The organism is Massilia sp. BGA-UO-ETr-WB1 (assembly GCF_059567845.1).
The window spans coordinates 686,956-914,489 of record NZ_JCAQOT010000023.1 but is presented as its reverse complement, the minus strand read 5'-3'; the positions used below and the strand labels follow the sequence as shown (position 1 = coordinate 914,489).

The window sequence follows — 227,534 nt, the reverse complement described above, 5'->3', positions numbered from 1 at the left end:
CGCCGCAGCGCTTCAGGAACTGGTGAACAAGGAAACGCAATGGAAACGCTAACGTACCGCTTCGAAAACGGCAGCCGCGCGCTGCCGCCCGCGCCGCAGGTGGTGGGCGTGGTCGCCTCGGGCAACCTGGAAGTGCTGATCGAATCGGCTGCGCTGAACGGCGCCTGCACCATCGAAGTCAAGACCGCCGCCGTCGGCTTCGGCCAGATCTGGGAAGCCGTGATGCGCGACTTCCACCAGCGCTGGCCGCTGGCCGATGCGCGCATCGCCATCAACGACGTGGGCGCCACGCCCGCCGTGGTGAGCCTGCGGCTGGACCAGGCGGTGGAAACCATGCTGGGAGGCGCACCATGACACAACACCACAGCTTCCAGGAAGCCAACGCGCGCGAACGCCTGCGCCAGCTGCTGGACGAAGCCAGCTTCGAAGAATTCATCGGCCCCGCCGAGCGCGTGGTGAGCCCGCACCTGGGCCAGCTCAACGCCCCGGTGGCGTTCGACGACGGCGTGGCCGTGGGCCGCGCGCGGCTGGGCGGCATGCCGGTGTTCGTGGCGGCGCAGGAAGGCGGCTTCATGGGCGGCGCGGTCGGCGAGGTGCATGGCGCCAAGCTCACCGGCCTGCTGCGCCGCGCGCTTGAAGAACGGCCGCGCGCCGTGGTGCTGCTGATCGAATCGGGCGGCGTGCGGCTGCATGAAGCCAACGCCGGGCTGATCGCCGTGGCCGAAGTGATGCGCGCCGTGCTGGACGCGCGCGCCGCCGGCATCCCGGTGATCGCGCTGGTGGGCGGCGCCAACGGCGCCTTCGGCGGCATGGGCATCGTGGCACGCTGCACCAACGCGGTTGTGATGTCCGAAGAGGCGCGGCTATCCATGTCCGGCCCGGAAGTGATCGAAACCGCCAACGGCGTGGAAGAATTCGACTCGCGCGACCGCGCCCTGGTGTGGCGCACCACCGGCGGCAAGCACCGCTACCTGACCGGCGACTGCCAGGCCATCGTGCCCGATTCCATGGACGCCTTCCGGCAAGCGGCCATCGCGGCCATCGAAAGCATCGATGCCGCCGGTGGCGCCACGCTAACGCTGGAAGCGCTGGAACAGGAGCAAGCCATGCTCACCGACCGCATGGACCGCTTCGGCGCCCTGGCCGACCCGGCCGACATCTGGCGCGAACTGGGCATGCCCGACCCGGCCGGCATCGCCATGCTGGAGATCGCCCCATTCATCGAAGCGGCGGCGGGCCGCCGCGCAGGAGTCCGATAATGCACTGGCAAACACTGGCGAGCGCCCTGTTCCCGCAAGGGCACGACATCGCAGAACGGGACCAGTTCCTGTCCGGCACAGCACAGGTGGACGGCGAAACGGTGGCCGTCATCGGCACCACCGAGCACGCCCCCATCGGCATCGAGATCGCGCTGGCGCAGGCCAGGTCCGTGCTGGCGACGGTGCGCGAGCATCCGGGCCGCGCCATCGTCATGCTGGTGGACACGCAAGGCCAGCGCCTGCGCCACCGCGACGAGATGTTGGGCATCAACAGCTACATGGCGCACCTTGGCAAATGCGTGGACCTGGCGCGGAGGCGCGGCCACAAGATCGTGGCGCTGGTGTACGACCAGGCGCTGTCGGGCGGCTTCATCACCAGCGGCCTGATGGCAGACAGCTGCCATGCCCTGCCCGCCGCCACCATCCGCGTGATGGGACTGCCCGCGATGGCGCGCATCACCAAGGTGCCGGAGGAACTGCTGACCGAACTGGCGCGCAGCAATCCCGTGTTCGCGCCCGGCCCGGAGAACTACCTGCGCATGGGCGGCCTGCAATCGATCTGGGACGGCGATGCAGCTGCCCTCGCCGCCCATCTGGTGCAGGCGCTACGCAATCTGGACGGCGAGCGCGCCGCGCCCGACGCGCGCGCGGCAGTGGGATTCGAGCGTGGCGGACGCAAGCTGGCGCACCCGGTCATCCAAGCCATCCTCGGCGGTCACCATGTTGAAGCGGCATGACCTGGTCTGGCTGACCCGCGCCGGCTGGCAAGCCGCACTGGCCGCCGATCCCGCGCGGGAAGCGGTGTTCAGCGACTGGCAGCGCGGGGAATGGCCGGTAGTGGTGCGGCGGCACGAGCCGCGCATCGGAGCCGATAACGATACAGGCGGAGATCCCGCGCAGGAAGTCTGCCTTGGCATCGCATTGCCGCCGGACGCGGATGGCGTCAAACAGCGCATCGGCCTGCGCGCCGCGCTGGAGCATATTGAACGCAGCAGCTCCCCGCTGACGCTGAAGGCTGCGCGCCCCGCGCTGCCTGCCCAATGGCGGCCCGGCTACACCGAGCTGCAGCGCCTGGCCGCCGGACTCGATCTGCGCGTATTCGGCTCGCTGGCGTGGCAGGCGCTGACGGGCTTGCGCTGCCTGGGCGAGAGCTCCGACATCGACATCCTGTTCCGTCCCGTGAGCGAGCAACAACTGCACGCCGGCCTGGCGCTGCTGGCCGGTCCCGGCCACGGGCTGCCGCTGGACGGCGAAATCATGTTCCCGTCCGGGCAGGCCGTCTCGTGGAAAGAATGGAACGCCGCAGGCGCCGCCAAGGCACGCGTGCTGGTCAAGGAAATCGGCGGTGTCCACCTCGCCGACCCGGAAGCGCTGCTCGCCACGTTGAGGCCTGCATGACCCCGACAGCGGCCAAAGCCGCAGCATCAGCAACGGGTCTCGCTCCGCGGCCAGGGCCAGGTCCAGCGCCGGGGGCAGGTCCGGCATTAGCGCCGGGGTCAGGTCCGGCATCGCGACACGGCCTCGGCAGCGCCCGCGCGCGCTCAGTCAGCCAGCAGGCCGCGCGGCTGGCGTTGCGCGCGCTGTACGCCGAGCTGGCACTGTACCCCAAGCCCGGCCTGGTCTCCCTGGTCGACAACGGCAGTCACGATGACATGACCGCGCTGACCTTCATGCGCAGCCTGTTCTCGCTGCGGCACTATTTCGCGGCCATCTGCCTGGCCGGCATGGAGGACGCGCCGTTCGCGCGCCTGAAGCAGCTGGGCATGGCGGCCGAGCGGCGCATGATGGCGGCGACCGGCGGCGTCAATACGCATCGCGGCGCCATATTCGGCCTGGGCATGCTGTGCGCCGCGCTGGGCCGGGTGGTGGCTGGCAACGATGCCGCGTCCATGCTGCTGGCAGATCCCGCATCGCTGCGCGCCGCCTTGCTGGATGGCTGGGGCGAGGCGCTGGCAGCGCATACCCTGGCTGCGCCCGACGGCTCGCATGGCCAGCGCGCGGCGCAGCTCCATGCAGCCAGTGGCGCGCGCGAGGAGGCGGCGCTGGGACTGCCGTCGGTGTTCCTGGTTGGCTTGCCTGCGCTGCGGACCACGCTGGCGCGCGGCGGCAACATGCATCACGCGCGCATCGATGCGCTGTTCGCGCTGATGGCGCATGTCAGCGATACGAATGTGCTGCATCGCGGCGGCAAGGCCGGCGCGCAGTTGGTACGCGATCAGGCGCGGCGCTTTCTGGAGATGGGCGGCACGGGGCATCCGGACTGGCATCCGTACGCGCTGGATACGCACGGGCTTTTCGTGCGCCACAAGCTCTCGCCGGGCGGCGCGGCGGATCTGCTGGCGGCGTGCTGCCTGGTGCAGGCGTTTTCTTCACATCCCTGGCCATGAGCGCGAGGCTGCTGATTTTGTGCCCGGGCCAGGGGGGGCAGCATGCGGGCATGTTTGATCTGGCAGGCACGGACCCGGCGGGGGCGGCGCTGCTTGGCGGGTTACGCGCGCGCGGAGCGCCCGCCAACCCGAGCGACTGGATTGCAGGCGCCGGCGAGGTCGACACGCTGTTTGCCAACCGCATGGCGCAGCCGCTGATCGTGGCGGCCACGCTGGCCATGTGGGAGGCGCTGCGCGCGCACGTGCCGCAGCCTGCGCTGGTGGCCGGATATAGCGTCGGCGAGCTGGCGGCGTGGAGCGTGGCGGGTGCGGTGTCGCCGCAGGACGCGGTCGACCTGGCGCAAACACGCGCGGAATTGATGGACCGCTGCCTGGCGGACAGTCCCGGTCAAGCCCTGCTGGCGGTGACAGGCTTGCCGCCGCCGCGCACCGGCACGCTGGCGGCGCCGTGCGGATTCCACGTGGCCATCGTCACCGGCGGGGACAGCTGCATTATCGGCGGGCCGGCCGGCGGCGCGGCGCAGGCGGAATCGCTGCTGGCCGCAGCCGGTGCGCGCGTGACGCAGCTGCCAGTCGAAATAGCCTCGCACACGCCCTTCATGGCCAACGCGGTGGCGCCGTTCGCTGCTGCGCTGCGCGCATCGCGCCTGCATGCAGCGGACACGCCGGTGCTGGCCGGCATCAGCGCGGCGCGGCTGCAGAGCCGCGAGCAAGCCGTCGAACACTTGTCGCGCCAGCTGGACGAACCTGTGGTCTGGGATGAATGCATGGACGCCTGCGCGGAAGCCGGCATCACGGTGGCGCTGGAACTGGGCCCCGGCGCGGCGCTGACCCGCATGATGCAGGCGCGCCATCCCGGCATCGCTTGCCGCTCGGTGGCGGACTTCCGCAGCCTGGACGGCATTCGCGCCTGGCTGCGGCGATACTGTGGATAAACCTCAGCGCCGGTTATTCTGCTGCGCCCACGCCACGATGCCGTTGGCGTCCATGGCGCCCGGCTGGCGCGCCACTTCGCGGCCGCCCTTGAACAGCGCCAGCGTGGGAATGCTGCGGATCGCGTAGCGCGCCGCCAGGTCCTGCGCTTCTTCGGTGTTGACCTTGACCACGCGGAAATCCGGCTCCAGCCGCTGCGCGGCCTGCTCGTAGAACGGCGCCATGGAACGGCACGGGCCGCACCAGGGCGCCCAGAAATCCACCAGCACCGGCAGTTCGCTGCGCTCGATTTGCTTGAGGAAACGGGCGCTCGCCAAATCCACCGGCTTGCCGGTAAACAGGTCTTTCTGGCATTTGCCGCAGGTAGGTTCCTGGCCCAGCCGCGTGGCGGGCACGCGGTTGACTGCGTCGCAGTGCGGGCAGACGATGTGAAGGGAATCGGTGCGTGTTGCTGTGTTGTCGGTTGTGGTATCCATGGCTGGCCATTGTCAATGCGTATGGCGCCAATGTAGCAGAAATGACGAAACCGTGAGCGCGGCTCAGCCCGTATCGGCCCCGCCTTCGTTCTTGACGATGCCGCGTACATTCATCGCCGCCAGGCAAGCATTCAGCACGATCAGCGCCCAAGCCTGGTCCTGCCAGCCCCACGCTATCCAGAGCGCGTTGCTGAGCAGGAAAACCCAAAAGCCCGCCATCCGCCGCCGCGCCACCTTCGACGCGACCAGCCACGCCGCCAGCAGCGACGCGGCCATTGCAGGCCACTCCAACCATTCCAGCCATTCCGCCATGACGTTCGCCTCCCTGCTCAGTCCATGGCACAGTCTAGCCGGGTGCGGCGTCCTGCGGAGCGCGGCTGGCGGTCAGCCGCGCCTGCGGCGTCAGCCCTCCTTGCGGCCGGGCTGCGGCTTGCCGGCGGCCTGCTGCTGGCTGGTCTGGTGCACGGGTGCGCCTGCCACGCGCGCTTCGCCGCTCTGACCTTCGGCCTGCTGACGCTCGTGGCCGTTGCCCTGCGGGCGGTCTTCCCGATGGCCGTTCATGTCCATGCGCTGGCCGTCGGCGAACTGGTCGAAGGTGGCGGCCATGCGGCGCATGGCATCCTGCTGGTTGCGCACGGTTTTTTCCGTTTCCTCCGTGGCCATGCGCGTCACTTCCTCGGCCAGCTCCTTGGCGGTACGGCTGGTTTCACTGACGTGTTCCTCGGCCACTTTGGCCAGGTCCACGTGCGTGTTGGCGGCAATGCGCGACAGGTGCTGCTGGTAGGCGCGCAGCTTGTCGGCGGTGGGCTGGGCATGCGACAGCGTCACGTTGACCGCGTCCACCGGGCGGTTGGTGGTGAGCAGGTCCTGTCCCGTCAGCGACACTTCCTCGATAATGGTTTGCGCCAGCTGGATGTTCAGGTCGCTGTACTGCTGCACGGTGCGGAACAGCGATTTGGACATGTCGTTCAGCAGCGACATCTGCGCTTCCATGTGGTGTTTGGCGGCTGGCGTAACGGACTGATTGAATGAAAACATGGGTTACCTCTGCAAAATGTATGGTTATGGGAAAGGGACGCGACGCCGGCAAAGCGCGGCAAAGCGGCTCCGCGAATCCACTAGGCTACGTGAGCGCGCGACGGACCCCATGATCTGGATCAAACGTGCGCGCTTGACCGCACATGTAGCGAGTTTGTAAATACGCCCCCCAAGGCGTTTCTGATGTGAAATACTTACCGGCTATCTCAACCTTGATAGCTTGCCGATGAAACACTTGACCCGCAGTCTGCCCCGCCTCGCTCCCGCCCTGCTGCTGACTCTCGGCGCCGCCCACGCCCAGCAGCAGCCCGACGCCAAAGCCCCGCCCGCCGCAGCCGTGGCAACCGCAGCCGCGCCGGCCCCGCAGCCCTTCGAGCGCGCCCTCAAAGCCGAGTCCTCCGTGAGCAAGAACGCCATGGTCATGATCAATGGCAAAGCCGTGCCCTACAAAGTCACCGCCGGCACCCAGCCGGTGTGGGACAAGGACGGCAAGGTGATCGCCTCGCTGTTCTACACCTACTACCAGCGCAGCGACGCGGCCGACAAGGCCAAGCGCCCGCTGGTGCTGTCCTTCAACGGCGGCCCCGGCTCGGCCTCGGTGTGGATGCACGTGGCCTATACCGGCCCCAAGATGCTCAACATCGACGACGAAGGCTATCCGCTGCAGCCGTACGGCGTGCGCGACAATCCGCACTCCATCCTGGACGTGGCCGACATCCTGTATGTGGACCCGGTCAACACCGGCTTCTCGCGCATTCTCGACAGCAAGACCGACCGCGCCGCCTTCTTCGGCGTGAACGCGGACATCGCCTACCTGGCCGAATGGCTGAACACCTTCGTCTCGCGCGAGGGCCGCTGGACCTCGCCCAAGTACCTGATCGGCGAGAGCTACGGCACGGCGCGCGTGGCCGGCCTGGCGCTGGAGCTGCAGAACGCGCACTGGATGTATCTGAACGGCGTGACCTGGTCTCGCCCACCAAGCTGGGCCTGAAGCGCGACGGCATCGTCGGCGACGCGCTCAACCTGCCCTACTACGCAGCCACCGCCTGGTACCAGCAAGTGCTGCCGGCCGACCTGCAACGCCGCGACCTGAAGGACGTGCTGCCCGAAGTGGAAGCCTTCACGGTGGACGAGCTGATCCCCGCGCTGGCCAAGGGCGGTTTCCTGGACGAGGCCAAAAAGGCGCACATCGCGGCCAGGGTGGCGCGCTACTCCGGTGTCGCCGAGAAGGCCGTGCTGCAGCACAACCTGGTGATACCGACCAACTTCTTCTGGAAGGAGCTGCTGCGCGACAAGGGCTACACCGTGGGCCGGCTGGACTCGCGCTACAAGGGCATCGACAAGGCCGACGCCGGCGACAACCCGGACTACAACGCCGAACTGACCTCGTGGCTGCACTCGTTCACGCCGGCCATCAACCACTACCTGCGCGACGTGCTGCAGTACAAGACCGACATCAAGTACAACATGTTCGGCCCGGTGAATCCGTGGGACAACAGGAACGACGCCACCGGCGAGAACCTGCGCAAGGCGATGGCGATGAACCCCTACATGAAGGTGCTGGTGCAGTCCGGCTACTACGACGGCGCCACCACCTACTTCGACGCCAAGTACACCATGTGGCAGCTGGACCCCAGCGGCAAGATGAAGGACCGGCTGCGTTTCGAGGGCTACCGCAGCGGGCACATGATGTATCTGCGCTCGGAAGACCTGGTGCGCTCGACCGACGACATCCGCGATTTCATCAAACAAACCACACCTGCCGCGAATCAGCCCGCCAAGTATTAAGACGATAGCAAATACGCATGCCTTTCTGGTAAGATTGCCCAGTTGAATTACTTTCACTGGGCGATCTTATGCATTTCGAAGTACCAAAGGCTGGACTCAAAAACGCCAAGGAATTCCTGGGCGAATACGCGATGATCGTAGTCAGCATCCTGACCGCGCTGGCGCTGGAACATGCGGCGCAAAGCTGGCACCACAGCCACCGCGCGCACGAAGCGGAGCAGAAGATCGAAGCCGAACTCCGCTTCAATCTGAAAGAATTGCAGCTAGCCACCGAGGCCAACAAAAAGCAGCTGGCACATCTCTCGCTGATGCGTAAGACATTGCGCGACGACATACAGGGCAAGACCGCGGAGAAAGAGCTGGTGGAGCACCTGATGAAGGCGTCCAACAACCGCTTCGGTCTGAATCTAAGAACGCCCACGCTGCGCCGCGAAGCCTGGGACGTGGCCGTGGCCAGCCAGGCGGCCAGCTGGATGTCGAGCGAGCTGTTGCAGCGCTACTCGGCGTTGTACGCACAGCAGCGGGACACCACCCAGGCTGCCAGCACCAACACCCAGCTGACCATCAACGGTCCGCACATGCTGAACACGCTCGCGGACATGGAACTGGGCAATGTCGATCCAGCCGCGCTGTATCACACCCTGCGGCAGATGGAGAGCACGATCGACGGCGTTCAGGACAACTTGCTGCAGCTGGAAGAACAGATGCGCGCAGCGCTGGCCAAGGCCTGACCGGGCAACCTGAGCAGGCCGCCTGCACAAGCCGGTTGCGGAGGCCGCCTGTTATACTGCTGCCCTTCCCAGGCTTGGCCTGCATCACAAGGATAATCATGAGCGCACTTCCACCCTGCCCGCAATGCGGCTCCGAACTGACCTACAACGACGGCACGCAATGCGTGTGCCCGGAATGCGCCCATGAGTGGCAGCCGGGTGCGGCGGCCGACGCAGAAGACGGCCCGCGCGTCTACAAGGACGCGGCCGGCAACATCCTGCAGGACGGCGACACCGTCACCGTCATCAAGGACCTGAAGCTGAAGGGCGGCGGCGGCACCGTCAAGATGGGCACCAAGGTCAAGAACATCCGCCTGGTGGACAGCGACCACGACATCGACTGCAAGATCGAAGGCTTTGGCAACATGAGCCTCAAGACCGAGTTCGTCAAGAAAGTCTAAGTAAAAAGACCCCATATGAATGCACGCCTGCTGACCGCCATCGCAACCCTCTGCTGCGCCTTGCCGGGGTTGGCGGGGGCTTCATGTTCCCGCGCCATCAACGTTCCCGTCGCACCGCATGGCGTGGCGGTGGTCGTCAAGCACGGCAAGGCGGCGGGCGTGGTCCCGGACCTGCTGGATGAACTGAGCGACAAGTACGGCTGCAAGTTCGTGTTTCCCGTGGTGCCGCGCGCCCGGCTCGAGATGCTGTTCCGCGCGGGCGATGCGGACGTTATTGTGCTGTCAACCCGCTCGCCCGAGCGCGACCTTTCCGGGACCTTCGTGCCGGTCTTCAAATACCGCGCCGTCCTGGTCGGCATCAAGCCGATGGACACCGCCGTGCAGTCGGTCGACGCGCTGCTCAAGCAGACGGACTTGCGCATCGCCGTGGTGCGCGGCTTCGACTACGGCCCCGCCTACCGCAAACTGCTCGATCCCAGCATGGCGGCACGGGTGCAATACGCCAACGACCTCAGTGACTTGATGCGGCGGATACAGGCCAGGATCGCCGATGTGACCATCCTCCCGTACAGCAGCGCCTACAACACGATTATTGAAGACCCCCGCTTGAGCGGGCTCGATGGCCAGCTGTCGATCAGCGCCCTCGACGACATTCCCTGGCAGGATGCGGGGTTCTACGTTTCCAAACGCACCTTGTCCTCTGCCGACCAGTCCGTGCTCATCGACATGCTGGGCAGCGAGGAAGTCGGCAAACACATCCTGAAGTCGCTGTCGAAGGCGATTCCGCCCGCCGTGTTCGGGCTGACGGCGAAAAGGCACTAGCCCACTCCGCCTCGAACTCCTCGAAGCGGGGGCGCGGTGAAGCTGCAGATCGATGGTTCTTCGTGTATGGATTCGAAAAGAGCGCGCAGGAAAACATCTCGTCAAGCGAACTCGCAGCGCTAAGGGAATCGGCTCATTTATTGTTGCGGAGCTCGGCAAACGAAGTAGAGCGGGCACTAAGAACAGGGCAAGTATAAAAGCAGGATATTCGAGGCAGCACATGAGACCGCTCACGACTTCTACAAATTGGGTGCGGTCAGCGAACAGGAAATGCGGGAGATGGACGAACTGTGCCTGGCGCCCGCTTTAACATTTGACAGCAGCAGAATCCGCGCGCTACAGGAACGGCTGCAACTCAGCCGCGCGCGGTTGGCGTCTCAGCTCAACATCAGTATCTCGACAGTCCGCCGCTGGGAACAGGGCCAGCGCGTGCCAAGCGGTTCGCCCCTGAATCTTCTCGAACAGCTTGAACAAGTGGGTATCAAGGTCATCTCCTAACGCAGTCGATCAAGGCTCCTCTCTGCAGCCGGCATGCTGCATCGCTGCAAGTTTTGAAGCGGGGGCGGCAGTACGCTGCTCATATTTCTCCAGGTTGGAGTATTTGCAGCTAGGGCACCACCGACAAGTGGGGCCAGCGCTCGGTAAAACGTTTGGCGGCTAGGCGCTGGCGGTAGGTGGCGGCGTCCGCCCGCGCGGGGTTGTGGCGCAGGCGCAGGGCAAACAGGTCGTCCAGGCCGTGCGGGGCGATCACGCCGAGGCTGTCGTCGGCGTTCAAGGTGACGCCCACGCAGGTGGCGTATTCGGGCCAGGTGGCCACGCCCGCTTCCAGTGAAAGGAGCTGCTCGACTTGCAGCTGCAAGGCGTCGCGAAACCATTCGTGCACCGTGGCCTGGTTGGTGACTTCCCACGACACGGCGGGCATCGCCAACCGCAGGGCGCGCTCCAGGTCCGCGTCACGGCCCGGCTGCCCGGGATGCTCGAAATAGACGACGTCCACATCGTCCAGGCGGGTCGGCCCGGCGTAGCCATGCAGCGCGTCCCACACCACCGAACGCACCGCGCCCGCACCGATGCACCAGGATGCCAGCCCCAACTCCCGCGCCGCACGCAGCGCCGCCATCAAGCCGGCGCTTGAACGGACCAGCTCCACCAGCCGCGCCTGCAGCTCCGGCGAAGGTAGCGCGTCGTCAAGCGGCATCGCCCGCCCGGTAGCGCCCCAGCACGGCGGGAACGATGCGCTTGTGCACCGGCGCCACAAACAGCATATACACGCGGCCCAGCAGGTTATGGATGTGCACCACCGTCGATACCGCAATCGCGCTGCGCGGCGCGCCCAGCTTGCGCACAGAAACGCGCACCTTCAGGTGCTTGTCCGCGTCGCCGAGGATCACCTCATCGTCGCTCAGGTAAAGGATGGAAAAGATGCCAACCCGGTCGCCCAGTTGGTACTCGCTGGCCGGGCGCTGCGCGGTGGCGCCGTTCAGGTGGCCGAGGTTCTTCAGCCCGAACAGCCCGACCACGCGGTTGCGCAGCGCCATCAGCCGGTTCACCCAGCCCGGCGTGCGCGCCACCACTTCCAGATACAGCTCGAGCGCGGTGCGGCCGCTCGGCGCTATCGGCATCTCGTAGCAGTCGTGGAAATCCGAGCCGGCAAGGTGCGCCGCGATTTCGCTGTCGCGCGGCACCGGCACAGCGAGAATCGGCCGGCGGGCAGCTGGTGCGCCGCTCATGCGCCGGCCCGCTTGGGCTGGTGGCCCAGCTTGGTGAGCGCAGCCATCACCACGTCGCAATGGTCGCCCTGCACTTCGATCACGCCGTCCTTGACGGTGCCGCCGCTGCCGCAGGCGGTGCGCAGCTGCTTGCCCAGCGCGGCCAGCGCGTCGCCGTCCAGCGCCAGCCCTTTGACGACGGTGACGCACTTGCCGCCCCGCCCCTTGGTCTGGCGCGACACGCGCACCACGCCATCGCCCAGCGGCGCGGCTTTGGCACTGGCTTTGCAGGTGCAGGCTGCCACAGGCTGGCCGCAATCGGGGCACATGCGGCCGCTTTCGGTGGAGTAGACCAGGCCCCCCCTGGAACTGTTTTTCATCATATCGTCATCAATCGGCCAGCGGCACGATCAGGTAATCGCCGTCGTTGCCGGCGCGGTTCAGGTCGGGGCTGACGCGGTACCATTCGAATTCCTCCGGCCCCAGCGCCATCGAGCGCGCCAGCATTTCGGCCTGCTCCATGGTCAGGTCCGGGTCCAGCCAGGTGGCGGCGTCGGCCGCGTTCAGGCATACCGGCCGGCGGTCGTGGATGTCCACCATGCCGCCCGAGGAGTCGGCCGTGATCAGCACGAAGCCGGATTCGGCCTTATGCTCCTTGAACGGCCCGAAGTTTGCCAGCGCCAGCATGAAGATGGGTTCGCGGTCCTTGCGGTGGATGTGCCAGGGCTGGCGCTGGCCTTTGGGGCCGGTCCACTCGTACCAGCCGCTGGCGGGCACCAGCGCGCGGCCCGTTTTGAGCAGGCGGCCCCAGTAATTGTTCGTCACTTTCTCCAGCCGCGCGTTGTAGCACACCGGCAGCTTCTGCGCGGCCCAGGCGGCACGGTAGCCCCAATACAGGTCGTCTATCTGCGGCACGCCGTCCTGCATGTGCAGGATGGGCCGGTAGGTGCCCGGCGCCGCGTTGGGCGTGGCGCCCGCCTCGCCGCGATAGACGGCGTCGGCCCAGCCGAAAGCGCTGAGGTAGCGCTGCATGGTGTCGTTTTGATCGAATCGTCCGCACATGCGGGCATGATACCAGCAGCTTGGGCGAAACCCAGCATCATGAATCAGCTTCGCCCTCTGGCCAGGGTTGGCAGGTCAGGTGCATTCCCAGCAAAGCCAGTTGCTCATTCAGTTGCAATGGAAACAGACCGGATTCTGGACAACCGGCATTCGCTCCTTCGACAAAGGGCGGAGCCAAAATCAGCCTGGTCCGGCTTCCCGCGCACTGCGGGGCGGCATTGGCACGGAGAGAACACAGATGCTCGGCAGTTTTCTCAATCTGCCGCTGATCAACAGGCAAGCCTCGTCCCAGCGCAACCTGGCGCAGCACAATGCTCACGTCTGTAGCGCTTCCGTCCAACAGCAAGTCATTTAGCAGGTCAAGTGCAAACTCGGGATCACCCCGATAGAGCCCGCCCATCACCACATCGTTATCGCAATCCTTCATGGCATCCTCCGCGCTTGCCATTCCTTCCAGTAGTGTACCGCCAGATCGATATCGTCATCCTGTCGTCGCTTGTCCCCACCAACCAGCAACAGAATCACATCCAGCCCGTACACTCCATAGTAAACCCGGTAGCCCGGTCCCCAATCTATTCGCAATTCCCAAACGCCTTCACGACAATACTTGTGATCGCCAAGGTTCCCCTGCTCCACGCGCAGAATCCTCGTGGCCACTTTACGTTTAGCAGCTCTGTCACGAAGCGAGCTCAACCAGTCACGGAACGGAATACGCTGATCCGGCGTGACGTACTGCCGTATTCTGTACATGACGGCCATCTGCCCGAATCGGATCGAGCCTCCAGTTAGAGAATGGAAAGCGTAACGTTCATCAAGGCGGGCCTGATTGATTAATCGCAATAAATGACCATACGATTGAACTGGTGACAATGCGTGTATTTTTCCTGGGTCCTCCATCCCGCTGCCGGGCGGATTGCTGTCCATGATCAGCGGTATCGGCGTGCTCTACCCGGACAAGCGCCCTACCCAGCGCGTAGGCATCGTGCCGGACATCGAAGTGCTGCCGACGGCGCAAGGCATACAGGCCGGCTGCGACGAGGTGCTGGAAGCGGCCATCGCGAAAATCCGGCGCAACTGAATCAAAGCGCGGCCACGTCCAGCACCGCCTGGACGAATGCTTGCGGCGCCTCCTGCGGCAGGTTGTGGCCGACGCCGTTGCCCAGGTCGCGGTGTTCGTACTTGCCGGTGAACTTGCTGCGGTAGCCGGCCGGCGGCGGGAACGGCGCGCCGTTCGCCTCGCCTTCCATGGTGATGGCCGGCATGGTGATCACCGGACCTGCCGCCAGGCGCCTTTCCAGCTCGTCGTACTGCGCCTCGCCCGGCGCCGCCGCCTGCCGCCAGCGGTAGTTGTGCACCACGATGGCCACGTGGTCCGGGTTGGCGAAGGCGGCCGCGCTGCGGTCCAGCGTGGCGTCGTCGAACTTCCACTTGGGCGACGCGGTCTGCCAGATGAACTTGGCGAAGTCGCGCGTGTACCTGGTGTAGCCCGCCACGCCGCGTTCGGTGGCCAGGTAGTACTGGTACCACCACTGGTTTTCCGCGCTCGGCACCAGCGGCGTGGCGCGGTTGTTGATATTGATGACCAGGTAGCCGCTGACCGACACCAGCGCCTTCACGCGTTCCGGCCACAGCGCGGCCACCACGCAGACCGCCCGCGCGCCCCAGTCGAAGCCGCCGAAGATGGCTTGGGGTATCTTGAGCGCGTCCATCAGCGCGATGATGTCGACCGATATCGCCGCTTGCTGGCCGTTGCGGAAGGTGGCGTCGGACAGGAAGCGCGTAGTGCCGTGCCCGCGCAGGTAGGGAACGATCACGCGGTACCCTTTCGCCGCCAGCACGGGCGCCACTTCGGCGAAGGCGTGGATGTCGTAAGGCCAGCCGTGCACCAGGATCACCGGCTCGCCATTGGCCGGCCCCACTTCCACATAGCCGACGTTGAGCAGGCCGGCGTCGATCTGCTTGAGCGTGCCGAACGAAGGCTCGGCGGCCGAAAACGCGCCTGCGGCGCCTGCCGGGGATGCCGGCCCGAGCTTCGGCTGCGGCTGCGCTGCTGCGCTGCCGGCCAGGCCGAATTGCGTGGCCACGGCTGCCGCGGCGGCGGCGGCGACAAAGTGGCGGCGCTGTTGATTGATCTCGTTACCCATGCTGTGCTTTCTCCTTATTTGAATGCAGCCACATCCAGAATGGCTTGCGCGAAGGCTTGCGGCGCTTCCTGCGGCAGGTTGTGGCCAATGCCGCCGCCCAGGTTGCGGTGCTCGTATTTGCCGGTGAACTTGCTGCGGTAGGCGGCAGGCTGCGGGAACGGCGCGCCGTTTGCATCGCCTTCCATGGTGATGGTCGGCACCGTGATGGCCGGCGCGGCGGCCAGACGTCTTTCCAGCGCGTCGTACTTCGCCTCGCCCGGCGCAGCACCCTGGCGCCAGCGGTAGTTGTGCAGCACGATGGCCACGTGGTCGGGGTTGACCAGCGAAGCGGCGCTGCGGTCGAACGTGGCCGCGTCGAACTTCCACTTGGGCGAAGCGGTCTCCCAGATGTACTTGGCGAACGCGCTCGTGTTTTTGGCGTAGCCTGCCGCGCCGCGGTCGGTGGCCAGGTAGTACTGGTACCACCAGTCATGCTCGGCTTTCGGCGGCAGCGGCAGCGCGCGGGTGTCGATATTGGTCACCAGATAGCCGCTCACCGACACCAGCGCCTTGACGCGCTCCGGCCACAGCGCGGCCATGATGCAGGCCGTGCGCGCGCCCCAGTCGAAGCCGCCGATGACGGCCTTGGGTATCTTCAGCGCGTCCATCAGCGCGATGATGTCGAGCGCCACCGCCGACTGCTGCGCGTTGCGGAAGGTGGCGGCGGACAGGAAGCGCGTGGTGCCGTGCCCGCGCAGATGGGGAACGATGACGCGGTAGCCGGCCGCAGCCAGGATGGGCGTCACTTCAGCGAAGGCGTGGATGTCGTACGGCCAGCCGTGCAGCAGCACCACCGGCGCGCCGTTGGCAGGGCCGGCTTCCACGTAGCCGATGTTCAGCAGGCCGGCGTCGATCTGCTTGAGCTGGCCGAAGGACGGCGCCACGCCGGACTGCGGACTGGCCGCCTGCGCGGCGGCGGCGCCGGCCAGCCCGAATTGCGCGATCGCCAGTGCGGCGGCGGCGGTACCAAAGAAACGGCGGCGTTGCTGGTTGGTTTCGTTGACCATCTTTTTTCTCCCCTGTTCGTTGTAAAGAACCGATGGAAGAAATGATAGTGCGGCTATGTATCAGCCATGTGTGGGAATCTGGACGATTGTGTAATGCCGTGTATTGGTGTACACGCCGGATACATTGAAATACAAACCCGCTATTCGGTGCGCCCGGTGCTGGCCACGGCGCGCCAGACCACGTAATCGTCCACCGAATAGAGCTGGCAGGGCTGCCGGCTCTTGGTCTGGCAGGCGGCCAGCGCGCTGCCGCGCGGGTCTTCACCCTCCTCGGCCCAGCCCCACGCGCCGGTGGGCGACACGGCGAAGGCGCGCGGCATCTGCCGCTGCAGGAAGGCCTTGTACTCGGCGCGGCCCTTGCCCGCCAGGTAGGGAATGGCGTCCACGTCGTCCAGCGCGGCGTACTCCGTGGGCGCCTGCACCGGCGCCTCGGCAGCGACGGTGAACTTCTCCCGTACCGGCATGCCGATGCGCGCCAGGAAGCGCTCGGCCTCGGGCAGCCACACTTTCTCGCCTTCGCGGCTGGCCAGCATGGTGTGCGCGTCGCGCTTGAAGTCGCCGTAGGCCACTAGCCGCGCCTTGCCGCCCGCCCGGGTGTAAGCCTGGTGCATGCGGTCCACCAGTTCCGGGCCGAAGTAGGAATCGTTGGCGCCGTACATCCACAGGCTGGCCACCTTGCTGCGCCGGCCGTAGTCGCCGAAAGCGCGCACCAGCGCGCCCTGCCAGTCGCACGGGCCGCCGTGCACGCGCAGGCCGCCGGCGAAATTCATCACGCCGCGCACGCCGGGAATCTCCTGGGTGGCCAGCGCCATGGTCGCCAGCCCGCCGTAGGACTGGCCCGCCACCACGATGCGCTGCGGATCCACCCAGTGCAGGCTGCGCGCGTAGCGGATGGCGTCGCGCACGTCGTTGGCCTGGGTGTAGCCGTTGGCCGTCATGTCGCAGCCGTGGTCGATATAGCGCCCGGTGGAATGGGCGAAGCCGGTGCGCATCGGCACCATCACCGCGTAGCCGCGCCGCACGAAGGCGCTGGCCATGTGCACGAAGCGGTCGCGCTGCTGCAGTTTGGGGTCGCCCGGCGCCTTGCCGTGGTTGATCACCAACAGCGGGAACGGGCCGTCGCCGTCCGGCTTGAACACCGTGGTTTCCAGCGCCACGCCCTGCCCCGGCCCGGCCGGAATCATCACGACCTGCTCGTTCAGTTGTGACGGCGGCAAGGAGCGCGGCGCGGCGGCATGGGAAGGCTGGGAGGCACAGCAGAGAGCCAGGGCAAGGGCGGCAAGGCTGCGGGGCAAACTGAACGCGGCGGTGTCGATGATGCGGCTCCAGGAATCGAACGGGACAATAACCCAATTCTGCGGGCCAAGTTTTCCAAAGGCAATACCAGAACGCTAAAACTGCTGCCTTTTTTTGTGGCAACAGTTGCCGTCTGGCGATTGCGCCACGCAATCGAACGGGGTACACTGGCAGCCATTGCCCAAGGGAAAGACCATGAGTGTATCCGCCCTCAGCGCCGGGGCTTCCGGCCTCAACGCGAACCAGCAGGCGCTTGGTGTCGCGGCGCACAACGTTGCCAATGCCAGCACGCAAGGCTACCAGCCCCAGCAGGCCCAGTTCCACGAAGCCAGCCCGGGCGGCACCGGCGTCACGCTGTCCGCGCAGGGGCGCGGCCTGGCCGCGTCCGAAGGGGCCTCTGCCGGCAGCGGCGCCGACCTGGCCACAGAAATCACCAATTCCCTGGTCTACAAGGCCGGTTTCCAGCTGAACGCCAAAGTCATCCAGGCGGCCGACGAACGCATCGGCACGCTGATCGACATCAAAGCCTGACGCCGCCCCGTCGCCGCGCTATGCTGTCTGAAAGGACTACCCGCATAGCGAGGCCGCATGCCCTCCTCCTACCTGTTCAAGGACCGCAAGGATGCCGCGCGCCAACTGGCGCAGCGCTTGCAACTGCTGCGCCTGCACCATCCGCTGATCCTGGCGATACCGCGCGGCGCCATCCCCATCGGCGCCATCCTGGCCCGCAAGCTGGAGGGCGAGCTGGACGTGGTGCTGGTGCGCAAGCTGCCCTCGCCGATCGACCCCGAATACGCCATCGGCGCCATCGACGAGCGCGGCAACCGCGTGATCGGCGCGGACTATCCCATGACGGACGCCAGCCGCGCCTGGCTCGAGCTGGTTGCCGCCGAGCAGCTGGCCGTGCTGCGCCAGCGCCGCGCCGACTATAGCGGCAGCCGGCCGCCCGCTGATCCCTGCGGCCGCCACGTGGTCATCGTCGACGACGGCCTGGCCACCGGCGCCACCATGGCCGCCGCCCTGCGCGCGGTGCGCAGCGAGTTGCCGCTGGAGCTGATTGCCGCCGTGCCGGTGGCCGCGCCGCAGTCGCTGCAGCGCGTCGCCGAGCTGGCCGACCGCGTGGTCTGCCTGCACGCGCCCATGCGCTTTGCCGCAGTGAGCCAGTACTACAAGCGCTTCCCGCAGGTGGAGCAGGAGGAAGCCGTGAAACTGCTGCGGCAGTGTTTCGCTGTGCAAACCGCCGTTTCACAAAACGATTGACAGGTCCGTTGCAGCTTGTCAAACTTGGCGCCTGGATCACACCGGGGCCCTGCATGCACGACGAGATCGAAGTATTCAGCGACGACGACGCCAAGGACCGGCAGTTCGTCAACGCGCTGGCGCGCGGGCTGGAACTGCTGCGCTGCTTCGGACCGGGCGACGTCTACCTGACCAACGCCGAGCTGGCCAAGCGCAGCTCGCTGCCCAAGCCCACCGTGTCGCGCCTGACGCACACGCTCACCACGCTGGGCTATCTGAACTATTCCGAATCGCTGGGCAAATACCAGCTGGGCGCCGGCGTGCTGGCGCTCGGCTACCGCATGCTGTCCACCATGGATCTGCGCAAGCTGGCGCGCCCGCTGATGGAGGAGCTGGCCGAGCATGCGCAGGCGTCCGTGTCGCTGGGCGCGCGCGACCGGCTCAGCATGGTCTACGTGGAAAGCTGCCGCAGCAGCGCCAACGTCACCTTGCGGCTGGACGTGGGCGCGCGCATACCGATGGCCACCACCGCCATGGGCAAGGCCCTGCTGTGCGTGCTGCCGGAGGCGGAGCGCAACTACCTGCTGGACCGCGTGCGCCAGCGCGACGAGGCCAGCTGGCCGCAGGTCAAGGCGGGCGTGGAGCAAGGCTTCAAGGATTACCAGGACCGGGGCTTTTGCATGTCCGCCGGCGAATGGCAGGGCGACGTGCACGCGGTGGGCGTGCCGGTGCGGGGGCTGGACGGCGAACAGGTGATGGCGTTTAACTGCGGCGGGCCGGCCTTCCTGCTGTCGCACGCGCGGCTGGAAGAGGACCTGGGGCCGAAGCTGGTGCAGCTGGTGCGCCGGATCGACACGATACTCGGCCGGGGCTGAGCCCACGCCGGGAACACTATGGGAACAAGATGATACGCGACGAAGAAACCCTGAACCTGCTGCTCGACAGCGTACGCCGCTTCGTGCGCGAGGTGCTGCTGCCGCACGAGCAGGAAGTGGCGGAGACGGACCAGATTCCGCCGGCGGTGGTGGCGCAGATGCGCGAGCTGGGCTTGTTCGGGCTGTCCATCCCGGAGGCCTACGGCGGCCTGCAGCTGACCATGGAGGAGGAAGTGCGGGTGGCGTTCGAGATCGCCTACACCTCGCCGGCCTTCCGCTCGCTGATCGGCACCAACAACGGCATCGGTTCCCAGGGCATCGTCATCGACGGCACCGAGGAGCAGAAGCGGCACTACCTGCCCAAACTGGCGGCGGGCGAAATCATCGGCTCCTTCGCGCTGACCGAACCCGGCTCCGGGTCGGACGCGGCCTCGCTGCGCACATCGGCCGTGCGGGACGGCGACCATTACATCCTGAACGGCACCAAGCGCTATATCACCAACGCGCCGGAGGCCAGCATCTACACGGTAATGGCGCGCACCGACGCCGCGCGCAAGGGCGCCGGCGCCATCTCGGCCTTCATCGTGGAGCGCGGCACACCCGGCCTCACGCTGGGCAAGATCGACAAGAAGATGGGCCAGCGCGGCGCGCACACCTGCGACGTGATCTTCGAGAACTGCCGCGTGCCGGCGGCGAACCTCATCGGCGGCAAGGAGGGCGTGGGCTTCAAGACGGCCATGAAGGTGCTGGACAAGGGCCGGCTGCATATCGCGGCGGTGTGCGTCGGCGCGGCCGAACGCATGCTGGAGGACGCGCTGCGCTATGCCATGGAGCGCGAGCAGTTCGGCCACGCCATCGCGGACTTCCAGCTGATCCAGGCCATGCTGGCCGACAGCAAGGCGGAGATCTACGCGGCCAAGTGCATGGTGCTGGACGCGGCGCGCAAGCGCGACAACAAGCAGGACATCTCCACCGAGGCGTCGTGCTGCAAGCTGTTCGCGTCGGAGATGTGCGGCCGCGTGGCGGACCGTTCGGTGCAGATTCACGGCGGGGCCGGCTACATTTCCGAATATGCGGCGGAGCGGTTCTACCGCGATGTGCGGCTGTTCCGGATTTACGAAGGTACCTCGCAGATCCAGCAGATCGTCATTGCACGCAATATGATCAAGGCGGCGCAGGGCTGATGGATATCGCCGCCCTCCTCGCCGGCCTGCCAGCGCGCATCAGCGACATCCCGCGCCGCTGGGCAGCGCTCGCGCCCGATGCGCCGGCGTTGAGCGAAGCCGTGCCTGCGGGCGATTCCGGGATTGCGGCGCAGCGCCGCGTATGGACTTACGGCGAGCTGGTGGCGGCGGTGGATGCGACGGCGGAGCGCTTGCGCGCGCTGGGCGTGCGGCCCGGGGACCGGCTGATGGTGGTGGGCGAGAATTCGGTGGCGCAGGTGGCGCTGATCTTCGCGGCGGCCAGCATGGATGCGTGGGTGGTAAACGCCAACAGCCGCTTGTCGGCGCGCGAGATCGACCAGTTCCGCGAGCATTCGGGCGCCCGGCGGGTTATCTACTGCAGCGGCGTGTCGCAGGAAGCGGCGGCGCACGGCGAGCGGCATGGCGCGCAGCGCGAATCGTGCCTGTTCGGGGAGTGGATGATAGGGCCGCTGAACGACGCGCCGGGCTCCGCGCCCGAGCCGGTGGCGGGTGGCGCTTGCTTCAGCGCGCAGCAGCCGGCGGCGCTGATCTACACCACCGGCACCACCGGCCAGTCCAAGGGGGTGATGCTGTCGCACAGGAACCTGCTGTTCATCGCCGCCGTGTCCAGCACCCTGCGCGGCCTCACGCCCGCCGACCGCGCTTACGGCGTGCTGCCGATCTCGCACGTCTACGGCCTGGCGTCCGTCATGCTCGGCACGCTGTACGCGGGCGCCTGCCTGCACCTGCAGCCGCGCTTTGAAGTGGACGCCCTGCTCCATGCCCTGCGCGAGGACGGGCTGACCATATTGCAAGGCGTGCCGGCAATGTATGCACGGCTGCTCGAAGCGGCCAGCCGGCACGGGACTGTCAGCGCCGGCGCGCTGGGCACCAGCCTGCGCTTCGCCTACGCTGGCGGCTCGCCGCTCGATCCGGTGCTCAAGCGCCAGGTGGAAGCGCTGCTCGGCCAGCCGCTGCACAACGGCTACGGCATGACCGAAAGCTCGCCCACCATCAGCCAGACCCGCCTCGACGCCCCGCGCACCGACACCTCGGTCGGCTACGCCATCCCCGGCGTGGAAACCCGCATCGTCCCGGCAGACAGCGGCAAGGCCGGCGCCTCGCCGGCGGCAACCGGCGAACTGTGGGTGCGCGGGCCCAACGTCATGCTCGGCTATTACAAGGAACCCGCGCTGACCGCCGCCGCCATCGACGCCGACGGCTGGCTGAACACCGGCGACGTGGCCCGCCAGGACCCGGACGGCGCGCTGTTCATCGTCGGCCGCACCAAGGAACTGATCATTCGTTCCGGCTTCAACGTCTACCCGCTCGAAGTGGAAACCGTGCTGAACGCGCACCCCGCCGTCACCCAGTCCGCCGTGGTCGGGCGCGCCGCAGCGGACGGCAACGAGGAAGTCATCGCCTACGTCGAACTGGACCCGCGCCACCTGGCCGCCGAGCCGATCGCCGAACTGCACGCCCACCTGGCGGCAGCGCTCTCGCCTTACAAGCGCCCCAGCGAGATCATCCCCATGCAAGCCTTGCCAGCCGCCGCCACCGGCAAGATACTGAAAAGCCAGCTACGCCAACTGGCGCAATCTATGGCCCAACCTATGGCCCAACCCTTGGCGCAAACCCCGGAGACCAAAAAATGAACAGCCTGTACAAGAAGATCGCCCTGGCGTCCCTGATGTCGGCAGCACTCGCGGGCGCAGCGCGCGCCGAGGAATTCCTGGTTGGCGCCGAACTGCCCCTCACCGGCTCCCTCGCCCGCGTCGGCGCCGGCATGCAGGAAGGCGTGATGGTGGCGGCCGAAGTGTTCAACAAGACCAACGGCAAACACAAAATCAAGATCATCACCGTGGACGACGAATCCGCCCCGGCAAAAGCCATCGCCGCAGTGGAAAAGCTGCACAGCCAGGGCGTGGTCGCCATCACCGGCGGCTACGGCTCCAACAACATCGCCCCCGCCTCGGACGCGGCCAATAAACTGAACCTGGTCTACATCACCTCCGGCGGCGTGGACGACAGCCTGGTCTCCAGCGGCCGCAAGAATTTTTTCCGCATCAATAACACCGCCGGCTACGAAAAGGCCGTGCTCGGGCTGATAGACGACGTCGGCGCCAAATCCGTCTCCATCATCTACTCCACCAAGGAAGCCACCTCCGACCTGGCCAAATCCATCCAGAAGGTACTCGAATCGAAAGGCATCAAGGCGGCCTCGCACTCCTTCGACCCGGCCATCACCGACTTCAAGCCCATCATCAACAAGGTCAAGCTGCAGGACAAGTCCGAGCTGGTGCTGATGTCCGGCTACGAGAACGACTACGTCGGCATCCTGCGCGCCGCGCGCGTGCTCAAGCCCAACCTGAAAGCCATGGTCGGCGTGTGGTCGCTGGCCACGCCCAAGATGGCCGCCGAATTCCCCGACCTGATGCCGAACGTGTTCGGCACCGCGCTGCTGCCCTTCCCCGCCACCTTTGAAACCGCCGACGGCAAAGCCTTCTCGGAGACCTACAAGCAGCTCTACAAGAAGGAGCCGGACTACCTGGGCCAGTTCGGCTACGTGCAGTCGATGCTGCTGTTCGAAGCCATCGCGCGCGCGGCCGACAAGGGCAGCGTGAAAAGCGGCGGCATCGCCGAGGAAATGCGCAAGACCAACCGCGAAACGCTGATCGGCCGCGTACAGTTCTCCGCCAACGGCGACAACCCCAACTTCGTGCACCGCATGGGCCAGCACCAGGACAAGAAGATCGTCATCGTCTGGCCGAAAGCCAACGCCACCGGCAAGATCGCCTACCCGGCCGTGCCCTGGTAATGACAGAGCTGATCCTCCAGGCGCTGTATTCCGGCCTGCTGCAAGGCGGCTCGTACGCGCTGATCGCGCTCGGCCTGGCGCTGGTGTTCGGCACCATGAAGATCATCAACCTCGCGCACGGCGAGCTGGTGCTGCTGGCCGCCTACCTGGCCTACACGGTGGAATCCAAAGCCGGCCTGGGGCCGGTGTTCGCCATTCCGCTGGCGCTGGTGCTGGTCGGCTTCGCGTCGGTGTGCGTGTACTGGATCGTCAACCGCATCAGGAAGGACCGCGAAATCAACTCGCTGATCCTCACCTACGGCATCGGCGTCATCCTCACCAACGCCATCCTGCTGATCTGGAAAGCCGACATCCGCACCACCAACTCCAGCTGGCTGCAGGAAGCCTTCGTGGTCGGCCCGCTGTACAGCATGCGCAGCGAATTGATTTTCTTCGGCGTCAGCCTGGCGCTGATGGCCGGCCTGTGGTGGTGGCTCTCGCGCAGCTGGTACGGCCGCGCGCTGCGCGCCGTCTCCAGCAACCGCGACGCCGCCAAACTGATGGGCATCAACCCCGGAAAGGTGGAGCTGGTGTCCTTCATCGTGGCCGGCATCCTGGCCGCATTCGCCGGCGTGGCGCTGTTCAGCTACGGCGTCATCCAGCCATCGTACGGCAGCGCGCTCACCGTCAAGGCCTTCATCATCACCGTGCTGGCCGGCATAGGCTCGATCCCCGGAGTGCTGCTGGGAGCCGTGCTGCTGGGCGTGTGCGAAGCGCTCACCGTCACGCTGGCCAGCTCCGCGCTACAGGAACTGGCCGGCATGTCGCTGTTCCTGCTGGTGCTGTTCGTCATGCCCAACGGCCTGTTCGGCGCGGCAAGGAGGCGCGGATGAAGATCAACAACGGCGTGCTGTCCGCGCTGATCCTGGCCTACCTGGTGGTGCCGCTCACCTTGTCCGGCAACCACTACGTGATGAGCACCATCGTGGCCGCGCTGGTGATCGGCGGCGTGGCGCTGTCCTGGGCGCTGCTGGGCAACCTGGGCGGCATGATCAGTTTCGGCCACTCGGCCTTCTTCGGCGTGGGCGCCTACGTGTCCGCGCTGTGCAGCATGCGCCTGGGCGTGCCGGTGCTGCCGTCCATGCTGCTGGGCGGCCTGGGCGCGGCGGCGGCCTCCATCGCCATGCTGCCGGTGCTGCGGCTGCGAGGGCCCTACTTCGCGCTCGCCATCCTGGCCTACGCCCACATCTTCCGCATTATCGCCACCGAATGGACCTCGGTCACGCGCGGCGCGGGCGGGCTGGCCAACATTCCTGCGCTGCCCACGCTGGCCGGCTACGACTTTAGCGGCAAGGCAGGCGCCTACCTCATTATCCTCACCATCGTGGTGGTGTTCGCCTTCATCTACGCCGCCATCCGCGCCAGCCACTACGGCCTGGCCCTGCGCGCCATGCACGACAGCGAGGACGCCACGCGTGTGGTGGGCGTCAACAGCACCTTGCTGAAAGCGGCCATGCTGACGGTGTCGGCCTTCATGGCGGGCGTGGTGGGTGCCTTCAACGCGCACACCATCAACTTCCTGGAACCGGACTACGCCTTCCACGGCCTGTGGGTCACGCTGCCCATCGTGGCCGCCATCTTCGGCGGCTACCGCACCATCGTCGGGCCGATCGCCGGCGCGGTGTTCGTGTCGCTGGCGGACCAGCTGCTGTTCAAGGAACTGCTGCCCACCGGCCACCAGCTGGTGCTGGGCGTGCTGCTGGTGCTGATGATCGTCCTCAGCCCCAACGGCCTGATGCCGCTGCTGCGCGGTTTTGGAAGGAAAAGGAAAAATGCCTGATTCCGAGCTTGAACTGGACCGGCTCTCGGTGCGCTTCGGCGGCCTCACCGCCGTCAACGCCGTCTCGCTGAAGATCGGCAGCAGCGACGTGATCGGCCTGGTGGGGCCGAACGGCGCCGGCAAGACCACGCTGTTCAACGCCATCTCCGGGCTGGTGAAGCCAACCGCCGGGGAGATCCGTTTCGAAGGCCGCGACGTGATGCGCGCCCCCATGTACCGGCGCGCCCGCCTCGGCATCGGCCGCACTTTCCAGATTCCGCAGCCCATGCACGAGCTGACGGTGCGCGAAAACCTGGTGGTGGCGCAGCGCTTCGGCACCGGCAAGGTGGACCCGGAGCGCATCGACGAGATCCTGGACTTCACCAGCCTGGCTGGCAAGGCCCGGCGCGACGCTGCCACCTGCCTGTCGCTGACCGAGCTGAAAGCGCTGGAAGTGGCCAAGGCGCTGGCCACCAATCCCAAGCTGCTGCTGCTGGACGAGGTGCTGGCCGGGCTGGAAACCAGCGGCAAGCGGCGCTTCATGGGCATGCTCAAGGAGATGCACCAGCGCTTCGGCGTGGGCATCGTCATCATCGAGCACGATATCGAAACCATTAGCAGCCTGTGCCCGCGCGTGGCGGTGCTCAATTTCGGGGAACTGATCGCGGACGGCACGCCGGACGAAGTGTTCCGCGATCCGGCCGTCATCAAGAGCTATACGGGTGCCGGGCCGGCAGCATCGGGAGCGAACCATGCTTGAACTGAACAATGTGCGTGCCGGCTACGGCGCCATCAACGTGCTGTGGGATGTGTCGCTGGCGATGCAGCCGGGGCGCGTCACCACCATCATCGGCCCCAATGGCGCGGGCAAGACCACGCTGCTGCGCACCATCATGGGCCTGGTGCCGCTGAAGCAGGGGCAGATCACCCTGCACGGCAAGCGCCTGGACGGCACGCCCACCTGGGACATGGCGGACCGGGGCCTGGCCATGGTGCCAGAGGGCCGCATGGTGTTCCGCGACATGAACGTGGAGGAAAACCTGATCATGGGCGCCTTCAACAAGGCGCACCGCGCGCACGCTGCCAACCGGCTGGAAGCGGCCTACGACATGTTCCCGCGCCTGCGCGAACGGCGCGGACAGCTGGCCGGCTCGCTGTCCGGCGGCGAAGCGCAGATGCTGGCGATGGCGCGCGGCCTGATGTCCGACCCCACGCTGCTCATCGTCGACGAGCCCTCGCTCGGCCTGGCGCCGCTGGTGGTGAACGAACTGTTCGAGATCCTGGCGCGGCTCAAGGCCGAGGGCCGCACCATCGTCCTGGTGGAGCAGAACACCGAGCGCGCGCTGGCCATCGCCGATCACGTCTACCTGCTGCAAGGCGGGAAAGTAGCGCTGTCCCAGCCTGCCGGCGAAGTCAGTTTGACCCAACTGCACGACCTGTATTTCAATCACTGAGCAATCACCAAGGCTCAAACCGGGCGACCCGGAATTGCTGCGTATGGTAAAAACACCTATGCGATAAACAGGAGTCTGCATGAGTACGGGAGATCACGATCAGCGGCGCCACGACCGCCGCCACGGGGACAGGGTTGGAACGCCGCGCTACCTGGACCCGGGCGACACAGTCTTCAGCCTGTGGGGCCGCATCATCATGGCGCGCTACCGGCGCATCGCGGCGGCGGCCACCCGCCACATCATCCAGCGCCCGCTGCACATCGGCATATCGGCGCGCATCTTCCACCCCGAGGAAGGCGCCAAGGGCCTGCGCAGCAAGAACCTGCAATACCTCGAGGAGTCCATCGCGCAGTGGGTGATGTCGCGCGACGTGCTGGTGTTCATGATCCCCACAGTGAACACGGACGGCCTGCTGCACCCCTCCAACATCCGCCTGCGCGACTATGCGCGCCACCTGGACGGCCTGGTGCTGCAGGGCGGCGCCGACGTGTCGCCACAAAGCTATGCCGAAACGCCGACCCGCCCGGAATGGAGCGGCGACCGCGCGCGCGACATGTACGAGCTCGAGCTGCTGCATGAATTCGTGGAGGCGGGCAAGCCGGTCATGGGCATTTGCCGTGGCTGCCAGCTGATCAACGTGGCCTTCGGCGGCTCGCTGTACCAGGACATCGCCTCCGACGTGCCGGACGCGATGGCCCACGTGCATGACGACTACGACCGCCATCGCCACGAAATCGTGTTCCCGGAGGGCTCCTCGCTGGGCCGCATGCTGAAGATGCACAGCGGCCAAGCGCTGGTGAACTCCATCCACCACCAGGCGGTGAAAAACCTGGGCCGCGACATGACGGTGGAAGCCCGCTCCGCGCCGGACGGCGTGGTGGAAGCCATCCGCTACACCAAGGCGCCCTTCGTCATGGGCTTGCAGTGGCACCCGGAGTTCCACCGCGCCGGCGGCGTGGAACTGCTGGACTGCACCCCCATCCTCGACAACTTCCTGCGCGTGGCGCGCGAGACGCGCTTCTAGCCCCGGAAGCGGTTCACCGCCGCGTCCACCACGCCCTCCACGCTGCCGCTTTCGCGGAACTGGTCGCGCAGGTACTGGGCATCGCTGCCGGTATGGGTCACCTGCGTCAGGTGCGCCAGGCCGGCGCTGCCGCCCAGCGCTTCCGCGTGCGGCTCCATCTTGCGCAGCGTGGTCAGGATGTCCTCGCGCAGCGACAGGCTTTCATACGTCTTCGGATGCACGATGGTGCCGTCCATGCCGAAGCGGCAGGCCTGGAAGCGGTTATAGTTGTAGACCAGGTAGTCGTCCTCCTCCGGCGCGGCCTCGTGCCGCTCCAGCAGGTAGCGGCACAGCGCCTGCAGGTACACCGCCAGCGCCGCCGCGCGCTCCACCGTCAGCGGCGTGTCGCACACGCGCAGCTCGATGGTGCCGAACTCCGGCTTGGGCCGGATGTCCCAGTAAAAGTCCTTCATGCTCTTGATGACGCCAGTGTGCTCCATCTTGGCGAAATAGCCGTGCTCGAAGTCGTGCCAGCTCAGCGTGAACGGCGCCCGGCCGCTCATCGGGAAGGCGAACACGGAGTTCAGGCGCGCGGAATTGAACAGCGTGTCGCCGCCCTGCACGAACGGAGAAGAGGCGGACAGCGCGATAAAGTGCGGCACGTAGCGGCTCAGCGAATGCAGCAGGAACAGCGCGTCGTCGCCGTTGGCGCAGCCGATGTGCACGTGCTGGCCGAAAATGGTGAACTGCTTGGCCAGGTAGCCGTACAGCGCCGACACTTCCTTGAAGCGCGGCTTGGAGAAGATGCGCCGCTCCGACCATTTCTGGAACGGGTGCGTGCCGCCGCCGCAGATGCCGATGTTGAGCTTCTCGCAGGCTTGCACCAGCGTGTCGCGGATCAGCTGCAGCTGCGCCACCATCTCGGTGTGGTTGGTGTGCACGTCGGTGTTAATCTCGATCATGCTCTCGGTGATCTCGGGCGTCACATTGCCCGGGAAAGGCTTGCGGTTCAGCAGGTGCAGCAGGTCGGGACTGGACGCGGTCAGGTCGTAGTCCGCATGGCTGATCAGCTGCAGCTCCAGCTCCACGCCCATGGTGAGCGGCTGGGAATTATTGAACGGTTCAAGCGCCATTTATGCCTCCTCTTCTTGCGGCGTTTCTTTGGCCCACACCAGCGCGTACTGCGTGAAGATGGGGCCGAGCACTTCCATTAACAGCGTCATGGCGGCCAGCGCGGCCAGCTCGTCCACCAGCACGATGCCCATGCTCTTGGTCTGCTCCAGCAGCAGGATGACGAACACCGACATCGGTGCCAGCGCCACGCCGGTGAGCGCGCCCTTGCGCCAGGTGACGCCGGCGGCGTGCGCGAACACCGCCACCGCCGCCGTCTTGACGACAAAGCGCGCCAGCAGCAGCACGATGGCCAGGCCGGCGCCGGTGACCACGCGCTCCCAGTCCAGCGTGGTCACGGCGAACACGAACAGCAGCACCGTCAGCAGCTCGCCGATGGCGCCGAAATTGCGCTCGGTGCGGCTGAAGGTGATGCGGCGGTGGCGCGCCATCAGGCCGAAGGTCAGCGTGGCCAGCACCGGCGACAGGTTGGCCGCGTGGGTGATCGCCACCAGCAGCACCACGGCCAGCGCGAAGGCCACCGTGCCGTCGCGCTGCACATGGCCAAGCTGGCGCAGCAGCGCCGGCACCACCACGCCGAACACGGCGCCCAGCACGGCCGAGGCCAGCAGCTCGATGGCGCTGTGCGAAATGGCCTGGCCCAGGCTGCCGGAGGTCTGGAACACCCACACGCCGACAATCACTTTATAGACGAACACCGCCAGCACGCAGTTGATGGCCACCAGGTGCAGCACCCGCTCCGTGACCTGCCCCGCGCTGTTCTGCTCGTTAATCACGCGCAGCACGCCGGCGGGCGAGCTGGACATGGCCAGCGAGGCCAGCAGCAGCGAGGTCAGCGGCGGCATGCCGGACAGGTGGCCGATCACATACACCACGACGAAGGTGGCGGCCGATTCGACCAGGCCGGTCACCGCGATCCACGGATTCAGGCGCAGCCATTTGAGGTTGATGCGATAGCCGAATTCAAACAGGATGAGGCCGAAGGCGACGTTGGCGAGGATGGTGACGGGGCTGGAGCTGTCGCTGGTGTACAGCTCGGGGAACGCCTGCGCCACCGCGAAGCCCACCAGGCCGTACACGCTGATGCGCGGCACGCCTGACCAGCGGTGCATGATCTCGCCTGCCAGCCAGGCCAGGGCAATTGCAAAAGGCCAGGCCAGTTCGGCCGTGATGACTACCAAATCCGGCATAAATGTTTCCTCCGATGCAAAATTAGTTGTTAGTTTATTGCATTAAGCCAAATTACGTCACACCCAAGGCCGGAGTAGAATCCTGCTTGACGCTCACATCCACTCACGCAGGAGAAGGAATCCCATGCTGGAACTCATCAGCGAGCACGCTTGCTTCGGCGGCGTGCAGCGCTTCTACAAGCACGACAGCGCAGCGATCGGCCTGCCGATGCGCTTCTCGGCCTTTATCCCGGCGCACGCGGACGGTGCCGCCCTGCCCGCGCTGTTCTACCTGGCGGGCCTGACCTGCACCGAGGAGACCTTTCCCATCAAGGCCGGCGCGCAGCGGGTGGCCGCCGAACTGGGCCTGGTCCTGATCGCGCCGGATACCAGCCCGCGCGGCGCCGGCGTGGCGGGGGAAACGGATGCGTGGGACTTCGGCGTGGGCGCCGGTTTCTATATCGACGCCACCGAGGCGCCGTGGAGCCGGCACTACCGCATGGAAAGCTATATCCATGAACTGCGCGAACTGGTGGCGCGGGAACTGCCGCTGGATGCCGCCCGCCTGGGCGTATTCGGCCATTCCATGGGCGGCCACGGCGCGCTCACGCTGGCGCTGAAGCGGCCGGACGTGTTCCGTTCCGTGTCCGCCTTCGCGCCGATTGCCGCCCCCACGCGCTGCCCGTGGGGCAAGAAAGCCTTCAGCGGCTACCTCGGCAAGGACGAAAGCGCATGGCGCGCGCACGACGCCAGCGAGCTGATGGCCGCCGCCCGCACGCCCTTCCCGCAGGGCATACTGATAGACCAGGGCCTGGGCGACAAGTTCCTGGCCGAGCAGCTGTATCCGGAAGCGTTCGAGGAAGCCTGCCGCCAGGCCGCGCAGCCGCTGCAGCTGCGGCGGCACGCGGGCTACGACCACGGCTACTACTTCATCTCAAGCTTCATCGAAGACCATCTGCGCTTCCACGCACGCAATCTTACAGTTTGATTTCCGTGCCCAGCCGCGCCAGGAACTGGCCCAGCCATTGCGGATGGGCCGGCCATGCGGGCGCGGTGACGAAGATGCCGTCGGTCACGGCGCTATCGACCGCGATGTCGGCGTACTCGGCGCCCGCCAGCTTCACCTCCGGCGCGCAGGCAGGGTAGGCGGAAATCTTCTTGCCCTGGATAACGCCGGCCGCCGCCAGCAGCTGCGCGCCGTGGCACACGGCGGCTATCGGCTTGGAAGCCTGCGCGAACTGCTGGATGATTTCCAGCACGCGCGGATTCAGGCGCAGGTATTCCGGCGCGCGGCCGCCCGCGATCACGAGCGCGTCGTAAGCGGTGACTTGCACATCGTCGAAATTGGCGTTCAGGGCGAACTGGTGGCCGGGCTTTTCGGTATAAGTCTGGTCGCCCTCGAAGTCGTGGATAGCGGTCTTGACCTTCTCGCCGCTCTTCTTGCCGGGACACACGGCGTGCACCGTGTGGCCGACCATCTGCAGTGCCTGGAACGGCACCATGGTTTCGTAATCCTCAGCGAAATCGCCCGTCAATAACAGTATCTGCTTGGCTGCCACGGTCATCTCCCGTTTGGTTGGAAAAGTACGACCTGGCCATGATAGCGTTAATTGACGGGCAATGTGATTACTTGTGCAGCACCTTGCGGATGGTTTCCGCCAAATCTTCCGCCACGAACTTGGCCACGTAGGCGTCGGCACCGACACCCTTCACATGGTCCTCGTTGGTCTTGCCCGACAGCGAAGAGTGGATCACCACCGGGATCTTGCTGAAGCGCGCGTCCTGCTTGATCAGCCGGGTCAGCGTGAAGCCGTCCATTTCCGGCATTTCCAGGTCGGTCAGCACCAGCGACACGCGGTCTTCCACCGGGATGCCCTCGGCCTTGGCGCCGTCGGCGATATGCTGCAGGCGCTCCCAGGCTTCCTTGCCGGACTTGGTCATCACGAACGGCGCGCCCATCGCGGTCAGGCCCTGCTCGATCAGGCTGCGCGCCACCACCGAGTCGTCCGCCGCCAGGATGATGGTGCCCGGCTTGAGCAGCAGCTTGGGACCGATGGTTTCCGGATCGACGTCCTTGCCGTCGGTCGGCACCATCTTGCGCAAGATGGTTTCCACGTCCAGCACCTGCGCCAGGCGGGTGTTGTTCACGTCGCCGTCCAGGCGGGCGATGCTGGTCACCATGCCGCCGGCCGTGCTGCCTTCGGCCGACAGCACCTGGCCCCAGTCCAGGCGCACGATCTCGTCCACCGACTCCACGGCGAAGGCCTGGGTGGTGCGGGCGAATTCGGTCACCAGCATGATGTTCAGGCCGGTCTTCGGCGTCACGCCGACGATGCCGGGCAAGTCCATCACGGAAATGATCTGGCCGCGCAGGTTGACCACGCCCAGCATGTGGGGCGAGGAACCGGCCACCGCCGTCACTTCCGGCATGGCCACGATTTCGCGGATCTTGAAGACGTTGATGCCGTACAGCTCCGAGTGCTCGCCATTGGCGTCGGCGCCGAGACGGAACAGCAGCAGTTCAAATTTATTGGAATTGGTTAAGTTGCTACGTTCGTCAATTTCTTGTTGAACTGAATTCATAGGGATTCGTCTCCATCGCAAGGGCTGCGACCAGTATAACGATATTGCCCTTCGTAACGAAACATTTTGCCTGCCGATGTTGCAATGCGGTTGCATAGCGTTGCAAACCGCGCGGGCATAAAAAAAAGGAAACCGGTGGTTTCCTTTTTTTTGAATCCTGGAGCGGGAGAAGAGTCTCGAACTCTCGACCTCAACCTTGGCAAGGTTGCGCTCTACCAACTGAGCTACTCCCGCAGAAGGCAAGATTATGACAGAAAGGTTTCCTGTTGACCAGAGTAGCGGCCTATATAATTGCTCCACGTTGAAAAAAGGAACTGCATGGATGCAATAGAAACAGTCCTGGCCATGCTGCTGGCCGTGGTCGGCAGCGCCTACCTGGTGCGCCTGCTGCCGGTGGCCGTGCCGCTGCCGCTGATGCAGATCGCACTCGGCTTTATCGTCGCCGCCTTCTCCCGCCACGGCATCGTCCTCGATCCCGAATTCTTCTTCCTGCTGTTCCTGCCGCCGCTGCTGTTCCTGGACGGCTGGCGCATTCCCAAGAGCGGCCTGCTGCGCGACCGCGGCGTGATCCTGCAGCTGGCGCTGGGCCTGGTGGTGTTCACCGTGCTGGGCATGGGCCTGCTGATCCACTGGATGATACCGGCCATGCCGCTGCCGGTGGCGTTCGTGCTGGCGGCCATCGTCTCGCCCACCGATCCGATCGCCGTCTCCGCCATCGCCTCGCGCACGCCCATCCCCAAGCGCCTGATGCACATCCTGGAAGGCGAGTCGCTGCTGAACGACGCCAGCGGGCTGGTCTGCTTCCGCTTCGCCGTGGCTGCCGCGCTGACCGGCACCTTCTCGCTCACCAGCGCCACCCTCACCTTCCTGTGGCTGGTGGCCGGCGGCGTCGCCATGGGCGTGGGCGTGACCCTGCTGATCGCGCTGCTGCAGCGCTGGCTCACGCGCCACTTCGGCGAACCGGCCGGCTCGCCCATCCTGGTCAACCTGCTGATGCCGTTCGGCGCCTACCTGCTGGCCGAGCACCTGCACGCTTCCGGCATCCTGGCGGCGGTGGCGGCCGGCGTCACCATGAGCTACGTGGAGCTGGGCGGCCACGCGCTGGCGGCCACCCGCATCCAGCGCTCGGCGGTGTGGGACACGGTGCAGTTCTCGCTGAACGGCGTGATGTTCGTACTGCTGGGCGAGCAGCTGCCCAGCATACTGAAAGGCGCGCGCGCCTCGCTGGAGGACGTGGGCCACGCCAACCCGTGGTGGCTGGTGCTGTACGCGTTCGCCATCACCACCGGCCTGATGGCGCTGCGCTTCGCATGGGTGTGGGCCGCGCTCAAGCTCACGCTGTTCAGGAAAAGCCGCATGGGCCGGGACGCCGCGCCGCCGCACTGGCGCCTGCTGCTGGCCACCTCGCTGGCCGGCGCGCGCGGCGCCATCACGCTGGCCGGCGTGATGACGCTGCCGCTGGCGATGCCCGACGGCTCACCGTTCCCGGCGCGCGACCTCACCATTTTCCTGGCCAGCGCGGTGATCCTGCTGTCGCTGCTGGCGGCCAGCATCGGCCTGCCGCGCATCCTGAGCGGGGTGGACTTCCCGGAAGAGCCGGAGGAAAGCCGGGAGGAGGACCGCGCGCGCGAGGTGGCGGCCAACGCGGCCATCGCCGCCATCGAGAAGGCGCAGATCGAGCTGATGTCCACCAGCATGGACGCCGACCTGTATCCGCAGGCGGCCAGCCGCGTCATCGCGCTGTACAAGCACCGGCTGATGGAACACAAGGAACAGGACGAGGCGCGCCAGTTCCGCAAGCTGGACGCGGCCGAGAAGGCATTGCGCATGTCGGCCCTGCAAGCCGAGCGCAAGGCCATCTTCAACCTGGCGCGGCACGGCCACATCTCGGACGCGATTTCGCGCAAGCTGGTGCGCGAGATCGACCTGAGCGAAACCCGCTTCCGCTAGCCTATCCAGCCACCTATGCAAACCCGCCGCGCCGCCTATGCCCTGTGCGCCGCCTGGCTGCTGTTCTGGAGCCTGATGGTGCTGACCGCCGTGCAGGACGCGCTGCGCGACGGCGAGCGCGCGCTCTGGAAGCCGATGCTGTGGGAACTGTCGTCGGCGCTGGTGGCCACCTTGCTGATGCTGGCGCAGCGCCTGCACACGCGGCGCTACGACCATTTGCTGCCTGCGCCGCTGCGCTGGTTCGGCATACAGCTGCTGTGGGCGCCGGTGTACTGGCTGTGCTTCGTGCCGCTGACCTTCGGCATCCGCCACGGGGTGTACGCGCTGGCCGGCGACACTTATCGGCACGAGGCGTGGCCGCAGGTGTTCGTGTACGAGGACGTGAAGATCACCGTGTTCTTCGGGCTGTTCGTGCTGATCCAGTTGGGGCTGCTGTCCTACCGCGCGCTGCTGGAGGAGCGCGTGCGGGCCGCGCAAGCCAACACGCTGCTGCGGCAGGCGCAGTTGCAGCAGCTCACGCAGCAGATGCAGCCGCACTTCCTGTTCAACGCGCTCAATACCATTTCGTCGCTGATGCATACGGACGTGGAGCGCGCCGACGCCACCTTGATGCAGCTGGCCGACGTGCTGCGCGCCACGCTGGACCACTCGGGCCAGCAGCAGGCGCCGCTGGCCACCGAGCTGCGGCTGCTGCGCGGCTACGCGCACCTGATGTGCGAGCGCTTTGAAGACCGGGTGCGCATCGGCTGGGATATCGACGAAGCGCTGCTGGGCTGCCAGGTGCCGCTGATGAGCATGCAGCCGCTGCTGGAGAACGTGTTCAAGCACACCGTCGAACAGCGCCGCCAGCCCACCGCCATCGCCATCAGCGCCCGGCGCGCCGGCGCCGAACTGGTGCTGCGCATCGACGACGACAGCGGCACCCTGCGCCAGGCGGCCGGCGGCGCCGCGGGCGGCGGGATCGGGCTGCGCAATCTGCGCGAGCGGCTGGCGGTGCTGCATGGCGGCGCCGGTTCGCTGCGGCTGGTGCAGCTGCAACCTGCGGGCGTGCGCGCCGAAGTGAGGCTGCCGTGCGCGTGCTGATCGTCGACGACGAGCGCCCGGCGCGCGACAAGCTGCGCCGCCTGCTGTCGCTGGAAGCGGACATCGCCGCCATCGAGGAAGCGCGCGACGGCGTGGAAGCCCTTGAACGCGCCGCCGCCTTCGCGCCCGACGCCATCTTCCTCGACATCCAGATGCCCGAAGTGGGCGGCTTCGACGTGGCCGCCTCGCTGCCCGCGCCCGCCCCGCTGATCGTCTTCGTCACCGCCTACGAGGAATACGCCATCCGCGCCTTCGACGCCAACGCCATCGACTACCTGCTCAAGCCGTACGACCGGCCCCGCCTGCAGCGCGCCCTGCAGCGCCTGCGCGGCCGCCTCGCCGGCCAGCGCGCCGCGCCGCCCGCCGCTCCGGCGCCGCTGCCGCGGGTGCGCCAGCTCCTGGTCCCGGAGCGCGGCGCCACGCGCATCGTCAGGGTGGACGACATCGACTGGATCGAAACGGCGGACAACTACGTCGTCCTGCACACCGCCGGCGGCCAGCCGCTGCTGCGCCAGACGCTGGCCGGCCTGCTCGACAAACTCGGCCCCGCCTTCCAGCGCTGCCACCGCCGCGCCGCCGTGCGCCTGGCCGCCGTCGCCGCCATCGAAGTGGACGACAAGGGCGACGGCGCACTGCTGCTGCACGGCGGCGCCCGCGCGCCGCTCAGCCGCCATTACCGCCCCGCCCTGCTGGCCCAACTGCACCGGAACGCGTGGCTTGGCCGAATCGGTATATGATCGCGCAAGTCGGCACTGAAATCAGGGCCGCTTGCCGCAGCGCCCTGATTATAAAGAGAAATTGATGGCCACTACTTTGCAAACGCCGGCTCAGCCGCCCCCCTTCGAAGACCAGCATTTTGTGCGCTTTTACGAGCACGATGTGGCGCTAGTGACTGAGGCGGCCGATTTCCTGGACCGGGGCTTGCGTGGAGGCGGCACCGCAATCGTCATCGCAACAGCGGACCATCTGGCCGCGCTGCGGCAACAGTTGGCCGGCCTGGGGACATTGAAAGGCGAGCGCGGATGGTTCCCTGGGGAATTGATCACCATGGATGCCGAGAGTGCGCTGGCGCAGTTCATGGTCGATGGCTATCCTGATGAGCGGCGGTTTGATGCCGTGATCGGCGAGGCTGTGCGCAATGCCTGCAGTTCCGGAAGGCAAGTCCACGCTTTCGGCGAAATGGTGGCGCTGCTGTGCGCGCGGGGCCAGTATGACGCCGCGATACGCCTCGAACAGCTATGGAACGCGCTGCGCCGGAATTGCCGTTTCGCGCTGTTTTGCGCCTATCCGTGGCAGCTGTTCCCGACGCAGGAACATGCCAGCGCCTTCCAGAGCATTTGCCATGAGCATGACCATGTTTGCCCGAGCGTTCCCGACGGCCCCAGGGCCGCCTCGGATGCCAATAAACATGCGGCCATGCTGGAACAGAAAATCCTCTCGTTGCAAAGCGAACTGGCCCACACCAGAAGGTCTGAACAGACCCTCAAACATCGGGAGCGTGAATTCACCGATTTTGTCGAAAATGCGGCGGAGGGCTTGCATAGGGTTGGGCCGGACGGCATCATTCTTTGGGCGAACAAGGCCGAACTGACCATGCTGGGCTACTGCTGGGGGGACTACGTCGGCCACCACATTGCTGAGTTTCATGTTGATGGTGACCTGATCGACCATATTCTCGGGCAGCTGCAAACCGGCGAGACGCTCTACGATCAGCCCGCCCGGCTGCGCTGCGGCAATGGCGCGGTCAAGCACGTCGTCATCAATTCCAATGGATGCTTCGAAAACGGCCAGCTCCGCTACACGCGATGTTTTACCCGCGATGCGACGGAGCGGCATTTGCTGGATCAGGCGCACAACGAGCGCAAGGTGCTGATCGCAGAGCTCGCCCACGCCAATCAATCCAAGGATGAGTTCCTTGCCATGCTCGCGCATGAGCTGCGCAATCCGCTGGCGCCTATTAGTGCCGCCGCCCAGTTACTGGGCGTCGCGGCGCACGACACCGCCGGTGTGAAGCATGCCGCGGCCGTCATCACGCGGCACGTCAACCACATGAGTGCCTTGATTGACGATCTGATGGATGTCGCAAGGGTGACGCGCGGACTCGTTGGATTGACGAAAAACCCGTTGGACCTCTGGGACGCGGTCTCCGAAGCATCTGAGCAGGTCCTCCCGAGAATCCAGGCGAAACGCCACCATTTTTCCTTCGACGCGCCTGCAGAGCCGGTCATGGTAAGCGGCGATCGCAAGCGCATCGTTCAAATCGCCGCAAATCTCATTACCAACGCCAGCAAGTTCACTCCTGACGGGGGCGTCATACACGTCCAGCTACGCGTGGCCGCGGACGACGCTGAATTGCTTGTCACTGACAACGGCGTGGGAATGGACGAGGAGCTGGCCGCGCGCGCCTTCGAGCTTTTCGTCCAGGGGCGGCGTACTCCAGACCGCGCGCAAGGGGGATTGGGCATCGGCCTGGCGCTGGCCAAAAGCTTGGTGGAATCCCATGGCGGCACCATCTCGGTGCTGAGCGGCGGCCCCGGGAAGGGCTGCGTCTTCACAGTCCGCCTGCCGCTGCTGAAGACCGGCCGGATCGCCGGCACCGAATCGGCGCTGCCGTTAGTGCCGGAGCGGATCCAGCAAGCATTGCGTATCGTCGTAGTGGATGACAACCGCGACGCGGCGGATTTCCTCAGCACGCTGCTGTCGGCTATGGGACATAGTGCGCGCGCGGTGTACTCCAGCCACGCGGCGCTCGAGGTCGCGAAAGCGAGCTGTCCCCAGGTATTTTTCCTCGACATTGGCTTGCCCGAAATTGATGGGATCACCCTCGCGGGGCACTTGCGGGCCACGCCCGGGGCGGCCGGGGTGGTCCTGGTTGCGGTTACGGGCTACGGTCAGCCGCAGGACAGGGAGTTGACCAGTGCGGCCGGTTTTTACCACCACCTTGTCAAACCAGTGGACGCGCTCGAACTCTCCGAACTATTGGGGGAGATCGCTGCGCGGTAGCAAGCGGCCGGCCGCGCCCAGCGCTTACCGCGTCGCAACCGTGTCGGCTTCCGGAGGCTGCCAGCCGCCGCCCAGCGCCCTGAAGGCCGCGACCGCCGCGCGTGCCGACTCGGTTTGCGCCTGCGCCCGCATGTCGGCGGCGCGCAGCAGGTTCTCGTCGGCCTGCAGCACTTCTATCAGGCTGACCACGCCGTTCCGGTAAGCGGCAAACGATGCCTTTCTCGCCAGGCTCAGCGAATCCTCTCCCTGCCCCAGCAGGCCGGCCTGGCCCTCGCGCTTCACCAGGTTGGACAACGCGTTTTCCACATCTTCGGCCGCACGCAGCGCGGCCAGCCGGTAGGCTGCCAGCGCCTCGGCCTCCTGCCCCTTGGCCAGACTGATCTGCGCATTGATGCGGCCGAAATCGAACAGCCGCCAGCGCAGGCCCAGCACGCCGGCGCCCTGGCTGGCGCCGCTGCTGAACAGGTTGCCGCCTGACAGCGACGTCGCACTGCCGATCAAGCCGCTAAAGGACAGCTTCGGGTAGTACTCGGCGAGCGCCATGCCGATCCGCGCGTTCGAGGCCGCCAGGCGGCGTTCCGCCATGATCAGATCGGGCCGGCGGCGCAGCAGATCGCCGGGCGACCCGGTGGCTGCGATCCGCGGGGCGGCCGGTATCGCGCGCGCCGCCGCCAGCTCTTCCCGGTGCGTGCCCGGCGCCGTCCCCAGCATCACGTCCAGCGCATTCATGGCCGTCTCCAGCCCCGCTTCGAGCACCGGCACTGTTGCCTTCACCTGCGCCAGCGCGCCTTCGGCCTGCCGCACCTGGAGTTCTGCGGCCAGCCCTTTGCCATGCAGCAGATTGACCGTCGCCAGCAGCTCCTGTTGCGTCCTGACCTGGCTGTGCGCCACGCCGAGCCGTGTTTGCAGCCCACGGATGTTGATGTAGATGTCAGCGGTTTGCGCCGCCACCGCCAGCCGGCTTGCCACCGCCCCGGCGGCCGAAGCTTGATACTCGGCAAGCGCCGCTTCCCGCCCTCGGCGCAAGCCACCGAATATGTCCAGCTCCCAGCCGATGCCGAGGTTGGCCTCATAAGCGCTGCCGTAACGCTCAAAATCCGGCTGCGCATTGAGCACTTGCCCGAGCGGGGTTTCCACCGATTGGTAGGCCCTGGCCGCCTGCGCATTGATGGCGCCCGCCGGCAGCAGCGCGGCGGCCGCCGCCCCGAGTCCGGCACGCGCCTGGGCCACGCGGGCGGACGCCTGGGCGAGGTCCAGGTTCTGCTCCAGCGCCAGCATCACGAAGCGGGTCAGCTGCGGATCGCCAAAGCCCGCCCACCACGCGCTGAAGTCGGCACTGCCATCGGCCTGCCTGGACTCGGCAGCAGCCTGGCCCAGGTAGCGATCCGGCAGCGGCGCGCCGGGCCGCTGATAATCCGGCCCGACAGCGCAGCCGGCGGACATGCCGGCGGCGGCGAGCATTAAAAGTGTGCGTTTTAATAACATGGGTTTTTCGCGAAGTAAAAGAGGAAGACGCGAGTGACTATATCATGTTTTGGTCACTCGTTGAACGAAACCGCGACAAGAGGTAAGCTGTCGGGCATGAACAAAGCACCCCACCATTCCGGTCCCGCCCGCGGACCTGCCGATCACGACGTGCGTGATCAAATCGTCTCCGCCGCTACCGCGCATTTCCGCCAGTACGGCTACGAGAAGACCACCGTCTCCGACCTTGCCAAGGCGATCGGCTTCTCCAAGGCGTATATCTACAAGTTCTTCGAATCCAAACAGGCCATCGGAGAACTCATCTGCGCCAACTGCCTGCGCGAAATCGAAGCCGATATCCGGACCGCGGTCGACAGCGTTGACCGTCCGCCGGAGAAACTGCGGCGCATGTTCAAGGCCATCGTCGAGTCCAGCATGCGGCTGTTCTCGGAAGACCGCAAACTGTACGACATTGCCGCCTCTGCCACTACCGGTCATTGGGAAGCGGTGCGGGACTACGAGGCGCGCATCCGGCAACTGCTGCAGGATGTGCTGCGCCAGGGGCGCGAGAGCGAGGACTTTGAACGCAAGACCCCGCTCGACGAAGCGGCGAACGCGATCTACCTGGTTATGCGGCCGTACCTCAATCCGCTGCTGCTGCAATACAGCTTCGACCCGACCGGCGACGCGCCGGCCCAACTGTCGAGCCTGGTGCTGCGCAGCCTGTCCAGATGAGCACCGGCGCGCATAGTGACTATTGACACAATTAGTCACTAGTCCCACAATGGAATCCTGTTTAGTTTTTTACGGGATTCCTATGCCTCGCCGTCGCCTCGTTTTCTCAGCTGTCATATCCGTCTTGCCGCTGGTTTTGTCCGCCTGCGGCGAGAAGACGCCGCCAGACCCGCGCACCGGCGCCCGCCTGGTGCGCGCTGCCACCGTCCAGCAGGCGGCAACGCCGGCACGGACGTTCACGGGAACCGTCGCGGCCAGGGTGCAAAGCGACCTCGGCTTTCGGGTCGCCGGCAAGGTGCTGGCGCGCCTGGTGGATACCGGACAAACCGTCAAGCGCGGCCAGGCGCTGATGCGCATTGATCCCGCCGACCTGAAGCTCGCCGCACATGCCCAGCAGGAAGCGGTTGCCGCCGCCCGCGCCCGGGCGCAGCAAACGGCACAGGACGAAGCGCGCTACCGCGACCTGCGCGGCACCGGCGCGGTATCGGCTTCCGCCTACGACCAAAGCAAGGCGGCAGCCGATGCCGCCCAGGCCCAGCTCAATGCGGCCGAAGCCCAGGCCGAAGTGGCGCGCAACGCCAGCCGTTATGCCGAACTGGTGGCCGATGCCGACGGCGTGGTGATGGAAACGCTGGCCGAACCCGGCCAGGTCGTCAGCGCAGGACAGGCGGTGGTCCGTCTGGCGCATGCGGGCCGCCGCGAGGCCGTCATCCAGCTCCCCGAAACCTTGCGCCCCGCGGTCGGGTCCGCCGGCCTTGCCACGCTGTTTGGCAGCGGCGGACCCGCCGTTGCGGCAAGGCTCAGGCAGCTCTCGGATACGGCAGACCGGCTGACGCGCACGTTCGAGGCGCGCTACGTGCTGGAGGACGGGCTGGCCAACGCGCCGCTGGGCGCCACCGTCACCATACAGATCCCCGAGACGCAATCCGCCGCGCACAGCGGCTGGTCGGTGCCGATCGGCGCCCTGTTTGACGCAGGCAAAGGGCCCGGCGTCTGGTTGATACAGGGGCAGCCGGCAAAGGTGAGCTGGCGGCCGGTGACGGTGCAGCGCCTGGGCGACGACGGCGCGCGCATTGCAGCGCAACTCAAGCAAGGCGACCGGATCGTCGCGCTGGGGGCCCACCTGCTGCGCGAAGGCGAAGCGGTGCGCACGGCGGACGAGGCGCTCGCGAACGCAGGAGCGCGTCCATGAGCGCAGGCCGCTTCAACCTGTCGGCGCTCGCCGTGCGCGAGCGCTCCGTCACCTTATTCCTGATCTGCCTGATTTCCCTGGCCGGGATTGTGTCCTTCTTCAAGCTGGGGCGGGCGGAGGATCCCGCTTTCACGGTCAAGGTGATGACCATCGTGACGGCCTGGCCGGGGGCGACGGCGCAGGAAATGCAGGATCAGGTCGCCGAGAAGATCGAAAAGCGGCTGCAGGAACTGCGCTGGTACGACCGCAGCGAGACCTACACCAGGCCGGGCCTGGCGTTCACGACATTGACGCTGCTGGACAGCACGCCGCCGGCCGAGGTGCAGGAGCAGTTCTACCAGGCGCGCAAGAAAGTCGGCGATGAAGCCGGCAACCTGCCGCCCGGGGTGATCGGGCCGATGGTCAACGACGAATATGCGGACGTCACCTTCGCCTTGTTTGCGCTGAAGGCAAAGGGGGAGCCGCAGCGCCTGCTGGTGCGCGACGCCGAGACGCTGCGCCAGCGCCTGCTGCGCGTGCCGGGCGTCAAAAAGGTCAACATCGTCGGCGAACAGTCCGAACGGATTTACGTCGAGTTCTCGCATGAGCGCCTGGCCACGCTGGGCGTCAGCCCGCAGGACGTGTTCGCCGCGCTGAACAATCAGAACGTGCTCACGCCGGCCGGCTCGGTGGAAACGAAGGGCCCGCAGGTGTTCATACGCCTTGACGGCGCATTCGACGAACTGCAGAAAATCCGCGATACGCCGGTCGTCGCGCAGGGCCGCACCTTGAAACTGTCGGACATCGCCACGATTCAGCGCGGCTATGAGGATCCGGCGACTTTTATGATACGCAACAGCGGCGAACCAGCCCTGCTGCTTGGCATCGTCATGCGCGACGGCTGGAACGGGCTCGACCTGGGCAAGGCTCTCGACCAGGAAGTGGGCGAGATCAACGCCGCGCTACCGCTGGGCATGGGCTTGAGCAAGGTCACCGACCAGGCCGTCAACATCAGTGCGTCGGTCGACGAATTCATGCTCAAGTTCTTTGCCGCGCTGCTGGTGGTCATGGCGGTGTGTTTCGTCAGCATGGGCTGGCGCGTCGGCATCGTGGTTGCCGCAGCCGTGCCGCTGACGCTGGCGGCGGTGTTCATCGTGATGGCCGCCACCGGCAAGAACTTCGACCGCATCACGCTCGGCTCCCTGATCCTCGGGCTGGGCCTGCTGGTCGACGACGCCATCATCGCCATCGAAATGATGGTGGTGAAGATGGAAGAAGGCTACAGCCGCGTTGCCGCATCGGCCTATGCATGGAGCCACACTGCGGCGCCCATGCTCTCGGGCACGCTGGTCACGGCGGTGGGTTTCATGCCGAATGGCTTCGCGCGTTCCACTGCGGGCGAGTACACCAGCAATATGTTCTGGATCGTCGGCGTCGCCCTGATCGCCTCGTGGGTAGTCGCGGTGGTCTTCACGCCTTACCTCGGCGTCAAGCTGCTGCCCGAGCTGAAACAGGTCGAGGGCGGCCACGACGCGCTCTACGACACCCCGCGCTACAACCGCTTCCGCCGGGTACTGCAGCGCCTCATCGCGCGCAAATGGTGGGTGGCCGGCGCCGTGGTGGGCCTGTTCGCCATGGCGGTGCTGGGCATGGCTGTCGTCAAGAAGCAGTTCTTCCCCATCTCGGACCGTCCCGAAGTCCTGGTCGAAGTGCAGCTGCCCTATGGCACCTCGATCGTGCAGACCAGCGCCGCTGCGGCAAAGGTGGAAACGTGGCTGGCCAAGCAGGCGGAGGCGAAGATCGTCACCGCCTACATCGGCCAGGGCGCGCCGCGCTTCTATCTGGCCATGGGACCGGAACTGCCCGACCCCTCGTTCGCCAAGATCGTGATCCGCACCGACAGCCAGGATGAGCGCGACGCGCTGAAGCGCCGGCTGCGCATGGCCATTGCCGAAGGCCTCGCGCCGGAAGCACGGGTGCGTGTCACCCAGCTCGTGTTCGGTCCCTATTCGCCGTTCCCGGTGGCCTACCGGGTGACGGGGCCCAACCCGGATAAGCTGCGCAGTATTGCCGCGCAGGTGCAGCAGGTGATGGAAGCGAGTCCCATGATGCGCACCGTCAACAACGACTGGGGCACGCGTACCCCAACGCTGCACTTCCCCCTGCAGCAAGACCGGCTGCAGAGCGTGGGGCTGACTTCGAGCGCCGTCGCGCAGCAACTGCAATTCCTGCTGAGCGGCGTTCCGCTGACTGCCGTCCGCGAGGATATCCGCACCGTGCAGGTCGTGGCCCGCTCCGCCGGCGACAACCGCCTTGATCCGGCCAAGCTCGCGGACTTCACGCTGTCCACCGCCGGCGGACAACGCATCCCGCTGTCGCAGGTGGGCAAGGTGGACGTGGGCGCGGAGGAGCCGCTCATCCGCCGGCGCGACCGGATGCCGACAATCACCGTGCGGGGCGACATCGCCGATGGCCTGCAGCCGCCGGACGTGTCCAGCGCCATCACCAGGCAGCTCCAGCCCATCATGGACAAGCTGCCGGCCGGCTACCGCATCGAACAGGCCGGTTCGATCGAGGAATCCGGCAAGGCGACGGCGGCCATGCTGCCCCTGTTCCCTATCATGCTGGCGATCACCCTGCTGATCATCATCTTCCAGGTGCGGTCGATCTCCGCGATGGTGATGGTGTTGCTGACCAGCCCGCTGGGCCTGATCGGCGTGGTGCCGACCCTGATCTTGTTCCAGCAGCCGTTCGGCATCAATGCGCTGGTCGGCCTGATTGCCCTGTCGGGCATCCTGATGCGCAACACGCTCATCCTGATCGGCCAGATCCACCATAACGAGCAGGCTGGACTGGCGCCCTTCCGCGCGGTGGTCGAGGCGACGGTGCAGCGCTCGCGTCCGGTGATCCTGACCGCGCTGGCGGCCATTCTGGCCTTTATCCCGCTGACCCATTCCGTGTTCTGGGGGACGCTCGCCTATACGCTCATCGGCGGCACCTTCGCGGGGACCGTGCTCACGCTGGTTTTCCTGCCAGCCATGTATGCCATCTGGTTCAAGATCAGCCCGCCCGCCAAAGCCGAAACCAGCTGATCTGCCGTTATCCATCGTTCATATCAAAGGATTTGTCATGTCGAAATCTATTGTTGTCGTTGTGACCGGCGTATCGTCGGGGATCGGGCGCGCCGCCGCCGAACAGTTCGCCAAGCGCGGATGCAGGGTGTTTGGCACCGTGCGCAGCATCGCCGGCGCCCAGCCCCTGTCCGGCGTCGAGTTCATCGAGATGGACGTGCGCGACGACGCGTCGGTCCAGCGCGGAATTCAGCTTGTCGCCGGCCAGGCCGGCCGCATCGACGTCCTGGTCAACAATGCGGGGGTGAACCTGATCGGCGCGGTGGAGGAAACCGCGCCCAGCGAGGCCGCATCGCTGTTCGACACCAACGTGTTCAGCATCCTGCGCACGACCCAGGCCGTGCTCCCGCACATGCGCGCGCACGGCCAGGGAAGGATCGTCAATGTCAGCTCCGTGCTCGGCTTTCTGCCCGCGCCGTACATGGGGCTGTATTCCGCCTCCAAGCATGCCGTGGAAGGACTGTCCGAGACGCTGGACCACGAGGTCCGCCAGTTCGGCATCCGCGTCACGCTGGTCGCCCCCTCCTATACCAGGACCAGGCTGGAGGCCAACTCGCCGCAGGTCAAGTCAAGCATCGCGGCCTATGGCCATGAACGCGAGCTGGTCACGCGCGCCGTGGCCGGCAGTGTCAATGGCGCACCCGAACCGTCCGCAGTGGCCGCCACCATCGTCGAAGCGGCACTGGGCGCATGGCGCATGCGCCGCACGCCGCCGGGACAGGCATCGCTGTTGCGCAAATTGCGCCGCTTCATGCCTGCCGGCCCGGTCGACGCCAGCCTGAGGAAAGCATGCGGGCTGAGCGGCTGAATCCATCTCGGGAACGGGAAATCGCTTTGCGGCAGGCGCCTATATCTTGAAGTCGTCAAAGGCGACCTTCCTGGCGCCGAGCGCGCTCAGCATTTGCCGCGTTGCAGCCAGCATCTGTGGCGGGCCGCACACGTAAAATTCGCAGTCACGCACCTGGGGATGGCTGCGCAACAGCTCATGATGGACGCTCTCGTGCACCATTCCATGCCCTGCAATGCCGGGATCGGACAACACGGGATGCCAGCTAAAGTTGGGGTGACGCAGCGCCAACGCCTCCATCTCCGCCTGGTACGGCACCTCGCGGCCATTGCGGGCGCCATACCAGAAGTGGATCGGCTCTGTCGCGCCGCCGTCCAGGAGCGAGTGAATCATGGCGCGCAGCGGAGCCATGCCGGCGCCGCCGCCAATGAATACTTTCTCGGCCCTGCCATGCCTCAAGGCGAAGTCGCCGAATGGACCGTTGAACATGACCTGGTCGCCGGTCATCAGGCTGTACACGTACGAGGAGCCTTTGCCGGGGGCCTGCCCGCCATCTGCGCGGCCCGGCGAAAATCGCACCAGCAGGTGCAGCCGGCCATCGGCCTTCGTCACCGGCAGCGCCAGTGAGTAGGAGCGCCGCACCGCCTCCTTCGAACGAAGCACGGATGGCAGCGATAGCTTGGCCCAGTCCATCCGGTGATGCTCCGGCAGGTTCAGGCGGTCCCGGTGGAACGAGTAGCGTGGGATATGCAGCTGCACATAGGAGCCGGGGCGGAATTCGGCCCCCGGCCGGGATTCGGGCACGAGGACGATCTCGCGCAGGTACGGCGTTACCGCAGTTACGCTCTCGACCGTTGCCCGGCACTTCGCCATGATGGCCTTGCCGTTCGCAACGGCGATGCGGCTGTCGGATTGGACCATGAGGCCGCAGGCCAGGCGATGCCCCTGCCTTAGCCGCGCCGGCGCGATGTGCTCGCGGTCAGCGCTGCTTGGCGGGGGCGGATTATGGGATGCCTTCACCTCGCACAGACCGCAGCTCTGGCCGCCACCGCAATTGGACGGCAATTGCATGCCGGCCCGGTTCAGCGCCGAGTACACCGTGTCGCCTTCGAAGGAGCGCACGGCCGCGAGCTGCTTGCCGGTCTCGTCCAGTACGGTCACCGTGCGCACCGGCAGCCAGCGCCGCGGAATAAATTCCCGCAGGCGCACTGTGACGCACAGCAGCCAGATGCCGGATATCGCCATCCACAAACCGGCGCTCGCGGCGATCACGACCAGCGTGTTGTTGAAATCCTGGCGGCCGCTGTAGTCCATGATGTGCAGCATCCATGCGATGTCGAACAGGCGCCAGGTGTCGTTCCTGCGCTCGAGCACTTTGGCATCCGCACCCGACAGGTAGAGCGAGGTGCCGTCCGCATCCTGGAAGTCCACGCGCCAGACCGGCCCGCTATGGCGCCGCGCTTCCAGGCCTGGTTCGGGCAGCAGCACCGGCTGTCGAGCTGCGCCCACCCCGGCGTAGTCCGCGCGCGCAGCGGCCAGAATATCCGCGCTGGTTACGTGCACAGGCTGTCCGGTCCGCGCATCGACCAGCCAGGCCGTGCCTTCGGAACTGAGCTTGTAGACCGGTTTCGCGCCCAGCCAGGCTGTTTCAAGCAGGTCGGCCGGCCGCTGAGCGTTCGCCAGCACGGCGGACGGTGCCAGCACGCCTGCCAGGGGCCAGGTCTGCGCCGGCGGCGCCGGCGCACGGTGCGCTTGCCCCGTCACCGCATGATGGTCGAACAGGCTCATGATCAGCCCGCTGCCGAGCCACAGTACAAACTGGAGGCCGACAATCAAGCCTATCCATTTGTGCAACTTGCGCAAGAAGGGGATCATGCGGCAGCCCTCCTGCGGAAGCTGTACCACAACAGCCAGATCCCACTCAGCGCGAACAGCGTGCCGACGGCCGCCGCTATCCGCAGCAGCAGATTGTTGATGTCATCCCTTGTGTCGTAATCCATGATATGCAGCATCCAAAGAAAGTCATACACGCGCCAGAGGTCGTGCCGCTTGGCCACTACTTCGCCGCTCTGGGGACTGAGGTACAACGTTGTGCCGGACGCGTCGTCAAAATCGGCCCGCCACAGCGGTGCTTTGCGCTTGGCCACCTCTCCGGGCAACGTGGTCAACAGCTCGATCCTGGCCAGTTCGCCCTCGCCCTGGTATTGGTCGAGCGCGAGAGCGCGCGCGGTTGCCTGGTCTACCGGATCGCGCCGCTGCAAGGTGCCGGCGTCCAACAAGCCGATGCCGCCGGCGTGCTTGACTTCATACACTTCGCGTCCCAGCATGCGCTTGAGCTTGAAGCCGGTGACCCCGCTGAAATGGCCGCCCAACTGTGCCGGCAGCGCCACGATGGCGGCTGGCGACATGGGCGTCTCGTCCCGGTGCGCCAAATGGTCCCCGTGTATCAGGTCAATCGATATCGCCGTCATGTACAAGCCGCTCAGCATCCACAACAGGGCTTGCAATCCGATCAGAAGGCCTAGCCATTTGTGCAACCGGCGCGACCAAAAAGCAGATTTCATATGTATTTCCTCATTACGTGAGAAAGGCGGACCGCGCCACTCGGGTGCCGCAGTCCTCCCAGTCTGTTACAGGCGGTAGATCAGCTTCGCGTGCCAGCGCCGGCCCAGCAAATCGTACGTCATGGTGTCGGTGTTGGCGTCGGTCCAGCTCTGGATGAACGGCGCCTTCTTGTTCCACAGGTTGTCGATGCCAAAGGCCAGGCTAAGGTTCCTGGAGAAGGCAAACCTGGCCTGGGCATTGTGGTAGCTCAGCGCCGGCGCATGATCGCCGATGTCCCCGGCGGAAGCGTTGATGTCCCGCGCCTTGCCGATGAACTGCACGCTGTAGGAGCCCGACCATGCGCCATCCTGCAGCGTCAGGGTATCGAAGGAACGCCATTTCGTGTAGCTGCCGCGGCCTCCCGTGATCTTCCCGGCGTAGGAAATCGCCTCGCCGCCCTGGAACGGCGTGACCTGGTAGTCTTTCAGATAGGCGACTTCACCGTTGAACGACGCACGCAGCCCTCCCACCCGGAAGGTGTAAAGCACGCCCGCATCCAGGCCGGACAGGTTTTCGCTGGCGGCATTGGACGGCTGCGCCGACAGGAAGTCCACCTCGCCGGTCAGGCGGTTGCGCGTGAAGTTGGCAGGTCCGCAGAAGGGATGGCTCAGGCCGGCGGATTCATAGCAGGCCCGCAGTTTGGTCGAGCCGTCCACCCGGGCGATCGCGTTCGTGATCCGATAGCGGTAGTAATCCAGCGTCAACACCAGGTCGCGCGCAAATGCCGGCGTCCAGACGATGCCGGCCGTGAGCGTGCGGGCTTTCTCCGGCTGCAATCGCGTGTTGCCGCCGGTGGTAGTGAGCACGGTGTTGCCCAGCTGCCGGTAGCCGGCGGGAACGCCGGAGGCACGGCAGTTCTGCGCAATGACCGACGACGCCGGCAAGGCGCTCCAGCCGCTGCATGGGTCCGTTGTGGTCAGGTTGCCCTCGGCGGTGCCGCCGTACAGTTCCGGAATATTCGGAATCCGGAAGGCGGTTGAATAGTTGCTGCGCAGTTTGAACGAGGGCATGACCTGCCAGTCGGCGCCCACCTTGTAGCTGGTGTTGGAGCCGAACATCTCGTATTTCGAATACCGCAGCGCCGTATTGAGCGACAGCGACTTGGCCAGCCAATGATCGGCAAGCAGGGGCAGGTCCGCTTCCGCGAATACTTCCCTGGCGTCGTATTGTCCGGCGATCGGGCTTTGCTGGTTGGTGTTGCTGATGCCCAGCACGGTCAACTGGTCCGGATCGAGCCAGCCCCGGTCCTTGCGCACTTCGACACCGGCGGCGAATCCCAGCGCCCCGGCCGGGAGCTTCATCAGTTCGCCGCGCAGATTTGCCGTCACGCTCTTCTGCTCGTTGCCGCCATGGTCGCGGTTGGTGGACATGATGTAAGAAAGCACTTGCGGCGTGACATCGCCATAGCCGAGATAATCCGCGCACGGGACCGCCGCGTCCGGCGCCGTACCGCACCGGCTCCGGTCCAGCGTCTGCGCCACCCGGTCCAGGTTGGCGACATTGCTGGTGCTGCTGACACCCGTGTTGCGCCCGTAGTTGGCGGCAATGCTCCAGTCCCATGCCTGGCCGATGCGCCCGTCGATCCCCAAGACGATGCGTGCCGTGTTGACCTCCTGTTCGAACATCCTGACACCGCCTTCCTGCAGGCGGCGGCGCTGCAGTTGCAGGTCCTGGCCGGTCGGGTTGGTCGGATGACCGGCAGCGATGTTGACGGGACGGTACACGCCCAGCGTGCCTGGGGTCGCGATCTGTTCAGACTGGCGGTTGGTGTACATCACCTCGGCAAACAGGCGTTCGTCCCCGGAAATGGCCAGGTTGCCGAACGTGCTGAAACTCAAGCGCTTGTTCGGATTTACCGCATTCAGGTACGGGTTGCTATTGTAGTTGTGCTTATCGGCGGAATAGCGCTCATAAGCATTGCCGTTGCCGCCGGGTGTCTGATTGAAGTTGACGCGCGTGCCGTCGGCCAGCACTGCGCGTCCTCCTATGGTGGAAGAACTGCCCACGCACACCAGCTTGCCGTCCGCTTCGCCCAGGCCGCACGGCGCACGGCTGGCCATGTTGACGGTTCCCGTTTCGGAGTAGTCCAGCGCAGTCATCAGGTTGCCGCGCTCGCTGCCCACACCCCATGCGATGCTGGCGGCCTTCTCCTTGTCATCGCTGCGGGTGGTCTTGCCGTAGCGGCCCTGCAGTTCCAGTCCGGTGAAATCCTTCCTGGTGATCAGGTTCACCACGCCAGCCACGGCATCCGCGCCATAGATGGCGGAGGCGCCGTCTTTTAGCACTTCCATGCGCTGTATCATCGCCACCGGGATCATATTCAGGTCGACCGAACTGTTCGCTCCAGTGCCGCCGCTCACGACGCGCCGTCCGTTAATCAGCACCAGGGTGCGGTTCGCGCCCAGGCCGCGCAGGTTGACCTGCGTCGTGCCGTACCCGTTTTCACCCCAGTACGCGTTAGTCTGATTGCCGGCGAAGCCCGCCGAGGAAGGCATGCGCTGCAGCAGCGTGTCGACGGACGTGGCGCCCGATCGCTCTATGGCGTCCTTGTCGATCACGGTCACGGCGCCGATCCCGGTGATCATGGAGCGATTGGAACTGATGTGGCTACCCGTCACGACAACAGTGGTCGTCTCCTTGCCCTTCTCCAGCGCTTGTGCGGCGCCGGCTTGCTGGGCTGTGGCATGAACGGAGAATCCGGAAGACAGCAGAGTACTGATTGCCAATACCATTGGCTTACGTTTCAAAAACATCGGGACATCCTTTGGTCTACGGGACCGGAGCATGACGCGCTCCGATCAATTGATCGAGTCAACATGTAAGTAGCGCATGCGCAAGTTTCCGCACGCAGCAACGCGAGCTGTGCCACGCAAACAGCCGAGGCAAGGCGCGCTATCGATCAGCCGATGAAAGGACGAGGGGGGCGTTCCGGCCCGTCAGGTATGAAACCGGTGACAGCCGAGATACTGGAAGGAAGATGCAGCGTTGCAGGCTTATGCGGCACGCGCGCGAGCGCAGCCAATGGCGGAGCCGAACCGCCGACACAACAGTCGAAGCAGGCGCTGCAAGTGGAATTTTCATGCTGTCCGGTGTGTTTGGCGCTCTGCTTCAGCTTGGCCAGCTCGCCGCGCTTGTGCGTCAAACGCACCTTGTGGGCCGACGGTCCCTTCACGATCCGTTTAACCACGGGGCGCTGCTCCTGCCCTATTCCGCATGTCTGCTGCAAGGCCGACGCCAACCCTTGCACGGGGACGGCAATCATGACCAACCACAGCAAACATGCATGAAATATTCGGATCATCAAATTAGTCTAGCATGGTTATTTTGGTTATCGCCAATACTTTTCATGATGATCAAGCCGCCGTTGGCGGTTGCTGCGACGTCAGCAGTGCTGCCGCCAGCAAAACACCAAGCAACACCAGCGATTCAAGCTGCAGCACGCGCCGAACCAGGCCGACGCCGCGCGCCGAACGCGCCGCAGCCGGCAGCCCGACCAGCTTGTTGTAACCGCCCAGGCCGACGGCCAGCAGCACCAGCAGCACTTTTATTTGCAGGGTCCATCCGTAGGCGGTATGCAGCAGATGGCCGGCGTTGCCGACGCGGTGCCACGCGCTGAATATGCCGGTGGCGAAAATCGCCACCACCGCGCATAGCGCCGCTTGCGACATGCGCTCCAAATACATGTCGGTGCGCGATCCTGGTCCGCCACTGCGGGTTCCTGTCAGAACAAGCCAGCCGGAAACGAATACTGCGCCGCTCCACACGCCGACTGCAAACAGGTGGACCGCCTCCGCCAGCAGGGTCGCGGTCCACAGGCCGTTCTCGCCAGCGTGCCCCATCGACGCGCGGGCCACGGTAAAAGCCAGCAGTGCCGCCAGCGCAGCCGGTTCGCTTATGCGTCCCGGTCCGCCGGCCACGCGGATGGCGCACAAACCCAGCATGGCGACGATGGCGATGCTGCCCGCGCGGCCATAGCCTGTCGTCGAGAGCATCATCCAGAACATGGAGCCCGCCTCGCCCAAGGAGACGCCGGCCATGACCGCCGTGGCGGCCCACAGGGCAGCCGCGCAGCCGCCGGCGCCGAGGCCTGCCGCGGCTACATCGGCACGCCGTATTGCCCCGCCGTAGCCGTCGGGCGTGAGCGCGGACGAACGCAGCCAGCGCCGCGCGAACCACGAGCCGAGCAGCCAGGCGAAGGCGGAATTAAGCAGCAGGGCCGACCCAAGCTGCAGCAGCGCGACGCTATCCATCTATTTCACCGAGAACTTGAAGCTGCCATTGCGGCGATGGCCGTCGTGTCCGGCAACAGCCCAGGCCACGGTATATTCGCCGCTTGCCAGCGCCGGGACGGCAAGATGCAAGATCGCGGGATTGACCTCATCGACCCTGGCCTTGCCGGCGGCGATAGCTTTGCCCGCGCCATCGGACAGCGTGATCGTACTGAAGGCCGGTTCGATCTTCTCGTTAAAGGTCAGTGCGATGTCCTTCGGTGCAGCCGCCAGTACCGCTCCGGCCTGCGGGTCCGAACTCTTCAGGCTCGCGTGGGCCGCGGCCCAGGGCGCGGCCAGGCTGGCGGCCACGAACGCTGCCGCCGCTATCAGTGCTTGAAATGGTTTCATGTCGATTCTCCCTGGCTGATTACTTCGCCACTTCGATGGCCGTTACCGTCAACGCGCCGCCGGTCTTCTCAACCACGAAACGCACTTTGTCACCGGGCTTGACCTTGTCCAGCATCGCCGGCTCTTGCACTTTGAATGCCATGGTCATCGCGCCCATGCCGATATTTTTCAGCTCGCCGTGCTTGATAGTGAGCTTGCCGGTTTCCTTGTCGACCTTCTTGATTTCGCCTTCGCTCAGCGCGTTCTGCGCGGCGCTTGCCGCTGGTGCTGGTGCCGCATGATGGGAATGATCGACTTGCGCGCTTGCGATGCCGGACGCGCCGACGGTTGCCGCCAGGATGATTTTGTACAGGTGTTTCATGATGATTCCTTCCAGGTTAAAAAGAAAATGAATGGCCGCTATGGCTGCTATGGACGGATAGCTTGCGCACCTGCGCATTGCGCAGGAAGGCGCAGCCGCGCGCGGCGCGCGGCATCATACGGGCCTTAGCCCGCAGCTTGGACAAGCTTCAGGAGTGTTGGCGTGGAGGCCGTTCCAGCGTGGCCGGAACAAAGGCGATGATCGCCGGCTCGGGAGAGACGTGCGAGAAATTCACCAGGGGACGGGGAATCGGATGGATGGATACGGAAGGAGGAGCGGCAGCGCCGACGCAGCAGCTTGCGCACGCGCTGCACTTGGAATGGGACTTCTTGTCCTTGTGGTCCGGCGCTTTCTCGCAATGTTCATCCGGCGCGCTTGCCGTCCCGGCAGCATCGGCTGGCGTTGCGGGCGCAGTCGCGGCAGGAGTTTGGCCAAGCACATTGCCGCTGCAGGACATGAAGGCGGCAGCTCCCCCTTGCAACGGGATGGCCGCAATCAAAATCCACAGCAAGTAACGAACAAGGAGTCGCATAGAAGCTAATAATACCGCAGTCCAAAAGAGAACAGCAAGGAAGCCACTGTAAACCTTCCCATAGGAGGAAGGTCAAGTTATTTTTGCACCCGCCCCCCCGCTGCCCTGTTCAGAGCCTCACAAACGTCAGCGTGTGCTGCGCGGGGCCGGGCAGGAAGGGCGTGGCCTTGCCGTTCACCCAGTCCGCATGGCCGGCCAGGAAGAACGGCGACAGCGGATGGCCGCTTTGCCCGCCCGGCATGTTGAAGATGCCATGCTCCTCCTTGCCCGGCGAGACCACCATGCGCTCGGACTGGCCGAACTTGCGGCCCGCCACGCGCGGCATATGGCTGTCGCCCGGCAGCTGGTCGGCCGGCGCGGTCAGCCAGCGCCGCAGCGCCGGCGCGGCCGAGGCGATCGGATGCGCGATCTCCTGCGTGTTGCGTTCGCCCCAGGTGGCCGAGGCCAGCGGCTTGCCGTCCCTGGTCAGCGCGGCCACGGCGCGGTCGATGGCGGCCAGCTGCAAGTCCTTCCAGCTGGCGTACTGCGGCGGCAGCCAGCCTGCCGGCTGCTCGTCCAGCAGGCGCGCCACCACCACCGGCCAGCGCGACGTGGCCGTGGCCATGTCGGTCTTGACGCCCAGTTTGCCCATTTCCTCACCGGCGCCGCCGTACAGCAGTTCGTACAGGGCCCACATGTACGAACGCGCAATGCGGTAGCCCACCGACTCCACGCTGGCGCGCCCGCTCCAGCTGTTGCGCAGCAGCTCGCGCGCCGCCGCGCGCTGCGCACCCTTGCTCCCCCCTGCGCCCACCGCCGCATCGTCCAGCGCGGCCAGCGCGCGCTCGCGCCAGCCCGCCATGAACAGCGCGCGGTCGTCCAGCGCCACGCTGTAGACGCCCTGCTCGCTGGTCTTGGCGCCCAGCGCCGCCACGGCGCCGCGCACCTGGTGCGCGCGCGCGCCGAGGTCGAAGCCGCCGTCGCCCAGCTTGCCGTAGTCGGCGCCCATCAGCTGCCGGCTGTTGGCGGTGGAAAGCTGGCCGTCGGCCGGGTTGCGCACGGCCGGATAGGCGTCCGGCGCCAGCAGGCCGTTCCAGCCGGCCGCCTGCGTCTCCCCCGCCAGCGGGAAGGTGGACGCCAGGCCGGGCTGCGCGCGGCGCGGCAGCGGGCCGGCGATGGTCCAGCCGATATTGCCCTTGCTGTCGCCGGCCAGGAAATTCTGCGCCGGCAGGCCGGAGCGGTTGGCCACGGCCAGCGCGTCGTCCAGCGTGGTGGCCATCTCCAGCCCGGCGGCGGCGAAGTTGACCGCGCCCTTGGCGTGCGCCACCCAGTGCACGGCGTAGCTGCGGCCGGCCACCTCGCGCACCGGTCCCAGCGAGGTTTCGCGCACGGTGAATTGTTCGGCGGCGGCGTCCTTGACGAGGATGGTTTCCCGGTGCGAGGCCGGGGTTTCCCAGCCGGCCGGCGTGCGCAGCTTGCCCGGCTGCGCGGGGTCGCTGTCCAGCGTCACCAGGTCGGCATAGTCGCCGTAGCTGTTGGTGAAGCCCCAGGCCACGTGGCCGTTGCTGCCGGCCACCACCAGCGGCACGCCGGGCAGGGTCACGCCGGCCACGCGGCGCGTGGCGCCGTGGCCGTCCGGCACCATCAGCACGGCGCGGTACCAGATGTGCGGCAGCTGGATGCCGAGGTGCATATCGTCCGCCACGATGGCGCCGCCGCCCTGGCTGCGGCTGCCCGCCACGGCCCAGTTGTTGCTGCCCACCATGCCCTGCAGTTGTGCGCCGTCGTGGCCGTCCAGCACCGCGATGCGGCTGGCGGAGGCAGCGTTGGGGGCGGCTTCCCTGCCCCACCAGCCGGGCGCCTTGTCGGGGAACGGCGCGGCCGGCGCCGGCACGGCGGCCGTGTCCAGCGGCACATCCAGCGGCACGTCCCACTGCGTGGCTTCGGGCAGCAGCACCGCCAGCTGCTCCGGCGTGGCGTGCTCCTTGAGCCAGCCGCGCGCCAGCTCGCGCGCTTCCAGGTTGCCTTGCAAATCGAAATACATGGCCCAGAACACCAGCAGCGAATCGGCCGTGCTCCAGGCGCGCGGGCCGACGCGTATCAGCGCGTACTCGAACGGCCGCGTGCCGAGGTTGTTCAAGCCGTCGTTCACGCCGGCCACGTAGCGCTCCAGCAGCTCGCGGTCGGCGGCCGGCATGGCTAGCAGCGCGGCTTCGGCGCGCGCGCGGAAACGGTGCAGGCGGTGTTCCTTGTCCAGTGGCAGCGCGCGCGCGCCGAACAGTTCGGCCAGCTCGCCGGCCGCCACGCGGCGCAGCAGGTCCATCTGGAAGTAGCGGTCCTGGGCGTGGGCGAAGCCGGTGGCGTAGGCCACGTCCTTGCGGTCGGTGCCGCTGATGGTGGGCACGCCTTGGCCGTCGCGCACCACGCTGGCGGTGCCGGACAGGCCGGCCACGCTGCGGCGGCCGTCAAGCTGCGCCAGGCTGCCGCGCAGGAAGAACCACAGCGCCAATCCCGCCGCCGCCAGCAGCAACAGCAGAGTCAGCACGATACGCTTGGCCCACTGCCCCAGTCCCGCTTTTCGCATACCTTCCCCCGTCATTAATCTCACAGGAATATTGCCAGAAGTCCAACGGGAATGGGGTGACTAATTTGTAACGCCCGGGGCACGGGCTGCGCGCGAGCTGCCGCGCATCAGCGCCTGGTAGTGGAACGCCTCGCGCAGGCTGGCGCGCAGCCCGGCCTCGTCCCACGGCTTGGTGAAGAAGCGGTAGATCTCGCCGGTGTTGATGGCGGCGATCAGCGTATCCAGTTCGGCGTAACCGGACAGGATGATGCGCACCGTGTCCGGATACAGCTGCTTCACGCGCCGCAGGAATTCGGTGCCGTTCATTTCCGGCATGCGCTGGTCGCTGATGATGACCTGCACCGGGTGCAGCGCCAGCAGGTCGAAGGCCTCGCGCGCGGTCTGCGCGGTGAGGATGGTGTAGCCGTCCACCCGCAGCATGCGCTTGAGCGCGGTCAGTACATGGGGCTCGTCGTCCAGCAGCAGCAAGGTGCGCTGCGCCGGATCGGGCGCGCCGGCCAGCGCCAGCCGGCGCCCGCTTTGCAGCAGCGTGGTGAAGGCGTCGGTGTCGAGCGGACGGCTGAAATGGTAGCCCTGGATCTCGTCGCAGCCGCAGCCGCGCAGGTAGGCCAGCTGCGCTTCGGTTTCCACGCCCTCGGCAACGATGCTGAAGCCCAGGCTGTGGCCCAGCGCGATCACCGAGCGCACGATGGCCGACACATTGGGCTGGTCCAGCATGTCGCGCACGAAGGACTGGTCTATCTTCAGGTGGCTCAGCGGCAGCAGCTTGAGCGAGGACAGGTTGGAATAGCCGGTGCCGAAATCGTCGATCGACAGCGCAATGCCCAGGCCCTTCAGGCGCGTGACCGTGGCCAGCACCTCGCCTATGCTGTGCATCATCATGCTCTCGGTCAGCTCCAGTTCCAGGAATTGCGGCGCCAGGCCGGTGTCGTGCAGCGCGGACACGATGTCGTCGGCCAGGCCGGGGTCGCGGAACTGGCGCGCCGACACGTTGACCGCCACCCGCAGCGGCGCCAGCCCGTCCCGCTGCCAGGCGCGCGCCTGCGCGCAAGCGGTGCGGATCACCCAGCGGCCGATTTCGACGATCTGCCCGGTGTCCTCGGCCACGCCGATGAAGCGGTCCGGCGACACCATGCCCAGCTTGGGATGCGGCCAGCGCAGCAGCGCCTCCATGCCGCTCAGCTCTCCCGTTTCCAGGCTCACCTTGGGCTGGTAGTGCAGCCGCAGTTCCTGGCGCGGCAGCGCGTAGCGCAGCTCCATTTCGATGGCGGCGCGCTCGGCCACCCGCGCCTGCATGGCCGGCTCGTAGAACTGGGCCTGGTTGCGCCCGGTTTCCTTGGCGCGGTACATGGCGATGTCGGCGTGCTTGAGCAGCACCTGGCCGTCGGTGCCGTCGGCCGGGAAGGCACTCACGCCGACGCTGCAGGTGATGGCCACCTCGGTATCGCCCAGCGGCACCGGCGCGGCCACGCTTTCCAGCACGTTCTGCAGCAGGCCTTGCGGCAGCGCCACCTCGCTGCCGCCCAGCAGCAGCAGCATGAACTCGTCGCCGCCCAGCCGCGCCACGGTGTCGCTGCCGCGCACGCAGGCGCGCAGCCGCCCGGCCACGGTGCGCAGCAGCTCGTCGCCGGCCTGGTGGCCCAGGCTGTCGTTGACCAGCTTGAAGTTGTCCAGGTCGATGAACACCACCCACACCGCGTGGTTGTAGCGGCGCGCGTAGCTGAGCGCCTGCTCCAGGCGGTCGCTGAACAGGTGGCGGTTGGGCAGCTGGGTCAGCGCGTCGTGGTTGGCCTGGTGCTCGAGCTGGGCCTGGTAATTCATCACCGCCGTCATGTCGCTCAGCACGCACACATGGTGGCTGACGCCGCCGCCGTCGCTGCCGCCCGGCCTTCGTTCGCCGTCGCCGTGCACCGGCGCCACGTGCAGCTGGCACCAGTACAGCGTGCCGTCGCGGTGGCGGCATTGCAGCAGCCGGGTGACGTCGGTGCGCGCGTTGAGCGCCGCGCGCAGCACCTCGCGCCCGTTCGCGTCGCCGCTGTCCAGCAGCGGTTCCAGCGTCCGGCCCGCCACTGCGGCCGGCGCATGGCCGGTCAGCTGGCCGAACGCCTGGTTGGCGTATTCGATGACGCTGCCCTCCGGCCCCTCCCCCGTGATGACGATGGCGCTCACGCTGGCCTCCAGCGCGCGGCCGCGCAGCGCCAGCGTCTGCTCCACCTGCTTGCGCTCGCTGATGTCCTCGATGGTGCCCAGCACGCCGATGATGTGGCCCTGCGCGTCGTGCAGCGGCAGCTTGTTGATCAGGAACCAGTGCATGCTGCCGTCGGCGAACAGCATGTGGTCTTCCTGGTTCAGGTTGGGCTGGCCGGTGTCGATGATGGTGCGGTCGTCCGCCACGATGCGCGCGGCGTTCACCGCCCACGGGAAGTCCGCGTCGCGCTTGCCGGCGATGAAAACCGGCCCGCCCACCCCGGCCGCGCGCGCGAAGGTCTCGTTGCAGCCGCGGTACACCGAGTCCAGGTCCTTCCAGAAGATCTGGTGCGGAATGTGGTTGATCACCAGCTGCTGCATTTCCCGGGACGCGTGCAGCGCCTCTTCCATGCGCAGCTTCTCGGTCACGTCGTGCGCGAACACCAGCCGCGCGGCGCGGCCGGCCAGCGTGATCGAGTGCGAGGAAATGTCCACCGTGATCAGCGTGCCGTCCTTTTTGCGGTGCTGCCAGTAGCCGGCGCGCTGCGCGCCCCGCGCGGGCGTGGCGGCCAGGTCGGCCTCCAGCCGCGCCAGCTCATGCTCGGGGCGGATGTCCTTGATGGTCATGTCGAGGAATTCCGACTCGGTGTAGCCGTAACTGTTGACGGCCGCCGCGTTCACCACCAGGAAGCGCAGCGTCACCAGGTCGTAGGCCCACATGGGGTGTGGATGGGCTTCGAACAAACGCTTGAACAGCAGCCGCGAATCGTAGGAGTCGAAGTCGCCCAGCTCGAAGTGCAGCAGCAGGTAGGTTTCCGGGCAGTTCCCGGCGGCGGGCTGGTGTTCGATCAGCAGCGACACCGGCGTAGCCTCGTCGTCCTCGCCGGCCAGTTCCATCTCGGCGCGCCAATAGCCGCAGGTGCGCGCCTCCGGCAGGCCTTCCTTGCGCACGATGCTGCCGGCCCACGGCGCATACAGCGCCGTCACCGGCATGCCCGGCCGTATCTGCTCCGAATATGCAGCGGCAAAACGGTTCACTGCCAGCACACGGCCTTGCGCGTCGGTCAGCACCGCCATGTGCGGGCGAGCACCGAACAGGCGGTTGAAGCCTGTCAGCCGCTCGTCTCCATTCTGCGGCACTTGTTCAGTGAGGACTCGGTCTGTGTGCATCTGGGCATCTGTTATTCCGGAAGTCAGCCCTATTCTAGACGAAGCCACGCCCGCGTGGCACACATACCGCACAGCGCGCCGCAGAGCGCGCCGGCTACGGCCAGGCGCCGGTGCGCAGCGAGGCCGGCGATGCGCCGTTGTCCTGCGCAAGCCAGCGCAGCGGCAAGGCCGCGCCGCGCCGGATGATGCGCTGCGGCGTAAACCGCCACAGGCGCTGGGCGCCCTCGAACGCGGCCAGGCTGGCCGCTGCCGCCGGGCCCGCCAGCAGCCCGGCCGTACCGCTCATCTGCAGCAGGCTGCCGCTGGCGAAGTCCACGAACACCAGCCCGGCGCGCGGGTTGAGCGCGATATTGCCCAGCGTGTTGAAGAACATATTGCCTTGAAAGTCGGGGACGGTCAGCCCGCCGTCCGGGTCCAGCCGCACGAAGCCGGGCTTGCCGCCGCGGTGCGACACATCCACCTGGCGCTGGCCGTCCGCCAGGTCCACGTACGTGGCCACGTAGAAGGAATCGGCGCCGCCGATCAGCGCGCGCGCCGCGTCGTCCAGCGCCGCCAGCTCTTCCGGCGCGTCCGGCGCCTGCTCGACGAAGGCGTAGTCGCGCAGCTGTATATATTGGGGGCAGTTGCCGAACGACTGCTGCACGCCGATCTCGAAGCCGGCATCGCTGCTGCGCCGCAGCACGCCGTTCATGCGGTTGCGGCGGCGCGTGTGCAGCTCGATGCCCAGCAGTCCGACCGCGTGGCCCTGTTGCATGCCTGCGTCAGCCGGGTCCAGCGGCTCGCGCGGCAGCGCCGCCTGCAAGCGCTGCGGGTCCGGCGAGTGGAGAAAACCTGGACGGCCGGCGCGCAGCGTGGCCCACGCATCGCCCGCCGCGTCCACCGCGCCGAGCACCACGAAAGGCAGCTGCGCGAAGAACTCGCGGTGCTGCTCCGGCATGAAGCCGCGCACCACCTTGCGGCCCAGCGCGTCCATGCGCTCCGCCATGCCCACCGTGCGCTGCAGGGCCACTTCGCCCGCATGCCAGGGCGATGGCGCCGTGTCTGTCAAGCCGTCCATGGCAGCCTCCTTACGCGGCCAGGCCGGCCGGCGTGGACACCATGGGTACGAAGCCCGGCAGCGCTTCGACGCGGCGCAGCCACGCGTTCACGTTCGGATAGCCCGACAGGTCCACGCTGCCTTCCGGCGCGCGCGCGATGTAGGCGTACAGCGAAACGTCGGCAATGGTGGGCGCGGCGGCGGTGGCAATCCAGCTGCGCTCCGCCAGCTGCGCGTCGATCAGGCCAAGGATGCGGTGCGCGCGCGCCACCACCTCGACCGGGTCGGCGGCGCGGCCGAACAGCGCCACCGCGCGCGCCGCAGCCGGGCCGTAGGCGATTTCACCGGCCGCCACCGACAGCCAGCGCTGCACCGCCGCCGCGCCAGCCGCATCCTCCGGCAGCCAGTCCGTGCGGCCTTCGCGCTTGGCCAGGTAGACCAGGATAGCGTTCGAATCGCTGACCACCACGCCGCCGTCCTCCAGCACCGGCAGCTGGCCGAAGCTGTTCAGTGCCAGGAAGGCCGGCGTTTTGTTCTCGCCCTTGGCGAGGTCGATATGCACCGCTTCGTGCTCCAGCCCCAGCAGGGACAGGAACAGGCGGACGCGGTGCACGTGGCCGGAGATCGGATGGGAATACAGTTTCATGATGGCTTCCTCGCAGTCGGTTTATATTGATGCAACGCCGACAGTGTGGATTATTTCACCCGCAAAGAGAACAGCCGCCAGATCTAATTCACCATTCCATTTTATGGAATAGTTGGCAGAACTTCGAACAGCAGGAACAGCGTGGACTGGGTTTTATCGAAGTTGTCGTCGGAGACGATCAGCAGGGTGTCGTGGCCGTTGGGCAGCTTGGGGCCGAAGCTCATGGCCTCGAAATTGTCCAGCCCGATGCCGAGCGTGTTCAGGTCCAGCACCAGGCGCTTGGCGGCGGGACGGTAGGCGGCGCCGGCCAGGGCGGCCACGCCGCGCACGTCGCTGGCGCCGGCGGTGTCCATCTGATACAGGCGGATGTAGCTCTTGTAGGCGCCGGCCGCGTCCTGCACGGCGGCGCGCTCCAGCACCAGCAGCCCGTGCTGGTTCACGGCCAGGATTTCGGAGATGCCGTTGTCGGCATTCCGGCCCGGTCCCGGCGCGGCGGGAATGGGGTCCATCTCGTAGGCGTACTGCGCCAGCATGCGGCCGTCGCGGTCCATGCGGGTGATGCGGGACACGCCGCCGGCGGCGGGCGTGGGCACCGGGCCGTCCTGGTACAGCGGCGCCTCCATCGACACCCACAGCGACTGGCCGTCCGGCGCGAAGCTCAGGCCTTCGAAGACCTGGTTGTCGCGCGGGCCCTTCGCTTCTTTCGAAGTGTGGAACATTTCGGGCAGCTGCGCTTCGCCCAGGTAGCCGCCGTCGCGCCGCGCGTGGCGCACGAAGGGGTCGAAGCCGCGCTTGCGGTCCCCTTCGCTGCTGTACCAGATGCTGCCGTCCAGCGGGTCGATGCGCAGGCTCTCGATGTCCGGCACGTCCCCGCTCTTGCGGGCGTCGAACTCTTTCACGCTGGGGTAGTTGCTGCCGTCGGCCTGCTTGAAATTGTCCACGGCGGTGATGTTCACGCTGCGGAATGCGCCGCCGTCGTAGTCCAGGCGCGCGGTGTAGAAGCGGGCCGGGTTGATGGCGCTGCGGTCGTCGCTGGCCAGCAGCCAGTTGCCGCTGGCAGGGTCGTAGTCGGCGCCGGACAGGCCGCCGATGGCGGTGCCCTGGAAGTCCTGCCTGAGCGGAATGCGCTGCTGGCCGATGTAGCGCAGGCTTGCGACGGTACGTTCGGCGGCGGCTGTGGTGGCGGCAGCGGCGACTGCGGGCAAGGTGCACAGCAGGCTTGCCGCGCACAGTGCGGCGGCCAGGGGACGGATCATATAACTAGCGTGGCAAAAGTGGCAAGGCCGCCATTATGCCGTATGCAACCTCTTATGCATACTGCGCAGCGCCAGCCACACGCCCGCCACCACCACCGGCACCATCACGCCGATCACCACTTCCGGGTTGCCGACCAGGCCGAGCACCTTGGCCGCCTTGGTGGAATAGCCCACCAGGCCGACCACGTAGTACGAGATGGCGGCAACGGACAGGCCTTCCACCGCCTGCTGCAGGCGCAGCTGCTGGGCCGCGCGCGCGTTCATCGACTGCAGGATCTTGCGGTTCTGCTGTTCCTGGATGATGCCCACCCGCGTGCGCAGCAGGTCATTGGTGTTGGCCACGCGCCGCGCCAGCGCTTCCTGGCGCGCCGCCAGCGCTTCGCAGGTGTTCATGGCCGGCGCCAGGCGGCGGTCCATGAATTCGCCCACGTTGGGTATGCCTTCGATGCGCACCTCGCGCAGTTCCTCGATGCGCGCGTTGACCAACCTGAAATAGGCTTTCGAGGCCGAGAAGCGGTAGCTGGTTTCCAGCGACAGCTTTTCGATGCGCGCCGCCAGGCGCGTGATCTCGCCCAGCAGCGCCTGTTCGGTGGCGCCGTCCACGCTGCCGCCGTCGGCCTGCGCGGCGTCGGTCTGCACCATGGCGCCTGCCAGTTTCACCAGCTCCGCTTCGATCGCGTTCAGCGCCGGAGCGGCCTGCTGCGCCTGCGGCAAGCCAAGCAGCGCCATCATGCGGTAGGTCTCGATCTCCAGCACCCGCTGCACCAGGCGGCCGGCCTGCTGCGCGCGCATGCCCACGTCGCGGATGATGAAACGGCTGAAGCCGTCGGACTGGATGGCGAAGTCGGTAAACAGTTCGCCGCCCTGCATCACCTGGCTGCCCGCCAGCGTGGTGCCCTCGAACACGCGCTGCAGGGTTTCCGCCGGCGCCGGGCCGCGCTCCAGCACCACGTGCGCGGCCACCATCAGGCGGCCCTGCAAGGTGAGCAGCCATTCCTGCGGCAGGTGCGTCACCGGCATCTGCTCGAAGGCCTGCTCGGTGGCCACCTCGCCGGCGGGACGGCCGGCGAAGGTGTAGGTGGAGAACTCAGTGTGGCATTCCCACTTCAGGCGGAAGCGGCCGAAGTCGTGGTAGAAGTATTTGGCGTCGCTGGCCGGGGCGGACACGCCGAAGTGCTTGCACAGCGCGCCCAGCGTGGCGTGGTGGCTGTGGCCGACCGGCGCGCCGGCGCCGTTGTCCGCGTTGCGGTAGACGGCGAAATGGGAAATCAGTTCCGGCGCTTCCAGCTTGAGGAAGGGACGCGAGTGGATCTCGGCCGCGAGCGGCACGCGCAGCGAGTGGTTCAGGCTTGAATACACGATACTCATGCAGGGACTTCCTTGGCAGCGGTACGGACGGCGCGCAGCAGCAGGTCGGCGCCGGGCGATAACAAGTGGTCTTGCTGGCGGATGATGCCGAATGCGTCCATTTTACATGGCAAGTCGATCGGCAGGATGCTGAGGATCTTCAGGTCCGCGTAGTAGCGCGCCACTTCCAGCGGCATCACGTGCAGGAAATCGGTCTGCTGCAGCAGCGGCGCCACCAGCAACATGGCGGTGGTGTCCACCACGTTGGAGGGCGGTTCCAGGCCGGCGCGGCGGAACATCATGTCGCAGCGGTGGCGCAGGATGCTGCCCGGCGGCGGCAGTATCCACGGCTGGCCGGCGATGTCGGACAGCTGCAGGTTATTCACCCCCATCAGCGGGTGGCCGGGGCGGCCCACCGCGCATGCCGGTTCCTCGGTCAGCTCCTCGTAGATCAGGCCCGAGGTGCCGTCCCGTTCCAGGATGCGGCCTATCATGAAGTCCAGGTTGCCGCGCTGGAGCATGTCGAGGAGCACGTTGCTCGGTTCGAGCTTGACGCCGATGCGCAGCAGCGGCGCCTGCTCCTTGACGCGCGCGATGGCCTTCGGCAGCAGCGACATGGCCGGCGTCATGATGACGCCCACCTCCACCTGCCCCACCAGGCCGGCCTTCAGCGCCACCACGTCGTCATGCGCCAGCGACAGGCTGGTGAGCGCCATGCGCGCGTGGCGTATCATGGTTTCGCCGTAGATGGTGGGCTCCATGCCGCGCGGCAGGCGCTCGAACAGGCGCACGTCCAGCATCTCCTCCAGGTCCTTGATCTGCTTGGACGCGGCGGGCTGTGTCATGTGCAGCGCTTCGGCTGCGCGGTGGATGTTGCGGTGCTCGTCCAGAGCGATCAGCAGCAACAGCTGGCGGGTCTTCAGACGGGCACGTAAAAACCAGTTCGGGTTGAGGGTATCCATCTATAAATCATATCATTGCCGATATCGCTACGGCGCAATATCGGCAATATGGATATCAGCCTTGACAGCCGGGGCTGGGATTCGCGGCCGGACCGGCCTCGGTCTGCGGGATAAAGCGGATGGTGCCGTCCGGGTTGTAGTGCAGCTCCTCCACCGCCGCCGAGCGGCGGAACTCGCCGCCGGTGGGCAGCTTGTCGTTGTGGTAGAAGATGTAGGACTTGCCGTTGTGCTCAATGATGGCGTGGTGGATGGTCTTCACCACCGCGTTCTTCTTCATGATCACGCCGTGGTAGGTCCACGGGCCGGTGGCGCTCGGGCCGGTGGAGTACGCGGTCTCCTCCGGGAACTCGCGCGACCAGGAGAGGTAGTAAGTGCCCTTGTGCTTGTGCAGGTAGGCCGCCTCCGTGAAGTGCGGCACCGCCACGGTCTGGATCGGGCCGTCGGCCTCGATCATGTTCTTCTTCAGCTTCACGTACTTCAGCACCTGGTTGCCCCAGTACAGATAGGCCTGGCCGTCGTCGTCGATGAAGACGGCGGGGTCGATGTCGTCCCAGGCGATATCGGTTTCCTTGGTCATGTCGTTGGTGATGATGGCGCTGCCGCGCGCATCCTTGAACGGGCCGGTCGGGCTGTCCGACACCGCCACGCCGATGGCCTTGCCCGGGATGGTCTTGTGCTCCACCGTGGAATAGAAGTAGTACTTGCCGTCGCGCTTGGTGATGTCGGCGGCCCAGGCGTCCTTCTTGGCCCAGCCGAAGGTCTGCACGTTCAGCGGCGAGCCGTGCGACTTCCAGTTCTTCATGTCGCAGCTGGAGTACACCAGCCATTCCTTCATCAGGTAGTCCTTGCCCGCTTCCTCGGCTTCGTCGCGGCCGACGTACAGGTAGACGCGGCCTTTGTCGCTCAGCGCGGCCGGGTCGGCGGTGAATTTATCCTTGAACAGCGGATTGCCCGCGTGTGCGGAGGCAGCTGCCGCCATGGAAATGGCGCAGGCCAGCAGGGACTTCTTGAACATGACTTCTCCAGTTATCAGTTATTAGTTGTTTTGCTTGGCGCCGATGGACATCAGGCGCTGTACCACGCAGAACACGAACAGCAAGGCGCCGATGACGATCTTGGTCCACCACGAGCTGAGGGTGCCGTCGAAGGCGATCAGGGTCTGGATGGCGCCCAGTATCAGCACGCCGGACAGCGCGCCGGCGATATAGCCGTAGCCGCCGCTCAGCAGCGTGCCGCCGATGACCACCGCCGCGATGGCGTCCAGCTCCGTGCCCTGCGCATGCAGGCCGTAGCCCGACAGCATGTAGAACGAGAACAGCACGCCGGCCAGCGCGGCGCAGAAGCCGCTCAGCGCGTAGATCAGCACCTTGGTGCGCCCCACGGCCAGGCCCATCATGTGCGCCGACTGCTCGTTGCCGCCGATGGCGTACACGGCGCGGCCGAAGGACGTGAAGTGCGCGGCATAGATGGCCAGGCCGAGCAGCACCAGCGCGATGACGGCGCCCGGCGACAGGAAACCGCCCAGCAGTTCGATCTGCGACTGCGACATGGCGACGAAGAACGGGTCTTCAATGGTGATGGAGTTAATGCTGATCAGGTAGCACAGGCCGCGCGCCAGGAACATGCCGGCCAGGGTGACGATGAAGGCCTGCAGCTTGAAGTAGTGGATCAGCGCGCCCTGCGCGGCGCCGAACAGCGCGCCCAGCACCAGCACCAGCGCGATCACCGCCGCCGGCGGCCAGTGGGCGCTGTTGAGCAGCCAGGCCGAGATCATGGTGGCCAGCGCCAGCACCGAGCCGACCGACAGGTCGATGCCGCCGGACAGGATGACGAAGCTCATGCCGATGGCGATCACCAGCAAGAAGGCGTTGTCGATCAGCAGGTTGAGCACCACCTGCAGCGACAGGAAACCCGGGTAGGCGGCGCCGCCGGCGGCGAACATCACCACCAGCAGGACCACCGTCACCAGGGACGTAAAGTATGGGGCGGACGTCAAGCCGCGCACTTGGGCCATCATGCTGCTTTCCTTTTCCAGATCTGCTTGAATTCCGGCGACTGCGACAGGCAGACCAGGAACACCACTACCGATTTCACCACCATGTTCACTTCCGGCGGCACGCCGAGCGAGTAGATGGTGTAGGTCAGCGTCTGGATGATGAGGGCGCCGATCATGCTGCCCGCCAGGCTGAATTTGCCGCCGGCCAGCGAGGTGCCGCCCAGCGTGACGGCGAGGATGGCGTCCAGTTCCAGCAGCAGGCCGGCGTTATTGGCGTCGGCCGATTTGATGTTGGAACTGATCATCAGCCCGGCCATGCCGGCGCAGGCCGAGCAGAACACGTAGACGAAGAAGATCAGCGCGGCGGTCTTCAAGCCGGCCAGGCGCGCGGCCACCGGGTTGATGCCGACCGCCTGGATGAACAGGCCGAGCGCCGTTTTGCGCATCAGCAGGGACACGGCCAGCACCACGGCCGCCACCACGTACAGCGAGAACGGCAGGCCGAACAGGTAGCCGCTGCCGAGGAAGAAGAACGGCTGGTAGTACACGGTGACGATCTGGCCGTCCGTCAGCAGCTGCGCCAGGCCGCGCCCGGCCACCATCAGGATCAGCGTGGCGACGATGGGCTGCAGGCCGAGCGTGGAAACCAGCAGGCCGTTCCAGGCGCCGCACAGGATGGCCGCGCCCATGGCGGCGCACAGCGCCCACAGCATCGGGGTGTTGGCTTCGTACACGGGCACGCCGTTGTGCATCACCATGGTGCCGCCGATCAGCATCGAGGCCACGGTGCCGGACAGCGCCACCACGGCGCCCACCGAAATGTCGATGCCGCGCGTGGCGATCACCAGGGTCATGCCGAGCGCCGCCAGCATCAGCGGGGCGGCGCGGTTGACGATGTCGACCAGGCTGCCGTACAGGTGGCCGTCCTTCCATTCGAGGTGGAAGAAGCCGGGGATGAAGATCAGGTCCACCAGCAGCAGCGCGAACAGCGCGGCCAGCGGCTTCATGAGTGGGTGCTGCAACAGCATGGCAAAGCTTTCAGAATTGTTGCGGGGCGCTGCGGTGGCCGCAGCCGATGCGTTCGGCGTGCTCATGCGGCCTCCCCGGCGATGGCGTGCAGCACCGTGGTGTCATCCAGCTCGCCGCGCTGGTACTCGCCGCAGGCTTTGCGGTCGCGCATGATGATCATGCGGTCGCTCACGCGCAGCACTTCCGGCAGCTCGGACGAAATGAACAGGATGGACATGCCCTTGCGGCACAGGGCGGACACGTAGTCCATGATCTCTTCCTTGGCGCGCACGTCGATGCCGCGCGTCGGCTCGTCCAGGATCATCAGCTTCGGCTCGGTGGCCAGCCAGCGCGCCAGCAGCACTTTCTGCTGGTTGCCGCCGGAAAGCGAACCGATCGGCGTTTCGATGCTGGCGGTCTTGATGCCCAGCCAATTCACGTAGTTGTTGGCCAGCTCCTGCTGGCGTTTCAGCGGAATCGCGCGCAGCATGCCCGCCTGCGCCTGCATGGCCAGGATCAGGTTCTCGCGCACCGACAGCGTCAGGATCGCGCCTTCGTGCTTGCGGTCCTCCGAGCAGAAGCCGATGCCGGCGCCGATGGCGTCGCGCGGATTGGCGAACGGCGCCGCGTTCGGGCGGCCGTCGACCATGATGCCGCCGCTGTCGGCCTTATCCGCGCCGAACAGCAGGCGCGCCAGCTCGGTGCGGCCGGAGCCCAGCAGGCCGCACAGGCCGAGCAGCTCGCCCTTGTGGATCGAGACATCGGTCGGCAGCAGCGCGCCGCGCCGGCCCAGGCCGCGCGCATCCAGCAGCACTTCCGCCGCCTGCGCTGCGTGCTGCGCAGCTCCAGCAGCGGCGGCCTGCTCCACCTCGGCAACGCGCGCGCCCTCATCGGCCGGCGCGCCTATCATCTTGTTAACCAGCGCAATGCGGGACAGCTCGCTGCAGGCGTACTCGCCTTCCAGCTGGCCGTTGCGCATCACCGTGATGCGGTCGGAGATCGCATAGGTCTGGTCCATGAAGTGCGTCACGAACAGGATCGCGATGCCCTGCCCGCGCAGGCGGCGCAGCACCGCGAACAGCAGCTGCACTTCGGCTTCGTCCAGGCTGGAGGTCGGCTCGTCGAGGATCAGCACCTTGGCGTTCACGTTCAGCGCGCGCGAAATCGCCACCATCTGCTGCACCGCCAGCGAATAGTTCGACAGCGGCTTGGCCACGTCGATATCGATCTCCATCAGCTTCAGCATGCGCGCAGCCTCGCTCTGCATGCGCTTCCAGTCGATCCGCCCCCACTTGCGCGGATAGCGGCCGATGAAGATATTCTCCGCCACCGACAGGTTCGGGCACAGGTTCACTTCCTGGTACACCGTGCTGATGCCCAGCTCCTGCGCCTCCAGCGTGGAAGACGGCCGGATCGGTTTCCCGTTCAGCAGCATGGTGCCGCGCTCAGGCGTGTACACGCCGGTCAGCACCTTGATCAGCGTGGACTTGCCCGCGCCGTTCTGCCCCATCAGCGTATGCACTTCGCCCGGATACAGGCGCAGGCCCGCATCGCTGAGCGCCTTCACGCCCGGGAACTCCTTGTGTATGCCGGTCAGTTCCAGGACCGGCGCAACGTCCGCAACAGTCATTTAGTACTTCCGGTTCGGGAATTCCTTGGCCGCCACTTCAGCCGGGAACACGCCCTCGTTCACCACGATGCGCTTCTGCACCGGCTTGCCGGCCTTGACGGCGGCCGCCGCTTCCATCAGCTGTGGACCCAGCAGCGGGCTGCATTCCACGGTCACGTTCAGCTTCCCGGCGATCATCGCCTCGAACGCGCCCTTCACGCCGTCGATGGAAATGATGATGATGTCCTTGCCCGGTTTCAGGCCCGCTTCCTCGATCGCCTGGATGGCGCCGATGGCCATGTCATCGTTGTGCGCGTACAGCACGTTGATGTTCTTGCCCTGCGCCTTCAGGAAGGCTTCCATCACTTCCTTGCCCTTGGCGCGGGTGAAGTCGCCGGTCTGGGTGCGGATCACTTTCAGCTTCGGATTGCCCTTGATGATTTCCTCGAAGCCGGCCTTGCGGTCGATGGCCGGGGCCGAGCCCACGGTGCCTTGCAGCTCCACGATGTTGAGCGTGGCGGCAGGCGACTTCTTGGCGTAGTCCACCAGCCAGCGGCCGGCCTTGCGGCCCTCTTCCACGAAATCGGAACCGATCAGCGTGACGTACAGGGAAGGATCGCTGACATTGACCGAGCGGTCGGTCAGGATCACCGGAATCTTGGCCGCTTTCGCTTCACGCAGCACCGTGTCCCAGCCCGACTCCACCACCGGCGAGAACGCGATGATGTCCACGCGCTGGGCGATGAAGGAGCGGATTGCCTTGACCTGGTTCTCCTGGCGCTGCTGCGCATCGGCGAACTTCAGCGTCACGCCGGCCTTCTTGGCGGCGTCCTTGATCGAAGCGGTGTTCGCGGTGCGCCATTCGCTTTCGGCGCCAACCTGGGAAAAACCGATCACCAGCGGCTTTTGCGCAAAGGCCGGGGTGGCCACGGTGGCGACGGAAGTAACGCAAGCGGCTACCGCCGCACCCAGGATCGTCCTGCGAGTGAAATTCATGCTGGTCTCCAATATTAGTTATGCGCTCATAGTATGAGAAAGCGCTATAGCCATCCAATTCATTTTTTAGTCGAAGCGATATCCTTTTTGATATCAATAGACCCAACCCGGTATCGATAACAAAGGTGGTCAGGCCGCCTTATGTTAGCGCAGCAGGCGCAGACCGTACAGGCCGCCCGCCATTGAGCCGGGATGGGCCACGAATTTCACGGTCAGCTTGCGGCCCTGGCCGGGCTGGCCGGCGGGAATGGCGAAGTCGCGCGTGTAGATCTCGTCGGCCGCGTCGGCCGCCAGCGTAACTGTGTGCAGCACTTCGCCGTTGACCACGATATCGAACTTGCGGCCGGCGTCGGCCTTGGCGAAGGTCAGGCGCAGTGTCCTGGCCTGGCCTTCCTTGTCGCTCAGGTCGTAGCTGAACCAGCCCTTCGCACGGCGCCAGTGGCGGCCCTTGTTGATGCCGGCGTCCGCGCCCTCGCCCTTGAAGAAGTGGTCGGACTCGGGCTGCTGCTCGCCGGGCGCCACCTGGTCCACGGTGATGGCGTCCAGCGCCAGGCGCTCGGACTCGGCGCGCGCGTTCGCGGCACGCATCACGGCCAGGTTGGCGGGCGTGGTCTGCTGCCAGTACATCATGTAGCGCGAGTCGTGCAGGCGGAAGAACGGGATGAAGCGGATGTTCTCGGCGCCCTGCCCTTGCACCAGCCCCGGTGCGCGGAAGGTGAGCGGCTGGCCCGGCACGGGCTTGAACTTGTCCAGGAAGGCCTTGCTGTCGCTGACGAACAGCGGCGCGGCCTCCAGCGGGCATACCGGCCCCTGGGCGATGTGGCCCATGCGCGAGTCGTCCGCGAAGTAGTTCAGCTTTTCGTTGGCGAAAGGCTGGGTCTTGGCGGCCAGCACGATGGGGCCGTGCAGCACCGCGTAGTAGTTGGACTTGTCCGGCATCTGTTCCAGGCGGGTCTTCATCGGCAGCTGGATCTCGACCTTGTCGCCCTTCTTCCAAGTGCGCGCGATGGAAGCGTAGTCGCCCGGCCTGGCGTCCACCTTGACGGCCTTGCCGTTGACGCGGATCTTCAGCGCGCCGGGGGCCACCCAGCCGGGATAGCGCACTTTCATCGTGAACCGGCCGTCCGACTCCAGCGTGATGCTGGTGCGGTCCTGGTCCGGGAAGCGGGTTTCCTGGCGCAGCTGGATGCCCTTGGCCTTCCAGTTCAGCGTGGACGGGATGAACAGGTTGACGAACAGCGCGTCGCCCTCGTGCGCGTAAATGAATTCGCCGTACTTGGCGTGGCTCTCGATGCCGGAACCCACGCAGCACCACATACCCTTGTCCACCTGCGAGTACACGCGGTAGTGGTTGGGACGCATCGGCGTGAAGTAGACGAAGCCGCCGGTGTCCGGCCGCTGCGAGGACAGGATGTGGTTGTACAGCGCGCGCTCGTAGTAGTCGCCGTAGCTGCCCTTCTGGTCGCCCTGGAACAGCAGCTCGGTGAGCTTGAGCATATTGTAGGTGTTGCAGGTCTCCGGGCCTTCGGTCTCGTGGACCATGGAGCTGTAGTCCTTGTCGTCGTGGAAGTGCTCCTTGACGCTGTTGCCGCCGATGGCCACGGTGCGGTGGTCATGCACGGTCTGCCAGAAGAACTGCGCGGCCTGCTGCCATTTCGGGTCGCCGGTCATGTCGCCGATGCGCTTGAAGCCGATTACTTTCGGGATCTGCGTGTTGGCGTGCAGGCCGGTGAGCTGGTCGCGGCCCTCTTCCAGCGGTTTGAGGATGGCCTGGTGCGAGAACTTGATGGCCAGGTCCAGGTATTTTTTATCGCCCGTCATCTCCGCCACCTGGGCGAAGACTTCGTTCATGCCGCCATGCTCGCTGCGCAGCATCAGCTGCATCTGCTCGGGCGTGAGGTGGGTGCTCAGCTCCAGCGCCCAGTCGGACAGGGACACCAGCATGGCCTTCGCTTCGGCATTGCCGGCCAGGCGCCAGGCGTCGTACAGGCCGGCGTACACCTTGTGCAGGTTGTACCATGGGACCCATTTGCCGTTGACGGAGAAGTTATCGGCCTGCAGCTTGCCCTGCGCGATGGCGTTCCACACGTCCTTGCCGCCCGGGATGCCGCCGATGTAGCCGTTGGCGTTGCTCTCCTGGCAGCGCTTCAGCTCCGCCACGAAGTAGTTCAGGCGCTTCAGCACTTCGGCGTCGCCGGTGGAGGCGTACATCAGGGCCAGCGCGGACAGGTAGTGCCCGCCCAGGTGGCCGTCAAGGCCGGTGGATTCCCAGTTGCCGTAGCTGGCGTTCTTCTGCGGCAGGCCCGCCTCGCGCAGGAAGGGAGCGAGCAGCTTGTCCGGCTCCAGTTCGAGGATGTATTTCAGGTCGGTGTTCTGGGCGTCCAGGAAGGGGCTGGGCGACAGGCGCACGTCGGACAGGGGGAACAGGTCGGCGGCGAAGGCGGTGGGGGCCGCAGTGGCCCCAATGGCTGCAGCGGCCGCGAAGGCCAGTTGCAGCGAGAGTGCGAGGCGGGACGGGCGCATGGTCACAGCTGCTTGCTTTGGTAGCGGTTGAGGTCTTGCTGATCTAGCACCGGCCAGCCGTCCTTGTCCCACTTCATTTCGAGGATCTTCAGCTTTTGCTGGTACTTGTCGGCGGTTTCGTAGGCGTGCGCGACGAAGTAGTCCTTGCCGTCGAAGTTGTAGGCGCTGTTGTGGCCGACGCCCTTCCAGTCCTTGTCGCCGGCGATGAGCAGCGAGCCGCCGCCGGCCGCCATGTCCTTGCCGGCCTTGTCCAGGTACGGCCCGGTCACTTCGCGCGCGCGGCCCACCACCACGTGGTAAGTGCTCTTCTCCTTCTGGCAGCACAGGCCCCACGAGGCAAACAGGTAGTAGTAGCCGTTCTTCTTGTAGATGTAGGGCGCTTCGATCTCCGCCGGACCGCCGCTGTCGTCGGCCGTGAAGGCGGGACGGTCGCGGCGCGCGATGGTGCGCCATTCCTGCGGTTCGGCGAGCCTGGTGCGGTCGTCGTTCAGCTTCACCAGCTTCAGTCCGCCCCAGAACGAGCCGAAGGACATCCAGCCGGCGCCCTTGGCGTCTTCGATCACGTTCGGGTCGATGGCGTTCCAGTTGTCGCGGCCGGGAACCGACTGCAGCACCATGCCCTGGTCTTCCCACTTGTAGTCGGGCGAGCGCGGGTTCAGCGTCTTGTTGACGGTGACGCCGATGCCGGACGCGATCTTGCCGAAGCCGGACACCGAGTAGTACAGGTAGTACTTGCCCTTGTAGTGCTGCACGTCCGGCGCCCAGATATGGCCGTCGAAGCTGGGCGCGGCCTGCTTCGCCCAGGTGGGCTGGCCGGCGAACACACGGCCTTCCGGCTTCCAGTCCTTCATGTTGGTGGAACTGTAGAAGGTGATGCCCGGGCCGGTGCTGAAGACGTAGTAGGTGTTACCCTCCTTCGCCATCACCGGGTCGTGCACGCCCACCTGCGCAGCGTGAGCCGACGGGCTCGAACTCAGCGCAAACGCCGCCAGGGCGGCTGATATTGCAAATTTCATCGTCATTCCCATCAATTTCCAGTCCTCGCGCCCCACAGCGATACGCCATCGGCCGATTGTGCCGTGAACGTCACCACGTAGGCGCCCGCGTTGGTATTCCATTGGCGCGACAGCACGCCGCTGTATGCGCCGCCGGCTGCTCCAGCCGCGTCCAGCGTGATCGACATAGTATTCGATCCCTTGTGCGCCCACTTGCCGGTAACGGCGCCGCTCAGCGTGCCGTCCGCATTCAGCTTGATATTCTGCGACAGTTTCAGCGTCGAGGAAATATCCTTGCCGTGGTTGATCATCTTGTAGCTGCCCGCCGCCTCGGCCGCGCTGACGGAGGCCGCCTGCGCAGGCGTGGCCTTGCTCAGCGGCGCGTAGCGGAACGGCGCCACCACCGGCCAGCCGTCCTCGTTGACGAACATCTCGTGCACGCGCAGCTCGTGCTGCTCGCCCAGCCCCGGGAAGCGGGTATGGAAGACAATGAAGCTCTGCTTGGTGGCCGCGTCGTAATAGACCGAGTTGTGGCCCGCCGATATGTAGCCCAGCGGCGTGCCGGTTTCGCCCGCCGCCAGCTCGAAGCGGTGGTTGCCCATCAGCTTCTGGCCGTGCGGCGCAATGCTGGCGTCGTCGAACAGCGGCAGCGCGGGGTTGGACTTGACGGTGGCCATGTCCGTACCCTTGGCGTCCACATACGGGCCGTCGGGGTTGCGCGAGCGCGCCACGCGCATGTTGTAGGCGCCGTTCGCATCCAGTCCGCCGAAGGACGTGAACATGTAGTAGTAGCCCGTCTGCGGGTGGTACAGCACGTTGGCGCCTTCGATGCGCGCGTGGTTCCCGCCCAGCAGGTGCTTGCCGTAGCCCTGCCCCGGCTTGGGCATGCCGGTGGCGCCGTCCAGCGCCAGGATGAAGATGCCGCCCGAGTAGGAGCCGTAGATCATCCACAGGCCGCCGTCCTTGTCGCGGAATACGTTCGGGTCCACCGTGTTCGGGTGCCTGGTGGCATCGTAGACGTTCTTGCCGTCTTCGCTGATCTCGCCCCACATGCCGGACTTCAGGATGATGCCCTTGTCCACGTACGGGCCTTCGATCCTGTCGGCCACCGCCACGCCCAGCGCGGAACGCGGCGAGTCGCCCTTGCAGGCGTTGTAGTACATATAGAACTTGCCGTCGGCAAGCTGCACCACGTCCGGCGCCCACAGCGTCGTGGTCTGCGCCCAGGCGAAGGTGGCGGCCAGCACCCTGGTCACGTCCGCGAACAGCGGATTGGCCGCGTTGGCGCCGTCGGCCACCTTGGTCCAGTTCATCAGGTCCGTGGACTTGGCGGCGGCCAGGTGCGAGCCGAACACGTAGAACGTGCCGCCCGCGTTGATCACCGCAGGGTCATGCACCGACGCGTTGGCGAAGGTGACGGGAGCCTGCGACACCGGCGGCGTCACGGGTGGAGTAACGACAGGCGGCGTCACCACCGGCGGCGTCACCGGCGCGGTGACGGACGGCGCGGTGACCGCGCTGCCGCCACCGCCGCCGCCGCACGCCGCGAGCGTAACCAGCCCTGCCAGCGCCATGGCCTGGCTTACAGTCGTGGCGCGCACTGCTTACTCTACTGCGACGACGACAACCGCCTTGGCCGGCAGCTTGACCTGCAGCTTGCCGCCGGCAGCCTTCGCTTCGAACGGCACCGGCTTCACCGCTTGCGGCTTGGCGAAGGTATTGTGCGCATCCATCGCGTCTGCGGTCAGCAGCTGGCCGCGCGCCACGCCTGCGTTCGAACCCGCCACGTTCACCGACACTTCCGCGGCCTCCTTAGGATTGGTGTTCACCAGCGCCAGGTAGACCTTGCCGTCCTTGCCGCGCGCGGCGGACGCGCTCACCTGCGGCACGCTGACGTCGCCAACGCTGTACTGGCCGTTGCCGGACATGGACAGCGGCAGCGAGGTCGCATCCTGGAACGGCACGTACATGCGGTAAGCGTGATAGGTCGGCGTCAGCAGCATCTTGTCCTTGTCGGTCAGGATCATGGCCTGCAGCACGTTGACCATCTGCGCGATGTTGGTCATCTTCACGCGTTCCGCGTAGTTGTGGAAGATGTTGAAGTTCAGCGCCGCCACCACCGCGTCGCGCAGGGAGTTCTGCTGGTACAGGAAGCCGGTGTTGGTGCCCTTCTCCACGTCGTACCAGGTGCCCCATTCGTCGACATAGAAGCCAACCTTCTTGGACGGATCGTTCTTGTCCAGGACCTTGACGTTGTTCTTGATCAGCTCATCCATGCGCAGTGTGTTCTTCATGGTCGAGATCCACTGGTCTTCGCCGAAGCCGGTGGCCGCGCCCTTCACTTCCCACTTCCCGGTCGGGATGGTGTAGTAGTGGAAGCTGATCGCATCCATCTTGTGCTTCACGTTGGCCGACAGCACCTCGGTCCACTTGGTGTCGTTGTCGTTGCCGCCGCTGGCGATGAACTTCGGCATATGGCCGTGCGGCGCCTTCAGGAATTCCGCGGCGGTCTTGTACAGATTGGTGTAGTGCTCGGGCGTCATCTGGCCGCCGCAGCCCCAGGCTTCGTTACCGACCGCGAAATAGTCCACCTTGAACGGCTTGTCGCGGCCGTTCTTGCGGCGCAGCTCCGCCAGCGTGGACTTGGACGGCGACGTCATGTACTCCAGCCATTCCGCCATCTCCTGGTTGCTGCCGGTGCCCAGGTTGCCGTTCACATAGGTCTCCGCGCCCAGCAGTTCGGCCAGGTCGAAGAACTCGTGCGTGCCGACCGCGTTGTTTTCCTCGACGCCGCCCCACATGGTGTTGACCTTGACCGGACGCTTGCTGCGCGGGCCGATGCCCTCGCGCCAGTGGTATTCATCGGCAAAACAGCCGCCCGGCCAGCGCACCAGCGGCACTTTCAGTTCCTTCAGCGCGCCCAGCACGTCGTTGCGCCAGCCCTTGGTGTTCGGCTGCTTGGAATTCGGGCCGACCCACATGCCTTCGTAGATGCCGGTGCCCAGGTGTTCGGCGAACTGGCCATACACGTTCTTGTTGATGACCGGGCCGGGCTTGGCCGCGTCGATGGTGATGCTCACTTCGCCGGCGGCGAAGGCAGCGCCGCTCGCCAGGCTCATGGCGAGGATGGTTTTTTTGATGATGTTCATTCCGTCTCCTAGGTTTTGATTTTATTTAAACACTGCGACGAAGCCGCCACGCGGCTTGATCGTAACTTTGCTGCCCTTGCCCGCCGTGATGGCGGACTGGGTAAATTCGCGCTCTCCCGCGCCGTCCGTCATCAGCGTGCCATTGCGCTTGCCGATGAAGGACAGGTCCAGTTCCAGCGTCTTGTCGTTCGCCTCCGAATTGATGCCCGCCACATACCATGCGTTGCCCGCTCTGCGCGCGATGACGACGAACTTGCCCGGAAAACCGGCCACGAACTTCGAATCGTCCCAGCTGCGCGGCAGATCCTGCAGGAAGGCCTTCACGTAAGACGGCACGGTGGCCATGCCTTCCGGGACTTCCGCAAAGTGCTGGATGCCCGACAGCAGCAGCACCGATTCGGCCAGCTCGAAGCCGTTGCGGGTGGCGCGCTTGATGTTGGGGATATCGGCGAACACCATGGGCGTGAAGTCCATCGGGTCGAACAGGTTGCGCGTGAACGGCAGCATGGACATGTGCGGCGCCACCGCGTCCTGGTCGCGCTGCTCGAAGGTGGTGAACTCCAGGCCCTTGATGGCTTCGGCCGTCATCAGGTTGGGATAGGTGCGCGACCAGCCGCGCGGCAAGGTCGAACCGTGGAAGTTCACCAGCAGGCCGTAGTCCGCCGCGTCCTTCAGGATATCGATGTAATAAGCGATCATGGACTTGCCGTCGCCGGCGAAGAAGTCCACCTTCACGCCTTTCACGCCCATGGCTTGCAGGCGCGCGAATTCGGCGCGGCGCGCCTCGCGCGTGAGCAGCTTGCTCTTGGGCGAATACTCGGTCTCGTTCCAGGCGCCGGACGAGTTGTACCACACCAGCACGCCCACGTTTTTGCTGGCGGCATAGGCGGCCAGCTCCTGCACCTTCTCGTAGCCGATCTTGCGGTCCCAGTCGGCGTCAATCAGCGTGTAGTCCCAGCGCATGTCGGCCGCGTAGTCGATGAACTTCTTCTGCACGTCGTAGACAGTGTGGTCGTCCTTCAGCAGCGCCCAGCTCCACGAAGCATGGCCGGGCTGCGGCAGCGCCGGCGCGGTCGAAGCGCGCGGCGCGGCGGGCGCGGCCAGGTCGGTGCCCAGCGTGGAGTTGACCAGCGTGGGCAGCGTGCCCACCGCCAGCACGCGCCACGGCGTGGCCAGCGTGCCGTTGGCTTCGGCCAGCAGCGCGCCGCCGGTGAACACTTCCGGCTCGGCCGGGCCGCCGATGCGGTACACGCCGTTCGGCGATTCCGCCTGCAGGCGCGAAGCGTGGAAGCTGCCGTCCATGTTGGCTTCGGTCAGCGCCACCCAGGTATCGCCTGCCTTGCCGTCGCCGGTCCTGAACAGCGCCGGGAACACCCAGCCCGCCTTGGACGGCGACGGCGTGCCGACGGCGATGCCCATCTGGTAATGCTCTTCGTACGAAGGATTGGTGTTCTTCCAGCCCGTCTGCGCCAGGGACATGGGCTGCAGCCAGCCCTGCGCAGACTTGGCAAACGCGAAACTGGTGCTCTCGCTGATGAACTTCTTCACCGCCAGCGACGGGTCGGAAACCACGTAGCGGAAGGCGACGCCGTCGTTGGACACGCGGAAGGCCACTTCCATGGTCTGCTTCTGCGCGTTGCGCAGCGTGTAGACCTGCTCATTGGCGGTGTAAGAGATGCTGCGGCGCTTGCCGACCGCCATCTGGTACTTGTCCGAGACCGGCTTGGCGGCGGTCAGGCCGGCCAGTACCAGGTCCTGCGTAAAGTCCGCGCCCTCCAGCTTCAGGCCCAGCGCGGACGGCAGCAGCACCGGCTTGCCGTCGCGCGAAATGGCGTACGTTACGCCGCTTTGCTGCACGCGCACGCTGACGGCCAGGTGGCCGTCGGGGCTTTTCAGGGCGGCGTTGGCTGCCGGAGCGGCAGCGGCAGCAACAACTGCGGCGCTGAATAGCGCCGCGCCATAACTCAATTGCGAATTCTTCATGTTTAGCTGCGCCCGTCGCCAGACGGGCGCCCTCAATGTGAACTGCACAAACTGCGCGGGCTGCTTAGACCCAGCCGGCGTCGACGATGAATTCCTGCGAGGTGCACATGGCGCTGTCGTCCGCAGCCAGGAACAGGATCATGGAGGCGATATGGCCGGGCATGAGCTTGGCGGGCAGGCATTGCATGCGCTGGATTTCGGCTTCGGCTGCGTCGTCCACCCACAGGTCGATCTGGCGCTGGGTCATGACCCAGCCGGGAGTGACGGTGTTGACTCGGATGCCGTGCGGGCCGAGGTCGCGCGCCAGGCTGCGGGTCAGGCCGATGACGGCCGCCTTGGTGGTGGCGTAGACCGGATAGCCGGCGCCCTTGGCATGCCACGAGATGGAGCTGACGTTGATGATGGAGCCGCCGCCCTTGCGCTTCATGCCGGCCAGTACCGACTGGGCGGTGAAGAACATGGGGCGCTGGTTGATGGCGATGCGCTCGTTCCAGTAGTCCAGCGTGACGTTTTCGGCGTCGTGGCGCTGGTCGTTGGCGGCGTTGTTGACCAGCACGTCGAAGTCGCCCAGCTTGTCGGCCAGGGCGGCGATGGTCGCCTGCAGCGCGGGGATGTCGGTGATGTCGCAGTGGCGGAATTCGGGCGCCGGGTGGCCCGAGGCGGCGATGCGTTCGACCAGCGCTTCGCTGGCGTCCCTGGCGATGTCGACGAAGCCGACCAGTGCGCCCTGCTCGGCGAAGGCCGTCACCAGCGCTTCGCCGATGCCCGTGCCGCCGCCGGTAATGAATACGCGCTTGCCGCGCAGGCTGCCGAATTTGGCAAGTTCTGTCATGTTGTCTCCAGCTTATTATGTTGTTCGTGCCGCCGGCGGGTTAGCGCATTGCGCGTAACCCGCCATGTTCCGCCTACGCCTTGCCCAGCGCGCCGTCGCGGCGGCGCCAGATGGCCAGCGGGTTTTCTTCGCGCAGTTCCACCGGCAGCAGGGCCTGCGCCAGGTTCTGGTAGCACACCGGACGCAGGAAGCGGTTGATCGCGCCGGTGCCTACCGAGGTGCTGCGGCCGTCGGCCGTGGCCGGGAACGGGCCGCCGTGCACCATGGCGGTGGACACTTCCACGCCGGTCGGGAAGCCGTTGGCCAGGATGCGGCCCACTTTGCGCTCCAGTACCGGCAGCAGCGCTTGCGCGTCGGCGTAGTCGCCTTCGTCCAGCTGCAGCGTGGCGGTCAGCTGGCCTTCCAGCTTCTCGGTGATGGCGCGCATCTCGGCCACGTCCTTACAGGCCACCAGCAGCGAGGCCGGGCCGAATACTTCTTCGTGCAGCGCGTGCTCGCCGAGGAAGGATGCGGCGCTGGTCTTGAAGAACGCCGGAGCGCCCTTGCCTTCCAGCTGCTCGCCCTTGGCCAGCGTGGTGACGCAGCCCTGGCTGGCAAGGTTCGCCACGCCGCGCTGGTAGCTGCCGGCGATGCCGGCGGTGAGCATGGTGGCCGGCGCGGTAGGCTGCAGCGCCAAGGTGGCGGCTTGCGCAAAGCGGTCCAGGTCCGGGCCGTCGATGCCCAGCACCAGGCCGGGATTGGTGCAGAACTGGCCCACGCCCATCACCAGCGAGGCGGCGAAGCCCTGGGCAATGCTGTCGCCGCGCGTGGCCAGCGCCTGCGGCAGCAGGTAGACCGGATTGATGCTGCTCATTTCCGCATACACCGGAATCGGCTGCGGACGCGCGGCTGCAACCGCCATCAGCGCGGTGCCGCCCGAACGCGAGCCGGTGAAGCCGACCGCCTGGATGGCGGGGTGCGCCACCAGCGTCTGGCCGATGCCGTTGCCGGTGCCGGTCAGCAGCGCGAACACGCCGGCCGGCAGGCCGCACTGTTCAACCGCCTTGACCACGGCGCGCGCCACCAGTTCGGAGGTGCCGGGGTGCGCCGAGTGGGCTTTCAGCACCACCGGGCAGCCTGCGGCCAGCGCGGAGGCGGTGTCGCCGCCGGCCACGGAAAACGCGAGCGGGAAATTGCTGGCGGCGAAAACGGCCACCGGGCCGACCGGGATCAAACGCATGCGCAGGTCCGGGCGCGGCGGGGTGCGTTCCGGCAGCGCGGTGTCGATGCGGGCGTCGCGCCACGAGCCTTCGCGCAGCAGGTCGGCGAACAGCTTGAGCTGGTTGACGGTGCGGCCACGCTCGCCTTCCAGGCGGGCGCGCGGCAGGCCGCTTTCGGCCATGGCGCGTTCAATCAGCGTGTCGCCCAGCGCCATGATCTGCGCGCCGATGGCTTCGAGGAAGCTGGCGCGGTCCGCGTCGCTGGTGGCGCGGAAGGTGTCGAAGGCGGCGCCGGCAAGGCTGCAGGCCTGGTCGATCTGGGCCGCGTCCACCATGTGGAAGTCCGGTTCCATGGCGGCGGCGTCGGCCGGGTTCATGGCTTTGAAGGAGCCGCCGTTGCCTTTGACGGCTACGCCGCCGATGAGTGCTTCACCAGTAATGATCATAAGGCGTTGACTTTCGTGTAGCTGGTTTCGGCAACTTCCAGGCGGTTGCGCAGCGCTGGGCCGAAGGCAGGCGCTTCGATCTCGAAGGTTTCGCCCGGCTGCACGCTGATGTTGTCCGCAACGCTCAGGGTGGCGGTGCCGAAGAAGTGGATGTGGACATCGCCGGCGCGCTTGAACAGGCCGTATTTGAAGTGGTGGTACTCCAGGTTGGCGATGGTGTGGGACATGTTCTCTTCGCCGCTGAAGAAGGCTTTCTCCCAGCGGACCTTGCCTTCCTTGTCCAGGATGCGCGAGGTGCCGGTGACGCTTGGCGGCAATTCGCCCACCAGCAGCGCCGGACCCAGGCCGCAGGCGCGCAGCTTGGAGTGGGCCAGGTAGAGGTAGTTCTGGCGCTCGGTCACATGGTCCGAGAATTCGTTGCCGATGGCGTAGCCCAGGCGGTATGGCTGGCCGTCGTCGCCGATGATGTACAGGCCGGCGATTTCGGGCTCTTCTCCGCCGTCCAGCGCGAAGTCGGGCATGACCAGGGACTGGCCGGTGGCGGCCACGATGGAGCCGTCGCCCTTGTAGAACCACTCGGGCTGCACGCCGGCGGTGCCGGCGGCGGGCTTGCCGCCTTCCACGCCCATGCGGAACATCTTCATGGAGTCGCTCAGGGCTTCGACGTCGCCGCCGATTTTCTTGTGCATGGAGTCGCGGGTGTCGGCGCTGCCCAGGTGGGTCAGGCCGGTGCCGGTGACGTAGGCGTGGGCTGCGTCCTCATGGTCCAGTGGCGTCAGCAGGCGGCCGGCTGCGGCCACGTCGGCGTAGTTGTGGGTTTGCGGGCCGGCGTCGGCTTGTGCCAGCGCGGCCAGGCTTTTCTTCTGGGCGATGGCGGCTTGCGCCAGGGCGTAAGTGGTGGTGAAGCTTTCCAGTTCGCGGATGGTGGACTGCTCCAGCAGGCCAACGCGGCGTTCACCGTTTTCTTTTTTAAATTGTACGAGCAGCATGAGTATCTCCGGATTATTTAGTGCGAATGCTTGGGCACGGCCGAACCGCGGCTGCCGACCAGGAAATCGAAGTCGCAGCCTTCATCGGCCTGCAGCACGTGGTCGATGTACAGCTGCTGGTAGCCGGACTTGGCGCCCTCCACCTTCTGCTCGGCGCGCGCGGCCTGGCGCTGGGCCATCTCCTCGTCCGAAATCTCCAGGTTCAGCAGGCCGCCTGCGCAGTCCAGCGTAATATAGTCGCCGTCGCGCACGATGCCCAGCGGACCGCCTGCCATCGCTTCCGGCGCCACGTGCAGCACCACGGTGCCGTAGGCGGTGCCGCTCATGCGGGCGTCCGAGATGCGCACCATGTCCTTCACGCCGGCCGCCAGCAGTTTCGGCGGCAGGCCCATATTGCCCACTTCCGCCATGCCGGGGTAGCCTTTCGGGCCGCAGTTCTTCATCACCAGCACCGAGTTCGCGTCGCATTCGAGATCCGGGTCCATGATGCGCTCCTTATAGTGCTCGAAGTTCTCGAACACCACCGCCTTGCCGCGATGCTGCATCAGTGCAGGCGTGGCGGCGGACGGCTTGAGCACCGCGCCGCGCGGCGCCAGGTTGCCGCGCAGGATGCAGATGCCGCCATCCTTCAGCAGCGGCTTGTCCAGCGGACGGATCACTTCGTCGTCGTAGATCGGCGCGTCGTTATTGTTTTCCCACAGTGTCTTGCCGTTGGCGGTCAGCGCGTCCTTGTGCGGCAGCATGCCGCCCTCGCCCATGCGGCGGATCACGCCCGGCAGGCCGCCGGCGTAGTAGAACTCTTCCATCAGGAAGCGGCCGGACGGCAGCAGGTCCACCACGGTAGGCTGGCCACGGCCGATGCGGGTCCAGTCTTCCAGTTCCAGGTCCACGCCGATGCGGCCGGCGATGGCTTTCAGGTGGATCACGGCGTTGGTGGAACCGCCGATGGCGGCATTGACGCGGATGGCGTTCTCGAACGCTTCCTTGGTCAGGATCTTGGACAGGCGCAGGTCTTCCCACACCATGTCGACGATGCGCATGCCGGACATATGGGCCAGCACGTAGCGGCGCGCGTCCACCGCGGGGATGGCTGCATTGTGCGGCAAGGTGGTGCCCAGCGCTTCGGCCATGCAGGCCATGGTCGACGCGGTGCCCATGGTGTTGCAGGTGCCGGCCGAACGCGAGTGGCCCGCTTCGGCGGCCAGGAATTTGTGCATCGAGATTTCGCCGGCTTTCACCTGCTCGTGCAGCTGCCATACGGCGGTGCCGGAACCGATGCTCTTGCCGTCCAGCTTACCGTTCAGCATGGGACCGCCGGATACCACGATGGTCGGCACGTCCACCGACGCGGCGCCCATCAGCAGGGCCGGGGTGGTCTTGTCGCAGCCCACCAGCAGCACCACGGCGTCCATCGGATTGCCGCGGATGGATTCTTCCACGTCCATCGACGCCAGGTTACGGGTCAGCATGGCGGTTGGGCGCAGGTTCGATTCGCCGTTCGAGAACACCGGAAATTCAACCGGGAAGCCGCCCGCCTCGAGGATGCCACGCTTGACGTGTTCGGCCAGCTTGCGGAAATGGGCGTTGCAAGGGGTGAGTTCGGACCAGGTGTTGCAAATGCCGATGATCGGTTTGCCCTGGAATTCGTGGTCTGGGATGCCCTGGTTCTTCATCCAGCTGCGGTACATGAAACCGTTCTTGTCCTGCGTACCGAACCACTGCGCCGAGCGCAGTTCCACTTTTTTCTTCGTCTCCGACATGCAAAATCTCCTGTAATTTTTCGCACTGCAATGGTGGAATATTAAAGAAGGTATCGATGCCCATCCAATGAATTAAAAATCGATATCGATACTAAAATTGATATCGATTCAAAAAGTTGCCTTCCGCTTATAATCTATATAACTCTTACACCACTTTCAGCCGCCCTCCCCACTCTATGAGCCTGCAATCCGTCCGCGCCTTCTTCGCCGCCAAACAGCTGGATCTTCCCATCATCGAGCTGGAGGTGAGCACCGCCACGGTGGCGCTGGCGGCCGAAGCGCACGGGGTGGAGCCGGGGCGCATCGCCAAGACCCTGTCGTTCCGCCTGGGCGACGGCCGCGCCATCCTGCTGGTGGCCAGCGGCGACGCCCGCATCGACAACCGCAAGTTCAAGGACGCCTTCGGCAAGGGCCGCATGATGGACGCCGACGACGTGGTGCGCATGACCGGCCACCCGGTGGGCGGCGTGTGCCCCTTCGGCCTCGCCGAGCCGCTGCCGGTCTACCTCGATTCCTCGCTGCGCAAGTACGACGAGGTGCTGCCGGCCGCCGGCGCCGTGCACAGCGCGGTGCGCATCAGCCCCGAGCAGATCGCCGCCGTGACGGACGGCCAATGGGTGGATGTGTGTCAACAGGCGTGAACGGCGCCGTGTCCAAACCGCCGACCGAGTCGCAGCGGAACTGGAACGAGATCAAGCACGAGATCGGGATGTTCGCCGATTTCGTGCGCCGGCCGCGCCGCACGCTGCCCGGCGAGAGGAAGTGGCTGAGCCGCTTTCTGCTGCTGTGGGGCCTGTGCCTGGCCGTGGCGATGCTGCAGATTCCGCTGGAACTCGGCTTCGAGCAGTTTGCCCCCTCCATCAAGTACACGCTCAACACGGACACCAAGTTCATGCTGATGGCGGTGTTCATCGCCCCGGTGGTGGAGGAACTGGCGTTCCGGGCCGGGCTGCGCAGCGCCCGCTACACCCTGTTCATCGGCCCGGCGCTGTTCGTTATCGCGCGCGCCGGCACCGTCACGCTCGCGCTGGCGGTGACGGCGGCCTTCGTGCTGATCGCGCTGCTGGACTGGCTGTACCGGCGCCGCCTGGCACGCCCCGGCCTGGTCATGCGGCGCGGGCGCGCCTTTCTGCGGCGCTACCCGCTGGTGGTGTGGACCTATGCCGCCGCTTTCGCCATCATCCACGTCGGCAATTTCGATTACTCGCCCCAGGCCGCCTTCCTGATGCCGCTGATGCTGCTGCCGCAGCTGTTCTGCGGGCTGGTGTTCAGTTACCTGCGCATACGCCACGGCCTGCTGCACAGCATGCTGCTGCACGCGGCTTATAATGCCAGCCTGTGCTCCGTTCTGCTGCTAGGATAGCGGCCATGAAATACGAAACCATCGGCTAAAGGAACCGGATGCTGATATTGAAAGTCATCTTCGTGATCTTCGTCGTCGCGGTCGGCATCCCCTGCCAGATCATCGACTACCGGCACCGCAGGAAGAACAACTACGAACCCGGCAGCGGCTGGTCCTACTATTCCCGCCTGAAGCGCGAAGGCAGCTGGGAGGGCAGGTTCATGATGAACAGCGCCTACATGGCCATCGCGCTGGTGCTGTCCATGGCCGGCTTGCTGGCCGCCCACTTGTACCACGCCTGATTCAGGGAACAAGCCCCATGTCCTATCCCTACCTGAGCGACGTGGTCCACGCGCTGACCGGCCTCGCCCTGCCCTTGCCGCTGCCGATGTTCGGCCTGTTCGTCGCCACCGCCATGCTGGCCGGCTCCCATGCGCTGACGCTGGAGCTCAAGCGGCTGCACGCGGCGGGCCGGCTGTCCACCGCATCCGGCCTGGCGCCGCACGAGATCGTGCCCAACCTCACGCTGGTCGTCATGGCGGCCGGCATTGCCGGCGCCCGCCTGTTCCACATCCTCGAGAACCTGGACGAATTCCGCGCCGCGCCGCAGGCGATGATCTTCTCCACTTCCGGCCTGAGCATCTTCGGCGGCCTGATACTGGGCACCCTGGCCGGCGTGCTGTTCGTGCGGCGCCACCGGCTGCCGCTGCTGCCCACGCTGGACGCGGCCGCGCCGGCCATGATGCTGGGCTACGCCATCGGCCGCATCGGCTGCCAGGTGTCCGGCGACGGCGACTGGGGCAGCGCCGCAAACCTGGCGCTGAAGCCGGACTGGCTCCCGCTGTGGACCTGGGCGCAAACCTACGACAACAACGTGGTCGGCGCCGTGATCGCCGCGCCGGGCGTCTACCCCACGCCGATGTATGAAGCGCTGATGGCCTTCGCCTGCTTCGCGGTGCTGTGGGCGCTGCGCAAGCGAGCACGCGCCCCGGGCTGGCTGTTCTCCATGTATATGCTGCTGGCGGGCGCCGAGCGCCTGCTGATCGAACAAATCCGCATCAACCCCGTGCTCGACTTCGGCGGTATCCATGCCACCCAGGCCGAGATGATCGCCGCCCTGCTGATTCTTGCCGGCCTGGCTGGCATGGCGCGCACCGCAGTTCACCACGCAAAGGATCGATATGAAGTATCTTCCAGCTGAATGGCCAGACGACGTGGACGGCGACGTGTTCCGCCGCATGCAGGAAAGCGGATTCGACTTCAGCAAGGAAGTGGATGTCGAGTTCATCGTGGATTTCGAGAGCTGGCCGCCGCCGGAAGCCTTCCTGAGCGCTCTGCATGCGCGCCACCCGCGCATCCAGCTTCACGAGCCGGATGAAGATGGCAACGGCTACGTGATTTTCCTGGTGCATGGCTTGCTCACATACGAACTAGTGATGTCCGTGCAAAGCTCCGTCTCGCAGTTGGCGGCGCCGTATGGCGGCGCTTGCGATTCATGGGGCGCGATGCAGCCGCCGCCCTCGCAGACCGGCGCATGGACTCCCTCCGCAAGCGGCAACTGGCTGGGCGCCAGATTTACCTATGAAGGCTTCCCGCTGGCCCTGCGCGTGCGGCCCGCTGCGGATTCCGACAAGAACCGCGCCCGCTTCCCGCAACTTGTCCGCCTCACACACAAGCTGGCCAAGGTGCGCGAGGACGGCCTGCCCGAGGCCAGCTACAACCAGTCCCTGGCCAGCTTCGACCAGGACGCCATCGACCTGTTCGAGCAGCGCGACGAAGGCATCGCGGTGCTGATCGAGACCTTTGCCGGGAAGCGGACTTACTACGGATTTGCGATTTCCTCCGCGCCGGCCGAAAACCGGCTGCTTGAACTGAAGCAGCGCTACCCCGAGCATGACATCTCGATCGAAGCGTCTCCGGACCCGGAATGGAAATTCCTCTCGCGGTATCGGGAAGATTTTCCCTGGTAGGCAGGCGAACAGGCCTGGCAGGCCGCTGCGCAACGAAATCGATGAGGGTTACGGGGCGCGCTAACGTCCCGCCGTTGCTTGTCAGAAGCGCGGCTGATCAAGCATTACGCGCCCGTCAGCATGCGCAGCAGCTGGCCGGCGATCCAGCCGCCGTAGGTGCCCAGCGCGTAGCCGAGCACCGCCAGCAGCACGCCCACCGGCGCCAGCGCCGGGTGGAAGGCGCTGGCGACCACCGGTGCGCTGGCGGCGCCGCCGATATTGGCCTGGCTGCCCACCGCCATGTAAAACACCGGCGCCTTGATCAGCCACGCCATGCCCAGCATCAGCGCGCCGTGGAAACTGATCCAGATCAGGCCCAGCGCGAACAGCTCCGGATCCGAGAATATCGCGCCCAGGTTCATCTGCATGCCGATGGTGGCCACCAGGATGTAGATCGCCACCGAGCCGATCTTGGAAGCGCCCGCCCCCTCCAGCTTCTTGGCGCGCGTGAACGACAGGATCAGGCCGAACGTCGTGGCCAGCACCGTCACCCAGAAGAAGTTCGCCGTCAGGCTGTAACGCTCAAGGTACGGTGCGTTCTCCTTGATGAACGGCACGATGTAGCCGGTCATCCAGTGCGCCAGTCCGGTGGCGCCGAGGCCGTACGCCAGGATCAGCTGCAAGTCGTAGGAACCGGCGATGCGGGCGCTGTCGAGCTGCACCTGCTCCACCCGCACGCGCAAGTCGTCCAGCGCGCGCGTGTCGGCGCCGCGCCAGGCGTCCAGGCGCGCGCTGCGGCCGGCCAGGAACAGCAGGAAGGCCATCCAGATATTGGCGCAGATGACGTCCACCGCCACGAATTTGCCGAACACGTCGGCGCCGACGGCATAGACTTCCTTCATGGCCGCCTGGTTGGCGCCGCCGCCGATCCAGGAGCCGGCGGTGGTCGTCATGCCGCGCCAGATGGCGTTCGGGCCCTCTGGATTGAGCAGCGACGGGTCGAAAAAGCCCATGATGGCCAGCGCGAACGGCGCGCCCAGTATCACGCCGGTGGTGCCGGTGAGGAACAGGATGATGGCCTTGGGGCCGAGCCGGATAATGGCGCCCAAGTCGCACGCCAGCGTCAGCAGCACCAGCGCCATCGGCAGCAGGTAGTCGCGGGCCATCGGGTACAGGCGCGACGATTCGCCGTTAATGATCCCGAAGGTATTCAGCAGGCCGGGGATGAAATAGCACAGCAGCAGCGCCGGCACCACCGAGTAAAAGCGGCGCCAGAAAGGATGGGGCGACCGCTCGCTGGCCAGGACCAGCCCCAGAATGACGACCAGGATGCCCAGGACGACCGGGTCCGACGTGATCAATGCGGTGGTGACGGGTTCGGGTGTGCTGGAAACTGCCATGGGGTTCCTGAGAAATGTTGTCGAATAGGTTGTGGATACTAACCTATGTCGCCACGTTGCGGGGCCTCTGCCGGACCGGCGCTGCGCAGCTTCCTGCGCGCCGCCTTGGCCGCATACATGGCCTCGTCCGCCACCGCCAGCAGGCTCTCCACCGTCGCGCCGGACTGGGGGAACACGGCAACGCCGATGCTGGCCGCGGCCTGCAGTTCCAGGCCATTCAGCCGGTAGGGGTCGGCCATCAGCCTGACCAGCTTATCGGCCACGTTGGCCGTCTCCGCCGCGCCCGCGTCGCACAGCACGACGGCGAACTCGTCGCCGCCCAGGCGCGCGGCCATGTCGGCCTTTCTCAGCTGCGAGGTCAGGCGCGCCGTCGCGCTGATCAGCAGCTCGTCGCCGACCGCGTGGCCGTAGGTGTCGTTGATGGTCTTGAAGTTGTCCAGATCCAGGTAGAGCACCGATAACTGCGCCTGGCTGCGGGTGGCGATGGCAAGCTGCCGCTCGAGGAAATCGGTGAACATGGCGCGGTTGGCGATGCCGGTCAGGACGTCGTGCGTGGCCTGGTGCTTGGCCTCGCGCAGCATGGTGGACGCTTTCACCATCGCGGCCGCCACCTCGTCCGCTTCGCGCAGGCCATAGCTGGCCGGCTCCACGCGCTCGCCGGCGCCCAGCGCCAGCGCGGGCGAAATCAGCTGGCGCAGCGAACGGCGGATGCTGCTGCCGATCCGCCAGGCGAACAGCAAGCTGCTGCCCAGCAGGACCACCGTGGCCAGCACCAGCGACCACAGCTTGCGGTTCATCTCGGCACTGAGCTTGTCGAGCGGAATGCCTATCGCCACCGTCCATTCCGATTTGCTCGCTTGCGACATCACGGCAAGGATCGGCACGCCATCCAGCGACTCGGTTTCGAAAGCCCCTTCGGCCTGCTTGTGCAGGCGCTGCGAAACCTCGGGAACCGCCTTGGCGCCCATGAAACGCTTCATGTCCCGCGAGCGCGCGACGATCAGTCCCTTCCTGTCGAGCACGCTGCTAATCCAGTGCGCCGGGTAGCTTTGCTGGTGCAGCACTGCGGCAAACCGCTCCGCCGCGATGGTTGCGGTCAGCGCGTAGCGCTTCCCGGCGCTGTCGCGCACCGGTATGCCGACCGACACGAGATGGCGGTTCGAGACCGGACCGATAAACAGGCTGGAGATGCTCGTCGTGTCCCGTTCGATGATGTTCTTGAGCATCGGGTCGTTCGGGTCGCGCGGCAGCGGCTGGCCGTAAGTCAGGAAAGTGTTCATCAGCTGCTGGCCGCCCGCGTCCTCCAGCACGATGTTGAAGATATTCTGCTGCGCCCCCAGCCTGCGCGCCTGCGCGTCGAAGGCCTTCAGGTTGTCGGGGGTGAAGCTGGGCGAGGTGGCCAGAGCAATCAGCGCCGACTCCACCACGGCCAGTTCCTTGTCGATCTCCATGGCGTTGGCGCGCGCCGTGGCCATCGCGCTATGGACGAAACCCTCGCGGCTCTGCTGGTAGTCGTAGTAAATCAGCCCCACCGCCATCAGCGAGGCGGGAACGATGCAGGCTAGCACCAGCAATACCAGCCGCGAGCGGATGGAGGGTGCATGCGGCGAAATCTTCGCGGCGGGATCGGCGGGAACGGTTTTCAAAGCGAAGGTAAAATTGGTTTCTTGCAATTTTACAATGAAACTTGCCCGTTAGATTAACGTGACCGGCACGCCGGTGCGGATGGTGTTGTGGACTTCGGCCACGGCGTCGGTTTCGCGCAGCAGGCGGGCGATGTCTTCGGGCGGAGCGGACGAGCGGATCGCGGCGCGGTAGCGGATGTCGCTGGCGGCCAGGCCTATGCCTGCGAACTCGGCGCTGGCTTCCACTTGCGCGCCGTCGATCGCAATGCCCAGGCGCTGCGCCTCGCGGTACAGGTCATTGCAGTAGCAGGTGGCCAGCGCCAGCATCAGGAACTCGCCGCCGTTCACGGCAGAGCCCTGGCCGGAGGGTTTGGCGGGTATGGCCAGCGCCTGCCGCTTGCCTGCAGTCTCCACCGAGACCATGTGCTGTGACGGCGAACTGTCCACCGTAGCATTGATAAGCATGTGCTGCCCTCCCTAGTGAAGTTATTCCACCTTGCCCGATTATACTGTGCCAGAATTAGTTTTTCACCAACATGCCTTGAAAGACATGACCGTCAAAAATCTCGCCATGCTCTGCGCCGCATTCGCGGCCAGCCCCGCCAACGCAGCCGCCTCGCCCGAGCAGCAACTCGCCTTCTCCAAACCACAGCAGATGATCGACATCGGCGGACGCAAGCTGAACCTGCATTGCAGCGGCAGCGGGCCGCTCACCGTGGTGTTCGACTCACCGTCCACCGATGCCGGCTGGAGCTGGGTCGGCGTGCAGCCTGAGATCGCCAGGCGCACGCGCGCCTGCGTGTACGACCGCGCAGGGCTGGGGTTCAGCGACCCGTCGCCGCGCGAAGGCATATCGGGCAACGCGGTGGAGGATCTGCATGCGCTGCTGGGCAAGGCTGGCATCGCGCCGCCTTACGTGATGGTCGGGACGTCGTATGGCGGCGCGAACGTGCAGCTGTATGCGTACCGCTATCCGGCCGAAGTGAAGGGCCTGGTGCTGGTGGAGCCGCAGCATGAGGACGAGACCAGGCGCCTGGACAAGATAACGCAAGGCAAACTGAAACAGATATACGAGCAGCAGAACGAGATGGAGAAGGCGTGCGCGGCGCAAGCGGAGCAAGGCTTCAAGCCGGATGAACTGAAGCAGTGCATCGGCGAGGTGCCGGCGCACTTCGGGCCGGAGCTGGCGAAGGCTTACCTGGGCGTGATGTCGTCCGCCAAACAATGGCGCGCGGCGACGTCGGAGGACTTCAACTTCGACAAGGGCGGCGACCAGTTGCGCGCGGCGCGGCGCAGCTTCGGCGACATGCCGGTGCTGGTGCTGACGCGGGGCGTGAGCCCGTTCGCCGTGCCCGGCAAGCCGCAAAGCGCCTTGAACAAGGCGTTCGAGAACGAGAACCGCAAGATGCACAAGGAAGTGGCGGCGCTGTCGAAGCGCGGCAGCGAGCGCATGGTGCCGGGCGCCGGCCACATCATCCAGGCCGACAAGCCGCAGGCGGTGGTGAAGGCCATTAACGAGGTGCTGGACAAGCTGAAGTAACAAGTAGCACACGCAAAAAACGCAAAAAACGGGGTCAGTTCCAAAAAACGGGGTCAGTTCCGGCATCGCGCCAAAATGGCGCGATGCCGGAACTGACCCCGTATATTTTTAAGCGGCAAAGAAGCGGTACAGGGTCTCGGTGAAGTAGGTATCGCCGGGGCGCAGGATGGTGCTTGGCCACTCGGGGTGGTTGGGCGAGTCCGGGTGGTGCTGGGGTTCCAGGCACAGGCCGGTGCGGTACTCGTAGCTGCGGCCCTTCCCTTTCAGCGTGCCGTCCAGGAAATTGCCGCTGTAGAACTGCAGGCCCGGCTCGCGCGTGAACAGTTCCAGCACGCGGCCGGACTGCGGGTCGCGCAGCGTGGCGGCCAGGCCCAATTCGCCGCTCTGGTTGTTCAGCACCCAGTTGTGGTCGTAGCCTTTGCCGTTGGCCAGCTGCGCCTCGCCGTCGCCGATGCGGGAACCGATCGCTTGCGGCGCGCGGAAGTCGAACGCGGTGCCGGCCACCGGCGCCAGCTCGCCCAGCGGGATCGATTTGCCGTCGATCGGCGTGTAGCGGTCGCCCTGGATGGTGAGTTCGTGGCCGAGGATGTCGCCCTGCCCCGCCAGGTTGAAGTAGGCGTGCTGCGTGAGGTTGACCGGCGTGGCCTGGTCAGTCACGGCGGTGTAGCGCACCCGCAGTTCGCTGGCATTGTTCAGCTCATACACCACTTCCACCCGCAGGTTGCCGGGGTAGCCCTGTTCGCCGTCGGCGCTCAGGTACACCAAGGTCAGGCCGACCGAATCGGGCGCCACGAAGGGCGTGGCTTGCCACACTTGCTTGTGGAAGCCTTGCGCGCCGCCGTGCAGGTGGTTTTCGCCGTCGTTCACGTCCAGCTGCACGGTGCGGCCGTCCAGCTCGAAACGGCCGTGCTTGATGCGGTTGCCGTAGCGGCCGATCAGGGCGCCGAAGTACGGCACGTCGCCGCAGTACGGCGCCACGCTGTCGAAGCCGTGCGTGACGTCGGCCAAGCGGCCGTCGCGGTCCGGTACGTGCAGCTCGGTGACGATGCCGCCGTAGTTGGTGATCTTGACGGTCATGCCGTTGCGGTTGGTCAGCGTGTACAGGTTGACCGGCACGCCCTCAGCCGCGCCCCCCGTGGCGGTGCCGAACGGCGCTTCGGTGATGCGCAGTTCCATCACGCCTCCGACGCTTTGCCGAACACCGGCATGCCCTGCTCGTCCCAGCGCAGGGCCTTGACGAAGGTGTGGCGGTCCGGGTTCCACAGCGGGTCGCCGACGATTTCAGTGTAGGTGCGCGCGTGGTAGACCAGCAGCACGTCGTCGTTGTCGCCGTAGGTGAAGCTGTTGTGGCCGGGGCCGTAGATCTTGCCTTCGTAGCAGGTGCGGAGCACGGGCTCCTGCGACTTGGTCCACGAGGCCGGGTCCAGCAGGTCGGCGTTTTCATCGGCCCACAGCAGGCCCATGGCGTAGTTCTCGTCGGTGGCGCTGGCCGAGTAGCTGATGAAGATCTTGCCGTTGCGCTTGAGGATGGACGGGCCTTCGTTGACCCAGAAGCCGCGGATCTCCCAGTCGAACTCCGGCTTGCTCAGCATGACCGGCGGACCGCCCAGTTGCCACGGGGTTTTCATCGGCGCGATGTAGAGGTTGGAGTTGCCTTCGATGGCCACGTCCTTCTGCGCCCACAGGTAGTACAGCTGGCCCTTGTGGGTGAAGGTGGTGGCGTCCAGGCAGAAGGTGTCGATGCCGGTGTCGATCCGGCCCATGAACTCCCACTCGCCTTCCAGCGGGTTGGCGTTCTGGTTGCGGATGGCGTACATGCGGTGCTGGAACAGCTTGTGCTTGATCTCGCGGCTGGGCGCGGCGGCGAAATAAACGTACCAGGCGCCCTGGTTGTAGTGCAGCTCGGGCGCCCAGACCAGTTCGCTGTACGGGCCGGTTTCGGGCTTGAACCAGGCGTCGACCTTCTCGGCGTCGGCCAGGCCGGCGATGGTGCGCGCGCGGCGCAGCTCGATGCGGTCGTACTGCGGCACCGAGGCGGTGAAGTAGTAGTAGCCGTCGGTGTGCTTGTAGATGTAGGGATCGGCGCGTTGCTCGATCAGGGGCTTGAGGGTTTCAGCCACGTGGTTCTCCGTTTTCTAAAAATTAGCTTGCAAGGGTCGGCCTGCAAGGGTCAGCTAGCTACATAGCCTTGCGTTTTCATTTCGGCTTTCACTTCCGTGTAGTACTTGTCGCTGATGCGGTATTTGAACATCAGCAGGCCCATCAGGAAGTGGAAGAAGCCGGGAATTATGGACAGCATCAGCGCGATGCCGGTGAGCGCGAACGGGGTCTGCTCCTGGTTGGGCTGGTAGTTGAAGTAGGTCAGCAGCACGCCCACCAGCACGCCGGCCACGCCCATGCCCGCCTTCTGGCACACGGAAATGCCGCCGAAGGCGAAGCCGGAGACGCGCTTGCCGGTTTTCACCTGGCCGTAGTCGATGGTCTCGGCGATGGCCGACCAGAACACCGGCGCGTGCAGGTCCACCACGAAGGACAGCAGGAAGTACAGCACGAAGGCCAGCATGATGTCGCCCGGCTTCACCAGCGCGTAGATCAGCACGCTGATGATGGCCACGCCGATCTGGCTGTAGCGGAACAGCTTGACCTTGCAGTAGAACTTCGTGATCCAGGTGGAGGCGATCATCGACAGGATGGCCGCGCCCACGCCGATGGACATGAAGGTGGACACCACGGCGGTGTCGCCGCCCAGGTAGTACTTGGCGTAGTAGATGGCCACCGAACCGCGCAGCACGTAGCCGATGGTACCGGTAACACAGACGCCGCACAGGATCAGCCACTGGTCATTGCGCAGCAACAGCTTGAGCTGCAGCCACAGCGACTGGCGCTCGACCACGTGGGTCACGCGCTCGGTGGTGGTGAAGAAGCAGAACAGGAACAGCGCCACGCCCATGGCGGCCATGACGGCCATGGCGGCCTGGTAGCCGGCGGCCGGATTGCCGCTGCCCCAGCGCTCGGCCAGCACCGGCACCACGATGGTGACCAGGAAGCCGGCGATCTTGGCGAAGAACAGGCGGTAGCCGTTGGCCGACAGGCGCTCCTGCGGGTCGCTGGTCAGGCTGCTCGGCAGCGAGATGTAGGGGATGCCGACGCCCGCCGTCATGATGGTCATCAGGATGTAGGTGGAATAGGCCCACAGCAGCTTGGCGTCGTAGCCCCAGTCCGGGGTGGAGAACACGAAGAACACGCTGATGCCGTAAGGGACGGCCAGCAGCAGGAAGTACGGGCGGTAGCGCCCCCAGCGGCTGGTGAAACGGTCGGTGATCTGGCCCATCACCAGGTCGGCGGCGGCGCCGACGAATTTCACCACCAGGAACAGCATCGCCAGGTCGGCCGTGTGCAGGCCGTAGATGTCGGTGTAGAAGAAGGTGATGATCAGCATCATCGAGGAGATCACCACGTTCAGCGCCATGTCGCCGGCGCCGAAGCCGATTTTTTCCAGCGTGCTTAGCTTTTGGGTATGCATAATTGTTCCGATACAGGTGCGAATCAAAAACTACAAAAGCCGCCGGGCTTTGCGGCGCGGCGGCTCCGGCGGTTAGCGGGCATTGCCCCGCTAACCCGCCCTACAGTAACGCGAATTACATCTTCCAGCGCAGCGACAGGCCGATGGTGCGGTCGTAGCGGCGCACGTCGCGCGGGTTGGTCTCGATGCCGTGGTAGTCGTTGTAGGTACGGTCCAGCAAGTTCTCCACGTCCAGCGTCACGCCCATGTTGTCGTTGATCTTGTACGACAGCGACGCATCGGCGGTCTTGATCGGCTTGACGATCAGGTCCAGGCCCAGGGCGCGGTAGTTGTACGTGTCGACGAAGCGGCTGCGCCAGTTGTAGGCCACGCGGGCCGACCATGGACCGCGCTCATACAGGCCGACGATATTGTAGGCGTTCTTCGACATGCCCTGGAAAGGATTCTTCTTGCCATCCTCCATCAGGTGGCCCTTCATGTAGGTGTAGTTCGCTTCCAGGCCGAATCCGCTCAGCCAGCCGGGCAGGAAGTCGTAGAACTGGCGGTAGCCCAGTTCGATGCCTTCCAGCTGGCCATCGTTCACGTTGCGCGGACGGTCCATGCGGTAGGTCTTGCCGTCGATCTGTTCCAGGCTCAGGCGGCGGATCACGTAGTCTTCGAACTTGTGCTTGAAGACGGTGGCGGTCACGCTGCCGGTCGGGGCGAAGTACCATTCCAGCGCCGCGTCCACGTTCTTGCCGGTGATGGGCTTCAGGTCCGGGTTGCCGCCGCTGCCGTCATAGATGCCTTCCGAGTTCGGCGTGGCGCCCAGCGAGACGCCCGGGTTGAAGTCGCCGAAGTTCGGACGCTGGACCGCTTTGCCGGCGGTCAGGCGGGCGATCAGGTCCTTGCGCAGCGTGGCTTTCAGGGTCATGTTGGGCAGCACGTCGGTGGTGGACACGTCGCGGTTGACCGCCACCGGGTTGCCGTTGATGTTGCTGAAACCGTTCACGTCCAGCTCGGTGCGCACCACGCGCACGCCGGCGGTACCGTCGAACTGGATGCCGAAGGCGTCGAAGCCGAAGCGCGTCTTGCCGTAGAAGGCGGTGGTGTCTTCACCGTTGCGGTACAGCGAGTACGGATCAGGCGCGGTGCGGCCGTCGCGGCCGTACAGCTTGCGGATCGCGTCGATGTTGGCGTGCTGGTAACCGGCGCAAGCCACCAGCCACTGGTTCATGCCGTAGTCGTTGGCCAGGTTCATCGATGGGCACAGCATGCCCGGCAGCGAGGTCACGGCTGGCGCGTTGGCCGGCGCCGGCAGGAAGTTCATGCTTTCATGCTGGTACGACGCCTTGCGCTGGGCCAGGCGCACGCCGGCGCTGAATTCGCGGAAGAAGCTCTCGTCGCCGTTGTTGTAGACGGCGTCCGCGCGCCAGTCGTTCGACTGGCCGCCCGAGGCCTGCCAGTTGTCGATGAAGGCGCCCAGCTTGTAGTTGGCCGGGTTGGTCATGTCGTAACCCGGATAGTTGAAGTAGGCGCCGCCGTTGACATAAGTGCTGCCTTCGATCCTGGTCGGGCTGGCGGTCATTTCCAGGATCGGGAATTCCTGCTTCCAGCGGCTGTTGACGCGGGAGAATTCGGTGGTCACGCGCAGATCCGGGGTCACGTCCCAGCGCGCGCCGATGGCGCCCTGGTGGCTTTCCGAGTCATCCTGCGGGGCCTGGTTGGAGCTGAGCGCGAACAGGCCGTTCGGATTGCTGGAGCTAACCGTCGCCACCTGCTTGGTGCCGGGGAAGAAGGTGTAGGTCGAGTTCGGGTTCCAGCCCACGCCGCCCAGGAAGAACTGGCGCTCCATGTCGTGGTCGATGCGGGTGGACCAGCCTTCGGCGTACAGTTCCAGCGCGCGCGACGGACGCCATTGCAGGGCCCAGTTGGCCGACAGGCGGACCCGCTTGCCCAGCGCGTTCACATGGCCCAGGTCGATCGGACCGGTGGCTTCCGGGTCGCCCGGCACCAGCTTGGCCGGCGGCGCGCTCCAGGTCACTTCGTCGTGGTAGTTGCCCTTCTGATAAGACAGGCCGAGCAGCGCGCCCACGTCGCCGAAGTCGGTCTTCCAGCGGTTCGAGACCATGCCCGACGCTTGCGGGTCGTTGGTCTTGGCCTTGTCGCGGTTTTCCACGCGGCCGGCCAGGTTGGCGGTGAAGCCCTTGAAGTCGAACGGACGCGAGGTGCGCACGTCGATCACGCCGGCGGTGCCGCCTTCGACCATGTCCGCGCTCTGGGTCTTGTAGACGTCCACGCGCTGCAGCATGGTGGTTGGAATGTCGGCCAGGAACAGGCTGCGGCCGTTCGAGGTGTAGATCTCGCGGCCGTTCAGCAGGGTCACCAGGCCGGGCAGGCCGCGCACGATGACGGAGCTGGCTTCGCCCGACTCGCGGCGGATCTGCACGCCGGACACGCGGCCCAGCACTTCGGCCACGTTCTTGTCCGGGAACTTGCCGGCTTCTTCGGCGACGATGGAATCGATCACCTCATCGGCGTTGCGCTTGATGGTTTGCGCGCTCTGCGCTGCCTTGCGCACGCCGGTCACGGTCACGACCGGTCCGGCCGCATCGGCGGCGGCTTGCGCCTGTTGCGCCCAGACGGAGGCGCTGCTCAGCAAGCCCGCCGCGAGCAGCGAACCGACAGAAGCTTTCAAGATAAAAGTAGAAGTTTTGGCCGCGATTGGGCCGGTGGTCCGTTCCATAAAGGTCTCCGTCTGTTTTAATTATGTAGGCAGGTTGTTCAACTCACCAATCCTGCCAGTTCGGAAGCCATCTTATGACGGCAGTGCGAATTCAATCCAATCAATTTTTAACCGTTTCCGATATCGTTTTTGGTATCGTTGCGAGCGTGTGCGCGCCGAGACCTTACCATACCGCCGCACTATACTGGACCCAATCAGCCCATGGATAAGGACGCCCGTGCGGAAAACGCCCAAGCCGCTGGCCATACCGGCCATACTGGCCGTGCTGCTCGCCATGCCCCCCCCCCCGGCGCGGGGCGCCGAACAGCAGTTGGATGCGTACAACACTTATTTGTCGCCCCCCTTCCCGCCACGTGCCGCGCCAGCCCCTGATGCTGGCCGGCAAGCTGAGGGCCATCCCGGACCGGGCGCGCCGCCGTTTGCGCGGCGCCTGCTCGTCGGTCCGCACCGCAAGGCGCTGCTGCTGCGCCTGAACGCCGCGCTGGCCGCCCTGCCCTGCGACGCGCCATGGCGCGCCAGCGCCGCCCGCCACCAGCTTGCGCTGGCGCCCTGCACACGATAGCAACCCGCTGTCACGCGCTTGTCATTCAAGCAATGTAAAGTCTTGCCGTTATTATTAACCGACGGAAGCATTGCAATGACCAACAATAAGATCCTGGCGGCCGCCATCGCCTCCTTAACCGCGATGACCGCAGCCGGCCTGGCAGGCTGCTCCAACGACGCCGCGCCGCCCGCGCCGGCGCCGGCGCCCTACGCCGAAGGCACCACGGTCACCCTGGCCCTGCTGGAAACGACCGACCTGCACGCCAACGTCATGAGCTACAACTATTACTCGCTGGCGGAAGACGCCACGCTGGGCGTGGAGCGCACCTCCACCCTGGTGCAGGCCGCGCGCGCCGAGTTCCCCAACAATATCCTGCTCGACAACGGCGACACCATCCAGGGCACACTGCTGGGCGACCTGCAGGCGGTGACCGCGCCGGTGCCGTGCAGCGCCACGCTGGCCATCCACAAAGCCATGAACAGCATGAAGTTCGACGCCGGCGGCATGGGCAACCACGAGTTCAACTACGGCCTGCCCTACCTGAGCCAGGTGACCAACACCGACTTCGGCATCCCCGGCGTGAGCAAGCCGGCCGGCAACTGCGGTGCCCCCGCCTTCCCGCTGGTGCTCACCAACGTGACCGCCGTGGCCGGCGACAAGCCCATCTTCTCGCCCTACACCCTGCTGGCGCGCGAGTTCGCCGGCACCGGCCCGGACGGCAAGCCGGTCAGCGTCAAGCTGAATATCGGCGTGATGAGCTTTGTGCCGCCGCAGATCCTGGAGTGGGACCAGAAGAACCTGGCCGGCAAGGTGGCCGTGAGCGGCGCGGTGGAAGCGGCGCGCAAATACGTGCCCGAGCTGCGCGCCAAGGGCGCCAACCTGGTGGTGGCGCTGTCGCACGGCGGCATCGACACCAGCGCCTACAGCCCGAAAATGGAGAACGCCAGCTACCACCTGACCACGCCCGGCATGGACATCGACGCGCTGATGATAGGCCACTCGCACCTGATCTTCCCGAAAGGGAAAGAGACCGGCGCGGCCGCGCTGGACCCGTCCTTCGCCACCTTGCCCGCCAGCGCCAGTGTGGACGGCGTGAACGGCTTCGTCAACGGCGTGCCCACCGTGATGGCGCAGAGCTGGGGACGGCGCCTGGGCATCATCAAGCTGCAGCTGGTGTACCAGGGCGCGAAATGGGTGGTTGTGCCGGGCAAGACCACGGTGGAATCGCGCGGCTTCAAGTACACCGACGGCACCACCAACGTGAAGGCCGATCCGGCCATCGCCGCGCAGGTGGCCAGCGAACACGCCGCCACCATCGCCTACGCCAAGCAGCCGCTGGGCGTGAGCACGGACTTCCAGATGTCGGCCTACTTCGCGCTGGCCGGCGATGTGAGCGCCATCCAGCTGGTGAACCAGGCGCAGATCGACTACGTGAAGAACTTCATCGCCACCAGCACCGACGCCACGCTGGCCGGCTACAAGGCCATCCCCGTGATCTCGTGCAGCGCGCCGTTCAAGGCCGGCCGCAACGGCCCATCCGACTTTACCGACGTGGCGCCAGGCGCCAGCGCGGCGGCGCCGGTGGGCCTGCAGGTGCGCAATCCGGGCGACCTTTACCTGTACAGCAACAACAACCTGCAGGCGGTGAAGATCAAGGGTTCGGACCTGAAGGCCTGGCTGGAGACGGCGGCGCGCCAGTTCGGCCAGATCGATCCGGCCAAGACCACGGAGCAGGACCTGGTGCCGAGCTACGGCACCATCTACAACTACGACGTGTTCTACGCCGAGAACAACGAGCTGAAATACCAGATCGACGTGACCAAGCCGGCCGGCAGCCGCATCGTGGGCCTGACCTACAAGGGCAAGCCGGTGGCGGACGCGGACGACTTCATCGTGGCCACCAACGACTACCGCGCGGGCGGCGGCGGCGCGGTGCCGGGCATCGACGGCAGCAAGACCATCATCAAGTCGCCGGACGCGAACCAGACCGTGGTGAGCAACTACCTGCAGGCGCTGGGCAAGAGCAGCGGCAAGGTGACCCTGGCGGCCAACGGCAGCGCGCGCAGCTGGAGCTTTGTGAAGGTGGCCACCGCCGGCCCGGTGATCCTGCGCTCGGCGCCGGGCCACCTGGCGCAGGCCAAGGCCAGCGGCCTGGCCAGCGTGACGGCCGAAGGCGGACTGGATGCCAGCGGCTTCGCCAAGTACACGGTCGATCTGAGCAAGTGATGCCGGCCTTGACGTCCTCTCCGTCCTAAAGGACGGAGATTCCTGCAGCCAGCGTCGCACGTCCGCGACGGAGAATGTTTAACGCAGCATTGTGATCACGATCATGTCCAGCACCGCAATCACCGCACCGCCATTCTCTCACTCCAAGGTCTGCGATACCTTTCGGCCGCGAGTCCGGCATGGCGCCGCAGCTCGAGCAGATCTGGGTGGTGAAACGTTCGTCCACTTCCTCGAACCAGGCGCCATGCTTAACAGCCTTGTACGCCAGTTGATTGCGAAAGGACGACCAGCCTGCATCAAGCACCGACTTCGCCATGCTGGTTTTGGCGAGGGCGGCGGCATGGACATTGCCAACCACGATGTAGTCGTAAGCGCGCACCATTCGCGCGGAGAGCTTGTGGAGAAAATCGCGGCGCCGATTGGCAATCCTGGCATGGATGGCCTTGACCTGTCGCGCTTTGCGCGCGCGCTGCGCCACTGCCAGCGCCGCCTCGGCCTCGCGGTATATCTGCGGCGCGGCGATCTTCTCGCCATCCGACAGTGTCACGAAGTCTGTCAAGCCCAAGTCGATGCCGACGCCGCGTACTGGCATCCGGGCGGGCGGCTCCGCCACCTCGAGCACGATGTTCAGAAACCAATTGCCAAGCCGGTCGCGCGAAAAATTGGTACCGTCAAGGATTTTCCCTTCCGGCAATGGCCGCGAGTAAAACACGCGAAAGGTATTGCCTGCAAAACGGAAAGCGTTGCCCTCCCGCTTCAGTTCGCGCCCTTTGAGCGGCACCCAGCCCAAAGACTTCCTGCCACGATAGCGCAGATAGGCGCGGCGAGACTGGCTGCGCGATTTTGCATACTGCTGGCACACATCATTCACCGTGCCCGAGTGCAGTTTCAGTTCCTTGCTGCAGCCGGTGGTCAACTTGATCAGATCAAAACCGCTATGCCAGGGCCGACTAAAGCGCAAAGCATCCTTCTGCCTGTCGTTGCAGTAGTTCCACACGAAGTTGACTGCCCGCGCCTGCTGGTTCAGCAAGCCCGCCAGAGACTTCACTCGATAACGATAGACCAGTTTCATACTAGTTTGACCTGCGGAACCCAATTTGGTTCCGTACTCATCACGCGAGTCCGGCGGCTTCTTTCAATCCCCGTCCTGAAGGACGAGGTTTCTCGGAGCAAAATCAGATGAAAAGCGCACATCTGCTGGCGGGTGCATCGGTGATACTGGCGGGCGCGGTGCTGGTGTGGAGCACGCACGCGCCCGCGTCGGCGGAGGCGCCTTCGGCCGCGCAGATCGAGGCGGCCGCCATGGCGGCGGCGCAGACCGGCAATCCCGAAGCGCGCCAGCAGCTGCAGCGCTGGGCGCGGCAAGGCTTGCCGGTGGCCGAGCGCGAACTGGGCACGCTGTACCGCAAGCAGCCGGAGCGCCAGGGGGCGGCGAGGCAGCTGCTGGAACACGCGGCGCGCGCAGGCGACGCCGAAGCGGCGTTCCAGCTGGGCGAACTGCTGCGCGCCGGCTTGCCGGCCCAGGGCGGACAGGCTGCGCAGCCTGGCGCGCCCGAGCAAGCCTGGCCTTGGTACCGGCAAGCGGCCGAGGCGCGCCACGCCAAGGCCGCGCTGACCCTGGGCCAGCTGGCCGCCAACGGCGACGGCGTGCGCAAGGACGCGGCGGAGTCGGCCAAGTGGCTGGCCCTGGCCAGTGAGCTGGGCAACGCGCATGCCATGTTTTTGCTGTCTAACGCCTACCGCTACGGCGTGGGCGTGGAGCGCGACGAAGCCAGGGGATTCCAGCTGCTGGAAGACGCCGCCGAGCACGAGTACCCGCCGGCGCTGCAGGACCTGGCGCTGGCGGTGCAGAACGACGACGCGCTGCGCGCCAGTCATTTGCTGAAGGAAGCGTCGGAGCACCGGCGCAACAATTGGAACAAGTACTAGCGCCAGTGACCGCTCCCGGGACTCAAGCACTACCTTGGCCGGTAGTCAGCCCACAGTCATGCGAACACCCAGCACAGCTGCAGCTCTTGCTGCGCTCATTGCTGATGTAAGCGGACTTCCCGTGGAAGACGGCATCAATTCTCCACGTGCATGAATCCCGACGGCACGCCCGTTGGGTGTTAACCAAAGCAGTCCGCTGTCGCCAAAAAAAGTACCAGGAGCGTCAACTTTGAGTATCAAGTCGCAATGTTCGCCAAGCGCGCTGGCATCGATTCCCACTATGGTAGCGGTTCGTGCCTGCGTACTTGAGCCTGGCGCGTCGAGCGCGCTGACACCGACAACGCGTGTGTTCAGCAAGGTGCGGAGATCGGAGACCACGCTGAGCGGTTTGCTGGCCCTGGCGCGCGAAATAAGAGATGAATCATGCAAGTCAAACAGGCCGCAATCGACATATCCAGCGCTCCCTTTAATTCGGAAACCGGGTGAAAAGACGGCATAGGCACTCATACCTGCATTTGTGAACTTCCGAAGAGGCGCTGCATATACCCAGATTTCCGACGGCGTTGCTGCATTCCCGTCAGTTCCCTTCAGACAGTGCGCGCAGGAGATCCCAAAATACTTGTCCCCATTCACGCCAAAGCAGGTCATTGTTCCCTGAGTCGCACCATCGAAAATGATGAAGGGCCTCGACGCATTCTGCTCAACCATCTTTGGCCATACCAGAACATCGCTTTTCCACACCTTTTTCCCGGCTTTGATTGTCTTTGGAATTCGATCCTTAGGCTCAAGCTCCTTTAGCGGAATCTTCTCGCGCACCAGGACTGTAATGCCAAGTTGTCCCTCGGGCTCCCCACGGCGCATTTTGACCCCAATCATCGATCCAAGAACATTCCGTCTGTCCGAGACACTGCTGTCGATATGGAACCGATCACGCTGCAGTTCTTCTGCAAGTTGCCTGGTCGTTTCCTTGCGCGGGCCGGCCTCTTTCATTTTGTCTCTAGCCGCTTTAAGGTGGTTTTGGCGCCATCCTGGACAATTTCGTAAAGCTCATAGTCCGGAAGGTCGGGTTTCTCGGGTTGAGAATCTGCGAAGTGTTTCTGAAGCTGATCCGCCCATTGATGAACCAGTTGCACTGCAGCCGCCATCTTTGTCGCACCTGATTCGGGTATCGCCATCTTTGCGAGTACCGCCGCCTGCGCTTTGACGATTGCTAAGTTCTGGTCTGCCAAGGGAAGCTTCGCCGGGTCCTGAAGATTTGCGGCAGCCTGCGCAAGCGCGGATTGGGCACTATCCACTTTCTTACGATCCTGGGCTGTTAACGCATTCAACAGCGAATCCTGCTTCGCCAGTTGAGCCTTCATATCATCAGCAACAACGGCTACACCTTTCCCGATCTCGATAGGTGATTTGCCCGACTGGGCAATTCCGGCGCGAACGCTGTCTGCTTCAGCGCGGGTCTTAAGCGCACCCGCGTGCGCGGTCATCAAACCGCCCACCGACGCTAGCAGTTCTGCAAATTTAGGATCGGTCTCTTGACCAAAGGAGGTTAGCTGGCCATTTGCCAAGGCAAGGGTAAGTTTGGCAGACCCCAGGCCGGACCGGGGGTCGGCGTATATGATGCGTTGGTTGTCCGGCAAATAGACAATCGACACGTCAACAGGCTTGTCTTTGCTTCCGGTCCGAGATACCAGGACGTACGGTTTGGTGCCATAGATCGGAATCCCCGTCTTCACACTAAGAGCGGGGTCGGAGTAGAAATTTACCCCTGCACATCCCGCTAAAGACGCGGCCACGAAAGAAATTACGACGATCCGCTTTGCCAGAATCGAATGCATGTAGTTCTCCTATTCTTAAAATAATCCGGAACTTTCGCTTCCTTTGACCTCAGTCGCCAGACCTAAGATCAAAATCCCAGCCAGGATGGTCTTAAAAATAGGTTATCACTTTAATGCTAAAAAAATATCTCCAAATGTAACATCCCTCAAATCAGCAGCATTGGAACCGGCCATCACGAGCGCATTCCGCCGTACTGACGTCATTGCTCGACCATGCGCAATTCCATCGCATATGCGCGCGTGGTGGTGGACAAGCGGTAGCGCGCGCGCGGCCCGCTGTGGTCCACCAGCGCCAGCGAATGGCTCACCAGCCCCGCCAGCGCATCGATCGCCTCGTACAGGGAAAAACCCTGCGGCGCCAGCGCCGTGACCGCCGCCTCTATCGTAAACCCGTCCGGCAGCGCCGCCAGATGCTGCAAGGCGCAGCGCATCGGCTCGGCCAGCAGCGCGTAGCTCCAGTCCAGCGCCGCGCGCATCGACTGGTGCCGCAGCGGCGCGTTGCGGCGGCCACGGCGCAGCAGCCGCAGCATGTCGTCCAGACCGGCTGCGGTCTGCTCCACCCCCAGCGCCGGCACGCAGGCCGCCGCCAGCTCTATCGCCAACGGCAGCCCTTCCAGCCTGCGGCAGATGGCCGCAATCTGCACCGCCATGCGCGGCGACGGATGGAAGCTGCTGTCCGCCGCCCGCACGCGGGCCACGAACAACTGCAGCGCACTGTATTGCAGCAGGTGCGCGCCGTCGATCACGTCCACGTCCGGCACCGCCAGCGGCGGCACGCGCCACACGGTCTCGCCTGCGGCCAGCAAGGGCTGGCGGCTGGTGACCAGCAGCCGCAGTTGCGGACAGCGCTGCAGCAGCACTTCCACCAGCCGCGCCACGGCGTCCGCCAGGTGTTCGCAATTGTCCAGCACCAGCAGCATCGGCTGCTCGCCCAGGTGGGCCGCCAGCGTGGCGGGCGTGTGGGCGGGGGAAGCGTCCAGGCCCAGCGCGCAAGCGACCGCCGCGCCGACGCCGGGCGCGTCGCAGGCTTCCGCCAGTTCGGCCCAGGCCACGCCGCCCGTGGACGCCGCCGCCGTGCGGTGCGCCATGGCCAGCGCCAGCAGCGTCTTGCCGATGCCGCCGGTGCCCGCCAGCGTGAGCAGGCGGCAGCTTTCCAGCCGCGCCAGCACATCCTGCAACTGGGCTTCGCGCCCTATCAGTTCCGCCATCGGCAGCGGCAACTGGCGCGTGCAAGGCCGCGCCGCAGCGCCTTGCCCTGCCCCGGCGGCGCCGGCAGCGCCGGGCGCGCCGGGCGCGCCGGCAGCCCCGGCAACTTTGGCAGCCCCGGCGGCTGCAGGCGGCGCGCTGAGCCGCCCGGAGAATACGTAGCCCCGCCCCGCCACCGTACCGATCAGGTTGCGGTCCTCGCCCAGCGCCTTGCGCAGCGCAGCAATTTGCACCCGCAGATTGCTCGCGTGGATGTCCTGCCCCGGCCAGGCCAGCGCCAGCAGCTGGTTCTGGCTCACCACGTTGCCGCGCGAGGCGATCAGCGCCATCAGCACCGCTGTCGCGCGCGGCCCGAGTGCCACGGTGGCGCCATCTCCGGCCTGCAACTCGCCCCGTCCCGGCAGCAAGGTGTAGCGGCCGAACGCGATGATATCTGTGTCCTGTTCCAGCAATGTATCCATGAAGTGCAGCGTAACGCGGCAGTGCACAATGACCTACCCCCGATTGGGGTATACAGAACGTTAAAACATGGTTGTCTCGTGTAAAATGTTTGCCTTTGACAAACTTCTCTCGCCGTGAACGCTCCGCACGCCATCCGAATTCTGGTCGCCGACGACCATCCCCTGCTGCGCGAAGGGCTGGCCGCCGTGCTCGAACATAGCCCGGACGTGACGCTGGTGGCCGAAGCGGGCGACGGCGCCCAGGCGGTCGAGCAGTACCTGCTGCACCGCCCGGACGTGACCCTGATGGACCTGCAAATGCCGGTGATGAGCGGGATCGACGCCATCGCCGCCATCCGGGCGCAGGATCCGCAGGCGCGCATCATCGTGCTCACCACCTATAAAGGCGACGTGCAAGTGCTGCGCGCGCTGAAAGCCGGGGCGGCGGGCTATCTGCTGAAAAGCATGCTGCGCAACGACCTGCTGGACACGATACGCAAGGTGCACGCCGGGCAGCAGCACATACCGCCCGAAATCGCCGCCGAGATGGCCGCCTACTTCGCCGCCGACGCGCTCACCGCGCGCGAAACCGACGTGCTGCGCCTGGTGGCGCTGGGCAATTCCAACCGGCGCGTGGCGGCGGAGCTGGGCATCGCCGAGGAAACCGTGAAGGCGCACATGAGCGGCCTGCTGGCCAAGCTGGGCGCCAACGACCGCACGCACGCCGTCACCATCGCCATCCGGCGCGGCATTATCGACGTCTGATATAAGGGGCATATGCCGCAGCGCTGGAAAACCCTGGCCATCCTGGCCTGCACGCAGATCATGTCGTGGGGCGCGCTGTATTACGCGATCGCCATCCTGGCGCCCGGGATCCAGCGCGAAATGGGCTGGCGCAGCGAGGCGGTGGTGGGCGCGTTCTCGTGGAGCCTGCTGGTGTCCGGCCTGGCCGCCACGCCCATCGGCGCGCTGCTGGACCGGCACGGCGGGCGCGGCGTCATGGGCGCCGGCTCGCTGCTGGGCGCCCTGGGCTTCGCGCTGCTGAGCCAGGTGGGCAGCCTGCCCGTCTACTACGCCGCCTGGACCGTGCTGGGGCTGGCCATGGCCATGACCATGTACGAGGCCGCCTTCGCCACCATCAACCGCCAGTTCGGCATGGACAGCCGCAAAGCCATCTCCACGCTCACCCTGTTCGGCGGTTTCGCCAGCACCGTTTCCTGGCCGCTGACCCAGTACCTGGACGCCCACGCCGGCTGGCGCGGCACCTGTTTGATCTACGCCACAGCGCAGCTCGCGCTCAGCTTCCCGCTGCACCTGCTGCTCCCCGCCGGCAAGCAACTGCCGCCGCACCCCGCCGCCGCGCGCGGCAGCAGCGAGCCAGCCCCCGCGGCGCCAGCCCATCCGACCGCCCCGCGCGACCACACGCTGCAGGAAGCCATCCGCCACCCGGCCTTCTGGAAGCTCGCCTTCGCCTTCTCCGCCAACAGCTTCATCTTCTCCGCGCTGTCCGTGCACCTGATCCCGCTGCTGCAGCAGTACGGCCACAGCGCCGCGCTGGCCGTCTGGCTGGCCGCGCTGGTCGGCCCCATGCAGGTGGCCGGCCGCATCGGCGAGATGACCATCGGCCGCAACGCCCTGCCCCGCACTGTCGGCAAGATCACCTTCGGCGCCCTGCCCGCCGCCCTGCTCGCGCTGCTGCTGTTCGGCCCCCACGCCTGGGCAGCCGCCCTGTTCTGCATGATCTACGGCATGAGCAACGGCATCCTCACCATCGTGCGCGGCACCATCCCGCAGAGCATGTTCGGCCGCCGCCACTACGGCGCCATCTCCGGCGCCCTGGCCGGGCCCGCCCTCATCTCGCGCGCCGCCGGGCCGCTGGCCGTGGCCGGCCTGGTGCAATTGGGCGCCCCCGCCACCTTGCTGCTGGCGCTGCTGGCCGTGGCGCTGGCGTCGCTCGCCTTCTACCTGCTCGCCATCCGCGCCCAAGTTTCCAGGGAGTAGCGTGCGCCGCCGCCGCGCCCGGCTCACTACCATGGCCACATTGCAAACCATGCGGAAGGCCAGCCATGTCTGCGACAGTGGGCGATTTCCTCTTGCAGCGCCTGGGGGAATGGGGCGTGCGGCGGGTGTACGGCTATCCCGGCGACGGCATCAACGGCATCGTCGGCGCCTTCGGGCGGCAGGAAAAGATTGCATTCATCCAGCCCCGCCATGAAGAAATGGCCGCCTTCATGGCCACCGCCCACGCCAAGTTCACCGGCGAGACCGGCGTGTGCCTGGCCACCTCCGGCCCCGGCGCCATCCACCTGCTCAACGGCCTGTACGACGCCAAGATGGACCACCAGCCCGTGGTCGCCATCATCGGCCAGCAGGCGCGCATGGCCATGGGCGGCGACTACCAGCAGGAAGTGGACCTGCTCTCCCTGTTCAAGGACGTGGCGCACGAATACGTGCACGTGGCGAACGACCCGGCGCAGGTGCGCCACCTGATCGACCGCGCCATGCGCATCGCCAAGGAGCAGCGCACCGTCACCTGCATCATCTTCCCCAACGACGTGCAAGACCTGCCCGCCGTGCCCAAGCCGCCGCGCGAGCACGGCTCGCTGCACAGCGGCATCGGCGCGCTGAGCGCCAGCGTGCAGCCGTCGATGGAAGGCCTGCAGCACGCGGCCGGCATCCTCAACGCCGGCGGCAAGGTCGCCATCCTGGCCGGCGCCGGCGCGCTGCACGCCACCGACGAACTGATCGCCGTGGCCGACCTGCTGGGCGCAGGCATCGCCAAAGCCCTGCTGGGCAAGGCCGCCGTGCCGGACGACCTGCCCTATGTGACCGGCTCCATCGGCCTGCTCGGCACGAAACCCAGCCACGACATGATGAACGGCTGCGACACGCTGCTGATGGTGGGCTCGTCCTTCCCCTACGCCGAGTACCTGCCGAAAGAAGGCCAGGCGCGCGGCGTGCAGATCGACATCGACGCGCGCCGCACCAGCCTGCGCTATCCGATGGAGCTGAACCTGGTGGGCGACGCCAAGGCCACCCTGGCCGCACTGATCCCGCTGCTGCACCGGAAGACCGACCGCAGCTGGCAACAGCAGATCCAGGAAAATGTGCAGCGCTGGTGGCACGTGCTGGAAGCGCGCGCCATGAACGAAGCGGACCCGGTCAATCCGCAGCGCGTTTTCTGGGAACTGTCATCGCGGCTGCCGGACAGCGCCATCCTCACCATCGACTCCGGCTCGTCGGCCAACTGGTACGCGCGCGACGTGCGGCTGCGGCGCGGCATGATGGCCAGCCTGTCCGGCGGACTCGCCACCATGGGTCCGGCCGTGCCCTACGCCATCGCCGCCAAATTCGCCTGGCCGGACCGGCCCGTGATCGCGCTGGCCGGCGACGGCGCGATGCAGATGAACGGCATCAATGGGCTGATCACCGTGGCTCGGCTGTGGCGGCAGTGGGCGGATCCGCGCCTGGTGGTGATGGTGCTGAATAACGGCGACTTGAATCTGGTGAGCTGGGAGCAGCGCGGCACCAGCGGCGATCCGCGCTATGCGCCGTCGCAAGGGCTGCCTGATTTTCCGTATGCCGCGTACGGCGAGCTGCTGGGCCTGAAAGGCATCCGCGTCTCGCGCCCCGAAGACGTCGGCCCGGCCTGGGACGAAGCGCTGCGCTGCGACCGGCCCTGCGTGCTTGAAATGGTGACCGACCCGAACGTGCCGCCGCTGCCGCCGGACGTATCCCTCAAGCAGGCCCGCGCCTACTTCTCGGCGCTGCTCAAGGGCGACCCGGACTCGATTGCCATCATCAAGGCGACCATCAAGGAGACGTGGGATTCGTGGTTCCCGCCCAAGACCTGAGGTAGTGTCCAAGCATGAAAGTGCTACTCGCCTCTGCCGGCATGGGCAGGGTGCGTGTCCTGTTTTTCGGTTTTACTAAAATGTGCTAACCACTACTAGCTAGTGCTACCTAGTGCTATCCATCGATATTTTTGCGAGACGCGGATTAAAACAAATTACGTTTACGTAAACGTCACTTGTTGTGCTAATCTTTATTTAACAGGTGCGCCGGGCAAGTTCTTGTCCGGCGTTAAACGGGAAAGTGGTCGGCGCGCACCGAACAACGCGCGCTCCAAGCCCCTGCTGCCTCCGCAACGGTAGGCAAGTGCGGCTGCTTCATCCATGCCACTGGTCCACGAGACTGGGAAGGCGAAGCAGCAAGACTTGCAAGCCCGGATACCGGCCTGTTGATCTTCAGCGCCGCCCGCTCCATGGCGGCGCCGGGTCTGGTCACGTGCGGAAGGCGCGTGACGGGTGCCGCGCGGCGGGAGACGCCGCACGGCTTACTTTGCAGACTGGCGGCGCAACGCGCGCAGAGACGCAGGCGCGCCGCCCATCAAGGAACGCACACCATGGCTACTGCTATCCCTACCGTCAAACTCCTCATCAACGGCGCTTTCATCGATTCGCGCACCGAGCATTGGAGCGACGTCGTCAACCCCGCCACCCAGGAAGTGATCGCCCGCGTGCCGCACGCCACGCCGGACGAGATGGCGCAAGCCGTTGCCGCCGCCAAGGCCGCTTTCCAGACCTGGCGCAAAACGCCGATCGGCGCGCGCGCCCGCATCTTCCTCAAGTACCAGGCGCTGATCCGCGAGCACATGGCCGAACTGGCGGCCCTGCTCACCGCCGAGCAAGGCAAGACCCTGGCCGACGCCGAGGGCGACGTGTTCCGTGGCCTGGAAGTGGTGGAGCACGCGGCCAACATCGGCCAGCTGCAGATGGGTGAACTGGCCAGCAACGTGGCCGGCGGCGTGGACACCTACACCGTGCACCAGCCGCTGGGCGTCTGCGCCGGCATCACGCCGTTCAACTTCCCTGCCATGATCCCGCTGTGGATGTTCCCGATGGCTATCGCATGCGGCAATACCTTCATCCTCAAGCCTTCCGAGCAGGATCCGATGGTGACCATGCGCCTGGCCGAACTGGCGCTGCAGGCAGGCATTCCGCCCGGCGTGCTGAACGTGGTGCACGGCGGCGCGGACGTGGTGAACGCCATTTGCGACCATCCCGACATCAAGGCCGTGTCCTTCGTCGGCTCCACCACGGTGGGCACGCATGTGTACCAGCGCGCCACCCTGGCGGGCAAGCGCGCGCAGTGCATGATGGGCGCGAAGAACCACGCCATCGTACTGCCGGACGCGCACCGCGAGCAGACCCTGAACAACCTGGCCGGCGCCGCTTTCGGCGCGGCGGGCCAGCGCTGCATGGCGCTGTCGGTGGTGATCCTGGTGGGCGAGGCGCAGCAGTGGCTGCCGGACCTGGTGAAGAAGGCGCAGACGCTGTCCATCAACGCCGGCGCGGAACCGGGCACCGATATCGGCCCGCTGATCTCGCGCAAGGCCAAGGCCCGCGTGCAGCAGCTGATCGGCCAGGGCATCGAAGAAGGCGCGCAGCTGGAGCTGGACGGTCGCGCGCCCACCGTGCCGGGCTACGAGAGCGGCAACTTCGTCGGCCCCACCGTGTTCTCCGGCGTGACGCAGGACATGGCGGTCTACAAGGAGGAGATCTTCGGCCCGGTGCTGTGCGTGATGCACGCCGCCTCGCTGAAGGAAGCCATCGCCATCATCAACGCCAACCCGAACGGCAACGGCACCGCGCTGTTCACGCAGTCCGGCGCGGCGGCCCGCACCTTCGAGGAGGACGTGGACGCGGGCCAGGTCGGCATCAACGTGCCGATTCCGGTGCCGGTGCCGCTGTTCTCCTTCACCGGCTCGCGCGGCTCCAAGCTGGGCGACCTTGGCCCCTACGGCAAGCAGGTGGTGGCCTTCTACACCCAAACCAAGACCATCACCGCGCGCTGGTTCGACGACGCGGCGGTGACAGGAGGCGTGAACACGACCATCTCGCTCAAGTAAGGAGGCTGTCATGGACTTCGAACTGAACGAGGACCAGCGCGCCTACCAGGACGCCGCGCGCCAGTTCGCCGCGCGCGAGATGGCGGCGCAGGCGGCGCGCTGGGACGCGGAGGGCATCTTCCCGCGCAAGACCATCGCGCATGCCGGCGAGCTGGGGTTCTGCGGCCTGTACGTGCCGCAGGCCATGGGCGGCCTGGGCCTGTCGCGGCTGGACGCCACCGTGGTGTTCGAGGAGCTGGCGCGCGCCTGCCCTTCCACCACGGCTTATCTCACCATCCACAACATGGCCAGCGCCATGATCGCGCAGTGGGCGCAGCCCGAGGTGCGCGAAGAATGGATCGCCGACCTGGCGGCGGGCCGCAAGCTGGCGTCCTATTGCCTGACCGAGCCGGGCGCGGGTTCGGACGCGGCTTCGCTCACCACGGCCGCCGTGCGGGATGACGGCGGCTACCTCATCACCGGCGGCAAGGCCTTCATCTCCGGCGCGGGCGCGACGGACGCGCTGGTGGTGATGGCGCGCACCGGCGGCGCGGGCGCGGGCGGCATTTCGGCCTTCGTGGTGCCGGCCAACAGCGCCGGCATCACCTACGGCCGCGAGGAGGAGAAGATGGGCTGGAACAGCCAGCCCACGCGCGCCATCAGCTTCGACGGCGTGCGCGTGCCCGTTTCGCACCTGATAGGCCGCGAGGGCGACGGCTTCAAGCTGGCCATGCGCGGGCTGGACGGTGGCCGCATCAACATCGCCACCTGCTCCATCGGCGCGGCGCAGGCGGCGCTGAACAGCGCGCAGCGCCACATGGGCGAGCGGGTGCAGTTCAAGCGCGTGCTGGGCGACTTCCAGGCCTTGCAGTTCAAGCTGGCCGACATGCAGACCGGCCTGGTGGCGGCGCGCCAGATGGTGCGGCTGGCGGCCACCAAGCTCGACGCGGGCGCGGCCAACGCGGGCATCTACTGCGCCATGGCCAAGCGGCTGGCCACGGACACCGGTTTCACGGTCTGCAACGAGGCGCTGCAAATCCACGGCGGCTACGGCTACCTGCGCGACTATCCGCTGGAACGCTTCCTGCGCGACGTGCGCGTGCACCAGATTTTGGAAGGCACCAATGAAATCATGCGCGTCATCGTGGCGCGCCATTTACTGCAGCATGCACCAACCGAAGAAAACCTCTGAGGAGACCCTGTGACTACCTACACCAATTTGCAATTGCAGATCATGGAGCACACCGCAGTGCTCACGCTGGCCAACCCGCCGGCCAACACCTGGACCACCGACAGCCTGCGCGACCTGCGCCGCCTGGTGGAAGACCTGAATGCCAATCCGGATGTCTACAGCCTGGTGGTGACCGGCAGCGGCGCCAAGTTCTTCTCTGCGGGCGCGGACCTGAAGCTGTTCTCGGACGGTGACGTGGCGGTGGCCCACGAGATGGCGCGCCTGTTCGGCGCGGCGTTCGAGGCGCTGTCGGACTTCCGGGGCGTGTCGATTGCGGCAATCAACGGCTATGCCATGGGAGGCGGCCTGGAATGCGCGCTGGCCTGCGACTTGCGCATCGCCGAAACGCAGGCGCAGATGGCGCTGCCGGAAGCCACCGTGGGCCTGCTGCCTTGCGCGGGCGGCACGCAGAACCTGGCGTGGCTGGTGGGTGAAGGCTGGGCCAAGCGCATGATTTTGTGCGGCGAGCGCATCGACGCCGTCACAGCGCAGCGCATCGGCCTGGTGGAGGAAGTGGTGGAAACCGGCGGCGCCTTGCCGCGCGCGCTGGCGCTCGCCGCGCAGGCCGCCAAACAAAGCCCTGCCAGCGTGCAGGCGTGCAAACAGCTGATCCAGGGCGCGCGCCGCCAGCCAATGGCGCATGTGCTGCCGGCCGAGCGCGAAGCCTTCGTCGGCCTGTTCGGCGGCGCCAACCAGCGCGAAGGCGTGCAGGCATTTCTTGAGAAGCGCGCGCCGGTGTGGAGGCAGGCATGAACGGGGCGCCGGTACTGTTCCGCACCCTGCCCTGCCGCAGCCAGGGCGGCGGGGGCGCGCTGATCGGCGTGGCCACGCTGAACGCGCCGGGCACGCTGAACGCGCTGTCGCTGGACATGATCATGCTGCTGGATGAGCAGTTGGCGGCCTGGGATGCCGATCCTGCCATCATGCTGGTGATGCTGGAAGGCGCCGGCGACAAGGCCTTCTGCGCCGGCGGCGATCTGCAGCGGCTGTACCGCTCCATGCGCGAGCACCACGCCTCGCCGCAGGCCGCCGATCCGCTGGCCAACAGCTACGCGCTGGAGTTCTTCAGCCGCGAGTACGCGCTGGACCAGCGCATCCACACCTATGCCAAGCCGGTGCTGGTGTGGGGCCACGGCATCGTGATGGGCGGCGGCATCGGGCTGATGGCGGGCGCCAGCCACCGCGTGGTCACCGAAGGCTCGCGGCTGGCGATGCCGGAAGTGGCCATCGGCCTGTATCCGGACGTGGGCGGCAGCTGGTTCCTGAACCGCGCGCCCGGCCACACCGGCCCCTTCCTCGCGCTTACCGGCGCCGCGCTGAACGCGGCGGACGCGCAATTCGCCCGCCTGGCCGACTATCGCGTGGAGCACGCGGACAAGGCGCGGCTGATCGATATGCTGCAAACGCAGGAATGGGCCGAAGCGCCGGCCGACAATCACGACCACCTGAACGCCCTGCTGGTGAGGCTGCAGAAATCCGCGCCTGCCGCCCCCGCCAGCCCGCTGCGCGAGCACTATGACCTGATCAACGACTTGTGCGCCAGCGGAAATTTCGGCGACATGGTGCTGCGCATCGCGTCGCTGGAAAGCGAGGACCGCTGGCTGCAAAAGGCCGCCACCGCCCTGCGCAAAGGTTCGCCGGGCGCGGCCTGGCTGGCCGTGGCCATCCAGCAGCGCGCCAAGCGCCTCTCGCTGGCCGAGGTGTTCCAGCTGGAGCTGGGCGTGTCGCTGGTGTGCGCGGCGCGGCCGGATTTCGCCGAGGGCATCCGTGCCCTCATCATCGACAAGGACATGCAGCCGCGCTGGCAGCCCGCCAGCCTGGCCGACGTCAGTGAAACCTGGGGCGAAGGCTTCTTCGCCCCACTGAACCTCGAAAGGAAAACCGCATGAGCCGCATCGCATTCATCGGCCTGGGCAATATGGGCGCGCCGATGGCGCACAACCTGCTCAAAGCCGGCCACGAACTGACCGTGTTCGATTTGTCCGACAGCGCCGTTCAAGGCCTGACAGATGCCGGCGCACGCAGCGCGCCATCCGCCCGCGCCGCCGTGGAAGGCGCGCAAGTGGTCATCTCCATGCTGCCCGCCAGCACCCACGTGCATGGCCTTTATCTCGGCCAGCAGGGCATCGTGCCGCATATCCCGGACGGCGCGCTGGTGATCGATTGCAGCACCATTTCCGCCGCCACGGCGCAGGCGGTGGCGCACGCGCTGGCGGCGCGCGGGCTGGCGGCGCTGGATGCGCCGGTGTCCGGCGGCACCGCGGGCGCGGCGGCCGGCACGCTGACCTTTATCGTCGGCGGCGAAGCGGCCACGCTGGAACGCGCGCGGCCCTATTTGTCCGCCATGGGCAAGAACATCTTCCACGCCGGCGCCAGCGGCGCGGGCCAGGTGGCCAAGATCTGCAACAACATGCTGCTGGGGATACTGATGGCCGGCACCGCCGAGGCCCTGGCGCTGGGCGCGGCGCACGGGCTGGACCCGAAAGTCCTGTCCGACATCATGGGCAAGAGTTCGGGGCGCAACTGGGCGCTGGAACTGTACAACCCCTATCCGGGCGTGATGGAGAACGTGCCGGCGGCGCGCGGCTACAGCGGCGGCTTCGGCGTGGACCTGATGCACAAGGATCTCGGTCTGGCGGCGGAAGCGGCCATCGCGGCGCGCTGCGCCGTGCCGCTGGGCGAGCTGGCGCGCAACCTGTACGGCATGCACAGCCTGTCCGGTGCGGGGGCGCTGGACTTCAGCAGCATTATCCAGCCGCTGCTGAAGGACCAGCTTTACTGACTGCCGGGCTGATTACCGGGGCTGATTACCGGGCCGGTTACTGGAACGCGACTTCGGCGAAGCTGCGCAGTTTGCGGCTGTGCAGCTTGTCCACGCCCAGCTCGCGCAGCATCTCCACGGCGCGGATGCCGATGCGCAGGTGCTGGTCCACGCGCTCGCGGTAGAACGCGTTGGCCATGCCCGGCAACTTGATCTCGCCGTGCATCGGCTTGTCGCTCACGCACAGCAGCGTCCCGTACGGCACCCGGAAGCGGAAGCCGTTGGCGGCGATGGTGGCGCTTTCCATGTCCAGCGCCACCGCCCGGCTCTGGCTGAAGCGCCGCTCCGGCGTGCGCTGCGGCAGCAGCTCCCAGTTGCGGTTGTCGGTGCTGGCCACGGTCCCGGTGCGCATCACGCGCTTCAGGTCATGCCCGGTCAGCTTCGTCACTTCCGCCACGGCCGCCTCGATGGCCACCTGCACCTCGGCCAGCGGCGGGATCGGCACCCACAGCGGCAGGTCCTCGTCCAGCACGTGGTCCTCGCGCACATAGCCGTGCGCCAGCACGTAGTCGCCCAGCTCCTGCGTGTTGCGCAGGCCGGCGCAATGGCCCAGCATCAGCCAGGCGTGCGGGCGCAGCACGGCAATGTGGTCGGTAATGGTCTTGGCGTTGGCCGGGCCGACGCCGATGTTGACCATGCTGATGCCGCTGCCGTCCTTGCGCACCAGGTGGTAGCCAGGCATTTGCGGCAGGCGCGGCAGGGGCGAGCCCAGTTCGTCGCCCGGCTCGGACGGCGCGCCGGCGCGGCGCAGCACCAGGTTGCCCGGCTCCACGAAGGCCACGTAATCGTCCTCCCCTTGCGCGGAGCGGCCCATGATCTCGTGGCCAAGCTTGATGAACTCGTCGATGTAGAACTGGTAGTTCGTGAACAGCACGAACTTCTGGAAGTAGGCCGGCAAGGTGCCGGTGTAGTGCCGCAGGCGCTGCAGCGAGTAGTCCACGCGCGGCGCCGTGAACAGCGACAGCGGCTGCGCTTCGCCGAACGGCGCCTCGAAGGTGCCGTTGGCGATGCCGTCGTCCATGGCCGCCAGGTTGGGCAGGTCGAACACGTCTCGCATCAGCAGGCGGCGTTCGGCGCTCATGCTGCCTTCGATGTGATCGTTCTCGGCGAAGGAGAAATGGATGGGAATCGGCTGCGCGCTCATGCCCACTTCGATTTGCACCTGCTGCTTGCTGCCGTGGTTCTTCAGCAGCAGGCGGAATTGTTCATGGTAGTAGCTCGCGAACAGGTCAGGCCGCGTGAGCGTGGTTTCGTAGGTGCCGGGACCGGCCACGAAGCCATAGGACAGGCGCGAATCGGCGCGCGCCACGGTATCGGTATGCACCCGCACGTAGGGGTAGCAGGCGCGTACATGCTCATCGGGCGTTTCGCCGTCGACGAAGCGTTGCAGCGATTCACGCAGATGCCGTATGCTGCCGTCATAGAGCGCCTGGACCCGGGCCAGCGCGGCCGCCGGGTCGTTGAAGCGCTCGGGCGCGATGAAGGGACGGTTCTGCATGGTCGTTCTCCTTTACTAGTAAGCTCTATTCTATTGTAGCGGCGTTTACGTTGCAGTGCAGCATTTTGATTTTTTCAGGGGACGGGAATGAAGGTTTGCATCGTTGGCGCGGGCGCCATCGGCGGGTTTTTGGGAGTGCGGCTGGCCAGCGTTGGCGTCGCTGCGGGCGCGAACGTTACTGCGCTGGCGCGAGGCGCCACGCTGGCGGCGCTGCGCGAGCATGGCTGGCGCATGCAAACGGCCGACGGCCTGCTGCAGGCGCCCGCCGCCACGGCGGATGCAGCCAATCCGGCCGACGTCGCCGCGCTGGGCGTGCAGGATCTCGTGATCATCGCCGTGAAGGGCCAGTCGCTGGGCGCGGTGGCGCCCACCATCGCTCCCCTGCTCGGGCCGGACACGGTGGTGCTGCCGGCCATGAACGGCGTGCCGTGGTGGTTCGGCGAGGGCTTCACCGATACCCCGTTGGCCAGCGTGGACCCGGGCGGCCGCATCGCCGCCGCCATTCCGCAGCGGCTGGTGCTGGGCTGCGTGGTCCACGCCAGCACCTCGACCGCCGAACCGGGGCTGGTGGTGCACAAGATGGGCCAGGGGCTCATCATCGGCGAACCGGCGGGCGGCGTGTCCGGGCGCGCGCGGCGCGTGGCGGCGCTGCTCGCGCAGGCGGGCTTCAACGCCACGCTGTCCGAACGCATCCGCTACGACATCTGGTACAAGCTGTGGGGGAATATGACCACCAATCCGGTCTCCGCCATGACCGGCGCCACGGCCGACCGGGTGCTGGACGATCCGCTGGTGGCGGCATTCTGCATCTCGGCCATGCACGAAGCGGCGGCGATAGGCCGCTGCATCGGCTGCGCCATCGACGAAACGCCGGAGGACCGCCACAAGGTGACGCGCAAGCTGGGCGCGTTCAAGACCTCGATGCTGCAGGACGCCGAAGCGGGCCGGCCGATGGAGATTGACGCGCTGGTGTCGGCAGTGCGCGAGATAGGCCAGCGGGTTGGCGTGGCCACGCCCAACATCGACGCCCTGCTCGGCCTCACGCGCCTGTTCGCCCGCACGCACGGGCTGTATCCGGACGCCTGAGCGCCAGAGCACATGACTATAGCGGCGGCGTTTTCGCCCGCAGGCGGCGCCGCGCGGCGCGCGCGTGCGGCACCCAGGCGTGCACCGACCAGCGGCGCCACATGGTCAGTCCGCGTATCCACTCGTCGGTGGCGTAGGCGATCCACAGGCCGACCAGCCCCAGGCCGAAGTAAATCCCCAGCAGCCAGCTGCCGCCGGCCAGTACGACGGCCATCGACGCGGCGCCCGCCGCCACCGGATAGCGCGCGTCCCCCGCCGCCCGCAGCGCGTTGATGACCACCAGGTTGAAGGTGCGGCCCAGTTCCAGCAGCACCGCTATCCACAGCAGCACGGACCCGTTCTCGATGATGACCGGGTCCTGCGTGAAGCAGCCCAGCAGCCAGGGGCCGGCCAGCGCCACGCCGCCCGAGATCACGGCGCTGATCACCAGGCCGCGCGCCAGCGCGCCGCGCACCAAACCATGCGCCTCGCACAGCTCGCCCGCCCCTATCATGTGACCCACCATGATCTCGACCGCGAAGGCGGTGGCGAGGCTGAACATCACCACCACGCTGCCCACCTGGTGCACATAGGCCAGCGTGGCCAGCGCCTGGGCGCCCAGCGTGCCGGCCACCGCCATGCTGGCCATGAAGGCCAGGCGCCACGCGATATTCTCTGCCGCCGCCGGCACGCCGATGTGCAGCACGGCCGCCAGTTCGGCGCGGCGCAGCTTCCACCAGTCGCCCGCCACCGGATGGATATCGAGATGGCGGCGCCACAGCATCAGGTGCAGCACTAGTCCCAGCACGCGGCTGAGCAGCAGCGCGAAGGCGAAGCCCGGCAGGCCCATGGCGGGCAGCGGACCCCAGCCATACATCATCGGCACGGCCAGCACCAGGTGGCTCAGGTGCATGGCCACCAGCACCGCCAGCGTGTCGCGCGTGCGCAGGTGGGCCCGCATCACGCTGGCCATGGCCGCGTTCCACGCGTCGAGCAGCATGGCGGCGGCCAACGCCTGCAGGAACGGCGTGGCCAGCGGCAGCACTTCGGCCGGCGCGCGCATGACCTCCAGCAGCCAGCCGGCGCCGGCGAAAGCCAGCAGCGCGGTGAACACGCCCAGCCAGGTGCTCGCGCCCAGCATCGCCAGCGCCACCTTGTTGGCCATGTCGCGCCGTCCGCCGCCCAGGTTCTGCGTGATCACCACGCCGATGCCGGAACCGACGATGCGGAACAGCAGGAACAGGGTGACCGAAATATTGTTCGCGATGGCGAAAGCCGCGCCGTAGGTGTCCGACAGCCGCGCCGCCATGGCGGTGCCGACCACGCCGGCCAGCACCGCGAGGAACAGTTCTATTAAGAGGGGCCAGGCGAGGGTAAAGATATGAGGACGGGGAGCGGCGGCGGTAGTCATCCCGCCATGATAGCGATTTTCGCCCCTTTACGCAGGCAAAATGTTATCGCTCACATGGCTGTAGCGACGCCAGTTGCCCGGGCTCCGGATAGGAACGCAAGGGAGAGAAATCCGATTTCCAGAAATCGAGCTCATAGAGATCGCCCTGCTCGTCCAGGTTGAGCGAAACAATCACGGTCACGCCGTCCGCATCCGTAAACTCCGCCTCCGCCGCGCGGCGGCCGAACAGCCGGGGAGTTTCGGTGCGCGGCAAGAAACGCACGCCGCCCATGCCGCCGTCTGCCATCTCTTCGACCAGCCTCTCCCGCAGCTGCGACTCGACAGCACTGGCGGACTCGCCAAGCAAGACAGCAAGCAAGGCAATCTCATTCGTCCGCAAGGGCCTGGCTGATTGGCGTGATTCGTCCAACATTGATCGCTCCATCTACAAATTTGTACGCAATGAACTCAATCCGCAGTCCATTAATACAGACATCACAGCGGTTCGGACCTGCCGACAGTGAAGCCTTGCGCGCGGCGAGATCGGCGATTATCGCAGCCCCCACCGAGCTGCGCTCCAATCCAGCCGCATCGCAATGCCGGAACGCGTGCGCCTCTTGAGTCGCATTTCGTCCAAAACACACTCGTACGTGCAAACTGGCCACCATAGTATGCTCCGATTTTGCAACGCACCGCGCTATTCAGCGACGGATAAGTAGCCATTATCGTTGGTGGACACGTATGCAGCAGCCGAATAGCAGTACTATTTGCGTCAGATCAATCCCGGCAATGCAGGGCTTAAGAAAGAGCCGCAGCTAGCAGCAAGGCTGGCGCAGCTAGGATAATGAGGCGTCGTCTCTGCACTAGTGTAGCTTGACCGAAGGCGAGATCCGTTTGCGCAGCCAGTCGGCCAGGGTGACGGCGGCGGCGCGGACGAAGCCGTGCAGCGCCATCAGGTGCTTCTGATACATCAGCCCGTACAGCAGGTTGGCGAACGCGCCACTGACCGGCAGCTTGCTGCCGTACGATCCGCCCAGCAGCACGCCCACCGCCGCCACCGGGCCGAGCGACACCAGCGAACCGTAGTCGCGGTAGCTGAATTCGGGCAGCGGCCTGCCTTCCCGCTTACCCTCGTGCTTGCCCAGCGCGGCGGCCAGGAACACTGCTTGCTGATGCGCCACCTGCGCGCGCGGCGGCGCGGCGCCCTTCACCGGGCAGACAAAGCTGGTGCAGTCGCCGATGGCGAACACATTCGGATCGTCCACCGACTGCAGCGTGGCCTTCACCATGATCTGCCGCATGCGGTTCAGCGACAGCCCCAGCGTGCCGGTGAGGGCCGGGCCTTCCACGCCCGCCGCCCACAAGGTCAGGCTGGCGGGACGCACCTCCCCTCCCCCCACGTGCACGCAGTCCGCGCCCACCTCGGTGACCCCGGTTCCGGTGCAGATCTCGATGCCGCGCGATTTCAGGTAAGCCTCCGCGCGCGCCGACTGCTCCAGCGGCAGGTGCGGCAGCAGCCGCGTGCCGCGTTCCAGGATGGTGATGCGCACGTCGCGCGCCGGGTCCAGCGTGTGGATCTTGTACTTGGCCAGCGCTCGGGCGCTGTAACCCAGCTCCGCCGCCAGCTCCACGCCGGTGGCGCCGCCGCCCACGATCACCACGTTCACCGCGTTGCCCTCCTTCCCCGCTGCTTCGCTGGCCCGCACGCAGGCGCCGAAAAAGCGGCGGTAGAAGCCCTTCGCTTCGCGCACGTTGTCCAGCGTGCAGACATGCTCCGCAGCGCCGGGCACGCCGTAGAAGTTGGTCACCGCGCCCAGCGCCAGCACCAGCGTGGTGTAGCCCAGGGTGCGCGTGGCCCGCACTTCGCCCACGTCGTCCGACAGGCACGGCGCCAGCTCCAGCATGCGCGCCGCGCGGTTCACCGAGCGCAGCTCGGCGTGCATGAAGGTGAAACCGTGTTCGGCCGCCTGGGCCGAGTATTCAATCTGGAACACCTGCGGATCGCGCTTGCCGGAGGCAACCGTGTGCAGCAGGGGTTTCCAGAAATGGGTGGGTGAACGGTCGACCAGTATCACCCGTGCGCGGCCTTTGCGGCCCATGGTGTCTCCGAGCCGGGTTGCCAGTTCGAGGCCGCCTGCGCCTCCGCCTACGATAACGATGGTTTGCATGGTTTTTCCCTCCTTCTGACTGTTAATATAGCCCTCTAAAAAGGAAAACAAAAATTACTTCTTTCGACTGATTGATAAGGAATAGCTTATGTATCACGCGAGTTTCCGCCAGCTCCAGGCACTGGTTCTTGTCGGCCGGCATGAAAGCGTGTCACGCGCGGCAGAGGAAATGCACGTGACGCAGCCCGCCATTTCAGCCCAGCTGCGCGCGCTGGAAGAACTGGCCGGCACCGCGCTCACGCGCAAGGTCGGGCGCAATATCCAGCTCACGGCGGCCGGTGAAGTGATGCTGCGGTTTTCGGAACGCATCCTGCAGTTGTGGGAACAGGCCGGCGACGAACTGGGCGAGCTGCAAGGCGTGAGCAGCGGCACGCTGCGCATCGGCGCGGTGGTAACGGCCGAGCACTTGCTGCCGTCCATGCTGGTGAAATTCACCACCGAGCGTCCCAATGTACGCATGAAGCTCAACGTGGGCAACCGCAGCGAGATCGTGGCCATGTTGTCGCGCAAGGAGATCGATTTGGCCATCATGGGCACGCCGCCGCGCGAGTTCCGCATCAACGCCGCGCGCTTCGCGCACCACCCGATGGCCTTTGTGGCCAGCCCCCGGCATCCGCTGATGAGGAAGAAGCGCGTCACACTGGACGACGTGGTGCAGGCCAACCTGCTGGTGCGCGAACGCGGCTCGGGCACGCGCACCACGGTGGAGCGGGTGTTCAAGGACGCGGGCCACACGCTGCACTTCGGTTCCGAAGTGTCGAGCAACGAGGCCATCAAGAGCATGGTGGCGGCCGGGCTGGGCGTGGGTTTCGTGTCGGTGCACGCCTGCGCGCTGGAGTTCGAAGCGGGCCTGATCGACATCCTGCCGATGAAGGAAAGCCCGGTGGAAGGCTCCTGGCACGTGATGCACCTGGTGGACCAGCCGCTGCCCCGGATCGCGGCGGCCTTCCAGGATTTCATGGTGACGTCCGGCCAGGAGCTGATCGGCGCCGAACTGGAGTCGTTCTACCGCAAGCACAGGCGCCTGCGCTAGCAAGTACTGTGGGCGGCGCGCTGCTGCAGCGCTGCGGCCGGCATGGCGCGCAGCGACCATACGCTGTATGGGTCGCCTTTGCGCCCGCGTTTCAGCGCAGCGCGGCCCATCTTCAGGAATGCCAGCCCGGCCAGCAGCGACACCAGGTTCACGCTGGCCACCACCCACTCGCCGCGCCACAGCGCCAGCAGCGGATTGACGCCGCTGGCGGCCCACTGCGCCAGCGGAATGGCCAGCGTCAGCCCCGCGCTCAGGGCCAGCAGCTCCCAGGCGGCGCGCGCAGGCGGGCGCGCGAAGGCCCACGCCACGCAAAACAGGAACATCGCGTAGTAACCGCGTTCCTCCCACAGCGGCAGCTCGCCCGGCGCCGCCGGGAACAGCTTATTAATGAGGAATACCGCGGACACACCCGCAACGCAGCCCAGGCACACGCCCAGCGTGGCCTGCGCCATCAGCCTGCCGCTGCGCGGCTGCTGCACCGCCTGGCGTTTGCGGCGCGCCTCTATCCACAGCAGATTGCCGCTGTAGAACAGGAAGGCGCCGGCCAGGCCGAGTACGAAGTACACCCATTGCACGGCCGCGTGACCGAAGTTCCCATAGTGCAGCGCCTGCAGGCCGCGCAGGAAGGTGGCGCCGGAACTGAACCGCTCCGGGGTGTTCACGCGCAGCACGGCGCCGTCGGCCGCCTTCATCACCACGGCGGCGGAACTGGCCAGTGTGCGCTGGCCCACGTTGCCATACGCTTCGATCTGCGCATTGGCATCGCCCGCGTGGTGGTAGCGCACGAACTCAACCTGCATGCCGGGCGCCGCATGCCGCACGCGCGCCAATAATTCGCCGGCCGGCAGCATGGGCCGCGCAACGCCTGACGCAATAGCCGGCTTGGCGGCCGAGATATCCGGCTGGATCAGCTCCAGCAGCTTGCCGTCGAAGACCAGGAACTGGAACGGCGCCAGCAGCAGCACGCCCAGCGCCAGCACCGCGCCGCTCCAGGCAAAGATGATATGGAACGGCAGCGACAGGATGCCCACCACGTTGTGCGCGTCCTGCCACATGCGCTTCAGGTTTTTCCCAATGCGCAGCGCGAACAGGTCCTTGAAGAAAACGGGCGCGTACGCCACCACGCCGGTGGCCAGCGCCAGTCCGTACAGGATGCACACCACGCCCAGCACATAGATGCCCCAGCTGGCCGGCAGTCCGGCCGTATAGTGCAGGCGGTACAGGAAATGCGACAGCTCGGACTGCGGCTTCACGTCCAGCAGCGTGCCGTCCTGCGCCAGGCGGAACGTGTGCCCGGTCTCGCTGCCGTCCTTGGCATGCTCGTGCCATTCCAGCGTCAGGCGCGGCTCGTTGAGCGTGGGCAGGTGCAGCATGAAGGACTCCTTCGCCTGCGGATGCTTGCGCAGCACGGCGTCGATCAGCTCCTGCGCGGGCGCCGGCGAGTCCATGGCCGCGCGCTGCCCGGTGGGCGCCTCCCAGGTATGCAGCTCCTTGGTGAAGATCGTGATGGCGCCGGTGTAGAACGCGATAAAGAGCGCGAAGCCCGATACCAGGCCCACCCAGGTATGCACCGCAATATAAGTGCGCAGCGTGGACGCCTTCATGCCGCGATCCTGACCAGGCCACCGGCCTTCAGCGCGTACAGCAGACCGAAGCCGAGCAGCGTGGCGCCGCCCATCCACAGCCAGGCGCGCAGGCCGCTCTTGAACAGGAAGGCGGTCGCCATCAGCGCAACCCAGATCGGAAAGAACATCAGCAGCGCGGGCAGCGTGTCGCGCTGCTGGTTGCTGCTCAGGAGCGCGGCCAGGCCCACCAGCGCCACCGCCAGCGGCGGCGCCAGCAGCGCCGAAGCGAAGGATTTACCCCACATGGCGCCCCCTGCTCCAGGCGTCCAGGCAAGGCAACGCGACCAGCGCCAGCATCATGCCGGACATGACGATGAACACGCCGCACCAAAACCCGTACTCGGCGCTGGCCAGCAGCACCGCCGCCACGCCCAGCGGCAAGGCCAGCCAGCGCAGCGCCGGCGGCACGCCGCGCCACAGCGCCTGGTGCGGCGACGCCAGGTAAACACAAAGCGCGGCCGCAAAGGCCACGCCGAGACAAATCCAGTTCATTGCATTCCTCGATTAAGTGAACTGCTGCGGCGGCAGCGGCCGATCGCCGGGTGGCGCACCAGCTGATACGGATAAGGCAGCGCGTTGAATTACAAATGAGACTTATTCTCATTCTCAAATGATGGGGCAATCTGGCGCTTTTTGCAACTTAACTGTGGCTTTTTTTATGCCGCGCACGACTTCTGAAACTGGTTGGCCTGTCCACCTTGAAATATTGGTCAGGCCAAAGTAGAATCAATTGGCCCCAAGTGCAAAATGCAAGTTCCCCCCGCAGAGACCTCGGCACGCCTTCCCCCAGCCCTCGTCAAAGCGGCACCGGACACGCGAGGTGTCCTCCACAGCGGCCCGGCGCGCCGGCCGCTGCTCGTCACCACTGTCCCACAATCCAGGAGCAAACATGAAAAAAACAACATGGGAGACACTGGCGCGCGCGGCTATCGCCGCATCCGCCATCACCTGCGCCACGGCCATTCCGGCCACCGCATACGCCACCACGCTTATCACCCTGCCGCTGCAAAACGCCGTCATCACCGCCAGCTACAACGGCGCGGGCGCCGCCATGCTGGGGTTGGACGACGGCTTCAACGGTTCGCCCGGCGGCAACCAGACCGCGCTCGATCCGCTCGGCGCCAGCGTCGAATTCCTCAGCGCCGATTTCACCTTCGGCTTCGACTTCGCGGCCGATGGCACCCTTGCCATCTACAACAACAGCGGCGCGGCGCTGGACCCGGGCGCCTACAGCTTCCGCTTCGACTTCGGCAGCACGCTGGCCGCCCCCATCACCGCCTTCAAGCTGCTGGACGGCAGCGCGGCGGCCGGCCTGCCGGTGTTCTCCATCCTGGACGGCGGCACCGCGCTCGCGCTGGACCTGGGCGGCCTGACCTGGAGCGGCGACTTCCTGCCGATCACCGCCAGCATCGAAGCGGCGCAAGCGGCCGCCGTGCCGGAGCCGGGCAGCATGTCGATACTGCTGGCCGGCGCGGGCGCCATCGCGCTGGTGCGGCGGCGCCGCCCTCGCGCATAGCGGCTTCGTCCAAAACTTCGCAATCCCCACTATAGATTCCTGTCACAGGAGCACACATGAGACACCTTCGTTTCAAGGCCGCGCTATGCCTTGGGATGCTGTTCGCCGCAACGGCGCCGGCATCCATCAACGCCGCAGCCATTCCAGCCATCGACCCCGCCCGCCAGACCGCACCAGCCGACGGCTGGGCGGGCCAGGCCGGCGGCACCTCCGGCGGCTCGGCCGCCATCAGCAGCTACATCTACACCGTGAACAACCGCGCGCAGCTGCTCGCGGCCCTCAACAACGGCGGCAACAATCCCAAGATCATCAAACTGGTGGGCACGGTGGACATGAGCGAGGGCGTCCCCTACGCAAACACCGGCGACCAGGCCGCGCGCGGCGTGATCCGCATGAAACCCAACACCACGCTGATCGGCGACGGCGCCAGCGCCGGCATCGTCAATGGCCACATCCAGATCACCAACATCTCCCAGGTCATCATCCGCAACCTGAAGATCGTGGCGCCCTGCGACGTCGGCCCGGTCTGGGATCCGAACGACGGCGCCACCGGCAACTGGAACTCGGCCTACGACGCGATTGCCGTCTCCGGCGCCGACCACGTGTGGGTAGACCATGTGACCTTCAGCGACGGGGCCATGACCGACAACCTGCTGCCCATCGAGAACGGCAAGATCAAGCAATGCCACGACGGCGCGCTGGACATCACCAACGCGTCCGACTACGTGACCGCCTCCTACAACGTGTTCACGCAGCACCGCAAGAACAACCTGATCGGCTCAGGAGACAGCGCCTCGGCCGACGAGGGCAAGCTGCGCGTCACCTTCAGCAACAACGTCTTCCGCGACATCACCAGCCGCTCGCCGCGCGTGCGCTACGGCCAGGTCCACCTGTTCAACAACTACTTCGTGGGCAGCACCAGCGAGCCGCTGTACGGCTACGAATACAGCGTGGGCCCGGGCTACAACGCCAAGATCCTGTCCAACGCCAACGTGTTCGAAATTGCAGGCACCAGCAACTGCAGCCAGGTGGTGAAGAACCCGGGCGGCACGCCCACCGGCGCCTTCAAGGACACCGGCTCGCTGCACAACGGCGCGCCGCTGGCCGGCTGCACGGTACCCAATACCGTCGGCTGGACCCCGCCCTACGCCTTCAGTCCACGCCCCGCCATGCTGGTGAAAGCCAACGCGGTGGCGCAGGCGGGCGGCGGCAAGCTCACCACCGCCATCACCGGCACCGGCGACGTGTCGGTCGATCCCGACCTGACGCTGACCTGCCCCGCCACCGGCCTGTATTTCTGCGACGACTTCCAGAACGGCAGCAGCGCCAACTGGGACCTGCTGCCCCTGGCCGGCCCGAACGGCAGCTTCTCCGTCAAGGCCGAAACCGTGGGCGGCACCAACAAGGTGATGCAGTACACCGCCGCCAGCACCGGCGGCGTACTGGCCCTGCTCAAGTCCAGCGCCATGGCCGCCGTGCCGTCCGGCGACTACTTCGTGGAAGCGCGTATCAAGCCGCTCACCAACGGCACCACCGGCAACAAGCAGCTCTACCTCATCACGCGCTACCAAAACGCCACCAATTGGTACGGCGGCGGCCTGAACGTGCAAAGCTCCACCGCCAGCACGCAGGTGGAAATCGCCAAGATGCTGAACGGCGCCCTGAGCCGCCCCAAGCAGGTGCGCAAGCCGATCCAGATGGACGCGCAGTTCTACACCGTGCGCTTTGAGATGATAGGCAGCACCCTCACCATCTACCTGGACGGCGAATCGCTGGGCAGCGTGACCGACACGGCCTTCGCCGCGCGCGGCCTGATCGGCCTGTACACCGCCAACAAGTCATTCCAGATCGACGACGTACGCATCGGCGACCCGGCGCTGAAGCCGGCCCAGCTCACGCTGAACCCGTCCGGCACCACCTACGCCGCCGAAGCTGGCGACGCGCCGCTGCAGGTGGCCGTCACCGCCGTCAAGGCCGACGGCAGCGCCGACGAGTACACCGCCAGCTCCAGCAACCCGGCCGTGGTCGCGGTGGGCGTCAACGGCGGCACCCTGACCATCACGCCGGTAGGCCCGGGCACGGCCAACATCACCGTCACCAGCGAGTCCGATCCCACGCTGAAGCGCGGCATCGCCGCCACCATCGCCGCGCAGTTCATCCAGCCGACCCAGACCTACGGCCTGGCCGGCCTCGCCAGCCCCGCCGCGCAGCAGCAAGGCGTGAACGTGGACGCCGCCCTGCAGCTCACCTTCGACAGCCCGCCCACGCTGGGCACCGGCGGCACCATCCGCATCTTCCGCAAGGTGGACGACGCGCTGGTGGACGTGATCCGGATCAGCGGCGAAACCGAGGAAATCGGCTACGCCGGCCAGGCCGCCATCCGCAAGGTGAACAGCACCCCGGTCACCATCAGCGGCAACACGCTGACGGTGCGCCCGCACAGCAATCGCCTGGCCTATGGCAGCGAGTACTACGTGGCCATCTCCAACGGCACCATCGTGGGCACGCTGGGCGGCGTGCCGTTCGTGGGCATCGGCAAACTGGGCGGCTGGAGTTTCGCCACCCGCTCCGGCCCGCCCGCCGTGTCCTCCGTCCTCACCGTGGCAGCCGATGGCAGCGGCGACTTCAACACCGTGCAGGCGGCGCTGAACTTCGCCATGAAGGAGTTCGCCAGGGCCGACCCGGTCACCATCAACATCAAGAACGGCGCCTACCGCGAACTGCTCTACCTGCGCGGCAAGGACAACGTGACGCTGAAAGGCGAAAGCCGCGACGGCGTGGTGATCCAGTACACCAACCACGACACGCTCAACTCCGGCTCCGGCGGCAGCCAGGCGCCGGGAGCCAGTACCGCCCCTTCCGGCGGCCGCTCGGTGATGCTGGTGGAAGGCTCCGACATGCTGCGCATGGACACGCTCACCATCCGCAACACCACGCTGCGCTCGTCCTCGATTTCAGCCCAGGCCGAAACCCTGTACTTCAACAACGACGCCGGCCGCCTGGTGGCCATCGACGCCAGCTTCTTCAGCGAACAGGACACGCTGCAGCTGAAAGGCTGGTCGTGGTTCTACCGCACGCTGGTGGCGGGTAATGTGGACTTCATCTGGGGCGGCAGCCGCGCCGCGATGTTCGAGGAAAGCGAAATCCGCTCGGTGGGCGACACCACCAGCGCCACCGGCGGTGGCTACGTGCTGCAGGCGCGCGTGCCCAACGCCGCCGACAAGGGCTTCGTGTTCCTGAACAGCAGCCTGACGCACGGCCCCGGCCCGGGTCCGCTGCACGGCGACGTGCCGAACGGCGCCACCTGGCTGGCGCGCAGCCCGGGCGGCAGCGCCACCTGGGACAACATCGCCTTCATCAACTGCAAGATGGACAGCCACGTGGCGCCGGCGGGTTGGGCCGGCCTGGGCGTGAACGGCCAGCCCGCGCCGAACCCGGTAACGCCCACTGCCGCCAGCGGCTGGCGCGAGTTCGGCACCACCGACCTGGCGGGCAATCCGCTGAACCTGGCCGCGCGCGTGGGCGGCTTCCAGCTCAGCGCAGGCGACGTGGCGGCAGGCTTCGCCACCCGCAAGCTGGTGTTCGGCGCATTTAACGGCAACGCCGGCTGGGAACCGCAGCCGTAACGGGCGCGGGGAGCGGCGCACTGCCGCTCTCCGCTTGCCTTCCGATCAAATGCGTGAGCATTTCGGTATTGCACCAAAAGAATGTTGCCAATTTGGCAGGCCCGAATGATAATTGCCGCGTTTGTCATATCCGAGCCCCGAAATGAACCTGCGCCTTACCCCGATCGCCCTGGCGGCCGCCCTGCTCGGAACGGCCACCGCCAGCCTGGCCCAGCAGCCTGCGGCCAAACCGGTCCTGAAGGAATCCCCCAAGGAACCCGTCAAAGCCGCCGCGCCCGAACCCGCCATCACCAAGGTCGAGGTGAAAGGCAGCGCCGACGCCTACGACGCGCGCCGCGACGACACCGCCAGCAAGACCGTGATGAGCCACGAGGAGATCATCAAATACGGCGACACCAATGTGTTCGACGTGCTGAAACGCGCCCCGGGCGTGACGGTGATCGGCAACGCGATCCGCATGCGCGGCCTGGGCAACGGCTACACGCAGATCATGGTGAACGGCGAGCGCCCGCCTCCGGGCTTCACCATGGACACCCTGGCGCCGGACCAGATCGAGCGCATTGAAGTGGTGCGCGCCGCCACGGCCGAGCATTCCATGCAGGCCATCGCCGGCAGCATCAACATCATCCTGAAAAAAGTGGTGTCCAAACCGCAGCGCGACCTGCGCATCAACACCGCCCGCTCCGAACAGCAGCGCAACGTGTTCGTCAACGGCACGCTGGCCGACCGCGACGGCAGGCTGTCCTGGTTCCTGAACGGCACTGCCTCGCGCTCCCTCGGCAAGAACCCCAATGACAGCACCGAGCAGTTCTCCGCGCCCTCCGGCCAGGTGCTGCAGTTGCGCGACAAGGCCACCCGCCAGGACAACGACTCCGCCTCGATCGGCCTGGCGCCGCGCCTGAACTGGAAGCTGGAGAACGACGACCAGCTCAACCTGAGCTCCTATATCCAGTCGCAGCGCTTCGACTACCGCTCCGGCACGCTGACCGCCAACCGCATCGGCAGCTTCCCGCAGCCGGACTACGTGGACCGCCAGGCCCAGGGCCGCAACCGCTCCACCTACGGCAATGTCGACGTCAACTGGGTCACCAAGATCGCAGGCGGCAAGCTCGATGCCAAGATCAACATGGGGCGCGCCAGCTCGGACGGCGACAACCGCTCCATGTCCTACACGGCGGACCGCAACACGGTGCTGCTGCGCGAGAACACCACCTCGTCGCAGTTCACGCACTCCGGCAGCACCGGCAAATTCACCCGCAGCGTGTTCGACGGCCACGCGCTGTCCACCGGCTGGGAGGTCAGCCGCCAGGGCTCGGAGGACAGCAACCGCCGCGTGGAGGGCATTATCGGCCTGGCGCCGGACCGCATCGCCGAAGAATTCAATCCGGTGGTGACCAAGGCCGCCGTCTACGCGCAGGACGAGTGGAACGTCAGCAAAGACTGGTCGGTGTACTTCGGCGCGCGCTGGGAGACCATCGAGACCGACAGTTCCGGCACCGGCCTGCGGGCCACGCAGTCGCGCAACAGCGTGCTCAGTCCCGTGGCCCAGACCCTGTACAAATTCCCCGACAAGAGCGGCCGCCAGCTGCGCCTGGCCCTCACGCGCACCTTCAAGGCGCCCAACACCGGCCAGCTGAGCGCGCGCCGCTACGAGTCCGACCTGAACACGCGCTTCAACCCGGACTACAGCGGCAACCCGGACCTGAAGCCGGAACTGGCCACCGGCGTGGACCTGACCTATGAACACTTCTTCGCGCCCGGCGCCGTGTTCTCGGTCGGCACCTCGCAGCGCAGGATCTCGGACTACATCCGCAGCAAGCTGACGCAGGACGGGCGCGGCTACTGGCTGGTCCAGCCGCTCAACGACGGCAGCGCCACCGTGCGCTCGCTGGACGTGGAACTGAAGTTCCCGCTCAAGGCCGTCATGCAGGACGGTCCGGCTTTCGACTTCCGCGCCAGCGTCAACCGCAACTGGTCGCGGGTCGATTCCGTGCCCGGCCCGGACAACCGGCTGGACCAGCAGATTCCGCTGAGCGTGGTGCTGGGCACGGACTACCGCGAAGACAAATACAGCGCCGGCGCCAGCCTGTCCTACCGCCAGGGCGGCCCGGTGCGCGTCTCCGAGCAGCAAAGCAGCCGCCTGCAGGCGCGGCGCGAGCTGGAAGCGTACTTGCTGTACAAGATCCGCCCCGGCTACCAGCTGCGGCTGGCCGTCGGCAACGCGCTGGGCGAGGACAACATCAGCGACTCGCAATACCTCGACAGCAACGGCGGCAGCCGGACCTGGAGCCGCACGCCCGGTTCGGCGCGCTTCCAGGCCAACCTGGAGATGAAATTCTAAGGACGCCCCGTCCACGTCATATATAATGTTGCAGTTAAGATAACTATCACTCAAGATCTGACTGCAATGAAAGTTCGTTCCCTGCTCGCCCTGACCATCACGGTTGCCCTGGTGCCCGTGGTGGTGTTCTTCGCCGCACCGCTGGCGCGCCTGGTCGATGCCGAGCGGGACGCGGGCGTGCGCAGCCTGCAGGAAGCGGCGCGCGCCACCTCGGTGGCGGTGGACGCGCAATGGAACGAGGCGGCCGGCCTGATGCGCGCGCTGAGCACCTCGGGCAAGCTGGAAGCCGAGCAGATGGAAGCCTTTGCCGCCAAGGCCCACTCGCTGATGGACGGCCGCGACGCCAACCTGGTGCTGTACGACGCCAACGGCCAGCAGCGCGTCAACACGGCGCTGCCGGAAGGCGCGCTGCTGCCCGACACGCGCGCCGAGCGCGAACGCATCGGCAAGCTGCTGGGCACCGCCAAGGTGTCGGTGACGGACCTGATGACCGGCCCCGTCACGGGCAAGCCCATGGTGGCGCTGGAGTATCCGTTCGCGCTGGCTGAAGACCGCCACTACGTGATGAGCTATGCCTTCGAGGCGGCCCTGATGGGCAAGGCGCTGCCGCCGCCGGACGACGAAGGCACCACCTACCGCATCTACGACAGCAAGTCCCGGTTGATCCAGTCCAACCGGCCGGCGGCCGACATCGGCGCGCCGGCGCCGCCGGCCATCGCCGCCGCCATGCGCGCCGGGCAAAACGGCCTGGTGCCCATGCCGGAAGACGGCTACGCCGTGCTGGCCTCGTCCCGCATGTCCAACTGGTGGGTGGTGATCACCGCCGGCGAGGACCGCATCGACGGCAACGCGCGCCGCATTGCGCTGCTGTCCGGCCTGGGCCTGCTGATGGCGCTGCTGCTGGCGGTGGCCACCGCCTGGGCCATCAGCGCGCGCATCGCCAAGGCCATCGCGCAGACCAGCGCGGCGGCCGGCGCCATCGGCTCGGCGCCGCCCAAGCGGCCCACGCCGTCCGGCATCGCCGAGGTGGACGAACTGGGCGAGAGCATCTACCAGGCCGCCCACCTGCTGGCCGAGGCGGCCGCCGAGCGCGAACGGCTGCTGGTGCAGGCACAGCACGCGCGCGAGGTGGCGGACGCGCAAAACCGCGCCAAGGACGAATTCCTGGCCATGCTGGGCCATGAGCTGCGCAACCCGATGGCCCCCATCAGCGTGGCGGCCCACATGCTGGCCATGCCGGGCCTGAGCGAGCAGCAGCTGCGCCAGGCCAGCGACGTGATCGCGCGCCAGAGCAGCCATATGAACCGCCTGGTGAACGACCTGCTGGACGTGTCGCGCGTCACGCGCGGGCTGATTTCGCTGGACCGCAAGCCGCTCAGCATCCAGCCGGTGATCGCCAGCGCGGTCGAGCAGACCGGCAGCATGGCGGCCGGCCAGCACCATACCCTGACGGTGGCGCCCATGGCCGGCGAGCTGTGGGTGAACGGCGACGCGATCCGCCTGGTGCAGGTGCTGGCCAACCTGCTGGCCAACGCCATCAAGTATTCGCCGCCCCGCTCGGAGATCCGGGTCAAGGCCGTGCGCGACGGCGGCGACCTGCTGCTGACCGTGAGCGACAACGGCAGCGGCATCGAAGCCGGCCTGCTGCCGCGCATCTTCGACCTGTTCTCGCAGGGCGTGCGCCGGCCGGACCGGGCCGATGGCGGCCTGGGGCTGGGCCTGGCGCTGGTGCGCAAGATCGTGGAACTGCACGGCGGCAGCGTGGCGGCCTACAGCGACGGTCCGGGCAAGGGCAGCCGCTTCACCATCCGCCTGCCACTGCATGACGTGCAGGCTGCCGCACCCGCCGCGCGCTGAGCCCGTGCGCCACGGTTTGACAAATCGCGCATGCCGCCGCGCCGATCTGCGGTAAGGTAGGCGGCACTTCTCCCCTTACGCTCCCGCGGAGGCCGGCATGCCTGCAAAGCGAGTCACCCGCACGGCGTTTGCGCGCCGCGCCTTGTCCCTGTGTTTCTTCCCCCTGCTCACGGTAGGGTTGGGAAATTTCGTCCTGCTCAAGCTGCCCCAGGCGCGCGAAACGCTGGAGGCGGTGCAGAGTTTCAACAGCCCCGTGTTCTGGTACGACGCGCCCTACTGGTACTTCCTGCTGGCGTTGGCCTATTGGGCTTTCGCGGCCTGGTATTGCGCGCGCATCATGCTGGGCAAGCGTTTTCCGTTGGACGACATCGGCCACTGCGTCAGCCCGCGCTTCGCGGCGGCGCTGGTGTGCTGGCTGCCGCGCGTGCTGGGCCTGATGAGCTGCGTGCCGATGACGCTGTACTTCGCGCTGGGCCAGGAGGCGAGCCTGAACCCCGGCCAGCGTTCGCGCCTGTACTGGCTGCCGATGGCGATACTGTCCGGCCTGTTCCTGGTGTTCGTCGTGGTGCGCAAGAAGCTGTTCGGCGTGTCGGGCTGGGAGCACCGCCCCGGCTGGGCCTATCCGCGCTTCGACAAACTCGGCCCGCTGGCGGTGGTCATGATGGCGGCCATGGTGGCGGTGTCCTGGCTGCTGATGGTGTCCATCCTGGTGGGCAAGGCCGACGCCGCGCGCGCGGCCGGCTCTCCGGCCCTGCTGCTGGCCGCACTGGGCGGCTGGACGCTGTTCGGCAGCATCGCGCTGATGTACTTTCCCAAGAGCCGGGGCTGGCCGGCGCTCACGCTGCTGCCCTTCGTGCTGGCCCTGGCCGCCTCCTTCAGCAATGAAAACCACCTGGTGGCGCAGTCGGCCGCGTCCGCACCCGGCGCCGACCGCAGCCCGCCGGACAAGCTGATCGCCGATTTCCGCGCGTGGAAAAGCAGGCACGACACGGAGCGCCCCGGCCAGCCGGTCTACCTGGTGGCGTCCGCCGGCGGCGCTTCGCGCGCGGCCTACTGGACCGGCGCGGTGCTGTGGGAACTGGAGAACTTCGCGCGCGCCAACGGGCGCAGCTTCGCACCCAACATCTACGCCATGAGCGGCGTGTCCGGCGGCAGCCTGGGGTTGGCCGCGTTCGCCGGCGCCCTGGCCAGCCAGCCCGGCCGGCAGCCCGCCCCGCTGCCGCGCACCATGCTCGATTTCCTGGGCCAGGACTTCCTGGCCCCCGTCATCGGCTACATGCTCTATCCGGACGCATTGGCGCGCTTTTCGCCGCTGCCGTGCACCGGCTGCGACCGTTCGCGCGGGCTGGAGGAAAGCTGGGCCGAGGACTGGCGCCGCCTGATGCCGGACGACCCGGCGGCGGACTGGTTCAGGCGCAAGCTGCCCGCGCTGAAGCAGGGCCAGGACGCGCTGCCCCATCTGATACTCAACGCGGCCTCGGTCAGCGACGGCAAGCGCGTGGTGCAGTCGAACCTGGACTTCCTGCCGCCCGAAGCCTACGACCTGCTCGACAAGCGGCTCGACACCAGCCGCCTCACGCTGGCCGGCGCGGTCCACAACAGCGCGCGCTTTCCCTATATCAGCCCGGGAGGGCTGGTGTACACGCGCAGCCCGAAGGCCGAATGGGACTACCTGGTGGACGGCGGCTACTTCGAGAATTCAGGCGTGGCCACCATCAACGCCATCCTCAACCGGCTGCAGGCCGAACCGGGACTGCTGCGGCCTGAAGACCGCGTGGTGGTGATCGTCATCGAGAACGACCCGGCGTGGGAGCATGAGTGGCTGTGCAAGGGCGAACAGGAGAACATCTGCAAGCACGATGCGACCGACGCCGCCGTGCAGGCCAAGGAAAGCGCGGGCGCCAGCGCCTGCCCCGCAGCCGCGAAAACACCGCCGCTGGCGGAGCTGACGATACCGCCGCTGGCTCTGTACCAAAGCCGGAATGCACGCGCCCACGCGGCCGAGGCGGAGGCCATCCGCATCCTGGGCGGTTGCACGGCGCGGCGCGTGGTCGAACTGCGCTATCCCAAAATAACAGGCGAGAAGGAGCCTCCAATGAGCTGGTTCCTGAATGCGGGCAGCAGGCGGATCATGGAGAAGAAACTGGGCGGCGAACACCCGGATGCGTCGCAGAAGGCCTACCTGGCCTTCCGCGAGCAGTGGCAGCTGATGCGGCGCTACATTGCGCCGCCAGGGTAGCGCAGCCTAGTGCAGATTAACGCAGGTTGTAGAACGCCGCGCGGCCCGGATAGGTGGCCGTGTCGCCCAGGTCTTCCTCGATGCGCAGCAGCTGGTTGTACTTGGCCATGCGGTCCGAACGGGACATGGAACCGGTCTTGATCTGCAGCGCGTTGGTGCCCACGGCGATGTCGGCGATGGTCGAGTCCTCGGTTTCGCCCGAGCGGTGCGAGATCACGGCGGTGTAGCCGGCGCGCTTGGCCATTTCGATAGCGGCGAAGGTCTCGGTCAGGGTGCCGATCTGGTTGATCTTGATCAGGATCGAGTTGGCGATGCCCTTCTGGATGCCTTCTTTCAGGATCTTGGTGTTGGTGACGAACAGGTCGTCGCCCACCAGCTGCACGCGCTTGCCCAGCACTTCGGTCAGGGTGGCCCAGCCGTCCCAGTCGCCCTCGGCCATCGCGTCCTCGATCGACACGATAGGATACTTGTCGCACCACGAGGCCAGCAGATTGGTGAACTCGGCGGCGGTCAGGCTCAGGCCCTCGCCTTCCAGTTCATACTTGCCGTTCTTGTGGAATTCGCTGGCGGCGCAGTCCAGGCCCAGCGCGATCTGCTCGCCCGGCTTGTAGCCCGCTTCTTCGATGGCCTGGATAATCAGCTTGATCGCCTCTTCGTGCGACGCCACCGACGGCGCGAAACCGCCCTCGTCGCCCACCGCCGTGGTCAGGCCCTGCTTGTGCAGGATCTTCTTCAGCGTGTGGAACACTTCGGCACCGTAGCGGATGGCTTCCTTGAACGACGGGGCGCCCACCGGGATGATCATGAATTCCTGGATGTCCAGGTTGTTGTCGGCGTGCGCGCCGCCGTTAATCACATTCATCATCGGCACCGGCATTTCCATGCCGCCCGAGCCGCCGAAATAGCGGTACAGCGGCAGGCCGGCTTCCTCGGCGGCGGCCTTGGCCACGGCCATGGACACGGCCAGGGTGGCGTTGGCGCCCAGGCGCGACTTGTTCTCGGTGCCGTCCAGGTCGATCAGCGTACGGTCGATGAACGCCTGCTCGTTGGCGTCCAGGCCGACGATGGCTTCCGCGATCTCGGTGTTGATGTTCTGGCAGGCTTGCAGCACGCCCTTGCCGAAGTAGCGCTTCGGATCGCCGTCGCGCAGTTCGATCGCTTCGCGCGAACCGGTCGAGGCGCCCGACGGCACGGCGGCGCGGCCCATCACGCCGGACTCCAGCAGCACGTCGCATTCAACGGTGGGATTGCCGCGCGAATCGATGATTTCGCGAGCAATAACGTCAACAATAGCAGTCATTCACAGTCTCCGGTCTTAGTTATGCGCAGGTGCGCCAAGCTTCATGATCTTCAATGCATTGGTGCCGCCCACCAGCCCCATAGGCTCGCCCCAGGTCAGCACCACGGTGTCGCCGCGTTCGGCGATGCCGCGCGCCACCAGCAGTTCCTCCACCGAGCGCAGCACCACTTCGCGGTCGCGCGTCTGCTTCAGCTCCAGCGCCTGCACGTTGCGGTACAGCGCCAGCTTGCGCTGCGTGGCCACGCTCGGCGTCAGCGCGATAATCGGAATGTCGATGTTGTTACGGCTCATCCACAAGCAGGTGGAGCCGGACTCGGTCAGCGCCGCGATGGCCTTCACGCGCAGGTGGTGCGCGGTGAACAGCGCGCCGTAGGCGATGGACTGGTCGATGCGGCTGAAGGTGGTGTTGATCAGGTCCACGTCCGGATTGGACGGGTTCCACTTCTCCGCGTCCAGGCAGATCGCCGCCATGGCTTCCACCGTCTCCACCGGGTACTTGCCGGAAGCGGTTTCGGCGGAGGTCATCACCGCGTCGGTGCCGTCCAGCACCGCGTTGGCCACGTCCGACACTTCGGCGCGGGTCGGCACGGCGTTGACGATCATCGACTCCATCATCTGGGTGGCGGTGATGGCCAGCTTGTTGGAGGCGCGCGCCATCTTGATCATGCGCTTTTGCAGCGCCGGCACGGCCGCGTTGCCCACTTCCACGGCCAGGTCGCCACGGGCCACCATGATGCCGTCGGAGGCGTCCAGGATCTCCTGCAGCGCCGGAATCGCTTCGGCGCGCTCGATCTTGGCGATCATGAACGGCTTGTGCTGGTAAGGCTCGCCGGCGATATTGGCCAGCTGGCGCGCCATCACCATGTCGGTGGCGTTCTTCGGGAAGGACACGGCGATATAGTCCGCCTGGAAGCTCATGGCGGTCTTGATGTCTTCCATGTCCTTGGCCGTCAGCGCCGGCGCGGTCAGGCCGCCACCCTGGCGGTTGATGCCCTTGTTGTTGGACAGCTCGCCGCCGATTTTCACGGTGGTGAAGATTTCGCTGCCGGAGATGCGGTCCACCACCAGCACGATCAGGCCGTCGTTCAGCAGCAGCACGTCGGCCGGGCGCAGGTCGCGCGGCAGGTCCTTGTAGTCCAGGCCCACGCGCTCCAGGTTGCCCAGCTCGCCGTTCTCGCCCCACTTCGCGTCCAGGATGAAACGCGCGCCGTTCTCCAGCTGGATTTTGCCTTCCTCGAATTTACCCACGCGGATTTTCGGACCCTGAAGGTCGGCCATGATGGCCACTTCGCGGCCGCAATGCGCGGCGGCTTCGCGCACCATGCGGGCGCGCTCGACGTGGTCCTGCGCCTTGCCGTGCGAGAAATTCAGGCGCACGACGTCGACGCCGGCCTTGAACATGCGGATCAGGGTTTCGATGTCGTTCGAGGCCGGACCGATGGTCGATACGATCTTGGTGGCGCGACGAGTGATGCTGGCTGGGTTCTGAGGCACTTTGTCTCCTTCGTTATGTGGGGTCTGCAGGGCTGGGACGATGCTCAACCGCTGTTGCGCAGGCCGGCGGCGATGCCGTTGATCGATAAATGGATGCCCTCGCGCGTGGCGGCGTCCGAATCGCCTTCGCGGAAGCGGCGCAGCAGTTCAACCTGCAAGTGGTTCAGCGGGTCGATGTAAGGGAAACGGTTGCGGATCGAGCGTTGCAGCAGCGGGTTGGCGTCCTGCAGCTCGGCCTGGCCGGTGATCTCCTTCAGCGCGGCGATGGTGCGCTCGTGCTCGGCGCGGATGCGGCCGAAGATGGTGTCGCGCAGCGTGGCGTCGCTCACCAGCGTGGCGTAGCGGCTGGCGATGGCGATGTCGCTCTTGGCCAGCACCATGTCCATATTGGACAGCAGCGTGTTGAAGAACGGCCAGTCGCGGTACATCTGCTGCAGCAGCGCCAGCCCGTCCTTGTTCCGGGCCAGGAACTGCTGCACGGCGGAGCCGAAGCCGAACCAGCCCGGCAGCATCACGCGGCACTGGGCCCAGCTCAGCACCCACGGAATGGCGCGCAGGTCTTCGATGGAGGTGGACTTCTTGCGCGACGCGGGACGGCTGCCGATGTTCAGCGCGGCGATCTCGGAGATCACGGTCGACTCCCAGAAATAGGTTTCGAAGCCCTCGGTCTCGTACACCAGAGAGCGGTAGCTGCGCATCGCTTCGTCCGACAGCGCCTGCATCGCGGCCAGCTGGGCGGCGTCCGGCTCGATGCCGCGCGGCGGCAGCATGGTCGCTTCCATGGTGGCGGCCACCATCACTTCCAGGTTGCGGCGGCCCACTTCCGGGTTGGCGTACTTGGCGGTGATGACTTCGCCCTGCTCGGTGAGGCGGATGCGGCCCTGCACCGCGCCTTGCGGCTGCGCCAGGATAGCTTCGTAGCTTGGGCCGCCGCCACGGCCGACGGAACCGCCGCGGCCGTGGAACAGGCGCATCTTCACGCCGTGGCGCTTGAATACTTCCACGAGCTCGATTTCGGCCTTGTACAGTTCCCAGCCGGAGGTGAGGAAGCCGCCGTCCTTGTTGGAGTCCGAGTAGCCCAGCATGACTTCGTGCAGGCTGCCGCGCGAGCGCAGCAGGTCCATGTACAGCGGCAGGCGGAAGGCGCGGTCCATGATGTCCGGGCCGGCCTGCAGGTCGCCGATGGTCTCGAACAGCGGAATGATGTTGACCGCCATCGACGATTCTTCGGTGACGGAGCCGGCGCGCAGCAGGCCGTGTTCCTTCAGCAGCAGCGCCACTTCCAGCAGGTCGGACACGCTGTCGGCCTTGGAGATGATGTAGTTGGTGATGGACTCGGCGCCGTAGGCGCGGTGCGCGTCGCCCACCGCGCGGAAGATGGCCAGCTCGCCGGTGGTCTCTTCGGAATAGGTGGTGTACGGGGAGATCAGCAGGCGCGGGGTGTGCAGCTCTTCCAGCAGCAGCTTGCAGCGCTCGGATTCGGACATCGCGGCGTAGTCCACGCCGGGACGGGCGCTGGCCAGGATCTCGGCCACCACGCGCTGGTGCACGTCCGAATTCTGGCGCAGGTCGATCGGCGCCAGCGAGAAGCCGAACACCTTCACTGCGCGGCGCAGCTGGCGCAGGCGGCCACGGGCCAGCACGGCCGAGCCGTGCGCCACCAGCGATTCATGCACCGTTTCCAGGTCCGCCAGCAGTTCCTGCGCCGACGCGTAAGGCTGGGCGCCCGCGCCGGGAGCAGCCGGCGCGAAGCCCGCCGCAGCGGCGGCCGGCCAGATGGTGGCAACGCCCGCACGCGCGCTCGCGGCGGCGTTAGCAGCGGCACCGGCGTCGGCGCGGCCGGCCGCAGCGGCGCTGGTCAGCAGCGCGCGGTTGGCTGCCAGGCGGTTATGGATGCCGTAGATGGCGCGGCGGTACGGCTCGTCCACCCGGTGCGGCGAGTGGTCCGGCGAGGCGTCCGCCAGCTGGCGCAGCTGCTCGGAGCAGCCGGCCATGGTCTGCGCCAGGGACAGCTGCGAGGCCAGCTTGTGCAGCTCGGCCAGGTAGTGTTCCAGCGCCACGTCGGCCTGGCGCGCCAGGGTGGCGCGCAGCACGCTGGCGGTGACGAAGGGATTGCCGTCGCGGTCGCCGCCGATCCAGCTGCCGACCTTCATGAAGGTCGGCAGTTCCTCGCCGGCCCAGCGCGCGTCCAGCTTGGCCAGCATGTCCTGCAGGGTGCTGTACAGCTGCGGCAGGCCGCTCAGGATGGTGCGGTCGAAGAAGGACAGGCCGTTCTCCACCTCGTCCAGCACCGACAGCTTGGCCGTGCGCAGCAAGCGGGTTTGCCACAGCGTGTGGATGCCGCGCGCCAGCGCTTCGTCGTTCTGTTCCTGCTCCTCGGGCGTCATCTGCACGCGGTCGCGCTCATCGAGCTCGCGGGCGATGGCCATCTGGCAGTTCAGGGTACTCTTGCGCTGCACCTCGGTCGGGTGCGCGGTGAACACGGGGCTGATGTGGGCCTCGGCGAAGAAGTCGCCGAAGGCTTCCGTGCGGCCGGCACTCACCACGTTCTGCACCGCCTTGGCCAGGCTGCCCAGGCGCGGCGCGGAACCGGCCAGCAAGTGCGCCCGGCTGCGGCGGCTGTGGTGCTGGTCTTCCGCGATGTTGGACAGCAGCGAGAAGTAGCCGAAAGCGCGTATCAGCTGGCTGGTTTCATCCGGCGACAGCGCGTGCAGCGCGTCTTCCAGCTGCGCCTGGGCGCCCGCGTCCTGCTCGCGCCGGAAGCGGATCGCCAGCTGGCGCACGTTCTCAATGCGGTTGAATGCCTCGTCGCCGTGCTGCGCGCGGATCGTGTCGCCCAGCATGCGGCCCAATTGGCGGATGTCGCGCCCCAGTAACTCGTCCTTGAACTCCACCGAATTTGAACCGTCCATCTCCCGCCTCATCAGTATGTAGTAATTTTTCAGTTTAGAATCAGAATTACAGCAAAACTGGCACGTAGACACAATACACCGTGCCAGATACCTGCTATATCGTAAATTTACTACATTATGTGGCAAAAAACCCAGGGTCGGCAACTGAATTCTTTGCCGATTTGTATATGTATTTGGAATGGCGCCACACCCCGGAGCAGGCGCCGGCCGGCGTGCCGAGGGCGGCGCCGGGCTCAGGCGGGCGGCGTTTCGCCCAGCAGCACCTTGTCCGGCGTCATGGGCGTGGTGCGCAGGCGGCGGCCGGTGGCGTGGTAGATGGCGTTGCCGACGGCGGCCGCCACGCCGACTATGCCGATCTCGCCCACGCCCTTGGCACCGATGCGGCTGACGATGCGGTCGTCCTCGTCGGCAAACAGCACCTGGATGTCGTGGATGTCGGCGTTCACCGGCACGTGGTACTCGGCGAAGTTGTGGTTCATGAAACGGCCGTAACGGTGGTCCATGCTGCTCTCTTCGTGCAGCGCCTGGCTGATGCCCCACACCACGCCGCCGGAAACCTGGCTGGCCGCCGTGCGGGCGTTGATGATGCGCCCGGCCGCCACCGCGCTCACCACCCGCGTCACGCGCACGGTGCCCAGCTCCTCGTCCACCCGCACCTCGCAGAACACGGCCGAATGCACGGCGCGCGTGTATTTGCGCTGCTTGAGCATTTTCGGCAGCATCAGGTACTTTTCCTCCATGCGCAGCATGCCGGCGCCGGCCAGCAGCGCCGCCAGCCCGACCGACACCTCCGGCCGCGCGCACAGGCGCAAGGCGCCCTCGGCGAATTCCACGTCCGCCATGCGCTTGCCGGCGAATGGCGAGTCCGGCAGCCGGTGCGCCAGCTTGAGCAGGCTTTTCCGCAGTTTTTCGCAAGCGCCCGCCACCGCCGAGCCGACCGTGGCGACGTGCGAGGAGCCGCCCTCGATAGGCGCCGCCGGCAAGGTGGAGTCGCCCAGCTGGAACACCACCCGTTCCAGCGGCAGGCCGAGCGCCTCGGCCGCGATCATGGCCATGGCGGTGTAGGTGCCGGTGCCGATGTCGGTGGCGGCGCTGCTCACCACCAGGCGGCCGTCCGCGTGCAGCACGGCGCTGGCGCGGGCGAACATCTGCATGGCGTCCCACATGCCGGTGGCCATGCCCCAGCCCACCAGTTCGCGGCCCACGCGCATGGCGCGCGGCGCCGGCGGGCGGCGCGCCCAACCGAACAGCTGCGCGCCCTGCCGGTAGCACTCGCGCAGCTGCTTGGTGGAATACGGCTTGCCGTCGGTGGGGTTGACCTCTGCGTAATTCTTCAGGCGCAGCGCCAGCGGGTCCATGTTCAGCGCATAGGACAGCTCGTCCATGGCGATTTCCAGCGCATGGATGCCGTGCGCGGCGCCCGGCGCGCGCATGTCCATGGGCGTGAACTGGTCCAGCTCCACCAGCTTGTAGGCCAGCTTGATGTTGTCGCAGGCGTACAGCTGGCCCGACCAGTTGACCACCGCTTCCACGTAGTCCTCGCTGCGCGACGTTTCCGCCACCGCTTCGTGCAGGATGGACAGCAGCGTGCCGTCCGGCCGCGCCGCCAGGCGCACCCGCTGCAGCGTTTCCGGGCGGTGGCCGAAGGTGAACATCTGCTGGCGCGTGAGCGTGACGCGCACCGAACGCTTCAGTTGCAGCGCCGCCATCACGGCCAGCGGCAGCTGGTATTGCGGGCGCAGGCCGGAGCCGAAGGCGCCGCCCACGTAGGCGTTGCGCACGGTGACCTTGTCCTTGGCCAGGCCGAACACGTGCGACACGTACCAGCGGCTGTTCTGCGAGCTTTGCGTCTTGTCGTGGATGGTGAGGTGGCCGTCCTGCGCCCGGATCACGGTGGAGGAAAACAGCTCCATCGGGTTGTGGTGCTCCACGCCGCTGTGGAAACTGCTGTCGATGCGCACCGGCGCCGCCTCCCAGGCCTGCAGCGCGTGGCCCTTCTCGTCCGGCGGCGGCGTGTAGCCGGCCTTCATGTGGCTGGGCTCCCTAGCGCGCTCCAGGTGCGAGCGCAGGTCGGTCTGGTGCTCCTTCTGTTCGTACACGATGTCCAGCAGGCCCGCCGCGTAGCGCGCCTCCTCGAAGGTTTCCGCCACCACCAGCGCCACCGGCTGGCCGCAGGAGTGGATGCGGTCGTCGTACAGCGGGCGGAACGGCGAACCGGCGGGCGCCGTCATGTCCTTGTAGAACAGGTCGAAGGAGCGCAAGCGGGGGCGGTTCAGATAGGTGATGACGTCGATCACGCCGGGGGCGGCCAGGGCCGCGCGCGTGTCCAGGCTGGCGATGCGGCCGCTGGCAATGGTGCTGTTGACCACCACGCCGTGCGCCAGGTCCGGCGCGTCGTGTTCGGCGGCGTACTGCGCCGCGCCGGTGACCTTGGCGCGGCCGTCGATGCGCGGCACCGCCATGCCGGTGCGCACGCAGCCGCTGCCGGCGTCGGCGACCGGGGACTTCAGCTCGGGGATCAGGTCAGTCATCGCGGCGCTCCGTGGGGTTGAATGGCGCAGGCGGGGACGGCGGCGGCGTGCCGGCAGCCGCCATCTCCAGCGCACGCACGATGGCGTTGCGCGCCATCGGTATCTTGAAGTTGTTGCCGCCCTGGCCGATGGCCCCGGCCAGCAGGATGCCGGCCGCGCGGCCGAAGGCTTCGGCGCCGGGCTTGGCGCCCTCCAGCGCCGCTTCCGCTTCCGGCATGCGCCAGGGCTTGTGCGCCACGCCGCCCAGCGCGATGCGGGCGCCGCGTATGGCGCCGCCGAAGCCGATGTCCAGCGCCGCCGCGACCGACACCAGCGCAAACGCGTACGAACTGCGCTCGCGCAGCTTCAGATAGGCGCTGTGCGGCGCGAAGCGCGGCGCGGCCGGCAGCGCGATGTGGGTAATCAGCTCGCCCTGCGCCAGCGTATTGTCCAGGTGCGGTTGCGCGCCCGGCAGACGGTGGAAATCGGCGAAGGCGATCCCGCGGCTGCCCGCGACGGACTGCACGTGCACCACGGCCTCCAGCGCGGCCAGCGCCACGCACATGTCCGACGGGTGGGTGGCGATGCAATGCTCGCTGGCGCCGAGGATGGCGTGCTGCTTGGTGATGCCGCCGATGGCGGAGCAGCCGCTGCCGGGCGCGCGCTTGTTGCACGGCACGGCCACGTCGTAGAAATAAATACAGCGGGTGCGCTGCAGCAGGTTGCCGCCGTTGCTGGCCATGTTGCGGATCTGCGGCGAGGCGCCGGCCAGGATGGCAGCCGACAGCAGCGGGTAGCCTTCCTGCACCAGCGGGTGGTAGGCGGTGTCGGCGTTGCGCGCCAGGGCGCCCAGCAGCAGGCCACCGCCGGGCGCCGCTTCGATGGCCGCCAGCGGCAGCGCGTTGACGTCGACCAGGCGCGACGGGTTCATCACCCTTTCCTTCATCAGGTCGATCAGGTTGGTGCCGCCGGCGATATAGCTGGTGTCGCCCGGCCCGGCCGTGGACAGGCTGGCCAATGCGGCCGCCACGTCCTGCGGCTGGGTAAAGGTCAGCGGCTGCATGGCGGGGCCTCTTCCTGCGGGTCCGGCGCAATGCGCGCCACCTGGCGCACCGCCTCGGCGATTTGCGGGTAGGCGCCGCAGCGGCAGATATTGCCGCTCATGAGTTCCCGCACGTCGGCCACCGTTCTGGCCTGGCCCTCGGCGATCAGGCCGGCGGCCGAGCAGATCTGGCCGGGGGTGCAGTAGCCGCACTGGAAGGCGTCGTGCCGGATGAAGGCTTGCTGCAGCGGGTGCAGTTCCCCGCCTTGCGCCAGGCCTTCGATGGTGGTGACGCTGCGGCCGTTCTGCATCACCGCCAGCGTGAGGCAGGAGTTGATGCGCCGGCCGTCCACCAGCACCGTGCAGGCGCCGCACTGGCCGTGGTCGCAGCCCTTCTTGGTGCCGGTCAGCCGCAGGCGCTCGCGCAGCAGGTCAAGCAGCGTGACCCAGGCTTCCACTTCAATGCGGTGCGGGCTGCCATTCACGTGCAGCTCAACAGGGTAACGTTCGGGACATTGCATGGCGACCTCCAGGGGCGGTGAGCCTGAACCATAGCCCGGCATTCCGGATGCCAGCCGTGCGCTAACTCACATTGCGCACATAGTTGCCGGATGTGCGTCAACGTACGGATGGCAAGCGTGCGCTGCGGCATGCTGGGCGGACCGATTCACCAACCAGAGGAGAGCAACATGACCAACCGCATCGGCAACAAGGACGTTGCCCAGCAACGCAGCAAGGAAGAGAAAGCGCGCATCAAGCGCTCGAATATCGAGATGGAGGCGGTGAAGAAGGCCGTTGCCAAGCAAAAGTACCGCAACGAAGTCAAGCGCCGCATCTCCGCCGCACAGGCAGCGCAGGCCTTCTAAGGTGTGCGCTGCGCCTGCTGGGCCGCCGCGCGCTGCTGCTCGATCAGGCGGATTTTTTGCTCAAGCTTCGCCATTTCCGCAGCCGGCACGCCCGCTGCGCGACCGCGCTCCACGTCGGCGCGCAGGCGGGGCAATTCGGCGCCGGCGGCGCTGGCGTAGGCTCCCAATAGCTGCTTGTGCTGGCTGCGCTGGTATTGCGCATAGGCTTCAGGGTCGGCCAGCAGGGTCGCATCCGGTGCGGCTCGCGGCGCCTCGTCGCGCTGCAGCGGCGGCGTACGGGAGTCGCCATGCTGGCGCGCGTTGGCCATGCTGAGCCAGGCGGACTGCCTGTCCTCCACCGGCAGCAACGGCACGCGCTGCAGATCCGTCCCTTCCTCCCCGCCCTTCCCGTCCCCCGGCGCGTCGGACAGCCATTGCCTGCCCTGCCCGCCGGCTGCGCCGTCCAGCGCGGCGGCCCGGCCTATGCCCGATGCGTGCAGCGCCGCCGGAACGTTGGGGGCCGCATCGGCGCCCGGCCTTAGCCACCAACCCAATACACCCAGCGCTGCGGCCAGCGCCAGCGCGCCCGTGGCGGCAGGCCGCTTCATGCCGGACGCTCCGGCTGCTGTTGTTGCAGTTGCTGCAGCTGCTGCAGCGGCTGATCGAGGCTGCGGCGGTTGATTTCAATGCGCGCCTCCTTCAGCAAGCGGGCGCGCAGCGCGGCCAGTTGCGCCACCGCCTTCTCGCGCGCGACGGCGCGGCTGGCGATGTAGCGCACGGATTCCGAATCCGGCGGCTGGTGGCCCTGCACGCGCTGCTCGGCCAGCACGATCTCCCAATAGGCGCTGTCGTTCGGCCCCACCGGCGCGCGGATGGGTCGCGACGGCACGCCCTCCGGCTGGGTGAACACCAGCTGCGCCAGCCAGTCCGGTTTGCCTTCGTGCCTGACCCAGCCCAGGTCCCCGCCTGCGGCCGCGTCGGGCGCGCGCGAGTGCTGGCGGGCCAGCGCGGCGAAACTGCCGCCGCCGCGCAGCGCGTTGTGGACGGTTTGCGCGGTCTGTTCGTCCGCCAGGCGGATATGGCGCGCCTTCACCTTTTCAATGCGCACGAATTCGTCCTTGTGCGCGCGGTAATAGGCTTGCACTTCGGCTGCGCTGGTCTGGGCGGCCAACCTGTCGAGCAGGCTGCTGTCGGCATGCGTGTCGGCGCCGATGCCGTGCAGGCGCTGGACCGCCGCCACGGTTTCCGCGTCGGCCAGCGCGCGGCGCAGATCGTCCACCGCCGCTTCGCCGAACTGCCGGCGCGCCCAGTGCTGCGCGTACAGCACGCCCAGCGCCAGCTTCGCCTGCTCGCGGATGTAGCCGGGCTGGCGGCCCTGCAGCGCCACCCTGCCCTGCACGTTCTGGCGATGGTAGACGTCGTACAGCGTCAACACGCCGCCCGGCGCGTTGGGCAGGCGGTAGCGCAGCACCGGGATGGCGCGGGCGCGCTCCTGCTGCTCCGCGCTCAAGGCCAGCTCAAGCCGCAGCAGGCCGCCGGCCGGCGCGCCGAACAAGGCGTCCAGCGCGGCGCCGTCCAATGCCGGGACGGCGGTGACCAGGCCGTCGAGGCCGCCGCCGGGCAGGCGCTGCATGGCCTCTTCCAGTTCTTTGCCATAGTGCGTGCGCAGGGTGGCGGCCAGCTGGTCGTCCAGCGCCACGTCGGGCGCGAAAGCGACGGCGCGGCCGCTTTGCAGCGCGTCGCCATGGGCTTTGCGAGCGGCGGCCGCCAGCAGGCGGTCCGCAACCAGCGTTTCCAGCGTGGCGGTGCGGGCCGCCTTCGGATCGCGGGCGCGGGCCTGGCGCCACAGCGTCTCCACCGTGAAGGCGTGCAGCGGCGCGTTGTCCACGCGCGCGGCCAGCGCCGGATCCGAAAGCTGGAAGCCCACCGACGCCATGGCCGGCTGCGCGGCGGCCAGCCATAGCGCCGCCGCCAGGGTCCACCGCGCCATCAATTCGCCAGGCGCTCGGCGGCGCGGTTCAGCACGTGGACCACCATGGCGATGGAGTGCGGGATCATCTGCTGCGCCACGCGGCGGCGGTCCGCGTGGTCGTTGGACGACAGCACGATGCCGCCGTTGGCGTACGAGTAGGTGCCGCCCTGCGTCAGCAGCGGGCGGATATCGACCGCCGTCGCGCCCACCGGCGTGAAGTCCGCCAGCGCCCCCGCCACCAGCGCCGCGTCGTTCAGGCGCTCGCCGTCGTAATAGTCCTGCACCCACTGCTCCCAGCCGGAATGGTCGTGCGCGGAAGTAGCCCAGGTATGGTGCGGCTGCAGCAGGTCCGTGGTGTGCAGCACGAAGCCCAGCGTTTGCGCGGTCGGCTGCGCCAGGAACTGCTGGAACCAGTACTGGCCCAGGTTGTCGATAGGCTGGAAGGGCATGGTTTCAAAGTCCGCGTACTGCTGCGCGGTGGAGGCGCCGCCCAGGCGGTAGCGCGCTTCCGTGATGCCGTAGCTGTTGTACTTGCTGCTGTCGCCGAACCAGCCTTTCAGGCCGCCGGCGCCGTCGTCCAGGTAGTCGCCGTACAGCCAGCTGGCGGCCATGTTGTCGATGTCGCCCGCCACGGTCAGCTTGGCGTAGTTGTAGCCGCCGAAGGGATTGCCGTGCACGTCCCGGCCCGCCGTGTGGTTCTGGAAGTGCCAGTACGAGGTGTACTTGACGATGCTGGCGCCCGCGCCCCATACCGGCGCCAGCTGGCAGCTGCCGGTGGAGGCGCCGCACAGATAGGTGTCGGCGAAATCGTCCACGTCGTATGCGCCCTGGCCCAGCGCCTGCGCAAACTGGTCCATCGTGTAGCCGGCGCGGGTGACGCCCGCCGCCAGCTTTGCGTAGTTGGTGGTGCCGGGATTGGCCTACATGTAATTGACGGCGTCGATCACGATGCGGCGGTGGGTTTCCTGCTGCCAGGCCTGCGCGGGCGCGGCGGTCAGCGCGGCCAAGGCCAGGGTTGCGGCGGTCAATGCGAATTTCATGTCTACTCCTGGATTTTTAGGCTATCGAGGCTATCATGCAAGTTTAGAAACGTTACTCTAAAGAATCATTGTTAAACAAATATTTGCAACAGCGCCACAATCTAGCTTTATCATGTGACGCCAAGATGAAACGCCGGAGATAACGATGCAAAAAACCACAGTCCTGGGCGCATGCCTGATTACCCTGCTGCCGGCGCTCCAGCTGCCGGCGCTGGCCAGCGAAACCGCCAGCGGCAGCTTCACGGCCAGCAAGGCCTGCGAGGCTTTTGCCTCCTTCGCCAAGGGCACCAATCCGGGCGCAGTGCAGCTCAAGCCGGGCAGCACCTACGAGGTGCGCGAGGTGAACAAGCCGGGCAACTATGAACGGCTGCGGGTGGAAGTGCCGGGCGCCTCGCCGCCGCTGCGCTGGGTGGCGCGCGACTGCGGCACGGCGTCGCTGGGCGGCGTCCCCGCAGCGCCATCGGCCCCCGGCGGCCAGGACGGCCCGCAGGACAGCCCAGGCAATAAACGCGAAATGTGCTCCACCGCCAACCAGCAGGACAGCTACCTGCTGGCCATGAGCTGGCAGCCCGGCTTCTGCGAGCACACGCCGCGCACCGCCGGCAAGCCCGAATGCGCCGCCATGGACAAGGGCAGCCTGGTGGTGTCCAACCTCACGCTGCACGGCCTGTGGCCGAACAAGAAGGCCTGCGGCACCAGCTACGGCAATTGCGACGGCAAGCCCTTCGCGCTGAAGAAGGAAACGGTGGCGCAGATTGCGCCGTGGATGCCGAACTTCTACTACGAGAACAGCTTCGGCAAATACGAATGGAACAAGCATGGCAGCTGCCAGTCGCTGGACCCGGACGCCTACTTCACCAAGGCCGTCGCCGCGGTGCAGCTGGTGAACGGCTCCGTGATCGGCGAGCAGATCCTGAAGAACATCGGCGGCTCCTTCAATGCCGACAAGTTCTTCGCCACGCTGCGCAGCAAGTACGGTGAAGCGGCCGCCAGCCGCGTGATGCTGGTGTGCGCCGGCCAGAGCTACCTGCAGGAGATCCGCGTGCAGCTGCCGCTGGACTTCAGCGTGGACAAGGGGCTGGCCGGACTGGTGGGCGCCACGCCCGGCCAGGGTCCGCAAACTTCGCGCTGCGGCAGCGAGATCCGGGTTGAAGCCAGCGGGAGGAATTGAGGATGGATGTGGTCAGCAGCCTGTCCCAGCTTGAGGCGCTGCTGGGCGAAGTCGCCGCGCCCTCGCGGCTAAAGGAAGTGCCCTTCGTGCATCCGCACTACCGGGCGCTGATCGAGGCTTCGCCCTTCGCGATGCTGGCCACCAGCGGGCCGGGCGGCCTGGACGCCTCGCCGCGCGGCGACGCACCGGGCTTTATCGCCGTCGAGGACGAGCACACGCTGCTGCTGCCGGAACGGCGCGGCAACAACCGCGCCGACAGCCTGCGCAACATCATCGCCGACCCGCGCGTGGCGCTGCTGTTCCTGATACCCGGGGTGGGCGAAACGCTGCGCGTGAACGGCAAGGCCCGCATCCTGATAACGCCGGAGCTGCTGCGGCGCTTCGCGGTGGACGGGCGCGAGCCGAAATGCGTGATCGAGATCAAGGTGGACGCGGCCTACTTCCAGTGCGCGCGCGCCATCCTGCGCTCCGGGCTATGGGATGCCGCCGCCCCCCGGCCCGCAGGCGCGGTGCCGTCGGCCGGCGCCATGCTGACGGCGCTCACCAGGGGCGGCATCGACGGCGCAGCCTACGACCAGGCCCTCCCGGCGCGCCAGCGCAGCACGCTCTACTAAGCGGGGCCGCAGCCCCACCCTTTAGAACGCCATCCGCAAGCCGGCGTTGACGCGGCGGCCCACGTCTTCCAGCGTCAGGAACTGGGTCTCGTTCAGCGCGTACTCGTGCATGCGCGAGTTGCCCAGGTTGATGGCGTCGACATACAGCGCCAGCGACGGCGTGATGTTGTAGCGCAGGCTGGCGTCGGTCTGGCCGTAGGCGGCGCGGTTGCGCGGCATGGTGCTGCCGCCGCCGCAGTCCACCGAGAAGTGGTTGCGCCAGTTGTAGCTCACGCGGGCCGAGAACTTGCTGTTCTCATAGAAGATCGAGCCGTTGTAGGACTGCGGCGACAACCCGGGGTAGCCGCAGGCCGACGGGCCGCCGTTGCGGGTGGCCTCCGCGTCCACGTAGGTGTAGTTGGCGGCCACGCCGAAACCCTGCAGCCACGGGATGGCGCTGTCGAAGGCGTACTGGCCGGCCAGCTCCAGGCCCTTGATCTTGCCCGATTGCCCGTTGCGGATGCGCGTGTCGTGCACCACTTCGCTGTATTGCGGTATCCGCATGTCCACCAGCTGGGTTTCCAGGAAGTTGGAGACCTTCTTCTGGAACAGCGCCGCGCTGACGTAGTTGGTCTTCGACAGATACCATTCATACGACACGTCGAAGTTCTTCGACTCCATCGGCTTCAGGTAGGGGTTGCCGCCGCCGGTCTGCACGTCGCCGAAGCGCCCGCCGTACCAGTTGTCCACGCCCATCTGGTTCAGGGTGGGACGGGTTTCGGTCTTGGAGGCGCCCAGGCGCAGCAGCATGTCGCTGGTCAGTTCGAATTTCAGGTTGGCCGACGGCAGCACGCTGTTATAGCTGTTGCTCACCGTGGTGGTGGTGGCCGGGCCGTAGTTCAGGATATAGGTGGTGTCGTTGGGGCTCTTGGTGGCCGACAGCAAGGTGCGGCTGATGCCGGTGGAGGCCGAGTTCACGTGCACCACGCGCACGCCGGCGTTGGCGGACCAGCCCTCGCCTTCCCATTTCGAGTCCACGAAGAAGCTCGATACCTTCTCCTTCACGCCCCACATGTTCGGCTTGGTGTAGTCGATCGCCATCGGGCCGTTCGGGTACTTGGTCTTGTCCGAGTACAGCGCCGGGTCGTTCGACTGCGCCAGCAGCGCCGGCTGGTTCAGGTAGTTCATGTAGGCGTAGGGGTCGAAGCTCAGGTAGGCGTCCGGCATCTTCACGTCGGCGCCCATGAACTTGTCCATCGGCGTGACCGTGAACAGCGACGACGGCAGCGACACGTGGTAGCCGCTGAAGGCGTTCCACGAGTCGCTGTTCCATTGGCTGCGGCCCACGCTGCGCTGCGAGTAGGCCACGCCGGTGTCGATGCCCTTGAAGTAGCCCAGTTCGTGGTTCCAGCCCAGGTTCAGGCGGCCTTCATGCAGCTTGTCGGTATTGCGGATGTCGCCGAAGGCCACGGCGTGGGCGCGCACGGCGGTGGGGTCGGCAATGCCGTCGCCGAAAGTGATGCTGGGGGTGCCGTTGAAGGTCAGCACGTCGCCGTTCTTCGGCACCATGCCGGCCACGATCCACATGTCCGGCGACCTGGAGTTGGTGCGCGAACTCGATATGTCGCCTTCCAGCTTCCATTCCGGCGCCAGCGCCCATTTCGAGTTCAGGCCGAACGCGCGCGTGGTCGACAGGCGGTCGCCGCCCTTGACGATCATGTCGTTGGAATTGGCCTCGCCCAGCAGCTTGCCGCTGCCGGCGATGGCCGGATTGTTGGCGAAGAAGGTGGAACCGGGCCGCAGGAAACTGGTGATCTGGTCGTTGGAGTCGTATTTGACGCCCAGCTGCTGCGGGTTGTTCCAGTCGCTGAAGGCGATCACCGCGTTTTCCTGGTCGAGGCGCGAGTACAGGGCGTCGGCGGTCAGCTTCCAGGTTGGCGATGGATTGTATTGCAGCGTCAGGTTGCCGACCAGGCGCTTGCGGGTTTCGTTCTCCTGCTGGAAGCCGTAGCTCTGCGGGATGTACAGCTTCTTGGTGGTGACGTCGGCCATCGTCAATCCCTTGGAATTGAGGTCGCCGTTGATCATGTTGACGTCGCGGTAGTTCCAGGCGTCGGTGACGGCCTTGTTCTGCTTCGACGCGCGGTCGGTGTAGGACAGGGAGCTGGTGACGCCGAAGCTGCGGTCGGCGTTGGCGAAGGAGTACATGCCGCTGGCATTGGGCGTGTGCTTCCTGGAGTTGGAATCCCAGGCGTCCGACACGCTGAGCACCGAGGTATGGCCGGTCTTGCCGGACAGCGGGCGCGCGGTCTGGATGTCCACCGTGGAGCCGATGCCGCCCTCGGGCAGGAAGGGCTGGGAGGTCTTGTAGACCAGCGCTTTCGAGATCAGGTCGGACGACAGCAGGTCGAAGGAAAACTCGCGGCCGCCGGTGTCGCTGGTCATGGTGCGGCCGTTCACCAGCACGTTGTTGAACTCCGGGCCCAGGCCGCGCACCGAGATGTAGCGCCCTTCGCCGTTGTTGCGCTGGATCTGCACGCCGGTCACGCGCTGCAGCGATTCGGCGATGTTCGTGTCCGGGAATTTGCCGGCGTCTTCGGCGGACACGGCGTCCACCACGCCGTCCTGCATGCGCTTGGTCGTCAGGGACGACGACAGCGAGGCGCGGATGCCGCTGACGATGACCTTGGGGCCGGCGTCCACGGCTTCCGCCGCCGTTTGCGCCGAGGCGCAGACGGACGTCAGCATTTCGGCGATGAGCGCCGCCAATACGGTTTTACGTATATTGTTGTTAGGCATGTTTTGTCTCCGATCGTTATATGTAAGGAACTTGGTAGTACCTGTTTCTCTCGTCGGTTTATTGTTTTGCCTGCTACATTGCATCCTACGTAGCTAAGCAATTGCAAACCAATCGTTTCTTTGTGAAACAGTATTCCGAAAACATATAACTACGGCACAGATGGGCAGCCCGCGGCTACCTGACGAGGCGTAGACGTCCCGCTTCTGCGCGCATTGCCTCGTTTTGCCTCGCTTTCCCGTGGAGGATGATTGCCGCTCGGGGCTAGCTGCTCACCGCCCGAAGAAAAGGCGAGGCAAAAAGAGACAAAAATGGGAGAAACGAGGCGACCGCCCGCAAGGCGATGCGCCCCGCCCTGCCAGGAAAACCTTATACGGCTTCGAGCACGCCCCGGCGCATCTGGTCCAGTTCGATGGATTCGAACAGCGCCTTGAAATTGCCTTCGCCGAAGCCCTGGTTGCCCTTGCGCTGGATGAATTCGAAGAACACGGGACCGAGCTGGTTTTCCGAGAAGATCTGCAGCAGCAGGTCGCCCGGCGCGCCGTCGACCAGGATCTTGCGCTTCTTCAGTTCCGCCAGCGATTCGCCGTGGCCGGGAATGCGGCGGTCCACCAGCTCGTAGTAGGTGTCGATGGTGTCGAGCAGATTGATGCCGCTGGCGCGCAGCGCGTCCACGGTGGCGTACAGGTCGCCGCTGCCCATGGCGATGTGCTGGATGCCTTCGCCGTTGTACATGTTCAGGTATTCGGTGATCTGGCCCGGGCGGTCGGTGCCCTCTTCATTGATCGGGATGCGCAGCTTGCCGCACGGGCTGGTCATGGCTTTCGACTTCACGCCGGTGACCTGGCCTTCGATGTCGAAGTAGCGGATTTCGCGGAAGTTGAACAGCGTCTCGTAGAAGCTGACCCACTCCGCCATGCGGCCGCGGTGCACATTGTGCGTCAGGTGGTCGATATAGGTCAGGCCGTGGCCGACCGGGTTCGGGTTGGCGCCGGGGATGGCTTCAAAGTCCGCGTCGTAGATGCTGATGTCGCCGATGGCGCCAGGCGTGGCGCCGTTCTTGCCCTTCCAGCGGTCCACCAGGTAGATCAGCGAATCGCCGATGCCCTTGATGGCGGGGATGTTCAGCTCCATCGGGCCGGGCTGGCCGCCGAAGCCCCAGGCGCCCAGTTCCAGCGCGCGGCGGTACGCTTTGCCCGCGTCCTGCACGCGGAAGGCGATGGCGCACACGGACGGGCCGTGCTGGCGCGCGAAGCGCTGCGCGAACGAATCCGGCTCGGCGTTGATGATGAAGTTGATTTCGCCCTGGCGGTACAGGGTCACGTTCTTGCAGCGGTGTTTGGCGATGGCCGTGAAGCCCATGGCTTCAAAGGTTTTGCCCATGGCGACCGGGTCCGGCGCCGCGTATTCGATGAACTCGAAACCATCCGTACCCATCGGGTTGTCCCACAATTCCAAAGTCATGCTGATCTCCTCAAGTAATAGAGAAATCTTATCCATTCCCGGCGAACGTTTCGTTCATAATGTGCACATTAATGCGTAGGTTACGCACAAACTGTGCACGAACAAGGGGATTTATGAGTACCATCAGCGTAGACCGGCACGACCTGGCCCTGCTGGCCGAATTGCAGCGCGACGGCCGCGCCACCAACAGCGCCATCGGCGAGAAAGTGCACCTGTCCACCTCGCAGGTGAGCCGCCGCATCCAGCGGCTGGAAGAAGCGCGCGTGATCGACCATTACGCCGCCATGCTGGATCCGCTGGTGGTGGGCCTGGGCGTGATGGCCTTCGTCCACGTGACGCTGGACCGCCACGGCACCGCCTGGGGCGACACCTTCGAGCAAGCGGTCAGCGACCTGCCCGAAGTGCTGGAGTGCTTTTCCGTGACCGGCGAGGCGGACTACGTGATCCGCGTGGTGTCGCACGACCTGGCCTCGTTTTCGGAGTTCATGATGAACCACCTGCTGCGCATTCCCGGCGTGACCAACGTGAAGTCGAACATTTCGCTGAAAAAGGTCAAGCAGGTGACGGAGCTGCCGCTGGACCATATCGCCCAGCCGCGCCCGTCCAAGATGCGGGTGCATTTCGCGCAGTAGCCGCAGCCCTACGCCCCTGTCGGCACCGTCTTACAAGAGCACGGCACGTGCTCCCCTTCAAGACGGTGCGGGCTGACTCCCATACTGGCCTTACTCACGACGTATTCATACAGGGTAAGGACAGACATGAACATCAGCATAGACAACGCCGCAGCAGCCATCCCGGCTGCCGCGCTGCAGCCGGCCGACGCGAAAGCGCTGTATGGGCTGCTGGCCGAGGGCGGCGAAAGCGCGGCCCAGCGCCAGGCCGCGCGCCATTTCCTCGAACAGCAACTCGGCCTGGCGGCAGCCATGCCCTGCGATTTTCCGGACGATCCGTCCGACGCTTCCATGTGGGTGGCCGCCAATGCGGCCCGCGTCGGCCTGCAATACCACGACTACCTGACCGCGCGCAGGCAGGGCGCGCCGCGCCGTTACTTCAGCGGCCAGGCCCACGCGCTGCACTTCCTGCGCGGCGCCGCGCCCACCAAGCTGGTGGACGGCGCCTGGCTTTACCCCATGCTGCAGCGCTGGCGCGACGAGCACCTGCACCCGCTCATCACCATCTACCTGGAAGAGCTGGGCAACGGCGTGCCGCACAAGAACCATGTGCTGCTATATAAAAACCTGCTGGCCTCGCACGGCATCGCCGACTGGCAGCAGCTCGGCGCCGGCTATTACACCCAGGGCGCCATCCAGCTCGCCTTCGCCCATTGCGGCGGCGACTTCCTGCCGGAGCTGATCGGCTTCAACCTGGGCTACGAACAGCTGCCGCTGCACCTGCTGATCACCGCCTACGAACTGAATGAGCTGGGAATCGATCCCTACTACTTCACCTTGCACGTCACGGTGGACAACGCCGCCACCGGCCACGCCAGCACCGCCCTGCAGGCGATGCGGGGCGCGCTGGCGCGCAGCGCCGACAAGCCGGCCTTCCTGCAGCGCCTGCGCGCGGGCATGCGGCTCAACGAACTCGGCACAGGCACGCTGTCCATCATCGACAGCTTCGACCTGGACGAGGAAGTGGCCGCCATGCTGGCCGCCAAAGCCGGGGTGGGGGCCAATATGCACTCGGACTACTGCCGCGTGGGCGGGCGCACCGTCAATGAATGGCTGGCCGATCCGGAACAGGTGCCCGATTTTCTGCGCCAGCTGGAGCAGCAAGGCTGGATACGGCGCGGCCAGGCGCCGGAGCACAGCCGATTCTGGCGCCTGGTGAATGGCGAGCGGGCCGAGATGTTCGGCGTGTTCACCGCCTATGAACAGCAGCTGCTGCACGACTGGATATGCACCGGGCCCGATGGGCAGGCCGTCGGGCAGCGCGTTGCCAGCTACCGCGCCCAGCGCCGCAGCCTGGAAGACGATGGCGCCGCCGGCCGCATCGCCCCCGGGCCGCCGCGCGGGCTGATACGGCACCGCTATGAAGGCGACGGGCAAGCGTGGCAGGGCTGCGAACTGCGCCAGCTGGAAGCGCAGCTGGCATCGTCGGGCCGCAACGAGGCGCTGGAGACACTGATTCCGCTGATGTCGCCGATGCACCACCACAGCCCCGCCGGGCTGATGGCGACCCGCATGTTCAGGCGGCTCCATGCCGGCGCGTGACGATGGCCGCCGCCTGGACACGGTCGCGCTGGTGCAGCTGGGCCACGCTCTGAAGGCCGCCGGCTACCGCTTCACAACCGTCACGCCGTGCACCCACGAGCGCGTGGTGGCGCGCGACCCGGGCGCGGCAGCGGCCTCGCTGGGCGGCGTGTTCGGCTGGAGCAGGCCTTATGCGACGCGCGCTGCAGCGGGTGCGGGTGCGGATGCGGATGCGGCGGTGCCGGACCACGTGGCCGAGATGATGGAGCGCAGCGGCATTGCCCTGCCGGCGCCGGACGGCGATGCCAACACCGGCCGCCTGCGCAGCGCGCTGCGCTGCTCCACGCTGGACGACCAGCTGTACTTCCATAGCGCCTACCCCACCAGCGACACCGGTTCCGTCTTCTTCGGCCCGGATACCTACCGCTACATCCGGGCGTTGCGCAGCGAGACGGCGGTGCGCGACAGCGCCGGGGCGCCGCCGCCGCGCCGCATCGCCGATTTGTGCTGCGGCGCGGGACCGGCCGCCATCGCGCTGGCCGGACGCTACCCGCAGGCCCAGGTGCTGGCCATCGACATCAACCGCGACGCGCTGGAGCTGACGCAGGTCAATGCCGAACTGGCGGGCGCGCGCAATGTGCAAGCCGTCATCAGCGACCTGCTGGGCGCCGTGGAGGGCGGCTTCGACCTGATCACCGCCAACCCGCCCTACCTGCTGGACGCCGCGCAGCGCAGCTACCGCCACGGCGGGGGCGAACTGGGCGAAGGGCTGGCGGTGCGCATCGTGGCAGCGGCGCTGCAGCGCCTGAACCCGGGCGGCGCGCTGATGCTCTACACCGGCGTGGCCATCGTCGACGGGAACGACGTGCTGCTGCGCCGCGCCGCGCCGCTGCTGGACGCCGCCGCGTGCACCTGGCGCTACGAGGAAATCGACCCGGACGTCTTTGGCGAAGAACTGGCTTTGCCGGCCTACGCCGCCGCCGACCGCATCGCCGCCGTCTGGCTGACGGTCATCAAGAACTGAAAAGCAGGGGTCGCATTATGAGTATGGACTTGGCAAACCCCACCCTGGTGGTGCACGGCGGCGCCGGCAAGGAACTGGAACACGGCTGCATCGAAGCCGCACAGCGCGGGCGCGGCCAACTGGGCGTGTCCACCCAGGCCGCCGCCATCGCAGCGGTGGCGGCGCTGGAAGACGAGGGCAGCTACAACGCCGGCGCGCGCAGCAACCGCGACATGCCTTGGGCGCAGGTGCAACATGATTAGGCCCGCCGCCTTGCTCGTCATCGGCGGCCACGAGGACCGCGACAACACCATGGTGGTGCTGCGCCGCTTCTTGGAGCTGGCGGGCGGCCCGGGCGCGCGCATCGTCGTGCTGACAGCCGCCAGCACGGTGCCCGAGCGCGTGTGGCCAAGCTACGCGCAGGCCTTCGCGGCCCTCGGCGCGCAGCACTGCCGCCACATCCACACGGCCAGCCGCGCCGAGGCCGAGGACGCCGCGCTGGCCGATGCGGTGGCGGCGGCGGATGGCATCTTCATCAGCGGCGGCGACCAGAAACGGCTGCTTGCCTGCCTGGGCGGCACCGCGCTGGAGCGCGCCATCCACGCCGCGCGTGCCGGGCGCGGCGCCTGCCTGGCCGGCACCAGCGCGGGCGCCTCGGCCATGTCGGCGCTGATGCTGGCCAAAGGGCACGCCGAACTGCTGCCCGAGAAAGGCGCCGTCAGCCTGGGCGCCGGATTCAGCCTGCTGCAGCGGGTGGTGATCGACCAGCATTTTTCCGAGCGCCACCGGCTGGCGCGGCTGCTGTCCGTGGTGGCGCAGAACCCGCAGCTGCTGGGCATCGGCATCGACGAGGACACCGCCTTGCTGGTCACGCCCGGCGAGAGCATCGAAGTGCTGGGCGAAGGCGCGGTGACGGTGCTCGACGGCCGCGGCATGAGCAGCAATATCGCCGACATCCGCCCGCACCGCACGCCGGAGATGCTGGGCGTGCTGCTGCACCTGCTGCCGGCCGGCTGCCGCCACACCCTGAACGACGCGCCCCCGGCGCTGCACGACTTGTTATGCACACTGACCGGAAAAAACCCCAGCCATAAAGATTAAGCCATGAAAATCATCGAACAACGCATCCTGCGCGGACCCAATCTATACTCCAACAGGCCATCGGTCCTGACCCTGCTCGACCTGGAGCAGCTGGACACGCCCACCGACCAGCTGCCGGGCTTCAGCGGGCGCCTGCTGGAGCTGCTGCCGGACCTGCACGAGCACCGCTGCTCGCTGGGCCAGTACAGCGGCTTCGTGCAATGCCTGCGCGGCGGCACCAGCCTGGCGCACGTGGTCGAGCACACCGCCATTGTGCTGCAGTGCCTGGCCGGCCCCAGCGTCGGCTTTGGCCGCACCCGCCCGGCCGAGCATCCGCCCGGCCAGCCGGGCACCCGCTACCGCGTGGTGTGCGCCTATGAAATCGAGCAGCTGGCCTGCCAGGCCGTGGACGAGGCGATGGCCCTGGCGCGCGCGCTGGCGGCCGGCCAGCCGTACGACCTGGAAGCGGCGCTGGAATCGCTGCGCGCCACCGCCGAACGCTACGCCATCGGCACCAGCACCGGCGCCGTGCTGGACGCCGCCGTCAAGCGCGGCATTCCCTTCTGGCGCCTGTCCGACCAGGCCAACCTGTTCCAGCTGGGCTGGGGCGCCAGGCAGAAGCGGCTGCATGCCACCATCACCGGCGACACCAGCCACGTGGCCGTGGGCGTGGCCAGCGACAAGCAGCTCACCAAGGCGCTGCTCAAGGAGGCCGGCGTGCCGGTGCCGCAAGGCGCCGTGGTGCGCAGCGCCGAGGAAGCGCAGCGCGCCGCCGCGCGGCTGCAGGGCCGCGTCACCGTGAAACCGCTGGACGGCAACCACGGGCGCGGCGTGAGCACGGCCTGCGCCACGCCGGAGGAAGTGGCGCAGGCCTTCGAGCTGGCGCGCCAGCACGGCCGCCAGGTCATCGTGGAGCGCCACATCGAGGGTCACGACTACCGCGTGCTGGTGGCCGGCACGCGCGTGGCGGCCGCCGCGCGGCGCCGCCCGCCCAGCGTCACCGGCGACGGCGCCGCCACCGTGCGCGCATTGGTGGAGCAGGAGAACCGCAATCCGGCGCGCGGCGAGGGGCACAGCAACATCCTGAGCACCATTCCGCTCGACGGCCCGGCCGAGACCGAACTGCGCAGGCAGGGCTACACATGGGATTCCGTGCCGCCGGACGGCGCGCTGGTGCTCTTGCGGGGCAACGCCAACCTGTCCAGCGGCGGCACCGCAGAAGACGTGACCGGCCTGCTGCCCGAGGAAACGCGCGAGCTGTGCGTGCGCGCCGCGCGCAAGGTGGGGCTGGAGGTGGCCGGCATCGACCTGGTGTGCGCCGACATCGCGCAGCCGCTGCGCGAACAGGGCGGCGCCGTCATTGAAGTGAACGCCGCGCCCGGCATCCGCATGCACCACTATCCCAGCGCCGGCACGCCGCGCGACGCGGCCGGCGCCATCGTCGACGCCATGTACGGCGACGGCGACGGCCGCATCCCGCTGATCGCCGTCACCGGCACCAACGGCAAGACCACCACCACCCTGATGCTGGACCACGCCGCGCGGCTGGCCGGCCGCTGCCCCGGCACCACCACCACCGAGGGCGTGTTCATCGACGGCAAGCGCATCGTCAAGGGCGACTGCAGCGGCTACTGGTCCGCGCGCAGCGTGCTGGCCGCGCCGGAGGTGGACATCGGGCTGCTGGAGACGGCGCGCGGCGGCATTCTCAAGCGCGGCCTGGCGTTCGACCGCTGCGACGTGGCGATTGTGCTCAACGTGACGGCCGACCACCTGGGGCTGGACGGCGTGGACACGCTGCAGCAGCTGGCCGAGGTGAAAGCCGTGGTGGCCCGCTCGGCATGGCGCGCGCTGGTGCTGAACGCGGAAGACCCGCTGTGCGCAGCCATGGCCGAGCAGCGCCGCAGCGGCGCCGAATTGATCTGGTTCGCGCTGGACGCCGACAACGCGCTGCTGCTGCGGCACCTGGAGCAAGGCGGCCGCGCCGCGTACCTGCAGGACGGCGCCCTGGTGCTGGCCGACGGCACGCGCCGCCACCACCTGCTGTGGGCGGCCGAAATGCCGTCCGCGCTGGGCGGCCACGCGCGCTACAGCATCGCCAACGCGCTGGCCTCGGCGGCGGCCCTGATGGCGGCCGGCTTCAGCGACGCGCAAATCGCGGCGGGCCTGGCCACCTTCGTCTCCAACGGCAGGAACAACCCGCTGCGCTCCAACGTGTTCAATGTGCGCGGCGTGCAGGTGGTGGTGGACTACGCCCACAACCCGGCCGCCTATGCCGCGCTGGCGCGCATGGCGCGCGGCCTGTCGGGCCGCAGCATCGTGGCCGTGGTCACCGCGCCGGGAGACCGCCGCGACGAAGACCTGCTGGCCGTGGGCCAGGCCTGCGGCGCCGCTTTCGACGAAGTGGTAGTGTATGAAGCCGAGGGGCGTGGCCGCCCGCTGGGCGAAACGGCCGGGCTGCTGTCGGCCGGCGCCCTGTCCGGCATGGCCAAGGGCCGCCGCGTGCACTGCCGCCTGGACGCGGCGGACGCGCTGCGGCAGGGCCTGGCGCTGTGCCAGGCGGGCGACGTGCTGGCGTTTGCCTGCGGCACTTCGCTGGCGGTGCTGGCCGACGCGCTGCGCGAGAGCGACCCGGAAACGGCGCAGTCCATCGCCGCCGACATCGCACATTAAATCAGGAGAAACATCATGGGAAACAACAAGCAAAGCGAGAAAGACCTCAGCGGCGCCGATCCGCGCAACTCGCAGCAAAGCGCTGCGGGCAACGTGGCCAACGGGCACCCGGCCAACAACGTCATCACGCCGCAGCGCGGCGGCATGCCGTCCACCGAGGAGGGCCGCACGACAGTGGACCGGGGCGCGGCCGACTTCTCGTCGCAACGCCACGGCCAGTCCGCCCAATCCGAGCAGTCGGCCCGCACCGGGGCGCCGGAAAGCGGCCCCACCAGGGGCGAGCGCGGCACGCGCGGCTCCGGCATGCCGGTCGACAGCGGCGCCGGCCAACTCGCCGACGACCGGCCCGGCCGCGACACGCCCAAGGGCGGCTGAGCGCCCCGGCAGCATGGACGGCAGCAGCGGCGGCCGCTGCCGGCTTCGGCCTGCACCTGACCAAGCCGATCGACTTCGTGCAGCTGCACCGGATGATCCTGGAGCGCAGCCCGGCACACAATCGGGCACACAATGCCGCGCCTCTCCCGCCGGCCGACCCGGCCTGCTAGAATCCGGAACGATATCCAAAGCAAGAGGCAGAACGTGGCAGACAAGAAGGCAGATTCCAAGACCGATGCCGAAACCAGGGGCGCGTACCGCAGCGGCGTGGCGGCGCGGCTGGCCGGGCTGCCGGTGGAGACGCTGCGCGTGTGGGAGCGCCGCTACAGCGTGTCCGGCGCGGACCGCTCGCCGCACGGCCAGCGCCTATATTCGGCCGAGCAGGTGCGCCGCCTTGGCTTGCTCAAGCGCGTGGTGGACCTGGGCCATCCGATCGGCACCGTCGCCGCCCTGCCCTTCGAGGAACTGGCCGCCATGACGCGCACGCTGCCGCCGCCGCCCGAGCTGGCGCGCGAAGGCGCCGCCGCGCCGCTTAGGGTGGCCGTGGTGGGCGCCGCCATGGCGCGCCGCCTGGCCGCCGTACGCACCGAGCCGGCGCTGGACATCGTCCACACCTGCGCCACGCTGGACGCCGTGCCGGCCGCCCTGCCCGGGGTGGCCGCCGACGTGCTGCTGATCGAATCGTCCGAAATGTCGGCCGACACCGTGCCGCTGATCGCCGCCGCGCGCGCTGCTGCGCCCGGCGCCGCGCTGGTGGTGATGTACCGCTTCTGCGACAGCGCCACCGTGCGGCGCCTGCGCGAACAAGGCTGCCTGGTGGCGCGCGTGCCGGCCGACCCGGCCGAAGTGGCGCTGCTGTGCAGTTCCGCGCTGGCCGGGCTGCCGCTGCAGGCGGCGCTGCCGGCCACGCCGCCGGCCGCGCCGCGCCGCCTGGACGAGCAGGCGCTCGCCATCCTGGCCAGCGCGCCGAACAGCATCAACTGCGAATGCCCGCGCCACCTGGCCGACATCCTGATGATGCTGGGCAGTTTCGAGCGCTACAGCCAGCAGTGCGCCTCGCGCAACGCGGACGACGCCGCGCTGCACCGGGAACTGAGCAATTCCGCCGGGCAGGCGCGCGTGCTGCTGGAAACGGCGCTGGAACGGCTGGCGCGCGCCGACGGCCTGCCGCTGCCGGCGTCGCTGGACGGCTAGCGCAGGCTCAGCGGCTGGCGCGGCGCTTGAGCAGCCGCATGAAGCCGCCCAGCAGCGGAATTTTCTCGTACAGCTCTTCGGCCGCGTCCCAGTAGTCGCGGTGCATGGTCACGCGCCCGTCCGCGCCGAATTCAACGTGCGAGGCGCCGCGTATGGTCTGCCTTCCATGCAGGCGCCGCATGCGGAAGCGCAATTCCCAGGTCAGGAAACCCTGCCCGCCTTGCACCAGGCTTTGCTGCACCAGGAAGCGCGGCTCGGCCACTTGCTCATACATGTGCTCGAAAATGCGGATAATGGCGTCTTGCCCGCGCACTTCGTTGAAAGGGTCCTTGAAGAACGCGTCCGGCGCATACACGTCGCGCACCTGGCCCAGCGCGCCCGGCTCCAGGGTTTCGTAGAAGCGCACCAGGCGCTGCATGGATTGATGCTGTTGTTCGTTCATAGTCCGGTCACCTTGCGTACGATGCAGAAGTAGGCGCTGTAGGGCAGCAGCCTTAACAGGCGCAGGCTGTTGCTGAAGCGGCGCGGGAAATGGATGTGGAAGCGGCCGCGCTCCAGGCCGCGCACCAGCGCCTGCGCCGCCGCTTCAGGCGTCATTAGCGCCGGCATGGCGAAGTCGTTGCCTGCCGTGAGCTGCGTGGCCACGAAGCCCGGGTTAATCTGGTACACGCCGATGCCGCGCGGCGCCAGGTCCAGGTACAGCGTCTCGGCCAGGTTGATCAGCGCGGCCTTTGTCGGCCCGTACGCCAGCGCCTTCGGCAGCCCGCCATAGCCCGCCACGGAAGCCACGATGCCGATGCCGCCGTTGCCCTGTTCCAGCAAAACCGGCAGCACCGCGTCGAGGCAGTTGTACACGCCGCGCAGATTCAGGTCCAGCAGGCGGTTGGCCTGCTCCAGGCTGAAACCGTCCGCGCGCATGGCGTGGTAGCCGCCCGCCACCACCAGCACCAGGTCGATCCGCCAGCCGTGGCGCAGAATGCGCTCGCGGGCGGCATGCACGCTGGCCGCATCGGTGATATCGAGCGGCGCCGCCAGCGCGCGCGCCTGTCCCTGGCACAGCGCATCCAGCAGCGGCGCGCGGCGCGCGGACAGCGCCACGTCCGCGCCGCGTTCCAGCAGCAGCCGCGCGGTGGCCGCGCCGATGCCGCTCGATGCGCCGATGATCCACACGCAACGGCCCTGCCAGCCGCTTATCGGCCTATTGAGCGCCATCGCCGTCCTTCTGTTTGCTGAACGACAGCGTGACCGAGCCAAGGTTGATGCCGAACTTGCTCATGGCGGCCCGGTTCAGCATCACGTTTTCGTCGATCATGAACATCCAGTCCTCGAAGTCGACATTGACTGTCTTGCCGTCCACTGGCAGCGCCAGCACGTAGTTCCAGCGCAGCGCGTTGCCCGCCACCACGCCCTGCGCTTCGCCCACCACGTCCGCCGCCGTGCCGCTGTAGCGCCCCGGGCCGGTCTTGCGCAAGGTCCATACGCGGCGCTGGCGCGTGCCGTCGGCATACAGGAACTCTTCGTCCAGCGTGCCGGTGTCGCCCTGCCAACTGCACAGCATGGTGACCGTGAAGCGCTTCTTCACCGTGCCGCTGCGGTCCTGGAACATGCCGTAGGCAAGCACGCGGCCGTTGAAATAGCGCTGCACATCGAGCACCGGCGTTTCCGCCGCGTAGCGGGCAGGTTCCGGAGCGGCGCAGCCGGCCAGCAGGCCGCCGAACAGCGCGCTCACGGCGGCGCCGGCCAGGCAGGCGCGCAATAGTTTCACCCTCATGCTTCTCTCCCGTTCAAGTTTTTCAGGCTGCCCTTGGCGGCGCGCATCAGCATCATCCAGGCCAGCAGTTTCAGTCCGCAGGGCAGCAGCGCGTACGCGGCGGCCAGGGCGCCTGTGCCTTGCGGCTCCAGCCCCGCCGCGCCGCCGGGCTGGTAGCCGACCAAGGCAAGCAAGGGCAGCGTGGCGCCGGCGGCCAGCGCCAGCGCGAGCTGCGCGCACCAGTTCCACCACGCGAAGTACGGCGCGGCCGGGGGTGCGCCGGCCACGGCAGGTTCGGCGGCTTCGGCATGTTCGCCGCCGGCCCGCCCTGATGCCGCAATCAGGCCGGCCAGCAAGGCCGGCGGCAGCGCCAGGTCCGCGCCCCCGGCGATCCCGGTCAGCACGCAGATGGCGGCAAACGCGGCGCCGTCCCCCGGGCCCAGCGCGTATGCCCAGATGAAGATCAGCGCCGACAGCAGCATGCCGGCCTGCCATGCGGCGACTTCTCCCCAGCGCCGCGCAAGGAAAGACCACAGCGGCATCGAGGCGGCAGCGGCCAGCAGGTACAGCACCAGCAGCGGCCCGGCCCAACCGTCCGGCAGGCGCAGGCGGTCGGCAGCGAAGAATACGAACAGCGTGGCGGGCACCGCGCCTGCCAGTGCGCTCACAGCGTAGACGGCGAACAGCGCCCTGAAGCGCGGCTCGCCCCACGGCGCGGCCAGGGCGGCCAGACCGTTGGACGGCGCCCCGGGTTCAGCGCCGCCGGGCCGGGGCGCGCGGCGCAGCAGCAGCCACGCGGCGGGCAGCAGGCAGGCGCAGAACACCAGCGCCAGCGCCCCATAGCCAAGCAAGCCGCTGCACCCGGCCGCCAGCACGGCGCCTAACAGGCCGCAGCCTTCGCGGGCGGACATCAGGCGCACGCGGCTCGACGGCCGCGTTGCAATGGCAGCACCCCAGCTCTGGTGCGCTATGGTGGCCAGGCCGTAGCCCAGATACACCAGCATCAGCGCGGCGGCGAACCATGCCAGCAAGCCGCCGCCGGATAGCGCGGGCGGATGGAACAGTGCAACGTAGCCGGCCAGCAGCGGCGGCAGCGACAGCGCCGCATGCCACGCATAGCCGCGCCGGTTGTGCGCCATCCACCAGCCGAACAGCGGATCGGCCAGCGCAGCGAGGACGCGCACCGCGAGCAGCACCGCCCCCACTTGCGCCAACGCCAGGCCGCCGCCGCGCACGTACAAAGGCGGGGCAAACAGATATACGGGCAGCGCCACCATTGCCAGCGGCAGCGCGAACAACGCGTAGCAGGGAACCGCCGGCCACGCCAGGCAGGAAGCGGCGTCCCGGCCGACGGCGTGCGGGCGCTGCGATTGATGCTGCGATGGATGCGGGGATGGATGCGGCGGAGGCCGAGGCGGGCGCGTGCTCATGGCGTGGGCGCCGCGTTGCGCAGCAGCGCCTTGCGCAGCGACGGCGCCGTAGTGCGGGGCGAGAGCCAGATGGCGAAGAAGGCCTGGGCGAATTGGTCATCCATCGCGTCCTGGCGGCCGGCCAGCGGCGCCCCGTTCAGGTAGAAGCGCACGCCCTGTCCCGGCATATAGCGGCCGGCGATGCGGTCGTGGTCGCGGACGTCGGGGAACAGTCCGCGCATGACTTCCAGCCAGGCCTTGCGCTGCGCCTCGCTGCCCACGCCGATTTTCTCCATCTGGGCGGCGCTGGCTTCGGCGATACGGTTGCCCTGCAAGGCGCGCGCGTAGCGCAGCTCCAGCACGAACGGCGCGGCGCCCGGGTCGCTGTCGCGGTAGCCCTGCGGCCCCACCCAGAGGCGCGCATCGTAGATCAGCAAGCCGAAATAGCGGTAAGCGCCCTCGCCTGCCAGCCGCAACGGCTGCAGGTCCTCCACGATTGCCAGCGGCACCGGCGGCGCTGCCGCCGCAGCGCCTGCGCCGGCAGCCAGCATGCCGCCTGCCAGACTGCCGGCTGCCAGCAGCCGCGCAGCCCATGCCCATGTCCATGCACGCGCATGCGGCCACGCCCGCCCGGGATCCATGTCAGTCCTTCACCAGGGTGAATTGCACCACGTCGGTATTGCCCGCTTCGAAGGCGCCTTCGCAGTAGGCCAGGTAGAACTCCCAGGTGCGCATGAAGCGCAGGTCGAAGCCGAGCGGCTCGATGTGCTCCCGCTCGTGCAGGAAGGCAGCGCGCCAACGGCGCAGCGTCTCCGCGTAGTCGCGGCCGAAGCGCAGCTCTCGCTCGACCCGCAGCCCGTGCTGCGCCGCGTGCCGCCGGAACACGGCTTGCGACGGCAGCATCCCGCCGGGGAAAATGTATTGCTGGATGAAGTCCGTGCCCTTGCTGTAGCGCTCGAACAGCTCGTCAGCGATGGTGATGGTTTGCACGCACGCGCGCCCGCCCGGTTTCAGGTTGCGTGCCACGCAGGCGAAATACTCGAGCCAGTACTGCTGCCCCACGGCTTCGAACATTTCGATGGAAGCGATGGCGTCGTACTGGCCGGCGGCGTCGCGGTAGTCGCACAGCTGGAGGTCGGCCAGCGCAGTCAGCCCCTCCCCGGCGGGCCCCGCCGCAGCCAGCCGCGCCTGCGCGTAAGCCAGCTGTTCGCGTGACAGTGTCAACCCCGTCACATGCACGCCTGCCCGCGCCGCCGTCTCGGCGAATCCGCCCCAGCCGCAGCCAATCTCCAGCACCCGCGCGCCCTCTGCCACCTGCAGCTGCGCCAGGATGCGGCCGTACTTGGCCGCCTGCGCCTGCTCCAGGCTCATGTCCGGCTCCAGGAAGAGCGCGCTGGAATAGGTCATGGACGGGTCCAGCCAGCGCTGGTAGAAGGCGTTGCCCAGGTCGTAGTGCGCGTGGATGTTCTTCCTGCTGCCGCGCCGCGAGTTGCGGTTCAGCAGATGGCGTACGCGGTACAGCAGGCTCCCCCACCAGCTGCCATACACCAGCGACTCCAGCTCCGCGCGGTTGCGCGCCAGCAGTTCTACCAGGCCGGGCAGATTGTCGGTGCTCCAGTCGCCGGCGATGAAGCTCTCGGCCAGGCCGATGTCGCCCGAGCGCAGCACGGCGCCGCACAGCTTCCAGTTCGCCAGTTGCAGCGTGATGGGCGCTGCGCCTTCGCCGTACAGCGCAGTGGCGCCATCGGGCGATTGCAGCAGCAGCGCGCCGTGGCGGATGCGGGACAGCGCCGCCAGCAGCACGCGCGCCGCGGTGGGAAGCCCTGGATTTGCAGCGGGCCGCCCGGCGCCGTGCGCGGACGATGCGCGCTTCAGGACGCAGCCTGTCATCGGCAATGGGGTAGTCATTTCGAAATTTCCTCTGTGGGTGCTGCGGGTTTGCTAAAGAAGGGAGCGCGCTTGCACCACAGGCGCAGCGCCTGCCAGTGGATCCTGGCCATCACGCCCAGCGTGAGCAGCGGATGCGTGGCGCAGGCGCGCAGCACGGCGCCATCGCTGAGCGGCTGCGCCGTGCCGCTGATGCTGGTGGACAGCGCCAGTTCGCCGCCGTCCAGGTAGTCGATGCAGGCCAGCTGCCGCTCGCCCCGGGCGCTGCCCTCCGCCTTGCCCTGCGCGCGCACAAAGCGGAAGCGGTAGCTGCCGCGCAGCGGCAGGAAGGGCGACACGTGGAATGACTTCTCCGCCTGCAGCAGGGCGCCATTGCCGATGGCGCCACCGTTCTCCAGCAAATACATATGCCGCTCGCCGAAGGTATTGCGCACGTCGCACAGCACCGCCCGCAGGCTGCCGTCGGCACGGTGGCAAAACCAGAACGACACCGGATTGAACAGATAGCCGAGCACGCGCGGCATGGTTTGCAGCCATACCTGCCCGTCAGCGTCGCGCACGCCGTGCCGCTGCAGCAGCGCAGTTATCCACGCGTGCAGCGGCTGCGTGCCGTCGCCATGGTCGGCATCGTGGAAAGCCAGCAGGTTGAACCGGTTGCGAGAGAACCAGCGCAGCGCCGGCAGGCCGTGCGCCAGCGCATGCACCGGCACGCGCAGATAGAACACGCCGTAGCTGAACGCATTGCGCACCGGCCGCAAGCGCTTGTGGCGCACCTGTCCCAGGCACAGCTGGATAGCGTCGGGTTCCTTATGCGGCATGGCTCAGCACCGATTTCTGCACCAGCGCGGTGGCCGCCTGCAGGCCGGACTTCAGCCCGTCCTCGTGGAAACCATAACCAGTCCAGGCGCCTGCGTACCAGACATGGCCCTCGCCCTGCAGCAACGGCAGGCGCGCCTGCGCACTCACTGCGCGCTGGTCGAACACCGGGTGCGCATAGTCGAAGCTGGCCAGCACGCTCCCCGGCGCCGGCGCCGCGATCGGATTGAGCGATACCATCACCGGCGTGGTGAACGGCAGCGGCTGCAGCATATTGAGCAGGTAGTGCACGCACACGCGCGGCTCGCCATATTCATCTTCGCCGCCCTGGTAATTCCAGGCCGACCAGGCTTTGCGCCGCGCAGGCAGGCAACTGCTGTCCGTGTGCAGCACGGCGCGGTTGGACTGGTAGCGGATGGCGCCGAGCACCTCCCGCTCGGCCTTGCCGGGCCGTTCCAGCAAAGCCAGCGCCTGGTCGCTGTGGCACGCCAGCACCACTTCGTCGAACATCTCCGTCCCGGTATCGGTGCGCAGCGCCACCGAGAGCGCTCCGCCGCCCGGCATGGGCCGCACCAGCCGCACCGGCGTGTTCAGGCGGCGTTGCGGTATGCCGTCCAGCATGCGCCGCACGTATTCGCGCGAGCCGCCCGCCACAGTGCGCCATTGCGGGCGCCCGCTCACTTGCAGCAGCCCGTGGTTGTGGCAGAAGCGCACGAAGCTTGCCAGCGGAAACTCCAGCATTTGCCCGGTCGGGCAGGACCAGATGCAGGCCGCCATCGGCAGCAGGTACCAGTCGCAGAAGGCCTGGCCGTAGTTATGCAGGTCGAGGTAATGGCCGAGCGCGAGCTTGCCCGTGGCGGCCAGGCCGCTGCCCGGCGCGCACTCCGTGGCCAGCGCGGTGGCGGCCCGGTTGAAACGCAGGATGTCGCGCAGCATACCGAGGAAGGCGGGCCGCAGCAGGTTGCGGCGCTGCGCAAAGACCGTGCCCAGGTTGGCGCCTGCCCATTCCAGCTGCCCGCCGCCCAGCGGCAGCTTCACCGAAAAGGACATGTCGGTGCCGGCCGTCTCCACGCCCAGGTCGGCGAACAGGCGCGTCAGATGTGGATAGGTGGTGTTGTTATAGACCAGGAAGCCGGTATCGACGCCGTGGGTCACGCCGTCCAGCGTCACGTCGACAGTGTTGCTGTGTCCACCGAACCAGCCGCCGCCCTCGTACAGCGTCACGTCCTGGCCCAGCTGCGCCAACCGGTGCGCGCACGCCAGCCCGGCAATCCCGGCCCCCACTACGGCTATCTTCATGACTCTGTCCTTGTGTTGTAGGAATGAACTGCATGCCTACCGCAACATTACGGACAACTACGGGTCAAGTCCAGAGATCCCCGGCTAAAACGATTACATTTCCAGTTCAATTGCGGGTCATTGCAGGCCTGAGATAGACTGCGGTACGGCTGCCGGCAGCCTGCGCCACCTCGGCCGGCACGCCCGCCGCCACGATGGCGCCGCCGTCCTCGCCCGCGCCGGGGCCGACGTCGATAATCCAGTCGCTATCGGCCAGCACCTGCATATGGTGTTCGACCACCACCACCGTATTGCCCGCATCGACCAGGCCATGCAGCTGCGCCAGCAGCCGCTCGATATCGGCCGGGTGCAGCCCCGTGGTCGGCTCGTCAAGCACGTACAAGGTGCTGCCGCGCCCGGTGCGCTGCAATTCGGTGGCCAGCTTGATGCGCTGCGCCTCGCCGCCGGACAGCTCGGTGGCGGGCTGGCCCAGCCTGAGGTAGCCCAGGCCAACTTCGCGCAGCACGTCCAGTGCGCGCCGCAGCGGCGGCTCGCCGGCGAAAAACTCCCACGCCGCGTCCACCGTCATGCCCAGCACCTCGGCCACGTTGCGTTCGCGGTAGCGCACTTCAAGCGTCTTGGCGTTGTAGCGCGCGCCGTGGCACACCGGGCAAGGCGCGTACACACTGGGCAGGAACAGCAGCTCCACCATGACGAAGCCCTCGCCCGCGCAGTTGTCGCAGCGGCCCTTGGCTACGTTGAAGGAAAAGCGGCCGGCATCGTAATGGCGGGCGCGCGCGGCCTTGGTAGCGGCGAACAGCTTGCGCACATGGTCGAACAGGCCGGTGTAGGTGGCCAGGTTGGAGCGCGGCGTGCGGCCGATGGGCTTCTGGTCCACCTGCACCAGGCGCCGCAAGCCGCCAAGCCCCGCCGCTCCGCCCGCGATGCGCCCCTGCAGCACGCCGCCTGCGCCGGAGCCGCCGCCAACGCTGTCGCCATCGGCGGCGGCCATGCCCATGCCCAGGAACGGATCGTCGCCCTCGTCGGCCGGCGCGGCATCCTGCCCCAGCTGCGCGGCCACCAGCTGCACCAGCGCTTGGCTCACCAGGCTGGACTTGCCCGAGCCGGACACGCCGCTCACGCTGGTGAGCACGCCGAGCGGAAAGTCCGCATCCACGCGGCACAGGTTGTTGCGCACCACGCCGCGCAGCTTGAGCCAGCCGGCCGCCTTGCGCAGCGCCCTGGCCGGCCGCGCGGCCTTGCCGAACAGGTAGCGCGCCGTGTGCGACTGCGCCACCTGCTCCAGCCCCGGCGGCGGCCCGCTGTACAGCACGTGGCCCCCATGCTCGCCCGCCTGCGGCCCCACGTCGACGATCCAGTCCGCGCGGCGTATCACGTCCAGCGCGTGCTCCACCACGAACAGCGAGTTGCCCGACGCTTTGAGCCGGTCCAGCGCCCGCAGCAGCGCCTCGGTGTCGGCCGGGTGCAGCCCGGCGGACGGCTCGTCCAGCACATACACCACGCCGAACAGGCTGGAACGCACTTGCGTAGCCAGGCGCAAACGCTGCAGCTCGCCCGGCGACAGGGTCGGCGTGCTGCGGTCCAGGCTCAGATAGCCCAGCCCCAGGTCCAGCAGCACCTCCAGCCGCGCCGCCAGGTCCTGGGCGATGCGCTGCGCAACGATCGCCTTCTCGGGATGCAGCGCCGCTGCGCGCTTGCCCCCGGCCGGCGGCCGTCCTTCCGCGTACGGCTGCAGCAGCCCGGCCAGCCGCCGCAGCGGCAAGTGCGCGATGGCGCCGATATCCAGCCCCGCGAACGTGACCGACAGCGACTCGGGCCGCAGCCGCTTGCCGCGGCAGGCCGGGCACTCGGTGCTGACCATATACTGCGCCGCGCGCTTCTTCATCGACGCGCTCTCGGTGGTGGCGAAGGTTTGCAGCACGTATTTGCGGGCGCCGGTGAACGTGCCCTGGTAGCTCGGCGCCTCCTTGCGCTTGAGCGCGCGCCGCGCCTCGGCCGGCTCCAGGCCCGCATACACCGGCACCGTGGGCTGCTCGTCCGTGAACAGTATCCACTCGCGGTCCTTGCGGCTCATTTCGCGCCACGGCTTGTCCACGTCGTACCCCAGGGTCACCAGGATGTCGCGCAGGTTCTGGCCGTGCCAGGCGGTGGGCCAGGCGGCCACCGCGCGTTCGCGGATGGTGAGACTGTCGTCCGGCACCATGGACGCTTCGGTGGCTTCGTACACGCGCCCCAGCCCGTGGCATTCGGGGCATGCGCCTTGCGGCGTGTTCGGTGAGAACGATTCGGCATACAGCAGCTCCTGCCCCGGCGGATAGTCGCCGGCGCGCGAATACAGCATGCGCAGGGAGTTGGACAAGGTGCTGACGCTGCCGACCGACGAGCGCGTGGTGGGCGCGCCGCGCTGCTGCTGCAGCGCCACGGCGGGCGGCAAGCCTTCGATGGACTGCACCTCGGGCACCGCCATCTGGTGGAACAGCCGCCGCGCATAAGGCGACACCGATTCCAGGTAGCGCCGCTGCGCCTCCGCATACAGCGTGCCGAACGCCAGCGACGATTTGCCCGAGCCGGATATGCCGGTGAACACCACCAGCGCGTTGCGCGGGATGTCCACGTTCACGTCCTGCAGATTGTGCTCGCGGGCGCCGCGCACGCGCACGTAGCCCTGGTCCGCCCCGCCGGGTATCGCCATATCGCCTCCTTGTGAAACGCCAGCCTGCACGGCGGCACGCCGCGCGTCTGTGCGCAAGCGAACGGTGGCGGAGGGAGGCTTGCGGCCTTAGCCCTGCGCTTCGATGCGCTTCAGGCGCTGGCCGTGGATGGCCCACACGCAGTCGGCGCCGTCCACGCTGCCGAACAGCGCCCAGCCTGTGCCGATCTTGCGCACGTCAATCGGCGTTTCCAGTTCCTTGGCCAGCTTTTCGGCCCACATGCGCGCGGCGCCCTGGCCCTTGAAGAGTTCATTGCCTTCGAAGATAACGGTGGCGTCGAATACCGGCGCGGCGAAAATGGTGTTCATGGCGGATCCCCTATCAAATGCCTATCAAATGCCCTATCAATATGCGGCGCATTCTACACCGCCGCGCCGGCCCGCTGCAGCAGCGCGGCGCAGCGTTCGGACAGGTGCGTCAGTTCCAGCCGCTTGCCGGCCTTGGCATAACGCTCGCTCAGCGCTTCCAGCGCGGCGATGGCCGAATGGTCGGCCAGGCGCAGGTGGCGGCAGTCCAGCACCACGCGCGCCGGGTCGGCGGCCGGCGCAAACAGTTCCTGGAAATGCGTGGCGGAGGCGAAAAACAGCGTGCCGCGCGGGCGGTAGCTGCGCACGCCCGGCTCGGCGTCGTCGACCTCGGCGCTGATGTCGCGCGCGTGCTGCCAGGCGAAACTGAGCGCGGCGATGACCACGCCGCACATGACCGCCACGGCCAGGTCGGTGGCGACCGTGATGGCGGTGACGGCGACGATCACCAGCGCGTCGTGGCGCGGCACCTTGCCCAGCACCCGCAGCGAGCCCCAGGCGAAGGTCTGCTGCGCCACCACGAACATCACGCCCACCAGCGCCGCCAGCGGAATGCGTTCGATCCACGGCGACAGGAACAGGATGAACAGCAGTATCATGCCGCCCGCCACCACGCCGGACAGGCGCGTGCGCCCGCCGGAGCCGAGGTTGATCATGGTCTGGCCTATCATGGCGCAGCCGCCCATGCCGCCGAACAGGCCGGAGGCCACGTTGGCCGCGCCCAGCGCCACGCATTCGCGGTTGGCCTGGCCCCGGGTGCCGGTGATGTCGTCGGTGAGGTTGAAGGTGAGCAGGGTTTCCAGCAGGCCGACCATGGACATCAGCACCGCGTACGGCAGGATGATGCGCAGCGTTTCCAGCGTCATCGGCACGGCGGGCAGGTGGAAGGCCGGCAGGCCGCCGGCGATGCGGGCCATGTCGCCCAGGGTGCGGGTGGGCAGGCCGAGCAGCGCCGTCAGCAGGCCCACGCCGGCGATCGCCGCCAGCGCCGGCGGCACGGCTTTGGTCACTTTGGGCAGCAGCCACACCACCGCCATGGTGAGCGCCACCAGGCCTGCCATCAGCAGCAGCGGCGCGCCCTGCAGCCAGTGGCCGTCCAGCTTGAAGTGTTCCAGCTGCGCCCCGGCGATGACGATGGCCAGGCCGTTGACAAAGCCCAGCATCACCGGGTGCGGCACCATGCGGATCAGCGATCCCATGCGCAGTAGGCCGAACAGCGCCATCAGCAGGCCGCCCAGCACCACGGTGGCCAGCAGGTACTGCACGCCGTGCTGCGCCACCAGCGCCACGATCACCACCGCCATCGAGCCGGCCGCGCCGGAAATCATGCCCGGACGGCCGCCGAACAGCGCGGTGATGACGCAGATAAAGACGGCGCCATACAGCCCCATCAGCGGGTTGAGCTGGGCCACCAGGGCGAAGGCGATGCACTCGGGCACCAGGGCGAAGGACGTGGTGAGCCCGGCCAGGAGGTTGTTGCGGATAGTGTTCATGGTTGCTTGCGGATGGTGGGCAGCGCGGAAACAAAACAGCCCACGCTGGGTGGGCTGCTGCAGGGTGCCGCAAGTATACCAGAGACAAGGGGCGGCTTACGCCTCGGGCCCTGACTGCGCAGCCATACCATGGCGCCCAGGCCGGCGAAGCGAGGCCCATGCCGAAGCGCATGGATTAGGACATTTCTATGTGCGCTTGCGCACTGACATGCCCGCCTCCAATGCGCGACGATGGTGTCCTACAGGGAGAACGCCATGAAAAACGGAACCATACAGCAAGCCACTTTCCGCAACTTCATGATAGAGGCGACCGCCGTGCAGATGGGCACGGAATGGCGGCCGCAATTCCGCGTTTCCCGGGGCAACCGAAAGACCAGCTGGTGCACGCCGCGCGTGAGCGCCTTCGCCGACAGCGCGCTGGCGGTGGACGCGGCCATCCAGCACGCCAAGCTGGAGATCCAGCGCGGCTGGGGGAGCTGCTTCGCCTAGCTGCTTCGCCTGGCTGATTGGAAAGCCGCCCGGGCAGCCTGCCCCGCCGCCGCTACTGCTGCCTGCGCTGCGCCTTCATGGCCGCCTTGTTGCGGTACATTTCGGCGTCGCCGTCGGCCAGCATGCGGGCGATGGTGTCGTGCCGCTGCGGCTCGAAATCCACCTGGCCCACGCTGAACACGATGTCGTAGCCGCGTTGCTCTTCCGCGTTGCGCCGCGCCAGCGCCGCCCGCAGCCGCTCGATGGCGGCCTGGGTGTCGGTCTGGCTCGCGTCCAGCAGCAAGGTGACGAACTCGTCGCCGCCCATCCGGCCGATCAGGTCGCTGTTCCGGAACACATGGCGCAGCACTTCGGAAAACGTCACCAGCGCGCGGTCGCCTTCGGCATGGCCGCGCGTGTCGTTGATCTGTTTGAAATGGTTGAGGTCGAAAAACAGCAGCGAGGCGGCCTTGCCGAGCCGGCGGCACACATGGATGGCCTGCTGCGCCAGCATTTCGAAACCGCGCCGGTTGGACAGCTTGGTCAGCTCATCCATGGTGGCCATCTGCACCGCCGCCATTTCCTGCTGCACCATGGTGGCCAGATCATGCAACAGAGCAATATCCTCCTCGTCCAGCGTGCGCGGCACCTGGTCCAGCAGGCACAGCGTGCCGAGCTTGCAGCCATTCGGGGCATACAGCGGGCAGCCGGCGTAAAAGCGCACATAGGGTTCGCCCAGCACCAGCGGGCTGTCGTGGAAGCGCTCGTCGAGCAGCGCGTCGGGCACCTGCATGATGTCGTCGCCGAGGATGGCGTGGCTGCAAAACGACACTTCGCGCGGCACCGGCGCGCCCAGCGGACCGGGGTCCGAGCAGGACAGCGCAAACACGGCGTGCTCGCCCACCAGCGTGACCTTGGCGACCGGCACCCGGAACAGGCGTTTGGCCAGCCGGGTGAGGCGGTCGAAGCGCTCCTCCGGGCTGGCGTCGAGCAGGGTCAGCGCGTTGAGCGTGGCGACGCGCATCGCTTCATTCGGTGGCATGACAGACGCTAGCATGGTCCCTCCGTGTTTCTGACATCCTAGCGAAAATGCAATCCGGCCACAACAGTTTCCGCGAATGCGGCCTTGGTCAGCGGCCGGCGCGCGGCCAGCAGGCGGGCAAGCAGGCGCTGCAGGTGGCGCAGCAGCTCGGGATGGCGCGCGTCGCGCGGGTGCAGGCCGAGGCGCACCAGCGGCTGGCCGGCCTGCAGCGGCAGCAAGGCGTCCAGCGCCAGCCGCGAGCAGCAGCGCCCGGCGCGGTTGCGGGCCGCGTAATGCAGCGACAAGGCCGGCAGCGACAGGGCCGGCAGCGGCGGCGCGTCCAGGGCGGCAGGCCGATGCAGGCAGTGGAAATGGCGCAAGGTGGTGGTGTAGCGCAAGGGCGTGCCGCGCAGCGCGGTCCAGGCGCCCTCGCCCAGCAGCCAGGCCGGCGCCACGAAACCGTGCAGCGGCCAGCCGCGTTGCGCGAACCAGTCCCGGCCCAGATCCAGCAGCCGCTGCGCCGCCTGCGCGTCCAGCGCGGCAAACTCGCCCTCGCGCTGCGTCCACATCCGGCGCAGGAACAACTGGCGCGGCGTGCGCGGCGGCGGCCCGGCGTCCAGGTGCACGTAGCCGTGCAGCGCCAGTTCGTGGCCGCGCGCCAGCACGCCTTCCAGGGCCGCCTCGTACCGCGGCGGCGAGGCCGCGTCGCCGTGGTAGCGCGGCACCACCAGCCAGGTCAGCGGAATATCGGCCACCGCCTGCACCGCCTGCCACAGGCGCAGGCAGTCCGGCCAGGTGGCGGGCGCCACGTCGTGGATGGACACGCACAGCGCGCGCGGCTCAGCGGCTGGCACAGGCGTCTCCGGGCGCCAGCAAGGCCTGGTAGCGTTCCAGCAGCTGCGGCAGGATGCGGCTCCAGTCGTAGCGCGGGCAGGCCGCGCGCCGAGCCTGCTCGCCCATCTGCGCCACGCCTTGACGGTACAGCGCCTCCACGCCTTCGCACAGCGCGGCGGCGCTGCCCGGCGCCACCACCACGCCGGTGCCGTGCAGCAGCTCGGCCACGGCGCCGCCGCTGGTGACCACCGCCGGCACGCCGCAGGCCATGGCTTCCAGCACCACCAGCCCGAACGTTTCGCGGTCGCCCGGATGCACCAGCGCGTCGCAGCTGGCCAGCAGGCGCGCCAGCGCGCGCGGGTTAGGCTGGAACGGCAGCTCCGTTACCGCGCCGCAGCGGCGCCACACGCGGCCGCCCACCATCAGCAGGTGATAAGGCGCACCCAGCCGCTTGACGGCGGCGGCCAGCACGTCCAGGCGCTTGCCGGCGCTGAAGCGGCCCGCATACACCAGCAGCCGCGCCGACTCCGGCAAGCCCAGCTCGGCGCGCAGGCCGGGATCGCGCCGCTGCGGCGAGTAAATGGCGGTATCGATGCCGAGCGGCTGCTGCGCGGCGTGCAAGCCCATGCCTTCCAGCCGCTGCACCATGGCCGCGCTGGGCGCAAGCAGCAGGTCGCATTCGCGATACAGGCGCTGCAGGTAACGGCACGCCAGCCGGCCCGCCTCCGGGCCGAAGCGGCGCCGCACCAGCTGCGGCAGGTCGGAATGGAAGAAGGCCACCACCGGCACCTGCAGCCGCTGGCCGACGCGCAGCGCGGCCCAGGCACAGGGCCCGGCGTCGCCCGCCTCGATCAGGTCCGGTTCCAGCGCAGCGAGCACGCGCGCGGCGCTGTCGGCCGAACTCGGCAGGCGGTAGCCGCTCAAACCCGGCAAGGCCAGGCCCGGCAGCGCCGCCGTGTACGGCGGGCCGGCGCTGGCTATCCTGCCGGCATGACGCGACAGGTTGGGGCTGGCGATGGTGTGGCGCACGCCGGTGTGGCCATGCAGCCAGCGTGCCTTGGCGTCCAGATAGGTGCTGACCCCGCCGCCGGCGCCCCCGTACAGCATTGTTACATCGACCACATGCATAATGCCCTCCAGCCAACTGTGCAGCTTCGACCCGGCGGCGGCCAATTCGTTCCACGCCCATCCATGTTAGCGGACCGTGTCTGCGGACTATGTGTGCGGGCTAACGGAAGCGCTGCGTGCAGGGCGCCATGCAGGCCTGGCAACCTCCTCCGCCACGCCGAATCAATACGGTGCTGGGCGTGGCCGCCATGGCCTATTTGGCCGTGGCGCGGGTGAAGCCGAACTCCTTGGCGAGCGCGTAGTCCTGGCCGTAATAGATGGATTCGATCAGCCAGCCGGTCTTCTTATCGTAGCCGAAGTTGTAGTCGGCGATGCGCACCGGACTGGCCCAGGTGCAGCGGCTTTCGTCGAATGCCGGCGCAGGGATGTACTCGTTGCCGCTGCTCTTCTTCATGTCGGTCAGCAGCGCCACCTCGTAGTCGCCCGCGCCCACCTGGAACAGTTCCGCGTAGTTGCTCAGGAAGACGGGCCGCGTCACAATCAGCGGCTTGTCGCCGCGCATGGGCGAAAGCAGCTTGAGCGGGAAGCGCAGGAATTTCACGGTCTGCTCGGCTTGGCCCTGCAGCATGGCGCTGCGGAAACCTTGCCATGCCGTGCGCAGGGCTGCCGGGTCGGGCCGTGCGCAGCCGTCCGCAGCGGCGGCGGCCGGGGCGGCCGGGGCAGCGTGCGCGGACAGGGACAGCGCCAGGCCGCCGGCCAGGACCAGCGTGCGCAGCGCGGAGCGTACAACGTATTTCATTTGATCTTTTCCTTTTCGGTGGGCCAGCGATACGATACCAGATGGGTCGCCGCGCTGTCTGCCGCGTCTACCGCCCAGCCGGCCGCCTCCTTCACCTGGTCGGAGTAATTGCCGCTGATGAGCTGGACCGCCTTGACCATGCGGGTCTTCTTGCGCATCTTGCCGGTGCCCTGCCCCTTCTTGTCCTTGATTTCCTCCTCGCCGTCCGGCACCCGCAGCTGGCCCATGCCGGTGTAAAAGCCGACGTGGTACTTGACCGGGTTGGCCGCCCGCGTGACCACCGTGATGGCGCCGTAGCGTGGCTCCGTGAGTTCCTGGCCCCAGTTCACCCAGGAGTCGGCGGCGGCGCTGTCCGTACCTTTGTAGCCGGCCTGCTCCATGCACCAGTTGGCGAACGACGAGCACCACGGGGTGTTGTCGTCGCGCGCCGCGTCCCGGTTCAAATCGGTGGACTGCAGATAGCGCACGATGTCCTTGTTGTTGTACTGCTCCTCGGCCTTCAGCATGGCGGCATCGGCCGTGTCATAGGCTGCCTGCTGCCTGGCCACTTCGGCCTGCAGCGCCGCTACCACGCCTTCGTCGGGAGCTTTTTTCTTCTTTTCCTTGGCCAGGTCCGCTGTCGCCTTTTTCTTCCCGGCGGCGGCTTCGTCGCGCAGCTTTTTCTGCGCCTTCCAGGCCGGGTCGCTGCTGTGGCGCTTTTCCACCAGCTCCACCTTTTCAGCGCCCTCCTTCTTCTGCTCCTTGATCGCGATCGGCATCCAGGCGGCGTCGCCGGCCGCCGGCACGGAGGCCACGGCGGTGGCGGTAGCGGTCTTGACTTCGCCTTCGGTCTTGGGCTTCTTGATTTCCTTGTTCGGCAGGCTGCTGCCGATAACCTGGGTGCGCGCAGGCGCAGGCTGGGCTGGTGCCGGGTCGCTCAGCGGTGAAGCGGTCAGCTTGGGGCGGGTCTGGAATTGCTTGATATAGGCGAAGGACGTGTGGAACACAAAGTTCCAGCCCAGGTCGCGCTTGATTGCCAGCTTGATGTCGTCGAAGGTGATTTCGCGGCCCGGGCTGGGCTGGACGGCTGGCTGGCCGCCCTTTGCCGCAGCCTCGAATACATTGCCGATAGCGGGCTTGCCCGCCGCCGGGGCAGGCGGTTTGGCGGCTGCCGGCGCCTGCGGCTTGGCGGGAGGCGCGGCTGGCGGCGCAGCGGGCGGCGCGGCAGGTGGCGGAGTCGGCTGCACCGCCTCGCCGTCGCGCGGACGCAGTTCGTGCTGGTTGCCGTCTTCCGGCATCCCGTCCTTGCCCACCGCCTCGTTGTAGGCTTCCACGTCGAGGCGTGGAATCAGGATGACCACCGGGTCTTGCGTGTCGGTGATGATCTCCGGCAGTTTGCCGTCCGCATCGGTGGTGATCTTGCGCAGTTCCAGCTCCCACTCGATGGAATCCGGCGGCGCATCGTAGCCGGCCCACTCGCGGGTTTGCGCGTCGGCGGTGGCAACGTCGGGTTCGGGTGCTGCCGGCTGCGCAGGCTCAGTCGAGGATGCTGGCACTGATGCATGCGCGGCCTCGGACACCGACGCGGGCGTCGACGCTGGTGTCGGCGCGGGCGTGGGTGCGGACGCGGCGGCTGCTGGCGCGGCGGCAGGCTTTGGTGCAGGTGCAGATGCGGTTGCGGCCGGCGGCGGCGCGGGCGGCCCGGCAGGTTTCGGCTTCTTCACCACCGCATACGCCGTGCGCCCGCCCATCGGCTTGCCCATCACGTCATTCAGCTGGACTACCAGCCCATGCGCGGCATTGAGGATACTCTCGAGGCGTTCCGCCTCATCCACCACGGTCTTGGAGTCCTTGTATTTCGGATTCGCCTTCAGCTCTTCGAACGGCTTGGCCACCCAGTTCTCGCGCTTACCCTTGGGCGCCAGATTCTTGCGGGTGGTGAATTCGCCGTAATGGTAGCGGTAATAAACCAGCGGCTCATACTCGCCCGCAGCGGAACCGTAATCCTTCTGCGTTTCCTGCTTCAGCTTCAAAAAGTACGACAGCCCCGCCTTGATATTGGCGCGCGCGTCAAAGCGGTTGCTGTCATTCAGGCCGTAAGTCTTGCCTGTCCCGTCCTGCATCTGCGCGATGCCGGACGCCGAGCTTTTCGGGCTGGCCGCATCCGGATTGAACTCCGACTCCCGCTTCGCGATCGCCAGGTAATAGGCGATATCGCGGTTGTTGAAGTTCATCCGGCGGCCTTCCTCGATCAGGATGTCGATCACCTTCTGCTGCACTTCGGGCGGCACTTGCGGCCCAAGTCGGCCGGTGCCGGACAGCGCCTTGCTCTTGTCTATCGGCTCATTGAAGTGCGTCGTCATTGCGCATCCTGCCTGTCATCCCGCACGGGCGTGTTCAGATCCAGCTCAGGTATCCTGGCCCAGCTGCCTTGTGCCTGCTCCAGGCTGCGACGCTCCGCCTTGGACGCCATCCAGCGCCCGCCGAAGCGTTTCCAGCGGCCGTCGAGGCCCATCACGCCGTCGGTTTCGCAAGTGTCGCAACCGCCGCCGGTGCTCAGCTGAACGTGCAGATATTTGCGACCGCCGGCCGGCACGCAGCGCAGCGTTTCGGCGAAATGGAAGTCGTCCTCCACCGGCTCGTACTGCAGCAGATCACCCCTGGCCGGCTTCCTGCCGGCCTGCGTGATCTGCACCTCGGCGCGGGAGCAGCCCTTGGTGCGCTCGGCCACCACGCCGGGGCCGCTGTCCAGTTCACAGTAAGTACGCACCGTCACGCGCGCGCCGCCGCAGTCCATCTCGTGCTTGTACCAGGACATCTCGTCCGCCTGCGCCAGCGCGGTGCACGGCCACAGTGCGGCCAATAGTATCGATTTCATTTTCATAGCGTTTAATCCTGCGAGAACCAGCTGTTCACGTCGTCCTCATCAATTTTGGCGCGATGGAACTTCTCGTTGTGTTCCAGCGTGACGGTGACTTTTTCCTCGGCGCGGGTGTTGATCACGCGGGTGTGGCCGTCTTCGCTGGTCTTGCCGAAGAAGACCTTGCCGTCTTCGCGCACCTTGCGATACAGCTTGCCCGCGATGGCCGCGCCGCTGGCCTTGTCCAGGATCTGGAAATGGCCCGCGTACAGTTTTTCGTTCGGCAGCTCCGGCAGCACAGCCTTGCTTTGCTGCGGACCGGTCAACTCCTTCTTGCTGGCCTTGAAGGCGACCGTGCCCGGCGCCAGCAGCTCGATGTTGCCGCCTTCGAGCTTCAGCGACGCGCCTTGCGCCGTCAGCAGGATGTGCTTCTTGGCGGTGACATTGACGCTCCGGCTGGTGCTGGCAACGGTGATGGCGCGGTCCGCCGTCAGGCGCGTGGCGTCGCCCTGGCTTTGCATGCTGACCTTGCCGTTGGCGGCGTGCAGGCGGATACCGGTCTCCTGGTTGGGCTTCGCGGCGGCGCCGGCCTTCCCGTAGGTGAACAGGCTGATGCCGTCGCGCACCGTGTGCAGCGCGTTCGCCTGCGCGGCGAAGTTGATGTCCTGCGCGGCGGTGATGCTGCTGCCGCCGGCGGCAGCCAGAACAGCGTCGGCCGGCGTGAGCGCGGCGATGCCGGACGGCGAGGACAGCTGCAGCAGCGCGTCGCCGAAAGCAGCCGCCCGGCCCGCGCCACCGCCCGCCGCGCCGCCGGATGCGGTGCCGTCCAGCAGCTTGGCGGTCCGCGCCATCTGCGAGATAGCCGGCAATTCATCCGGCTTCGGTTCGGCGTCGCCTTGCGCGGTCTTGATGCCCGCCTTGTGCGCCTGCGCCGTCTCGGCCAGCGACACTTGCAATTGCTGGCTGGCGGAAGTCTGCGACTGCGCCTCGCGCGCATCCATCTGCCCGCCCGCACCGCCGTTGCGCGCGTCGGCCGACAGCAGCAGGCCCTTGGCGGCCCGCAGCGCGGCGCTGTGCTCTGTCTTCAGCTCCGCGCCGAAACCGGCCGGCTGCAAGCGCTGGTTGTCGGTCTGGTGGCGCAGCTGGCCCAGGTTCAGCTCCGCCGTGCCGCGATGCGGCTCCGCGTGGTGCTGCAGCGCCACGCGCGGCTGGCCGGCGCTGTCGTCGAACACCAGCTGGCTATACGCGCCGCTGCCGCCCTGGCTGGACTGCATGGACTGGCTCTTGATGCCGGACAGCGCGGCCGGATGCGCGTGCGCCGCTTCGCTGCCGGGGAACCACGGCGGCGCATTGCCGGTGCTGGCGCCGCCACCCTGCGCCAGCTGGTTGTGCTGCGCGTTGTCCTGCCCCTTGCCGTTGTATACCGTGCCGATGACCACCGGCCGGTCGATATTCCCGTCCAGGAAATCGACCAGTACTTCCTGCCCCACGCGCGGCACGGCGTTGCCGCCCCAGTTGGCGCCCGCCACCGGGGCCAGCGGGGTGGCCACCCGCACCCAGGTGCCGGCCTGGTCGTCGCCGGGTGCGCCGGTGTGGCCGTGCGGGGACGGATGGGCGAGCCGGCTGTGTCCCGCGTCGCCCCGCTGCCAGTGGAACTGCACCTTGATGCGATGGTCGCGGTCGGTATGGATGACGGCGCCCGGCGGGCCCACCACCACGGCCGTCTGCTGGCCGTTGACGGTGGGGCGCGGGTGCAGCAGCACGCCGTGGCCGTCGGTGAGGCGGGCGCGGTAAGACACGCTGCTGCGGATGGCGTCTACCCGGTTGCGGTACAGCGGCCGCTCGGCGATGCTGCGGCCGGCCGCGTGCAGGCTGGATGCCTGTTCGTCCTCGATGGCGGCCGACAGCACGGCGCGGCCCAGGCGCTGCATGGCGCCGGCATTCAGGTCCGCGCTCAGGTTGTTGTGCATCATGTGCACTACGCGGGTGATCAGGAAATCGGCTGCATCGCCGCCGTCCGGCGCGTGATCCTGCAAAGTGAAGGTACTGCCGGGCGCCAGTGCGCGCACCGTGCCCGCGCCAATGTACACCTCGCGCGAGGCCTCCAGCGCCAGCAGCTGGTTCTCGGCGATGCGCTGGCCTTGCGCGCGCGAAGTGTAGGCGTAGGCGCCCGGCACGTCACTGATGGCCAGCAGCGCGCCGCCCTGGGCCGAACCATCGGCGCTGCCCGTGGCCGCCACGTCGCGCACGTCGCGCGTGCGGTAGTCCCAGCTGCGCAAGTTCACCGCGTTGGTTTGCAGGCGCGATTCGCAGCGCCAGCGGTCCATGCTGTCCTCCCGCATCACCGCGCCCGGCTGCGTGAAGCGCACCGTCGCCTGCGCATTCGGCTTGAAACCGCTGTTGTCGCCCGCGATCACCATCTGGTGGCTGCCCAGGCTGGGGCTGTCCGGGTCGGCCGTGTGGATGAAGTAGTGGAACAGGCCTTCCTCGGCCATCAGCCGCTCGGCGAACGCCAGGTCGCTTTCCTGGTACTGCGTGGTCAGGCTGCGCACCGGGTGGATGCTGCGGTCGGCCACGTCGAAGCGCCACGACGGCGCCAGCCTGCCCTGCCCGTCCCAGGCCGCGAACACCGCGTCCAGGATGTCGAATACCGACTTGTCCTGGAACACGCGGCTGTCGCGGTTGCGGGCCAGGAAGGCGGTCCACGGCGCCAAGGTCAGCGTGTAGCGCGCCAGGCCGCCGTTGGCGCCGTTGGCTTCGGCCGCCACCACGTGGCCGTGGAAAGCGCGCGGCTGGTCCGCTGCGGTGGTCTGGAGCTCCAGCAGCACCGGCTGGCCGATCAAGGCGCGCAGCGGCACGGCGGCGTCCTGCGACAAGGCCGACACGGTGAACGAGAAGCCGCCGCCCAGCGACTCCTCGCCGCGCACGCATTCGGCCAGCAGCCGGTCCGGTCCCAGGGGCGTGGTCAGGCGCAGCAGGCGCGTGGCCTGCGTGAACGCGCCGGCAAGAATAGCGGGAGAAATTTGTTCCAACACGGAAAAGTTGCAAACTTATTATGAAGAAGCCGCATTAAACCGTATTAGTGGATTTTGAGCAATAGTGTGTTCAATCGTGCGCGCCCCTATTGCACCGGTTTTTTCTTCTCCTCGGCCGGCAGGTTTTCGTCGATGTCGCTGGAGGCGGATTTCACGCGCTTGTAGGTCAGCGGGCCGGCGTTTTCCGGCAGCGCCGGGCCGGTGTAGCGCAGCGCCAGCTCGGCCAGGGAGCTGCTGGTGTCGCTGCCGAAGCCGGACAGCGCGGTGAAGCGCAGATGGCGCGCCGTGACGGGCTGGCCGAAGTCGATGCTCTGCTGGTCGAAGGTGGACACCAGCGCGCCGCGTTTCAGCTCGCGCCAGCTGGCGCCGTCATCGCTGATGTGGATCACGTAGTCGCGCACGTCGCCTTCGTGGTCGCGGTGGTTCTGGCGCGGCATCAGCACCAGGCCGGAGAAGGATACCGGCTGCGGGAAGGCCAGCGCCAGCTCGCGCGTGGCGCCGTCCTTGCCGGCGGCGGTCCAGAAGGTGTTCGGGTCGCCGTCGATGGCGCTGGCCGCATCGCGCCCGCCCGCCGCCGTTGCGGCCGTGGCGCCCAGCTTCTTCATCACCTGGGTGTCGAACAGCACGGAGCGCATCTGCGGCGCCGTGAGCGCTGTCTGCGGCTTGAAGGCGCCGCCGGCCATGTACTCGAGCACCGACTTGCGCAGCTGGCGCGCCACCACGCGGCGCTCCAGGTCGCGTTCCAGGTCCACGCTGGCCACCATCAGCTTGCCCTTGCCCACCTGCGCTTCGAACAGCAGGCCAAGCTTGAAATTGCGGTTCCAGTCGTCCACCGGCTGCACGATGGGCTGCAGGGCTTGCGGCAAGCGGTCCAGGTTCACCGCGCGGGTGCCGGCCACCAGTTCGTTCCACTGCCAGTCGTTGAAGGATTCGGTGGGGAACCCCGCCAGCGCGGCGTGGCGCTGGTCCACCCACACGCCCAGCATGCGGCCCCAGGCCGGGTTCATCAGCCGGTTCCAGAACACCGGCACCGTGTCCAGCGGCGGCGAGTTCCAGTCCAGGTCCGCAGCCAGCGGCAGGTACAGCACCTTGCCGCCCGCGTTCAAGCTGGCCTCGGCCGCCGGCCAACTATGCGTCACCAGCACGCCGTCCGGCGCGGCCGCATCGGCCTGCGCGGGGTAGATCCAGATGTTCCAGTCGTTCTCCACGTCCGTGCCGCGCAGGCCGGCCACCAGCTTGTAGGCCTGCGGCGCCGGCAACGCCAACAGCGCGGCTTGCACCGTGCCAAGCTTGATGTTCTTGCCGATGCCGATGGCCTGTTCCGGGAAGTCGCCGCCGGCGGCCACTTTGCCCGCCGGGTCCACCAGCTTCCAGTACGGCCGCGCATGGGCCAGCGGGCGCTCGCCGAAGTGCGCGATCTCCACTTCCGCCGTCAGCGTCTCATCGGAGGTGTAGACGCGCTTCATCACGCGCGCCAGCGGCACGGTCTGGCCGTTGAAGCGGCGGAATTCCCTGGCCGTGGCGTAGCCTTTCGGTTCCCAGAAGGTGTCGAGCACGCCGACCAGCGCCGTGCCCTGGCCGAGGTAGTCGTGCAGGTCCAGCAGTTGGTAGCCCATCATGCCGGGGGTGCGCAGGTTGGCCTCGATGTCCTCTTTATAGCTGTTCAGCTGGAATTTTCCGGAGGCGTAGGCGAAGTCCCTGTTGCGGTGGGCCATGCCGTGCCTGGCCAGCGAGTCGCGGAAGATCTCGTAATTGCCCGGCCTGAGATAGCCCTTGAACTTGTCGATCACGCTGAAATCGGGATAGGCCACCCACTGCCCGGTCTCATGCGACACCACCGGCACGTGGATGTCCGTCAGCGATTCGCCGTAGTCCTTGCCGAACCATGCCTTGTTGCCGCGCAGCGGTTTGGGGCCGATGCGCTGCATGGCCAGGAAGTCCGTGCCCTCGCCCAGGCCCGGCACTTCCTTCTCCGTGTGGCCGGTGCCGTTGGAGTACAGGCGGCGCGGGTCGGCCACGCGGTAGTGCGCGATCCACTTGTCGAAGGCTTCCTTCCAGCGCCCTTTGGGCTCGTTGGCTGGGCTGAACAGCACGAAGGACGGATGGTTGCCGTAGGCCCGTATCATTCTCTCGGTTTCCGCGTACAGCATCTTGTCCATGGCCGTGCCGGGCGACACCTCGTTCCACATGCCGGGCTCAGGCTGCAGATACACGCCCACTTCGTCGGCCGCCTGGAACGCCGCCTCGGGTGGGCAGAAGGAATGGAAGCGGATGTGGTTGATGCCCCAGTCCTTATTGATCTGGAAGATCTTGCGCCAATAGGCCACGTCCGTGGGCGGATAGCCGGTGAGCGGGAAGTCGCCGCCGTGGTGGGTGCCGCGCAGCAGCAGGGGGCGGCCGTTCAGCACGAAGTCCTTGCCCTTCGCGGCAATCTGCGCGAAGCCGAAGCTGACTTCGCGGGCGTCATTGGCTTCCGTGGCCGCACCGCCTTTCAATTGCAGCTTGATCTTGTGCAGGGCGGGATGGAACTCGTCCCAGGTCTGGGCGGCGGCCGGGAACTGCACCTTGATCTCGGCCGTGCCGCCGCCCTCGCCCCAGCTTACCTTGTGCGCCACGCCGTTCGCCGTGAGCACGCCGCTGCCCGCGCGGCCGGCCGCGTTGCCGATGCGGACCTTCAGCAACACCGATTTGTCCTGCACATTCGGGTAGGCTTGCGCGTCGTCCAGCCACACCGGCGTGGTGGCGCGCAGTTCGACCTTGCCGATGATGCCGTTCCAGCTCATGCCCAGCGAGTCGGACACGCTGTGCGCATCCGGCCGGTAAGCCATCAGCATGCGGTTGTCCACGCGGATGGACACGCGGTGCTTGCCCGGCGCCAGCAGGCCCAGGTCGTACTCGTGCTCGGCCACCAGGCTCAGGTTGGAGCCGATCTTTTTGTCGTCCACCCAGGCGGTGGAGCCCCAGCGCGGCCGCTCCAGGAACAGCACCACGCGCTTGCCCTTCCAGGATGCGGGCACGTCCACGTCGCGCTGGTACCAGGCCGCGCCCAGGTAGTGGCGCACGGGCTGGGACAGGAACGGCACTTTCACCTTGCCCGGCGCCGTGTGCGGCTTGTAGTCCTCGCGCTGGTCCCAGCTCTTGTCGTACAGGGACAGCACCCAAGGCGTTTTGGTGCTGATCTCGTCACCCTGCCCCTGCGCCTGCAGGATGCCCGGGATGGCGATCCTGTCCGCCAGGTCGCGCCCGTACCAGGCCTTGTCCACGCCCTCGTCGGCGCGGTCCATGGCAAAGCGCCACTGGCCGGACAGGTCGCGCACTTCGGCGGCGTGCAGGGGGACGGCCAGCCAGCAGGCGGCGAGCAGGATGAGAGGGAAAGTTCGGGCCACGGGCAACCTTGCAGACGGACGAGGGAATGGCCGATTATGTCTCAATCCCCCGGCGCCGATTGCGCATCCTCGTGAGTGTTTTTGCAGATTTTTCCAGGAATTTTCGGAAAAGCTGTCACAAGCCGCCCACGGCCCACGTCTTATGAGTATGAAGGCAGCACACTGGGTGTTGCCCCACACTGAAAAGAGAGACCATCATGAGTGCACGCATCCCGTTCTTCACCCTGGCCCCCGCTCCCCTGAAGGCCATGATCGCCCTGTCCGGCGCCGTCAAGCAAAGCTCGCTGGGCGCACGCCTGGTGGAACTGATCAACCTGCGCGTGTCGCAGATTAACGGCTGCGGCGTGTGCGTGGACATGCACTGGCGCGACCTGGTGAAGCAAGGCGCGGACTACCGCCACCTGAACGCCATCGCCGGCTGGCGCGAAGCCCCCGCCTCCTTCTTCAGCGCCCGCGAACGCGCCGCGCTGGGCTGGGCCGAAGCCGTGAACGCGCTGCCGCACAAGGACGACACGGACGCCGCCTACGCCGAGCTGCGCGAGCATTTCAACGAAACCGAAGTGGCTGAAATGGCGTACGCCATCGCCGTCATCAAGGGTTGGAACACGATCAACCTTAGCCTGCACAACCAGATCCCGGAAGTGCCGCCTCCAGGCATGTAAGCGCCAAGGTCTGCGCCGCGCTATTTGTGCGTCAGGCTGGCGCCGTCCAGCAGGATGCCTGTACGCCGCAGATTGGCGTTCAGGATGGCCACGCTGGCGCCGGATTTCACCAGCGTGCGCAGGCGCGCCTCGAACGGTTCGAGGTATTTGAGGCAGGGACTGTTGCGGGAAAAGGCGAAATAGTTCTTGTCCTCGGTGGCGAAGGGGCGCAGTGCCATGTAGCGCCCGCCCAGGCCGTGGGTGGCCAGGTAGGCCTCCCCTGCGTACAGGCCGACCACGAAATAGTCGATGCGGCCCAGGCCCAGCTTGCGGAAATTGGTGTCCAGCGTGCCGGATTCCTGCAAGTGCAGTTCCGTTTCGGCGAATTTGTCGAATTCGGGACCGAAGCGGTTGCCCAGCGCGGCGCCGCCGCGCTTCGCCGCCAAGTCATCCCAGCTGTCGTAGGCGAAGCTGCGCTGCCGGTCGACGAAGATGGCGACCGGATTGGGAAACGCGGCGGTTGGCGCAAACGCCAGGTAGCGTTCGCGTTCCGGCAAATTCTTCAGCGTCGCCACCAGGTCCACCTGACCGGCCTGCGCCGCGCCCAGCACCCGCTTCCACGGGCCGGCGTAGCGCACCTCGTAGGGAACCCCGATATCTTCCAGCACGCGGACGGCCAGGTCGATGCTGGCGCCGCGCAGGGTCTGGCCGTCGTACCAGTGCAGCGGCTGGTAGTCTGGATCGGCGGAGACGATGACCTTGTCGCATTCGGCCGCAGCCGGCAGAGCCAAAGTCAGCGCCAGCAAGAGGGCGAGTTTCATTTCGCCAGTATAGGGGATTCTGGAAACCTGAGTCTGCACGATTTCCGCAGCACAACCTTGACTCAGGCGCTACCATGGCGCTTTCGCCAGAGAGGGTATTCCATGTATAAACTGCTGACCGCCGCAAGCCTTATCCTGGCCTGCACCGCCGCGCGCGCGCAGGCCGCGCAGCCGGTGCAGCCCATTCCGGCGCTCGACGTGCCGCGCTATATGGGCACCTGGTACGAAATCGCGAAATACCCCAATTACTTCCAGCGCAAATGCGTGGGCAGCACCACCGCAACTTACGCGCTGCAGCCCGACAAGACGGTGCAGGTGACCAACCGCTGCGCGATCGAAAAGGGCGAAGCCATCGTCGCCACCGCCGAAGGCCGCCAGGTGGGCGACGCTACTTCGCCCAAGCTGGAAGTGCGCTTCGCGCCGGCCTGGCTGTCCTTCCTGCCCTTCGTATGGGCCGACTACTGGGTGATCGATCTGGACGAGCAGTACCAACTGGCTGCCGTGAGCGAGCCGACACGCGAGTACCTGTGGATTTTGTCACGCGCCCCGCAGGTGGAGCCGCAAGCCTATGCGGCGCTGCTGGCGCGCCTGGAGAAGCAGGGATACAGCCTGCAGAAGCTGGTGAGCACGCCGCAGGCTGGGAAGAAGTGATTCAAGCGGACGTCGCCGCCTCGCCGGTTTTGCGCGCGCGCTGCGGGCGGGCCGGCGGCGGGCCGTCCAGCATCGGGCTGTAGCCGGGGAAGCTCATGCGCAGGATGCGCAGCACCGTGGTGCCGAACTGGCGCGTGAGCGAGCCGGTGTTGTACGGCAGGCGGTACTGGGCGCACAGCGCGCGCACGCGCGGCGCCACGTCGGCGTAGCGGTTGCTCGGCATGTCCGGGAACAGGTGGTGCTCGATCTGGTGGCTCAGGTTGCCGCTCATGATGTGGAACAAGCGGCCGCCCTTGATATTGCAGGAGCCCAGCAGCTGGCGCACATACCAGTGCGCGCGCGATTCGTTTTCCACTTCGGCCTTGGTGAACACGTGCACGTCCATCGGGAAGTGGCCGCAGAAGATGATCAGATAAGTCCACAGGTTGCGCACGATGTTGGCCGCCGCGTTGGCGCCCGCCACGTAGAAGAAGAACGGGCCGGCCAGCAGCGGGAACAGCAGGTAGTCCTTGCGCACCTGGCGCAGGATCTTGCTGCGCGTGCGCAGCCACATCGGGCGCAAGGTGGCCCACTTCAGGCGGCCCTGGATCACGCGGCCCAGCTCCAGCTCCTGGATCGCGATGCCCCACTCGAAGAACACCGCCAGCAGGAAGGCCCACAGCGGGTTGCCCAGGTTGAAGGGTTTCCAGCGCTGGCCGGAGAACAGGCGCAGCAGGCCATAGCCGGCCACGTCCGCGTCCTTGCCCAGCACATTGGTCCAGGTATGGTGCTTGACGTTGTGCGCGTGCTTCCACTGGTCGGACGGGCACACGTGGTCCCACTCCCAGCGGCCGGACTGGATGTCCGGGTCGCGCAGCCAGTCCCATTGCGCGTGCAGGATGTTGTGGCCGATCTCCATGTTCTCCAGGATCTTGGCGGCGCCCAGCGCCAGCACGCCCAGCACCATGGCGGGCCAGAAGAAGGCCCAGCCGGCCAGCGCATGGCCCCACTGCGGCAGCAGCGCCAGGCTGGCGTAAATGGCCAGGCGGCCGCTGATTTCCAGGTAGCGGTGGATTTTCAGCAGGCGGCGGATGTAGCGCGCGTCGCGCTCGCCGCGGCTGGCCATGACTTCGTTGCGGATGGATTCGATCTCGCTGCCAAAGGCCGCGATGTCGGCGGGGGTGAGGTGGGATGGAATAGGCATGGAATTCTCGTAGATTGATTTACAGCGCCAGCTCGACGTCGCCGACTGCGCTGCAGACGCACACTTGCACGGTGTCGCCCGGCTCGGCGATCAGGGCGCCGTTGCGCAGGTCGCGCACGCTGCCGCTGACCAGCTTGGTGTCGCAGCCATGGCAGATGCCCATGCGGCAGCCGTGCTTGGGATTGAGGCCGGCGTCTTCGGCGATGCGCAGCAGGCAGGTGACGCCGTCCGACTGCGCCTCGGTGGCGCTGCCGGCGAACAGCACGCGGCCGGCGGTGGCTTCACCGGTGGCGGCGGCCAGCGGCGCGTGGAAACGCTCCACGTGCAGCATGTGCGCCAGGCCTGCGGCTTGCCAGTGCGCCTCCACCGCTTCCAGCAGGCTGGCCGGGCCGCAGGCCCACACCTCGCGCTCGCGCCAGTCCGGACAGGCCGCTTCCAGTTGCGCGGCGCTGAAACGGGCGCCGCCTTCCCGTGTGTAGTAGCGCTGCAGCTGGTAATGGCGCTGGGTGGCGGCCAGCTTGTCCAGTTCGGCGCCGAAAATCACGTCGTTCGCGCGCGGCGCGTAGTGCATGTGCACCGAGTCCGGCACCACTTCGTATTCCTGCACGTAGTTGCGCAGCATGCTCATGACGGGCGTGATGCCGCTGCCGCCGGTGATGAACAGCGGATGCACCGGCATCGATTCGGGCAGCACGAAATCGCCTTGCGGCTCGCCCAGCGGCAGGTACTCGCCCACGCGCACCTGGCGCACCAGGCGCTGCGACACCCTGCCCTCGGCCACCGCCTTCACGGTGACGGTGATGCAGCCGTCCTCGCGGTCGGGCGCGGACGAGATGGAATAGGTGCGCGTGTGGCGCTGGCCGCCGATCGGCACGCCCAGGCGCACGAACTGGCCGGGACGGTGGCTGCGCCAGCCGGCGCCGGGGCGCAGGGTCAGGGTGCGGCTGTCGGCGGTCTCTTCGTGCACGGCGACCACACGCGCCATCAGCGCGTGCGAGGTCCAGAGCGGGTTCACCAGCTCCACGTAGTGCGAGTGGCGCAGCGGGTAGGCGAACATGTCCGCCAGGCTGGCCAGGGAAGATCGTAAAGTCATGGGCATAGCAAATAATAAGGATTGCCATGATTGTGTACACTTGTACACATCAAGTCAAGCCCCGCGTGATTAAATAACAGGCAAACCTGTCATCAACCTGTCACATTTGCCTGTCATGGCCGTGTAAAATAGGGATACACCTGTACACATGAGACCTATGAGCGATCACGAAACCGAAGAAGGCGCGGCGCGGCCGGAGCGCAAGACCGGCACCCGCAAGGCACTGCTGCAAGCGGCGCTGACCCTGGTGGGCGAAGGCCGCAGCTTCACCAGCCTGGGCCTGCGCGAGATCGCGCGCCAGGCCGGCGTGGTGCCGAATGCCTTCTACCGCCACTTCCGCAATACGGACGAGCTGGGGCTGGAACTGGTGGACGAGATGGGCATCACCCTGCGCCGCCTGCTGCGCGAGGCACGCCAGATCGACGTGTCGCGCGGCTCCATCCTGCGCCGCTCGGTGCGGGTGTATCTGGATTATGTGAAGGCGAACCGGCTGCAGTTCCAGTTCATCGCCACCGAGCGCTCGGGCGGCAGCCGCATCCTGCGCCTGGCGATCCGCACCGACGTCACCCACTTCACCAATGAAATGGCGCAGGATATCCGCGCGCTGGGCCGCTACAGGGATTTGCCGACCCCGCGCCTGCAGATGGTGTGCGGCCTGATCGTCATGACCATGCTGGCGGCCGCCACCGACATCCTGGACCTGCCGCCCGGCCAGCCGCTGCTGGAGGGCGAGATGGAGGAAAACTTCGTGCAGCAGCTGCACGTGATCCTGCTGGGCGCGTCCAAGTGGCAGGAGAAGGACGCCCACCAGGCGGCCGTGCTGTCCCGCCGGGGGTAGCGGAAAGGCCGTGCGGCGGAATGGCAGGAAACGAGGGGTAGTTGTCCTTTTCCTGCGGCTGGCCGCTCCTATAATGCGGCCATCTCAAGCATGGCTTCACAGGAGCGACACTCGCATGGCGAACAATCTGCGCGGACCGCGCACAATTCTGGTCCAGACCACCATTCCCGCTACCCGCGGCGACTGGTCCATTGCACGCTTCGGCCTCCTGGTGCGCCTGCTGGCCGAACAGCGCGACGCGCAGGGGCGGCCAGCCTTCGAGGTGATCGCCAGGGACCGCGATGCCGGCGCAGCGCCCGACAGCGTACTGTCCCGGCTTGACAAGGGCGGCATCGACGTCCTGTGGCTGCTCGCGGTCGATACCGGCGCCGGGATACATACAGTGGAATGCGAGGCGATCGAGCGCTTCCGCCGCCAGGGAGGCGGATTGCTGGTGGCGCGCGACCACATGGACCTGGGATCCTCAGTCTGCGGCCTGGGAGGGGTCGGCGCCGCGCACCATTTCCACACGCGGAATCCGGAAACGGATGTGAACCGGCAGGTCAACGACGATACCGCCACCGGTTATATCCACTGGCCCAACTACCATTCGGGACGCAATGGCGACTACCAGGAGCTGACTGTGGCCGGCCCCGTGCACCCCGTACTGGCCGATCCAGCCTCGCCCACCGGCGCGATCCGCTTTTTCCCCGCCCATCCGCACGAGGGTGCCGTCAGCGCCCCGCAAGGCGAACCGGCACGGGTGATTGCCACCGGCAAGAGCTTGGCGAGCGGCGCGCGGTTCAACCTGGCCGTCGCGTTTGAGCGCAGCGAACAGCACGGACGCGCCATCGCCCAGAGCTCTTTCCATCACTTCTGCGACTACAACTGGGACACGGCCGCCGGCTGTCCCGCCTTCGTCAGCGAAGCGCCCGGGGACGGCATGGCCGCCAACCCGGCCGCGCTGCGGGACATCCAGCGCTATGTGGTCAACGCGGCGCACTGGCTCGCCGGCGATTAACGCGCAACGCGGCAACGCGCGACACTATCTGTCCCGGCAAGCAGATGGTTTTTCTGACTTTTTCAAAGCGAGGCCGCAGTGGCAGCCAAAGTAGCACTGGTCATATACCGCGGATTTCACATACTCGACTTGTCCGTCCTGTCGGTGTTTGGCATTGCCAACCATTTCGCGCCGGACAGCTATTCGGTCGATATCGTTTCCATGGCCGGTGGCCTGGTCAGCAGCATGTCCGGCGTCGGCGTTGAAAGCGCCGCTTTTAGCGACCAGCGTTACGACACGGTGCTGGTGGGCAGTTCCCCCGCCATCCCGGCACCCAGCGCCGGCATGGTGGAACGGCTGCAGGCGGCCGCGCGCAGTTCGCGCAGGATCGCCAGCATCTGCACCGGGGCTTTCATCCTCGCGGAGGCCGGCGTGTTCGACGGCCGCTCGGTCACCACGCACTGGGGCTTCGCGGAGGCGCTCGCGCGCCGCTTCCCGGCTGCCAATGTGGTGCCGGACAAGATCTTCATCCGCGACGGCCATGTCTGGAGTTCGGCCGGCATGACTGCCGGCATCGACCTGGTGCTGGGCATGGTGGAAGCGGACCTCGGCCACGAGATCACCAAGAAGATTTCCCAGACCATGGTGCTCTACCACCGCCGCTCGGGAGGACAAAGCCAGTTCTCGCTGCTGGCCGAACTGGACCCCAGGCAGGAGCGCATCCGCCGCGTGCTCACCTTCATCAAGGACAATCTGCGCGAGCCGCTGAGCATCCAGCAGCTGGCCGACCTGGTCAACTGGAGTCCGCGCCATTTCAGCCGCGCCTTCCAGACCGAGACCGGTATGTCTCCGGCGAAGGCGATTGAGAAGCTGCGCGTGGAGGCGGCGCGCACGCTGATCGAAAGCGGCCATGCGTCCGCCACGCGCATCGCCTCCCAGACCGGCTTCGGCGACGATGAACGCATGCGCCGCGCATTCCTGCGGGTGCTGGGCGAACCGCCGCAGAAATTCATGCGCAACTCCCGCTCGGCGAGTATCTCGCTCAGCATGTAAAACGGCGGCCCGGCGATGGCCGTTTTTGCCGGTTTTTCGTCCCTTCGGCGCTGCAAGCGCTTCGTATAATCCTCGCAATCTTACTGCAAGGAGCGAGCATGACCGATCGTCGATTTTTCCTCAAAGCGATGGCGGCCGGGGGAGGCCTGCTGCTGCAGATTGCCCTCCCCGGCGCCCGCGCGCGCGACAGCGCCGCAAGCGGGACCTGGCAAGCCAATGCCATGCTGCGCATCGCCGGCGACGGCAAGGTCACCATGACCATGCCCTACGTGGAGATGGGCCAGGGTACCTATACCTCGATCCCGATGCTGATAGCCGAAGAGCTGGAGCTCGACCTGAAGGACGTGGTGCTGGAGCATGCCCCTGCTGACGACAAGCGCTACGTCAATCCCGCGCTGGGCTTCCAGGTCACCGGCGGTTCGACCACCATCCGCGCCGCCTGGCTGCCGATGCGCCAGGCCGGCGCCGCCGCCCGCATGCTGCTGGTGCAGGCTGCCGCCGCAGCCTGGCAGGTCGACCCGTCGGGCTGCCGTGCGCAGCAAGGCGCCGTGATCCATGCCGCCACCGGCCGCAAGCTGCGCTACGGAGAGCTGGCCGCAGCTGCCGCCACCCTGCCGCTGCCGGCGCCGGAAACCATCGTCCTGAAGCCGCCCAGGGAATTCAGGCTGATCGGCAAAGCCGCGCGCCGCCTGGACACGCCGGGCAAGCTGAATGGCTCGGCCCGGTACGGCATCGACGTGCAGCTGCCAGGCATGAAGGTGGCGGCGCTGGCCATCAGCCCGGCCTACGGCGGCCGCCTGGCGGGCCTGGACGAAGCGGCCGCGCTCAAGGTACCCGGCGTGCGCCAGGTGGTGCGCCTGGACGACTGCGCCGCCGTGGTGGCGGACAACTACGGCGCGGCGCAGAAAGGCCTGTCGCTGCTGGCCCTGCGCTGGGACGACGGCCCCAATGCCCGGCTGTCCACTGCCGACATCGTGGCCGACATGGCGCAGGCAGCCGGGCGGGCCGCCGCCAAGGTGCGCAGCGACGGCGAGCCGGAACAGGCGCTGGCCAAGGCCAGCCGCGTGCTGGAAGCCACCTACGAGCTGCCCTTCCTGGCCCACGCGGCCATGGAACCGATGAACTGCACCGTGCACGTGCAGGAGGACCGCTGCGAGCTGTGGACCGGCACCCAGGTGCTCACCCGCGCCCGCGCGGTGGCCGCCAAGGTGACAGGCCTGCCGGAAGAGCAAGTCACCGTGCACAACTTCCTGCTGGGCGGCGCCTTCGGCCGCCGCCTGGAAATCGACGGCGTGGAGCGCGCGGTGCGCATCGCGCGGGAGGTGAAGCACCCGGTGAAGGTGATCTGGAGCCGCGAGGAAGACATCCAGCACGACATGTACCGCCCCTATTTTTACGACCGGGTGCGCGCCGGCGTGGACGAACAGGGCATGCCGGTGGCCTGGTTCCATCACCTGACCGGTTCCTCGGTGCTGGGGCGCTTCCTGCCGCAGGCATTCAACAACGGCTTCGACCCGGAGACCGTGGACGGCGCAGAAGCACCGCCCTACGCCTTCAAGGCGATCCGCGTGAACTACACCCGCCACGAACCGCCGCAGATCCCCACCGCATTCTGGCGCGGCGTGGGGCCGACCCACAACGTGTTCGTGGTGGAGAGCTTCATCGACGAGCTGGCTGCCGCCGCCAAGGCCGACCCGCTGGCATACCGCCTGGCCCTGCTGAAGGAGAACCCGCGCGCAGAAGCGGTACTGCAGCTGGCCGCGCAAAAGGCAGGCTGGAAGGGGCCGCGCAGCGGCAGCACCGGCCGCGGCCTGTCGGTGCAGTTCGCCTTCGGCACCTACATGGCCATGGTGGTGGACGCGCGGGTCGAGCATGGCGAAGTGCGCGTGCGCCGCGTGGTGTGCGCGCTGGACTGCGGCGTGGTGGTCAACCCCGATACGGTGCGGGCCCAGGTCGAAAGCGCCGTGGTGTTCGGCATCTCCGGCGCGCTGTGGGGCGACATCACGTTCAAGAACGGCCGCGTCGAGCAGAGCAACTTCCACGACTACCGCGTGCTGCGCATGAACGAAATGCCGTTGATCGAAACCCACATCGTCGCCAGCAACGAAGCGCCCGGCGGCATGGGCGAACCGGGCACCTCGGCGCTGATGCCGGCGCTGTCCAACGCTATTTTCGCCGCCACCGGCAAACGCATACGCAAGCTGCCGATCGCCACGGCCTTGCAAACAACCTGACAGGAGCAGACATGATTTCTTTGAACATCAACGGCAAGTCCACCAAAGTCCAGGCCGAACCGGACACTCCGCTGCTGTGGGTGCTGCGCGACGAGCTGCACATGGCGGGCACCAAGTTCGGCTGCGGCATGGCGCTGTGCGGCGCTTGCACAGTGCATATCGACGGCCAGCCCACGCGCGCCTGCGTCATGCCGGCATCGGCCGCGGTGGGAAAAAGGATCACCACCATCGAGGCGGTCGGCGCCACGCCGGTGGGCAAGCGCGTGCAGCAGGCCTGGGCGGAGCTCGACGTGCCGCAGTGCGGCTACTGCCAGTCCGGCCAGATCATGGCGGCCACCGCCCTGCTGCGGGCGATACCGAAACCCACCGACAAGGACATCGACCAGGCCATGTCCGGCAACATCTGCCGCTGCGGCACCTATCCGCGCATCCGCGCCGCCATCCACAAAGCGGCGGGACAGGCATGACCGGCCGGCTGCCGATGGGACGCGCCGGGCAAGCAGCGCTTGCCGCGATTGCCGCGATTACAGTACCGGCCCACGCCGCTCTGCGTGAACTGCCACCAGGCCGAGGCGCCGCGCCAGAAGGACTTCACCAGCCGCACCCTGCCTCCCATGCCGCACCAGGACTTCGTGCGCGCGCTGGAACAATGGGCCGCCGCCGGCATGCCTTGCCCCGACTAAATGTTCTTCGAACCGGCGTCCACGCGCAAGCAGCTGTGCAGCGTCCCGTCGGCGGACTGGGCGGCGGCCAACAGCGTTGCCGACCTCCCCAGTGCCGGCGCGAGGCATGCGCCCTCTTCCCGGAGACGGCGTAGAATCGCCTCGTCACCTGACGCCAACCTGTTTCGGGAGAGCATGATGAGAAAATGGTTCTTGCTGGCCGCATTTGCGGCGACATCGGCCCTGGCCCACCACGGCTGGAGCGAATATGACGCGCAGCGGCCGCTGACGCTGAACGGCACCATCGAGGAGGCGGGCTATTCGCATCCGCACGGCTTCGTGCGCCTGAAAACCGAGACCCAGAGCTGGACCGTGGTGCTGGCGCCGCCGTCGCGCATGGAAAGCCGGGGGCTGGACAAGGAGGCGCTGGCGGCCGGCAAGCAGGCCAGCGTGATGGGCTATCCGCACCGCAGCAAGGGCGACGAACTGCGCGCCGAACGCATCACCCTGGCCGGCAAGACCACGGAGCTGCGCTGATGCCGCTGGTGGCCGGCGCCGCCGAATGGCTGGCGTCGACGCCGCTGTCGCAGGCGATGCGCGAGCACCTGTGGCTGTATCCCATCGTTGAAACCGTGCACATCGCCGGCTTTGCCGTGCTGGTGGGCGCCGTCGCGCTGTTCGACCTGCGCGTGCTGGGCTGCGCGCGCACGCTGCCGGTGCGGGAGCTGGGCCGGCATCTGCTGCGCTGGGCGCTGGCCAGCCTGCTGCTGGTAGTGCCGGCCGGCGTGCTGCTGTTCTCTTCCCAGCCGCTGGAATTCATCGCCAATCCCGTGTTCAGGCTGAAGCTGGCGCTGCTGGCTGCGGCCGGCCTGAACGCTGCCGGCTTCCACGCCGGCGTGTACCGCAGCGTGGCGGCCTGGAACGTGGAGCGCCCCGCCCCGCCGCCGGCGCGGGCACAGGCGGCGCTGTCGCTGCTGCTGTGGATTTCGGTGATCGCCTGCGGCCGCATGCTGGCCTACGTGTAATCACCGCTTCGTTGTCAGGCCAGGCTGGCTTGCGCCGACTGGTCGAGCACGCGTTTGTTGGCGTTCTGGCGCTGGGCCAGCAAGTCCGCCAGGCGCTTTTTCGCCACGTCCAGCATGTGATCCGACAACCCTGGATTGTCCATGATGCGTGACATCGTCATCGCCCCCACCATGGAAGACAGCGTGAACATGGCGTCGTCGCGCGCCGCCGCATCATCGGTCCCCGACAGCCATTTGGCAACGATATCGATCAGTTGCTCGTAGCCGCGCGAGACGGCGTGGCGCGTACCGGCGTCGGCACGGGTCAATTCGCTTCCCATGGCAACGATGGGACAGCCAATCACTTTGTCGTCGCGGTACTCGGCCGACAGGAATTTCTCGATATGCCGGATGAATGCCTCCGCCCCAGGCTCCGCGCCCTCGCCTGCCGTGCAGACGAAGTAATCCATTTCAACCGCGCAGGCTTCGGCAATCAGCTGCTCTTTTGAAGAGAAGTGCCGATAGAAGCCGCCATGCGACAGGCCGGCCGCCGCCATGATCTCCGCCACGCCCGTGCCTTCTATGCCGTTGCTCTTGAAGGCTTGCGCAGCCGATTTGATGATGCGCTTACGCGTTTCGGCAGTATCTGCTTTCGATCGCTTCATGCTCTCGCTCCTAAATGATGGATCCAGTATAGCACGGTGACGGCACATAGTGAAACATCAACCTCTATCCTTGACTTTATAGATGATCGCATTTATCTTTAAAAAACGATAGTGCAGTCCGATCATCTAAAAATCAAGATGGCCGGGACAGGCGTATCGGTCGACAACATTGAGAAAAGAGAACGCATGATGAATCACGACATCCATTCGCCTGAGGCCGCATCGGATGGGCCTCGCCGCAACCGTGCCCTGCGCAAGCGCGCCTGGGCTGGGTCCGCCGCAATCGTCGCGGTGGCGGCGGTTGCCGGTGCCATGCTGCAAACGCAGAGCTCAACTGCCGCAGCGCCCCCGAGCCCGCCCGCGCCCGTGGTTGCGGTCAGTCCCCCGCTCCAGCGCGACATGGCGCCGCAGATCGGCTTCCTGGGACAGTTCTCGGCCACCCGGCACGTGGAACTGCGCGCGCAGGTCGGCGGCATGCTGGCCGAAATCCACTTCAAGGACGGCGATATCGTCCGCAAGGGCGATCTGCTGTTTGTGATCGATCCCAGCCCCTACGAGATCAGGCTGAGCCAGGCACAAGCCCAGCTTGAGACAGCGCACGCGCGGCTGGACCTGGCGAACCGGGAACTGGCACGCGCGCAAACGCTGCGCAATGAGGATGCCGGCAGCGAACAGAATGTCGACCAGCGGCAGGCCGAGAAGCGCGCCGCCCAGGCTGCTGTCGATGCCGCCAGTGCGCTGATCCGCGACGCGCGCTTCGATCTGGACCGCACCCGCATCACCGCCCCCTTTACGGGACGTATCGGCAATCACCAGGTCTCGGTGGGCAACCTGGTTTCCGGCAATCGCGCCGGCAGCGGCCCAACCACGCTGCTGACCACGCTCGTGTCGTCGGACCCGGTGTACCTGGACTTTGACATCAGCGAAGCCGACTACATGGCCATCGTGCGCGAGCGCAGCAAGGACAAAGGCGCCGTCTCGAGCAAGGTGCAGATTGCGTTGAGCGACGAGAAAACCTATGAGCGCGAAGGCACGCTGAACTTCATCGACAACGCGCTGAACCGTTCAAGCGGAACCATACACGCCCGTGCCGTGGTCGCCAATCCGGATGGCCTGCTCACGCCCGGCACCTTCGCGCGCGTGCGTCTTGCCGTTTCCAAGCCGGCGCCGACCCTGCTCGTGCCCGACGCGTCCGTGCTGAACGACCAGGCCAACCGCATGGTGCTGACGGTGGGCGCGGACTCCATCGTCAAGCAAAAGGTGGTGGAGATCGGCGAACTGCGGGACGGCTTGCGCGTCATCCGCGCCGGGCTGGATCCGAAGGACAAAGTCATCATCGACGGCATCCCCGCCGCCGCGCCGGGGACCAGGGTGGCGCCGAAAGACGGCGCGATCAAAGCCGCATCCGGCGGCGCTTGAGGCGGAGACAGGCCATGAAACTTGCCCATTTCTTCATTGAGCGGCCGCGCTTCGCGACGGTCATCAATATCTTCATCGCGCTCGCCGGCCTCGCGGCGATGCTCTTCCTGCCGGTGGCGCAATATCCGGACATTGTGCCGCCGACGATACAGATCACAACCAGCTTCCCCGGCGCATCGGCGGAAACCGTGGCGCGCACGGTGGCAACGCCGTTGGAGCAAGCCGTCAACGGGGTCGAGAACATGGACTACATCACCAGCCAGTCCACCGGCGACGGCCGGCTGGCCACGACCGTGATCTTCAAAGTGGGCACGGATCCCAACACTGCGCTCATGCTGACGCGCAACCGGGTGCAGGACACCTTGTCGCGCCTGCCGCAGGAAGTCCAGCTGCAAGGCGTGCAGGTCAAGAAGACCATCCAGGCGTTGTTGCTGGGCGTGCACGTCTACTCGCCCGACGGATCGCGCAGCCCTACCTATTTGTCGAACTATATGCTGAGCGTGCGCGACGAAATTGCGCGCTTGCCCGGCGTGGCCGACTTCTGGGTGCTGGGCGAGCGGCAGTACGCGATGCGGGTGTGGATCGATCCGGACAAGGCTGCCGCCCACAGTCTCAGCGCCAATGACATCCTGGGTTCGCTGCGCGCGCAGAATGCGCAGGTGTCGGCCGGGGTGCTGAACCGTCCGCCGATTGCCAGCGACGGCGCCTACCAAATCAACGTGGAAGCGCTGGGGCGCCTGACGACGCCGGAACAGTTCGCCGATATCATCGTCAAGTCCGATGCCCAGGGCCGCGTGACGCGCATCCGCGATATCGGCCGGGTGGAGCTCGGCTCGGCCGATTATGGTTCGATTGCCTACGCCGACCAGCATCCTGCCGCGCCCTGGTGGGTGATTGCCACGCCCGGCGCCAACGTGGTGGAAGTGCAGCACGCCGTGTGGGCAAAGATGGAGGAGCTCAAAAAGAATTTCCCGCCTGGCGTGGATTACATGCGGATCTACGACCCGACCAACTTCGTCAGCCAATCGATCAAGCAGGTGATTTCCACCATCATCGAAGCGATCGTCCTGGTCGTCATCGTGGTGTATCTGTTCCTGCAGAACTGGCGCGCAACCATCATCCCGGTGGTCGCCATTCCGATCTCGCTGATCGGTACCTTTGCGGTGCTCATGATGTGCGGCGCATCGATCAACAATCTGTCCTTGTTCGGGCTGGTGCTCGCGGTCGGCATCGTCGTCGACGACGCCATCGTGGTGGTGGAAAACGTCGAGCGCAACATGGCCGTCGGCATGTCCCCCGCCGATGCCGCGCACCGCACGATGGAAGAAGTGTCCGGTGCCTTGATCGCGATTGCCCTCACGCTGTGCGCGGTGTTTGTTCCGGTGGCGTTCATCCCCGGCATTTCCGGCCTGTTCTTCAAACAGTTCGCCATCACCATTGCCGCGTCCACGGTGATCTCCTGTTTCGTGTCGCTCACGCTCAGCCCCGCCCTGTGCGCCGTGCTGCTCAAGGCCCATCAAGCCGGCAAGCAGCACGAAGAACCGGATGGCCTGGCGCGCCGGCTGATGCCGTTCTTCTCGCGTTTCAATAGCGGCTTCGAATGGCTGTCGGCCAGGTACGGCAGGATCACGGCCCGCTTCGTTCGCGCCACGGCCGTCATGCTGATCGCCTACTTTGCGCTGATCGCCACCGCAGGCCTGCAGATGTCCCGCATGGGCACCGCCTTCATTCCAGACCAGGATATCGGCTACCTCGCCGTCATCGTGCAGCTGCCGCCGGGCGCCAGCCTGTCGCGCACCGACGAAGTGATACGGCAAGTGAACGACATCGCCCTGAAGACGCCCGGTGTGGCGCACACTTCGGCCACCAGCGGCTTTGACGTCGCCACGTCGACTGTGGCGCCGAATGTGGGCACCGTCTTCACGTCGCTGCCCTCCCTGTACGGCGAACACATCCCGGGCGTCAATGCGGCGGCGATGCTGGAACGGCTGCGCGAGCGCCTTTCCGTCGTCAAGGACGCCTATGTCGTCGTGATCCAGCCGCCGCCCATCCAGGGTTTGGGCGCGGCAGGCGGTTTCAAGCTGATGGTGGAAGACCGCGCCGGCCTGGGGCCGCAAGCCCTGGCCAACGCAACCAACAGCCTGGTCGCGGCAGCCAACAAGGACCCGGCATTCGGCGGCGCATTTACGCTCTTTAACGCCGGCTCGCCATCCGTGTACGCCGATATCGACCGCCTGAAAGCGGAAAAGGTCGGACTGACGCCAAGCGACGTGTTCTCCACCATGCAGATGTACCTCGGCTCGCAGTACGTCAACGATTTCAATTACCTGGGCCGCACCTACCAGGTCATCGCCCAAAGCGACGAGTCGGCCCGCAAGACGCCGGAAGACATCGCGCGCCTGAAGGTGAGGAACGCGCACGGCGAGATGGTCCCGCTGGGCACGGTGGCCAGCTTCAGGAACGATACCGCGCCCTATCGCGTGCCGCGCTACAACCTGTACCCCGCATCCGAGATCCTGGGCGCCGCCGCGCCCGGCGTATCGTCCGGCGCGGCGATGAAACGCATGGCCGAGCTGGCCAAACAAGTGCTGCCGCCCGGCATGACGTTCGAGTGGACCGACCTGGCCCACCAGCAGGAACAGCAATCCGTTCCCACGCTGGCGATCTTTGCCGCCTCGGCCTTGTTCGTCTTCCTCGTGCTTGCCGCGCAATACGAGAGCTGGCGCATCCCGCTGGCTATCGTCCTGATCGTGCCGATGTGTTTGCTGGCCGCCTCTTCCGGCCTGGCCATCCGCGGCATGCCGATTGACGTACTGGCGCAAATCGGCTTCGTGGTGCTGGTCGGCCTCGCGGCAAAGAATGCGATCCTCATCGTGGAGTTTGCCAAGCAGCGGCAGGACGAGGACGGCGTCGGCGCCGAAGAGGCCTCGGTGGAGGCGGCAAAGGTCCGCCTGCGCCCGATCCTGATGACTTCGCTCGCCTTCATTGCCGGCGTGGCCCCCCTCGTGGTGGCGAGCGGCGCCGGCGCCGAAATGCGCCAGTCGCTGGGCACCACCGTTTTTTTCGGCATGCTGGGGGTCACCATTTTTGGCCTGCTGTTCACGCCGGCTTTCTACACCATGGTGCGCAAAATGCGCGGCTTCGCCGGCGCGCTCATCAAAACCAGGAGCACGACTTGAAACACTTTGCCTTCACCCTCGCCAGGCCAGCGGCCACCGGCCTGTTCATCAGTGCCGCGCTGTCGGCCTGCGCTGTCGGGCCGGACTACCATGCCCCGGAAATGAAGCTGGCGCCGTTCCGTGCCGGCGCGCCTGTAGACTCCCCCTCGCTGGACAGGTGGTGGCGCGGCTTCGACGATCCCGCGCTGGTCAAGATCATCGAGCGCGCGCTCGAACAGAACCTGGACCTGGCGGCAGCCCTCGCCCGCGTCAGCCAGGCGCGCGCACTGGCCGGCGGCGCCGACGCGGCGCTGCTGCCCAGGGCGGACTTGAACGCGTCGGCCTTTGCCTTCCGCCAGAGCCTGCAGACCCCGGCGGCCGCCATCGCCGCCGGCAGTCCGGGATTCAGGCGCAACTTCCACGAGCTGGCGCTTGGTCCCGCAGCCAGCTGGGAAGCCGACCTGTTTGGCAGCCTGCGCCGCAGCGCGACGGCCGCCGGCAACGAGGCGCAAGCAGCAGAAGCCGATCACGCCGCCATCCGCGTGATGGTCGCGGCCGACGCCGCCGATGCCTACTTTCAGATCCGGGGCTATCAAGCCCGCATTGCCATCGCTGAAAAGCAGATCGAGACCGACGAACAGCTGCTGAAACTGGTGCAGAGACGCTACAGCGCCGGCGCCGCGCAAGGGCTGGAGGTGGCGCAGGCGGACGCCCTCGTCAAGTCGGCACGCGCCACCGTGCCGCAGCTGCGCATCGCGCTGGAGCTTCAGTTGAACCGCCTGGACCTGCTCATGGGTGTGCAGCCGGGAAGCTACTCCAGCGACTTGCGCGAGATTCGGCCTATCGCCGGCATTCCGGCCGTGCCGTCCGGCGCCGAACCGGTCCAGGTCCTGCGCCGGCGGCCGGATGTCATTGCAGCAGAGCGCCGCCTGGCGGCGTCCAGCGAGCGGATAGGAGCGGCGATGTCGGACTACTATCCCAAGCTGTCGCTGTCCGGCCTCTTTGGATTCGACAGCAGCAACGGCGGCAAGCTGTTCGCCTCCAGCGCTTTCCAGGCCGCCGGCGGGGGCATGCTGCGCTGGAGACTGTTCGATTTCGGCAGGGTGGACGCGGAAGTGGCGCAAGCCAAAGGCGCCAACTCGGAAGCGCTCGCCTTGTACCGGAAGTCCGTGTTGCGGGCAGCGGAGGATGTCGAAAACGCGTTCGCCACGCTGGCGCAGACGCAGATCCATGCGCGGCAGATCGACGACCAGGTCAAGGCCCTGGACAAAGCGCGCGATCTTTCGGAGCGCGCCTATCGCGCGGGCACGATCACGCTGACCGACGTGCTGCTGGCCGACCAGCAACTGCTGGCGGCGCGCGATCAGCTTGACGCGTCCCGCTCGGCCACCGCGAGAGCCGCTGTAGCGGTGTTCCGTGCCATGGGCGGCGGCTGGGACGCCACGCCAACCATCGCAGCCCATTCCATGAAGGAGCAATTGTGAATACGCCACCCAACACATCGCCGGAAACATCCCCGTTCCACGCCGGCGAGCTAGCCATACAGGAACGGGCGGGAGCGCTGGCGGCATCGGCTGCGATGGGACAGCGCTTCATCCGCGACCACATGCCCGATCAGCACCGCGAGTTCTATCAGCAACTGCCGTTCGTGATGGCCGGCAGTGTGGACGAGCGCGGCCAGCCTTGGGCATCGATACTGGCGGGCAAGCCCGGTTTTATGCACAGCCCCGACGCCCGAACGCTGCGCGTCAACACGAAAGCGCTGCCCGGCGACGTACTCGGGGACAACCTGCGCGTTGGTTCCCGCCTGGGCCTGTTGGGCATCGAGTTGCCGACGCGGCGGCGCAACCGGATGAACGGCACGGTGAGCTCGATGGACGGCGGAGGCTTCTCCGTCGCCGTCGGCCAAAGCTTCGGCAACTGCCCGCAGTACATCCAGCAACGCGAACCGGCATTCGTCGACCTGCCCGGCCCGCCGGACGTCCGGGAGTACCAGCGCTTGACCCAGGCCGACTGCCGCCTCATCGAAGCTGCGGACACGCTCTTCATCGCAAGCAACGCCGCCGCATCGCCCGGCATGCCGAATGCAGCGGCGGCGGGCGCGGATGTCTCCCATCGGGGCGGCCGGCCTGGCTTCGTGCGGGTCCAGGACGGGCACACCCTGCTGCTCCCGGATTTCCCCGGCAACCGCTTCTACCAGACGCTGGGCAACCTGCACCTCGATCCACGCGCCGGCCTGCTGTTCATCGATTTTGCGTCCGGCGACTATTTGCAGGTCAGCTGCACCAGCAGCCTGGTGTGGGAAGGTCCCGAGCTCGCAGCCTTCAAAGGGGCGGAACGGCTGCTGCGCCTGCGGGTGGCGGGCGTGCGGCGTGTGGCAAATTCCTTGCCGATCCGCTGGTCGAAGCCGACCTACTGGCCGCTGCTCACTGCCACCGGCACCTGGCAGCAGGCGGACCGCGCCATGTAGGGCCTATGCCGCCGTTCTTATGCCTGCCAGGATGCGCTCCGCATCCCGTGCCGGAGGCAGGCCGAAGGCGCGCGCGTATTCGCGGCTGAACTGGGTGGCGCTCTCGTAGCCAACGTCGAATGCGGCGGCAGTGACGCTCTTGCCGCCGCTGACCAGCAGCGAGCGGGCCTGCAGCAAGCGCAGGCGCTTCTGGAACTGCAATGGGCTAAGCGCCGTCACGGCCTTGAAGTGGCGGTGGAACGAGGACACGCTCATGGACGCCCTTTCCGCCAGCGCCTCCACCCGGAGCGGCTGATCGAAGTCACGCCGTATCCACTGGATGGCGGCGCTGACCCTGGCCATGGCGCTGTCCGGCGTGGCGATGTCGCGCAGCATCCAGCCGTGCGGCCCCTGCAGCACGCGATACAGTATCTCCCGCTCATACGCGGGCGCCAGCGCCGCAATCTCGCCGGGCTTGCCCATCAGCCGCAGCATGCGTACCCAGGCGTCCATCAGCTCAGGGGTCACCCCGGCGACGGAAAAGCCCATGGCCGCAGCCCGTTCGCCGGCGGCGGTTTCAGGCAAGTCCGCGATCAGGGTGGCGAGAACGGCGGGGTCCAGCGTCAACGCCACCGCCAGGTACGGCGCGCCGGACGGCGCCGGACGCACCACGCCCACTGCCGGCAGGTCGATCGACATGACAAAGTAGGTGGCCGGATCATAGTCGAGGGTGAGCTCGCCGACTGTCATCGACTTGCCGCCTTGCAGGATCAGGTTGACCATCGGCTCGTACACGGCAGCCAGCTGATGCTCAGGAACCGCGCCCTGCACCATGGCCACGCGCGGAATGCCCGTCTCCACGCGTCCGCCACCCGCGCTTCCCGCAATGCTGCGCAGCTCATCCAGTTGATTCTTCATAGCCCGCATCTAACCGCAAAAAAGCCGGCGGCGCAAGGCAAAAGCAGAAATAGGCAGGATTGAGGCAGGAATGCACAGGTCCACAGCAGGCGCGCTGGCTACCATGTGGACCTCCCAACCAACAAGGAACACCACATGAGCGTCATCATCATCACCGGCGGCAGCCGGGGCATCGGAGCCAGCGCGGCCATTCAAAGCGCCCAGCGGGGCATGGGTGTTATCCTGACCTACAAGAGCAAGGCGGACGCGGCGCACGCGGTGGTGCGGCAGATCGAAGACGGCGGCGGCAAGGCCGTTGCCCTGGAACTGGACGTGGCCGACACGGGCAGTTTTCCCGCCTTCCGCGGGCAGGTGCGCGCGGTACTGCAATCGGCCTGGGGCCGCACCACGCTGGACGGGCTGGTGAACAACGCCGGCTACGGGCTGTTCAATCCACTGGCCAGCGTGACCGAAGCGCAGTTCGATGGACTGATGAACGTACACCTGAAGGGCCCGTTCTTCCTCACGCAAGCCCTGCTGCCGCTGCTGGCCGACGGCGCCAGCATCGTGAACCTGACCAGCGCCACGACGCGCGTGGCCACGGCCGGGGTGGCGCCCTACGCGGCCTTCAAGGGCGGGCTGGAAGTGCTCACGCGCTACATGGCCAAGGAGTTCGGCGGGCGGCGCATCCGCGCCAACGCCGTCTCCCCGGGCGCGATCCGCACGGAGCTGGGGGGCGGCCTGAATGACGAATTCGAGACCCTGCTCGCGTCCCAGACCGCCCTGGGCCGCGTGGGCGAGCCGGACGATGTGGGCCGCGTGATCGCCAGCCTGCTCTCCGGCGACAGCGGCTGGGTTAATGCGCAGTCGATCGAAGTCGGTGGCGGCTATATCATCTGAAAGCGCAACGAAACCGGCCTATGGCATCACGGCACCGGGATCAGCACCGGCTTGCTCTTCTCCTTCAGCAGGAAGACGACGAACTTGGCGGGCTTGGTCTTGCTGGCGTTGCGGCCCACGGTGTGCAGGTCGGCGGGGCCTTCGTAGAAGGTGTCGCCCGGTTTCAGCGTGACTTCCTTGCCGCCCTTGACGCCCATGACGATGGAGCCTTCCAGCACGTAGACGATGCCGTGCGCGTCGTGGCGGTGCACCGGGTCCTCGCCGCCGGGGGCGTATTCCACGGAGATCATCTGCAGTTCCTTGCCGGGCGACTCGGGCACGTCCTTGTTGATGAGGGGCTTGACCGATACGCCGCCGGGCGCCGCCTGCGCCACGGGTATGGCCAGGATCATGGCTGCGTTCAGGCACAGGCCGAGGGCAATTTTCTTGATGTTCATGGTGGTTCTCCAGTTGGGTGACGGGGATGCTGCTGGATTCATTCTAGGAGCGCGCCAGCGCCGCCGGTAGGCACGCGGCGGGCCCCACGCTGGTGAGCAGCAGGCACCAATCAAGGCGCGCCGCGCGTGTGATACTGGACTCATCCCACGCACCCGGAACACATCATGCACATCGGACGATCTTACGGCCTGGCCGAATTCCTGCGCTGGACGCGGCGCAAGACCTATATCCTGCTGGCGCTGTCCACCGCGCAGGTGGCGGCCTACCAGCTGCTGGAGTGGCGCTGGCTGGCCATACCGTGGGCGGTGGCGGCGCTGCTCGGCACCGCGGCCTCGTTCATCGTGGGATTCAAGAACGCGCAAACCTACAACCGCACGCTGGAGGCGCAGCAGGTGTGGAGCAGCATCGCCAGCATCAGCCGCTACTGGGGCCTGATCAGCCGCGACTTCACCGGCATGCCGCAGGCGGCGCGCGAGCTGGTACAGCGCCACCTGGCGTGGCTGGCCTGCGTGCGCTACCAGCTGCGCACCGCGCGCGTGTGGGAGGCGGCGGCCAACCGGTACAACTTCGAGTACCGCGCCAAATGCTATACGGTGCCTGAACATGACGTGCCGCTGGAGTCGGCGCTGCGCAGCTACCTGCCGGACGGCAGCGCGCTGCAGCTGGCCCGCTCGCGCCAGCCCGCGCTGACGCTGATCGGCATGCAAAGCAGCGCCATCAAGGAGCTGTTCGCCAGCCAGGCGATCCCGGTGCTGCAGCACGCCGAGATGCAAAAGACGCTGAAGGAGCTGATCGACCTGCACAGCCGCGCCGAGCGCATCAAGAACTTCCCCTACCCGCGCCAGTACGCCGTCATCCACACTTTGTTCGTGTGGATCTTCGCCGCGCTGCTGCCGCTGGGGGTGGTGAGGGAATTCGACAAGCTCAATGAGGTGGTGGGCGGCGCGCTGGCCGGACACATGGCGTGGCTGGCGATTCCCTTCAGCGTGCTGGTGGCGTGGATGTATGTGGCGCTGGACCAGGTGGGCGAGAGCACCGAGAATCCCTTCGAGGGCGGCGCCAACGACGTGCCGATCACGCATATCTGCCGCCAGATCGAGGGCGACCTGCGCGTGCTGCTCGGGGAGCAAGCGCCGCCGGACGATGCAGCGCCGGCGCGCCACGCCATCGTCCTGTGACGTGGCGAAGGAAGCCTCAGGCCGCGCTGCTGAAGCGTTCGCGGTAGGCGCTGGGCGATTCGGACAGGTTGCGCTGGAAGCACTGCCGCATGCGGCCCTCGTCGCCGAAGCCGCAGTCGCGCGCGATCTGGTCGATATTGCGGCTGGAGTCTTCCAGCATGCGGCGCGCCGCCTCCAGCCGGAACATTTCCACCGCCTTGGCCGGCGTGCGGCCGGTGGTTTCCCGGTACACGCGCGAGAAATTGCGCGGGCTCATGAGCACGCGCCGGGCCAGCTCGTCCACCGTCAGGCTGGCGTTGCCCAGGTTGTCGGCGATCCACAAGTGCAGCGCCTCGAACTTGTCGCCGTCGCGCGCTTGCGATTCGAGCAAGGCGCTGAACTGCGCGTGCCCGCCCGGCCGCTTGACGAACACCACCAGTTCGCGCGCCACTTCCAGCGCCACGTCGCGCCCGCAGTCCGCTTCCACCAGCGCCAGCGCCAGGTCGATGCCGGCGGTGACGCCGGCCGAGGTCCAGATGCCTCCCTGGCGCACGAAGATGGCCTGGCGGTCGATTTCCACCGTGGGATGCAACTCTTTCAGGCGGTCGCTCAATGCCCAGTGCGTGGCGGCGCGCTTGCCGTCAAGCAAACCTGCTTGCGCCAGCACAAATGCGCCGCTGCACACGGAGGTGGTGCGGCGCGTGGTGGCCGCCGCCGCGCGCAGCCAGTCCACCAGCGGCTGCGCATGTTCCAGCACTTGTTCGATATGGGGCGCGCCCGGCACCACGACGGTGTCCACGTCTTGCGGACGGAACGCCGACAGGGGCTCGGTGAGCATGGGCACGCCCTCCAGCGTGGGCACCGCCCCGCCCTCCACGCTCACCGTGTGGCGCGCGTAGCCGGGACGGCCGCGCTGCCGCATCAGGCGGTCGGCGCACCAGAACACGGTTTGCGGGCCGGCCATGTCCAGCATGCACAGGCCGGGGAAGGCCACGAATAGCACCAGGGGCCGGCGCCGTGCGGTTGGCTGAAAATCACCGTTGTTTGGCATTTACTCACTACTCCTGCAGGTTTAGTCTACTTCCTGTCGATATTGTCTCAGAATAGTGCTCTGGAAAACATGAATTCATTCTCCGCAGCAGAGTCCGACGCGCTCGCGTCCAGCTTTGCCACCACCTACGCCGGGGTGGTGGCGTTTATCGCCGTGGCCACCGAAGGCAGTTTCGCCAGGGCGGCGGACCGCCTCGGCATCGGCCGTTCGGCGGTGAGCCGCAGCATCCTCAAGCTGGAAACCCAGCTCGATACCCGCTTGTTCCTGCGCACCACGCGCAGCACCACGCTTACCAGCGAAGGCCAGCTATTCTACGAGTATTGCAGCCCCGGCGTGGAACGCATCGTACAGGCGGTGGACGAAATGCGCGACCTGCGCTCGGGCGCGCCGCGCGGCCAGCTGCGCCTGTGCGCCACGGCCGGCTTCGGGCGCAAGGTGGTGGCGCCGCTGCTGAGCGGCTTCCGCGCGCAGTACCCGGACATCACCGTCGATCTTGTGTTGGACAGCAATCCCACCGACTTCATCGCCAAGCGCGTCGACGTGGCCTTCCGCAACGGCCGCATGGACGACAGCCAGGTGGTGGCCAAGCAGCTGATCCCGATGCAGCTGCTGGTGTGCGCTTCGCCCGCCTACGCCAAGGCGCACGGCCTGCCGGACAGCGTGGAGGACATCGCCCGGCACCGCTGCATCACCTACCGGGAGTCCTCCGGCCGCGTGGAGGAATGGGAATTCAGGGTGGGCGGCGTGACGCGCACGCTGCAGCCCAAGGCCTCCTGCACCTTCAACGACGCCGACCTGGTGCTGCAGGCGGTGCTCAACGGCGAAGGCCTGGCGCAACTGGCCGGCTACCAGGTGTGCGAGCTGCTGCGCGGCGGACAGCTGGTGGCGGTGCTGCCGCAGTACGCGCCCGACGACCGGGGCCACTATCTGTGCTACCTGAACCGGCGCCACCTGCCCACCCGCACCCGCGTTTTCATCGACTACATCACGCTGCAGATCCGCGCGCTGGACCTGTACTGCATCGGCAATTTATCCCCGCCCTGACTGCGCTTGCCAACCCGCGCCATTGGTGCCTGCCGCTCACCGCTGTGGGGCCATCCGCGGGCCTACCGGCATCCCCATGCGCGGCCTAAACTGGACCTTGTACCGCGATCTCCGCAACCGGGTCCCTCAGCCGCCCTGAGCGCAACTTATGCAGACATATGCAGAACAAGGAGCTTCATCATGAAAATCGTCGTCATCGGTGGTACCGGCCTGATCGGCAGCAAAACCATCAAGATCCTGCAGGAACGCGGCCATGAAGCCATCGCCGCCTCGCCCAATTCCGGCGTCAACACCGTCACCGGCGAAGGCCTGGCCGCCGTGCTGGCCGGGGCCGACGTGGTGATCGACGTGGCCAACTCGCCGTCCTTCGCGGACGACGACGTGCTGGCCTTCTTCACGGCTTCCGGCCGCAACCTGCTCAAGGCGGAAACCGAGGCGGGCGTGAAGCACCATATCGCGCTGTCGGTGGTGGGCACCGACCTGCTGGCCGAAAGCGGCTATTTCCGGGGTAAGATAGCGCAGGAAAAATTGATCAAGGAAGCCAAGGTGCCCTACACCATCGTCCATTCGACCCAGTTCTTCGAATTCCTCGGCGGGATCGCGCAGTCCGGCGCGGACGGCAATACCGTGCGCCTGTCGCCGGCCCTGGTACAGCCGATTTCGTCGGACGACGTGGCATTGGCCATGGCCGATTACGCCACCGCCGCACCGGTCAACGGCACGGTGGAAATCGCAGGTCCGGAAGCGTTCCCGCTGTCCGACCTGGTGCAGCAGTATCTGGTGTCGATCGGCGACCCGCGCAAGGTGGAAGCCGATGCCGGCGCGCGCTATTTCGGCGCGCTGCTGGGCGAGCGCACGCTGGTCCCGGCCGGCAAGGCGCGCCTGGGCACGGCCACCATCCAGAGCTGGCTACAAAAGAAATGAAGCCGCTCGCCCCGCCGCCACTCTCGCTGCTCGATAAGTACGTGGGGCAGGATATCCAGCCCTTGTACACGACGACAGTGCGGGTGACGGGGGGCGAGGCCGAACACGGGCGCGCCTCCGGCGTGGCCCGTTCGGACGACGGCAATCTCGATCTGTCATTGCGCCTGCCGCCCGAACTGGGCGGCCCGGGCGGCGGCACCAATCCCGAACAGCTTTTCGCGGCCGGCTTTGCGGCCTGCTTCCACGGCGTTATCAGCCTGCTGTCGGCCAAGGCCGGCCTGGGAGCGGACGGCGCTTCCGTGGCGGTGTCCGTCTCTTTCGCGCGCGACCCGATGGACGGCATGTATCTGCTCACTTCCGCGCTCACGGTGCGCCTGCCCGGCATGAAGCAGGCCGCCGCCGAAGAACTGGTGCGCAACGCCGAGCGCGTTTGCCCCTACGCCAAGATGGCGCGCGAGGGGCTGCTCAGCGTTGTTACGCTGGTGGACTGAGCTGGCCGGTTAGCAGCCCCTGCTCCATCGCGCTCAGCACCACCTGCGTGCGGGTGGACGCCTCGAACTTCTGCATCAGCTGCTTCATGTGGGTCTTCACCGTGCCCACGCCTATGCCCAATTCGCGCGCGATCAGCTTGTCCGGGTGGCCGCGCGACAGGATGGACAGCACGTCGGCCTCGCGCCGCGTCAGCGACGGGCGGCCCAGCGCGTTGGCCACGCTGCGGCTGGCGGCCGCGCCGAGATAGCGGCAGCCCATGCCGAGCAGGCGCACGCAATCCACCAGCTCGCCGGCGTCGGCCTCCTGCAGCAGGTAGCCGTGCACGCCGCTGTCCACCGCAAGCCGCACTTCGCCTTCCTTGCCGTGCTGCGTGACCACCAGCAGCCGCCTGGCCCGTTCCGTGCCCGGCCCGCCGCAATCGCGCGCGGCGCGCAGGGCGGACGCGTAATCGGCGATCACCACGCAGGCTTCATCGGTACATGGCCATTCGCTCGGGGCGCTCACTTCCAGGCCGGGCTGGCCGGCCAGCATGGCGCCCAGCCCGGCGCAGACGATGGGACAGCTGTGCATCAGGTAGACCCTGGTGCGGTGGGCCGCGGCGCGGCCGCTACACAGAGAGATGGGTGCGTTCATGATGGGCTCCAGGCAGCAGGCGGGAACATGCCCGCCACAGCTGTTATTCGAGGTGGGCTTTATCCAGGCCGAAGGCCTTGTCGTACGAACCGGGCACGAACTTGAAGGCGACGTTGATGCGGTTCCACGCGTTGATGGCCATGATCTCGAAGGTCAGGTCGGACAGCTCCTTCTCGGACAGCTGCGTGCGCACGCGCTCGTAGATGTCGTCCGGCACGCCCTGTTCCGGCAGGCGGGTCAGCACTTCGGTCCACGCCAGCGCGGCGCGTTCGCGCGGAATGAACAGCGTCGATTCGCGCCACGCGGCCAGGTGGTGCAGGCGCAGCGGGCGTTCGCCGTGGATGGTGGCCTGCTTGATGTGCATGTCCACGCAGAAGCCGCAGCCGTTGATCTGCGAAGCGCGGACCGCCACCAGGTCGAGAATGGATTCTTCGATCGCGCCTTGCTTGATGACGGTGTTGAGCTCGACGAGCTTCTTGAACAGTTCCGGGGATTGCTCCTGGTAGTTAATACGGTGGGTCATGATGATCTCCTGGTTGGTGGGGTCGGTGTCCGCTTGCGGAAGCCTGCGGTACAGAACCATTCTAGGAGCGCGCCGGCAGCGGCGGTAGGCACATGGCGGGCCGCACGCTGGTGAGCGCCAGGCACCAATCGGCCAGCCGCCGCCGGCCATTGGTGCCTGGCGCTCAACACTGTGGCGCCCGGTACGGATCTACCGGCCGGCCCGGCGCAGGCTTAGACTGAGCCGCGTAGCGCATATTCACGCGCGCACCGCGCGTTCAAAAACCAGGAGACAACCACCAATGAAGCCGCTTGCGCCGCCGCCCTTATCGCTGCTCGACAAATACGTCGGGCAGGACATCCAGACGCTCTACAGCACAGCGGTCACCGTGACGGGCGGCGAAGCCGGACACGGGCGCGCCTCAGGCGTGGCGCGTTCGGACGACGGCAACCTGGAGCTGGCCCTGCGCCTGCCGCCGGAGCTGGGCGGGCCGGGCGGCGGCACCAATCCGGAGCAGCTGTTCGCGGCCGGTTTCGCGGCCTGCTTCCACGGCGTGCTTTGCCTGCTGGCGGCAAAGGCCGGGCTGGGCCCGGCCGAGTGCTCGGTGGAGGTCTCGGTGTCCTTCGCGCGCGACCCGGTGGACGGCATGTACCTGCTCACGGCGGAGGTGAAGATCCGCCTGCCCGGCCTGCGCCAGGCCACGGCGGAGGAACTGGTGCGCAACGCCGAGCGGGTGTGCCCTTACGCCAAGATGGCGCGCGAGGGGCTGCTGAACGTGATCACGCTGGTGACGTAGGCCACGGCGCCACGCGCTAGGCCGCCAGCAGGCCGCGCTCGAAAGCCGCCAGCACCACCTGCGTGCGGCATGCGGCGTCGAACTTGTGCATCAGCTGCTTCATGTGGGTCTTGACGGTGCCAAGGCCGATGCCCAGTTCGCGCGCGATGGTCTTGTCCGGGCAGCCGCGCGCCAGGATGTGCAGCACTTCCTCTTCGCGCGGCGTGAGCTGCTGGCGGCCCAGCGAGTTCACCACGCCCAGCCTGGCGGCTCCGCACAGGTAGCGCGTGCCCTGGGCCACCGCGCGCACGCCGGCCGCCACGTCCTCCGCCGCGCACTCCTGCACCAGGTAGCCCAGCACGCCGCCCTCCATGGCGCGCAGCACCTGGCATTCCTTGCGCAGCGACGTGAACACCATCAGCCGCCCCGACCGTTCCTTCTGCCGCGCCGCTTGCATCGCCGCCGCGTAGTCGGCAATCACCACGCAATCCTCGCCTGCGGCGGGCCATTGCGCCGGCGCGCTCACGTCCAGGTCCGGCTGGCCGGACAGGATGGCGCTCAGGCCGGCCCTGACGATGGGGCAGTCGTGCAGCAGGTAGACCTTGATGGCGCTCATACCACCCCCGCCACGTAGACAGGATGGGCGCGCGGGCGCCGTGGGGCGCCGGCGCGGCGCACGGGCCAGCCCGGGGCTGCGCCGGCGCCCGCCGGCTCCAGCTCCATTTCGATCACGCCTTCGCTTGCATCCTGCTCCGCATCGTGCAGGCGGAACACGTCCACGCTGCGCGTGAGGCGCTGCGCCTGCTCGCCCAGCGACACCACGGCCGCCAGCGACTCTTCCACCAGCGCGGCATTCTGCTGGGTGGCGCCGTCCAGCTCGGACAGCGTGACGTTCACCTGCTGCAGGCCGATGCTCTGCTCGCGGTTGCCCGCGCTGATGTCGGCCACCAGCCCGGCCACGCGGCGCACGCCGCCCGTCACCCCGGCGATGGTGGCGCCGGCGCCGCGCACCACGCGGCTGCCCTCGCCCACCTGTTCGATCGAAGCGGCGATCAGCTGCTTGATCTCGCGCGCCGACTGCGCGCTGCGCTGCGCCAGGCTGCGCACCTCGCCGGCCACCACGGCAAAGCCGCGTCCCTGCTCACCGGCCCGTGCCGCTTCCACCGCCGCGTTCAGCGCCAGCAGGTTGGTCTGGAAGGCGATGCCGTCCATGACGCCGACGATATCGCCGATGCGGCGCGAGGAAGCGTCGATGCCGTCCATGGTGGCCAGCATGGCGCCCACGGCCTGCTCGGCGTCCTGCGCTTCGGCGGCGGTGCGTTCCATCACGCTGTGCGCCTGCGCCGCCTTGTCGGCATTGTGGCCCACCGTGACGGTGAGCTGCTCAACGGTGGCGGCGGTTTCTTCCAGCGAAGCGGCCTGGCGTTCGGTGCGGCTGGACAGGTCGGCATTGCCGACGCTGATCTGCGACGAGGCCGAAGCGATCGTGTCGGCGCCGCTGCGCACCTGGCCCACCATCTGCTGCAGGCGCAAATTCATGCCGTTCAGCGCGCGCAGCAGTTCGCCGGTTTCATCGCGCCATCCGGTGACGGCGACCGAACGCAGGTCGCCGCCGGCCACGCGCTTGGCGATCGCCACCGCCTGGTGCAAGGGGCGCGAGATAAGGCGCGCCACCCAAGCCGCCAGCAGCATGCCGAGGATGACGGTGGCGGCGATCAGGCCGGTGATCATGGTGCGCGACTTGGCGTAGGCGCTGGAGGCCGAGGCGGCAGCCGCGTCGCTGCCCGCTTCGCCGGCAGCCACCAGGCGCGCCACCAGGCCGGAGGCTTCGAAGTTGTACTTGCGCGAGTCGCCGCGCAGCACCGCCAATGCGGCGGCATGGTTGCCGCTGCGGTTCAGCGCCACCACCTGGCGCGCGGCGGCGCGGTAGGCATCCAGCGCGGTGCGGAATTTCTGGAAGTCGGCCTGCTCGGCGGCCGACTTGGGCCCTTGCGCGTAGGACTCCACCGCCGCCAGCAGCTGCGCCATTTCATCGTCCATCTGCGCTTCGTAGTAGTCGAATTCGCTGGCCTGGGTGGACAGCGCGTGCTGCAGCTCGTAGGTGCGGAAGCGCAGCAGGTCCGCTTTGATCAGCAGCACATTGCGCACCGCCGGCGCCCAGCGCTGCGTGATCTCGCTGTTGACGCGGTTCAGGTGCTGCAATTGCAAGAAGCAGAACAAGCCCAGCGCCACTGTCAGCGCCAGCACGGCGGCAATGGCGGCGATCAGCTTTTGCGCAATCTTCAGATGGTAGAACCAGTTCATGTCAGTCTCCGGTTGGTGGCGGGGTTTATTGTCGTCAGGCTGCGCGCAGCTGCATGCTGCCGTGCAGGAAATTCAATGCGGCCTTGGCGGGCAAGGGACGGCTGTAGTGGTAGCCCTGGATTTCGTCGCACTGCCAGCCGTGCAGCAGCGCGCGCTGGGCTTCGGTTTCCACGCCCTCCGCGATCACCGTCATGCCCAGGCTGTGGCCCAGGCCGATGGTGGCCTGCACGATGGCGCTCTGTTCCTTCACCGTGCCCATGTCGCGCACGAAGGACTGGTCTATTTTCAGCTTGTCGATGGGGAAGCGGCTCAGGTAGGCCAGGCTGGAAAAGCCGGTGCCGAAATCGTCGATCGACAGCCGCAAGCCCAGCGCGCGCAGGCGCTGCAGCAGCACGATGGCGCTTTCGGCGTTCTCCATCATCACGCCTTCGGTGATCTCGAGTTCTATGCAGGAAGGATCGATATGGGTGCTGGCCAGCAGCGCCTCGATGTGAGGCAGGAAGCCCGGCGCGGCGAACTGGCGCGGCGAGATGTTCACCGCGATGACCAGCCGGCGGCCGCTGTCGGCCTGCCACACGCTGAGCTGGCGGCACACTTCTTCCAGCACCCACTCGCCGATGGAGACGATCAGGCCGGATTCCTCGGCCAGCGGAATGAAGCGGCCCGGGGCCACCAGTTCGCCGCCGCGGCGCCAGCGTATCAGCGCCTCGAAGCCGATCAGGCCGCCGTGCGACAGCGATTGCTGCGGCTGATAATGCAGCTCCAGTTCCTTGCGCTCCACCGCACGGCGCAGTTGCGCTTCCAGGTCCAGCCGCTGGCCGGCCTGCGCATTCAGGCTCTCGGAGTAGCGCACCAGCGTGTCGCCGCCGGCCTGGCGCGCCGCCTGCAGCGCGGCGTCGGCATTGCGCAGCAGGGTGTCCGGTTCGGCGCCGTCCTGCGGGTAGCACACCGCGCCCAGGCTCAGGGTGGTGAACACCTCGTGGCTTTCGCATACATAGGGCTGGCCGGCCTTGGCGCGCAGCGCCGCGATGGCGGCGTCGAAGCCGGGGCTGTCGCGGCGGCCCTGGTACAGGATGGCGAAGTTGGCGCCGTCCAGCCGGTACACTTCCCCGCCGCTGGCTTCGGCCGCGTGCTGGATGCGCCGCGCCAGGCCGATGATCATGCGGTCGCCGAAGCCGTGTCCGTAGCCGCCCACGATGCGCGAGAAGCGGTCTATGGTGCCCAGCACCACCGTGTGCGGCCGCGCCGGCAGGCCGCGCAGCCGCGCTTCGAAAGAGCGGCGGTGGGCCAGGCCGGTCAAGGGATCGTGCCCGGCCTGGTGCGCCAGCTGCTGCTCGACGCGGAAGCGCTCCCGCACGTGGTACAGCAGGAAGCCGCCGGTGAGCAACGCCACCACGTCGAACAGGTGCACCAGGCGCGCCATGCCGGCGCCGGTGGAACGCTCGATCAGCACCGACAGCGCGACGCTGGCGGCAATCAGGCACACCAGCAGCGCGTAGGCGGTGCGGCGCGAATTCCAGGCTGTACTCATATCTGCTCCCTAAATGGTGGATGAGGCGGATGGACCAGAAGAAGACGAGGAAGACGAAGAAATCGCTGCGGCGCAGGCCAGGCTGACGCATCGCATCAACTCGTCGCCCTGGAACGGTTTGCTGAGAAAGGCCGCCGCCCCGCCCTGCTGCGCGCGCTGGCGCACTGCAGGCTCGGGGAAGGCGGTCAGGACGATCAACGGCACCGTGCAGCCCTGGCGGCGCAGATGCTCAAGCAGCTCAATGCCGCTCATGCCCGGCATTTGCAGGTCGCTGATGATGCATTGGCTGTTGTGTTGCGCGCCGGCGGCCAGCAGGCTCTCGGCGCAATCGAATTCGGCGGCGGCGTAGCCGTAGGAACGCAGCAGGCTGCTGACGGCGCCGCGCACGTCGTCATGGTCATCGACGATGGCGACGCGGCATGGGCCCTGGGCTGAACTGGAACTGGTAAAACTGGACACGGCGTACTCCCTGAAACATCATGGGAGCACGATACAGGCGCCGCCGCGGCGGCGAAATCATACATGGGTATAGTGCGGCTATACCCTTGGCTGGTTCAACGTGGGCGCGCCGTGTCGATGCCGAGCGCTTCGGCCATGCGCACCAGGTCGGCGAAGGTGCGCGCCTGCATCTTGCGCATGGCGTTGCCGCGATGGATCTTGACCGTCACCTCGCTGGTGCCCACCAGCCCGGCGATCTGCTTGTTCATCAAGCCGCTGGCCGCCAGCGCCATGATCTCCCGCTCGCGCGGGGTCAGCGACTGGTAGCAGGCCTGCAAGGCCTGCTGCGCCCGGCCGGCCTCGCGCCGGGCGCGGTCCGCCTCCAGCGCCGCGTTCACCGCGTCGATCAGGTCCTGGTCGCGGAACGGCTTGGCCAGGAAGTCGAGCGCGCCGGCCTTCATGGCGCGCACCGACATCGGAATGTCGCCATGGCCGGTCATGAAGACGATGGGCAGAGCCACGCCGTCGCGATTGAGCTCGGCCTGGAAATCGAGCCCGCTGATGCCCTGCAGCCGCACATCGAGCAGCAGGCAGCTGGCCGCTTCCTCGCGCCGGTGCGCCAGGAACTGCGGCACCGAGCCGAAGTCGCAGACGCGCAGGCCCACTGAGCGCAGCAGGCTGGAAATGGCAGCGCGCAGCGGCGCGTCGTCATCCACGATATAGACGATCATGCCGCCCCCTCCAGCGTGTTGCGCTCCAGGGCCGGCAACGAGAACAGCAGCACGGCGCCGCCGGCCGCGCCCTCGGCCTGCGCACCGGCCCAAATGCGCCCGCCATGCGTTTCGATGATGGAGCGGCAGATCGGCAGGCCCATGCCCATGCCGTCTTCCTTGGTGCTGAAGAAGGCATCGAACAGCTTGGGCAGATGATCGGCGGGAATGCCGGGACCGGTGTCGGCCACGCTGCACGTCACCCCGCCCTCGTCGCAACTGCGGGTCCGCAGCGTCAGCACAGCCTGGCCGGGCGCGCAGTGCTGCATGGCCTGCATGGCGTTCATCAGGAGATTGATCAGCACCTGCTGCAGCTGCACGCGGTCGCCGCGCACCAGCGGCAGGCCGGGCGCCAGGTCCAGCTTCAGCGTCACCTGGTGGCTGGCCAGTTCGCGCCGCACCAGGCCGGCCGCTTCCAGCGCCACGTCGTTCAGCGCCAGCGGCAGATGGCGCGGGTCGCTGCGGCGCGCCAGCGCGCGGATGCGGCGTATCACCTCGCTGGCGCGGCCGGCCGCCTCCAGCAGGCTGCCGATGGCGGCGCGCGCCTCGTCCAGGTCCGGCTGCGGGCGGTTCAGCCAGCGCAGGCTGGCCTCGCCGTTGGTGGCGATGGCGGCCAGCGGCTGGTTCACCTCATGCGCGATGGAGGCGGCCAGCTCGCCCAGCATGGTCACCCGGGTGACATGGGCCAGCTGCGCCTGCGAGCGGTGCAGCGCCTCCTCGCGCGCGATCAGCGCGTTGGTGGCGGCCTGCCAGCGCAGCGCCAGGTAGGCGGTGATGCCGACCGCCGCCAGGCTGACCAGCATGCGGCCGGACGCCGGCCCGGAGAACATGGCCGCGTGCGACAGCGCATAGGCCAGCAGCGTCAGGCCCAGGCACACGGCGCTGGTCAGCATCACGCCGCGCCGGCGCCACACGCTGGCCGACAGCAGCACCACCACCACGTACATGACGGCGATAGCCACGTCCAGCGGCGTGAATGCATCAACAGCGAATATGGTCAGCGTCAGGCCGACCAGCAATAGCGACAGCAGCGGACTGCCTTGAACCCTGACCATGCCCGGCCTTCCTCAAACGGATTGGTATGGTCATATTATAGTTCGATGGCAACAGGAATGACCTTAGACCAAAGTATGATATTGGCCAGTTCCGAGGCCGGCTCGGCGCGCCCGAAGTAATAGCCCTGCAGGCCGTTGCAGCCCATGCGCCGCAGCGCCTGCCACTGCGCCTCCGTTTCCACGCCCTCGGCCACCACGCTCAATCCCATGCTGTGCGCCAGCGTGACGATGCTGCGCACGATGGTGGCCGCGTGCGGAGTGCGCAGCATGTCGCGCACGAAGGAACGGTCGATTTTCAGCTGCTCGATCGGCAGGCGCTGCAAATAGCTGAGCGAGGAATAGCCGGTGCCGAAGTCGTCCAGCGAGAAGCCCACCCCGCTGGCCTTCAGCTGCGCCATCTTGGCGATGATGTCGTCCACGTCCGCCAGCAGCATGCTTTCGGTCAGTTCCAGTTTCAGCAGGCGCGGATCGGCCCCGCTGGCGGCCACGATCTGCAGCACATGGTCGGCGAAGCCGGGCTGGCGGAACTGGCGCGCGCTGACGTTGACGGCAATGGTGAGCAGGCGCGTGCGCTCCGCCCCCGCCCACAACGCCAGCTGGCGGCAGGCATTGGCCAGCACCCAGTCGCCGATATCGATGATCAAGCCGCTGCGCTCGGCCTGCGGGATGAATTCGGCCGGCGGCACCAGTCCCCGGCGCGGATGCTGCCAGCGCAGCAGCGCCTCGGCGCCGGTGGGCAAGCCGTCCGCGTCCACCACCGGCTGGTAATGCAGCACCATCTCGCCGCGCGCCAGCGCGAAGCGCAGGTCCGATTCGAGCATGGCGCTGGCGTCCAGCGCGGCCTGCATCACCGGATCGAAGAAGCGGAAGGTGGCGCGGCCGGCCGCCTTGGCCTCGTACATGGCAAGGTCGGCCTGGCGCAGCAGATCGCCGATGGTGTGGCTGCCGGCGCCAAACAGCACCACGCCGATGCTGGGCGTGCTGCGCAGCTCGTGCCCGTCCAGTGGATAGCACAGGCTCAGGGCGTTGACCACCTTTTGCGCCACCACTTCGGCATGGGCGGCCGCTTCGGGCGCGCCGGCGCCCAGGTGTTCGAGCAGGATCACGAACTCGTCTCCGCCCAGGCGGGCCACGGTGTCGCTGTCGCGCGTGACCTGCTGCAGGCGGAAGGCCACCATTTCAAGCAGGCGGTCGCCCATCTCGTGGCCCAGCGTGTCGTTGAGGGATTTGAAGTTGTCCAGGTCCACGAACAGCACCGCGCCGTGGCAGCCGCCGCGTTCGCACTTGGCGATGGCGTGGCCCAGGCGGTCCAGCAGCAGGCGGCGGTTGGGCAGCTTGGTGAGGCCGTCGTAGAAGGCCAGGTGGGCTATTTCCGCCTCGGCCAGCTTGCGCGCGCTGATGTCCATGCGCGTGCCCACCATGCGCAAGGCCGTGCCGTCCGCCGCGCGCTCGCTCACCTTGCCCCGGCTTTGCAGCCACACCCAGTGGCCGGCGCGGTGGCGCATGCGGTATTCGGCCTCGTAAGAGCGGCTGGCGTCGCCCAGGTGGCTGGACAGCGCAGCGTCCAGCGCATCCCAATCGTCCGGATGCACCAGGGAACGCCAGCTGCCCGGATCCTGCGGCAGCTGGCCCGGCAGGTAGCCAAGCATGGCGGCCGCGCGGCCGTCCCCGGTGCGCACGTCGCGCGCCAGATCCCACTCCCACAGCCCCAGGTTGGCGCCGTTCAGCGCCAGTTCCACCCGCTCGGCGGCGGCGGCCCGCTCCTCCTCGCGGGCCTGGGCCAGCCGCTCCAGCGCCATGCGGCGGCGCTGCGCCAGCGCCAGGCCGCCCGCGCCGGTGGCGCCGGTCAGCAGCCAGGCCAGGCCGCTGATCCAGGCCATGCCGTGCCAGCCAGCCTCGATGTGCGCCTGGTCGCGCGACAGACTCACCACCAGCGACTTGTCCAGCCCCAGTTCGCGCAGCTGCATGGTGCGCTGGACCACCAGGCTGCGCCCGCCGGCCAGCACCGTCAGCGGCATGGCGCTGCGCTGGTGGTAATGAAAGAAGGGATCGGAGGCGGCGTCGGCGCGCATGGCGGCCGGATTGGCGGGCACGTACAGGATGCGGTGGCCGCCGTCATCGGTAATGGCGCTGCTCATGTCGGGCGCGTACAAGGCCGAGCGCATCACCGCGTCGAAGTACTCCGGGTTCAAGATGGCGCTGACCGCGCCGGCGTTGCGCCCCTCCCCGTCCACCATCGCCAGCGACAGCTTGATGTTGAACACGCCGGGCGTGTTCTCGAACGGCTGCGACAGGTACAGCGTGTCCGGCGAGCGCATGCTGGCCACCTGGCTGGTGTAGCCCTTGTCGTCCAGGCGCGCATCGCGCAAGTCGTCGTCGGACAATTGGATGCGGCCTTCGCGGTCCACCACCACCAGCGCGCGCACGCCCGGCATGGCGCGCTTGAGCGACTGCAGCAGCATGCGGCGGCAATCCTGCGCGCAGGCGCCGCCCGGCCCGCCGGGGGCGCCGAAGCTGCCGAAGGAGCTGACCGCATTGCGCGCGCTGTCGAGCGCATTGCGCACGCCCTCCAGCTGATGGCGCAGGTTCTCATCGATGATCAGGGTCTGGATGCGCATGCGCTCGATGTCCGAACCGAGCAGCAGGCTGCGCTCGGTCCAGATGAAGTACACAGCCATCAGGCTACCCATCAGCAACACCAGCGCCAGCACCAGCCACTCGGCAGTGGCGCGGCGCGGACGCCGCCAACGGGCTAACAATTCGACTGGCATGGCTCCCTCCGGTAGATGACAGCCGCGGCGCTGCGGCGATGTGACAACTATAGGCAAGCGCGGCACGCCTGGAAATCAGATCTAGGTATGCGAACCCATACCAAAGTGTGATATCAGACCGGTGGCGCTGGCCGTGCCCGCGCCTTACAATGCAGGGTAGTCCGTGTAACCGCGCGCGCCGCCGCCGTAAAAGGTGGACGGATCGGGCGTGTTGTAAGGGCCGTTGCGGGCAATGCGCGCCACCAGGTCGGGATTGGCGATGAACTGGCGGCCAAAGGCGACCATGTCGGCATGGCCGTCCTGCACCAGCTGTTCGGCCTGTTCCGGCGACAGGCCGGCGTTGGCGATCACCATGCCGCTGTAGTTGTCGTGCACCAGCTGCAGCAGCTGCGCCATGTCGCTGGTCCCGCCCCATGCGTTGGTGTCGGCGCCGTGCACGTAGCCGATGCCGTAGCTGTCGAGCATGCGCAGCACGTAGCCGTAGGTCTCGGCGGCATTGGCGTCGATCGCGTTGTTATAGAGTGCGTACGGCGAAACACGGATGCCCACACGATGGGCTGGCAGCACCTGCAGTACCGCCTCGATCACCAGGCGCAGGAAGCGGGCGCGGTTTTCCACGCTACCGCCGAATTCGTCGCTGCGGCGATTCACGTGCGGCGACAGGAATTGCTGCGGTAGATAGCCGTTGGCAGCGTGGATCTCAACGCCGTCCAGCCCGGCGCGCAGGGCGTTGGCCGCGCCGGCGCCGAACTCGGCGACCGCCGCATGGATTTCGTCCACGCTCATGGCGCGTGAGGGTGAGGCGGCCAGGCGGGTGTAGTGGCCGTTGCGAAGCGCGCCGTATACCTGCAGCATGCCCAGGTCGTCGTTGAAGCCGGACGGCGACAGCGGCTGGCGGCCCTCGAGCAGCGCGTGGCTGCCCACGCGGCCGCCGTGCCACAGTTGCATGAACAGATGGCCGCCCCCGCTATGAACGGCGTCCGCAACCAGCTTCCAGCCGGCCACCTGGGCCTCGCTGTAAATGCCGGGCGCCAGTTCAAAGGCGGCGGAATCGGGCGAGACATTGGTCGCTTCGCTGACGATCAGGCCGGCGCTGGCCCGCTGCAGGTAATATTCCGCGTTGAGGGCCGTCGGAACGCCGCCCCCGCCTGCGCGGGAGCGCGTGAC

At 66.9% G+C, this 227,534-nt stretch carries 198 protein-coding genes, 1 tRNA gene, 2 pseudogenes and 1 riboswitch (2 of these 202 only partly in view); of the genes and pseudogenes, 90 read left to right on the top strand and 111 right to left on the bottom strand.

Going from position 1 to position 227,534, the window contains the following annotated elements:
* The 7 genes and pseudogenes from mdcA to AC56DV_RS12465 form a co-directional block, all read left to right on the top strand.
* Positions 1-26, top strand: partial view of a malonate decarboxylase subunit alpha gene (gene mdcA / locus AC56DV_RS12495; RefSeq protein ID WP_496314726.1) — the 3' end only. Its footprint begins 1,657 nt before the window's first position; the window shows 26 of its 1,683 coding nt (coding positions 1,658-1,683); the start codon falls outside the window, past its left edge; it ends in the stop codon at positions 24-26.
* Between the two features lie 13 nt (positions 27-39).
* Positions 40-354 (top strand): malonate decarboxylase acyl carrier protein, encoded by a 315-nt coding sequence (gene mdcC, locus AC56DV_RS12490; RefSeq protein ID WP_496314597.1) that lies wholly within the window; start codon positions 40-42, stop codon positions 352-354.
* Positions 351-1,259: a biotin-independent malonate decarboxylase subunit beta gene (locus AC56DV_RS12485; RefSeq protein ID WP_496314596.1), complete on the top strand. Its 909-nt coding sequence runs from the start codon at positions 351-353 to the stop codon at positions 1,257-1,259. Before mdcC ends, AC56DV_RS12485 begins: the two co-directional genes overlap by 4 nt.
* On the top strand, positions 1,259-1,996 hold the full coding sequence (mdcE, locus tag AC56DV_RS12480) for a biotin-independent malonate decarboxylase subunit gamma (protein ID WP_496314595.1): 738 nt from the start codon (positions 1,259-1,261) through the stop codon (positions 1,994-1,996). The genes AC56DV_RS12485 and mdcE overlap by 1 nt, the downstream gene beginning before the upstream one ends.
* The gene (mdcG, locus tag AC56DV_RS12475) at positions 1,980-2,657 is read left to right on the top strand and encodes a malonate decarboxylase holo-[acyl-carrier-protein] synthase (RefSeq protein WP_496314594.1); all 678 of its coding nucleotides are present in this window, start codon (positions 1,980-1,982) and stop codon (positions 2,655-2,657) included. Before mdcE ends, mdcG begins: the two co-directional genes overlap by 17 nt.
* An 80-nt stretch (positions 2,658-2,737) precedes the next feature.
* A pseudogene (gene mdcB / locus AC56DV_RS12470) lies at positions 2,738-3,646 on the top strand (triphosphoribosyl-dephospho-CoA synthase MdcB); the annotation flags it as partial.
* Complete coding sequence (locus AC56DV_RS12465) at positions 3,643-4,581, top strand: ACP S-malonyltransferase (protein ID WP_496314593.1); 939 nt, start codon at positions 3,643-3,645, stop codon at positions 4,579-4,581. The pseudogene mdcB and the gene AC56DV_RS12465, both read left to right, overlap by 4 nt.
* Before the next feature lie 3 nt (positions 4,582-4,584).
* Here AC56DV_RS12465 and trxC read toward each other — a convergent pair whose 3' ends face one another.
* From trxC to AC56DV_RS12450, 3 genes are all read right to left on the bottom strand, one after another.
* Positions 4,585-5,055 (bottom strand): thioredoxin TrxC, encoded by a 471-nt coding sequence (gene trxC, locus AC56DV_RS12460; RefSeq protein WP_496314592.1) that lies wholly within the window; start codon positions 5,053-5,055, stop codon positions 4,585-4,587.
* Positions 5,056-5,118: 63 nt separating this feature from the next.
* The gene (locus tag AC56DV_RS12455) at positions 5,119-5,367 is read right to left on the bottom strand and encodes a hypothetical protein (protein WP_496314591.1); all 249 of its coding nucleotides are present in this window, start codon (positions 5,365-5,367) and stop codon (positions 5,119-5,121) included.
* A 90-nt stretch (positions 5,368-5,457) separates the two neighbouring features.
* On the bottom strand, positions 5,458-6,093 hold the full coding sequence (locus tag AC56DV_RS12450; RefSeq protein ID WP_496314590.1) for a phasin family protein: 636 nt from the start codon (positions 6,091-6,093) through the stop codon (positions 5,458-5,460).
* A 226-nt stretch (positions 6,094-6,319) separates the two neighbouring features.
* Here AC56DV_RS12450 and AC56DV_RS12445 point away from each other — a divergent pair, with 226 nt between their 5' ends.
* From AC56DV_RS12445 to AC56DV_RS12420, 6 genes and pseudogenes are all read left to right on the top strand, one after another.
* The gene (locus tag AC56DV_RS12445) at positions 6,320-7,084 is read left to right on the top strand and encodes a S10 family serine carboxypeptidase-like protein (protein WP_496314589.1); all 765 of its coding nucleotides are present in this window, start codon (positions 6,320-6,322) and stop codon (positions 7,082-7,084) included.
* 865 nt (positions 7,085-7,949) lie between these two features.
* Positions 7,950-8,612, top strand: coding sequence for a hypothetical protein (locus tag AC56DV_RS12440; protein ID WP_496314588.1), 663 nt, complete (start codon positions 7,950-7,952; stop codon positions 8,610-8,612).
* A gap of 98 nt (positions 8,613-8,710) precedes the next feature.
* On the top strand, positions 8,711-9,052 hold the full coding sequence (locus tag AC56DV_RS12435; RefSeq protein ID WP_496314587.1) for a zinc ribbon domain-containing protein YjdM: 342 nt from the start codon (positions 8,711-8,713) through the stop codon (positions 9,050-9,052).
* A gap of 15 nt (positions 9,053-9,067) precedes the next feature.
* Positions 9,068-9,874, top strand: a complete 807-nt coding sequence (locus tag AC56DV_RS12430) for a substrate-binding periplasmic protein (RefSeq protein ID WP_496314586.1) — start codon at positions 9,068-9,070, stop codon at positions 9,872-9,874.
* Positions 9,875-9,927: 53 nt separating this feature from the next.
* Positions 9,928-10,071 (top strand): annotated as a pseudogene (locus AC56DV_RS12425) (type II toxin-antitoxin system RelE/ParE family toxin); the annotation flags it as partial.
* A gap of 82 nt (positions 10,072-10,153) precedes the next feature.
* Entirely contained in the window at positions 10,154-10,372 is a 219-nt protein-coding gene (locus tag AC56DV_RS12420) for a helix-turn-helix domain-containing protein (RefSeq protein WP_496314585.1), read from the top strand.
* A 109-nt stretch (positions 10,373-10,481) separates the two neighbouring features.
* Here the strand turns inward: AC56DV_RS12420 and AC56DV_RS12415 are convergent, their stop codons facing one another.
* The 6 genes from AC56DV_RS12415 to AC56DV_RS12390 are packed head-to-tail and all read right to left on the bottom strand — an operon-like array spanning position 10,482 to position 13,569.
* Complete coding sequence (locus AC56DV_RS12415) at positions 10,482-11,072, bottom strand: nucleotidyltransferase family protein (protein WP_496314584.1); 591 nt, start codon at positions 11,070-11,072, stop codon at positions 10,482-10,484.
* The gene (locus tag AC56DV_RS12410) at positions 11,062-11,604 is read right to left on the bottom strand and encodes a DUF2867 domain-containing protein (protein ID WP_496314583.1); all 543 of its coding nucleotides are present in this window, start codon (positions 11,602-11,604) and stop codon (positions 11,062-11,064) included. Before AC56DV_RS12410 ends, AC56DV_RS12415 begins: the two co-directional genes overlap by 11 nt.
* Positions 11,601-11,963, bottom strand: a complete 363-nt coding sequence (locus AC56DV_RS12405; protein ID WP_496314725.1) for a translation initiation factor Sui1 — start codon at positions 11,961-11,963, stop codon at positions 11,601-11,603. Before AC56DV_RS12405 ends, AC56DV_RS12410 begins: the two co-directional genes overlap by 4 nt.
* Positions 11,964-11,973: 10 nt before the next feature.
* Positions 11,974-12,645, bottom strand: coding sequence for an SOS response-associated peptidase (locus AC56DV_RS12400; protein ID WP_496314582.1), 672 nt, complete (start codon positions 12,643-12,645; stop codon positions 11,974-11,976).
* 37 nt (positions 12,646-12,682) lie between these two features.
* Entirely contained in the window at positions 12,683-13,072 is a 390-nt protein-coding gene (locus AC56DV_RS12395) for a hypothetical protein (RefSeq protein WP_496314581.1), read from the bottom strand.
* Positions 13,069-13,569: a type II toxin-antitoxin system RelE/ParE family toxin gene (locus AC56DV_RS12390; protein WP_496314580.1), complete on the bottom strand. Its 501-nt coding sequence runs from the start codon at positions 13,567-13,569 to the stop codon at positions 13,069-13,071. The genes AC56DV_RS12395 and AC56DV_RS12390 overlap by 4 nt, the downstream gene beginning before the upstream one ends.
* On the opposite strand from AC56DV_RS12390, the gene AC56DV_RS12385 reads away from it, so the two are divergent.
* Positions 13,568-13,723: a hypothetical protein gene (locus AC56DV_RS12385; protein WP_496314579.1), complete on the top strand. Its 156-nt coding sequence runs from the start codon at positions 13,568-13,570 to the stop codon at positions 13,721-13,723. The two genes, AC56DV_RS12390 and AC56DV_RS12385, sit on opposite strands and share 2 nt — an antisense overlap.
* 1 nt (position 13,724) lies before the next feature.
* Here AC56DV_RS12385 and AC56DV_RS12380 read toward each other — a convergent pair whose 3' ends face one another.
* The 3 genes from AC56DV_RS12380 to AC56DV_RS12370 all read right to left on the bottom strand — a co-directional run bounded on the left by AC56DV_RS12380 (position 13,725) and on the right by AC56DV_RS12370 (position 17,019).
* Complete coding sequence (locus tag AC56DV_RS12380; RefSeq protein WP_496314578.1) at positions 13,725-14,789, bottom strand: alpha/beta fold hydrolase; 1,065 nt, start codon at positions 14,787-14,789, stop codon at positions 13,725-13,727.
* A gap of 14 nt (positions 14,790-14,803) precedes the next feature.
* Positions 14,804-15,835 carry an alpha/beta fold hydrolase gene (locus tag AC56DV_RS12375; protein ID WP_496314577.1) on the bottom strand — a complete coding sequence of 344 codons (1,032 nt, stop codon included), beginning with the start codon at positions 15,833-15,835 and terminating at the stop codon, positions 14,804-14,806.
* 140 nt (positions 15,836-15,975) lie between these two features.
* Entirely contained in the window at positions 15,976-17,019 is a 1,044-nt protein-coding gene (locus tag AC56DV_RS12370; protein WP_496314724.1) for an alpha/beta hydrolase family protein, read from the bottom strand.
* Between the two features lie 307 nt (positions 17,020-17,326).
* Here AC56DV_RS12370 and AC56DV_RS12365 point away from each other — a divergent pair, with 307 nt between their 5' ends.
* From AC56DV_RS12365 to AC56DV_RS12315, 11 genes are all read left to right on the top strand, one after another.
* The gene (locus tag AC56DV_RS12365) at positions 17,327-17,662 is read left to right on the top strand and encodes a flagellar basal body rod C-terminal domain-containing protein (protein WP_496314576.1); all 336 of its coding nucleotides are present in this window, start codon (positions 17,327-17,329) and stop codon (positions 17,660-17,662) included.
* Between the two features lie 57 nt (positions 17,663-17,719).
* Positions 17,720-18,391: a phosphoribosyltransferase gene (locus AC56DV_RS12360; RefSeq protein WP_496314575.1), complete on the top strand. Its 672-nt coding sequence runs from the start codon at positions 17,720-17,722 to the stop codon at positions 18,389-18,391.
* 53 nt (positions 18,392-18,444) lie between these two features.
* Positions 18,445-19,245, top strand: a complete 801-nt coding sequence (locus tag AC56DV_RS12355) for an IclR family transcriptional regulator (RefSeq protein WP_496314574.1) — start codon at positions 18,445-18,447, stop codon at positions 19,243-19,245.
* Positions 19,246-19,274: 29 nt separating this feature from the next.
* The gene (locus AC56DV_RS12350; RefSeq protein ID WP_496314573.1) at positions 19,275-20,429 is read left to right on the top strand and encodes an acyl-CoA dehydrogenase family protein; all 1,155 of its coding nucleotides are present in this window, start codon (positions 19,275-19,277) and stop codon (positions 20,427-20,429) included.
* Entirely contained in the window at positions 20,429-22,084 is a 1,656-nt protein-coding gene (locus AC56DV_RS12345; RefSeq protein WP_496314572.1) for a class I adenylate-forming enzyme family protein, read from the top strand. Before AC56DV_RS12350 ends, AC56DV_RS12345 begins: the two co-directional genes overlap by 1 nt.
* Positions 22,081-23,247: an ABC transporter substrate-binding protein gene (locus AC56DV_RS12340; RefSeq protein WP_496314571.1), complete on the top strand. Its 1,167-nt coding sequence runs from the start codon at positions 22,081-22,083 to the stop codon at positions 23,245-23,247. Before AC56DV_RS12345 ends, AC56DV_RS12340 begins: the two co-directional genes overlap by 4 nt.
* Positions 23,247-24,119, top strand: coding sequence for a branched-chain amino acid ABC transporter permease (locus AC56DV_RS12335; RefSeq protein ID WP_496314570.1), 873 nt, complete (start codon positions 23,247-23,249; stop codon positions 24,117-24,119). Before AC56DV_RS12340 ends, AC56DV_RS12335 begins: the two co-directional genes overlap by 1 nt.
* On the top strand, positions 24,116-25,066 hold the full coding sequence (locus AC56DV_RS12330; RefSeq protein ID WP_496314569.1) for a branched-chain amino acid ABC transporter permease: 951 nt from the start codon (positions 24,116-24,118) through the stop codon (positions 25,064-25,066). Before AC56DV_RS12335 ends, AC56DV_RS12330 begins: the two co-directional genes overlap by 4 nt.
* Entirely contained in the window at positions 25,059-25,805 is a 747-nt protein-coding gene (locus tag AC56DV_RS12325) for an ABC transporter ATP-binding protein (RefSeq protein WP_496314568.1), read from the top strand. The genes AC56DV_RS12330 and AC56DV_RS12325 overlap by 8 nt, the downstream gene beginning before the upstream one ends.
* A complete protein-coding gene (locus AC56DV_RS12320) occupies positions 25,798-26,499 on the top strand; it encodes an ABC transporter ATP-binding protein (RefSeq protein WP_496314567.1) in 702 nt (233 codons plus the stop codon). Before AC56DV_RS12325 ends, AC56DV_RS12320 begins: the two co-directional genes overlap by 8 nt.
* Positions 26,500-26,578: 79 nt before the next feature.
* Complete coding sequence (locus tag AC56DV_RS12315; protein ID WP_496314566.1) at positions 26,579-27,523, top strand: gamma-glutamyl-gamma-aminobutyrate hydrolase family protein; 945 nt, start codon at positions 26,579-26,581, stop codon at positions 27,521-27,523.
* Here AC56DV_RS12315 and AC56DV_RS12310 read toward each other — a convergent pair.
* Together AC56DV_RS12310 and AC56DV_RS12305 are read right to left on the bottom strand one after the other, a co-directional pair.
* Positions 27,520-28,635 (bottom strand): YbdK family carboxylate-amine ligase, encoded by a 1,116-nt coding sequence (locus AC56DV_RS12310; protein WP_496314565.1) that lies wholly within the window; start codon positions 28,633-28,635, stop codon positions 27,520-27,522. The genes AC56DV_RS12315 and AC56DV_RS12310 overlap by 4 nt on opposite strands.
* Positions 28,636-29,823 (bottom strand): cation:proton antiporter, encoded by a 1,188-nt coding sequence (locus tag AC56DV_RS12305; protein WP_496314564.1) that lies wholly within the window; start codon positions 29,821-29,823, stop codon positions 28,636-28,638.
* A gap of 124 nt (positions 29,824-29,947) precedes the next feature.
* On the opposite strand from AC56DV_RS12305, the gene fghA reads away from it, so the two are divergent.
* Positions 29,948-30,790 carry an S-formylglutathione hydrolase gene (gene fghA / locus AC56DV_RS12300; protein ID WP_496314563.1) on the top strand — a complete coding sequence of 281 codons (843 nt, stop codon included), beginning with the start codon at positions 29,948-29,950 and terminating at the stop codon, positions 30,788-30,790.
* On the opposite strand, the gene AC56DV_RS12295 is transcribed toward fghA, so the two are convergent.
* The 3 genes from AC56DV_RS12295 to AC56DV_RS12285 form a co-directional block, all read right to left on the bottom strand.
* Positions 30,780-31,361 (bottom strand): DJ-1/PfpI family protein, encoded by a 582-nt coding sequence (locus AC56DV_RS12295; protein ID WP_496314562.1) that lies wholly within the window; start codon positions 31,359-31,361, stop codon positions 30,780-30,782. The two genes, fghA and AC56DV_RS12295, sit on opposite strands and share 11 nt — an antisense overlap.
* A gap of 67 nt (positions 31,362-31,428) precedes the next feature.
* The gene (locus AC56DV_RS12290) at positions 31,429-32,385 is read right to left on the bottom strand and encodes a chemotaxis protein (RefSeq protein WP_496314561.1); all 957 of its coding nucleotides are present in this window, start codon (positions 32,383-32,385) and stop codon (positions 31,429-31,431) included.
* Between the two features lie 158 nt (positions 32,386-32,543).
* A tRNA-Gly gene (locus AC56DV_RS12285) sits at positions 32,544-32,619 on the bottom strand.
* Positions 32,620-32,703: 84 nt separating this feature from the next.
* Between AC56DV_RS12285 and AC56DV_RS12280 the strand changes: the two genes are divergently transcribed.
* The 4 genes from AC56DV_RS12280 (at position 32,704) to AC56DV_RS12265 (ending at position 38,421) form a co-directional block, all read left to right on the top strand.
* Positions 32,704-34,335 (top strand): Na+/H+ antiporter, encoded by a 1,632-nt coding sequence (locus AC56DV_RS12280; protein ID WP_496314560.1) that lies wholly within the window; start codon positions 32,704-32,706, stop codon positions 34,333-34,335.
* A gap of 15 nt (positions 34,336-34,350) precedes the next feature.
* Entirely contained in the window at positions 34,351-35,418 is a 1,068-nt protein-coding gene (locus AC56DV_RS12275; RefSeq protein WP_496314559.1) for a sensor histidine kinase, read from the top strand.
* Positions 35,406-36,155 carry a LytR/AlgR family response regulator transcription factor gene (locus AC56DV_RS12270; RefSeq protein WP_496314558.1) on the top strand — a complete coding sequence of 250 codons (750 nt, stop codon included), beginning with the start codon at positions 35,406-35,408 and terminating at the stop codon, positions 36,153-36,155. The genes AC56DV_RS12275 and AC56DV_RS12270 overlap by 13 nt, the downstream gene beginning before the upstream one ends.
* A gap of 64 nt (positions 36,156-36,219) precedes the next feature.
* Complete coding sequence (locus tag AC56DV_RS12265) at positions 36,220-38,421, top strand: ATP-binding protein (RefSeq protein ID WP_496314557.1); 2,202 nt, start codon at positions 36,220-36,222, stop codon at positions 38,419-38,421.
* Positions 38,422-38,445: 24 nt separating this feature from the next.
* Here the strand turns inward: AC56DV_RS12265 and AC56DV_RS12260 are convergent, their stop codons facing one another.
* On the bottom strand, positions 38,446-39,906 hold the full coding sequence (locus AC56DV_RS12260) for an efflux transporter outer membrane subunit (RefSeq protein WP_496314556.1): 1,461 nt from the start codon (positions 39,904-39,906) through the stop codon (positions 38,446-38,448).
* A 96-nt stretch (positions 39,907-40,002) separates the two neighbouring features.
* Between AC56DV_RS12260 and AC56DV_RS12255 the strand changes: the two genes are divergently transcribed.
* From AC56DV_RS12255 to AC56DV_RS12240, 4 genes are all read left to right on the top strand, one after another.
* Complete coding sequence (locus tag AC56DV_RS12255; RefSeq protein WP_496314555.1) at positions 40,003-40,620, top strand: TetR/AcrR family transcriptional regulator; 618 nt, start codon at positions 40,003-40,005, stop codon at positions 40,618-40,620.
* Positions 40,621-40,702: 82 nt separating this feature from the next.
* Positions 40,703-41,812 carry an efflux RND transporter periplasmic adaptor subunit gene (locus AC56DV_RS12250; protein ID WP_496314554.1) on the top strand — a complete coding sequence of 370 codons (1,110 nt, stop codon included), beginning with the start codon at positions 40,703-40,705 and terminating at the stop codon, positions 41,810-41,812.
* Positions 41,809-44,883 carry an efflux RND transporter permease subunit gene (locus tag AC56DV_RS12245; RefSeq protein ID WP_496314553.1) on the top strand — a complete coding sequence of 1,025 codons (3,075 nt, stop codon included), beginning with the start codon at positions 41,809-41,811 and terminating at the stop codon, positions 44,881-44,883. Before AC56DV_RS12250 ends, AC56DV_RS12245 begins: the two co-directional genes overlap by 4 nt.
* A 37-nt stretch (positions 44,884-44,920) precedes the next feature.
* Entirely contained in the window at positions 44,921-45,730 is an 810-nt protein-coding gene (locus AC56DV_RS12240; RefSeq protein WP_496314552.1) for an oxidoreductase, read from the top strand.
* Between the two features lie 39 nt (positions 45,731-45,769).
* Here AC56DV_RS12240 and AC56DV_RS12235 read toward each other — a convergent pair whose 3' ends face one another.
* The 28 genes from AC56DV_RS12235 to AC56DV_RS12100 form a co-directional block, all read right to left on the bottom strand.
* The gene (locus AC56DV_RS12235; protein WP_496314551.1) at positions 45,770-47,584 is read right to left on the bottom strand and encodes a PepSY domain-containing protein; all 1,815 of its coding nucleotides are present in this window, start codon (positions 47,582-47,584) and stop codon (positions 45,770-45,772) included.
* On the bottom strand, positions 47,581-48,273 hold the full coding sequence (locus tag AC56DV_RS12230; RefSeq protein ID WP_496314550.1) for a PepSY domain-containing protein: 693 nt from the start codon (positions 48,271-48,273) through the stop codon (positions 47,581-47,583). Before AC56DV_RS12230 ends, AC56DV_RS12235 begins: the two co-directional genes overlap by 4 nt.
* Positions 48,274-48,339: 66 nt before the next feature.
* Positions 48,340-51,066: a TonB-dependent receptor domain-containing protein gene (locus tag AC56DV_RS12225; protein ID WP_496314549.1), complete on the bottom strand. Its 2,727-nt coding sequence runs from the start codon at positions 51,064-51,066 to the stop codon at positions 48,340-48,342.
* Between the two features lie 146 nt (positions 51,067-51,212).
* Entirely contained in the window at positions 51,213-51,500 is a 288-nt protein-coding gene (locus AC56DV_RS12220; protein ID WP_496314548.1) for a hypothetical protein, read from the bottom strand.
* A 166-nt stretch (positions 51,501-51,666) separates the two neighbouring features.
* On the bottom strand, positions 51,667-52,563 hold the full coding sequence (locus tag AC56DV_RS12215; protein ID WP_496314547.1) for a CopD family protein: 897 nt from the start codon (positions 52,561-52,563) through the stop codon (positions 51,667-51,669).
* On the bottom strand, positions 52,564-52,932 hold the full coding sequence (locus AC56DV_RS12210) for a copper resistance CopC family protein (RefSeq protein ID WP_496314546.1): 369 nt from the start codon (positions 52,930-52,932) through the stop codon (positions 52,564-52,566).
* A gap of 19 nt (positions 52,933-52,951) precedes the next feature.
* Positions 52,952-53,293, bottom strand: coding sequence for a copper-binding protein (locus tag AC56DV_RS12205; RefSeq protein ID WP_496314545.1), 342 nt, complete (start codon positions 53,291-53,293; stop codon positions 52,952-52,954).
* Between the two features lie 641 nt (positions 53,294-53,934).
* On the bottom strand, positions 53,935-56,388 hold the full coding sequence (locus AC56DV_RS12200) for a penicillin acylase family protein (protein ID WP_496314544.1): 2,454 nt from the start codon (positions 56,386-56,388) through the stop codon (positions 53,935-53,937).
* A gap of 60 nt (positions 56,389-56,448) precedes the next feature.
* Positions 56,449-59,745, bottom strand: coding sequence for an EAL domain-containing protein (locus AC56DV_RS12195; protein ID WP_496314543.1), 3,297 nt, complete (start codon positions 59,743-59,745; stop codon positions 56,449-56,451).
* Between the two features lie 94 nt (positions 59,746-59,839).
* Positions 59,840-60,802 (bottom strand): flavin-nucleotide-binding protein, encoded by a 963-nt coding sequence (locus AC56DV_RS12190; RefSeq protein WP_496314542.1) that lies wholly within the window; start codon positions 60,800-60,802, stop codon positions 59,840-59,842.
* A gap of 10 nt (positions 60,803-60,812) precedes the next feature.
* Positions 60,813-61,427, bottom strand: a complete 615-nt coding sequence (locus AC56DV_RS12185; RefSeq protein ID WP_496314541.1) for a glutathione S-transferase family protein — start codon at positions 61,425-61,427, stop codon at positions 60,813-60,815.
* A 101-nt stretch (positions 61,428-61,528) separates the two neighbouring features.
* Entirely contained in the window at positions 61,529-62,683 is a 1,155-nt protein-coding gene (locus AC56DV_RS12180) for an esterase-like activity of phytase family protein (RefSeq protein ID WP_496314540.1), read from the bottom strand.
* 33 nt (positions 62,684-62,716) lie between these two features.
* Positions 62,717-64,051, bottom strand: a complete 1,335-nt coding sequence (locus AC56DV_RS12175) for a DUF3422 family protein (protein WP_496314539.1) — start codon at positions 64,049-64,051, stop codon at positions 62,717-62,719.
* A complete protein-coding gene (locus tag AC56DV_RS12170; protein ID WP_496314538.1) occupies positions 64,048-64,992 on the bottom strand; it encodes a LysR family transcriptional regulator in 945 nt (314 codons plus the stop codon). The genes AC56DV_RS12175 and AC56DV_RS12170 overlap by 4 nt, the downstream gene beginning before the upstream one ends.
* Before the next feature lie 55 nt (positions 64,993-65,047).
* Positions 65,048-66,007, bottom strand: coding sequence for a glycoside hydrolase family 43 protein (locus tag AC56DV_RS12165; RefSeq protein ID WP_496314537.1), 960 nt, complete (start codon positions 66,005-66,007; stop codon positions 65,048-65,050).
* Between the two features lie 21 nt (positions 66,008-66,028).
* Positions 66,029-67,009, bottom strand: coding sequence for a galactofuranose ABC transporter, permease protein YjfF (gene yjfF / locus AC56DV_RS12160; protein WP_496314536.1), 981 nt, complete (start codon positions 67,007-67,009; stop codon positions 66,029-66,031).
* Complete coding sequence (locus tag AC56DV_RS12155) at positions 67,006-68,016, bottom strand: ABC transporter permease (RefSeq protein ID WP_496314723.1); 1,011 nt, start codon at positions 68,014-68,016, stop codon at positions 67,006-67,008. The genes yjfF and AC56DV_RS12155 overlap by 4 nt, the downstream gene beginning before the upstream one ends.
* Positions 68,017-68,078: 62 nt before the next feature.
* Positions 68,079-69,626: a sugar ABC transporter ATP-binding protein gene (locus AC56DV_RS12150; protein WP_496314535.1), complete on the bottom strand. Its 1,548-nt coding sequence runs from the start codon at positions 69,624-69,626 to the stop codon at positions 68,079-68,081.
* Positions 69,627-70,601, bottom strand: coding sequence for an ABC transporter substrate-binding protein (locus AC56DV_RS12145; protein WP_496314534.1), 975 nt, complete (start codon positions 70,599-70,601; stop codon positions 69,627-69,629). It abuts the gene before it with no gap.
* Positions 70,602-70,745: 144 nt separating this feature from the next.
* Positions 70,746-73,124 carry a beta-L-arabinofuranosidase domain-containing protein gene (locus AC56DV_RS12140; protein ID WP_496314533.1) on the bottom strand — a complete coding sequence of 793 codons (2,379 nt, stop codon included), beginning with the start codon at positions 73,122-73,124 and terminating at the stop codon, positions 70,746-70,748.
* 2 nt (positions 73,125-73,126) lie between these two features.
* The gene (locus AC56DV_RS12135) at positions 73,127-74,140 is read right to left on the bottom strand and encodes an arabinan endo-1,5-alpha-L-arabinosidase (protein WP_496314532.1); all 1,014 of its coding nucleotides are present in this window, start codon (positions 74,138-74,140) and stop codon (positions 73,127-73,129) included.
* Between the two features lie 11 nt (positions 74,141-74,151).
* Entirely contained in the window at positions 74,152-75,720 is a 1,569-nt protein-coding gene (locus AC56DV_RS12130) for a glycoside hydrolase family 43 protein (protein ID WP_496314531.1), read from the bottom strand.
* Positions 75,721-75,723: 3 nt separating this feature from the next.
* Entirely contained in the window at positions 75,724-77,268 is a 1,545-nt protein-coding gene (locus tag AC56DV_RS12125) for an alpha-N-arabinofuranosidase (RefSeq protein WP_496314530.1), read from the bottom strand.
* Between the two features lie 21 nt (positions 77,269-77,289).
* Positions 77,290-79,251: a glycoside hydrolase family 97 protein gene (locus tag AC56DV_RS12120; protein ID WP_496314529.1), complete on the bottom strand. Its 1,962-nt coding sequence runs from the start codon at positions 79,249-79,251 to the stop codon at positions 77,290-77,292.
* A 64-nt stretch (positions 79,252-79,315) separates the two neighbouring features.
* A complete protein-coding gene (locus tag AC56DV_RS12115; RefSeq protein WP_496314528.1) occupies positions 79,316-80,083 on the bottom strand; it encodes an SDR family NAD(P)-dependent oxidoreductase in 768 nt (255 codons plus the stop codon).
* 73 nt (positions 80,084-80,156) lie between these two features.
* Positions 80,157-81,728 carry an aldehyde dehydrogenase (NADP(+)) gene (locus tag AC56DV_RS12110; protein ID WP_496314527.1) on the bottom strand — a complete coding sequence of 524 codons (1,572 nt, stop codon included), beginning with the start codon at positions 81,726-81,728 and terminating at the stop codon, positions 80,157-80,159.
* Positions 81,725-82,717, bottom strand: coding sequence for an AraD1 family protein (gene araD1 / locus AC56DV_RS12105; protein ID WP_496314526.1), 993 nt, complete (start codon positions 82,715-82,717; stop codon positions 81,725-81,727). Before araD1 ends, AC56DV_RS12110 begins: the two co-directional genes overlap by 4 nt.
* A 17-nt stretch (positions 82,718-82,734) precedes the next feature.
* Complete coding sequence (locus AC56DV_RS12100) at positions 82,735-84,477, bottom strand: IlvD/Edd family dehydratase (protein ID WP_496314525.1); 1,743 nt, start codon at positions 84,475-84,477, stop codon at positions 82,735-82,737.
* 176 nt (positions 84,478-84,653) lie between these two features.
* Between AC56DV_RS12100 and AC56DV_RS12095 the strand changes: the two genes are divergently transcribed.
* The 5 genes from AC56DV_RS12095 to AC56DV_RS12075 are packed head-to-tail and all read left to right on the top strand — an operon-like array spanning position 84,654 to position 87,789.
* A complete protein-coding gene (locus AC56DV_RS12095) occupies positions 84,654-85,118 on the top strand; it encodes a YbaK/EbsC family protein (protein ID WP_496314524.1) in 465 nt (154 codons plus the stop codon).
* Positions 85,103-85,840, top strand: a complete 738-nt coding sequence (locus AC56DV_RS12090; RefSeq protein ID WP_496314523.1) for a CPBP family glutamic-type intramembrane protease — start codon at positions 85,103-85,105, stop codon at positions 85,838-85,840. The genes AC56DV_RS12095 and AC56DV_RS12090 overlap by 16 nt, the downstream gene beginning before the upstream one ends.
* Before the next feature lie 38 nt (positions 85,841-85,878).
* The gene (locus tag AC56DV_RS12085) at positions 85,879-86,121 is read left to right on the top strand and encodes a hypothetical protein (protein WP_496314522.1); all 243 of its coding nucleotides are present in this window, start codon (positions 85,879-85,881) and stop codon (positions 86,119-86,121) included.
* Positions 86,122-86,138: 17 nt separating this feature from the next.
* Positions 86,139-87,020 (top strand): prolipoprotein diacylglyceryl transferase, encoded by an 882-nt coding sequence (locus AC56DV_RS12080; protein WP_496314521.1) that lies wholly within the window; start codon positions 86,139-86,141, stop codon positions 87,018-87,020.
* Positions 87,001-87,789 carry a DUF695 domain-containing protein gene (locus AC56DV_RS12075; RefSeq protein WP_496314520.1) on the top strand — a complete coding sequence of 263 codons (789 nt, stop codon included), beginning with the start codon at positions 87,001-87,003 and terminating at the stop codon, positions 87,787-87,789. Before AC56DV_RS12080 ends, AC56DV_RS12075 begins: the two co-directional genes overlap by 20 nt.
* 104 nt (positions 87,790-87,893) lie before the next feature.
* Here the strand turns inward: AC56DV_RS12075 and AC56DV_RS12070 are convergent, their stop codons facing one another.
* Genes AC56DV_RS12070 through AC56DV_RS12060 form a run of 3 tightly spaced genes read right to left on the bottom strand, consistent with a single transcriptional unit; the run spans position 87,894 to position 91,258 of the window.
* Complete coding sequence (locus AC56DV_RS12070; RefSeq protein ID WP_496314519.1) at positions 87,894-89,168, bottom strand: DUF819 family protein; 1,275 nt, start codon at positions 89,166-89,168, stop codon at positions 87,894-87,896.
* A 38-nt stretch (positions 89,169-89,206) separates the two neighbouring features.
* Positions 89,207-90,814, bottom strand: a complete 1,608-nt coding sequence (locus AC56DV_RS12065) for a diguanylate cyclase domain-containing protein (RefSeq protein WP_496314518.1) — start codon at positions 90,812-90,814, stop codon at positions 89,207-89,209.
* Between the two features lie 48 nt (positions 90,815-90,862).
* The gene (locus AC56DV_RS12060; RefSeq protein WP_496314517.1) at positions 90,863-91,258 is read right to left on the bottom strand and encodes an OsmC family protein; all 396 of its coding nucleotides are present in this window, start codon (positions 91,256-91,258) and stop codon (positions 90,863-90,865) included.
* Positions 91,259-91,343: 85 nt separating this feature from the next.
* Between AC56DV_RS12060 and AC56DV_RS12055 the strand changes: the two genes are divergently transcribed.
* Positions 91,344-92,333, top strand: a complete 990-nt coding sequence (locus AC56DV_RS12055) for an alpha/beta fold hydrolase (RefSeq protein ID WP_496314516.1) — start codon at positions 91,344-91,346, stop codon at positions 92,331-92,333.
* A gap of 108 nt (positions 92,334-92,441) precedes the next feature.
* Here AC56DV_RS12055 and AC56DV_RS12050 read toward each other — a convergent pair whose 3' ends face one another.
* From AC56DV_RS12050 to AC56DV_RS12035, 4 genes are all read right to left on the bottom strand, one after another.
* Positions 92,442-93,509, bottom strand: coding sequence for an aldose epimerase family protein (locus AC56DV_RS12050; RefSeq protein ID WP_496314515.1), 1,068 nt, complete (start codon positions 93,507-93,509; stop codon positions 92,442-92,444).
* Entirely contained in the window at positions 93,509-94,453 is a 945-nt protein-coding gene (locus AC56DV_RS12045; RefSeq protein WP_496314514.1) for a glycoside hydrolase family 43 protein, read from the bottom strand. Before AC56DV_RS12045 ends, AC56DV_RS12050 begins: the two co-directional genes overlap by 1 nt.
* Positions 94,454-94,503: 50 nt before the next feature.
* Entirely contained in the window at positions 94,504-95,856 is a 1,353-nt protein-coding gene (locus tag AC56DV_RS12040) for an MFS transporter (RefSeq protein ID WP_496314513.1), read from the bottom strand.
* Between the two features lie 115 nt (positions 95,857-95,971).
* Positions 95,972-98,533, bottom strand: a complete 2,562-nt coding sequence (locus tag AC56DV_RS12035) for a TonB-dependent receptor (protein WP_496314512.1) — start codon at positions 98,531-98,533, stop codon at positions 95,972-95,974.
* Positions 98,534-98,798: 265 nt separating this feature from the next.
* On the opposite strand from AC56DV_RS12035, the gene AC56DV_RS12030 reads away from it, so the two are divergent.
* Both AC56DV_RS12030 and AC56DV_RS12025 read left to right on the top strand, forming a co-directional pair.
* Positions 98,799-99,143 carry a hypothetical protein gene (locus tag AC56DV_RS12030; protein ID WP_496314511.1) on the top strand — a complete coding sequence of 115 codons (345 nt, stop codon included), beginning with the start codon at positions 98,799-98,801 and terminating at the stop codon, positions 99,141-99,143.
* 75 nt (positions 99,144-99,218) lie between these two features.
* Entirely contained in the window at positions 99,219-101,351 is a 2,133-nt protein-coding gene (locus tag AC56DV_RS12025; RefSeq protein ID WP_496314510.1) for a bifunctional 2',3'-cyclic-nucleotide 2'-phosphodiesterase/3'-nucleotidase, read from the top strand.
* 25 nt (positions 101,352-101,376) lie between these two features.
* Here AC56DV_RS12025 and AC56DV_RS12020 read toward each other — a convergent pair whose 3' ends face one another.
* Entirely contained in the window at positions 101,377-102,423 is a 1,047-nt protein-coding gene (locus AC56DV_RS12020) for an RNA-guided endonuclease InsQ/TnpB family protein (RefSeq protein ID WP_496314509.1), read from the bottom strand.
* Between the two features lie 107 nt (positions 102,424-102,530).
* On the opposite strand from AC56DV_RS12020, the gene AC56DV_RS12015 reads away from it, so the two are divergent.
* The gene (locus AC56DV_RS12015) at positions 102,531-103,280 is read left to right on the top strand and encodes a tetratricopeptide repeat protein (protein ID WP_496314508.1); all 750 of its coding nucleotides are present in this window, start codon (positions 102,531-102,533) and stop codon (positions 103,278-103,280) included.
* Between the two features lie 45 nt (positions 103,281-103,325).
* On the opposite strand, the gene AC56DV_RS12010 is transcribed toward AC56DV_RS12015, so the two are convergent.
* From AC56DV_RS12010 to AC56DV_RS12000, 3 genes are all read right to left on the bottom strand, one after another.
* A complete protein-coding gene (locus AC56DV_RS12010) occupies positions 103,326-104,270 on the bottom strand; it encodes a hypothetical protein (RefSeq protein ID WP_496314507.1) in 945 nt (314 codons plus the stop codon).
* On the bottom strand, positions 104,267-105,115 hold the full coding sequence (locus tag AC56DV_RS12005) for a hypothetical protein (RefSeq protein WP_496314506.1): 849 nt from the start codon (positions 105,113-105,115) through the stop codon (positions 104,267-104,269). The genes AC56DV_RS12010 and AC56DV_RS12005 overlap by 4 nt, the downstream gene beginning before the upstream one ends.
* A 200-nt stretch (positions 105,116-105,315) precedes the next feature.
* Positions 105,316-106,782: an ATP-binding protein gene (locus AC56DV_RS12000; RefSeq protein WP_496314505.1), complete on the bottom strand. Its 1,467-nt coding sequence runs from the start codon at positions 106,780-106,782 to the stop codon at positions 105,316-105,318.
* A 114-nt stretch (positions 106,783-106,896) separates the two neighbouring features.
* Here AC56DV_RS12000 and AC56DV_RS11995 point away from each other — a divergent pair, with 114 nt between their 5' ends.
* From AC56DV_RS11995 to mmsB, 8 genes are all read left to right on the top strand, one after another.
* Positions 106,897-107,526 carry a response regulator gene (locus AC56DV_RS11995; RefSeq protein ID WP_496314504.1) on the top strand — a complete coding sequence of 210 codons (630 nt, stop codon included), beginning with the start codon at positions 106,897-106,899 and terminating at the stop codon, positions 107,524-107,526.
* Positions 107,527-107,538: 12 nt separating this feature from the next.
* Complete coding sequence (locus AC56DV_RS11990) at positions 107,539-108,762, top strand: MFS transporter (protein ID WP_496314503.1); 1,224 nt, start codon at positions 107,539-107,541, stop codon at positions 108,760-108,762.
* A 65-nt stretch (positions 108,763-108,827) separates the two neighbouring features.
* Complete coding sequence (locus tag AC56DV_RS11985; RefSeq protein WP_496314502.1) at positions 108,828-110,615, top strand: thiamine pyrophosphate-requiring protein; 1,788 nt, start codon at positions 108,828-108,830, stop codon at positions 110,613-110,615.
* A 183-nt stretch (positions 110,616-110,798) separates the two neighbouring features.
* A riboswitch (cobalamin riboswitch) is annotated at positions 110,799-111,016 on the top strand.
* A gap of 150 nt (positions 111,017-111,166) precedes the next feature.
* Positions 111,167-112,672, top strand: coding sequence for a CoA-acylating methylmalonate-semialdehyde dehydrogenase (locus tag AC56DV_RS11980; protein WP_496314501.1), 1,506 nt, complete (start codon positions 111,167-111,169; stop codon positions 112,670-112,672).
* 10 nt (positions 112,673-112,682) lie between these two features.
* Entirely contained in the window at positions 112,683-113,843 is a 1,161-nt protein-coding gene (locus AC56DV_RS11975; RefSeq protein ID WP_496314500.1) for an acyl-CoA dehydrogenase family protein, read from the top strand.
* 9 nt (positions 113,844-113,852) lie between these two features.
* A complete protein-coding gene (locus tag AC56DV_RS11970; RefSeq protein WP_496314499.1) occupies positions 113,853-114,635 on the top strand; it encodes an enoyl-CoA hydratase in 783 nt (260 codons plus the stop codon).
* Complete coding sequence (locus AC56DV_RS11965; protein WP_496314498.1) at positions 114,632-115,771, top strand: enoyl-CoA hydratase/isomerase family protein; 1,140 nt, start codon at positions 114,632-114,634, stop codon at positions 115,769-115,771. The genes AC56DV_RS11970 and AC56DV_RS11965 overlap by 4 nt, the downstream gene beginning before the upstream one ends.
* The gene (gene mmsB / locus AC56DV_RS11960) at positions 115,768-116,664 is read left to right on the top strand and encodes a 3-hydroxyisobutyrate dehydrogenase (RefSeq protein ID WP_496314497.1); all 897 of its coding nucleotides are present in this window, start codon (positions 115,768-115,770) and stop codon (positions 116,662-116,664) included. Before AC56DV_RS11965 ends, mmsB begins: the two co-directional genes overlap by 4 nt.
* A gap of 37 nt (positions 116,665-116,701) precedes the next feature.
* Here the strand turns inward: mmsB and AC56DV_RS11955 are convergent, their stop codons facing one another.
* The gene (locus AC56DV_RS11955) at positions 116,702-118,201 is read right to left on the bottom strand and encodes an AMP nucleosidase (protein WP_496314496.1); all 1,500 of its coding nucleotides are present in this window, start codon (positions 118,199-118,201) and stop codon (positions 116,702-116,704) included.
* Between the two features lie 87 nt (positions 118,202-118,288).
* Between AC56DV_RS11955 and AC56DV_RS11950 the strand changes: the two genes are divergently transcribed.
* On the top strand, positions 118,289-119,287 hold the full coding sequence (locus AC56DV_RS11950; protein WP_496314495.1) for a 2-dehydropantoate 2-reductase: 999 nt from the start codon (positions 118,289-118,291) through the stop codon (positions 119,285-119,287).
* Positions 119,288-119,303: 16 nt separating this feature from the next.
* Here the strand turns inward: AC56DV_RS11950 and AC56DV_RS11945 are convergent, their stop codons facing one another.
* The 3 genes from AC56DV_RS11945 to AC56DV_RS11935 all read right to left on the bottom strand — a co-directional run bounded on the left by AC56DV_RS11945 (position 119,304) and on the right by AC56DV_RS11935 (position 122,824).
* Positions 119,304-120,677, bottom strand: coding sequence for an MATE family efflux transporter (locus AC56DV_RS11945; protein WP_496314494.1), 1,374 nt, complete (start codon positions 120,675-120,677; stop codon positions 119,304-119,306).
* Between the two features lie 43 nt (positions 120,678-120,720).
* A complete protein-coding gene (locus AC56DV_RS11940; RefSeq protein ID WP_496314493.1) occupies positions 120,721-121,089 on the bottom strand; it encodes a DUF6984 family protein in 369 nt (122 codons plus the stop codon).
* Positions 121,090-121,519: 430 nt separating this feature from the next.
* Positions 121,520-122,824, bottom strand: a complete 1,305-nt coding sequence (locus tag AC56DV_RS11935; RefSeq protein ID WP_496314492.1) for an NAD(P)/FAD-dependent oxidoreductase — start codon at positions 122,822-122,824, stop codon at positions 121,520-121,522.
* A gap of 88 nt (positions 122,825-122,912) precedes the next feature.
* Here AC56DV_RS11935 and AC56DV_RS11930 point away from each other — a divergent pair, with 88 nt between their 5' ends.
* Positions 122,913-123,857 (top strand): LysR family transcriptional regulator, encoded by a 945-nt coding sequence (locus tag AC56DV_RS11930; protein WP_496314491.1) that lies wholly within the window; start codon positions 122,913-122,915, stop codon positions 123,855-123,857.
* Here the strand turns inward: AC56DV_RS11930 and AC56DV_RS11925 are convergent.
* The 3 genes from AC56DV_RS11925 to AC56DV_RS11915 are packed head-to-tail and all read right to left on the bottom strand — an operon-like array spanning position 123,854 to position 125,974.
* Positions 123,854-125,461 carry a PepSY-associated TM helix domain-containing protein gene (locus tag AC56DV_RS11925; RefSeq protein ID WP_496314490.1) on the bottom strand — a complete coding sequence of 536 codons (1,608 nt, stop codon included), beginning with the start codon at positions 125,459-125,461 and terminating at the stop codon, positions 123,854-123,856. The two genes, AC56DV_RS11930 and AC56DV_RS11925, sit on opposite strands and share 4 nt — an antisense overlap.
* A complete protein-coding gene (locus tag AC56DV_RS11920; RefSeq protein ID WP_496314489.1) occupies positions 125,458-125,727 on the bottom strand; it encodes a hypothetical protein in 270 nt (89 codons plus the stop codon). The genes AC56DV_RS11925 and AC56DV_RS11920 overlap by 4 nt, the downstream gene beginning before the upstream one ends.
* Entirely contained in the window at positions 125,717-125,974 is a 258-nt protein-coding gene (locus AC56DV_RS11915) for a hypothetical protein (RefSeq protein WP_496314488.1), read from the bottom strand. Before AC56DV_RS11915 ends, AC56DV_RS11920 begins: the two co-directional genes overlap by 11 nt.
* A 397-nt stretch (positions 125,975-126,371) precedes the next feature.
* Between AC56DV_RS11915 and AC56DV_RS11910 the strand changes: the two genes are divergently transcribed.
* The 5 genes from AC56DV_RS11910 (at position 126,372) to AC56DV_RS11890 (ending at position 137,061) form a co-directional block, all read left to right on the top strand.
* Positions 126,372-126,998, top strand: coding sequence for a PEP-CTERM sorting domain-containing protein (locus AC56DV_RS11910; RefSeq protein ID WP_496314487.1), 627 nt, complete (start codon positions 126,372-126,374; stop codon positions 126,996-126,998).
* A 56-nt stretch (positions 126,999-127,054) separates the two neighbouring features.
* Positions 127,055-130,624, top strand: a complete 3,570-nt coding sequence (locus AC56DV_RS11905; RefSeq protein WP_496314486.1) for a pectinesterase family protein — start codon at positions 127,055-127,057, stop codon at positions 130,622-130,624.
* Between the two features lie 142 nt (positions 130,625-130,766).
* Positions 130,767-132,965 carry a TonB-dependent receptor plug domain-containing protein gene (locus AC56DV_RS11900; RefSeq protein WP_496314485.1) on the top strand — a complete coding sequence of 733 codons (2,199 nt, stop codon included), beginning with the start codon at positions 130,767-130,769 and terminating at the stop codon, positions 132,963-132,965.
* A gap of 66 nt (positions 132,966-133,031) precedes the next feature.
* Entirely contained in the window at positions 133,032-134,822 is a 1,791-nt protein-coding gene (locus AC56DV_RS11895) for a sensor histidine kinase (protein ID WP_496314484.1), read from the top strand.
* Positions 134,823-134,919: 97 nt separating this feature from the next.
* On the top strand, positions 134,920-137,061 hold the full coding sequence (locus AC56DV_RS11890; protein ID WP_496314483.1) for a hypothetical protein: 2,142 nt from the start codon (positions 134,920-134,922) through the stop codon (positions 137,059-137,061).
* 16 nt (positions 137,062-137,077) lie between these two features.
* Here the strand turns inward: AC56DV_RS11890 and eno are convergent, their stop codons facing one another.
* The 6 genes from eno to AC56DV_RS11860 form a co-directional block, all read right to left on the bottom strand.
* Positions 137,078-138,361, bottom strand: a complete 1,284-nt coding sequence (gene eno / locus AC56DV_RS11885; RefSeq protein WP_496314482.1) for a phosphopyruvate hydratase — start codon at positions 138,359-138,361, stop codon at positions 137,078-137,080.
* 15 nt (positions 138,362-138,376) lie between these two features.
* The gene (pyk, locus tag AC56DV_RS11880) at positions 138,377-139,855 is read right to left on the bottom strand and encodes a pyruvate kinase (RefSeq protein ID WP_496314481.1); all 1,479 of its coding nucleotides are present in this window, start codon (positions 139,853-139,855) and stop codon (positions 138,377-138,379) included.
* A gap of 44 nt (positions 139,856-139,899) precedes the next feature.
* Positions 139,900-142,767, bottom strand: a complete 2,868-nt coding sequence (ppc, locus tag AC56DV_RS11875) for a phosphoenolpyruvate carboxylase (protein WP_496314480.1) — start codon at positions 142,765-142,767, stop codon at positions 139,900-139,902.
* A gap of 233 nt (positions 142,768-143,000) precedes the next feature.
* Positions 143,001-145,298, bottom strand: a complete 2,298-nt coding sequence (locus AC56DV_RS11870; protein WP_496314479.1) for a xanthine dehydrogenase family protein molybdopterin-binding subunit — start codon at positions 145,296-145,298, stop codon at positions 143,001-143,003.
* Positions 145,291-146,340 (bottom strand): FAD binding domain-containing protein, encoded by a 1,050-nt coding sequence (locus tag AC56DV_RS11865; RefSeq protein WP_496314478.1) that lies wholly within the window; start codon positions 146,338-146,340, stop codon positions 145,291-145,293. The genes AC56DV_RS11870 and AC56DV_RS11865 overlap by 8 nt, the downstream gene beginning before the upstream one ends.
* The gene (locus AC56DV_RS11860; RefSeq protein ID WP_496314477.1) at positions 146,328-146,840 is read right to left on the bottom strand and encodes a (2Fe-2S)-binding protein; all 513 of its coding nucleotides are present in this window, start codon (positions 146,838-146,840) and stop codon (positions 146,328-146,330) included. The genes AC56DV_RS11865 and AC56DV_RS11860 overlap by 13 nt, the downstream gene beginning before the upstream one ends.
* 168 nt (positions 146,841-147,008) lie before the next feature.
* Between AC56DV_RS11860 and AC56DV_RS11855 the strand changes: the two genes are divergently transcribed.
* Positions 147,009-147,185: a hypothetical protein gene (locus tag AC56DV_RS11855; protein WP_496314476.1), complete on the top strand. Its 177-nt coding sequence runs from the start codon at positions 147,009-147,011 to the stop codon at positions 147,183-147,185.
* Here the strand turns inward: AC56DV_RS11855 and AC56DV_RS11850 are convergent.
* The 3 genes from AC56DV_RS11850 to AC56DV_RS11840 are packed head-to-tail and all read right to left on the bottom strand — an operon-like array spanning position 147,182 to position 149,993.
* The gene (locus AC56DV_RS11850) at positions 147,182-147,772 is read right to left on the bottom strand and encodes a hypothetical protein (RefSeq protein ID WP_496314475.1); all 591 of its coding nucleotides are present in this window, start codon (positions 147,770-147,772) and stop codon (positions 147,182-147,184) included. The two genes, AC56DV_RS11855 and AC56DV_RS11850, sit on opposite strands and share 4 nt — an antisense overlap.
* Complete coding sequence (locus AC56DV_RS11845; protein ID WP_496314474.1) at positions 147,769-149,154, bottom strand: peptidylprolyl isomerase; 1,386 nt, start codon at positions 149,152-149,154, stop codon at positions 147,769-147,771. Before AC56DV_RS11845 ends, AC56DV_RS11850 begins: the two co-directional genes overlap by 4 nt.
* A complete protein-coding gene (locus AC56DV_RS11840; protein WP_496314473.1) occupies positions 149,154-149,993 on the bottom strand; it encodes a phospholipase in 840 nt (279 codons plus the stop codon). The genes AC56DV_RS11845 and AC56DV_RS11840 overlap by 1 nt, the downstream gene beginning before the upstream one ends.
* A 328-nt stretch (positions 149,994-150,321) precedes the next feature.
* On the opposite strand from AC56DV_RS11840, the gene AC56DV_RS11835 reads away from it, so the two are divergent.
* Positions 150,322-151,347: a ribonuclease T2 family protein gene (locus AC56DV_RS11835; protein WP_496314472.1), complete on the top strand. Its 1,026-nt coding sequence runs from the start codon at positions 150,322-150,324 to the stop codon at positions 151,345-151,347.
* A gap of 2 nt (positions 151,348-151,349) precedes the next feature.
* Positions 151,350-151,961, top strand: coding sequence for a pyridoxamine 5'-phosphate oxidase family protein (locus AC56DV_RS11830; protein ID WP_496314471.1), 612 nt, complete (start codon positions 151,350-151,352; stop codon positions 151,959-151,961).
* Between the two features lie 21 nt (positions 151,962-151,982).
* Here AC56DV_RS11830 and AC56DV_RS11825 read toward each other — a convergent pair whose 3' ends face one another.
* On the bottom strand, positions 151,983-154,739 hold the full coding sequence (locus tag AC56DV_RS11825) for a TonB-dependent receptor (RefSeq protein ID WP_496314470.1): 2,757 nt from the start codon (positions 154,737-154,739) through the stop codon (positions 151,983-151,985).
* Positions 154,740-155,106: 367 nt separating this feature from the next.
* A complete protein-coding gene (gene hppD, locus AC56DV_RS11820) occupies positions 155,107-156,201 on the bottom strand; it encodes a 4-hydroxyphenylpyruvate dioxygenase (protein WP_496314469.1) in 1,095 nt (364 codons plus the stop codon).
* Positions 156,202-156,314: 113 nt separating this feature from the next.
* Between hppD and AC56DV_RS11815 the strand changes: the two genes are divergently transcribed.
* The 8 genes from AC56DV_RS11815 to AC56DV_RS11780 all read left to right on the top strand — a co-directional run bounded on the left by AC56DV_RS11815 (position 156,315) and on the right by AC56DV_RS11780 (position 164,715).
* Positions 156,315-156,833: an Lrp/AsnC ligand binding domain-containing protein gene (locus AC56DV_RS11815; protein WP_494984774.1), complete on the top strand. Its 519-nt coding sequence runs from the start codon at positions 156,315-156,317 to the stop codon at positions 156,831-156,833.
* Between the two features lie 126 nt (positions 156,834-156,959).
* Complete coding sequence (locus AC56DV_RS11810) at positions 156,960-158,414, top strand: iron-containing redox enzyme family protein (RefSeq protein WP_496314468.1); 1,455 nt, start codon at positions 156,960-156,962, stop codon at positions 158,412-158,414.
* Complete coding sequence (locus AC56DV_RS11805; protein ID WP_496314467.1) at positions 158,401-159,417, top strand: methyltransferase; 1,017 nt, start codon at positions 158,401-158,403, stop codon at positions 159,415-159,417. The genes AC56DV_RS11810 and AC56DV_RS11805 overlap by 14 nt, the downstream gene beginning before the upstream one ends.
* Before the next feature lie 29 nt (positions 159,418-159,446).
* Positions 159,447-159,659 carry a hypothetical protein gene (locus tag AC56DV_RS11800; protein ID WP_496314466.1) on the top strand — a complete coding sequence of 71 codons (213 nt, stop codon included), beginning with the start codon at positions 159,447-159,449 and terminating at the stop codon, positions 159,657-159,659.
* Positions 159,652-160,497 carry a cyanophycinase gene (locus tag AC56DV_RS11795; RefSeq protein ID WP_496314465.1) on the top strand — a complete coding sequence of 282 codons (846 nt, stop codon included), beginning with the start codon at positions 159,652-159,654 and terminating at the stop codon, positions 160,495-160,497. Before AC56DV_RS11800 ends, AC56DV_RS11795 begins: the two co-directional genes overlap by 8 nt.
* Before the next feature lie 3 nt (positions 160,498-160,500).
* Complete coding sequence (cphA, locus tag AC56DV_RS11790; RefSeq protein ID WP_496314464.1) at positions 160,501-163,146, top strand: cyanophycin synthetase; 2,646 nt, start codon at positions 160,501-160,503, stop codon at positions 163,144-163,146.
* Positions 163,147-163,161: 15 nt separating this feature from the next.
* On the top strand, positions 163,162-163,521 hold the full coding sequence (locus AC56DV_RS11785; protein WP_496314463.1) for a hypothetical protein: 360 nt from the start codon (positions 163,162-163,164) through the stop codon (positions 163,519-163,521).
* Positions 163,522-163,725: 204 nt separating this feature from the next.
* Positions 163,726-164,715 (top strand): MerR family transcriptional regulator, encoded by a 990-nt coding sequence (locus AC56DV_RS11780; protein ID WP_496314462.1) that lies wholly within the window; start codon positions 163,726-163,728, stop codon positions 164,713-164,715.
* A 7-nt stretch (positions 164,716-164,722) separates the two neighbouring features.
* Here AC56DV_RS11780 and AC56DV_RS11775 read toward each other — a convergent pair whose 3' ends face one another.
* From AC56DV_RS11775 to AC56DV_RS11725, 11 genes are all read right to left on the bottom strand, one after another.
* Positions 164,723-165,157, bottom strand: a complete 435-nt coding sequence (locus tag AC56DV_RS11775) for a nuclear transport factor 2 family protein (RefSeq protein WP_496314461.1) — start codon at positions 165,155-165,157, stop codon at positions 164,723-164,725.
* Entirely contained in the window at positions 165,154-165,927 is a 774-nt protein-coding gene (locus AC56DV_RS11770; protein WP_496314460.1) for an SDR family NAD(P)-dependent oxidoreductase, read from the bottom strand. The genes AC56DV_RS11775 and AC56DV_RS11770 overlap by 4 nt, the downstream gene beginning before the upstream one ends.
* A complete protein-coding gene (locus AC56DV_RS11765) occupies positions 165,914-166,486 on the bottom strand; it encodes a DUF3833 domain-containing protein (protein WP_496314459.1) in 573 nt (190 codons plus the stop codon). The genes AC56DV_RS11770 and AC56DV_RS11765 overlap by 14 nt, the downstream gene beginning before the upstream one ends.
* Positions 166,483-167,895 carry an MFS transporter gene (locus AC56DV_RS11760; RefSeq protein WP_496314458.1) on the bottom strand — a complete coding sequence of 471 codons (1,413 nt, stop codon included), beginning with the start codon at positions 167,893-167,895 and terminating at the stop codon, positions 166,483-166,485. Before AC56DV_RS11760 ends, AC56DV_RS11765 begins: the two co-directional genes overlap by 4 nt.
* Positions 167,892-168,425 carry a chalcone isomerase family protein gene (locus AC56DV_RS11755; RefSeq protein ID WP_496314457.1) on the bottom strand — a complete coding sequence of 178 codons (534 nt, stop codon included), beginning with the start codon at positions 168,423-168,425 and terminating at the stop codon, positions 167,892-167,894. The genes AC56DV_RS11760 and AC56DV_RS11755 overlap by 4 nt, the downstream gene beginning before the upstream one ends.
* 91 nt (positions 168,426-168,516) lie before the next feature.
* Entirely contained in the window at positions 168,517-169,782 is a 1,266-nt protein-coding gene (locus AC56DV_RS11750; RefSeq protein ID WP_496314456.1) for a class I SAM-dependent methyltransferase, read from the bottom strand.
* Positions 169,779-170,579 (bottom strand): DUF1365 domain-containing protein, encoded by an 801-nt coding sequence (locus AC56DV_RS11745; protein ID WP_496314455.1) that lies wholly within the window; start codon positions 170,577-170,579, stop codon positions 169,779-169,781. The genes AC56DV_RS11750 and AC56DV_RS11745 overlap by 4 nt, the downstream gene beginning before the upstream one ends.
* On the bottom strand, positions 170,569-171,876 hold the full coding sequence (locus tag AC56DV_RS11740) for an NAD(P)/FAD-dependent oxidoreductase (RefSeq protein ID WP_496314454.1): 1,308 nt from the start codon (positions 171,874-171,876) through the stop codon (positions 170,569-170,571). The genes AC56DV_RS11745 and AC56DV_RS11740 overlap by 11 nt, the downstream gene beginning before the upstream one ends.
* A 106-nt stretch (positions 171,877-171,982) precedes the next feature.
* A complete protein-coding gene (locus tag AC56DV_RS11735) occupies positions 171,983-174,568 on the bottom strand; it encodes an excinuclease ABC subunit UvrA (RefSeq protein ID WP_496314453.1) in 2,586 nt (861 codons plus the stop codon).
* Between the two features lie 87 nt (positions 174,569-174,655).
* On the bottom strand, positions 174,656-174,895 hold the full coding sequence (locus tag AC56DV_RS11730; protein WP_496314452.1) for a hypothetical protein: 240 nt from the start codon (positions 174,893-174,895) through the stop codon (positions 174,656-174,658).
* 53 nt (positions 174,896-174,948) lie between these two features.
* Positions 174,949-176,385, bottom strand: a complete 1,437-nt coding sequence (locus tag AC56DV_RS11725) for a SulP family inorganic anion transporter (RefSeq protein ID WP_496314451.1) — start codon at positions 176,383-176,385, stop codon at positions 174,949-174,951.
* Between the two features lie 255 nt (positions 176,386-176,640).
* Between AC56DV_RS11725 and AC56DV_RS11720 the strand changes: the two genes are divergently transcribed.
* Positions 176,641-176,874: a hypothetical protein gene (locus AC56DV_RS11720; RefSeq protein WP_496314450.1), complete on the top strand. Its 234-nt coding sequence runs from the start codon at positions 176,641-176,643 to the stop codon at positions 176,872-176,874.
* Between the two features lie 52 nt (positions 176,875-176,926).
* Here the strand turns inward: AC56DV_RS11720 and AC56DV_RS11715 are convergent, their stop codons facing one another.
* The 8 genes from AC56DV_RS11715 to AC56DV_RS11680 all read right to left on the bottom strand — a co-directional run bounded on the left by AC56DV_RS11715 (position 176,927) and on the right by AC56DV_RS11680 (position 189,835).
* On the bottom strand, positions 176,927-177,910 hold the full coding sequence (locus tag AC56DV_RS11715; RefSeq protein ID WP_496314449.1) for a GGDEF domain-containing protein: 984 nt from the start codon (positions 177,908-177,910) through the stop codon (positions 176,927-176,929).
* Positions 177,911-177,933: 23 nt separating this feature from the next.
* Positions 177,934-178,728 (bottom strand): DUF2334 domain-containing protein, encoded by a 795-nt coding sequence (locus tag AC56DV_RS11710; RefSeq protein ID WP_496314448.1) that lies wholly within the window; start codon positions 178,726-178,728, stop codon positions 177,934-177,936.
* Positions 178,715-179,836, bottom strand: coding sequence for a glycosyltransferase (locus tag AC56DV_RS11705; RefSeq protein ID WP_496314447.1), 1,122 nt, complete (start codon positions 179,834-179,836; stop codon positions 178,715-178,717). Before AC56DV_RS11705 ends, AC56DV_RS11710 begins: the two co-directional genes overlap by 14 nt.
* A gap of 193 nt (positions 179,837-180,029) precedes the next feature.
* Entirely contained in the window at positions 180,030-180,575 is a 546-nt protein-coding gene (locus AC56DV_RS11700) for a hypothetical protein (RefSeq protein ID WP_496314446.1), read from the bottom strand.
* Entirely contained in the window at positions 180,572-182,917 is a 2,346-nt protein-coding gene (locus AC56DV_RS11695; protein WP_496314445.1) for a TIGR02594 family protein, read from the bottom strand. Before AC56DV_RS11695 ends, AC56DV_RS11700 begins: the two co-directional genes overlap by 4 nt.
* Positions 182,914-183,432: a hypothetical protein gene (locus tag AC56DV_RS11690; protein WP_496314444.1), complete on the bottom strand. Its 519-nt coding sequence runs from the start codon at positions 183,430-183,432 to the stop codon at positions 182,914-182,916. Before AC56DV_RS11690 ends, AC56DV_RS11695 begins: the two co-directional genes overlap by 4 nt.
* A gap of 11 nt (positions 183,433-183,443) precedes the next feature.
* Positions 183,444-186,449 (bottom strand): type VI secretion system Vgr family protein, encoded by a 3,006-nt coding sequence (locus AC56DV_RS11685; RefSeq protein WP_496314443.1) that lies wholly within the window; start codon positions 186,447-186,449, stop codon positions 183,444-183,446.
* Positions 186,450-186,535: 86 nt separating this feature from the next.
* Positions 186,536-189,835, bottom strand: a complete 3,300-nt coding sequence (locus AC56DV_RS11680; RefSeq protein ID WP_496314442.1) for a DUF8487 domain-containing protein — start codon at positions 189,833-189,835, stop codon at positions 186,536-186,538.
* 197 nt (positions 189,836-190,032) lie between these two features.
* Here AC56DV_RS11680 and AC56DV_RS11675 point away from each other — a divergent pair, with 197 nt between their 5' ends.
* On the top strand, positions 190,033-190,497 hold the full coding sequence (locus tag AC56DV_RS11675; protein WP_496314441.1) for a carboxymuconolactone decarboxylase family protein: 465 nt from the start codon (positions 190,033-190,035) through the stop codon (positions 190,495-190,497).
* Positions 190,498-190,517: 20 nt separating this feature from the next.
* Here AC56DV_RS11675 and AC56DV_RS11670 read toward each other — a convergent pair whose 3' ends face one another.
* A complete protein-coding gene (locus AC56DV_RS11670; protein WP_496314440.1) occupies positions 190,518-191,297 on the bottom strand; it encodes a substrate-binding periplasmic protein in 780 nt (259 codons plus the stop codon).
* 102 nt (positions 191,298-191,399) lie between these two features.
* Here AC56DV_RS11670 and AC56DV_RS11665 point away from each other — a divergent pair, with 102 nt between their 5' ends.
* Positions 191,400-191,948 carry a lipocalin family protein gene (locus tag AC56DV_RS11665; RefSeq protein ID WP_496314439.1) on the top strand — a complete coding sequence of 183 codons (549 nt, stop codon included), beginning with the start codon at positions 191,400-191,402 and terminating at the stop codon, positions 191,946-191,948.
* Position 191,949: 1 nt separating this feature from the next.
* On the opposite strand, the gene AC56DV_RS11660 is transcribed toward AC56DV_RS11665, so the two are convergent.
* Together AC56DV_RS11660 and AC56DV_RS11655 are read right to left on the bottom strand one after the other, a co-directional pair.
* Positions 191,950-193,131 (bottom strand): fatty acid desaturase family protein, encoded by a 1,182-nt coding sequence (locus AC56DV_RS11660; RefSeq protein WP_496314438.1) that lies wholly within the window; start codon positions 193,129-193,131, stop codon positions 191,950-191,952.
* Between the two features lie 19 nt (positions 193,132-193,150).
* Positions 193,151-194,224 (bottom strand): ferredoxin reductase, encoded by a 1,074-nt coding sequence (locus tag AC56DV_RS11655; protein WP_496314437.1) that lies wholly within the window; start codon positions 194,222-194,224, stop codon positions 193,151-193,153.
* A gap of 157 nt (positions 194,225-194,381) precedes the next feature.
* On the opposite strand from AC56DV_RS11655, the gene fabR reads away from it, so the two are divergent.
* From fabR to AC56DV_RS11615, 8 genes are all read left to right on the top strand, one after another.
* Positions 194,382-195,062 (top strand): HTH-type transcriptional repressor FabR, encoded by a 681-nt coding sequence (gene fabR / locus AC56DV_RS11650; RefSeq protein ID WP_496314436.1) that lies wholly within the window; start codon positions 194,382-194,384, stop codon positions 195,060-195,062.
* 115 nt (positions 195,063-195,177) lie between these two features.
* Entirely contained in the window at positions 195,178-196,062 is an 885-nt protein-coding gene (locus AC56DV_RS11645) for a hypothetical protein (RefSeq protein ID WP_496314435.1), read from the top strand.
* 129 nt (positions 196,063-196,191) lie between these two features.
* The gene (locus AC56DV_RS11640; protein ID WP_496314434.1) at positions 196,192-197,094 is read left to right on the top strand and encodes a GlxA family transcriptional regulator; all 903 of its coding nucleotides are present in this window, start codon (positions 196,192-196,194) and stop codon (positions 197,092-197,094) included.
* Between the two features lie 98 nt (positions 197,095-197,192).
* Positions 197,193-199,328, top strand: coding sequence for a xanthine dehydrogenase family protein molybdopterin-binding subunit (locus AC56DV_RS11635; RefSeq protein ID WP_496314433.1), 2,136 nt, complete (start codon positions 197,193-197,195; stop codon positions 199,326-199,328).
* Between the two features lie 11 nt (positions 199,329-199,339).
* Positions 199,340-199,795, top strand: a complete 456-nt coding sequence (locus tag AC56DV_RS11630; protein ID WP_496314432.1) for a (2Fe-2S)-binding protein — start codon at positions 199,340-199,342, stop codon at positions 199,793-199,795.
* A gap of 48 nt (positions 199,796-199,843) precedes the next feature.
* Positions 199,844-200,011, top strand: coding sequence for a hypothetical protein (locus AC56DV_RS11625; protein ID WP_496314431.1), 168 nt, complete (start codon positions 199,844-199,846; stop codon positions 200,009-200,011).
* Positions 200,012-200,185: 174 nt separating this feature from the next.
* Entirely contained in the window at positions 200,186-200,527 is a 342-nt protein-coding gene (locus AC56DV_RS11620) for a DUF6152 family protein (RefSeq protein ID WP_496314430.1), read from the top strand.
* Positions 200,527-201,015, top strand: coding sequence for a DUF6644 family protein (locus AC56DV_RS11615; RefSeq protein WP_496314429.1), 489 nt, complete (start codon positions 200,527-200,529; stop codon positions 201,013-201,015). The genes AC56DV_RS11620 and AC56DV_RS11615 overlap by 1 nt, the downstream gene beginning before the upstream one ends.
* Before the next feature lie 14 nt (positions 201,016-201,029).
* Here AC56DV_RS11615 and AC56DV_RS11610 read toward each other — a convergent pair whose 3' ends face one another.
* Positions 201,030-201,659 carry a TetR/AcrR family transcriptional regulator gene (locus AC56DV_RS11610; protein WP_496314428.1) on the bottom strand — a complete coding sequence of 210 codons (630 nt, stop codon included), beginning with the start codon at positions 201,657-201,659 and terminating at the stop codon, positions 201,030-201,032.
* A 399-nt stretch (positions 201,660-202,058) separates the two neighbouring features.
* Between AC56DV_RS11610 and AC56DV_RS11605 the strand changes: the two genes are divergently transcribed.
* From AC56DV_RS11605 to AC56DV_RS11590, 4 genes are read left to right on the top strand one after another with little or no spacing between them, the layout of a single operon-like run.
* Positions 202,059-203,078 (top strand): efflux RND transporter periplasmic adaptor subunit, encoded by a 1,020-nt coding sequence (locus AC56DV_RS11605; protein WP_496314427.1) that lies wholly within the window; start codon positions 202,059-202,061, stop codon positions 203,076-203,078.
* 14 nt (positions 203,079-203,092) lie between these two features.
* The gene (locus tag AC56DV_RS11600) at positions 203,093-206,257 is read left to right on the top strand and encodes an efflux RND transporter permease subunit (RefSeq protein ID WP_496314426.1); all 3,165 of its coding nucleotides are present in this window, start codon (positions 203,093-203,095) and stop codon (positions 206,255-206,257) included.
* Complete coding sequence (locus AC56DV_RS11595) at positions 206,254-207,720, top strand: efflux transporter outer membrane subunit (RefSeq protein WP_496314425.1); 1,467 nt, start codon at positions 206,254-206,256, stop codon at positions 207,718-207,720. Before AC56DV_RS11600 ends, AC56DV_RS11595 begins: the two co-directional genes overlap by 4 nt.
* A complete protein-coding gene (locus AC56DV_RS11590) occupies positions 207,717-208,706 on the top strand; it encodes a pyridoxamine 5'-phosphate oxidase family protein (protein ID WP_496314424.1) in 990 nt (329 codons plus the stop codon). Before AC56DV_RS11595 ends, AC56DV_RS11590 begins: the two co-directional genes overlap by 4 nt.
* Positions 208,707-208,709: 3 nt before the next feature.
* On the opposite strand, the gene AC56DV_RS11585 is transcribed toward AC56DV_RS11590, so the two are convergent.
* A complete protein-coding gene (locus AC56DV_RS11585) occupies positions 208,710-209,603 on the bottom strand; it encodes an AraC family transcriptional regulator (RefSeq protein WP_496314423.1) in 894 nt (297 codons plus the stop codon).
* A gap of 135 nt (positions 209,604-209,738) precedes the next feature.
* Here AC56DV_RS11585 and AC56DV_RS11580 point away from each other — a divergent pair, with 135 nt between their 5' ends.
* Entirely contained in the window at positions 209,739-210,482 is a 744-nt protein-coding gene (locus AC56DV_RS11580) for an SDR family NAD(P)-dependent oxidoreductase (protein ID WP_496314422.1), read from the top strand.
* A 26-nt stretch (positions 210,483-210,508) separates the two neighbouring features.
* On the opposite strand, the gene AC56DV_RS11575 is transcribed toward AC56DV_RS11580, so the two are convergent.
* On the bottom strand, positions 210,509-210,919 hold the full coding sequence (locus tag AC56DV_RS11575; protein WP_496314421.1) for a cupin domain-containing protein: 411 nt from the start codon (positions 210,917-210,919) through the stop codon (positions 210,509-210,511).
* 165 nt (positions 210,920-211,084) lie between these two features.
* On the opposite strand from AC56DV_RS11575, the gene AC56DV_RS11570 reads away from it, so the two are divergent.
* Positions 211,085-212,098, top strand: coding sequence for a bestrophin family protein (locus AC56DV_RS11570; RefSeq protein ID WP_496314420.1), 1,014 nt, complete (start codon positions 211,085-211,087; stop codon positions 212,096-212,098).
* Positions 212,099-212,114: 16 nt separating this feature from the next.
* On the opposite strand, the gene AC56DV_RS11565 is transcribed toward AC56DV_RS11570, so the two are convergent.
* Positions 212,115-213,128 (bottom strand): GlxA family transcriptional regulator, encoded by a 1,014-nt coding sequence (locus AC56DV_RS11565; protein ID WP_496314419.1) that lies wholly within the window; start codon positions 213,126-213,128, stop codon positions 212,115-212,117.
* A 69-nt stretch (positions 213,129-213,197) separates the two neighbouring features.
* Here AC56DV_RS11565 and AC56DV_RS11560 point away from each other — a divergent pair, with 69 nt between their 5' ends.
* The 3 genes from AC56DV_RS11560 to AC56DV_RS11550 all read left to right on the top strand — a co-directional run bounded on the left by AC56DV_RS11560 (position 213,198) and on the right by AC56DV_RS11550 (position 215,587).
* The gene (locus AC56DV_RS11560; RefSeq protein ID WP_496314418.1) at positions 213,198-214,172 is read left to right on the top strand and encodes a LysR family transcriptional regulator; all 975 of its coding nucleotides are present in this window, start codon (positions 213,198-213,200) and stop codon (positions 214,170-214,172) included.
* Positions 214,173-214,352: 180 nt separating this feature from the next.
* Positions 214,353-215,096 (top strand): SDR family oxidoreductase, encoded by a 744-nt coding sequence (locus AC56DV_RS11555; protein ID WP_496314417.1) that lies wholly within the window; start codon positions 214,353-214,355, stop codon positions 215,094-215,096.
* Positions 215,093-215,587: an Ohr family peroxiredoxin gene (locus tag AC56DV_RS11550; protein ID WP_496314416.1), complete on the top strand. Its 495-nt coding sequence runs from the start codon at positions 215,093-215,095 to the stop codon at positions 215,585-215,587. The genes AC56DV_RS11555 and AC56DV_RS11550 overlap by 4 nt, the downstream gene beginning before the upstream one ends.
* Here the strand turns inward: AC56DV_RS11550 and AC56DV_RS11545 are convergent.
* Positions 215,571-216,221, bottom strand: a complete 651-nt coding sequence (locus AC56DV_RS11545) for a LuxR C-terminal-related transcriptional regulator (RefSeq protein ID WP_496314415.1) — start codon at positions 216,219-216,221, stop codon at positions 215,571-215,573. The two genes, AC56DV_RS11550 and AC56DV_RS11545, sit on opposite strands and share 17 nt — an antisense overlap.
* 43 nt (positions 216,222-216,264) lie before the next feature.
* Entirely contained in the window at positions 216,265-216,744 is a 480-nt protein-coding gene (locus tag AC56DV_RS11540; protein WP_496314414.1) for a carboxymuconolactone decarboxylase family protein, read from the bottom strand.
* 280 nt (positions 216,745-217,024) lie between these two features.
* Here AC56DV_RS11540 and AC56DV_RS11535 point away from each other — a divergent pair, with 280 nt between their 5' ends.
* Positions 217,025-217,519 carry an Ohr family peroxiredoxin gene (locus AC56DV_RS11535; protein ID WP_496314413.1) on the top strand — a complete coding sequence of 165 codons (495 nt, stop codon included), beginning with the start codon at positions 217,025-217,027 and terminating at the stop codon, positions 217,517-217,519.
* Between the two features lie 16 nt (positions 217,520-217,535).
* Here the strand turns inward: AC56DV_RS11535 and AC56DV_RS11530 are convergent, their stop codons facing one another.
* From AC56DV_RS11530 to AC56DV_RS11495, 8 genes are all read right to left on the bottom strand, one after another.
* Positions 217,536-218,114 carry a LuxR C-terminal-related transcriptional regulator gene (locus AC56DV_RS11530; protein ID WP_496314412.1) on the bottom strand — a complete coding sequence of 193 codons (579 nt, stop codon included), beginning with the start codon at positions 218,112-218,114 and terminating at the stop codon, positions 217,536-217,538.
* The gene (locus AC56DV_RS11525; RefSeq protein WP_496314411.1) at positions 218,111-219,802 is read right to left on the bottom strand and encodes a methyl-accepting chemotaxis protein; all 1,692 of its coding nucleotides are present in this window, start codon (positions 219,800-219,802) and stop codon (positions 218,111-218,113) included. Before AC56DV_RS11525 ends, AC56DV_RS11530 begins: the two co-directional genes overlap by 4 nt.
* A 34-nt stretch (positions 219,803-219,836) precedes the next feature.
* Positions 219,837-221,333, bottom strand: a complete 1,497-nt coding sequence (locus tag AC56DV_RS11520) for a putative bifunctional diguanylate cyclase/phosphodiesterase (protein ID WP_496314410.1) — start codon at positions 221,331-221,333, stop codon at positions 219,837-219,839.
* A gap of 9 nt (positions 221,334-221,342) precedes the next feature.
* Positions 221,343-221,792, bottom strand: a complete 450-nt coding sequence (locus AC56DV_RS11515) for a response regulator transcription factor (protein ID WP_496314409.1) — start codon at positions 221,790-221,792, stop codon at positions 221,343-221,345.
* Between the two features lie 95 nt (positions 221,793-221,887).
* Positions 221,888-222,502: a response regulator transcription factor gene (locus AC56DV_RS11510; protein ID WP_496314408.1), complete on the bottom strand. Its 615-nt coding sequence runs from the start codon at positions 222,500-222,502 to the stop codon at positions 221,888-221,890.
* Positions 222,499-223,596, bottom strand: coding sequence for a sensor histidine kinase (locus AC56DV_RS11505; RefSeq protein ID WP_496314407.1), 1,098 nt, complete (start codon positions 223,594-223,596; stop codon positions 222,499-222,501). Before AC56DV_RS11505 ends, AC56DV_RS11510 begins: the two co-directional genes overlap by 4 nt.
* Before the next feature lie 35 nt (positions 223,597-223,631).
* The gene (locus tag AC56DV_RS11500; protein WP_496314406.1) at positions 223,632-226,367 is read right to left on the bottom strand and encodes a bifunctional diguanylate cyclase/phosphodiesterase; all 2,736 of its coding nucleotides are present in this window, start codon (positions 226,365-226,367) and stop codon (positions 223,632-223,634) included.
* A gap of 144 nt (positions 226,368-226,511) precedes the next feature.
* On the bottom strand, positions 226,512-227,534 hold the 3' portion of the coding sequence (locus tag AC56DV_RS11495; protein WP_496314405.1) for an alkene reductase. The gene runs 69 nt beyond the window's last position; 1,023 of the gene's 1,092 nt are visible here — the last part of the coding sequence; its start codon lies off the right edge, out of view; it ends in the stop codon at positions 226,512-226,514.

Excerpts from the sequence above, each read along its gene's own strand:
- AC56DV_RS12485 (WP_496314596.1), top strand. The coding sequence starts at position 351 with ATGACACAACACCACAGCTTCCAGGAAGCCAACGCGCGCGAACGCCTG.
- AC56DV_RS11895 (WP_496314484.1), top strand. The coding sequence starts at position 133,032 with ATGAAAGTTCGTTCCCTGCTCGCCCTGACCATCACGGTTGCCCTGGTG.
- AC56DV_RS11695 (WP_496314445.1), bottom strand. The coding sequence starts at position 182,917 with ATGACGACGCACTTCAATGAGCCGATAGACAAGAGCAAGGCGCTGTCC.
- eno (WP_496314482.1), bottom strand. The coding sequence starts at position 138,361 with ATGACTGCTATTGTTGACGTTATTGCTCGCGAAATCATCGATTCGCGC.
- AC56DV_RS11770 (WP_496314460.1), bottom strand. The coding sequence starts at position 165,927 with ATGGCGCTCAATAGGCCGATAAGCGGCTGGCAGGGCCGTTGCGTGTGG.
- AC56DV_RS11835 (WP_496314472.1), top strand. The coding sequence starts at position 150,322 with ATGCAAAAAACCACAGTCCTGGGCGCATGCCTGATTACCCTGCTGCCG.
- AC56DV_RS11900 (WP_496314485.1), top strand. The coding sequence starts at position 130,767 with ATGAACCTGCGCCTTACCCCGATCGCCCTGGCGGCCGCCCTGCTCGGA.
- AC56DV_RS12435 (WP_496314587.1), top strand. The coding sequence starts at position 8,711 with ATGAGCGCACTTCCACCCTGCCCGCAATGCGGCTCCGAACTGACCTAC.
- AC56DV_RS11610 (WP_496314428.1), bottom strand. The coding sequence starts at position 201,659 with ATGAAGCGATCGAAAGCAGATACTGCCGAAACGCGTAAGCGCATCATC.
- AC56DV_RS12165 (WP_496314537.1), bottom strand. The coding sequence starts at position 66,007 with ATGTTCAAGAAGTCCCTGCTGGCCTGCGCCATTTCCATGGCGGCAGCT.
- AC56DV_RS11665 (WP_496314439.1), top strand. The coding sequence starts at position 191,400 with ATGTATAAACTGCTGACCGCCGCAAGCCTTATCCTGGCCTGCACCGCC.
- AC56DV_RS11500 (WP_496314406.1), bottom strand. The coding sequence starts at position 226,367 with ATGCCAGTCGAATTGTTAGCCCGTTGGCGGCGTCCGCGCCGCGCCACT.
- AC56DV_RS12320 (WP_496314567.1), top strand. The coding sequence starts at position 25,798 with ATGCTTGAACTGAACAATGTGCGTGCCGGCTACGGCGCCATCAACGTG.
- AC56DV_RS11620 (WP_496314430.1), top strand. The coding sequence starts at position 200,186 with ATGATGAGAAAATGGTTCTTGCTGGCCGCATTTGCGGCGACATCGGCC.
- AC56DV_RS12050 (WP_496314515.1), bottom strand. The coding sequence starts at position 93,509 with ATGGAACTGCGCATCACCGAAGCGCCGTTCGGCACCGCCACGGGGGGC.
- mdcE (WP_496314595.1), top strand. The coding sequence starts at position 1,259 with ATGCACTGGCAAACACTGGCGAGCGCCCTGTTCCCGCAAGGGCACGAC.
- AC56DV_RS11920 (WP_496314489.1), bottom strand. The coding sequence starts at position 125,727 with ATGTGGGGTAAATCCTTCGCTTCGGCGCTGCTGGCGCCGCCGCTGGCG.
- AC56DV_RS12385 (WP_496314579.1), top strand. The coding sequence starts at position 13,568 with ATGATCAGCGGTATCGGCGTGCTCTACCCGGACAAGCGCCCTACCCAG.
- AC56DV_RS11575 (WP_496314421.1), bottom strand. The coding sequence starts at position 210,919 with ATGAACATCAAGAAAATTGCCCTCGGCCTGTGCCTGAACGCAGCCATG.
- AC56DV_RS12400 (WP_496314582.1), bottom strand. The coding sequence starts at position 12,645 with ATGTGCGGACGATTCGATCAAAACGACACCATGCAGCGCTACCTCAGC.
- AC56DV_RS11850 (WP_496314475.1), bottom strand. The coding sequence starts at position 147,772 with ATGAAGCGGCCTGCCGCCACGGGCGCGCTGGCGCTGGCCGCAGCGCTG.
- AC56DV_RS12335 (WP_496314570.1), top strand. The coding sequence starts at position 23,247 with ATGACAGAGCTGATCCTCCAGGCGCTGTATTCCGGCCTGCTGCAAGGC.
- AC56DV_RS11785 (WP_496314463.1), top strand. The coding sequence starts at position 163,162 with ATGGGAAACAACAAGCAAAGCGAGAAAGACCTCAGCGGCGCCGATCCG.
- AC56DV_RS11805 (WP_496314467.1), top strand. The coding sequence starts at position 158,401 with ATGCCGGCGCGTGACGATGGCCGCCGCCTGGACACGGTCGCGCTGGTG.
- AC56DV_RS11690 (WP_496314444.1), bottom strand. The coding sequence starts at position 183,432 with ATGAAATCGATACTATTGGCCGCACTGTGGCCGTGCACCGCGCTGGCG.
- AC56DV_RS12290 (WP_496314561.1), bottom strand. The coding sequence starts at position 32,385 with ATGAATTCAGTTCAACAAGAAATTGACGAACGTAGCAACTTAACCAAT.
- AC56DV_RS11760 (WP_496314458.1), bottom strand. The coding sequence starts at position 167,895 with ATGAGCACGCGCCCGCCTCGGCCTCCGCCGCATCCATCCCCGCATCCA.
- AC56DV_RS12360 (WP_496314575.1), top strand. The coding sequence starts at position 17,720 with ATGCCCTCCTCCTACCTGTTCAAGGACCGCAAGGATGCCGCGCGCCAA.
- AC56DV_RS11810 (WP_496314468.1), top strand. The coding sequence starts at position 156,960 with ATGAACATCAGCATAGACAACGCCGCAGCAGCCATCCCGGCTGCCGCG.
- AC56DV_RS12185 (WP_496314541.1), bottom strand. The coding sequence starts at position 61,427 with ATGAAACTGTATTCCCATCCGATCTCCGGCCACGTGCACCGCGTCCGC.
- AC56DV_RS11910 (WP_496314487.1), top strand. The coding sequence starts at position 126,372 with ATGAAAAAAACAACATGGGAGACACTGGCGCGCGCGGCTATCGCCGCA.
- AC56DV_RS11940 (WP_496314493.1), bottom strand. The coding sequence starts at position 121,089 with ATGTTGGACGAATCACGCCAATCAGCCAGGCCCTTGCGGACGAATGAG.
- AC56DV_RS12060 (WP_496314517.1), bottom strand. The coding sequence starts at position 91,258 with ATGCTTATCAATGCTACGGTGGACAGTTCGCCGTCACAGCACATGGTC.
- AC56DV_RS12075 (WP_496314520.1), top strand. The coding sequence starts at position 87,001 with ATGAAGTATCTTCCAGCTGAATGGCCAGACGACGTGGACGGCGACGTG.
- AC56DV_RS12205 (WP_496314545.1), bottom strand. The coding sequence starts at position 53,293 with ATGAAACACCTGTACAAAATCATCCTGGCGGCAACCGTCGGCGCGTCC.
- AC56DV_RS12405 (WP_496314725.1), bottom strand. The coding sequence starts at position 11,963 with ATGAAAAACAGTTCCAGGGGGGGCCTGGTCTACTCCACCGAAAGCGGC.
- AC56DV_RS11745 (WP_496314455.1), bottom strand. The coding sequence starts at position 170,579 with ATGCCGCATAAGGAACCCGACGCTATCCAGCTGTGCCTGGGACAGGTG.
- AC56DV_RS12180 (WP_496314540.1), bottom strand. The coding sequence starts at position 62,683 with ATGATCCGTCCCCTGGCCGCCGCACTGTGCGCGGCAAGCCTGCTGTGC.
- AC56DV_RS11540 (WP_496314414.1), bottom strand. The coding sequence starts at position 216,744 with ATGACCCACCGTATTAACTACCAGGAGCAATCCCCGGAACTGTTCAAG.
- AC56DV_RS11715 (WP_496314449.1), bottom strand. The coding sequence starts at position 177,910 with ATGCTAGCGTCTGTCATGCCACCGAATGAAGCGATGCGCGTCGCCACG.
- AC56DV_RS12350 (WP_496314573.1), top strand. The coding sequence starts at position 19,275 with ATGATACGCGACGAAGAAACCCTGAACCTGCTGCTCGACAGCGTACGC.
- AC56DV_RS11630 (WP_496314432.1), top strand. The coding sequence starts at position 199,340 with ATGATTTCTTTGAACATCAACGGCAAGTCCACCAAAGTCCAGGCCGAA.
- AC56DV_RS12395 (WP_496314581.1), bottom strand. The coding sequence starts at position 13,072 with ATGAAGGATTGCGATAACGATGTGGTGATGGGCGGGCTCTATCGGGGT.
- AC56DV_RS12420 (WP_496314585.1), top strand. The coding sequence starts at position 10,154 with ATGGACGAACTGTGCCTGGCGCCCGCTTTAACATTTGACAGCAGCAGA.
- AC56DV_RS12010 (WP_496314507.1), bottom strand. The coding sequence starts at position 104,270 with ATGAAAGAGGCCGGCCCGCGCAAGGAAACGACCAGGCAACTTGCAGAA.
- AC56DV_RS12215 (WP_496314547.1), bottom strand. The coding sequence starts at position 52,563 with ATGGATAGCGTCGCGCTGCTGCAGCTTGGGTCGGCCCTGCTGCTTAAT.
- AC56DV_RS11865 (WP_496314478.1), bottom strand. The coding sequence starts at position 146,340 with ATGCAGCCGCTGACCTTTACCCAGCCGCAGGACGTGGCGGCCGCATTG.
- AC56DV_RS12315 (WP_496314566.1), top strand. The coding sequence starts at position 26,579 with ATGAGTACGGGAGATCACGATCAGCGGCGCCACGACCGCCGCCACGGG.
- AC56DV_RS11530 (WP_496314412.1), bottom strand. The coding sequence starts at position 218,114 with ATGAGCGCCATCAAGGTCTACCTGCTGCACGACTGCCCCATCGTCAGG.
- AC56DV_RS12125 (WP_496314530.1), bottom strand. The coding sequence starts at position 77,268 with ATGAACATCATCAAAAAAACCATCCTCGCCATGAGCCTGGCGAGCGGC.
- AC56DV_RS12155 (WP_496314723.1), bottom strand. The coding sequence starts at position 68,016 with ATGCTGTTGCAGCACCCACTCATGAAGCCGCTGGCCGCGCTGTTCGCG.
- AC56DV_RS11545 (WP_496314415.1), bottom strand. The coding sequence starts at position 216,221 with ATGAACGCACCCATCTCTCTGTGTAGCGGCCGCGCCGCGGCCCACCGC.
- AC56DV_RS12110 (WP_496314527.1), bottom strand. The coding sequence starts at position 81,728 with ATGATCATTACTGGTGAAGCACTCATCGGCGGCGTAGCCGTCAAAGGC.
- AC56DV_RS12115 (WP_496314528.1), bottom strand. The coding sequence starts at position 80,083 with ATGACAGAACTTGCCAAATTCGGCAGCCTGCGCGGCAAGCGCGTATTC.
- AC56DV_RS12230 (WP_496314550.1), bottom strand. The coding sequence starts at position 48,273 with ATGAAATCTGCTTTTTGGTCGCGCCGGTTGCACAAATGGCTAGGCCTT.
- AC56DV_RS11845 (WP_496314474.1), bottom strand. The coding sequence starts at position 149,154 with ATGGCGCGGTGGACCCTGGCGGCGGCGCTATGGCTGGCCGCCGCGCAG.
- AC56DV_RS12430 (WP_496314586.1), top strand. The coding sequence starts at position 9,068 with ATGAATGCACGCCTGCTGACCGCCATCGCAACCCTCTGCTGCGCCTTG.
- AC56DV_RS11965 (WP_496314498.1), top strand. The coding sequence starts at position 114,632 with ATGAACGGGGCGCCGGTACTGTTCCGCACCCTGCCCTGCCGCAGCCAG.
- AC56DV_RS11670 (WP_496314440.1), bottom strand. The coding sequence starts at position 191,297 with ATGAAACTCGCCCTCTTGCTGGCGCTGACTTTGGCTCTGCCGGCTGCG.
- AC56DV_RS12195 (WP_496314543.1), bottom strand. The coding sequence starts at position 59,745 with ATGCACACAGACCGAGTCCTCACTGAACAAGTGCCGCAGAATGGAGAC.
- AC56DV_RS11755 (WP_496314457.1), bottom strand. The coding sequence starts at position 168,425 with ATGCTGGCTGCCGGCGCAGGCGCTGCGGCGGCAGCGCCGCCGGTGCCG.
- AC56DV_RS12070 (WP_496314519.1), bottom strand. The coding sequence starts at position 89,168 with ATGGCAGTTTCCAGCACACCCGAACCCGTCACCACCGCATTGATCACG.
- AC56DV_RS12210 (WP_496314546.1), bottom strand. The coding sequence starts at position 52,932 with ATGAAACCATTTCAAGCACTGATAGCGGCGGCAGCGTTCGTGGCCGCC.
- AC56DV_RS11930 (WP_496314491.1), top strand. The coding sequence starts at position 122,913 with ATGTATCACGCGAGTTTCCGCCAGCTCCAGGCACTGGTTCTTGTCGGC.
- AC56DV_RS11520 (WP_496314410.1), bottom strand. The coding sequence starts at position 221,333 with ATGAGTACAGCCTGGAATTCGCGCCGCACCGCCTACGCGCTGCTGGTG.
- AC56DV_RS12280 (WP_496314560.1), top strand. The coding sequence starts at position 32,704 with ATGGATGCAATAGAAACAGTCCTGGCCATGCTGCTGGCCGTGGTCGGC.
- AC56DV_RS11505 (WP_496314407.1), bottom strand. The coding sequence starts at position 223,596 with ATGGTCAGGGTTCAAGGCAGTCCGCTGCTGTCGCTATTGCTGGTCGGC.
- AC56DV_RS11550 (WP_496314416.1), top strand. The coding sequence starts at position 215,093 with ATGAAGCCGCTCGCCCCGCCGCCACTCTCGCTGCTCGATAAGTACGTG.
- trxC (WP_496314592.1), bottom strand. The coding sequence starts at position 5,055 with ATGGATACCACAACCGACAACACAGCAACACGCACCGATTCCCTTCAC.
- AC56DV_RS12135 (WP_496314532.1), bottom strand. The coding sequence starts at position 74,140 with ATGAAATTTGCAATATCAGCCGCCCTGGCGGCGTTTGCGCTGAGTTCG.
- AC56DV_RS11725 (WP_496314451.1), bottom strand. The coding sequence starts at position 176,385 with ATGAACACTATCCGCAACAACCTCCTGGCCGGGCTCACCACGTCCTTC.
- AC56DV_RS11585 (WP_496314423.1), bottom strand. The coding sequence starts at position 209,603 with ATGAAGAATCAACTGGATGAGCTGCGCAGCATTGCGGGAAGCGCGGGT.
- AC56DV_RS11555 (WP_496314417.1), top strand. The coding sequence starts at position 214,353 with ATGAAAATCGTCGTCATCGGTGGTACCGGCCTGATCGGCAGCAAAACC.
- AC56DV_RS11765 (WP_496314459.1), bottom strand. The coding sequence starts at position 166,486 with ATGAGGGTGAAACTATTGCGCGCCTGCCTGGCCGGCGCCGCCGTGAGC.
- AC56DV_RS12120 (WP_496314529.1), bottom strand. The coding sequence starts at position 79,251 with ATGAAGAATTCGCAATTGAGTTATGGCGCGGCGCTATTCAGCGCCGCA.
- AC56DV_RS12370 (WP_496314724.1), bottom strand. The coding sequence starts at position 17,019 with ATGATTCCGGCCGGGCCGGGGCAGGGCGTGGCGCTGGAAACCACGGTG.
- AC56DV_RS12245 (WP_496314553.1), top strand. The coding sequence starts at position 41,809 with ATGAGCGCAGGCCGCTTCAACCTGTCGGCGCTCGCCGTGCGCGAGCGC.
- AC56DV_RS11980 (WP_496314501.1), top strand. The coding sequence starts at position 111,167 with ATGGCTACTGCTATCCCTACCGTCAAACTCCTCATCAACGGCGCTTTC.
- AC56DV_RS11830 (WP_496314471.1), top strand. The coding sequence starts at position 151,350 with ATGGATGTGGTCAGCAGCCTGTCCCAGCTTGAGGCGCTGCTGGGCGAA.
- AC56DV_RS12450 (WP_496314590.1), bottom strand. The coding sequence starts at position 6,093 with ATGTTTTCATTCAATCAGTCCGTTACGCCAGCCGCCAAACACCACATG.
- AC56DV_RS12275 (WP_496314559.1), top strand. The coding sequence starts at position 34,351 with ATGCAAACCCGCCGCGCCGCCTATGCCCTGTGCGCCGCCTGGCTGCTG.
- AC56DV_RS12055 (WP_496314516.1), top strand. The coding sequence starts at position 91,344 with ATGACCGTCAAAAATCTCGCCATGCTCTGCGCCGCATTCGCGGCCAGC.
- AC56DV_RS11510 (WP_496314408.1), bottom strand. The coding sequence starts at position 222,502 with ATGATCGTCTATATCGTGGATGACGACGCGCCGCTGCGCGCTGCCATT.
- mdcC (WP_496314597.1), top strand. The coding sequence starts at position 40 with ATGGAAACGCTAACGTACCGCTTCGAAAACGGCAGCCGCGCGCTGCCG.
- AC56DV_RS11560 (WP_496314418.1), top strand. The coding sequence starts at position 213,198 with ATGAATTCATTCTCCGCAGCAGAGTCCGACGCGCTCGCGTCCAGCTTT.
- AC56DV_RS11600 (WP_496314426.1), top strand. The coding sequence starts at position 203,093 with ATGAAACTTGCCCATTTCTTCATTGAGCGGCCGCGCTTCGCGACGGTC.
- AC56DV_RS11700 (WP_496314446.1), bottom strand. The coding sequence starts at position 180,575 with ATGAAATACGTTGTACGCTCCGCGCTGCGCACGCTGGTCCTGGCCGGC.
- AC56DV_RS11525 (WP_496314411.1), bottom strand. The coding sequence starts at position 219,802 with ATGAACTGGTTCTACCATCTGAAGATTGCGCAAAAGCTGATCGCCGCC.
- AC56DV_RS12260 (WP_496314556.1), bottom strand. The coding sequence starts at position 39,906 with ATGTTATTAAAACGCACACTTTTAATGCTCGCCGCCGCCGGCATGTCC.
- AC56DV_RS11990 (WP_496314503.1), top strand. The coding sequence starts at position 107,539 with ATGCCGCAGCGCTGGAAAACCCTGGCCATCCTGGCCTGCACGCAGATC.
- AC56DV_RS11570 (WP_496314420.1), top strand. The coding sequence starts at position 211,085 with ATGCACATCGGACGATCTTACGGCCTGGCCGAATTCCTGCGCTGGACG.
- AC56DV_RS12265 (WP_496314557.1), top strand. The coding sequence starts at position 36,220 with ATGGCCACTACTTTGCAAACGCCGGCTCAGCCGCCCCCCTTCGAAGAC.
- AC56DV_RS11750 (WP_496314456.1), bottom strand. The coding sequence starts at position 169,782 with ATGACTACCCCATTGCCGATGACAGGCTGCGTCCTGAAGCGCGCATCG.
- AC56DV_RS11945 (WP_496314494.1), bottom strand. The coding sequence starts at position 120,677 with ATGACTACCGCCGCCGCTCCCCGTCCTCATATCTTTACCCTCGCCTGG.
- AC56DV_RS12080 (WP_496314521.1), top strand. The coding sequence starts at position 86,139 with ATGTCCTATCCCTACCTGAGCGACGTGGTCCACGCGCTGACCGGCCTC.
- AC56DV_RS12095 (WP_496314524.1), top strand. The coding sequence starts at position 84,654 with ATGAGCCTGCAATCCGTCCGCGCCTTCTTCGCCGCCAAACAGCTGGAT.
- AC56DV_RS12140 (WP_496314533.1), bottom strand. The coding sequence starts at position 73,124 with ATGCGCCCGTCCCGCCTCGCACTCTCGCTGCAACTGGCCTTCGCGGCC.
- hppD (WP_496314469.1), bottom strand. The coding sequence starts at position 156,201 with ATGACTTTGGAATTGTGGGACAACCCGATGGGTACGGATGGTTTCGAG.
- AC56DV_RS11565 (WP_496314419.1), bottom strand. The coding sequence starts at position 213,128 with ATGCCAAACAACGGTGATTTTCAGCCAACCGCACGGCGCCGGCCCCTG.
- yjfF (WP_496314536.1), bottom strand. The coding sequence starts at position 67,009 with ATGATGGCCCAAGTGCGCGGCTTGACGTCCGCCCCATACTTTACGTCC.
- AC56DV_RS12250 (WP_496314554.1), top strand. The coding sequence starts at position 40,703 with ATGCCTCGCCGTCGCCTCGTTTTCTCAGCTGTCATATCCGTCTTGCCG.
- AC56DV_RS12000 (WP_496314505.1), bottom strand. The coding sequence starts at position 106,782 with ATGGATACATTGCTGGAACAGGACACAGATATCATCGCGTTCGGCCGC.
- AC56DV_RS11855 (WP_496314476.1), top strand. The coding sequence starts at position 147,009 with ATGACCAACCGCATCGGCAACAAGGACGTTGCCCAGCAACGCAGCAAG.
- AC56DV_RS11675 (WP_496314441.1), top strand. The coding sequence starts at position 190,033 with ATGAGTGCACGCATCCCGTTCTTCACCCTGGCCCCCGCTCCCCTGAAG.
- AC56DV_RS12455 (WP_496314591.1), bottom strand. The coding sequence starts at position 5,367 with ATGGCGGAATGGCTGGAATGGTTGGAGTGGCCTGCAATGGCCGCGTCG.
- mdcG (WP_496314594.1), top strand. The coding sequence starts at position 1,980 with ATGTTGAAGCGGCATGACCTGGTCTGGCTGACCCGCGCCGGCTGGCAA.
- AC56DV_RS12255 (WP_496314555.1), top strand. The coding sequence starts at position 40,003 with ATGAACAAAGCACCCCACCATTCCGGTCCCGCCCGCGGACCTGCCGAT.
- AC56DV_RS12380 (WP_496314578.1), bottom strand. The coding sequence starts at position 14,789 with ATGGGTAACGAGATCAATCAACAGCGCCGCCACTTTGTCGCCGCCGCC.
- AC56DV_RS12345 (WP_496314572.1), top strand. The coding sequence starts at position 20,429 with ATGGATATCGCCGCCCTCCTCGCCGGCCTGCCAGCGCGCATCAGCGAC.
- AC56DV_RS11645 (WP_496314435.1), top strand. The coding sequence starts at position 195,178 with ATGGCGAACAATCTGCGCGGACCGCGCACAATTCTGGTCCAGACCACC.
- AC56DV_RS11975 (WP_496314500.1), top strand. The coding sequence starts at position 112,683 with ATGGACTTCGAACTGAACGAGGACCAGCGCGCCTACCAGGACGCCGCG.
- AC56DV_RS12020 (WP_496314509.1), bottom strand. The coding sequence starts at position 102,423 with ATGAAACTGGTCTATCGTTATCGAGTGAAGTCTCTGGCGGGCTTGCTG.
- AC56DV_RS12145 (WP_496314534.1), bottom strand. The coding sequence starts at position 70,601 with ATGAATTTCACTCGCAGGACGATCCTGGGTGCGGCGGTAGCCGCTTGC.
- AC56DV_RS12330 (WP_496314569.1), top strand. The coding sequence starts at position 24,116 with ATGAAGATCAACAACGGCGTGCTGTCCGCGCTGATCCTGGCCTACCTG.
- AC56DV_RS12365 (WP_496314576.1), top strand. The coding sequence starts at position 17,327 with ATGAGTGTATCCGCCCTCAGCGCCGGGGCTTCCGGCCTCAACGCGAAC.
- AC56DV_RS12415 (WP_496314584.1), bottom strand. The coding sequence starts at position 11,072 with ATGCCGCTTGACGACGCGCTACCTTCGCCGGAGCTGCAGGCGCGGCTG.
- AC56DV_RS12340 (WP_496314571.1), top strand. The coding sequence starts at position 22,081 with ATGAACAGCCTGTACAAGAAGATCGCCCTGGCGTCCCTGATGTCGGCA.
- AC56DV_RS12175 (WP_496314539.1), bottom strand. The coding sequence starts at position 64,051 with ATGAGTATCGTGTATTCAAGCCTGAACCACTCGCTGCGCGTGCCGCTC.
- fghA (WP_496314563.1), top strand. The coding sequence starts at position 29,948 with ATGCTGGAACTCATCAGCGAGCACGCTTGCTTCGGCGGCGTGCAGCGC.
- AC56DV_RS11985 (WP_496314502.1), top strand. The coding sequence starts at position 108,828 with ATGTCTGCGACAGTGGGCGATTTCCTCTTGCAGCGCCTGGGGGAATGG.
- AC56DV_RS12440 (WP_496314588.1), top strand. The coding sequence starts at position 7,950 with ATGCATTTCGAAGTACCAAAGGCTGGACTCAAAAACGCCAAGGAATTC.
- AC56DV_RS11720 (WP_496314450.1), top strand. The coding sequence starts at position 176,641 with ATGAAAAACGGAACCATACAGCAAGCCACTTTCCGCAACTTCATGATA.
- AC56DV_RS11950 (WP_496314495.1), top strand. The coding sequence starts at position 118,289 with ATGAAGGTTTGCATCGTTGGCGCGGGCGCCATCGGCGGGTTTTTGGGA.
- AC56DV_RS11615 (WP_496314429.1), top strand. The coding sequence starts at position 200,527 with ATGCCGCTGGTGGCCGGCGCCGCCGAATGGCTGGCGTCGACGCCGCTG.
- AC56DV_RS12310 (WP_496314565.1), bottom strand. The coding sequence starts at position 28,635 with ATGGCGCTTGAACCGTTCAATAATTCCCAGCCGCTCACCATGGGCGTG.
- AC56DV_RS11735 (WP_496314453.1), bottom strand. The coding sequence starts at position 174,568 with ATGGCGATACCCGGCGGGGCGGACCAGGGCTACGTGCGCGTGCGCGGC.
- AC56DV_RS11815 (WP_494984774.1), top strand. The coding sequence starts at position 156,315 with ATGAGTACCATCAGCGTAGACCGGCACGACCTGGCCCTGCTGGCCGAA.
- AC56DV_RS12150 (WP_496314535.1), bottom strand. The coding sequence starts at position 69,626 with ATGACTGTTGCGGACGTTGCGCCGGTCCTGGAACTGACCGGCATACAC.
- AC56DV_RS12005 (WP_496314506.1), bottom strand. The coding sequence starts at position 105,115 with ATGCATTCGATTCTGGCAAAGCGGATCGTCGTAATTTCTTTCGTGGCC.
- AC56DV_RS12190 (WP_496314542.1), bottom strand. The coding sequence starts at position 60,802 with ATGGACGGCTTGACAGACACGGCGCCATCGCCCTGGCATGCGGGCGAA.
- AC56DV_RS11825 (WP_496314470.1), bottom strand. The coding sequence starts at position 154,739 with ATGCCTAACAACAATATACGTAAAACCGTATTGGCGGCGCTCATCGCC.
- AC56DV_RS11775 (WP_496314461.1), bottom strand. The coding sequence starts at position 165,157 with ATGAACGAACAACAGCATCAATCCATGCAGCGCCTGGTGCGCTTCTAC.
- mmsB (WP_496314497.1), top strand. The coding sequence starts at position 115,768 with ATGAGCCGCATCGCATTCATCGGCCTGGGCAATATGGGCGCGCCGATG.
- AC56DV_RS12325 (WP_496314568.1), top strand. The coding sequence starts at position 25,059 with ATGCCTGATTCCGAGCTTGAACTGGACCGGCTCTCGGTGCGCTTCGGC.
- AC56DV_RS11955 (WP_496314496.1), bottom strand. The coding sequence starts at position 118,201 with ATGCAGAACCGTCCCTTCATCGCGCCCGAGCGCTTCAACGACCCGGCG.
- cphA (WP_496314464.1), top strand. The coding sequence starts at position 160,501 with ATGAAAATCATCGAACAACGCATCCTGCGCGGACCCAATCTATACTCC.
- AC56DV_RS12200 (WP_496314544.1), bottom strand. The coding sequence starts at position 56,388 with ATGCGAAAAGCGGGACTGGGGCAGTGGGCCAAGCGTATCGTGCTGACT.
- AC56DV_RS11740 (WP_496314454.1), bottom strand. The coding sequence starts at position 171,876 with ATGAAGATAGCCGTAGTGGGGGCCGGGATTGCCGGGCTGGCGTGCGCG.
- ppc (WP_496314480.1), bottom strand. The coding sequence starts at position 142,767 with ATGGACGGTTCAAATTCGGTGGAGTTCAAGGACGAGTTACTGGGGCGC.
- AC56DV_RS12390 (WP_496314580.1), bottom strand. The coding sequence starts at position 13,569 with ATGGACAGCAATCCGCCCGGCAGCGGGATGGAGGACCCAGGAAAAATA.
- AC56DV_RS12355 (WP_496314574.1), top strand. The coding sequence starts at position 18,445 with ATGCACGACGAGATCGAAGTATTCAGCGACGACGACGCCAAGGACCGG.
- AC56DV_RS12170 (WP_496314538.1), bottom strand. The coding sequence starts at position 64,992 with ATGGATACCCTCAACCCGAACTGGTTTTTACGTGCCCGTCTGAAGACC.
- AC56DV_RS11890 (WP_496314483.1), top strand. The coding sequence starts at position 134,920 with ATGCCTGCAAAGCGAGTCACCCGCACGGCGTTTGCGCGCCGCGCCTTG.
- AC56DV_RS11660 (WP_496314438.1), bottom strand. The coding sequence starts at position 193,131 with ATGCCTATTCCATCCCACCTCACCCCCGCCGACATCGCGGCCTTTGGC.
- AC56DV_RS12015 (WP_496314508.1), top strand. The coding sequence starts at position 102,531 with ATGAAAAGCGCACATCTGCTGGCGGGTGCATCGGTGATACTGGCGGGC.
- AC56DV_RS11535 (WP_496314413.1), top strand. The coding sequence starts at position 217,025 with ATGAAGCCGCTTGCGCCGCCGCCCTTATCGCTGCTCGACAAATACGTC.
- fabR (WP_496314436.1), top strand. The coding sequence starts at position 194,382 with ATGAGCGATCACGAAACCGAAGAAGGCGCGGCGCGGCCGGAGCGCAAG.
- AC56DV_RS11655 (WP_496314437.1), bottom strand. The coding sequence starts at position 194,224 with ATGACTTTACGATCTTCCCTGGCCAGCCTGGCGGACATGTTCGCCTAC.
- AC56DV_RS12025 (WP_496314510.1), top strand. The coding sequence starts at position 99,219 with ATGACCAACAATAAGATCCTGGCGGCCGCCATCGCCTCCTTAACCGCG.
- AC56DV_RS11795 (WP_496314465.1), top strand. The coding sequence starts at position 159,652 with ATGATTAGGCCCGCCGCCTTGCTCGTCATCGGCGGCCACGAGGACCGC.
- AC56DV_RS11635 (WP_496314433.1), top strand. The coding sequence starts at position 197,193 with ATGACCGATCGTCGATTTTTCCTCAAAGCGATGGCGGCCGGGGGAGGC.
- AC56DV_RS11730 (WP_496314452.1), bottom strand. The coding sequence starts at position 174,895 with ATGAACACCATTTTCGCCGCGCCGGTATTCGACGCCACCGTTATCTTC.
- AC56DV_RS11705 (WP_496314447.1), bottom strand. The coding sequence starts at position 179,836 with ATGCATGTGGTCGATGTAACAATGCTGTACGGGGGCGCCGGCGGCGGG.
- AC56DV_RS12240 (WP_496314552.1), top strand. The coding sequence starts at position 44,921 with ATGTCGAAATCTATTGTTGTCGTTGTGACCGGCGTATCGTCGGGGATC.
- AC56DV_RS11860 (WP_496314477.1), bottom strand. The coding sequence starts at position 146,840 with ATGCAATGTCCCGAACGTTACCCTGTTGAGCTGCACGTGAATGGCAGC.
- AC56DV_RS12375 (WP_496314577.1), bottom strand. The coding sequence starts at position 15,835 with ATGGTCAACGAAACCAACCAGCAACGCCGCCGTTTCTTTGGTACCGCC.
- araD1 (WP_496314526.1), bottom strand. The coding sequence starts at position 82,717 with ATGCTGCTCGTACAATTTAAAAAAGAAAACGGTGAACGCCGCGTTGGC.
- AC56DV_RS11935 (WP_496314492.1), bottom strand. The coding sequence starts at position 122,824 with ATGCAAACCATCGTTATCGTAGGCGGAGGCGCAGGCGGCCTCGAACTG.
- AC56DV_RS12085 (WP_496314522.1), top strand. The coding sequence starts at position 85,879 with ATGCTGATATTGAAAGTCATCTTCGTGATCTTCGTCGTCGCGGTCGGC.
- AC56DV_RS11580 (WP_496314422.1), top strand. The coding sequence starts at position 209,739 with ATGAGCGTCATCATCATCACCGGCGGCAGCCGGGGCATCGGAGCCAGC.
- AC56DV_RS11915 (WP_496314488.1), bottom strand. The coding sequence starts at position 125,974 with ATGAACTGGATTTGTCTCGGCGTGGCCTTTGCGGCCGCGCTTTGTGTT.
- AC56DV_RS12100 (WP_496314525.1), bottom strand. The coding sequence starts at position 84,477 with ATGTCGGAGACGAAGAAAAAAGTGGAACTGCGCTCGGCGCAGTGGTTC.
- AC56DV_RS12305 (WP_496314564.1), bottom strand. The coding sequence starts at position 29,823 with ATGCCGGATTTGGTAGTCATCACGGCCGAACTGGCCTGGCCTTTTGCA.
- AC56DV_RS12225 (WP_496314549.1), bottom strand. The coding sequence starts at position 51,066 with ATGTTTTTGAAACGTAAGCCAATGGTATTGGCAATCAGTACTCTGCTG.
- AC56DV_RS12445 (WP_496314589.1), top strand. The coding sequence starts at position 6,320 with ATGAAACACTTGACCCGCAGTCTGCCCCGCCTCGCTCCCGCCCTGCTG.
- AC56DV_RS11605 (WP_496314427.1), top strand. The coding sequence starts at position 202,059 with ATGGCGCCGCAGATCGGCTTCCTGGGACAGTTCTCGGCCACCCGGCAC.
- AC56DV_RS12235 (WP_496314551.1), bottom strand. The coding sequence starts at position 47,584 with ATGATCCCCTTCTTGCGCAAGTTGCACAAATGGATAGGCTTGATTGTC.
- AC56DV_RS12465 (WP_496314593.1), top strand. The coding sequence starts at position 3,643 with ATGAGCGCGAGGCTGCTGATTTTGTGCCCGGGCCAGGGGGGGCAGCAT.
- AC56DV_RS12040 (WP_496314513.1), bottom strand. The coding sequence starts at position 95,856 with ATGCATACCCAAAAGCTAAGCACGCTGGAAAAAATCGGCTTCGGCGCC.
- AC56DV_RS11905 (WP_496314486.1), top strand. The coding sequence starts at position 127,055 with ATGAGACACCTTCGTTTCAAGGCCGCGCTATGCCTTGGGATGCTGTTC.
- AC56DV_RS11925 (WP_496314490.1), bottom strand. The coding sequence starts at position 125,461 with ATGAAGGCGTCCACGCTGCGCACTTATATTGCGGTGCATACCTGGGTG.
- AC56DV_RS11840 (WP_496314473.1), bottom strand. The coding sequence starts at position 149,993 with ATGGACCAGTTTGCGCAGGCGCTGGGCCAGGGCGCATACGACGTGGAC.
- AC56DV_RS12410 (WP_496314583.1), bottom strand. The coding sequence starts at position 11,604 with ATGAGCGGCGCACCAGCTGCCCGCCGGCCGATTCTCGCTGTGCCGGTG.
- AC56DV_RS11870 (WP_496314479.1), bottom strand. The coding sequence starts at position 145,298 with ATGACTGACCTGATCCCCGAGCTGAAGTCCCCGGTCGCCGACGCCGGC.